Source organism: Agrobacterium sp. 22-3639C2, assembly GCF_053522105.1.
Genome location: NZ_JBNWDB010000003.1, coordinates 1 through 219,410 on the forward strand (window position 1 = coordinate 1; position 219,410 = coordinate 219,410).

The 219,410-nt window shown below is 60.0% G+C and carries 229 protein-coding genes, 2 tRNA genes and 1 riboswitch (1 of these 232 running past the window's edge); of the genes, 88 read left to right on the top strand and 143 right to left on the bottom strand.

The genetic code is table 11. From position 1 onward, the window contains the following. A partial coding sequence (locus ACQZ6D_RS12920; protein WP_458575402.1) for a thioredoxin domain-containing protein occupies positions 1-88 on the bottom strand: 88 nt, incomplete at its 3' end. 142 nt (positions 89-230) lie between these two features. Here ACQZ6D_RS12920 and ACQZ6D_RS12925 point away from each other — a divergent pair. After that, the gene (locus ACQZ6D_RS12925) at positions 231-554 is read left to right on the top strand and encodes a winged helix-turn-helix transcriptional regulator (RefSeq protein ID WP_003517287.1); all 324 of its coding nucleotides are present in this window, start codon (positions 231-233) and stop codon (positions 552-554) included. A gap of 55 nt (positions 555-609) precedes the next feature. On the opposite strand, the gene ACQZ6D_RS12930 is transcribed toward ACQZ6D_RS12925, so the two are convergent. Next, positions 610-1,530: a cation diffusion facilitator family transporter gene (locus tag ACQZ6D_RS12930; RefSeq protein WP_003512170.1), complete on the bottom strand. Its 921-nt coding sequence runs from the start codon at positions 1,528-1,530 to the stop codon at positions 610-612. Between the two features lie 143 nt (positions 1,531-1,673). Here ACQZ6D_RS12930 and ACQZ6D_RS12935 point away from each other — a divergent pair, with 143 nt between their 5' ends. Next, the gene (locus tag ACQZ6D_RS12935; protein ID WP_013635763.1) at positions 1,674-2,462 is read left to right on the top strand and encodes an SDR family oxidoreductase; all 789 of its coding nucleotides are present in this window, start codon (positions 1,674-1,676) and stop codon (positions 2,460-2,462) included. 22 nt (positions 2,463-2,484) lie between these two features. On the opposite strand, the gene ACQZ6D_RS12940 is transcribed toward ACQZ6D_RS12935, so the two are convergent. Beyond that, a complete protein-coding gene (locus ACQZ6D_RS12940; RefSeq protein WP_038490403.1) occupies positions 2,485-3,462 on the bottom strand; it encodes a sensor domain-containing diguanylate cyclase in 978 nt (325 codons plus the stop codon). 299 nt (positions 3,463-3,761) lie between these two features. Here ACQZ6D_RS12940 and ACQZ6D_RS12945 point away from each other — a divergent pair, with 299 nt between their 5' ends. The 3 genes from ACQZ6D_RS12945 (at position 3,762) to ACQZ6D_RS12955 (ending at position 6,348) form a co-directional block, all read left to right on the top strand. After that, positions 3,762-5,060 (top strand): Hsp70 family protein, encoded by a 1,299-nt coding sequence (locus ACQZ6D_RS12945; RefSeq protein ID WP_065661577.1) that lies wholly within the window; start codon positions 3,762-3,764, stop codon positions 5,058-5,060. Positions 5,061-5,103: 43 nt separating this feature from the next. After that, positions 5,104-6,003: a uracil-DNA glycosylase gene (locus ACQZ6D_RS12950; RefSeq protein WP_003512166.1), complete on the top strand. Its 900-nt coding sequence runs from the start codon at positions 5,104-5,106 to the stop codon at positions 6,001-6,003. A 153-nt stretch (positions 6,004-6,156) separates the two neighbouring features. Then, entirely contained in the window at positions 6,157-6,348 is a 192-nt protein-coding gene (locus ACQZ6D_RS12955; RefSeq protein WP_003497027.1) for a hypothetical protein, read from the top strand. Between the two features lie 161 nt (positions 6,349-6,509). Here ACQZ6D_RS12955 and ACQZ6D_RS12960 read toward each other — a convergent pair whose 3' ends face one another. Beyond that, the gene (locus tag ACQZ6D_RS12960; protein ID WP_003512165.1) at positions 6,510-7,448 is read right to left on the bottom strand and encodes a DMT family transporter; all 939 of its coding nucleotides are present in this window, start codon (positions 7,446-7,448) and stop codon (positions 6,510-6,512) included. Between the two features lie 493 nt (positions 7,449-7,941). On the opposite strand from ACQZ6D_RS12960, the gene pepN reads away from it, so the two are divergent. The 3 genes from pepN to ACQZ6D_RS12975 all read left to right on the top strand — a co-directional run bounded on the left by pepN (position 7,942) and on the right by ACQZ6D_RS12975 (position 13,629). Next, the gene (pepN, locus tag ACQZ6D_RS12965) at positions 7,942-10,590 is read left to right on the top strand and encodes an aminopeptidase N (protein ID WP_448729764.1); all 2,649 of its coding nucleotides are present in this window, start codon (positions 7,942-7,944) and stop codon (positions 10,588-10,590) included. A 143-nt stretch (positions 10,591-10,733) separates the two neighbouring features. After that, positions 10,734-11,054 carry a carboxymuconolactone decarboxylase family protein gene (locus ACQZ6D_RS12970; protein ID WP_111798950.1) on the top strand — a complete coding sequence of 107 codons (321 nt, stop codon included), beginning with the start codon at positions 10,734-10,736 and terminating at the stop codon, positions 11,052-11,054. A 238-nt stretch (positions 11,055-11,292) separates the two neighbouring features. Then, positions 11,293-13,629, top strand: a complete 2,337-nt coding sequence (locus ACQZ6D_RS12975) for a PAS domain-containing sensor histidine kinase (protein ID WP_019564062.1) — start codon at positions 11,293-11,295, stop codon at positions 13,627-13,629. Positions 13,630-13,691: 62 nt separating this feature from the next. Here the strand turns inward: ACQZ6D_RS12975 and ACQZ6D_RS12980 are convergent, their stop codons facing one another. Continuing rightward, positions 13,692-16,661, bottom strand: a complete 2,970-nt coding sequence (locus ACQZ6D_RS12980) for a bifunctional [glutamine synthetase] adenylyltransferase/[glutamine synthetase]-adenylyl-L-tyrosine phosphorylase (protein ID WP_448729765.1) — start codon at positions 16,659-16,661, stop codon at positions 13,692-13,694. A gap of 323 nt (positions 16,662-16,984) precedes the next feature. Here ACQZ6D_RS12980 and ACQZ6D_RS12985 point away from each other — a divergent pair, with 323 nt between their 5' ends. Continuing rightward, the gene (locus tag ACQZ6D_RS12985; protein ID WP_065688146.1) at positions 16,985-17,848 is read left to right on the top strand and encodes a MipA/OmpV family protein; all 864 of its coding nucleotides are present in this window, start codon (positions 16,985-16,987) and stop codon (positions 17,846-17,848) included. Between the two features lie 113 nt (positions 17,849-17,961). Here the strand turns inward: ACQZ6D_RS12985 and ACQZ6D_RS12990 are convergent, their stop codons facing one another. The 21 genes from ACQZ6D_RS12990 to ACQZ6D_RS13090 all read right to left on the bottom strand — a co-directional run bounded on the left by ACQZ6D_RS12990 (position 17,962) and on the right by ACQZ6D_RS13090 (position 37,848). After that, on the bottom strand, positions 17,962-18,387 hold the full coding sequence (locus ACQZ6D_RS12990) for a thiol-disulfide oxidoreductase DCC family protein (RefSeq protein ID WP_065704910.1): 426 nt from the start codon (positions 18,385-18,387) through the stop codon (positions 17,962-17,964). Between the two features lie 191 nt (positions 18,388-18,578). Further along, complete coding sequence (locus tag ACQZ6D_RS12995) at positions 18,579-19,988, bottom strand: sensor histidine kinase (protein ID WP_003512151.1); 1,410 nt, start codon at positions 19,986-19,988, stop codon at positions 18,579-18,581. Between the two features lie 9 nt (positions 19,989-19,997). After that, the gene (locus tag ACQZ6D_RS13000; RefSeq protein ID WP_013635754.1) at positions 19,998-20,756 is read right to left on the bottom strand and encodes a response regulator transcription factor; all 759 of its coding nucleotides are present in this window, start codon (positions 20,754-20,756) and stop codon (positions 19,998-20,000) included. Positions 20,757-21,027: 271 nt separating this feature from the next. Then, positions 21,028-22,581 (bottom strand): Do family serine endopeptidase, encoded by a 1,554-nt coding sequence (locus tag ACQZ6D_RS13005; protein WP_003512147.1) that lies wholly within the window; start codon positions 22,579-22,581, stop codon positions 21,028-21,030. Positions 22,582-22,737: 156 nt separating this feature from the next. Further along, positions 22,738-23,202: a cytochrome c-type biogenesis protein gene (locus ACQZ6D_RS13010; RefSeq protein ID WP_025592862.1), complete on the bottom strand. Its 465-nt coding sequence runs from the start codon at positions 23,200-23,202 to the stop codon at positions 22,738-22,740. Continuing rightward, positions 23,199-25,193: a heme lyase CcmF/NrfE family subunit gene (locus ACQZ6D_RS13015; protein ID WP_448729766.1), complete on the bottom strand. Its 1,995-nt coding sequence runs from the start codon at positions 25,191-25,193 to the stop codon at positions 23,199-23,201. Before ACQZ6D_RS13015 ends, ACQZ6D_RS13010 begins: the two co-directional genes overlap by 4 nt. Further along, the gene (gene ccmE / locus ACQZ6D_RS13020; protein WP_003512141.1) at positions 25,190-25,702 is read right to left on the bottom strand and encodes a cytochrome c maturation protein CcmE; all 513 of its coding nucleotides are present in this window, start codon (positions 25,700-25,702) and stop codon (positions 25,190-25,192) included. The genes ACQZ6D_RS13015 and ccmE overlap by 4 nt, the downstream gene beginning before the upstream one ends. Continuing rightward, positions 25,699-26,853 carry a c-type cytochrome biogenesis protein CcmI gene (ccmI, locus tag ACQZ6D_RS13025; protein ID WP_019564067.1) on the bottom strand — a complete coding sequence of 385 codons (1,155 nt, stop codon included), beginning with the start codon at positions 26,851-26,853 and terminating at the stop codon, positions 25,699-25,701. Before ccmI ends, ccmE begins: the two co-directional genes overlap by 4 nt. A 143-nt stretch (positions 26,854-26,996) precedes the next feature. After that, entirely contained in the window at positions 26,997-27,425 is a 429-nt protein-coding gene (locus tag ACQZ6D_RS13030) for a membrane protein (RefSeq protein WP_025592860.1), read from the bottom strand. A 107-nt stretch (positions 27,426-27,532) separates the two neighbouring features. After that, complete coding sequence (locus tag ACQZ6D_RS13035; RefSeq protein WP_003512137.1) at positions 27,533-28,933, bottom strand: sensor histidine kinase; 1,401 nt, start codon at positions 28,931-28,933, stop codon at positions 27,533-27,535. Then, positions 28,923-29,594 (bottom strand): response regulator transcription factor, encoded by a 672-nt coding sequence (locus ACQZ6D_RS13040; protein ID WP_003512135.1) that lies wholly within the window; start codon positions 29,592-29,594, stop codon positions 28,923-28,925. The genes ACQZ6D_RS13035 and ACQZ6D_RS13040 overlap by 11 nt, the downstream gene beginning before the upstream one ends. 96 nt (positions 29,595-29,690) lie before the next feature. Continuing rightward, complete coding sequence (locus tag ACQZ6D_RS13045) at positions 29,691-29,945, bottom strand: hypothetical protein (RefSeq protein ID WP_003497070.1); 255 nt, start codon at positions 29,943-29,945, stop codon at positions 29,691-29,693. 139 nt (positions 29,946-30,084) lie between these two features. Then, a complete protein-coding gene (locus ACQZ6D_RS13050; RefSeq protein WP_019564069.1) occupies positions 30,085-30,291 on the bottom strand; it encodes a hypothetical protein in 207 nt (68 codons plus the stop codon). Between the two features lie 34 nt (positions 30,292-30,325). Beyond that, on the bottom strand, positions 30,326-34,129 hold the full coding sequence (locus ACQZ6D_RS13055; RefSeq protein ID WP_448729767.1) for a baseplate multidomain protein megatron: 3,804 nt from the start codon (positions 34,127-34,129) through the stop codon (positions 30,326-30,328). A 17-nt stretch (positions 34,130-34,146) separates the two neighbouring features. Next, on the bottom strand, positions 34,147-34,581 hold the full coding sequence (locus ACQZ6D_RS13060; RefSeq protein ID WP_145166353.1) for a C40 family peptidase: 435 nt from the start codon (positions 34,579-34,581) through the stop codon (positions 34,147-34,149). Then, positions 34,578-35,462: a DUF2163 domain-containing protein gene (locus tag ACQZ6D_RS13065; protein WP_448729768.1), complete on the bottom strand. Its 885-nt coding sequence runs from the start codon at positions 35,460-35,462 to the stop codon at positions 34,578-34,580. Before ACQZ6D_RS13065 ends, ACQZ6D_RS13060 begins: the two co-directional genes overlap by 4 nt. After that, complete coding sequence (locus ACQZ6D_RS13070; RefSeq protein ID WP_448729769.1) at positions 35,459-36,097, bottom strand: phage distal tail protein, Rcc01695 family; 639 nt, start codon at positions 36,095-36,097, stop codon at positions 35,459-35,461. Before ACQZ6D_RS13070 ends, ACQZ6D_RS13065 begins: the two co-directional genes overlap by 4 nt. 90 nt (positions 36,098-36,187) lie before the next feature. Continuing rightward, positions 36,188-36,769, bottom strand: a complete 582-nt coding sequence (locus ACQZ6D_RS13075; protein ID WP_097171685.1) for a phage tail tape measure protein — start codon at positions 36,767-36,769, stop codon at positions 36,188-36,190. Between the two features lie 97 nt (positions 36,770-36,866). Then, positions 36,867-37,088 (bottom strand): rcc01693 family protein, encoded by a 222-nt coding sequence (locus ACQZ6D_RS13080; protein ID WP_173992440.1) that lies wholly within the window; start codon positions 37,086-37,088, stop codon positions 36,867-36,869. Next, positions 37,085-37,441, bottom strand: coding sequence for a gene transfer agent family protein (locus tag ACQZ6D_RS13085; RefSeq protein ID WP_448729770.1), 357 nt, complete (start codon positions 37,439-37,441; stop codon positions 37,085-37,087). Before ACQZ6D_RS13085 ends, ACQZ6D_RS13080 begins: the two co-directional genes overlap by 4 nt. Then, positions 37,441-37,848 (bottom strand): phage major tail protein, TP901-1 family, encoded by a 408-nt coding sequence (locus ACQZ6D_RS13090; protein ID WP_003512111.1) that lies wholly within the window; start codon positions 37,846-37,848, stop codon positions 37,441-37,443. The genes ACQZ6D_RS13085 and ACQZ6D_RS13090 overlap by 1 nt, the downstream gene beginning before the upstream one ends. Before the next feature lie 107 nt (positions 37,849-37,955). Between ACQZ6D_RS13090 and ACQZ6D_RS13095 the strand changes: the two genes are divergently transcribed. Next, positions 37,956-39,155, top strand: a complete 1,200-nt coding sequence (locus ACQZ6D_RS13095) for an MFS transporter (RefSeq protein ID WP_448729771.1) — start codon at positions 37,956-37,958, stop codon at positions 39,153-39,155. 7 nt (positions 39,156-39,162) lie between these two features. Here the strand turns inward: ACQZ6D_RS13095 and ACQZ6D_RS13100 are convergent, their stop codons facing one another. From ACQZ6D_RS13100 to ACQZ6D_RS13150, 11 genes are all read right to left on the bottom strand, one after another. Beyond that, positions 39,163-39,558, bottom strand: a complete 396-nt coding sequence (locus ACQZ6D_RS13100) for a DUF3168 domain-containing protein (RefSeq protein ID WP_065704927.1) — start codon at positions 39,556-39,558, stop codon at positions 39,163-39,165. Continuing rightward, positions 39,555-39,890 (bottom strand): phage head closure protein, encoded by a 336-nt coding sequence (locus ACQZ6D_RS13105; RefSeq protein ID WP_065704929.1) that lies wholly within the window; start codon positions 39,888-39,890, stop codon positions 39,555-39,557. The genes ACQZ6D_RS13100 and ACQZ6D_RS13105 overlap by 4 nt, the downstream gene beginning before the upstream one ends. Positions 39,891-39,893: 3 nt before the next feature. Continuing rightward, a complete protein-coding gene (locus ACQZ6D_RS13110) occupies positions 39,894-40,463 on the bottom strand; it encodes a head-tail connector protein (protein ID WP_065704931.1) in 570 nt (189 codons plus the stop codon). Between the two features lie 112 nt (positions 40,464-40,575). After that, complete coding sequence (locus ACQZ6D_RS13115; protein WP_111829002.1) at positions 40,576-41,844, bottom strand: phage major capsid protein; 1,269 nt, start codon at positions 41,842-41,844, stop codon at positions 40,576-40,578. Between the two features lie 37 nt (positions 41,845-41,881). After that, on the bottom strand, positions 41,882-42,472 hold the full coding sequence (locus ACQZ6D_RS13120) for an HK97 family phage prohead protease (protein ID WP_065661221.1): 591 nt from the start codon (positions 42,470-42,472) through the stop codon (positions 41,882-41,884). Positions 42,473-42,512: 40 nt separating this feature from the next. Continuing rightward, entirely contained in the window at positions 42,513-42,833 is a 321-nt protein-coding gene (locus ACQZ6D_RS13125) for a DUF6107 family protein (RefSeq protein WP_003512100.1), read from the bottom strand. A gap of 187 nt (positions 42,834-43,020) precedes the next feature. Beyond that, entirely contained in the window at positions 43,021-44,187 is a 1,167-nt protein-coding gene (locus tag ACQZ6D_RS13130; RefSeq protein WP_065704936.1) for a phage portal protein, read from the bottom strand. A gap of 186 nt (positions 44,188-44,373) precedes the next feature. Then, positions 44,374-44,697 carry a Dabb family protein gene (locus ACQZ6D_RS13135; protein WP_003512096.1) on the bottom strand — a complete coding sequence of 108 codons (324 nt, stop codon included), beginning with the start codon at positions 44,695-44,697 and terminating at the stop codon, positions 44,374-44,376. Between the two features lie 43 nt (positions 44,698-44,740). Beyond that, positions 44,741-45,379 (bottom strand): lysozyme family protein, encoded by a 639-nt coding sequence (locus ACQZ6D_RS13140; RefSeq protein WP_065705008.1) that lies wholly within the window; start codon positions 45,377-45,379, stop codon positions 44,741-44,743. A gap of 450 nt (positions 45,380-45,829) precedes the next feature. Then, on the bottom strand, positions 45,830-47,089 hold the full coding sequence (locus tag ACQZ6D_RS13145; RefSeq protein WP_065704938.1) for a DNA-packaging protein: 1,260 nt from the start codon (positions 47,087-47,089) through the stop codon (positions 45,830-45,832). Further along, positions 47,086-47,613 (bottom strand): hypothetical protein, encoded by a 528-nt coding sequence (locus ACQZ6D_RS13150; protein WP_013635731.1) that lies wholly within the window; start codon positions 47,611-47,613, stop codon positions 47,086-47,088. The genes ACQZ6D_RS13145 and ACQZ6D_RS13150 overlap by 4 nt, the downstream gene beginning before the upstream one ends. A 252-nt stretch (positions 47,614-47,865) precedes the next feature. On the opposite strand from ACQZ6D_RS13150, the gene ACQZ6D_RS13155 reads away from it, so the two are divergent. Then, positions 47,866-49,506, top strand: coding sequence for an alpha/beta hydrolase (locus ACQZ6D_RS13155; protein WP_065704941.1), 1,641 nt, complete (start codon positions 47,866-47,868; stop codon positions 49,504-49,506). 26 nt (positions 49,507-49,532) lie between these two features. Here the strand turns inward: ACQZ6D_RS13155 and ACQZ6D_RS13160 are convergent, their stop codons facing one another. Further along, a complete protein-coding gene (locus ACQZ6D_RS13160; RefSeq protein ID WP_065704943.1) occupies positions 49,533-50,372 on the bottom strand; it encodes an SDR family oxidoreductase in 840 nt (279 codons plus the stop codon). A 143-nt stretch (positions 50,373-50,515) separates the two neighbouring features. Between ACQZ6D_RS13160 and ACQZ6D_RS13165 the strand changes: the two genes are divergently transcribed. Continuing rightward, positions 50,516-50,887 carry a winged helix-turn-helix transcriptional regulator gene (locus tag ACQZ6D_RS13165; protein ID WP_065704945.1) on the top strand — a complete coding sequence of 124 codons (372 nt, stop codon included), beginning with the start codon at positions 50,516-50,518 and terminating at the stop codon, positions 50,885-50,887. Positions 50,888-50,990: 103 nt separating this feature from the next. Here ACQZ6D_RS13165 and ACQZ6D_RS13170 read toward each other — a convergent pair whose 3' ends face one another. Next, positions 50,991-51,422: an Lrp/AsnC family transcriptional regulator gene (locus ACQZ6D_RS13170; protein WP_065704947.1), complete on the bottom strand. Its 432-nt coding sequence runs from the start codon at positions 51,420-51,422 to the stop codon at positions 50,991-50,993. 147 nt (positions 51,423-51,569) lie between these two features. Here ACQZ6D_RS13170 and ACQZ6D_RS13175 point away from each other — a divergent pair, with 147 nt between their 5' ends. Further along, positions 51,570-52,670 carry a saccharopine dehydrogenase NADP-binding domain-containing protein gene (locus ACQZ6D_RS13175; protein WP_448729772.1) on the top strand — a complete coding sequence of 367 codons (1,101 nt, stop codon included), beginning with the start codon at positions 51,570-51,572 and terminating at the stop codon, positions 52,668-52,670. Positions 52,671-52,807: 137 nt separating this feature from the next. Here the strand turns inward: ACQZ6D_RS13175 and ACQZ6D_RS13180 are convergent, their stop codons facing one another. After that, positions 52,808-54,268, bottom strand: coding sequence for a protein adenylyltransferase SelO (locus tag ACQZ6D_RS13180; protein ID WP_065705010.1), 1,461 nt, complete (start codon positions 54,266-54,268; stop codon positions 52,808-52,810). A 177-nt stretch (positions 54,269-54,445) separates the two neighbouring features. On the opposite strand from ACQZ6D_RS13180, the gene ACQZ6D_RS13185 reads away from it, so the two are divergent. The 3 genes from ACQZ6D_RS13185 to ACQZ6D_RS13195 all read left to right on the top strand — a co-directional run bounded on the left by ACQZ6D_RS13185 (position 54,446) and on the right by ACQZ6D_RS13195 (position 57,529). Further along, positions 54,446-55,516 (top strand): sensor histidine kinase, encoded by a 1,071-nt coding sequence (locus tag ACQZ6D_RS13185; protein ID WP_244517176.1) that lies wholly within the window; start codon positions 54,446-54,448, stop codon positions 55,514-55,516. Between the two features lie 63 nt (positions 55,517-55,579). Further along, positions 55,580-57,298 (top strand): glycoside hydrolase family 32 protein, encoded by a 1,719-nt coding sequence (locus ACQZ6D_RS13190; protein ID WP_065704951.1) that lies wholly within the window; start codon positions 55,580-55,582, stop codon positions 57,296-57,298. A 57-nt stretch (positions 57,299-57,355) separates the two neighbouring features. Then, positions 57,356-57,529 carry a hypothetical protein gene (locus tag ACQZ6D_RS13195; protein ID WP_003512077.1) on the top strand — a complete coding sequence of 58 codons (174 nt, stop codon included), beginning with the start codon at positions 57,356-57,358 and terminating at the stop codon, positions 57,527-57,529. A 22-nt stretch (positions 57,530-57,551) separates the two neighbouring features. Here ACQZ6D_RS13195 and ACQZ6D_RS13200 read toward each other — a convergent pair whose 3' ends face one another. Continuing rightward, complete coding sequence (locus tag ACQZ6D_RS13200; RefSeq protein ID WP_448729844.1) at positions 57,552-58,940, bottom strand: MFS transporter; 1,389 nt, start codon at positions 58,938-58,940, stop codon at positions 57,552-57,554. 175 nt (positions 58,941-59,115) lie between these two features. Here ACQZ6D_RS13200 and ACQZ6D_RS13205 point away from each other — a divergent pair, with 175 nt between their 5' ends. Continuing rightward, positions 59,116-59,364: a hypothetical protein gene (locus ACQZ6D_RS13205; RefSeq protein ID WP_003512073.1), complete on the top strand. Its 249-nt coding sequence runs from the start codon at positions 59,116-59,118 to the stop codon at positions 59,362-59,364. A gap of 28 nt (positions 59,365-59,392) precedes the next feature. Here the strand turns inward: ACQZ6D_RS13205 and cueR are convergent, their stop codons facing one another. From cueR to ACQZ6D_RS13225, 4 genes are all read right to left on the bottom strand, one after another. Next, positions 59,393-59,818 carry a Cu(I)-responsive transcriptional regulator gene (cueR, locus tag ACQZ6D_RS13210; protein WP_003512071.1) on the bottom strand — a complete coding sequence of 142 codons (426 nt, stop codon included), beginning with the start codon at positions 59,816-59,818 and terminating at the stop codon, positions 59,393-59,395. 139 nt (positions 59,819-59,957) lie between these two features. Next, entirely contained in the window at positions 59,958-60,566 is a 609-nt protein-coding gene (locus ACQZ6D_RS13215) for a class I SAM-dependent DNA methyltransferase (protein ID WP_065704952.1), read from the bottom strand. Between the two features lie 34 nt (positions 60,567-60,600). After that, positions 60,601-61,422 (bottom strand): class D beta-lactamase, encoded by an 822-nt coding sequence (gene blaOXA / locus ACQZ6D_RS13220; RefSeq protein WP_448729773.1) that lies wholly within the window; start codon positions 61,420-61,422, stop codon positions 60,601-60,603. Positions 61,423-61,572: 150 nt separating this feature from the next. After that, entirely contained in the window at positions 61,573-62,052 is a 480-nt protein-coding gene (locus ACQZ6D_RS13225) for a YcgN family cysteine cluster protein (RefSeq protein ID WP_019564095.1), read from the bottom strand. 255 nt (positions 62,053-62,307) lie between these two features. Between ACQZ6D_RS13225 and ACQZ6D_RS13230 the strand changes: the two genes are divergently transcribed. Together ACQZ6D_RS13230 and ACQZ6D_RS13235 are read left to right on the top strand one after the other, a co-directional pair. Then, positions 62,308-64,503, top strand: coding sequence for a transglycosylase domain-containing protein (locus ACQZ6D_RS13230; RefSeq protein ID WP_065704955.1), 2,196 nt, complete (start codon positions 62,308-62,310; stop codon positions 64,501-64,503). Between the two features lie 181 nt (positions 64,504-64,684). Next, positions 64,685-65,143 carry a VOC family protein gene (locus tag ACQZ6D_RS13235; protein ID WP_065704957.1) on the top strand — a complete coding sequence of 153 codons (459 nt, stop codon included), beginning with the start codon at positions 64,685-64,687 and terminating at the stop codon, positions 65,141-65,143. Positions 65,144-65,149: 6 nt separating this feature from the next. Here ACQZ6D_RS13235 and ACQZ6D_RS13240 read toward each other — a convergent pair whose 3' ends face one another. Further along, positions 65,150-66,049, bottom strand: a complete 900-nt coding sequence (locus ACQZ6D_RS13240) for a LysR family transcriptional regulator ArgP (RefSeq protein WP_065661233.1) — start codon at positions 66,047-66,049, stop codon at positions 65,150-65,152. Between the two features lie 296 nt (positions 66,050-66,345). On the opposite strand from ACQZ6D_RS13240, the gene ACQZ6D_RS13245 reads away from it, so the two are divergent. Beyond that, positions 66,346-66,954: a LysE/ArgO family amino acid transporter gene (locus ACQZ6D_RS13245; RefSeq protein ID WP_003512058.1), complete on the top strand. Its 609-nt coding sequence runs from the start codon at positions 66,346-66,348 to the stop codon at positions 66,952-66,954. Here ACQZ6D_RS13245 and ACQZ6D_RS13250 read toward each other — a convergent pair. Further along, positions 66,951-68,339, bottom strand: coding sequence for a M20 family metallopeptidase (locus tag ACQZ6D_RS13250; protein ID WP_065704959.1), 1,389 nt, complete (start codon positions 68,337-68,339; stop codon positions 66,951-66,953). The two genes, ACQZ6D_RS13245 and ACQZ6D_RS13250, sit on opposite strands and share 4 nt — an antisense overlap. Positions 68,340-68,447: 108 nt before the next feature. Here ACQZ6D_RS13250 and ACQZ6D_RS13255 point away from each other — a divergent pair, with 108 nt between their 5' ends. Beyond that, a complete protein-coding gene (locus ACQZ6D_RS13255) occupies positions 68,448-69,035 on the top strand; it encodes a DUF1214 domain-containing protein (RefSeq protein WP_003512054.1) in 588 nt (195 codons plus the stop codon). Beyond that, positions 69,028-69,576, top strand: a complete 549-nt coding sequence (locus ACQZ6D_RS13260) for a DUF1254 domain-containing protein (protein ID WP_013635715.1) — start codon at positions 69,028-69,030, stop codon at positions 69,574-69,576. The genes ACQZ6D_RS13255 and ACQZ6D_RS13260 overlap by 8 nt, the downstream gene beginning before the upstream one ends. Before the next feature lie 20 nt (positions 69,577-69,596). Here ACQZ6D_RS13260 and ACQZ6D_RS13265 read toward each other — a convergent pair whose 3' ends face one another. Then, complete coding sequence (locus tag ACQZ6D_RS13265) at positions 69,597-69,785, bottom strand: hypothetical protein (protein ID WP_013635714.1); 189 nt, start codon at positions 69,783-69,785, stop codon at positions 69,597-69,599. Positions 69,786-70,340: 555 nt separating this feature from the next. On the opposite strand from ACQZ6D_RS13265, the gene ACQZ6D_RS13270 reads away from it, so the two are divergent. Beyond that, positions 70,341-71,249 carry a DUF2336 domain-containing protein gene (locus tag ACQZ6D_RS13270; protein WP_003512047.1) on the top strand — a complete coding sequence of 303 codons (909 nt, stop codon included), beginning with the start codon at positions 70,341-70,343 and terminating at the stop codon, positions 71,247-71,249. 59 nt (positions 71,250-71,308) lie between these two features. On the opposite strand, the gene ACQZ6D_RS13275 is transcribed toward ACQZ6D_RS13270, so the two are convergent. From ACQZ6D_RS13275 to ACQZ6D_RS13285, 3 genes are all read right to left on the bottom strand, one after another. Continuing rightward, positions 71,309-71,662 (bottom strand): DUF1491 family protein, encoded by a 354-nt coding sequence (locus tag ACQZ6D_RS13275; RefSeq protein WP_003512046.1) that lies wholly within the window; start codon positions 71,660-71,662, stop codon positions 71,309-71,311. A 113-nt stretch (positions 71,663-71,775) separates the two neighbouring features. Then, positions 71,776-72,699, bottom strand: a complete 924-nt coding sequence (locus ACQZ6D_RS13280; RefSeq protein WP_065704182.1) for a peptidoglycan-binding domain-containing protein — start codon at positions 72,697-72,699, stop codon at positions 71,776-71,778. After that, entirely contained in the window at positions 72,671-74,200 is a 1,530-nt protein-coding gene (locus ACQZ6D_RS13285; RefSeq protein ID WP_003512044.1) for a sensor histidine kinase, read from the bottom strand. Before ACQZ6D_RS13285 ends, ACQZ6D_RS13280 begins: the two co-directional genes overlap by 29 nt. A 485-nt stretch (positions 74,201-74,685) precedes the next feature. Between ACQZ6D_RS13285 and ACQZ6D_RS13290 the strand changes: the two genes are divergently transcribed. Both ACQZ6D_RS13290 and ACQZ6D_RS13295 read left to right on the top strand, forming a co-directional pair. Next, positions 74,686-75,111, top strand: a complete 426-nt coding sequence (locus ACQZ6D_RS13290; RefSeq protein ID WP_025592804.1) for a DUF5330 domain-containing protein — start codon at positions 74,686-74,688, stop codon at positions 75,109-75,111. Positions 75,112-75,304: 193 nt separating this feature from the next. Beyond that, on the top strand, positions 75,305-75,721 hold the full coding sequence (locus tag ACQZ6D_RS13295; RefSeq protein WP_025592801.1) for a SufE family protein: 417 nt from the start codon (positions 75,305-75,307) through the stop codon (positions 75,719-75,721). 4 nt (positions 75,722-75,725) lie between these two features. Here the strand turns inward: ACQZ6D_RS13295 and ACQZ6D_RS13300 are convergent, their stop codons facing one another. The 10 genes from ACQZ6D_RS13300 to ACQZ6D_RS13345 all read right to left on the bottom strand — a co-directional run bounded on the left by ACQZ6D_RS13300 (position 75,726) and on the right by ACQZ6D_RS13345 (position 84,198). Further along, positions 75,726-76,583 (bottom strand): DUF6456 domain-containing protein, encoded by an 858-nt coding sequence (locus ACQZ6D_RS13300; RefSeq protein WP_065704181.1) that lies wholly within the window; start codon positions 76,581-76,583, stop codon positions 75,726-75,728. Beyond that, positions 76,576-76,998 (bottom strand): helix-turn-helix domain-containing protein, encoded by a 423-nt coding sequence (locus tag ACQZ6D_RS13305; protein WP_003512040.1) that lies wholly within the window; start codon positions 76,996-76,998, stop codon positions 76,576-76,578. The genes ACQZ6D_RS13300 and ACQZ6D_RS13305 overlap by 8 nt, the downstream gene beginning before the upstream one ends. A 391-nt stretch (positions 76,999-77,389) precedes the next feature. After that, complete coding sequence (gene ros, locus ACQZ6D_RS13310; protein WP_003512037.1) at positions 77,390-77,818, bottom strand: MucR family transcriptional regulator Ros; 429 nt, start codon at positions 77,816-77,818, stop codon at positions 77,390-77,392. Between the two features lie 431 nt (positions 77,819-78,249). Further along, a complete protein-coding gene (mnhG, locus tag ACQZ6D_RS13315) occupies positions 78,250-78,582 on the bottom strand; it encodes a monovalent cation/H(+) antiporter subunit G (RefSeq protein WP_003512029.1) in 333 nt (110 codons plus the stop codon). Beyond that, the gene (locus ACQZ6D_RS13320) at positions 78,579-78,965 is read right to left on the bottom strand and encodes a cation:proton antiporter (protein ID WP_065658150.1); all 387 of its coding nucleotides are present in this window, start codon (positions 78,963-78,965) and stop codon (positions 78,579-78,581) included. The genes mnhG and ACQZ6D_RS13320 overlap by 4 nt, the downstream gene beginning before the upstream one ends. After that, positions 78,962-79,441: a Na+/H+ antiporter subunit E gene (locus ACQZ6D_RS13325; protein ID WP_013635705.1), complete on the bottom strand. Its 480-nt coding sequence runs from the start codon at positions 79,439-79,441 to the stop codon at positions 78,962-78,964. Before ACQZ6D_RS13325 ends, ACQZ6D_RS13320 begins: the two co-directional genes overlap by 4 nt. Next, a complete protein-coding gene (locus tag ACQZ6D_RS13330; protein WP_003512023.1) occupies positions 79,438-81,015 on the bottom strand; it encodes a Na+/H+ antiporter subunit D in 1,578 nt (525 codons plus the stop codon). Before ACQZ6D_RS13330 ends, ACQZ6D_RS13325 begins: the two co-directional genes overlap by 4 nt. Positions 81,016-81,035: 20 nt before the next feature. Further along, on the bottom strand, positions 81,036-81,413 hold the full coding sequence (locus tag ACQZ6D_RS13335; protein WP_003509263.1) for a Na+/H+ antiporter subunit C: 378 nt from the start codon (positions 81,411-81,413) through the stop codon (positions 81,036-81,038). Beyond that, entirely contained in the window at positions 81,413-81,832 is a 420-nt protein-coding gene (locus tag ACQZ6D_RS13340) for a Na(+)/H(+) antiporter subunit B (RefSeq protein ID WP_003512013.1), read from the bottom strand. Before ACQZ6D_RS13340 ends, ACQZ6D_RS13335 begins: the two co-directional genes overlap by 1 nt. After that, positions 81,829-84,198 carry a putative monovalent cation/H+ antiporter subunit A gene (locus ACQZ6D_RS13345; RefSeq protein WP_065702641.1) on the bottom strand — a complete coding sequence of 790 codons (2,370 nt, stop codon included), beginning with the start codon at positions 84,196-84,198 and terminating at the stop codon, positions 81,829-81,831. Before ACQZ6D_RS13345 ends, ACQZ6D_RS13340 begins: the two co-directional genes overlap by 4 nt. A 205-nt stretch (positions 84,199-84,403) precedes the next feature. Between ACQZ6D_RS13345 and msrB the strand changes: the two genes are divergently transcribed. Together msrB and ACQZ6D_RS13355 are read left to right on the top strand one after the other, a co-directional pair. Then, a complete protein-coding gene (gene msrB, locus ACQZ6D_RS13350; protein ID WP_003512009.1) occupies positions 84,404-84,811 on the top strand; it encodes a peptide-methionine (R)-S-oxide reductase MsrB in 408 nt (135 codons plus the stop codon). Between the two features lie 115 nt (positions 84,812-84,926). Then, positions 84,927-85,553, top strand: a complete 627-nt coding sequence (locus ACQZ6D_RS13355) for a LysE family translocator (RefSeq protein WP_065702642.1) — start codon at positions 84,927-84,929, stop codon at positions 85,551-85,553. A 20-nt stretch (positions 85,554-85,573) separates the two neighbouring features. On the opposite strand, the gene ACQZ6D_RS13360 is transcribed toward ACQZ6D_RS13355, so the two are convergent. From ACQZ6D_RS13360 to ACQZ6D_RS13380, 5 genes are all read right to left on the bottom strand, one after another. Further along, positions 85,574-86,071, bottom strand: coding sequence for a GNAT family N-acetyltransferase (locus tag ACQZ6D_RS13360; RefSeq protein ID WP_003512007.1), 498 nt, complete (start codon positions 86,069-86,071; stop codon positions 85,574-85,576). 107 nt (positions 86,072-86,178) lie between these two features. Beyond that, on the bottom strand, positions 86,179-86,847 hold the full coding sequence (gene trhA / locus ACQZ6D_RS13365) for a PAQR family membrane homeostasis protein TrhA (protein ID WP_065702643.1): 669 nt from the start codon (positions 86,845-86,847) through the stop codon (positions 86,179-86,181). A 188-nt stretch (positions 86,848-87,035) separates the two neighbouring features. Beyond that, on the bottom strand, positions 87,036-87,356 hold the full coding sequence (locus tag ACQZ6D_RS13370; RefSeq protein WP_003512004.1) for a TraR/DksA family transcriptional regulator: 321 nt from the start codon (positions 87,354-87,356) through the stop codon (positions 87,036-87,038). Between the two features lie 61 nt (positions 87,357-87,417). Beyond that, a complete protein-coding gene (locus tag ACQZ6D_RS13375; protein ID WP_065702644.1) occupies positions 87,418-87,828 on the bottom strand; it encodes a universal stress protein in 411 nt (136 codons plus the stop codon). A gap of 41 nt (positions 87,829-87,869) precedes the next feature. Next, on the bottom strand, positions 87,870-88,118 hold the full coding sequence (locus ACQZ6D_RS13380; protein ID WP_141680483.1) for a hypothetical protein: 249 nt from the start codon (positions 88,116-88,118) through the stop codon (positions 87,870-87,872). Between ACQZ6D_RS13380 and ACQZ6D_RS13385 the strand changes: the two genes are divergently transcribed. Beyond that, positions 88,101-88,961 (top strand): VOC family protein, encoded by an 861-nt coding sequence (locus ACQZ6D_RS13385; RefSeq protein ID WP_065702645.1) that lies wholly within the window; start codon positions 88,101-88,103, stop codon positions 88,959-88,961. The two genes, ACQZ6D_RS13380 and ACQZ6D_RS13385, sit on opposite strands and share 18 nt — an antisense overlap. Positions 88,962-89,044: 83 nt before the next feature. Beyond that, positions 89,045-90,229 carry an AI-2E family transporter gene (locus ACQZ6D_RS13390; protein ID WP_013635695.1) on the top strand — a complete coding sequence of 395 codons (1,185 nt, stop codon included), beginning with the start codon at positions 89,045-89,047 and terminating at the stop codon, positions 90,227-90,229. Between the two features lie 7 nt (positions 90,230-90,236). Here ACQZ6D_RS13390 and ACQZ6D_RS13395 read toward each other — a convergent pair whose 3' ends face one another. The 4 genes from ACQZ6D_RS13395 to ACQZ6D_RS13410 all read right to left on the bottom strand — a co-directional run bounded on the left by ACQZ6D_RS13395 (position 90,237) and on the right by ACQZ6D_RS13410 (position 93,623). After that, on the bottom strand, positions 90,237-91,313 hold the full coding sequence (locus ACQZ6D_RS13395) for a bifunctional transcriptional activator/DNA repair enzyme AdaA (protein WP_003512000.1): 1,077 nt from the start codon (positions 91,311-91,313) through the stop codon (positions 90,237-90,239). Between the two features lie 116 nt (positions 91,314-91,429). Continuing rightward, positions 91,430-92,155 (bottom strand): polysaccharide deacetylase family protein, encoded by a 726-nt coding sequence (locus tag ACQZ6D_RS13400; RefSeq protein ID WP_013635693.1) that lies wholly within the window; start codon positions 92,153-92,155, stop codon positions 91,430-91,432. A gap of 52 nt (positions 92,156-92,207) precedes the next feature. Further along, positions 92,208-93,116, bottom strand: a complete 909-nt coding sequence (locus ACQZ6D_RS13405) for a dihydrodipicolinate synthase family protein (RefSeq protein ID WP_174047402.1) — start codon at positions 93,114-93,116, stop codon at positions 92,208-92,210. 105 nt (positions 93,117-93,221) lie between these two features. After that, entirely contained in the window at positions 93,222-93,623 is a 402-nt protein-coding gene (locus ACQZ6D_RS13410; protein WP_003511997.1) for a DUF930 domain-containing protein, read from the bottom strand. Positions 93,624-93,846: 223 nt separating this feature from the next. On the opposite strand from ACQZ6D_RS13410, the gene ACQZ6D_RS13415 reads away from it, so the two are divergent. From ACQZ6D_RS13415 to ACQZ6D_RS13435, 5 genes are all read left to right on the top strand, one after another. Beyond that, on the top strand, positions 93,847-95,946 hold the full coding sequence (locus tag ACQZ6D_RS13415) for a S9 family peptidase (protein ID WP_065702805.1): 2,100 nt from the start codon (positions 93,847-93,849) through the stop codon (positions 95,944-95,946). A gap of 495 nt (positions 95,947-96,441) precedes the next feature. After that, positions 96,442-97,452, top strand: a complete 1,011-nt coding sequence (locus ACQZ6D_RS13420; RefSeq protein WP_019564115.1) for an ABC transporter substrate-binding protein — start codon at positions 96,442-96,444, stop codon at positions 97,450-97,452. 239 nt (positions 97,453-97,691) lie between these two features. After that, a complete protein-coding gene (locus ACQZ6D_RS13425; RefSeq protein WP_448729774.1) occupies positions 97,692-98,600 on the top strand; it encodes an ABC transporter permease in 909 nt (302 codons plus the stop codon). Further along, a complete protein-coding gene (locus ACQZ6D_RS13430) occupies positions 98,593-99,699 on the top strand; it encodes a quaternary amine ABC transporter ATP-binding protein (protein ID WP_448729775.1) in 1,107 nt (368 codons plus the stop codon). Before ACQZ6D_RS13425 ends, ACQZ6D_RS13430 begins: the two co-directional genes overlap by 8 nt. A 365-nt stretch (positions 99,700-100,064) precedes the next feature. Continuing rightward, positions 100,065-100,346 (top strand): hypothetical protein, encoded by a 282-nt coding sequence (locus ACQZ6D_RS13435; RefSeq protein WP_038490269.1) that lies wholly within the window; start codon positions 100,065-100,067, stop codon positions 100,344-100,346. Between the two features lie 10 nt (positions 100,347-100,356). Here the strand turns inward: ACQZ6D_RS13435 and dmeF are convergent, their stop codons facing one another. Together dmeF and dmeR are read right to left on the bottom strand one after the other, a co-directional pair. Continuing rightward, the gene (gene dmeF / locus ACQZ6D_RS13440; protein WP_065702650.1) at positions 100,357-101,373 is read right to left on the bottom strand and encodes a CDF family Co(II)/Ni(II) efflux transporter DmeF; all 1,017 of its coding nucleotides are present in this window, start codon (positions 101,371-101,373) and stop codon (positions 100,357-100,359) included. Between the two features lie 81 nt (positions 101,374-101,454). Beyond that, a complete protein-coding gene (dmeR, locus tag ACQZ6D_RS13445) occupies positions 101,455-101,727 on the bottom strand; it encodes a Ni(II)/Co(II)-sensing transcriptional repressor DmeR (RefSeq protein ID WP_003494395.1) in 273 nt (90 codons plus the stop codon). A gap of 127 nt (positions 101,728-101,854) precedes the next feature. Between dmeR and ACQZ6D_RS13450 the strand changes: the two genes are divergently transcribed. From ACQZ6D_RS13450 to ACQZ6D_RS13465, 4 genes are all read left to right on the top strand, one after another. After that, positions 101,855-102,208 carry a hypothetical protein gene (locus ACQZ6D_RS13450; RefSeq protein WP_003511979.1) on the top strand — a complete coding sequence of 118 codons (354 nt, stop codon included), beginning with the start codon at positions 101,855-101,857 and terminating at the stop codon, positions 102,206-102,208. A 96-nt stretch (positions 102,209-102,304) separates the two neighbouring features. After that, complete coding sequence (locus ACQZ6D_RS13455; protein WP_065702652.1) at positions 102,305-102,718, top strand: MerR family transcriptional regulator; 414 nt, start codon at positions 102,305-102,307, stop codon at positions 102,716-102,718. A gap of 205 nt (positions 102,719-102,923) precedes the next feature. Continuing rightward, entirely contained in the window at positions 102,924-103,412 is a 489-nt protein-coding gene (locus tag ACQZ6D_RS13460; RefSeq protein ID WP_003511975.1) for a GNAT family N-acetyltransferase, read from the top strand. A gap of 21 nt (positions 103,413-103,433) precedes the next feature. Beyond that, positions 103,434-104,000 carry a type 1 glutamine amidotransferase family protein gene (locus ACQZ6D_RS13465; RefSeq protein ID WP_065702653.1) on the top strand — a complete coding sequence of 189 codons (567 nt, stop codon included), beginning with the start codon at positions 103,434-103,436 and terminating at the stop codon, positions 103,998-104,000. Between the two features lie 105 nt (positions 104,001-104,105). On the opposite strand, the gene ACQZ6D_RS13470 is transcribed toward ACQZ6D_RS13465, so the two are convergent. From ACQZ6D_RS13470 to ACQZ6D_RS13495, 6 genes are all read right to left on the bottom strand, one after another. Next, positions 104,106-104,420, bottom strand: a complete 315-nt coding sequence (locus ACQZ6D_RS13470; protein ID WP_065702655.1) for a hypothetical protein — start codon at positions 104,418-104,420, stop codon at positions 104,106-104,108. Between the two features lie 4 nt (positions 104,421-104,424). Continuing rightward, complete coding sequence (locus ACQZ6D_RS13475) at positions 104,425-105,141, bottom strand: CbtA family protein (protein WP_065702657.1); 717 nt, start codon at positions 105,139-105,141, stop codon at positions 104,425-104,427. Between the two features lie 10 nt (positions 105,142-105,151). Next, positions 105,152-105,334: a CbtB domain-containing protein gene (locus tag ACQZ6D_RS13480; RefSeq protein WP_003494386.1), complete on the bottom strand. Its 183-nt coding sequence runs from the start codon at positions 105,332-105,334 to the stop codon at positions 105,152-105,154. A gap of 167 nt (positions 105,335-105,501) precedes the next feature. Further along, positions 105,502-105,726: riboswitch (cobalamin riboswitch) on the bottom strand. 91 nt (positions 105,727-105,817) lie between these two features. Further along, entirely contained in the window at positions 105,818-106,738 is a 921-nt protein-coding gene (locus tag ACQZ6D_RS13485) for a c-type cytochrome (RefSeq protein ID WP_003511962.1), read from the bottom strand. Positions 106,739-106,824: 86 nt separating this feature from the next. Next, entirely contained in the window at positions 106,825-107,259 is a 435-nt protein-coding gene (locus ACQZ6D_RS13490; protein WP_025592760.1) for a c-type cytochrome, read from the bottom strand. A gap of 115 nt (positions 107,260-107,374) precedes the next feature. Next, on the bottom strand, positions 107,375-108,004 hold the full coding sequence (locus tag ACQZ6D_RS13495; protein WP_065702659.1) for a LysE family translocator: 630 nt from the start codon (positions 108,002-108,004) through the stop codon (positions 107,375-107,377). A 133-nt stretch (positions 108,005-108,137) separates the two neighbouring features. On the opposite strand from ACQZ6D_RS13495, the gene ACQZ6D_RS13500 reads away from it, so the two are divergent. Next, on the top strand, positions 108,138-108,863 hold the full coding sequence (locus tag ACQZ6D_RS13500; protein ID WP_065702661.1) for a helix-turn-helix transcriptional regulator: 726 nt from the start codon (positions 108,138-108,140) through the stop codon (positions 108,861-108,863). Between the two features lie 111 nt (positions 108,864-108,974). Here the strand turns inward: ACQZ6D_RS13500 and ACQZ6D_RS13505 are convergent, their stop codons facing one another. Further along, positions 108,975-109,844 carry a metallophosphoesterase gene (locus ACQZ6D_RS13505; protein WP_065702663.1) on the bottom strand — a complete coding sequence of 290 codons (870 nt, stop codon included), beginning with the start codon at positions 109,842-109,844 and terminating at the stop codon, positions 108,975-108,977. A gap of 132 nt (positions 109,845-109,976) precedes the next feature. Continuing rightward, positions 109,977-110,579: a superoxide dismutase gene (locus tag ACQZ6D_RS13510; protein WP_003511955.1), complete on the bottom strand. Its 603-nt coding sequence runs from the start codon at positions 110,577-110,579 to the stop codon at positions 109,977-109,979. 220 nt (positions 110,580-110,799) lie between these two features. Here ACQZ6D_RS13510 and ACQZ6D_RS13515 point away from each other — a divergent pair, with 220 nt between their 5' ends. Continuing rightward, on the top strand, positions 110,800-111,144 hold the full coding sequence (locus tag ACQZ6D_RS13515) for a hypothetical protein (protein ID WP_173994939.1): 345 nt from the start codon (positions 110,800-110,802) through the stop codon (positions 111,142-111,144). A gap of 4 nt (positions 111,145-111,148) precedes the next feature. Here the strand turns inward: ACQZ6D_RS13515 and ACQZ6D_RS13520 are convergent, their stop codons facing one another. Then, positions 111,149-111,691, bottom strand: a complete 543-nt coding sequence (locus ACQZ6D_RS13520; protein WP_003511952.1) for a GNAT family N-acetyltransferase — start codon at positions 111,689-111,691, stop codon at positions 111,149-111,151. Between the two features lie 95 nt (positions 111,692-111,786). On the opposite strand from ACQZ6D_RS13520, the gene ACQZ6D_RS13525 reads away from it, so the two are divergent. After that, complete coding sequence (locus ACQZ6D_RS13525) at positions 111,787-112,674, top strand: LysR family transcriptional regulator (protein WP_448729776.1); 888 nt, start codon at positions 111,787-111,789, stop codon at positions 112,672-112,674. A 174-nt stretch (positions 112,675-112,848) separates the two neighbouring features. On the opposite strand, the gene ACQZ6D_RS13530 is transcribed toward ACQZ6D_RS13525, so the two are convergent. Continuing rightward, a complete protein-coding gene (locus ACQZ6D_RS13530; RefSeq protein ID WP_448729777.1) occupies positions 112,849-115,197 on the bottom strand; it encodes a methyl-accepting chemotaxis protein in 2,349 nt (782 codons plus the stop codon). Between the two features lie 260 nt (positions 115,198-115,457). Then, positions 115,458-116,339, bottom strand: a complete 882-nt coding sequence (locus ACQZ6D_RS13535) for a branched-chain amino acid aminotransferase (protein ID WP_065702669.1) — start codon at positions 116,337-116,339, stop codon at positions 115,458-115,460. Between the two features lie 393 nt (positions 116,340-116,732). Between ACQZ6D_RS13535 and tam the strand changes: the two genes are divergently transcribed. Continuing rightward, on the top strand, positions 116,733-117,503 hold the full coding sequence (gene tam, locus ACQZ6D_RS13540) for a trans-aconitate 2-methyltransferase (protein WP_003511945.1): 771 nt from the start codon (positions 116,733-116,735) through the stop codon (positions 117,501-117,503). 108 nt (positions 117,504-117,611) lie between these two features. On the opposite strand, the gene ACQZ6D_RS13545 is transcribed toward tam, so the two are convergent. Both ACQZ6D_RS13545 and ACQZ6D_RS13550 read right to left on the bottom strand, forming a co-directional pair. Further along, positions 117,612-117,980 (bottom strand): VOC family protein, encoded by a 369-nt coding sequence (locus ACQZ6D_RS13545; protein WP_013635672.1) that lies wholly within the window; start codon positions 117,978-117,980, stop codon positions 117,612-117,614. A 50-nt stretch (positions 117,981-118,030) separates the two neighbouring features. Continuing rightward, complete coding sequence (locus ACQZ6D_RS13550) at positions 118,031-118,741, bottom strand: helix-turn-helix transcriptional regulator (protein WP_065702671.1); 711 nt, start codon at positions 118,739-118,741, stop codon at positions 118,031-118,033. A 186-nt stretch (positions 118,742-118,927) separates the two neighbouring features. Between ACQZ6D_RS13550 and ACQZ6D_RS13555 the strand changes: the two genes are divergently transcribed. Next, positions 118,928-119,755 carry an aldo/keto reductase gene (locus ACQZ6D_RS13555; protein WP_013635670.1) on the top strand — a complete coding sequence of 276 codons (828 nt, stop codon included), beginning with the start codon at positions 118,928-118,930 and terminating at the stop codon, positions 119,753-119,755. Between the two features lie 22 nt (positions 119,756-119,777). Here ACQZ6D_RS13555 and ACQZ6D_RS13560 read toward each other — a convergent pair whose 3' ends face one another. The 3 genes from ACQZ6D_RS13560 to ACQZ6D_RS13570 form a co-directional block, all read right to left on the bottom strand. Then, complete coding sequence (locus tag ACQZ6D_RS13560; protein ID WP_065702672.1) at positions 119,778-120,389, bottom strand: LysE family translocator; 612 nt, start codon at positions 120,387-120,389, stop codon at positions 119,778-119,780. Positions 120,390-120,514: 125 nt separating this feature from the next. Then, positions 120,515-121,321, bottom strand: coding sequence for an AraC family transcriptional regulator (locus ACQZ6D_RS13565; RefSeq protein WP_065702674.1), 807 nt, complete (start codon positions 121,319-121,321; stop codon positions 120,515-120,517). Between the two features lie 70 nt (positions 121,322-121,391). After that, positions 121,392-122,150 carry an SDR family oxidoreductase gene (locus ACQZ6D_RS13570; RefSeq protein ID WP_038490216.1) on the bottom strand — a complete coding sequence of 253 codons (759 nt, stop codon included), beginning with the start codon at positions 122,148-122,150 and terminating at the stop codon, positions 121,392-121,394. 103 nt (positions 122,151-122,253) lie between these two features. Here ACQZ6D_RS13570 and ACQZ6D_RS13575 point away from each other — a divergent pair, with 103 nt between their 5' ends. Next, entirely contained in the window at positions 122,254-122,685 is a 432-nt protein-coding gene (locus tag ACQZ6D_RS13575; RefSeq protein WP_013635666.1) for a winged helix-turn-helix transcriptional regulator, read from the top strand. Positions 122,686-122,694: 9 nt separating this feature from the next. Here the strand turns inward: ACQZ6D_RS13575 and ACQZ6D_RS13580 are convergent, their stop codons facing one another. After that, positions 122,695-123,087, bottom strand: coding sequence for a hypothetical protein (locus ACQZ6D_RS13580; protein ID WP_065702676.1), 393 nt, complete (start codon positions 123,085-123,087; stop codon positions 122,695-122,697). A 311-nt stretch (positions 123,088-123,398) separates the two neighbouring features. Here ACQZ6D_RS13580 and ACQZ6D_RS13585 point away from each other — a divergent pair, with 311 nt between their 5' ends. Further along, entirely contained in the window at positions 123,399-124,961 is a 1,563-nt protein-coding gene (locus ACQZ6D_RS13585) for a helicase HerA-like C-terminal domain-containing protein (RefSeq protein WP_013635664.1), read from the top strand. 64 nt (positions 124,962-125,025) lie between these two features. On the opposite strand, the gene ACQZ6D_RS13590 is transcribed toward ACQZ6D_RS13585, so the two are convergent. Both ACQZ6D_RS13590 and ACQZ6D_RS13595 read right to left on the bottom strand, forming a co-directional pair. Further along, a complete protein-coding gene (locus ACQZ6D_RS13590; protein ID WP_013635663.1) occupies positions 125,026-125,376 on the bottom strand; it encodes an Atu4866 domain-containing protein in 351 nt (116 codons plus the stop codon). Between the two features lie 14 nt (positions 125,377-125,390). Further along, positions 125,391-126,113 carry an SDR family oxidoreductase gene (locus tag ACQZ6D_RS13595; protein ID WP_065702678.1) on the bottom strand — a complete coding sequence of 241 codons (723 nt, stop codon included), beginning with the start codon at positions 126,111-126,113 and terminating at the stop codon, positions 125,391-125,393. Positions 126,114-126,235: 122 nt separating this feature from the next. Here ACQZ6D_RS13595 and ACQZ6D_RS13600 point away from each other — a divergent pair, with 122 nt between their 5' ends. Next, complete coding sequence (locus ACQZ6D_RS13600) at positions 126,236-127,132, top strand: LysR family transcriptional regulator (RefSeq protein ID WP_065702680.1); 897 nt, start codon at positions 126,236-126,238, stop codon at positions 127,130-127,132. Positions 127,133-127,178: 46 nt separating this feature from the next. Here ACQZ6D_RS13600 and ACQZ6D_RS13605 read toward each other — a convergent pair whose 3' ends face one another. The 3 genes from ACQZ6D_RS13605 to ACQZ6D_RS13615 form a co-directional block, all read right to left on the bottom strand. Beyond that, the gene (locus ACQZ6D_RS13605; RefSeq protein ID WP_065702682.1) at positions 127,179-127,961 is read right to left on the bottom strand and encodes a VOC family protein; all 783 of its coding nucleotides are present in this window, start codon (positions 127,959-127,961) and stop codon (positions 127,179-127,181) included. 100 nt (positions 127,962-128,061) lie between these two features. Further along, positions 128,062-128,550 (bottom strand): DUF1579 domain-containing protein, encoded by a 489-nt coding sequence (locus ACQZ6D_RS13610; protein WP_003511919.1) that lies wholly within the window; start codon positions 128,548-128,550, stop codon positions 128,062-128,064. A gap of 26 nt (positions 128,551-128,576) precedes the next feature. Continuing rightward, positions 128,577-129,305: a DUF899 domain-containing protein gene (locus tag ACQZ6D_RS13615; protein ID WP_025592728.1), complete on the bottom strand. Its 729-nt coding sequence runs from the start codon at positions 129,303-129,305 to the stop codon at positions 128,577-128,579. A 149-nt stretch (positions 129,306-129,454) separates the two neighbouring features. On the opposite strand from ACQZ6D_RS13615, the gene ACQZ6D_RS13620 reads away from it, so the two are divergent. The 4 genes from ACQZ6D_RS13620 (at position 129,455) to ACQZ6D_RS13635 (ending at position 132,313) form a co-directional block, all read left to right on the top strand. Beyond that, positions 129,455-129,901, top strand: a complete 447-nt coding sequence (locus ACQZ6D_RS13620; protein WP_019564141.1) for a MarR family winged helix-turn-helix transcriptional regulator — start codon at positions 129,455-129,457, stop codon at positions 129,899-129,901. A 101-nt stretch (positions 129,902-130,002) separates the two neighbouring features. After that, positions 130,003-130,425: a YciI family protein gene (locus ACQZ6D_RS13625; RefSeq protein WP_038490203.1), complete on the top strand. Its 423-nt coding sequence runs from the start codon at positions 130,003-130,005 to the stop codon at positions 130,423-130,425. Between the two features lie 25 nt (positions 130,426-130,450). After that, positions 130,451-130,639 carry a hypothetical protein gene (locus ACQZ6D_RS13630; RefSeq protein WP_111796189.1) on the top strand — a complete coding sequence of 63 codons (189 nt, stop codon included), beginning with the start codon at positions 130,451-130,453 and terminating at the stop codon, positions 130,637-130,639. A gap of 159 nt (positions 130,640-130,798) precedes the next feature. Then, on the top strand, positions 130,799-132,313 hold the full coding sequence (locus ACQZ6D_RS13635; protein ID WP_065702686.1) for an ABC-F family ATP-binding cassette domain-containing protein: 1,515 nt from the start codon (positions 130,799-130,801) through the stop codon (positions 132,311-132,313). 43 nt (positions 132,314-132,356) lie between these two features. Here the strand turns inward: ACQZ6D_RS13635 and ACQZ6D_RS13640 are convergent, their stop codons facing one another. The 3 genes from ACQZ6D_RS13640 to ACQZ6D_RS13650 form a co-directional block, all read right to left on the bottom strand. Further along, on the bottom strand, positions 132,357-133,118 hold the full coding sequence (locus tag ACQZ6D_RS13640; protein ID WP_026330607.1) for an RES family NAD+ phosphorylase: 762 nt from the start codon (positions 133,116-133,118) through the stop codon (positions 132,357-132,359). Continuing rightward, positions 133,078-133,461, bottom strand: a complete 384-nt coding sequence (locus ACQZ6D_RS13645; protein WP_003511907.1) for an MbcA/ParS/Xre antitoxin family protein — start codon at positions 133,459-133,461, stop codon at positions 133,078-133,080. The genes ACQZ6D_RS13640 and ACQZ6D_RS13645 overlap by 41 nt, the downstream gene beginning before the upstream one ends. Before the next feature lie 96 nt (positions 133,462-133,557). After that, positions 133,558-133,980 (bottom strand): organic hydroperoxide resistance protein, encoded by a 423-nt coding sequence (locus ACQZ6D_RS13650; RefSeq protein WP_003511906.1) that lies wholly within the window; start codon positions 133,978-133,980, stop codon positions 133,558-133,560. Positions 133,981-134,173: 193 nt separating this feature from the next. On the opposite strand from ACQZ6D_RS13650, the gene ACQZ6D_RS13655 reads away from it, so the two are divergent. Further along, positions 134,174-134,632, top strand: a complete 459-nt coding sequence (locus ACQZ6D_RS13655) for a MarR family winged helix-turn-helix transcriptional regulator (RefSeq protein ID WP_065702690.1) — start codon at positions 134,174-134,176, stop codon at positions 134,630-134,632. Positions 134,633-134,710: 78 nt separating this feature from the next. Next, positions 134,711-135,577, top strand: coding sequence for a hypothetical protein (locus ACQZ6D_RS13660; RefSeq protein ID WP_111828802.1), 867 nt, complete (start codon positions 134,711-134,713; stop codon positions 135,575-135,577). Positions 135,578-135,623: 46 nt separating this feature from the next. On the opposite strand, the gene ACQZ6D_RS13665 is transcribed toward ACQZ6D_RS13660, so the two are convergent. The 4 genes from ACQZ6D_RS13665 to ACQZ6D_RS13680 all read right to left on the bottom strand — a co-directional run bounded on the left by ACQZ6D_RS13665 (position 135,624) and on the right by ACQZ6D_RS13680 (position 138,711). Next, positions 135,624-136,217 (bottom strand): calcium-binding protein, encoded by a 594-nt coding sequence (locus tag ACQZ6D_RS13665; RefSeq protein WP_448729845.1) that lies wholly within the window; start codon positions 136,215-136,217, stop codon positions 135,624-135,626. After that, positions 136,163-136,651, bottom strand: coding sequence for a hypothetical protein (locus ACQZ6D_RS13670; protein WP_448729778.1), 489 nt, complete (start codon positions 136,649-136,651; stop codon positions 136,163-136,165). The genes ACQZ6D_RS13665 and ACQZ6D_RS13670 overlap by 55 nt, the downstream gene beginning before the upstream one ends. A 266-nt stretch (positions 136,652-136,917) precedes the next feature. Beyond that, complete coding sequence (locus tag ACQZ6D_RS13675) at positions 136,918-137,643, bottom strand: L,D-transpeptidase (protein ID WP_013635657.1); 726 nt, start codon at positions 137,641-137,643, stop codon at positions 136,918-136,920. Between the two features lie 159 nt (positions 137,644-137,802). Then, complete coding sequence (locus tag ACQZ6D_RS13680; protein WP_448729779.1) at positions 137,803-138,711, bottom strand: L,D-transpeptidase; 909 nt, start codon at positions 138,709-138,711, stop codon at positions 137,803-137,805. Between the two features lie 167 nt (positions 138,712-138,878). Here ACQZ6D_RS13680 and ACQZ6D_RS13685 point away from each other — a divergent pair, with 167 nt between their 5' ends. Then, positions 138,879-141,599: a heavy metal translocating P-type ATPase gene (locus ACQZ6D_RS13685; protein WP_448729780.1), complete on the top strand. Its 2,721-nt coding sequence runs from the start codon at positions 138,879-138,881 to the stop codon at positions 141,597-141,599. Positions 141,600-141,644: 45 nt separating this feature from the next. Here the strand turns inward: ACQZ6D_RS13685 and ACQZ6D_RS13690 are convergent, their stop codons facing one another. The 4 genes from ACQZ6D_RS13690 to ACQZ6D_RS13705 form a co-directional block, all read right to left on the bottom strand. Continuing rightward, entirely contained in the window at positions 141,645-142,610 is a 966-nt protein-coding gene (locus ACQZ6D_RS13690) for an alpha/beta hydrolase family protein (protein ID WP_111783254.1), read from the bottom strand. A 260-nt stretch (positions 142,611-142,870) separates the two neighbouring features. Next, positions 142,871-144,496: a cisplatin damage response ATP-dependent DNA ligase gene (locus tag ACQZ6D_RS13695; protein WP_003511896.1), complete on the bottom strand. Its 1,626-nt coding sequence runs from the start codon at positions 144,494-144,496 to the stop codon at positions 142,871-142,873. Between the two features lies 1 nt (position 144,497). Next, positions 144,498-145,514: a ligase-associated DNA damage response exonuclease gene (locus ACQZ6D_RS13700; RefSeq protein WP_035251638.1), complete on the bottom strand. Its 1,017-nt coding sequence runs from the start codon at positions 145,512-145,514 to the stop codon at positions 144,498-144,500. Positions 145,515-145,740: 226 nt separating this feature from the next. Further along, positions 145,741-147,273 (bottom strand): MDR family MFS transporter, encoded by a 1,533-nt coding sequence (locus ACQZ6D_RS13705; protein WP_448729781.1) that lies wholly within the window; start codon positions 147,271-147,273, stop codon positions 145,741-145,743. A gap of 141 nt (positions 147,274-147,414) precedes the next feature. Here ACQZ6D_RS13705 and ACQZ6D_RS13710 point away from each other — a divergent pair, with 141 nt between their 5' ends. Both ACQZ6D_RS13710 and ACQZ6D_RS13715 read left to right on the top strand, forming a co-directional pair. After that, the gene (locus ACQZ6D_RS13710) at positions 147,415-147,930 is read left to right on the top strand and encodes a MarR family winged helix-turn-helix transcriptional regulator (RefSeq protein WP_448729782.1); all 516 of its coding nucleotides are present in this window, start codon (positions 147,415-147,417) and stop codon (positions 147,928-147,930) included. Positions 147,931-148,011: 81 nt separating this feature from the next. After that, the gene (locus tag ACQZ6D_RS13715) at positions 148,012-148,671 is read left to right on the top strand and encodes a glutathione S-transferase family protein (protein WP_003511889.1); all 660 of its coding nucleotides are present in this window, start codon (positions 148,012-148,014) and stop codon (positions 148,669-148,671) included. Between the two features lie 98 nt (positions 148,672-148,769). On the opposite strand, the gene ACQZ6D_RS13720 is transcribed toward ACQZ6D_RS13715, so the two are convergent. After that, the gene (locus ACQZ6D_RS13720) at positions 148,770-149,390 is read right to left on the bottom strand and encodes a glutathione S-transferase family protein (protein ID WP_013635651.1); all 621 of its coding nucleotides are present in this window, start codon (positions 149,388-149,390) and stop codon (positions 148,770-148,772) included. A gap of 245 nt (positions 149,391-149,635) precedes the next feature. Then, positions 149,636-150,628 carry an asparaginase gene (locus ACQZ6D_RS13725; protein ID WP_113157881.1) on the bottom strand — a complete coding sequence of 331 codons (993 nt, stop codon included), beginning with the start codon at positions 150,626-150,628 and terminating at the stop codon, positions 149,636-149,638. Positions 150,629-150,701: 73 nt separating this feature from the next. On the opposite strand from ACQZ6D_RS13725, the gene ACQZ6D_RS13730 reads away from it, so the two are divergent. Continuing rightward, complete coding sequence (locus ACQZ6D_RS13730; protein ID WP_003511884.1) at positions 150,702-151,454, top strand: DUF3750 domain-containing protein; 753 nt, start codon at positions 150,702-150,704, stop codon at positions 151,452-151,454. A 7-nt stretch (positions 151,455-151,461) separates the two neighbouring features. On the opposite strand, the gene ACQZ6D_RS13735 is transcribed toward ACQZ6D_RS13730, so the two are convergent. Further along, a complete protein-coding gene (locus tag ACQZ6D_RS13735; protein WP_448729783.1) occupies positions 151,462-152,805 on the bottom strand; it encodes a chloride channel protein in 1,344 nt (447 codons plus the stop codon). A gap of 146 nt (positions 152,806-152,951) precedes the next feature. On the opposite strand from ACQZ6D_RS13735, the gene ACQZ6D_RS13740 reads away from it, so the two are divergent. Together ACQZ6D_RS13740 and ACQZ6D_RS13745 are read left to right on the top strand one after the other, a co-directional pair. Further along, positions 152,952-153,224 carry a YlcI/YnfO family protein gene (locus tag ACQZ6D_RS13740; RefSeq protein WP_003511882.1) on the top strand — a complete coding sequence of 91 codons (273 nt, stop codon included), beginning with the start codon at positions 152,952-152,954 and terminating at the stop codon, positions 153,222-153,224. Next, the gene (locus ACQZ6D_RS13745; protein WP_003511881.1) at positions 153,221-153,520 is read left to right on the top strand and encodes a type II toxin-antitoxin system RelE/ParE family toxin; all 300 of its coding nucleotides are present in this window, start codon (positions 153,221-153,223) and stop codon (positions 153,518-153,520) included. Before ACQZ6D_RS13740 ends, ACQZ6D_RS13745 begins: the two co-directional genes overlap by 4 nt. A 3-nt stretch (positions 153,521-153,523) precedes the next feature. Here the strand turns inward: ACQZ6D_RS13745 and betA are convergent, their stop codons facing one another. The 3 genes from betA to betI all read right to left on the bottom strand — a co-directional run bounded on the left by betA (position 153,524) and on the right by betI (position 157,355). Beyond that, positions 153,524-155,173 carry a choline dehydrogenase gene (betA, locus tag ACQZ6D_RS13750; RefSeq protein ID WP_448729784.1) on the bottom strand — a complete coding sequence of 550 codons (1,650 nt, stop codon included), beginning with the start codon at positions 155,171-155,173 and terminating at the stop codon, positions 153,524-153,526. 68 nt (positions 155,174-155,241) lie between these two features. Continuing rightward, positions 155,242-156,723: a betaine-aldehyde dehydrogenase gene (gene betB / locus ACQZ6D_RS13755; protein WP_065702706.1), complete on the bottom strand. Its 1,482-nt coding sequence runs from the start codon at positions 156,721-156,723 to the stop codon at positions 155,242-155,244. A gap of 11 nt (positions 156,724-156,734) precedes the next feature. Then, entirely contained in the window at positions 156,735-157,355 is a 621-nt protein-coding gene (gene betI / locus ACQZ6D_RS13760) for a transcriptional regulator BetI (RefSeq protein ID WP_003511878.1), read from the bottom strand. A 346-nt stretch (positions 157,356-157,701) separates the two neighbouring features. Between betI and ACQZ6D_RS13765 the strand changes: the two genes are divergently transcribed. From ACQZ6D_RS13765 to ACQZ6D_RS13775, 3 genes are all read left to right on the top strand, one after another. After that, positions 157,702-157,941 carry a ribbon-helix-helix domain-containing protein gene (locus tag ACQZ6D_RS13765; protein WP_065702807.1) on the top strand — a complete coding sequence of 80 codons (240 nt, stop codon included), beginning with the start codon at positions 157,702-157,704 and terminating at the stop codon, positions 157,939-157,941. Between the two features lie 183 nt (positions 157,942-158,124). Continuing rightward, complete coding sequence (locus ACQZ6D_RS13770) at positions 158,125-159,927, top strand: GGDEF domain-containing protein (RefSeq protein ID WP_013635646.1); 1,803 nt, start codon at positions 158,125-158,127, stop codon at positions 159,925-159,927. Positions 159,928-160,015: 88 nt separating this feature from the next. Continuing rightward, positions 160,016-161,029, top strand: a complete 1,014-nt coding sequence (locus ACQZ6D_RS13775) for an NAD(P)H-quinone oxidoreductase (protein WP_003511875.1) — start codon at positions 160,016-160,018, stop codon at positions 161,027-161,029. Between the two features lie 389 nt (positions 161,030-161,418). On the opposite strand, the gene ACQZ6D_RS13780 is transcribed toward ACQZ6D_RS13775, so the two are convergent. The 5 genes from ACQZ6D_RS13780 to ACQZ6D_RS13800 all read right to left on the bottom strand — a co-directional run bounded on the left by ACQZ6D_RS13780 (position 161,419) and on the right by ACQZ6D_RS13800 (position 166,103). Further along, positions 161,419-162,459: a sulfate/molybdate ABC transporter ATP-binding protein gene (locus ACQZ6D_RS13780; RefSeq protein WP_019564159.1), complete on the bottom strand. Its 1,041-nt coding sequence runs from the start codon at positions 162,457-162,459 to the stop codon at positions 161,419-161,421. Between the two features lie 11 nt (positions 162,460-162,470). Continuing rightward, on the bottom strand, positions 162,471-163,340 hold the full coding sequence (cysW, locus tag ACQZ6D_RS13785) for a sulfate ABC transporter permease subunit CysW (RefSeq protein WP_003511871.1): 870 nt from the start codon (positions 163,338-163,340) through the stop codon (positions 162,471-162,473). After that, on the bottom strand, positions 163,333-164,190 hold the full coding sequence (gene cysT / locus ACQZ6D_RS13790; RefSeq protein WP_025592705.1) for a sulfate ABC transporter permease subunit CysT: 858 nt from the start codon (positions 164,188-164,190) through the stop codon (positions 163,333-163,335). The genes cysW and cysT overlap by 8 nt, the downstream gene beginning before the upstream one ends. A gap of 201 nt (positions 164,191-164,391) precedes the next feature. After that, on the bottom strand, positions 164,392-165,417 hold the full coding sequence (locus ACQZ6D_RS13795) for a sulfate ABC transporter substrate-binding protein (protein ID WP_003511869.1): 1,026 nt from the start codon (positions 165,415-165,417) through the stop codon (positions 164,392-164,394). Between the two features lie 245 nt (positions 165,418-165,662). After that, positions 165,663-166,103 (bottom strand): RrF2 family transcriptional regulator, encoded by a 441-nt coding sequence (locus ACQZ6D_RS13800; protein ID WP_025592702.1) that lies wholly within the window; start codon positions 166,101-166,103, stop codon positions 165,663-165,665. A gap of 204 nt (positions 166,104-166,307) precedes the next feature. On the opposite strand from ACQZ6D_RS13800, the gene ACQZ6D_RS13805 reads away from it, so the two are divergent. The 3 genes from ACQZ6D_RS13805 to cysN are packed head-to-tail and all read left to right on the top strand — an operon-like array spanning position 166,308 to position 169,552. Then, positions 166,308-167,090, top strand: coding sequence for a phosphoadenylyl-sulfate reductase (locus tag ACQZ6D_RS13805; protein ID WP_013635643.1), 783 nt, complete (start codon positions 166,308-166,310; stop codon positions 167,088-167,090). 27 nt (positions 167,091-167,117) lie between these two features. Beyond that, the gene (gene cysD, locus ACQZ6D_RS13810; RefSeq protein WP_003511863.1) at positions 167,118-168,071 is read left to right on the top strand and encodes a sulfate adenylyltransferase subunit CysD; all 954 of its coding nucleotides are present in this window, start codon (positions 167,118-167,120) and stop codon (positions 168,069-168,071) included. Beyond that, positions 168,071-169,552 carry a sulfate adenylyltransferase subunit CysN gene (cysN, locus tag ACQZ6D_RS13815; RefSeq protein ID WP_003511861.1) on the top strand — a complete coding sequence of 494 codons (1,482 nt, stop codon included), beginning with the start codon at positions 168,071-168,073 and terminating at the stop codon, positions 169,550-169,552. The genes cysD and cysN overlap by 1 nt, the downstream gene beginning before the upstream one ends. Before the next feature lie 79 nt (positions 169,553-169,631). On the opposite strand, the gene ACQZ6D_RS13820 is transcribed toward cysN, so the two are convergent. Then, positions 169,632-169,859: a hypothetical protein gene (locus ACQZ6D_RS13820; RefSeq protein WP_065702709.1), complete on the bottom strand. Its 228-nt coding sequence runs from the start codon at positions 169,857-169,859 to the stop codon at positions 169,632-169,634. Between the two features lie 103 nt (positions 169,860-169,962). Here ACQZ6D_RS13820 and ACQZ6D_RS13825 point away from each other — a divergent pair, with 103 nt between their 5' ends. Continuing rightward, positions 169,963-170,184, top strand: coding sequence for a hypothetical protein (locus ACQZ6D_RS13825; protein ID WP_003511857.1), 222 nt, complete (start codon positions 169,963-169,965; stop codon positions 170,182-170,184). Next, positions 170,181-170,501 carry a hypothetical protein gene (locus tag ACQZ6D_RS13830; protein ID WP_065702712.1) on the top strand — a complete coding sequence of 107 codons (321 nt, stop codon included), beginning with the start codon at positions 170,181-170,183 and terminating at the stop codon, positions 170,499-170,501. Before ACQZ6D_RS13825 ends, ACQZ6D_RS13830 begins: the two co-directional genes overlap by 4 nt. Before the next feature lie 160 nt (positions 170,502-170,661). On the opposite strand, the gene ACQZ6D_RS13835 is transcribed toward ACQZ6D_RS13830, so the two are convergent. Continuing rightward, positions 170,662-170,738 (bottom strand) — tRNA-Pro (locus ACQZ6D_RS13835). A gap of 264 nt (positions 170,739-171,002) precedes the next feature. On the opposite strand from ACQZ6D_RS13835, the gene ACQZ6D_RS13840 reads away from it, so the two are divergent. Continuing rightward, complete coding sequence (locus tag ACQZ6D_RS13840) at positions 171,003-171,422, top strand: hypothetical protein (protein WP_003511854.1); 420 nt, start codon at positions 171,003-171,005, stop codon at positions 171,420-171,422. A 389-nt stretch (positions 171,423-171,811) separates the two neighbouring features. After that, positions 171,812-173,545, top strand: a complete 1,734-nt coding sequence (mqo, locus tag ACQZ6D_RS13845; RefSeq protein ID WP_065702713.1) for a malate dehydrogenase (quinone) — start codon at positions 171,812-171,814, stop codon at positions 173,543-173,545. Between the two features lie 263 nt (positions 173,546-173,808). Here mqo and ACQZ6D_RS13850 read toward each other — a convergent pair. Continuing rightward, a tRNA-Gln gene (locus ACQZ6D_RS13850) sits at positions 173,809-173,883 on the bottom strand. Between the two features lie 202 nt (positions 173,884-174,085). On the opposite strand from ACQZ6D_RS13850, the gene ACQZ6D_RS13855 reads away from it, so the two are divergent. After that, complete coding sequence (locus ACQZ6D_RS13855) at positions 174,086-174,994, top strand: MBL fold metallo-hydrolase (protein WP_065702714.1); 909 nt, start codon at positions 174,086-174,088, stop codon at positions 174,992-174,994. A 122-nt stretch (positions 174,995-175,116) separates the two neighbouring features. Here the strand turns inward: ACQZ6D_RS13855 and ACQZ6D_RS13860 are convergent, their stop codons facing one another. Next, positions 175,117-176,037 (bottom strand): DUF1499 domain-containing protein, encoded by a 921-nt coding sequence (locus ACQZ6D_RS13860; protein ID WP_065702716.1) that lies wholly within the window; start codon positions 176,035-176,037, stop codon positions 175,117-175,119. A 506-nt stretch (positions 176,038-176,543) separates the two neighbouring features. Here ACQZ6D_RS13860 and ACQZ6D_RS13865 point away from each other — a divergent pair. The 3 genes from ACQZ6D_RS13865 (at position 176,544) to ACQZ6D_RS13875 (ending at position 178,887) form a co-directional block, all read left to right on the top strand. After that, a complete protein-coding gene (locus ACQZ6D_RS13865; RefSeq protein WP_065702719.1) occupies positions 176,544-177,908 on the top strand; it encodes a dicarboxylate/amino acid:cation symporter in 1,365 nt (454 codons plus the stop codon). Positions 177,909-178,100: 192 nt separating this feature from the next. After that, on the top strand, positions 178,101-178,433 hold the full coding sequence (locus ACQZ6D_RS13870; protein ID WP_041694318.1) for an MliC family protein: 333 nt from the start codon (positions 178,101-178,103) through the stop codon (positions 178,431-178,433). A 181-nt stretch (positions 178,434-178,614) separates the two neighbouring features. After that, complete coding sequence (locus ACQZ6D_RS13875; protein ID WP_003511845.1) at positions 178,615-178,887, top strand: hypothetical protein; 273 nt, start codon at positions 178,615-178,617, stop codon at positions 178,885-178,887. Here ACQZ6D_RS13875 and ppdK read toward each other — a convergent pair. Next, complete coding sequence (gene ppdK / locus ACQZ6D_RS13880; protein WP_003511838.1) at positions 178,865-181,591, bottom strand: pyruvate, phosphate dikinase; 2,727 nt, start codon at positions 181,589-181,591, stop codon at positions 178,865-178,867. The genes ACQZ6D_RS13875 and ppdK overlap by 23 nt on opposite strands. Positions 181,592-181,819: 228 nt before the next feature. On the opposite strand from ppdK, the gene ACQZ6D_RS13885 reads away from it, so the two are divergent. Further along, on the top strand, positions 181,820-182,797 hold the full coding sequence (locus ACQZ6D_RS13885; protein WP_112178772.1) for a VOC family protein: 978 nt from the start codon (positions 181,820-181,822) through the stop codon (positions 182,795-182,797). Between the two features lie 271 nt (positions 182,798-183,068). On the opposite strand, the gene ACQZ6D_RS13890 is transcribed toward ACQZ6D_RS13885, so the two are convergent. The 3 genes from ACQZ6D_RS13890 to ACQZ6D_RS13900 form a co-directional block, all read right to left on the bottom strand. Beyond that, complete coding sequence (locus ACQZ6D_RS13890; RefSeq protein WP_003511835.1) at positions 183,069-186,536, bottom strand: chromosome segregation SMC family protein; 3,468 nt, start codon at positions 186,534-186,536, stop codon at positions 183,069-183,071. Positions 186,537-186,620: 84 nt separating this feature from the next. Then, a complete protein-coding gene (locus tag ACQZ6D_RS13895; RefSeq protein WP_174068052.1) occupies positions 186,621-187,301 on the bottom strand; it encodes a DsbA family protein in 681 nt (226 codons plus the stop codon). A gap of 128 nt (positions 187,302-187,429) precedes the next feature. Then, positions 187,430-187,942 carry a DUF721 domain-containing protein gene (locus tag ACQZ6D_RS13900; RefSeq protein WP_003511832.1) on the bottom strand — a complete coding sequence of 171 codons (513 nt, stop codon included), beginning with the start codon at positions 187,940-187,942 and terminating at the stop codon, positions 187,430-187,432. Between the two features lie 97 nt (positions 187,943-188,039). Here ACQZ6D_RS13900 and mutY point away from each other — a divergent pair, with 97 nt between their 5' ends. Both mutY and ACQZ6D_RS13910 read left to right on the top strand, forming a co-directional pair. Continuing rightward, positions 188,040-189,143, top strand: coding sequence for an A/G-specific adenine glycosylase (gene mutY / locus ACQZ6D_RS13905; protein ID WP_065702726.1), 1,104 nt, complete (start codon positions 188,040-188,042; stop codon positions 189,141-189,143). Further along, complete coding sequence (locus ACQZ6D_RS13910) at positions 189,140-189,751, top strand: HAD family hydrolase (protein ID WP_065702728.1); 612 nt, start codon at positions 189,140-189,142, stop codon at positions 189,749-189,751. Before mutY ends, ACQZ6D_RS13910 begins: the two co-directional genes overlap by 4 nt. 336 nt (positions 189,752-190,087) lie before the next feature. Here the strand turns inward: ACQZ6D_RS13910 and ACQZ6D_RS13915 are convergent, their stop codons facing one another. Beyond that, a complete protein-coding gene (locus ACQZ6D_RS13915) occupies positions 190,088-191,230 on the bottom strand; it encodes a site-specific DNA-methyltransferase (protein WP_003511827.1) in 1,143 nt (380 codons plus the stop codon). A 232-nt stretch (positions 191,231-191,462) separates the two neighbouring features. On the opposite strand from ACQZ6D_RS13915, the gene ACQZ6D_RS13920 reads away from it, so the two are divergent. Continuing rightward, positions 191,463-192,563 (top strand): hypothetical protein, encoded by a 1,101-nt coding sequence (locus ACQZ6D_RS13920; protein WP_065702730.1) that lies wholly within the window; start codon positions 191,463-191,465, stop codon positions 192,561-192,563. Here the strand turns inward: ACQZ6D_RS13920 and ACQZ6D_RS13925 are convergent. Together ACQZ6D_RS13925 and ACQZ6D_RS13930 are read right to left on the bottom strand one after the other, a co-directional pair. Then, a complete protein-coding gene (locus ACQZ6D_RS13925) occupies positions 192,523-192,984 on the bottom strand; it encodes a DUF1284 domain-containing protein (protein ID WP_038492706.1) in 462 nt (153 codons plus the stop codon). The two genes, ACQZ6D_RS13920 and ACQZ6D_RS13925, sit on opposite strands and share 41 nt — an antisense overlap. A gap of 215 nt (positions 192,985-193,199) precedes the next feature. Next, positions 193,200-193,880 carry a GntR family transcriptional regulator gene (locus ACQZ6D_RS13930; RefSeq protein ID WP_013635630.1) on the bottom strand — a complete coding sequence of 227 codons (681 nt, stop codon included), beginning with the start codon at positions 193,878-193,880 and terminating at the stop codon, positions 193,200-193,202. Between the two features lie 191 nt (positions 193,881-194,071). Between ACQZ6D_RS13930 and ACQZ6D_RS13935 the strand changes: the two genes are divergently transcribed. Beyond that, positions 194,072-194,761: an HAD family hydrolase gene (locus tag ACQZ6D_RS13935; protein ID WP_013635629.1), complete on the top strand. Its 690-nt coding sequence runs from the start codon at positions 194,072-194,074 to the stop codon at positions 194,759-194,761. Positions 194,762-194,957: 196 nt separating this feature from the next. Here the strand turns inward: ACQZ6D_RS13935 and ACQZ6D_RS13940 are convergent, their stop codons facing one another. Continuing rightward, the gene (locus tag ACQZ6D_RS13940; RefSeq protein WP_003511819.1) at positions 194,958-195,497 is read right to left on the bottom strand and encodes a hypothetical protein; all 540 of its coding nucleotides are present in this window, start codon (positions 195,495-195,497) and stop codon (positions 194,958-194,960) included. Positions 195,498-195,773: 276 nt separating this feature from the next. Between ACQZ6D_RS13940 and thrC the strand changes: the two genes are divergently transcribed. From thrC to ACQZ6D_RS13960, 4 genes are read left to right on the top strand one after another with little or no spacing between them, the layout of a single operon-like run. Next, on the top strand, positions 195,774-197,171 hold the full coding sequence (gene thrC, locus ACQZ6D_RS13945) for a threonine synthase (RefSeq protein WP_019564176.1): 1,398 nt from the start codon (positions 195,774-195,776) through the stop codon (positions 197,169-197,171). 19 nt (positions 197,172-197,190) lie between these two features. Beyond that, on the top strand, positions 197,191-198,489 hold the full coding sequence (locus ACQZ6D_RS13950; RefSeq protein ID WP_003511816.1) for a M16 family metallopeptidase: 1,299 nt from the start codon (positions 197,191-197,193) through the stop codon (positions 198,487-198,489). A gap of 33 nt (positions 198,490-198,522) precedes the next feature. Beyond that, on the top strand, positions 198,523-199,122 hold the full coding sequence (locus ACQZ6D_RS13955) for a GNAT family N-acetyltransferase (protein WP_003511814.1): 600 nt from the start codon (positions 198,523-198,525) through the stop codon (positions 199,120-199,122). After that, positions 199,119-202,034, top strand: coding sequence for an EAL domain-containing protein (locus ACQZ6D_RS13960; protein ID WP_003511812.1), 2,916 nt, complete (start codon positions 199,119-199,121; stop codon positions 202,032-202,034). The genes ACQZ6D_RS13955 and ACQZ6D_RS13960 overlap by 4 nt, the downstream gene beginning before the upstream one ends. A gap of 123 nt (positions 202,035-202,157) precedes the next feature. On the opposite strand, the gene ACQZ6D_RS13965 is transcribed toward ACQZ6D_RS13960, so the two are convergent. The 3 genes from ACQZ6D_RS13965 to ACQZ6D_RS13975 all read right to left on the bottom strand — a co-directional run bounded on the left by ACQZ6D_RS13965 (position 202,158) and on the right by ACQZ6D_RS13975 (position 204,336). After that, positions 202,158-203,264, bottom strand: coding sequence for a zinc-binding metallopeptidase family protein (locus ACQZ6D_RS13965; protein ID WP_112681543.1), 1,107 nt, complete (start codon positions 203,262-203,264; stop codon positions 202,158-202,160). A gap of 167 nt (positions 203,265-203,431) precedes the next feature. Next, positions 203,432-203,623, bottom strand: coding sequence for a CsbD family protein (locus ACQZ6D_RS13970; protein ID WP_003511808.1), 192 nt, complete (start codon positions 203,621-203,623; stop codon positions 203,432-203,434). 107 nt (positions 203,624-203,730) lie between these two features. After that, positions 203,731-204,336: a YqgE/AlgH family protein gene (locus ACQZ6D_RS13975; RefSeq protein WP_003511807.1), complete on the bottom strand. Its 606-nt coding sequence runs from the start codon at positions 204,334-204,336 to the stop codon at positions 203,731-203,733. A gap of 162 nt (positions 204,337-204,498) precedes the next feature. On the opposite strand from ACQZ6D_RS13975, the gene ACQZ6D_RS13980 reads away from it, so the two are divergent. Beyond that, positions 204,499-205,347 carry a protein-disulfide reductase DsbD domain-containing protein gene (locus ACQZ6D_RS13980; protein WP_448729785.1) on the top strand — a complete coding sequence of 283 codons (849 nt, stop codon included), beginning with the start codon at positions 204,499-204,501 and terminating at the stop codon, positions 205,345-205,347. Between the two features lie 122 nt (positions 205,348-205,469). Then, positions 205,470-205,955: a peroxiredoxin gene (locus ACQZ6D_RS13985; protein WP_003511803.1), complete on the top strand. Its 486-nt coding sequence runs from the start codon at positions 205,470-205,472 to the stop codon at positions 205,953-205,955. 64 nt (positions 205,956-206,019) lie between these two features. Here ACQZ6D_RS13985 and ACQZ6D_RS13990 read toward each other — a convergent pair whose 3' ends face one another. The 12 genes from ACQZ6D_RS13990 to coxB all read right to left on the bottom strand — a co-directional run bounded on the left by ACQZ6D_RS13990 (position 206,020) and on the right by coxB (position 215,964). Next, positions 206,020-206,328, bottom strand: a complete 309-nt coding sequence (locus ACQZ6D_RS13990) for a Dabb family protein (RefSeq protein WP_013635620.1) — start codon at positions 206,326-206,328, stop codon at positions 206,020-206,022. A gap of 128 nt (positions 206,329-206,456) precedes the next feature. Next, positions 206,457-206,897 (bottom strand): ribonuclease HI, encoded by a 441-nt coding sequence (gene rnhA / locus ACQZ6D_RS13995; RefSeq protein WP_003511799.1) that lies wholly within the window; start codon positions 206,895-206,897, stop codon positions 206,457-206,459. Further along, positions 206,894-207,862, bottom strand: a complete 969-nt coding sequence (locus tag ACQZ6D_RS14000; RefSeq protein ID WP_003511797.1) for a homoserine kinase — start codon at positions 207,860-207,862, stop codon at positions 206,894-206,896. The genes rnhA and ACQZ6D_RS14000 overlap by 4 nt, the downstream gene beginning before the upstream one ends. Before the next feature lie 92 nt (positions 207,863-207,954). Continuing rightward, the gene (gene ispH, locus ACQZ6D_RS14005; protein ID WP_019564182.1) at positions 207,955-209,001 is read right to left on the bottom strand and encodes a 4-hydroxy-3-methylbut-2-enyl diphosphate reductase; all 1,047 of its coding nucleotides are present in this window, start codon (positions 208,999-209,001) and stop codon (positions 207,955-207,957) included. Between the two features lie 63 nt (positions 209,002-209,064). Next, positions 209,065-209,799 carry an SURF1 family protein gene (locus ACQZ6D_RS14010; protein WP_065702811.1) on the bottom strand — a complete coding sequence of 245 codons (735 nt, stop codon included), beginning with the start codon at positions 209,797-209,799 and terminating at the stop codon, positions 209,065-209,067. Between the two features lie 10 nt (positions 209,800-209,809). Beyond that, positions 209,810-210,196 (bottom strand): DUF983 domain-containing protein, encoded by a 387-nt coding sequence (locus tag ACQZ6D_RS14015; protein ID WP_019564184.1) that lies wholly within the window; start codon positions 210,194-210,196, stop codon positions 209,810-209,812. 100 nt (positions 210,197-210,296) lie between these two features. Continuing rightward, positions 210,297-211,172 carry a cytochrome c oxidase subunit 3 gene (locus ACQZ6D_RS14020; protein ID WP_003511788.1) on the bottom strand — a complete coding sequence of 292 codons (876 nt, stop codon included), beginning with the start codon at positions 211,170-211,172 and terminating at the stop codon, positions 210,297-210,299. A 63-nt stretch (positions 211,173-211,235) separates the two neighbouring features. Further along, the gene (locus ACQZ6D_RS14025) at positions 211,236-211,865 is read right to left on the bottom strand and encodes a cytochrome c oxidase assembly protein (protein ID WP_003511786.1); all 630 of its coding nucleotides are present in this window, start codon (positions 211,863-211,865) and stop codon (positions 211,236-211,238) included. Positions 211,866-211,907: 42 nt separating this feature from the next. Continuing rightward, positions 211,908-212,039, bottom strand: a complete 132-nt coding sequence (locus ACQZ6D_RS14030; RefSeq protein ID WP_013635615.1) for a hypothetical protein — start codon at positions 212,037-212,039, stop codon at positions 211,908-211,910. After that, positions 212,039-212,992, bottom strand: coding sequence for a heme o synthase (cyoE, locus tag ACQZ6D_RS14035; RefSeq protein WP_065688067.1), 954 nt, complete (start codon positions 212,990-212,992; stop codon positions 212,039-212,041). Before cyoE ends, ACQZ6D_RS14030 begins: the two co-directional genes overlap by 1 nt. A gap of 381 nt (positions 212,993-213,373) precedes the next feature. Then, positions 213,374-215,083, bottom strand: coding sequence for a cytochrome c oxidase subunit I (ctaD, locus tag ACQZ6D_RS14040; RefSeq protein WP_003511781.1), 1,710 nt, complete (start codon positions 215,081-215,083; stop codon positions 213,374-213,376). Between the two features lie 17 nt (positions 215,084-215,100). Next, positions 215,101-215,964: a cytochrome c oxidase subunit II gene (gene coxB, locus ACQZ6D_RS14045; RefSeq protein ID WP_019564187.1), complete on the bottom strand. Its 864-nt coding sequence runs from the start codon at positions 215,962-215,964 to the stop codon at positions 215,101-215,103. A 191-nt stretch (positions 215,965-216,155) separates the two neighbouring features. Between coxB and ACQZ6D_RS14050 the strand changes: the two genes are divergently transcribed. From ACQZ6D_RS14050 to ACQZ6D_RS14070, 5 genes are all read left to right on the top strand, one after another. Continuing rightward, a complete protein-coding gene (locus tag ACQZ6D_RS14050; RefSeq protein WP_141680484.1) occupies positions 216,156-216,335 on the top strand; it encodes a hypothetical protein in 180 nt (59 codons plus the stop codon). Between the two features lie 70 nt (positions 216,336-216,405). After that, positions 216,406-216,930, top strand: a complete 525-nt coding sequence (locus ACQZ6D_RS14055) for an invasion associated locus B family protein (protein ID WP_003511775.1) — start codon at positions 216,406-216,408, stop codon at positions 216,928-216,930. A gap of 69 nt (positions 216,931-216,999) precedes the next feature. Then, positions 217,000-217,308 carry a hypothetical protein gene (locus ACQZ6D_RS14060; RefSeq protein ID WP_065702744.1) on the top strand — a complete coding sequence of 103 codons (309 nt, stop codon included), beginning with the start codon at positions 217,000-217,002 and terminating at the stop codon, positions 217,306-217,308. Between the two features lie 79 nt (positions 217,309-217,387). Then, the gene (gene tldD, locus ACQZ6D_RS14065; RefSeq protein WP_065702746.1) at positions 217,388-218,803 is read left to right on the top strand and encodes a metalloprotease TldD; all 1,416 of its coding nucleotides are present in this window, start codon (positions 217,388-217,390) and stop codon (positions 218,801-218,803) included. 275 nt (positions 218,804-219,078) lie between these two features. After that, positions 219,079-219,410 carry the 5' portion of a bleomycin resistance protein gene (locus tag ACQZ6D_RS14070; protein WP_003511773.1) on the top strand. It continues 106 nt past the right edge of the window, so the window shows 332 of its 438 coding nt (coding positions 1-332); its start codon is at positions 219,079-219,081; its stop codon lies off the right edge, out of view.

Consider the following 219,410-nt stretch of genomic DNA (forward strand, 5'->3'; position numbering starts at 1 on the left):
CCCTGACAAATTCGATATCCAACTCCAGTTCGTTGGCAACGATGTGTGGTGAGAGCGAGCAAGCGGCGGGCATGTAGTAGAGTTTCATTAATCGTCTCCAGGATTTCAGTACCTCGCGACATGTTGCACGAGGACCAAAATCCACTTAGTTGACGCGGTAGAGAAATGTAAGAACGCAAAATAATGTCATCTAGGTACATAAATTATACCGGTTTTCAGGAGGTGCTAATTTGAAGGACACCGTCACCGGTTGTTCCGTTGAGCTCGCAATGCATCTGCTGGGCGGAAGATGGCGTTTGCTAATCGCATCCTATCTCATCGATGGTCCAAAACGGTTCAACGAACTCAGGAGGCTCATACCGGGAATTTCTCAAAGGATGCTGAGCCTAGACCTCCGTGCATTGGAGGACGCCAGCTTGATTGCCAGAACCGTTTACCCAACAGTTCCCGTAAAGGTGGAGTATGCGCTCACCGAAGAAGGACGCCGTCTGGGTAAAGTTGTCGCAGTCGTTCAGGAATTCGGGCTTTGGCTGAAAGATAGGAATGCAAGCTGACCTGATGTCCGCTTCGGGCCACAAGCCGACTTAGCTACAATCACTCTCCCCACCATCAAACCGCCCATTCCTCATCCGTCGTAAACACAATCGTCAGCCATCGATCCGTCCCCTCGCCGCCGAGTGCATCGCCGATCTCGTCGCGGATCGCGTCCCATTCTTCGAGACGCCGGGGTGGCCAGTTTTTCGGGACGATGAAGAAGAGTTCGATCTGGCGGCCTCGCCCCACGCGGGCGACATAGGAATAGTGCGAGGCGAAGCCGAATTTTTCGACGGTCTCGGCCGCTACCCTGTCCACATGCTGCTTGAATTCAAACGGCGTCACCAGAAGGATGTCGGCGAGCGCCTGCTTCACATTGCCGAGCGGCATGGGAATGATGATGAGGCAGACCAGCGCCAGAACGGCGGGGTCGATATAGGGCGCGATCCATTGATGCGCCGTTCCCGTCAGCCCGTAGCCGATGGCGAAGGCGAGGAACAGGGCCGCGCTCAGGAGCGCGCTCATCAGCCAGCTTTTGGCGTCCAGCGCCACGAAGGCCGATTTCAGTCTGCGGTTCTGGCGTTTGACGAACCATGCCATGATGAGCGAAACGGCAAAGCTGACGAAGGTGACGATGATGGCGTAATCGAACTCGATCGATCTGCCGCCGTCCATCAGGCTGTCGATGGCGTTGATCAGGGCATAAATCGCAGCGCCCATCAAAAGCGTGCCGTTGAGGCCGAGGACCATCGGCTCCAGATGCCAGAAGCCCATGGTGAAACGCTCTGCCAGCCGGCCACCGGGCCGCGGGGCGGCGGAAGCCGCGATCAGCCGCGCCACCAGTAGCGCCAGCACCGTCATGAAGGCATCCGTCAGGGCATAAACGCCATCGAACACCACCGCGAAAGAGCCGGAAAACAGGCCTGCACCAATGCCGAACGCGGCCAGAAGAACCGTGATGGCAATTGAGAATTTCAGCAGAGATTGTTCGGTCATGACGCGTATTTAACCTTCAAAAGCGGGCGCCGCCTTCCTATAAACAGCACAGATGGAGCGGGATAGCGAAAACTGTGGACGGTTTTCGCCTGTAGTCACGCTTCGATTCTTTGATCTGCTGCAAACAAGACAGGACAAAACCCATGGATCTCGGCATTTCCGGCAAACGCGCCCTCGTTCTCGCCTCCTCTCGCGGCCTTGGGCTGGGCATCGCCACGGCGCTGGCGAATGAAGGCGTGAATGTTCTTCTCGTTGGCAGAAGCAGCGAAAAGCTGGACGCGAACTGCAAGACGATCAATGCACTCGGCAAGGGCAAGGCCGACTGGGTGCGGGGCGATCTTGGCGATGACAATTTCGTCGAGGCCATGGTTCAGGCCGTGAACGACAAGCTCGGCGGCATTGACATTCTCGTCAACAACACCGGTGGCCCGACGCCGGGTCTTGCGCAGGAGATCACGACCGAGAAGCTGGAGAGCTTCTTCCAGTCGATGGTGCTGCGCGTCATCACGCTCACCAATGCGCTGCTGCCGCAGATGAAGGAACAGGGCTTTGGCCGCATCCTGACCGTTGCCTCCTCCGGCGTGTTCGAACCCATCCCCAATCTGGCGCTCTCCAACACGCTGCGTGGGGCGCTGGTGGGCTGGAGCAAGACATTGTCGAGCGAAGTGGCCGGTTTCGGCATCACCTCCAACCTTCTTCTGCCCGGCCGCATCCATACCGACCGCATCGACGAGCTGGATGGCGCCAATGCCAAGCGCCTGGGTAAAAGCATGGAGGAAATCCGCGAGGCTTCGGTCAAGAGCATTCCGGCAGGCAGGCTTGGCACGGTGGAAGAATTCGCCGCCGCCGGGGCTTTCCTCTGCTCGGTTCCGGCAAGCTACATCACCGGCACAATGCTGCGGGTGGATGGCGGCGCGGCGAAATCGAACTGACGCCGGTGCGACGCCGGAGCGGTCAAGAGGCCGCTCCGTAGACTACGAAGCGGTTTCTGCCGGTATTCTTGGCTTCGTAGAGTGCCGTGTCGGCGCGGCGCAGCACATCGCTCGCGCTCTCGCCGGGATCGGCAAAGGCAATGCCAGCCGAACAGCTGTAACGGAAATCCGGCACATCGCTCAGCGGCGATGCCTCGGTCAACGTCGCCAGCAGCTTCTGCATGGTGCTTTCCGCGCTCAGCATTCGCGAACCGCTGAGAACGAGCAAAAACTCCTCACCGCCGATCCGCCCCACCAGATCGTCCCGGCCGATCGCGGCGGAAAGCCGGGTGGCGAAATCCTTAAGGACGAGATCGCCGCAGGCATGCCCGAAACGGTCGTTCACCGCCTTGAAATGGTCGATATCCATGATGATCACCGCAAGCGCCTGCGCCTTGTTGGGGCCAAGCATCTGGTTGAGGATATCCATGGCATAGCGGCGGTTGCCGAGGCCTGTGAGTTCGTCGCTCAGCGCCGATTTCAGCGCCCTGTCGCGCTCCTGCCGCAGATCGCGCAACTGGATGCCAAGCTCGGAAACATCGGTCACGACACACAACATCCAGCCGCCCGGCAGCGTCGTTTCCGTCGTCAGCATCCAGCGTCCATCGTTCAGGCTGGTTTCGATGGTGCGGTAAGGCAACTTGCCGCGCCTAGTCCGCGCCGAGCGCAACCACAGTTCGAAATCGGTGGTTTCGACCGCCGTTCCTGTCGAGCTGCGATACCCGCCGCGCATCAGCTCCATCCAGTTCGGAAAACCGTCCGGAGCCATGCCCAGCGCCTCGCGGAAGGCCGCATTGGCAAAGCGCAACTCATCGCTGCCATCGAAAAGGGCATAACCCTGCTGCGATGACGCCATGAGGTTCATAAGCTGGGAATGGAAAATTTCCACGTCGCCGCGAATGAGGACCTCCGGCCCGGGCGGCACATCTTGGAGGGCGGAACATGCCTGCTTGCGGGACATCTGGACTTCCGGGTTACAACGCGACAGCTACAATTAAGAAAGCTCCCTGAGGATATAGCCTTTATCTATACTTTGCGATTGCGAAAAAATATTTAATTTGCATCGCAAAACTGTATTTATAACGGAAAATTACTTTATTCTAATGTTTTAATAAACCGAGAACTGGCGCTTGCCATTCTGCCGGGCCTGTGCAATCAACCGCCCTCCTCTGACATCGGGATGCCAAATGCGTCCCTTATTCTCACGCCGGGCCGCCTTTGGGCCGGGCGAGCATTTCTATCGGCGACAAGGATATGGCGATGACGCAAAAGCGGGCACTGGGCCTCGATTTCGGCACGACCAACACGGTCATGGCTCTTTCCGACGGCGGCGGCGAAAGCCGCTCCATGCAGTTTACCAGCAGCGCTGGCACGGATGACAGCATGCGCACCGCGCTCTCCTTCATGAAGGATTCGGGCCTTGGTGCGGCTGCCCTGCACGTGGAAGCGGGCCACGCAGCCATCAGGCAATTCATCGACAATGCGGGCGATTGCCGCTTCCTTCAGTCGATCAAGACATTTGCGGCCTCGCCGCTCTTCCAGGGTACGTTGATCTTCGCCAAGCGCCAGAGCTTCGAGGATTTGATGGACGTGTTCCTGCGCAAGCTGAAAACCTATGCGGGCGCAGAGTGGCCAAGCGACGTCTCGACCGTCATCGCCGGTCGCCCCGTGCGTTTCGCCGGCAGCAATCCGGATGAGACGCTGGCGCTCTCCCGCTACAACGAAGCGCTGACGCGTGCCGGTTTTCCGGAAATCCACTATGTCTACGAGCCGGTGGCGGCCGCCTATTATTTCGCCCAGAGCCTGAAGAAGGACGCCAATGTGCTGGTGGCGGATTTCGGCGGCGGCACCACCGACTATTCGCTGATCCGCTTCGAGAGCCATGCTGGCAAGCTCTCCGCCACCCCCATCGGCCATTCAGGCGTCGGTGTCGCCGGTGACCATTTCGACTTCCGCATGATCGACAATCTGGTCTCGCCGGAAATCGGCAAGGGCAGCAAGTTCAAGAGCTTCGACAAGGTGCTGGACGTGCCTTCCGGCTACTACGTGAATTTCGGTCGCTGGAACCAGCTGTCTATCTTCAAGACCTCGAAGGAATTCACCGATCTGAAATCGCTGGTGCGCTCGGCGCTGGAGCCGGACAAGCTCGAACTCTTCATCGATCTCGTGGAGCATGACGAGGGTTATCCGCTTTATCAGTCGATTTCCGCCACCAAGATGGCGCTGTCCTCGGCCGAAGAAGCGGAATTCAACTTCGCGCCGCTCGGCAAGGCCGGCCGCAAAATGGTCAAGCGCAGCGACTTCAACAACTGGATCGCCGACGACCTCGCCAAGATCGAGGGGGCGCTGGACGAGGTTCTGGAGAAGACGCAAGTCGCGCCTGAGGCAATCGACAAGGTGTTCCTCACCGGCGGCACCTCCTTCGTGCCGGCGGTGCGCGAGCTTTTCACCCGTCGTTTCGACGCGGACCGGATCGAAACCGGCGGCGAGTTGCTCTCGATTGCCCATGGTTTGGCCATGATCGGCGAAAGCGGTGACATTCAGCGCTGGACAGCGTGATTTACGGGTTCCCCGGGCGGGGAACATGGGATAATTTCACCCCATGATCGCCGCTCACGACCTCTCCCCGGCCGAACTCGCCGCGCTTCTGCATTTCCATGCGGATGCGGGCGTGGACTGGTTGCTGGAAGACGGACCTGTTGACCGTTTCGCCGAATTTGCCGCCTCCCGCCCTGCCCGACCGGCAGCGCGTCAGGAAAGTTCTGCGCCCGCACACCAGATGGACAGCGGCACGGAGCGTCGTGCCGATGCTCCGCAGCGGCAGACGGCAGGTCGCAGCGCGCCGACGAGAGGCGCGCCGCCTGCTCCGGCACTTCAGCAGAATGTTGCCATGCCGGACGAACAGGCCGTGGCGGCTGCCCGTTTTGCGGCTGAAAGCGCAAGGTCGCTTTCCGAACTGAAAATCGCGCTTGAGGGTTTCAGCGGCTGCAACCTCAAGAACAGCGCCCGCAACACGGTATTCACCGAAGGCGACCCTGCTTGCGCTGTCATGGTCATCGGCCCGATGCCGGATGCGGATGACGACCGCGAGGGCCAGCTTTTTGCCGGCAAGACCGGGCTGCTGCTCGACCGTATGCTGGCCGCTATCGGCCTTGACCGCGCACGCATCATGCTCGGCAATGTCGTGCCCTGGCGTCCACCGGGCAACCGCCCGCCGACTCAGGCCGAAATGGATATTTGCCGCCCCTTCATCGAGCGCCAGATCGCACTTGCGGAGCCGAAACACCTGTTGCTTCTTGGCAACTTGACCGCACGTTTCTTTTTCGGCGGCACCGGAACGATCCATACGCTGCGCGGACAGTGGCGTGATGTCGCAGCTGGGCACCTGGTTTTACCGGCGCTGGCGAGCCTGCATCCGCAGGAACTTCTAAACGCACCTGCCAGTAAGTCATTGGCATGGCAGGATTTATTGGCGTTTCAGGCAAAAATCTCCGAAGGCTGATTGCCTGATTCTTACTCAGAGTAAACGAAGTATGAAAAAAGCCATGCGTATTACGCATAACAGCGGCGCGCTGACCCGGCTTGCCGAATCCATGCTGCACTGCGATAAGCCAGCCTGTGTCTTGGGAGGAATTCGGTTTAAGGAACCAAGGCAATGACCACTCGCTTCCGTCCGGTACATTCCGGCTTTGAAACGCTCCGACTGGCGGGCCTCGGCCCTCGCTCCAGTCAGGGTTACCATCGTTTCGGCGCTGCCGCTAACGAACAGATGACCGCACGTGCTGCCATGCAGCAGGTTCGCGTCACACGTCCTGCAGCTGTCTTTGCGGATTTCCGCGAGCGCTGAGAGCACTCAGGCCGGTGTAAAACCGGTCCATATCTTTGATTGCGCGCTGGCGTCTTTCTTCGGGAAGGCGCCTTTTGCATTTGCGGGACTAGGCGCCGAAACGACAACGGCTCTGGCGCCGACGATGCCGCATGTTTGCGACCTCCGCCAAATTTGGTGCGTCACCCCTGCGGCGTGGAGGCCTTGCGTGCCGCGCGTCTCGCCAGGCCCAGCTGGTGCTCGCGGAAAATGATGAAGATGCCGGCGAAAATCACGATTGCCGTGCCGATCAGCATGGTGAGCGTTGGAATGTCTCCGAACAGGATATAGGAGACCGCTATCCCGAAAACGATGGAGCTGTATTCGAAGGGCGCGATAGTGGAGACCTCCGCGTGGCGATAGCTCTCCGTCAGGAAGATCTGTGCGACGCCGCCACAAATGCCGCTGGTGATCAACAGCACGGCCTGCTTGGTATCCAGAGCGCTCCAGCCGAAGGGTACGCTGACGAGCGAAAGCAAGGTGGCCGTGAGCGAGAAATAGAGAACGATGGTCGGCGTCTTTTCCGTTTCCACCAGTTGCCGCACCTGGATCATTGCGAGACCGCCAAGTGCTGCCCCGCAGAGCACGGCAATCGCGCCCAGCCCCTCGCCCGCAGCAAAACCGCCTTCACGCAACAGAGTCATCTTCGGCCACAGGATAACCAGCACGCCCATCATGCCAACGAAAACCGCGCTCCAGCGGTAGATGCGCACCTTCTCGCGCAGGATGAAGGCGGCGAACACGACGGCCAGCAGCGGTGAGGCATAACCAATGGCGATGAATTCCGGCAACGGCAGCAGCGTCAGCCCGTAAAACCCGCAGGCCATGGAGAGAATGCCGAGAAACCCGCGCTTGAAATGGCCGATGAGATTGTTGGTGTGCAGCGCGCTCGTCAGCGCATGCAGCCAGGCAAGATAAACGACGATGGGGATGATGGCGAAAGCGGAGCGGAAGAAAGTGATCTGACCGGCAGGCACATCGGGACCGGAGGCCTTGATACAAGTCTGCATCACCAGAAAAAAGCCAACCGAAATCAGCTTCAGGCTTATCCCCCGAAAGGGATTTGTCGGTTCGGCGTTCATCGGCAGTTACTCATATCGGCTGCGCAAACACGCCATCGGGAGATTGTTCATGCGGGGGAGGACGACGCGGAGGAATTGGATTTGCACAAGGCTAGAGCATTCCCGAAGCGCTTTACAACAAAAAATGTTATTTACCCATGAATTCCGTTGATCTGGTGAGGCGCAGGATTGCTTTCCCCGGCTTGGGGCCTCCTCACCCCCATTGTTCAGGCCTTCAGCCCTGATGGCGACGTGAGAATCAGACCAAAAGCGACACGCGCTAAAATTTGAAGAAAATAAAATACAATTTCAGCAATCGTTCAACATTTGCTGGCATGGTCCGCAGGTCCGGCAGCGACAGAATCGTCTGCAGGGCCGGCAAAGCCTTCCATGGCAGGACAGAACGTCCTCCCGATGCGCACATGATTGTGACGAATACTCTACCTATTTTACATCCGGGCCTTATGACGACATGATGCCCGGAGGACAACGACAAAGTTATTCAGGAACAGACATGCGAACAGACACGGGCCAGATCGTTCACCTGGCAGATTACCGCCCCACCGATTTCGTTCTGGAGCGGGTGGATCTCACCTTCGAACTCGACCCCAAGAATACCAAGGTCGAAGCCCGTCTGATCTTTCATCGCCGAGAGGGCGTCGATGTGTCAGCGCCGCTCGTTCTCGATGGCGACGAGTTGACGCTTTCGGGCCTGCTGCTCGACCAGGTGGACATTCCCGCAAGCCAATATGACGCGACGCCCGATAGCCTGACGATCCGCGATCTGCCTGCGGCGACGCCCTTCGAGATCTGTGTCACCAATTACATCAATCCGCAGGTCAATACGCAGCTGATGGGGCTTTACCGCACCAACGGCGTTTATTGCACCCAGTGCGAGGCGGAAGGTTTCCGCCGCATCACCTATTTCCCGGACCGGCCCGATGTTCTGGCACCCTATACGGTGACGATCATCGCCGCGAAGGAGGGCAATCCGCTGCTGTTGTCGAACGGCAACTTCCTCGGCGGCGGCAATTACGATGAAGGCCGCCACTTTGCAGCCTGGTTCGATCCGCACCCGAAACCCAGCTATCTCTTTGCGCTTGTCGCCGGCGATCTCGGCGTGGTGGAAGACACGTTCACCACCCTTTCCGGCCGCGAAGTGGCGCTGAAGATCTATGTCGAGCATGGCAAGGAGCCGCGCGCGGCCTATGCCATGGATGCGCTGAAGCGCTCGATGAAGTGGGATGAGGAACGCTTCGGCCGTGAATACGACCTCGATATCTTCATGATCGTCGCCGTGTCCGATTTCAACATGGGCGCGATGGAGAACAAGGGTCTCAACGTCTTCAACGACAAATTCGTGCTGGCCGACCCGGAAACTGCGTCCGATGCGGACTACGCCAATATCGAGCGCATCATCGCGCATGAATATTTCCACAACTGGACCGGCAACCGCATCACCTGCCGCGACTGGTTTCAGCTGTGCCTGAAAGAAGGCCTGACGGTCTATCGTGACCAGGAATTTTCCGCCGACATGCGCTCGCGCCCGGTCAAGCGCATCGCCGATGTGCGTCACCTGAAATCGGAGCAGTTTCCAGAGGATTCCGGTCCGCTGGCCCACCCGCCACGCCCCGATACCTATCGCGAAATCAACAACTTCTACACGACGACCGTTTATGAAAAGGGCGCCGAAGTCACCCGCATGATCGCCACGATCCTTGGCGAAGACGACTTCAAGAAAGGCATGGACCTTTATTTCGAACGTCATGACGGCGAAGCGGCGACTGTTGAGGATTTCGTCAAGAGTTTTGCCGATGCCAGCGGCCGCGACCTGTCGCAGTTTTCGCTGTGGTACACCGAGGCCGGCACGCCGCTCGTCTCCGTTTCTTCCGCCTACGATGCCGCCAAGGCGACCTTCAGGCTGACGCTGGAACAGACCGTCGCACCAACGCCCGGCCAACCGGTGAAGCAACCGCGTCATATTCCGCTGTCGCTGGCGCTGATTCTCGACAATGGCCAGATCGCCGAGCCGCAGGCTGTTACGGGCGGCGAATACCGTGACGGCGTGCTGCATCTGACCGAACGCAACCAGACATTCTCCTTCTCCGGCATTTCATCGCGCCCAGTGCTGTCGCTCAACCGCAGCTTCTCGGCGCCGATCAACCTGCATTTCGAACAGAGTGCTGCCGATCTGGTGCAGGTCGCCCGGCACGAGACGGATATGTTTGCCCGTTTCCAGGCGCTTACCGATCTCGCTTTGCCGGCGCTGATTGCCGCCACCAGGGCCGTGCAGAACGGCCAAGAAGTACGCTCGGACGCCGACCTTATCGCAACGCTGATCGAAATCGTCGGCGACGCTTCGCTTGAACCCGCTTTCCGGGCACAGGCGCTGGCGCTGCCGAGCGAAACGGACATCGCTCGTGAACTGGGCGGCAATACCGACCCGGACGCCATCCACAAGGCCCGCAACGCGACGATCAAGGCCATTGCCACGGCCGGTATCGAAACGCTCCGCCGGCTCGCCGACAGTGACGGAAATGGTGAAGCCTACAGCCCCGATGCTGACAGCGCCGGACGGCGTTCGCTTCGCAACGGCGCGTTGAGCTTCCTTGCTTTTGCTGAGGGAACGCCTGACAGGGCGGCAAAGGCCTATTCCAGCGCCACCAACATGACCGATCTTGCGCATGCGCTTGGTGTACTGACCCAACGTTTCCCCGACAGCACAGAGACAAAGGAGGCGCTTGCCGCCTTCGAAGCCCGCTTTGCCGACAATGCGCTGGTTCTCGACAAATGGTTCTCGCTGCAGGCCGCCATTCCCGGCGACGGCGCGCTGGAACGTATCAAGGCGCTGATGACGTCGAAACACTTCATAGCTTCCAATCCCAACCGGGTACGGTCGCTGGTGGGCACGCTCGCCTTCTCCAACCCGACCGGTTTCCACCGCGCCGATGGTGCCGCCTACCGGTTCCTCGCCGAGCAGATCATAGCAATCGACAAGCGTAACCCGCAGCTTGCCGCGCGCATTCTCACCTCCATGCGCTCCTGGCGGTCGCTGGAAGCAAGCCGCGCCGAACACGCCAAGGCAGCACTTTCGACGATCGCCGAAGCAAAAGGTCTTTCGACGGATGTCAGCGATATCGTCGGGCGTATTCTGAAAGGATAATACCCGGCGAACATTCGCCAACTCCCCTATTCCAGACAATGCCTGTGCGCCGTCTTGATTTCCGTCAAGGCGGCGCAACGCATTGCGCGACACAATCGTCAGCGACAGGCCGGAACGCGGCCGCAAGCGGAAAGGGACTTCAGATGACGGATATTTCCAACACCAGCAATTCGTTCCAGCGTTTCATCACCGAGGCCCCGGCCCATCAGGCTGTCTGGCTTCAGGCCGTGCAGGGGCTGGGTGCGGCGTCCACGCTGGATGCCAAGACGCAATGCCTGGTCTATATCGGCATTCTCGCCGCACTGCGGCTTGAAGGCGGTGTGGAATTTCATGTGCTGGAAGCCAAAGCGCATGGCGCAAGCCGTGACGATATCATCAGCGCGGTGCTGACCGGGCTTCCCGCCGCCGGAAACGGCGTTCTCGGCGCACTTGGACCTGCTCTCGAAGCTTTCGACAGGGCTTGAGAACCACCGGCCGTAACACACAGGAACGTTCCAGACCGGCCATCCGGGTGTCGTTTTTTCCAATGCCCGCCGCCGCTGTGCAGACCGTAACGCGCTGTCCCGAAAAAATACGGAGTCGGTTCAAGGGGTTAAAATTCTTTTAACTTTTGCCTCTGGACACGGCGAATCGCATTTGATTCACTATGTCTATTCGAGCGGCGGCGCTTCGAATCAGTGGGGATATCTTGAAGGCGGGACAATGACGAACGTGCGGCGGGCGACTGCGGGCGATGAGCGGCCGTATGCCAAATTTTCTGATCTTGCGGCCTGGGGCGAAAGGCTTTCCAGCGACCTGATGGGTTTGATGAACGGCTCCGACCGCCCGATGCCGCAGGTCGAGACCCTGCTGAAGCGCCTCATTCCCATTCTCATTCTTGCATTTCTCGTCGTCATCGCGGCGTCACGCATGCTGGGCATCGTTGCCGAATATAGCCGCATGGAAGAGGCAGCCCGCCACTCTACCGCACTGACAGCGCTGACGGCCAAAGCAGCCCTTATCAACAACGGTATTGTCTTTGCCTCGCAAGAGCGCACCCGCGCAGAGGCGAGCCTTGCCGCAGCGCTGCCTTCGGGCAGCCTTGCTGATGGCACGATGGTGCTTCTGTCGGGCAGCAACGGCCGGATTTTCGCCGGCGCCGGCAAGGGCGCCACGCTTTATATCGGCACCTCCCTGCCGGCTTTGCTTCCCGAAATCGCCATTGTTCAGCGTTTTCCCGGCGCGCCCGGCACCATCGAAACGAATATCGACAACCAGCCGCATTATGCGACGATGATCCCCTTCGGCGACGATGGCGGCATGGTCATCGCGGCGCGCTCGCTTGAGCCGATCCGTTCTTTCTGGCGCAGCGAAATCGCCATGAACGTGACGCTGTTTGCCGGAATCTCCTCGATCCTTCTCGTCGTGCTCTACGCCTATTACATGCAGGTCAAACGCGCCCGCGACGCTGACGACATCTTCGCTGAATCGAACCTGCGGGTGGAGACGGCGCTGTCACGTGGCCGCTGCGGCCTGTGGGACTTCGATCTTTCCACGCGGCGCATGTTCTGGTCCGGCTCGCTCTACGAAATCCTCGGCAGACCGCCGAAGGCCGCACCGCTGTCCTTTTCCGATGCGGCGCGCATGATGCATTCCGAAGATGGGAACCTCTACGAGCTTGCCCGTGCTGTCGGCTGCGGTGATCTGCGCCAGATCGACCAGATCTTCCGCATGCGCCACGCGAAAGGCCACTATGTCTGGCTGCGCGCCCGCGCCCAGGTCATCCGCACCAATAATGGCCCGCGCGTCATCGGCATCGCCATGGACGTGACCGAGCAGCACCGCCTTGCTCAACGTTATGCCGAGGCAGACCAGCGCCTTGCAGACGCCATCGAATCCACCTCGGAAGCCTTCGTGCTGTGGGACAAGAACGACCGTCTCGTCATGTGCAACACCCATTACCAGAAGGCTTACGGCCTGCCGGACAGCGTTCTGGTAGCGGGCACCGAAAAGAGCGCCGTGCAGGCGGCTGCGGCACGCCCGGTCGTGGAGCGGCGCGTTGCGGACCCCGATCAGTCTGGCCTTTCGCGCATGACGGAAGTGCAGCTTGCCGATGATCGCTGGCTACAGATCAATGAGCGCCGCACCCGTGACGGCGGCCTCGTCTCCGTCGGCACCGACATTACGCTTCTGAAGCGCCATCAGGAGCGCCTGCGTGACTCCGAGCGCCGGCTGATGGCCACCATCGGCGACCTTTCCGCCTCGCAGCATAAGCTGGAGCGGCAGAAGACGGAGCTTTCAGACGCCAACGCCAATTATCTCGCCGAAAAAGAGCGCGCCCAGGCGGCAAACCTCGCAAAGTCCGAATTCCTCGCCAATATGAGCCATGAGCTGCGCACGCCGCTCAACGCCATTCTCGGCTTTTCCGACATCCTGCAAAACGAGATGTTCGGCCCGGTTGGCTCGCCGAAATATTCCGAATATGCCCGGGATATCCACGACAGCGGCAAGCACCTCCTAAATGTCATCAACGACATTCTCGATATGTCCAAGATCGAAGCCGGCCATATGCGGATCAACCGCGAGACAATCGATCTCGCGCCGCTGATCGAGGAAACCCTGCGGCTGACCGCCATCCAGGCGGAACAGAAGAACATCACCGTGCAGCAGAAGGTCTGCGCCGGGCTGACGATGCAGGGCGACCGCCGCGCCATGAAGCAGATCATGCTCAACCTTCTGTCCAATGCCGTGAAGTTCACCGGCAATGGCGGCCGCGTAGCGCTGCGCACCCATGTGCATCAGGCCGCCATGATCCTCACCATCGCCGATACCGGCATCGGCATTCCCGCCGAGGCGCTCGACAAGATTGGCCAGCCCTTCGAGCAGGTGCAGAGCCAATACGCCAAAAGCCAGGGCGGCTCAGGCCTCGGGCTCGCCATCTCGCGCTCGCTCGTCAGGCTGCATGGCGGCACGATGAAAATCCGCTCCTGCGAAGGCAGAGGCACGGTGGTGACGATTATCATCCCGCATGCGGCAGGGTGCTGTGGCACGGTGCATTGAGGAATATCGGGCTGTGCCCGCTGCGTTGCAGTAAGTGACGGCAGAACGCGCGATACCCACCATCACCCGCCATTCTTCACCGTTGCCACAAACGCCTTCCTGACAACCTTCGCCAGCCGCTTCACCTCGCCCTCCAGCGTGGAAATATCCGGGCAATCCCCGGCCCGGCAAACCAGATCGATAAGACCGGCAGGCGCTTCCTTCGGATTGAAAGCACCGTCGATGCACAGCCGCACGATCTGCGATATCTCGGTGTAAAGCGCCGTCGCCGCCATGCAGTCGTCGAAGGATTGCTGCTCCATCACCGGGGCGGCCAGCACCTGCAATGCCTCTGCCGTGTTGCGACCCGGTTCGTGCGGCTGGAGACCCCTGGCGGGACCGACCAGCGCCAGATATTGGGCGATGAATTCGAGGTCGATCAGCCCACCATTGATGAGCTTGAAGTCCCAGATATTTTCCGGCGGCTTTTCCTGTTCGATGAGGCTTCGCATTTCCAGCACATCGGCTGAGACTTTCGCCACATCGCGCTTCTGGGACAGTACCGAGGCGATGATGCCGCGCGCATCTTCCATCAGCGAGGCTTCGCCACAGATCAGGCGAGCGCGGGAAAGCGCCATATGTTCCCAGGTCCAGGCTTCCTCGCGCTGGTATTTCTCAAAGGCGGAAATGCGCGTCGCCACCGGCCCCTTGTTGCCGGAGGGGCGAAGACGCATGTCCACCTCGTAAAGCACACCTTCGGCCGTGGGCGCCGATAGTGCGGCAATCAGCCTTTGGGTGACGCGAGTGAAATAACGCACCACATCGAGCGGTTTTGCGCCGATCGATTCATGGGCGGCATCGTCGTAATCGTAGAGGAGAATGAGGTCGACATCCGAACCCGCGGTCAGCTCGAAGGAGCCGAGCTTGCCCATGCCCATCACGGCCACGCGCCCGCCCGGATATGGCCCATGCGCCGTCTCCATCTCCGAGAGAACGGCATTCAGGGCCGCTTCAATTACCAGATCGGCAAGATGGGTAAAGGCGCGGGCGGCGATCTCGCCACGGATCGCGCCTGTCAACAGCCGCACGCCGATGAGAAAGCGCTGCTCGGCGGCGAAAATACGGAGCCGGTCGAGAATATCCTCGTAGTGGCGGGCATTGGAGAGGAAATTGCCCATGCGCTGGGCAAGATATTCGCGCGTCGGCACGTCGCTCATCAGCGCCGGGTCCAGCATGCCGTCAAAAACATGCGGGCGGGCGGCGATGATTTCGGCAAGGCGCGGGGCCGACGACATGATCGTCACCAGCAGCGACAGCAGCGCCTGATTGTTGCCGAGCAGCGAGAAGAGCTGGATGCCCGCCGGTAGCCCGGAGAGGAAATTATCAAAGCGCAGCAGCGCCTCATCCGCCCGCTTGCTTTCGCCAAAGGCGCGCAGCAGATCCGGCGTCAGCTCCGTCAGCCGCTCGCGTGCCTCGACCGATTGCGTCGCCCGGTACCGGCCATTGTGCCAGGTGCGGATGACGCGGGAAATATCCTCCGGCCGCTGAAAACCAAGTGCTGAGAGGGTTTTCAGCGTATCTGGATCGTCCTTCTGCCCAGTGAAGACCAGATTGCCTGCCTCACCGGAGAGTTTCGTCTCCTGTTCGAACAGCGCCGAATAACGGCGCTCCACCAGCCGCAGCACCTTTTCCAGCTTCTCGGAAAACGCCTTGGTATCTTCAAAACCGAGCATGAAGGCAATGCGCTTCAGTTCAGTTTCGGTGTCGGGCAGCACGTGGGTCTGCTCATCGCGCACCATCTGAATGCGGTGTTCCACTTCGCGCAGGAACCAGTAGGCGTCCGTCAGGCTGTCGCGCGTTTCGGCATCGATCCATTTCGCTTCGGTGAGCGCCGCAAGCGCCTCCTGCGTCGCGCGGACCCTGAGCGCCGGCATACGGCCGCCGGCAATCAGCTGCTGCGTCTGCGCGAAGAACTCGATCTCGCGGATGCCGCCGCGTCCGAGCTTGACGTTATGGCCCTTAACCGCAATCGCGCCATGGCCCTTATGCGCATGGATCTGCCGCTTGATGGAGTGAATATCGGCAATCGCCGCGTAATCGAGATATTTGCGGAAGATGAAAGGCGTCAGTTCGCGCAGGAAATTGTCACCGGCCTTCAGATCGCCGGCCACCGGCCGCGCCTTGATATAGGCGGCGCGTTCCCAGTTCTGGCCCCTGCCCTCGTAATAAAGCAGCGCCGCTTCCACGGGAATGGCGAGCGGCGTCGAGCCGGGGTCTGGCCGGAGCCTCAAATCGGTGCGGAAGACGTAACCGTCTGCCGTGCGTTCCTGCATGATACGCACGAGGCGGCGCATCATGCGGCCGAAATTCTCTGTCGCAGCATAGGGATCATCGATAATGCCAGCAGAGGGTTCGAAGAACACCACTGCGTCGATGTCCGAGGAATAGTTCAGTTCGCGAGCGCCGAGCTTGCCCATGCCAAGCACGATCAGGCCGGAACCTTCGCTTGGCGCGGCAACGTTCTTAAGTTTGAGCTTGCCGGTCTCATGGCCGACAAGCAGCAGGTGGTCGATGGCGGCCGACAGCGAAGCATCCGCCATGTCGCTCAGCCAGCGCGTGGTATCGCGGGCAGTGAAGATGCGCGCCAGATCGGCAAGCGCAGCGACAAAGGAGAGCCGACGCTTGGCGATCCTCAAGCGCGACATCACCTCGTTTTCGACGGGCACGCCGCCCTCTTGCCCCGGCTTCCAGCAATCGCGCGCTTCACGGACGAGATCGGCCAGTAGTGGCTCCAGCGGCTTCGAAATCGCGAGCGTCAGCAGCCCCTCATCCGCCGCGGCCATGTCGCGCAGATAGGGCGACAGCGTGAAAGCCGCAGCGATGAAGTCCTTCAGCGCGCTTTCGGCGGCAAGAAGCGCGGCCACAGCTGGCTCGCCCTTGGCGATATCCTTCAGCGTGGAGAGAACGGATTTCAGTTCCGTCTGCGTATAGGGGCGGATAACTCCCGGCAGAACCTCGCTCAGCCGCCTTTCAGCGGTTTCCCGTTTCGTCACTGTCTCTCTCCCTCTCCCGAGCGACCCATCCTTGCGCTTCGACCGTGCCTGATTCTCAGGGAGGATCGCTCCCCGCAAAATCGTCCTGCCGCCACGCATTGTCGAAGCTTCCGGGCGCATACACTCCGCGTTGTAACAAATGCGTGGCGCTTTGCGATCAGGAAAACCGTTTTTGCCGATCTTTTCCGCGGTCTGGCCTGCGGAAGCGCCATTTCAGTCGTGGCCGGCAATCTCGCGTAATGTCTCCGCAATTATGCCCACGTAGCGTCCTGCTCAACGAAACCCGACTCCCAGGTTTTGCAACGCTTGATGCTGCAACGGATATGATCATGAAACAGATTTTTACAGTGAAATGGCAAAAGAACCTGCGTGCAATGGCGTTGTGCCTGACCGCGCTGCCCCTGGCGCAGGCCGTCTGCACGCCCGTCCTCGCTGCTGATCTCGGCAAATCGGACAGGTTCGCCGAACCGCAGGGCAATTTCGACAATGCCCGCTACAGCAGTTCCAGTGAGTGGAAAATCACACTTGGCGTGGGTGCTGCCTACGCTCCCAAATATGAGGGCTCGGACAAGCTGGAAGCAGGCGCGGTTCCCCTGGTTTCCGTTGAGTATGGAGATACGCTGAGCATCGATTTCAGCGGCGTCACCGTCAACCTGCTGAACAGCAACGGCTTCAGACTGGGCGTCAAGGGCGGCTGGGAAGCCGGGCGCAAGGAAAAGGACGACAAGAAAAATCTTCGCGGAATGGGTGACATCAAGGCGGGCGGCGTGGTCGGCGGTGTTATCGCTTATGGCATCGATCCCTTCGAGGTCTATGCGAAGGTGGACAAGACCATCAGCGGCAGCGAAGGGTTGACCGCAACCGTCGGCGCCAGCGTTTCGCACAAAGTCGACCAGTTCATCCTTGGCGCGGACCTCTCCGCCACCTGGGCGGACGACAAGCACATGAAATCCTATTTCGGCGTCACCTCGGCCCAATCCGCCCGTTCCGGCCTGCGCCGCTATGACGCCAAGGCAGGCTTCAAGCGCATCGACGCCAGCGCCTCCCTCACTTACCTTATGACCGAGAACTGGTCGATCACCGGCGCCGGCGGTGTTGGCTTCCTGCTGGGCGATGCGAAGGACAGCCCGCTCTCCAAGAAGGACATCCAGCCCTTCGCGATGATTGGCGTGGCTTATACGTTCTGAGCCGATGGCGACGTGGCGTTGCGGGGATGCGTAACCATCTCCGCAACGCCGTCACGTGTCTGTCCCGCCGCCTGAAATTGTCGCCTGCCCTGGGCGGAGGATCGTCGCTAAGTTCAGAGAATCCTGTCCCTGTATTCCGGCGGCGCCACCCAGCATTGCGCACGTTTTCCGAACCAACGGTAGCGATTGCGGGCGACAAAACGATAGACGGGATCGCGCAGAAATGCGGGAATTACGCGCAACATGCCAAGCAGCCGCCAGGGCATTCCAAGCGCCTCGTAGATAGCAAGAACGCCGTCGCTATCCTGTCGCACCCTGTCGCCATCGACGACGAGCAGGCTGACCGGATTTTTGGGGTCCATTCCGTGCCGACGGTAGATTTCCGTGCCGACGGCTCCCTGCATGGAGGCCAGCCGGAAATATCCGGCCTTGTCATGCCGCAGTACGAATTGCGCATTCACGGAACACAGCACACATTCGGCATCGAACAGAATGATCGGTCCATGGTGGTCGCCAACCAAGGGGGCCATGTTTGCCATCGATCATAAGTCCTTTTGCCGATCGCGATGCGATCCCCTCATAAAGTCCAGCTGTAGAACCTTATAAGATATTCTTCCGATCATCTTTCAATTCAATCTCGAGAGACGATTATTTCTCGGAGGTGAACGAATTTCCGCACAAATCGCGGTGACCAGCCGGTGCTGGTGGCAGCGGCGTTGGATAGCGCGGCTTACTGGGTCGAAACGGGAAAGATCATCGAAACGGTCAGGCCCGGGCAGACGGAATTCGTAGTGTCGGTGTCCGACAGCGCAAGCGATCCGCCGTGCAATTCCATCACGGCCTCCACCAGCGACAGGCCGAGCCCCGTGCCGGGTTTGGAGCGGCTTTCGTCCAGCCGCACGAAACGTTTCAGCACCTCGCCGCGCTTGTCGGCGGGGATGCCGGGGCCGTTATCGGAGACGGACAGCACGATGGCGTCCGGTTCGCTCACCAGACGCACGATGAGTTTTTTGTCGCCCTCGCATTCGCAGGCATATTTCATGGCGTTGTCGATGAGGTTTGAAAGCGCCTGGCCGATCAGCTCACGGTTGCCCTGCACCGAAAGACCGGGTTCGATCTCGGCCTCAAGCGTAAGTCCCGCGTCCTCGGCTACCGGTTCGTAAAGTTCGGCGCTGTCGGCGGCGATTGCCGACATGTCCACATCGGTCATTTCGGCGGCGATGGAGCCGGCCTCGACGCGGGAAATCATCAACAATGCATTGAAGGTGCGGATCAACTGGTCGGATTCGGCGATGATGCCTTCGAGTGCCGCGCGCCGTTTCGTCTCGTCGTTATCATCCAAGGCGGCGGCTGCCTTGTTGCGCAGCCGCGTCAGCGGTGTCTTGAGGTCGTGGGCGATGTTGTCGGACACCTGCCGCAAGCCCTCGTTCAGCTTTTCGATACGGCCGAGCATGGCGTTGAGCGAGCCGGACAGCCGATCGAACTCGTCGCCGGAGCGGCCCTGCGGCAGGCGCTGCGAAAGATCGCCGGCCATGATCTTCTTGGTCGCTGCCGACATGCGGTCGATGCGTTTCAAGGCATTGCGGCCGATGCCGAACCAGATGAGCAGCGCACCGGCGCTCATGATGGCAAGCGCCACCATCAGCGCATTGCGCACCAGCGCCCGGAATTTGGTGGGCTCGCCGAGATCGCGGCCGATCAGGATGCGCAGGCCGTTGTCCAGCATGAAGACATTGGCGGTCGCCATATGCTGCACGCTGTCGCCGCTTTCGGAATAACGTTCGTAACGGAAGGGGAAACCCGTCCAGCCCTCCTTGTCAAACACGCCGGGCTGCACGGAAGCGACGTTGCCTGCAAGGATTTCGCCATTGGGGCCGGCGATGATGTAAAGGCTCGCCCCCGGCTGGCGGGCACGGCGCTCCATCATCCGCAACAGCGGGTTGATGCCGCCGCGATTGTAGATGCGCTGCACATCCGACACTTCCTGCAGCACCGCGTCACGCGTCTGCTGGTTCAGCAGCCGTTCGGAAAGGGCGGTGACATAAAAGACCAGGAAGGCTGCGCAGAGCGCAAACAGCAGGATATAAAGCGCAGAAAGGCGCACCGCTGTTGACCGGAACAATATTCTGAGGCGGACCATTTTCGCCAATCAGCCCTCGTCCTTCATCATGTAACCCGCGCCGCGAATGGTCTTCAGCAGCGGCTTTTCGAAGTCCTTTTCGATCTTCGAACGAAGGCGGGACACATGCACGTCGATGACATTGGTCTGCGGGTCAAAATGATAATCCCAGACGTTTTCCAGAAGCATGGTGCGGGTCACCACCTGGCCGGCATTCTTCATGAGATATTCCAGCAGGCGGAACTCACGCGGCTGCAACAGGATTTCCTTGCCACCGCGACGGACATCGTGGGACAGCCGGTCAAGTTCGAGATCGCCAACACGGTAGACCATGTCCTGTTCGGGTTTGCCCTTGCGGCGGCCCAGCACTTCGATGCGTGCGAGAAGTTCGGAAAAGGCATAGGGTTTGGGCAGATAATCATCGCCGCCAGCACGCAGGCCGGTCACGCGGTCGTCCACCTGCCCAAGAGCCGAAAGAATGAGAACCGGCGTCTCGATGCCGCGCCGGCGCAGCTCGCTGATGACGGAAAGTCCGTCGCGGCGCGGCAGCATGCGGTCGATCACCATCACGTCATAGGAATTCTCGCAGCCCATGAACAGGCCGCTTTCACCATCGCTCGCGTGATCGGCAACGATACCGACTTCCCGGAACGCCTTGGTCATATAGGCCGCAGCCTCGAGATCGTCTTCAATAACAAGAATCTTCATGTGCGGGACAATAGCGCCCTCGCCCTTTTCCGCACAACCGGAAACAGATGCGACAGACATTTCCTGAACCTTGTTTTCCATGAGATTTCCTCCTCGGTGCTGACTGGACCGGCTTTGTGGGTCCTTGTCTTCTCCCCCGCCGGGGGGAAGGTGGCCCGAAGGGTCGGATAAGGGGGCAAGGGCGCGGTCTATCGCTGGCCTTGCCCTTGATCCCGCTGCCGCGACCTTCTCCTCCCTAGCGGAGAAGAAACAAGCGGCACGCGCGTTCCACATACTCTGTCCCGCCCTCAAGGTGAGAGACAGTCCCGAGCGACGCCGGCTCGAAGAAGAACCGGCGCCGCATCTCAGATTATCAACCCTGGTCGATATCCAGTGCGATGAAGCGGCTGCCGCTGTCCGTCTGGATCTGGAACAGCGCCTTGGAGCGTCCGTCCTTCTTCGCCTGCTCGAGAACCTTCTCGATATCGGCGGCAGAAGCCACCTGCTGGTTGTTGACGGAGGTGATCTTCTCACCCGTCTTCAGGCCACGGGCAGCGGCGTCGCTGTCCGGATCGACATCAGTGATGGCAAGGCCGTTGCCGTCGTCAGCGGGCGCAACCGTCAGGCCGAGGCTCGACAGCACCTTTGCGCTGGAAGGCTTGCTGCCACTGTCGTTTTCCTGGCCCGGCGTTGCCTTGGAGGCATCGTCGCTTGCGAGATCGCCAAGCGTCACGGTGACCGACTGCGACTTGCCGCCGCGCCAGAGCGAGATTTCAACCTTGCTGTTTGGCGTCATGCTGCCGATGCGGCGCGACAGATCGCGGGCATCCTTGACCGGGTCGCCATTGACGGCGGTGATGATGTCACCCTGCTTGATGCCAGCCTTGTCGCCCGGCGAACCGGACTGCGGCGAGACGACGAGCGCGCCCTTCGCTTCGGCAAGACCAAGCGACTCGGCAATGTCCTTGCTGACGGGCTGGATCTGCACGCCGAGCCAGCCGCGTTCGACCTTGCCGTCCTTTTGCAGGTCGGCGATCACGTCCTTGGCAACGGACGACGGGATGGCGAAAGCAATACCGACATTGCCGCCAGATGGCGAGAAGATCGCGGTGTTGATACCAACGACTTCACCGTTGAGATTGAAGGCGGGACCACCGGAGTTGCCGCGGTTCACGGCGGCGTCGATCTGCAGGTAATCGTCATAGGGGCCGGAGCCGATATCGCGGCCACGGGCGGAAACGATGCCCGAGGTTACCGTGCCGCCGAGGCCGAAGGGGTTACCGACGGCTACGACCCAGTCACCGACGCGAATCTTGCTATCGTCGGCAAACTGCACATAGGTGAACTTGCGGTTCACATCGACCTTCAGCAGCGCCAGATCGGTACGCGGATCACGGCCAACGAGCTTGGCTTCGAGTTCGGTACCGTCATTCATCACCACCGTGTAGGCGGAGCCGTCATCGACAACGTGGTTGTTGGTGACGACATAACCGTCTTCGGAGATGAAGAAGCCGGATCCTTGAGCGACGGGGCGCAGCGGACCCTTGCCGTCACGGTGACGGTTCGGACCACGGTCGGGACGGTCCTGGTTGGGGCCGCCGAATTCCTTGAAGAAGCGCTTCAGGGGATGGTCGTCCGGCAGCTGGTCGAGACCACGGCCGCCGAAATTGAAGGAAAAGTTGCTGGAATCATCGGAAGCGGGCTGCACGTTCGACTGGACGCGAACGGAGACGACGGCGGGCGAAACAGCCTCGACCACATTGGCGAAGCTCGGAACCTGCGGCGCAGTCACCTCCACCGGAGCGGCAAAGGAATGAACGATCGGTGCGGCGATGCCTGTGGAAAGCATCAGCGCGGCAAGACCGCCAACGGTCGTTGCCTTCAGAACCGTCTTCAGCGAGGAGCGTCCGTTTTGCGAGTGAGACATGGTGTACCTTCTTTCTTCATTCAGACTGGAACCCGTTTGACCGGGGGAGAAGCGGTGGATGATGAAGATATAGTAGGCGACACCTTACAGCGAAGTGTCTGACGAATGAAAAAACCGTAATGTTGAAAAAGAACCGAGGACGGATATGAAAATCGGTTATTTTTCAATGAGATTACGAATTCTCTCTTCTTCGTCCGCGCTCAGTTTTTCCGGCCGCTCCTGGGTGGCGCGCCGACGCGAAAAAACGAGGATGGCGAATATTCCCGCAAGCGCCAGAACGATGGGCGCGCCCCACAAAAGTGCGGTGCGCAGGCTGAAACGCGGTTTCAGCAGCACGAATTCGCCATAACGAGACACGACGTAGTCGACTACAGCCTGATCGCTATCGCCTGCCACCAGCCTGTCCCGCACCAGAACGCGCAGGTCCCGTGCCAGTTCGGCATTGCTGTCATCGATCGACTGGTTCTGACAGACCATGCAGCGCAGTTGAGACGTTAGATTGCGGGCGCGCTGTTCCAGTGCGGGGTCTTTCAGCACCTCGTCCGGGTTGAAGGCGAAGGCCGGCCATGACGTAAACATGAGAACGAGAAGGAGCGTGAGCCCCGCCACAACCTCCCTCATTCCGCCGCCTCCGGCATCGCGGCCGTTTTTGCCGGCTTCGCCTTGCGGCTCGGTGCGCCCACCCTCAACCGTCTGTCGGAGAGCGATATCAAACCGCCGGCCATCATGAACAGCGTGCCGCCCCAGATGCACAGGATGAAGGGTTTCCACCAGATGCGCACTACCATGCCGCCATCCGCCATCGGGTCACCGAGCGAGACGTAGAGCTGGCTGAGGCCGAACGTCAAAATGCCCGCTTCCGTGGTCGGCATTCGCCGTGCGGTGTAGAGCCGCTTGGAGGACCAGACGTCGGCCACTTCCACACCCGCCTTGCGTATGGTGAAATGGCCGCGATCCTCGGTAAAATTAGGGCCGACGGCATGGCGGATGCCATCGAAGGTGAGACTGTAGCCGCCCGCCTTCGCCTCCATGCCCTGCTTCATTTCAAGAACGGTTTCGGTCTCGAAGGTGGTGACGGTGACGATGCCGAGCACGGTGATGCCAAGCCCCATATGGGCAAGTGCGGCGCCGAAGGCCGAACGCGGCAGGCCCTTGAGGCGTCGAAAAGCGATGCCGAAGGCCAGTTTGCCGAAATTGGCCCGATACCAGAGATCGGCAAGCGCCCCGAAGATCAGCCAGAAACCGGCTGCGATGCCAAGTGCGGCGAGCACCGGGCCGCCGTTCTCCACGTACCAGAGCGTCAGCCCGGCAAGGGCTGCAATGGCGGCCGCCACATAAAGCCGCTGGAAAGCGCCGAGAAGATCGCCGCGCTTCCAGGCGAGCATCGGCCCGAAGGGCGTGACGATCAGGACCGGGATCATCAGGAGGCCAAAGGTGAGGTTGAAGAACGGCGCGCCGACCGAGATTTTTTCGCCTGTCAGCGTTTCGAGAATGAGCGGATAGAGCGTGCCGATCAGTACTGTTGCGGTCGAGACCGTCAGGATCAGATTGTTGAGGACCAGCGCCCCTTCGCGTGAGATCGGCGCGAACAATCCACCCACCTTCAGCGAGGGCGCCCGCCATGCGAACAGCGCGAAAGCTCCGCCGATGAAAACGGTAAGGATGCCGAGAATGAAGATGCCGCGGCTCGGATCGGTGGCGAAGGCGTGCACGGAGGTCAAGACGCCGGAGCGCACGAGGAAGGTGCCGAGCAGCGACAGCGAAAAGGTCATGATCGCCAGAAGCACGGTCCAGATTTTCAGCGCTTCGCGCTTTTCCATGACGAGTGCCGAATGCAGCAGTGCGGTGCCCGCAAGCCATGGCATGAAGGAGGCGTTTTCAACCGGATCCCAGAACCACCAGCCGCCCCAGCCGAGTTCGTAATAGGCCCAGTAAGATCCCATGGAGATACCTGCCGTCAGGAAGGTCCATGCGGCGAGCGTCCACGGCCTTACCCAGCGCGCCCAGGCCGCATCGATCCGGCCCTCCAGAAGTGCAGCGACGGCGAAGGAGAAACAGACGGAAAAGCCGACATAACCGAGATAAAGCAGCGGCGGATGTATGGCGAGGCCGAAGTCCTGAAGGACAGGGTTCAGGTCCTGCCCTTCGGCCGGCACCCGCTCCAGACGCATGAACGGATTGGAGGTGAGCAGGATGAACAGCAGGAACGCGACGGAAATCCAGGCCTGCACGGACAGCACATTGGCTTTCAGCGTTTCCGGCAGGTTGCGACCGAAGACGGCAACGAGCGCGCTGAAAAACACCAGGATCAGCAGCCACAACAGCATGGAGCCCTCATGGTTGCCCCAGACGCCGGTCAACTTGTAGAGCATCGGCATCAGCGAATGGGAGTTTTCCCAGACGTTGCGCACGGAGAAATCCGAGACCGCATAGGCCCGCGTCAGCGCCGCAAAGGACAAGGCCACGAGCAGGAACATCACGACGGAGCCGAGCGAGGCAATATCCATCAGCGCCCGGTCGTTGCGGCGCGCGCCGATCACCGGCAGCGTCGAGACGATCAGCCCCACGGCGAGTGCCAGAACCAGAACGTAGTGGCCGATCTCATTGATCATTTTATCGCTCCGGTCTTGTCGGCTGAAGCCCCCGCAGGAGAAGGCGCTGCGCCGGAAGGTTGCCCGCCCTCTCCGGTGTTCTGCCACAGGCCCTTGTCTTTCAGCCGGTCGGCCACTTCCTTCGGCATGTAGTTTTCGTCATGCTTGGCCAGAACGCTGTCGGCAACAAAGCCATGGGTCGCGGCATCGAAAACGCCTTCCGTCACCACGCCCTGCCCCTCGCGGAAAAGATCGGGCAGAATGCCGGTATAGCTGACGGGCACGTTTGCTTCACCGTCAGTCACTGTGAAGCTCACCGTGCGGCCCTCCCCGCGCTTGACGGAGCCTTCCGCCACCAGCCCACCAAGGCGGATGCGGGTGCCAGGATTGACCGGCGTCTTCTCCAGATCGGCCGGCATGTAGAAATAGGCTATGGACTGGCCGAAGGCGAACATGACGAGCAGCACGGCCGCGACGATGAAGCTCATGCCGCCGCCGATGATTGCGAGCCGTTTCTGTTTGCGGGTCATTGCGTCACTCCCTGCGGCATCGCGCGCCCTTGCCCGTCCATGCGAACGGGTCCGGCGGAAACTCCCAATTCCTTCGCCAGCGCCAGTAGCTGCTTACCCTCTTCGCCCTCAGGCGGGAAAACCTGCAAACCGGCTCTCAGTGCCTCGCCCGCCTTCGCTGCATTGTTCAAGACGGAGTAGGCGCGCACGAGGCGCATCCAGCCTTCGAAATCACCGGGATTTTCCTTGAGCTTGGCGTCGAGGCTCGCCACCATGCCCTCGATCATCGCCTGCCGGTCGGCGGGCGTCATGTCTTTCGCTGCCGCCACGTCGCCTGCGGTCGGGCCGGGCGCTGCCTCGCCGCCGGTTCTGGCGATATGTTCCCGCACCAGCGGCAACCATGGCGCACCGGCTGGTGCATCCGCCGCCAGTGCTGCAAAGGCCGCACGTGCCTCCTGCGCCTTGCCCGCCTGCTCCAGCGACAGCGCCAGATAAAAGCGGGCGCGTGGATTGCCGGGTTTCAGCCGCTCGGCTTCGGCAAAGGCCTCACGCGCAGCCTCGATGACGATGCCGTCATTGCTCGCCACCAGTGTTTCGCCAAGTCCCGTCAGCCGTTCTGTGCTCGGCCCTTGCAGACGAAGCGCGTTGCGATAGGCAAGCTCGGCATCGCCAAGCCGCATCGTCTTGAAATAGATCGGCGCCAGGATATCCCAGCCTGCACCGTCGTCGGGGTTTTCGGCTAGGTGCCGCTCGGCACGGGCGACCAGAAGGTTCATGTCGTTACCGGGTTGCTCCAGACGTGCCTCGAGCGGCATGTCCGGCACTTCCGGACTTCCCTTCCAGATGTAAAGACAGAGGCCAAGTGCAGGCAGCAAAACGGTAATCAGGGTTACGGCGAGATTGTGCCGCAGCGGCCGGGCGCTGCTTTCAGCGTCTTGACGGGTATCGGCTGCGGCAAGCAGCCGGCGGCCGATTTCGGCGCGGGCATATTCCGCCTCCGTCTCGCCGATCAGGCCAGCGGCACGCTCGCGGTCCAGTTCGGCAAGCTGGTCGCGATAGACTGCAACCTCGCCGTCGCGGCGCGTCTGCGACACCTCGGTCTTCCGCATCAGCGGGTACATCAGGACGATGGCGACAGCCGCCGTCAATATCGCAACGACAATCCAGAACATAAGGCTCAATTACTCGAATGCACGGCACATGGAAACATGAAGCGCGGAGATGACGCGAATTTGAGACATCACGCCGCACCGCCCGGCGTCCAGGTGCACCGCTATAGCCCTTCCTGTCACTCGGAAAGGTCCATGACCTTGATTTACGTCAAAGGAGACCAGCTGCCATCGGCATTGCGACAGGCCGCACCGCGAACCCGGGTTTCCTTTTCATCGACAGTCAGCGTGTGGGAATATTGCCGGCAATTCTGGTTGCCCACCTGATAGGGCGCATTGGCAACCACCTGGCCGCTGGCATCGTCGCCGGTCCATGTCACCGGCGTACCGACCGGGGCGGTTTCCAGTGCGCGATATTCGGCCTCCAGCGCTTTGGTGCGGTCGCCCTTTTCGAGCTGCAGACCGCTTCGTCCGACAATGCCGCCCTGCATGTTGGCAAGGAACGGTGTTGAAGGTTGTGCCGAACCGCCGAACAGGCTGCCACCGGCCGAGCGGGTGCCCGTGGTGGTGCAGGCGCTCAGCATCGATACGCACAGGATCGAGAGAAGTGCCGGGCGTGACACCAGCGAACGCATCGTCACGGAGCGGCAGCCATCATACACGTCAATCAAACCCTGTCCTCTTTTCCTTACCGCACCGCGCGTTATATATCGGCATTGAATTTCTTGCCTTTTTTCTTGCCTCACGCAAGCTCTTTCGAGAGGCCAGGCAAAATCAGATCGGCTTTCAGGCCACCTATCCCGCTGCGCGAGAGGGAAAAGTGGCCATGGTACTCAGACACCACTTCGGAAACGATCGACAATCCGAGGCCGGTGCCAGGACGGCTTTCGTCCAGCCGCCTGCCGCGCTTCATCGCTTCGCTTATCTGCCCGGGCTCCAGCCCCGGCCCGTCATCCTCCACGATCAACTCCACCCATGAGCGCCGGCCCATTTCGGGGTCGGAGGACGGGTGAGTGCCGGTCGCAAGCGTGACGACGACTTTGGTCTGTGCAAAACGCGCGGCATTCTCGAGAAGATTGCCGACGATCTCCTCCAGATCCTGCTGTTCCATGCCCAGCACCGCCCCCGGATGCTCGAAATTCAGCTCGAACTGCTTGTCGGGGTTGAGGCGGCGCATGACGCGCACCAGCCGTTCCAGCGCCGGCTCCGCTTCCACACGGGCAAGAATCGAGCCGCGCTGGGCGGCAATGCGGGCGCGCGAAAGATAAGACTGCACCTGCGCCTGCATGGCGTCAGCCTGCGCGCGCACCAGATCGCCATGCTGCGGCTCCAGCGTGCGGGCCTCGTTCAGCAGCACGGCAATCGGCGTTTTCAGCGAATGTGCGAGATTGCCGACCTGCATGCGGGCGCGCTCGACGATGCGCCGGTTGCTGTCGATCAGCGCATTGACTTCGTTCGCCAATGGCTGGATTTCGCGCGGGAATTCGCCTTCGAGGCTTTCCGCCTCCCCGCCCCTGATCTTTCCGAGCGCCAGACGGGCCTGATCGAGCGGCCGCAGACTGTAGAGAATCGCAAGGCCATTGACGACCAGACTGCCGACACCGAAGACGGCGAGCGCCAGATAAAGGCTGTTGGAGAAATTGCGCACATCGTCTTCAACGACGTTGAGGTTGCCGGAAACGCGGAAACGCGCCGCGCGGCCCTCACCATCCAGCACGACTTCCGTTTCCGCCACCCGCACCTTGTTGCCCGCCTCGTCGGTCACGGCATAAAAACGCTCGTATCTGTTATCGAAGGGAGCATCGATAATGCTCGGCACCGGCAAGGACGCGACGCCGAGCGAAGAGGAGACCAGCGGTGCCGTCTGGAAATTGCCGAGCGGCTCCACCACCCAGTACCAGCCGGTATCGGGCTGCGAGAACCGGAGATCGCCGAGCTGCGGGCTGCCGGCCAGCGTATTCTCGTTCGAAATCGTCACGGAATTAATGACGTTATAAAGCTGCGCCCGCAGAAGATCGGTGAAGCTGCGCTCCACGCCCTGCCGGTAGAGCGTCGAGATCACGACGGCAATGACCACCAGCGCCAGCGCCGACCAGGCGGAGGCGAGAAGAAGAACGCGGGCGGTAAGAGAGCTACTTCGCATCTGCCGGCGCTTGCATCCGGTAACCGAGGCCACGGATGGTCTCGATCAGATCAACCCCGAGCTTCTTGCGCAAACGTCCGACAAACACCTCGATCGTGTTGGAATCCCTGTCGAAATCCTGATCGTACATATGTTCGACCAGCTCCGTGCGCGAGACGACCTCGCCCATGTGATGCATGAGATAGGAAAGCAGGCGGAACTCATGCGAGGTGAGCTTCAGCGTCACGCCGTTGACCGTTGCCTTGGAGGATTTGGTATCGAGTTTGACCGGTCCGCAGACGAGTTCGGAGGAAGCGTGGCCAGCGGCGCGGCGGATGAGCGCACGCACGCGGGCAAGAACTTCTTCCACATGGAAGGGCTTGGTCACGTAATCGTCGGCACCGGCATCGATGCCCGCCACCTTGTCGCTCCAGCGGTCACGGGCGGTGAGAATGAGGACCGGCATGGCCTTGCCCGCCGCGCGCCATTTCTCGACGACGGTGATGCCGTCCATCTGCGGCAGGCCGATATCGAGAACGATCGCGTCATAGGGTTCGGTATCGCCGAGATAATGGCCTTCCTCGCCGTCAAATGCCTGATCGACAACATAACCGGCTTCTTTCAGCGCGTCGGTCAGCTGACGATTGAGATTGGCATCGTCCTCAACCACGAGAATACGCATTATCCGCCCTTTCCTTACGTCCCGGCCCGCGCGCGCGTCGCCGGTCATGCTAACTGTGTCGGATTGTTTTCCGATATTTCGGCGATGCGGGCAAGGCTACATCGGCACGCGCATCGTTACCTTGCGCGGGCGCTCGCCATTACCCTGGACGAGAACGGTAACTACACAGGACTGACCGTCACCGGAGGGATAGACCGAAAGAAGCTGGCCACCGGTTTCGCGCACCACGCGGGCAACGGCCGCGCCGCAATCGCTTGCAGCCAGAATGTAATGGCCCTGCAAATCAGCCTCGGGCGCCGTGAAACCGGAAAGCCCGGCTGCAAGCGTCGCGATGATGAGAGGTGATGCCATTGCACAAATCTTCCAAAAAAATCGGCTGCGTCTCGAACCGTATTGTGACCGAATATGTAGCGCAAAGCGTCTGAATGGCAAATGAATGCCGCCCCCGACGCCACGACGCACGGCGGGGACGGTATGGGCGCTACTGGCGTCAGCGGATGGCACGGGTTGCCGAAAGGCGGCCGTAAAGTGCGACGAGGCCGCCAATTCCGCCCGCAACGGTCACCAGTCCCTCCGCCAGCTCGCCGTGCAGGCCGGCGGGAAGATCAAGACCAGCGACGCTGAAAAGCGGTGCGAAAACCGCAACCAGGGCGCCCCAGATAGTGCGCGATTGATACCATGCCTTGGTACTATCCATAATCTCGTCCTTTGCGTTGTTTTTCAGGTGGTTGTCAGAGTGGGAGAACGGCGTGCGCCGCCACTCCCAGAGGCACCGCGCGGCCGAGCTGACGGACACGCACGGAAATGTGATCCCGCAAGGTCGGGAAATCTGTGAGTTCGCCCGCTTTGGGGTACAGCCAGAAGGGTTCGGAGACCTCTGCCGTGCGTCGAACGGCCTCGCGATCCAGCACCTCCACGCGGTAACGCTCGAACGGCTCTTCCAGCGGTATCTCGCTCGCGTCCCAGCCATCGGCCTCCATCCGGCCTCGGCGCACCCAGCGCAGCAAAATGCCGTCCCTGCGTCGCTCGGCCGCAAGATGCACCGGCGCGAGCGGCGTTTCAGCCCGCAAGCCACCCTCGAAGACAAAAGGACCGGCGGGGGCGCCCGCCATTCCCGCAGCCTCGACGATCCAGTTCAGCCGCCGTCCGCGTTCGGTCGCGGCAAGACCGAGCGGCTGCACCGCCGCGTCCAGCACCACAACAGGGGCGCCCACCGGCGCGCCAATGGCCAACGCATCTTCCGTGCCGCCAAGCCCACGCAACAAAGCGGAAAGCCGCCAGCGCGCGGGCGCAATTTCCTCTGCGCGCGCGAAAGCGATGATCTCCCAAACACCGTTTGCGGCCCTCACCGCCATGCGGTTCTCGCCGTTCAGCACCGAAAGCTCCGTGGCCGAGGAAAGCTCGCCGGATGGCAGATCGATCAGGATGGTGTTTTGCCGGTCGAAACGGCCGGAGGGGCCTGATGTCAGCGGCATGGCCAACGTGCCGATCATCGCGGGCCGGTCAAGCACGGCGCGCTGCCGGTAGCCCTCCGTGCCGGCGGAGGACGAAACGACGATTGGCCGCCATGGCCGTGCAAAAACGGCAATCTGCGCCGAATTTTCAGACGCTGTGCCGTCATGGCGCGGCAGGTCGAGAAACAGCACCTCCGGGGCAAAACCTTCCGCGCCCTTTGCCACGCCAACACGACGCTCATCCACAGCGCCCGAAAAAGCAGCGGATGCGGCGGAAAAGGCGCGCGCCTCCACCTGCCGTACAGTACCGTCCTCAATCCGGCTGACCAGGAACCTCCCTGCCGGAACCTCCGAAAACACATTCTGCGGGAGACGGATGCAATCGCCGGGTTCCAGAGCGATATCTGCGGGCGGCAACGCAAAACGCAGCGTGCGCTGCGCCTGCCTGTTGTCACGCAACAGGGCCTCAGCCGCGACTTCCGCTATTTCCGCCGGGAGTGCCGCGTTAAGGTCGAGCCGCATGACGCGGCTGCCGGCATTGTCGATACGGCGCGAACGCACGCTCGCCTGCTCGTAGTCCAGCGCCGGATTGAACGAGGTCAGCACGGCCTCTGCGGCGAAATCGCTGTCATGGCCGCGATTTTCCGACCACAGCGGTTCGTCGTCCAGATCGGCCAGCACGGCAGCGTCACGCACGGGCAGAACCGCCGTATTGCGAGAGCGGAAGCGCAGGGTTCCGCCGTCCTCGGCCACATCCACCTGAAACGCCGCCATCAGCGGCTCCAGGAGGTTGCGGGCCGAGGTCACGTCGCCCTGCACATATCCCGTCAGATCGCCACTGACGGCGGAGACGTCGAAGCCGGAAAAGCCATGGTCCGTCAGGATCGCGGCGATGGTATCGGCAAGTGTGGCAGTCCCAAGCCGGCCGTTCAGCCAATGGCCGGTACGCCAGTTGGCCCCATCGCTCCAGGCCGCGCCGTTCTGCGGAAAGGCGGGGAACGGCCGCGCATCCCAGGTCCACATATAGACGCGGTTATGATCCACCATCGCCGCATCCCCCTTCCCCCTCCAGTGGTCGAGATGCGCCTCCAGAAACCGTCGCTGCTGGCTGTCGGCGCGGCTTCTGCGGGAAAAATAGGGATAAGCGTTTTCCGCCGATTTCGGATCGGGAAAGACATTCGGGCGCGTCGCACTCTTGTCCACCGCCGGGCAGCCGAGCTCGGTGAACCAGATCGGTTTCGACCCCGGCACCCATGCGGTTGGCGTCAATTTCTCAGCACCGCGCACCCGGTCAAAATGGACATTCCGCCACCAGCTTCGCAGGTCCTTGTAGCGGAATACCCACGGCTTGCCCTTGAGACCATCGGTGATGGGCGTGCGCCGCCGCGCCGCGCGGTCGGCATCGCTGGCGTAATACCAGTCGAAACCCTCGCCCGCCGTGATGGCACGACGGAAGGCGTTAGCATCGTCCGGGCCGCTCATACCATCAGGATTGCCGTTTGCGGCATCCTCGTCGCGCCAGTCGGAAAGCGGCATATAGTTGTCGATGCCGATGGCATCGATATCAGGGCTTGCCCACAGCGGATCTAGATTGAAGAACACGTCGCCGGAACCGTCCGCCGGCTGATAGCCGAAATATTCGCTCCAGTCCGCGCCATAGGTCAGTTTCGTTGCCGACCCGACAACGGCGCGCACATCCGCCGCCAGCCGCACCAGTTCCTCTACGAAAGGAAAGGCGTCGTTATGGTCGCGCAGGCTTGTCAGCCCGCGCAGCTCCGAGCCGATCAGGAAGGCATCCACCCCACCCGCCTGCGCCACCAGCACCGCATAATGCAGCACCATGCGGCGATACCCCTCAGTGCGGTTGCAAAAGGTGCAAATCTCCGTGCGCGTGCCTGCACTGCGGTCGGGCGAACCTGCCAGGCCCGGCGCCGGAAAACAGGTGATGCGTCCGCGCCAGCCATAGGCGCCCTGCTCGCCTTTGCCGTAGGGGTCCGGCAGGCCGTTGCCAGCTGGCACATCCATCATCACGAATGGATAAAGGCAGACCTTCAGACCACGCGCCTTGAGGTCGGCTATCGCCTGCACAACGCTTTGATCATCCGGCGTGCCACCATAGGCCGGGCCGCCGCCGTGATGGCTGACGAGATGCGCTTGCCCACGCGAAACACCGGCGACGGACCATGCCGCACTTTCCCTGTCGCGACCTGCCACTTCCACACCCGGCAGAATGCGGCATTCGCCCGCGCGCATGTCGGTGCCGAACCAGCTCACTACCAGCGCCACGCTTTGCAGATTGGGGCACAGCGCCTGCAATTCGTCGATCGCGGCCTGCCAGTCGGTCAAGGCCGTCAGGCAATTGCGGTTCATGATGCGACTTTCGCCCATGCCGGTGCGTTCCGAAACCTGCGCCGTGGCGTAACCGTGTTCCGTCGCACCGGGAATGACGGTGATGGCACGGATGGCTTTTTCCAGCCGGCCGACCGGTCGCACCACCTCGAACTGCATCAGCGGAATGCGGTTGCCATAGCTGTCAAGCGGCAGGCGTTCGAACACCACATAGGCCAACCCGCGAAAGGCGGGTGCATTGCCTGCGGCCTGTTTTGCCTCGATCAGCGGATCCGGTAATTGCGTCTCGCTGCCGGGATAAAAGCGCATCTCGATGGCGCTCAGGTCCAGTTCCCGCCCATCGGCCCAGACGCGCCGCACCATGGCCGCCTCGCCCTCGCACAGCCCGACGGCGAGATTGGCGAAATAGCGGAAGGTCTCGACCTTCGGGCCGCGATTGCCCTTGCCGCCACGACGCGTCACCTCGACGCTTTCCTCAAAGCGCGTCGCCCAGATCAGCGTACCGCCGATCCTCGCCGTGCCGTAAAGCCGGTTGATGGCCGCGCCTTCGTCCGCACCCGGAATACGCGCTGTGGAAAGCCGGGCGCCGGACACCGTCCGCCCGTTCGAAAGGAGCGCGCGGTCGACGGCATTGCCCGCCAGCGCGCCAGCCGCGCGGCCGATGATGGCACCCACGGGGCCGAAAACGCCGCCGAGTGCTGCACCCGCCGCCTGAAAGAGAATGGTCGCCATGGTCGCCTCGAAAAATGTCAGGGTTCGGGAAAACGGAAGACGCCGGCAATACGTCGCTTCCAGCCGGGCACCAGCGCCGAGCGCACCACTGCCACCTGTTCATAGGCATGGATGAAATGCTGCGGCACGGCGAGGATGCCGAGATGTTTCGCCGCTGCATCGGCCCGCCAGCGGAACAGCAGCAGGTCGCCCGGCATCGCCTCTTCCATATCAGGCACCGCCGAAAAATAACGTGTGGCTGCCTCCAGCAGCCGGTCCTCGCCGCCCCGCTCGGCCCAATCTGGTGCGTAGGGCGGCGGCAGTTCCGGTTCCTCGCCGTAAAGCGAGCGCCAGATGCCCCTGACAAGGCCGAGGCAATCGCAGCCAACGCCTTGCAACGACGCCTGATGCCGGTAGGGCGTGCCGATCCAGCCTTGCGCGAGCGCCAGCACTTTTTCTGAGGTACTGCTCATGGAAACAGCGCCTTGCCGTCATGGGTCTGGCCGCCGCTGGCGTAGGAATAGGCGAAATCCGCCCCCGGCAGATGCGGAAAGCCACGAAAGTTCAGGTGATTGGCGAATTTCGCCTTGCAGGTCGCAAAACTCTTGTCGCAACCGGCGATGACGGAAAAAACATCACCCGGCTGCGGCGGTTGCTCCGGAGCGAGCCAAAAGGACAGAAGCGTGCCGCCATCGCGTTTCTCGTGGCCGTCGAGATCGAAACCCTTGCCGGCAAGTTGGCCGCTCAGAAACTGCAATTTCCCACGGCTGAAGAAACCATCGGCGAAAGCGTCCAGCCCTGTCACCAGCAGGTTGCCCGCCGCCTCCATGCCTGCAACGCTGCCGGTGCCGGTAAATCGCTTGAGATCGACGCCGCATCGCCGATCACCAAGGGCGGCATCGCAGCGCCGCCCATAGACCCTGCCCTGCGGCTGGGAAAGACGATGGGCGATGCTGCGCAGCTCGGCACGAAACGCTCCGCCCGCCCGTGTCACCTCGCCGATTTCGCGCATGTTCAGCAGCACATGCTGTTCCGGCACCTGCCAGTTGACGAGGTAGAGCGCCACCTGCGCACCATCGAAACGTCCGGCGGCCAGATCGCTTTCGGAAATCGCCTCACTGGAAAAGCCGCCCGTCACTTCGCCCGCACTCGCGCCAAGTCCGGCCTCGCTGTCGCTGTCACTCGCACCAAACCCGCTTGCGGCCAGATAGGCGGTACCGGCGAAGGAAAGGGTCTCGTCATGGTCGGTAAAACCGATGACCTCGCCGTCCTTCAGCGTCACTTTCCAGCAATGGCAGGTGGTCGTGGCCTCGCCCGCCAGATGTTGGGCCAAAGCGGCAGGAATGGTCTTCATGGCAGGATTTCCATCAATGGAATGGAGGGAATGCGGCCCGCCTCGAAGGCGGTGAGGTTCACGTCGATGCGGTCGATTGCAAATCGCACCGGCACGTCGAATTCGAAACCGGCCCGGATTGCGGCACCGGCAGGCGGCGCCTTACCGGCGCGAAACGTCACCGTACCGGTCGCATGGTCGACCGAAAAATCCGACAAGACGGCTTTCACCCCATCGACTGAGATGATGACCGAAGCCTCGACCGGCTTCTCCACTCGCCGGGTGAAAGAACCGCCCGCATCGGTATAAGTCTTCACCAGCTGAAAAGCCGTCGTCGTGCCGTCACCGGTGCCAATCTTCTGGTCGCTTGCAGCAGGTGTCTGGCCCGGCGGACATGATTTGAAATCCACCGGGTCGCGAAACCGAAAACCATGGAGTTCACCGCGCCGCGCCTCGAAAAAGGACAGCACCTCGTAAAGATCGGCAACGGAGCGAATGCCCGATCCTGCGTCATAGGCGCGTCTGGCATTCTTCCAACGCTGGTTGCGGTTCTCCCGCCCATTGGAAAGGTTGACGATATCGGTTCTCCTTACCGGCCCGCCGCTCACGCCAAGCGCCAGCCTCAGCGGAAACCGCACTTCATGAAATGCCGCCATGTCGTTGTTCCTGGATTCGTTTTGATAGTCTGGGAAAGATGGAAGGATCACGCTCGACACAGAGGTCTTGCAGGGAGGAGGTCCAATCCGTCACAGGCCGCGCTGGCCACGCCCGACGCTGCGCGCCAGCATGGCGGCGATCTGGCCTTCACTTTTTCTGAAGCTCGCCGCATCCGTCGCCGTCACATTGAAAACGATCTGCGCGCCGCCGCCACCCGCCGGTGCGGCAACACCGAGCGCCCCATCCGAACCACGCTTCAGCGGCAGGATCGCCTCGGCACCCGCTTCGCCCATCAGGCCAAGCCCGCCGCCCATCGGGAAGAAGGCCGGGCTTGCGACCACACCGCCATCGGCAAAGGGCGTGATACTGCGTCCCGGCACCCCGCCATCGGCAAAAGCAAACAGCGAACCGCCGCCATTTAAAAGCCCGCCTACGGCATTGCCGATCATGTTCTCAAGCGGCTTCAGCCCGGCGGAAAGCGCAATGCCGGAGAGCCGTTCGCCAAGCCCGCGCAACACTTCATCCAACCCCTTGCCGCCCGTCACCGCGGCCTGCATGGCAGAAGTCAACGCCGCCCCGAACCGCTCGGAACGCCGTTCGAGATCACCCATCACCTCCGAGAGCGCTTCCGCTTCCTCGCGACTGTCCACAATCGATCCTTCGCCTGCCATCACGCTTGCCTTTCTGATTCAAAACGGAACCGTAGATGTTTGAATTGCCTGGTCGTTTTCACGAAAGATGCACGTCCCCCAAAATAGCAAACCACACTCACCCATCCGGAAACCGCCGCATCATCGCATCCATCGCCGGGCGGTCGAGGGTGTGGAAAGCGGGGCGGATGCCGCCGGTCATGGCAAAGAATTCCCTTGGCGTCAGCCGCCAGAAGGTTTCGGAGGAAAGCCGCAGCAGGTGGAAACCGGTGTGTATTACCGCCCCCCAAGGAAAAGGACGCGGCGTCAGATCGCCCACCTCACCTGCTGCGGCACTCAAGGGTCCGGCGGCGTGCCCCTCGAACCGGCAAAGGTGGCGGTCAGGAGATCGGCGACGATGGCGGCGTGGCCGGCAACGCCGCCTTCTACCGTGGCTGCGGCCACGTCCTGATCGGAAAACACGTTGCCCGCGCCGCGCAGACCTGCGCCGATCACCCGTATCATATCGGCCGCCTTCATACGTCCGGCTGCGAAACGTTCGGCGAGCGCGGTGAGATCATCGGCCTGAAAGGCGGTTTCGAGTTCGGCGAGAGCGCCGAGCGTCAGGCAAAGAACGCGCCTTTCGCCATCGATCAGCGCCTCGATCTCGCCGCGATGGCGGTTCGCCCGCCCGTAACGCAACCCTTGCGGCATCACAGTGCTCCGAAATTAAGGAAACCGGCCGATTCCAGCGCAGTCTCGAATTGCACTTCGCCATCGTGGCGACCGGAATATTCGAGCGCGACGATCTGGAACGGCCCGGTGATCGTGCCAAAGTCAGGAATGACGATCTGCCAGCCCGGAATGGAGCCGGCGAAAAATGCGCCACGCACCAGGGCATCGCTTGCCTGATCCTTGAAGATGCCCGACGCCGTCAGCGATGCCCGCTGCACGCCGGCGCCGGCCAGAAGCTCGCGCCAGCGCCCGGCGCTTTCGCCGTCGGTAATATCGACCGCCTGCGCGTTGAAGGCCAGACGCTTGGTTCTGAGCCCCGCCACGGTTACATAGGAGCCGGCGTTGTTGAACTTCAGCAGCAGGTCCTTGCCCTTCTGCGCCACCATGGTGGTCTCCCTCTCGTTTCGATTGATGTCGTCTCGTTTGATGTTGCCGGGTCGCAACTGGCCTGCTACCAAAAGCATTCCCGCATCTCGCACCCGCGATTTTCATCATGTCTGATGCCACCCCCTTCACGTCTCGCGCGCGCCTTATCGGCGTGCTTGCGGTTGGGCAGGTCGTCAGCTGGGGCACCGGTTTCGACATGCTGGCCATACTGGGGCCACGCATCGGACAGGAACTGGCCATCGCAAACGAGGTGGTTTTTGCCGGTCTCACCGTCATGATGACGATCAGCGCGCTCTGCGGCCCGCTTCTGGGAAGAACGCTCGTGCGCCGTGGTGCCGCCCCTGTTCTTGTGGCGGGTTCGTTGCTGTTCACGGCGGGTTTTGTCGTGCTCGCCTTTGCGGGCGGTGTGATCAGCTACGTCCTCGGCTGGATCGTGATGGGTCTGGCCGCGACCTGCGGCCTGACGACGGCAGCCCATACGGCTGTGGTGGAACGTGTCGGCGCGGAAAGTGGCCGGTCGCTGACGCTTCTGATGGTGTTTACCGGGCTTTCGGCAGCGGTTTTCCTGCCCGTCACCACCGTCGCAGATCAGCACCTGGGCTGGCGCGGCACCCTTTTGGTATATGCCTGTCTGCAGATATTCGTGCTTCTGCCACTCTATGTTTTTGTCCTTCCCGGACGAAGGACGAGCAATACTCCAGGCACGTCGAAAGGCGCTGCGGTCTCGACATCGCCTGTCGATACGCGGCGCGCCTTTCTGCTTCTGGCGGCAATGACGACGCTTAGCGCCTTCACGGCCTTTGGCTTTTCGCCGCTCCTGCCTCTGCTGCTGGTCCATGCCGGCGCATCGCAATCGCTCGCCGTGCAACTGGCAGCCGGGCGCAGCGTGCTTGCGATCATGGCGCGCGGGCTGGATTTTCTGCTTGGAAAACACGGCAATCCCTTCGTCACCTGCATGATCGGCTTAGGTATGCTGCTCGCATCCTTCGTGCTGTTGCTCGTTTTTGCCCCGGCCATGCCCGCTTTCATCGGTTTCATCATTTTCTTCGGCTTTGGCGCGGGCGTGCTCACCGTCAGTCGCGCGGTGTTGCCGCTCGCGGTATTTTCACCGGAACAATATGGCCTTCAGGCCGCGCGTATCTCCCTGCCGCAGAACCTTGCCATTGCCGTGGCGCCCGTCATTTTCACGCTGGCGCTGGATCGCGGCGGGGTGGCGGCCATGCTCACCATCGCCGCCGTGCTGATCAGCATTTCGTTTCTGCTGCTGATCGTGCTTTGGCGCACCGTGCGCAAACAGAATTCCTGAACCGACCCTATTCCGTTACCGCCCTGAAACGCATTTCTGCGAGGAAGTTCCGTGTCTTCGGCTCGCGCCGCGAACGGCTCGAGAGAAGCTGCAGATTGACGAGCGAGATACCGACAAGCGGGAGGGCGGCATCGTCGAGCAGGGTTTTCACCCGCCCGGCAATCTCACCCGCGCACCTGCGGCCATTGGCATCGCTCCAGATGTCCAGCGACAGAAAATGTTCTTCGGCCTTTTCCGTCGCCGTCGAGTAATCGCGGCTTTCAAGTTCGCCGATAACGATCAAGGGCAGGACGGCGCGCGGCAAAAGCCGGTCGACGATACCGCCGGGGATGAGCTCCGTCAGAGCAGCGTCGCCGGAAAGTCTTGCGAAAATCGCCTGTAGAAGCACATTTGCGGCACTCACGGGCTTTCCTCCTCACAGCGGCAGACGATGAAACGGCGGGTCTCGTCCGGATCCATCACGGCCCGGATCGCCAGAATGCGCCGTCCCTTGCGAAAGCGCATGCCGGCAACAATGTCGCTGCGCCAGACCAGCCAGACGCGGTGGGTGATTGTTACGCCCTCAGCCGAGGCCCGCTCATGCGAGGCATTCGAAACAGGTTCGATAGCCGCCCAGAGCGAACGCAGGAAACTCCAGCTTTCCGCGGCCCCACCCTGCCCATCCGGTACCTCACTGCGCACCTCAAGCTCCAACCGCGCCGTAAGCTTGCCGGGGTCGAGAAAAACGAGGTTCATGGCTCAGAGCCCCACACGGCAGAACGGCGACACCAGCCGCTCGTAACTGGCCGGAACCGCTGCGGGTTGATTCTCCGGAGCAACGGCACCGCGGAAGGCGAACATCTGGGCCACATGCATCAGCATGGCGCGTTTCAGCGTATCGGGCACATCGGTTCCCGCCTCACCGTAACCGGCAATGAAGTCGATCTCGATGCCGTTCATCACCCGTCCGGGGGCTGGCGGGTCGCGCAGCCACAGCCGCGCCGGGCGCGCCTCGCCGTCAAGCAACCTGTCGGCGGCTGTGATGTCGGCCGCGCGCCCTTGACCGTCAAAAACCAGAATCGTTTCGATGGTTTGCACCGGTCCCTTACCAATCAGAATCATGCCACTCGGCGGCCACCGGTCGAGATAGAGCCGCCAGGTCTGGCGTATCAGGCAAAGTCCTGTCGTACGTTCCAGATGCTCGCGGGCGGTACGGATCAGCGCAGCCAGCAGCGCATCCTCGTCGCCGCCGTCGAGACGCAAATGCGCCTTCACCTCGGCAAGCGTCAGCGGCTCCGCCTGCGGCGGATGAATGAGGGCATAGGTCATGGGGTCTCCGGATATGGGACAGAAAGAATTCCGGCCGAAAGCGTTTGGCGAAAATGTAGCATCCGCACGCCGTCACCCCAGACTTGGTCCGGGGTGACGGGGAAGATTGCGGTCAATTCACCCCGAACTTCACCAGCTTGATCGCCTCGAAGTTCTGCACGCCGCCGCCCACGCGCTTGGTGGTGTAGAACAGCACATAGGGTTTTGCCGAATAGGGATCGCGCAGGATGCGCACGCCGGTGCGGTCCACCACGAGGTAACCGGCGCGGAAATCACCGAAAGCGATGGCGAAGCTGTTTGCCGCGACATTCGGCATGTCTTCGGCCTCCATCACGGGAAAGCCCATCAGCGAGGCGGCCTGCCCGGCGGCAGCGGGCGGATGCCAGAGATAGGCGCCGCTGGTATCCTTGAAGCGGCGCAGCGCGCCTTGCGTCTTGCGGTTCATCACGAAGTTGCCGTTCTGGCGGTGGCCTGCCTTCAGTCCATAGACGGCATCCAGCAGCACATCCATTGGCCCCGCGGAGGCGAAGCCACCCGCAACACCGGTGGCGACATAACCGATATTACCCCAGCTCCAGCTGTCATTTGCGACGGCCGTATAGGAGAGGAAACCCTTCGGTTTGTTGGTACCGTCGCCGGCGATGAACGCCGCTGCCTCCTGTTCTGCAAAGGCAATGTCCACTTCCGAGGCGATCCAGGCCTCGATATCCACGGCCGCATCATCCAGCAACCCCTGGGTTGCGGCAGGCATGGCGTAGAGTTCCATAGTCGGGAAGGAAAGTTCGGAGAGCTTCGGTGTCGTCGTCTCGGGGCGAGCCGCAGTTTCAGAAACCCAGCCGGTGGCAAATCCACCCGGCGAAAACGGCTTCTTCAGCACGGCAGTGGAAACCTGCCGCACGGTCGCAAGCGACCGGATCGGTGAAATCGCCGTCATGCGGCGGCCGATCTCGCCATCCGTTTCGGTGGGCAGCAGATAACCACCATCGGCGCCTGTCGATCCGGCAAAGGCCTTGGCCTCCAGATCGCGCAGCGCGCCCTCCTCACCCCGGCGGATATAGGCCTCGAAGGCGGCCTTGTGCTCATCCGTATCGAGGGAATGCGCCTGCTTGCGGCCGAGCGCCGGGCGCGCTTTCTTAAGCGCCAGATCGTCCATGATCTTGCGGTTGTCATCGAGCGCCTTGTCGATGCGGTCGAGCTTGTCGCGGGTCACGACGTCGGACCCCATCTTGCGTTCGATATCGGAAAGCCGCTGGTCGTTGGTGTCGCGGAAGGTCTCGAAGGCCTCCATGAACTCGTCGAAGGCCGCCGTCATCGTATCGGGCACGGCCTTCACCTGCGGCGCAACCGTCATTGCGGCCGATTTTGTCATCTGGTCTGTCATGTCGCCATCCTTGTTTTCGGAAGTGTTTGGGAGGAAGTCAGCGTTTGAAGGCTGTGTCGAAAAGCGAACGCGCCGCGCGGCGCATGGTGCGCACCAGCTCGGTTTCGCGGTCGCGGAAGAAGCGGGCGTGTTTGACATCCGATACCCGCGCGGACGGCAGCATCGGAAAGGTCACCACAGAGATTTCCCAGAGATCGGCCTCAAGAATGCGCCTGACGCCAGAGCGTGCCGCCTTGCCGGAGCGCCCCTCCTTGCTGGAACGTACCGTGCGAAAACCGATCGAAAGCCCGTCCAGCGCGCCTGTCTTCATCAGCGAATGGACCTCGCGCGAACGGGCGACGCCGGGGGCGAGAACACCTTCCACGTAAAGCCCGCGCTCATCCTCGCGGATGGTGCGCCATGCGCCGATCGGCTCGGCCGGATCGTGCTGGTAGAGCATCCGGATACCGCCCGCACCGCGTTCCTCGATGGAGCGGCGGAAAGCGCCGCGCTCGATCACGTCGCGGCCGAGATCGACCTCGCCGAAGACGCTGGCATAACCGGAAAACGTGCCGTCGCCAGCTATGCCGCGCAGTTCCAGATTGGCGAATTTGCGCGTGGCGGGGCGCGGCCCGCGATAGACGTGCATGGGAAACTCCTACGATGTGAAAAGGGGTGCCGCGTCGAGGCTAAGCGCGCGGACGGGCGTTGTAGCGGTCGGCCACGCGCACCAGCAGGCCAAGCCCCCACCAGGCCACCATGCTGGCAGCGGCGGAGCCCGCCACCATGATTTCCCGGCCGGAAAGCGCGCCGGCAATCTCGAGTTGCTGCACGATCCACAGGCCCACGGGGCCGCCGAAGATCATGCCGCAGGAGACGCCGGTCACGAAACGGCTCGCCGCCTCGCGTTTGCTTTTCGGCAGGAGGTAGACGAGCGACACACCCGCGCCTGCGACGGCACCGGTGATGCGGGCGGCCCAGATGCCGCCTTCATTGGCGAATTCAGACATGGGTAATCATTCCGGTTTAGGATGTGAAAAATCGGACAGACGCAACGCGTCGCCCGCAGGTCGGGTGTGCAGTTTCAAAACGCCATTTCGCGAGTCTTCAGAATCGCTTGAACGGCGAACCTCACAAAACGATTCCGCTGGTTCAGAAATTGGTCGAAGACGCAGCCCGGTGGCTCAAGCACGGTGGCTAATACCCCACCGCCTCCCGCTTTTCCTCGTCGGTCAAAAACGACGCTGCGCCGATCCTTGTCCACAGAGCGTCCCGCTCACCGGCAAGACCGGCGATCCTGTCAAGATCCGGTTCCAGCCGCAGCCCGGAGCCGAAAATCGGCGATAGCCAGCCGCAGAGCCGTGCCGCCGTGCGGTTGACGAGCGGCAGCACGGTGAGACGATAGAAAGCGCGGTTTGCCTCCTGGTAATTGGCATAGGTATTGTCGCCGGGAATGCCGATCAGCATTGGCGGTACGCCGAGTGCAAGCGCGATGTCGCGTGCCGCACCGTTGCGCGCCTCCAGAAAATCCATATCGCGCGGCGAAAGCCCCATGGCCTTCCAGTCGAGACCGCCTTCCAGAAGAAGCGGCCTGCCTGCATTCATCGCGCCCTGATAACCTTCCTCCAGCTCGCGCTTCAGCCGCTCATATTGCTCGGTGGAGAGATTGCCACCCTCTTTCGGCTGATAGACCAGTGCACCGGAAGGGCGAGCGGAATTGTCGAGCAGACGTTTGTTCCACTGGCTTGCGGCATTGTGGAGATCGAGAGCCGCGCCCGCCGAAGCAAGGGGAGCGAACCCGGCCCGATCGTCCAGCGGATGAAAAAGCTTCAGGTGCAGCAGCCCCAGCCCGTCTCGTTCAGCAGCAATGCGCCTGATGGCGCGGCCCTCGGCACGATAATCGTAACCCACGGGCCAGCCATCCTCGCCTTCGATGATGCTCACCCGGTCCGGCCGTAGAAGATGCAGCTCGCGCAGTCGTTCGCCGACCACTAGCGGCTCGATATAGGCGTTGCCAGCCAACATCAGATGGCCATACAGCGTCTCGAAAAAGTCCGGCCCACCCATATGAGCGCTGGGCTTGCCTAGAAGTGCGAGCAGCGGATGATCGCCGATCTCCTCATCGCCATCGTAAAGCAGCCAGCTCACCGATGCGGAGGCTTCTGCCACCATGCGGGCGGCGCGGTGCGCTACCGGGTTTTTCATGAAGCCCTCGCGGGCGAGTGCGGCATAGGAGCGGCCGGTCCAGAATGCCTGCCCACCCTGCGCCGCAACCGCCATGAAGCCGCCCGCCGCTGTCTTGCGTTCAGGCACGGCTCTGCCATCCGCCGGGCGCCGCCACGGCAGGGAAAACGGAAATCGCATGGAATTATCCTTGTTTTAATGCGGGCTCAGTTTCCCGCCAGGCCCTCATCCCTGTGCTCGTCACAGGGATTCAGCCAGCCCAAGTTTTTGGACTGAAAGCACTCGTTTCGCCGTGCAGACGCGCGTCGACTGGATTCCTGTGACAAGCACAGGAATGAGGATCGAGAGCCCGAGTCTTGACGAAACTTACCGGATTGGCGCTTTCACTGCCGTATCGCTGTTGAAATCAGCGGCAACCCGCGTCTCGCGCAGCGGCTTCACCGTACGCGTCGAAAGATCATAAGCGGGGTCGGCTTTGTAGGCCGCGAGCGCCGCCTCGTTTTCGAACTCGCCATAGACGATGAAATCGACCGAATTGCCCCATTGGTCCTTCTTCACATTCTCGCCGATTTCGAGCTTCAGCGAATGCGGTATGGCGGTGAGGCCGGAGAGCCCCTTGCGCACGGCGTCGCGGTTTTCCTCGGGAACGGTGAAAAAAACGATATGGCGGATCACGGTGTCACCTGTCATGCAAAATTCGAAATTGGCCCTTGCGGCGCATGCTAACGGGTTATCATCTGGCCCGCGCCGGTTCAATCCGCGCCGCCAAAAGGGCGCGATGAAATGCCCGGCCGTAGTCCCCGACAAGCCGCGCCCGGTCGCGGCCATTGATGATGGCGCGCGCGCCCTCCCAATCCTCACGCTTGCCCTCGAACACATCGGCAAGTTTCCGGCCGGTAAAGCTGCCGGCTATCATGCCGTGGATCAGGATCGCGGTTGCCACATCCGGTTCCATGGCGCGCTCGGGACGCTCCAGAAGGTCCACACCGGTCAGCTGCGACATGGCCTCGTAATTGCGGCGATGCGTCAGTTGCACGAAACCGCGCCCGAGCCAGCTTTTGCCGTCGGCGTCTGGCCGCCAATAGGGTTTGCGCACCATGGGCAGCCTGCCTGCTGCAAAGGCCCGGTCCAGCCTTGCGATAGCCTCGGCATCGTTTGCCGCCAATGTCTCGCGCACCGGCTGCATGGTCGCAGCCGTCTCGTGAAAAGTGGTGGCCAGCATGTAGGCGAGCCAGCGGGGATCACCGCCCGGCAGGGCCTTGCCGAAGCCGGCCAGGATCGTCTTCGTCCCGTCAAGCTGTGCAGCTCGCAGGCGACCACCGTAGATGGAAATTCGCACCGACGCGAAGAATCGCGCCTCGTCATAGGCCACAGCCGGCTCCTGAAAATCGGGGGCGATATCACCCTTTGTTTTTTCCACATGACGGCCGTCAGAACTAAATCGATTTGAAAAAATCCTAATCGATTTTAATCCGCTGACCGGGGTTTTGAGGTAAAAAATTCCTTGAGTTGCGGAACCTTAGCGCGCTAACTCCATTCACCGCGCACTTCCGCAGCGTTGACCATTCAAGGAGGAATGCCACCATGACAGCGACAATCCCCCAGACCGTTTATGACCGGCTCGAAAACGAGTGGCGCCAGATGCGCGAAACCGGTTCTCAGCCGAAACCCGCGCAGTCTCCGAAGAAGTAGGATCTGCCAGACGTCCGATTTTGGGCGTTAACGGCGACCCGGATTTCTTCTCCCCGCCGGGGAGAAGAACCAATATGCATCGGCTAGATGGGCAATTGGCTCTCATTCATGGGGCCAATAATCGCCGATATCACATTCCGCGCACCCTCGGCTCACTCGCCACAGTCGTCGTCAACGCCGTTATTGCCCAAACCAGCGCATCCAGCCGGTCGGGCGAGCGTCCGGATGAAAGACCGTCGGGTCCGAAATCCGCCATCTGGTCGGTTAGTTTTTCAAACCGTGCGGCGTGGTGCACCCTGCCCTGTTCGTAGAGTGCCGCCACCGGCTCGGCGCGGGTGAACTTTCCCCGGCTTGCCCGCACCAGGGTCAGCGGCAGATTGGCGTCTATGCTCTGCAACATTGCCCGCACCATCTCGCCGCCCTGATTGACTTCCGCCACCACCCGGTCGGCCTCATGACGGCGAACGGCAGCGACAACGGCCCGCGCCCAGCCGGCCGGTGTTTCACCTTCCACCGAACAATCCGCAAGCACGACCAACTTGCCTGATATGCCAAGCCCGGCCGCCACGATACCGCAGCAGGAATTTTCACCGATACCGGCGGGCGGGTCTACCGCGACCACGATCCGCGCCAGCGGCTCATGGTCAGTTTCCACAATCGCTTCCAGATCGGCACGTTTCCACAGCGCGCCTTCGCGCTCATCAATCAGTTCGCCGCCGATTTCCTGACGCCCCAGCCGCGTGCCGCCGTAACGGTCGTGCATGGCTTTCAGGAAACCGGGTGAGAGATTTTGCGCATTCATCGCCGTCGGCATTTTGGCCACCCGGCTCGAAGGGTCGGCGAGAAGCGCCTTCAGGAGCGGAATGGGCCGTGGCGTCGTCGTCACCAATTGCCGTGGGGCCTCACCCAGACGCAGACCAAATTGCAGCATGTCCCATGTTTCCTGCGGATATTTCCATTTTCCAAGTTCATCGGCCCAAGCCATGTAAAATTGCGGGCCGCGCAGGCTTTCTGGGTCTTCAGAGGAAAACACCTGCGCCATGGCCCCGTTTGGCCAGATGAGCCGGCGGCGCGATACCTCGAAGGCGGGGCGGCAACGGCGGGCGATACGGCAGATACCGGAAATGCCGTCGATCATCACCTCACGGGCATCCCCCAGGGTTTCCGCAACAAGCGCGATGCGCAAATCAGATTGCTTGCCGGCGGACGCAATCCTGTGCACCCATTCGGCCCCGGCGCGGGTCTTGCCGGATCCGCGCCCGCCGATCAGAAGCCACGTCCGCCAGTCACCCTCAGGCGGCTGTTGCGGCAGGTTGCCGATGAAACGCCAGTCGCGCAGAAGGGTGAAGACCTGCTTTTGCAGTTGGGGTTCGCTCGAAACATCCGTCATGTGTCAGCTTCTGTAGATGCACTACGAGCCAGATCTGCCTCCAGCCTCGCGCGGCATTTCTGTTCTGCCAGTTCGTCGATGCGTTTGAGGAAATGCGCCACCGCCATTTCGTAATCTTCGGTATCGGCTTCGTCCTCGCCGGCAAGAGCCTGCCTCTCTTCTGCCAGCACCCGTTGCAGGGCATCGATCCGTTCCAGTGTGCGCACAATCAGCGAAAGCTGATCCGTTGCGGCCTTCACGTCGGCGCGCGCCTGTTTGCCCGAGGCATCCTCCACCGTTGATAAAAATGCCGCTTCGCTTGTCTGCCGCAGGTTGCGGTACATGCAGAACTGTTCGCGCATCTCCACCGTCAGCTCGTTCAGCAATTGCCGCAGATTGCCATTGCGCGCCGCATCTTCGGCAGCCAGCTTGTCGGCCCGCGATTTTATCTCGGGTGCGGCCTCCAGCCTGCCCTCGCCGCCATAGGCGCAGCTTTCCTGCCAGACGCCGTGGAGCGCCAGATCGCAATTGCGGATATTTGCCATGAGGTGGACCTGCGAGAGAAATGACGTGTCGCGGAAAAGCATCGGCTAAACCGACCTTTGCCGCTCAGCCGCAAATCTCCGACTGTGACCTAAACCTATCAAACCACCGTCACGCTGTAAAGGATTATTTTCCTATAATTGTGATTTTTGTCCTGCGAACAGGGTTTGCACCCTCGCCCGGCGCATACTACACTCGTGCCAGACGGCGGGAAAAAGGGGCAAGTCAAGTTGTTGAAACAATGGGTTGGGCGGTTGTTTGCGGGTCTTTCGGCAACCGGCATCGTCTTTGGCACTATTCTGTTCTGCGCTTCGCTCACGCCGTCTCTTCTGCCGCGCACATGGCTGATGCAGGGTGTGCTGTGCGGATTTTCCTTTGCCATCGGTTATCTGATCGGCGTGGCGCTCACCGCCATATGGACCTATCTGGAATTGCCCCACCCCTCGCGCCATAACCGGCGCAGCATCCGCTTTCTCATCGCCCTTGCCAGCGCGATAACGGCGATCGCGTTTCTTTGGCAGGCGAAAGACTGGCAGAATTCCATCCGTATCCTGATGGAGCTCGATCCGTTGCCCAGCGCCCACCCCACCAAGACCGGCGGCGTTTCGGTGCTGGTCTCCGCCCTCCTCATCGGCGCTGGACGGCTTTTCCAGCTCATCCGGCGATTCTTCTCGGTGCGCAGCCGTCACTTCCTGCCGCGCCGGCTCGCCAATGTGCTCGGTATAGCCGCCGCCATCGTGCTGTCATGGATGCTGCTGAACGGTCTGATCTTCGATATCGGCCTGAAGTTTGCCGATTCCTCGCTGAAACAGGTGGATGCGCTGATCGAGCCGGATGTACCGCGCCCTTCCGATGCGCTCAAAACCGGCAGCAGCGCTTCCCTGATGACATGGGAATCGCTTGGCCGCAGAGGCCGCGAATTCGTGGCCGGCGGGCCGGAGGCACAGGAGATTTCCGCCTTCACCCACCGCCCGGCCAGGGAACCGCTCAGGGTCTATGCAGGCCTGAATTCTGCGGCAACGCCCGAGGAAAGGGCAGCACTTGCGCTGGAAGAGCTGAAGCGGGTTGGCGGGTTCGAGCGCAAGGTGTTGCTGGTCGTCATTCCCACCGGCACCGGCTGGATCGATCCGGAAGCGCTTGATACGGTCGAATATCTGCATGACGGCGATATCGCCAGCGTTGCCGTGCAATATTCCTATCTTTCCAGCTGGATCGCGCTTCTGACCGAACCAGATTACGGTGTGGAAACGGCGCGCGCGCTGTTTCAGGCCGTCTACGGTTACTGGACCACCCTGCCGAAGGAGACGCGCCCGAAACTCTATCTGCACGGGCTGAGCCTCGGTTCGCTGAACTCGCAGAAATCATCCGATCTTTACGACGTGCTCTCGGACCCGTTCCAGGGTGCGCTGTGGAGCGGTCCGCCCTTTTCCAGCCCCACATGGCGCATGGCCACCAATGGGCGCGTGGCGGGTACGCCGGAATGGCTGCCGCGTTTCCGCGATTCCTCGGTCATCCGCTTCGCCAACCAATATACCACTGCGCATATGCCTGATGCGAAGTGGGGCCCGATGCGCATCGTCTATCTGCAATATGCCAGCGACCCGATCACCTTCTTCGAGGCCGCATCGCTTTACCGGCGACCGCAATGGATGGTTCATCACGGCCCTGACGTCTCCACATCCTTCCGCTGGTTCCCCGTCGTGACCCTGCTGCAGCTCGGTCTTGATGTTGCCGCCGCCACCACGGCGCCGATCGGTTACGGCCATGTCTACGCGCCGGAGCACTATATCGATGCGTGGATGGAGGTAACCGCACCGCAGGGCTGGAATGCGGATGATATCCAGCGGCTCAAGATGTTGTTCAAGGCCCGCCGCGGCTCCACCGATCCGGCGTGACGCGACGGGTGTGTCGTTTCTGAGCGTCAGTCCTTCAGCGCGGCCACATGGTCGGCCACATAGGTTTCCAGCGAGCGCGGTGCGTGGCCGGTCAAAGTCTCGACATCACCGGTGACCGCCGACGTCAAGCCTTCGCGCACCGGATAGAAGATCGACGCGAGGAAGGTGGCGTAATCCTTCGGAACGCCAGCGCCGGTCAGAATGCCGATGAAAACATCGTCCGAAACCGCGCTATAGCCGACCGGCTTGCCGATGGCCTGCGAGATGATCGCGGCCGCCTCGCCGTAACTCAAAGCCTTCGGCCCGGTCAGGTTGAACGCCTTATTGTCGAAATCCGTCGAGGTCAGCGCTGACGCTGCACTGTCGGCGATATCGCGCACGTCGATGAAGCTCGACTTGCCTTCGCCTGCCGGAACGGCGATCTGGCCGTGTTCGATGCCGGCCTTCCAGTAGGTGTGGAAATTATCGGCAAACCAGTTGGGGCGCAGAATGACGTAAGGCGCGCCGGAAGCGATGATCTTCAGTTCCACCTGGCGATAGGGAATGGAATCGTCGGCATCGACGCCGAAGACGCTGAGGAACACGATCTTCACATTGCGGCGGGCAGCTTCCTCGACAACCGGCGTCAGCGCGTCGATTGCATCCAGACGCCCGCCAGCCAGGATCAGAAACAGACGATCGACGCCATCGAAGGCATCCGTGTAGGTCGAGGCGTCGGTGTAATCGAAGCGCACCCCTTCCGCGCCTTCGGCTGCCTTGCCGGTGCGCGAGGCCGCTTTCACGCTTTCGCCCTTGGCCAGAAGCGCCTTTACCAGCGGCGTGCCGATGGTGCCGGTGGAACCGATTACGAGTATCTTGCCAGTCATCTCAAATCTCCGTAGTATCTAGTAGAAACCATGTTTCGAAAACATACGTACTGCGTATTCGAAATCAGGAAAAGAGAGCACTTTCCGGTTATCTGGTATCCTCAAGGAAACCGACCCGGGCTTTTCAGAGCGGGATGAGACCCATGGAACATGTCTATGACGTTTACGAGGATCGCTGCCCCACACGCATGGTGCTGGACAGGATCGCTGACAAATGGGCGCTGCTGATCCTCGACAAGCTGCGGGTGGACGCGGTGCGCTTCAACCTGCTGCGGCGGGAAATCAAGGGCATTTCGCAGAAGGTTCTGTCTCAGACGCTGAAAAAGCTCGAGCGCGACGGCCTGATTTCGCGGCAGGTCTTTCCGACGGTGCCGGTCACGGTCGAATATTCCCTGACGCCGCTCGGGCGCACGCTGACCGACACGGTTGCGGCACTGGCCCACTGGGCGGAGGGCAATATGGACGCGGTGCTGGCGGCGCAGAAGGCTTATGACGAGAGGGGTGGGTTAGGGTAAGGCAGACCCCCACCTTCCTGATTCCTGTGCTTGTCAAAGGAATGAGGGAGACGAGAGCATTGCGCGCACTCGTCCGCCTTTCGCCTGCCAAATCCTCCAACGCCTACCGAGAAATCCGCGTGGAAAGAATGATCGACGATAGCGTGCGTTCCACGCCGTCCAGCGCGCCGATCCTGTCGATCAACCGGTCAAGGTCGAGAATGGAAGGTGCTGCCAGAATGGCGATCAGGTCGAAAGTGCCGCTGACCGAATGCAGCGTTGTCACCTCCTTGATGGCGGTGAGCGCCGCCGTCACGCCGGGCAGCGCCTTTGGCCCGATGGTGATCAGCACATGGGCGCGCACCAGCCCGGAAAGATAGCTTTCCGAAAGTCTCAGGCCATAACCGGTGATCACCCCTTCGGCCTCGAGCCGCTCGATGCGAGCCTGCACGGTGGTGCGCGAAAGGCCGAGTTTGCGGGCCAGTTCCGCCACCGGCATGCGGGCGTTTTCGGAAAGCAGGGCCAGCAGCGCCCGGTCCTTGTCGGCAATCGTCATAATGACCAATCCTGTCGTCTAATTGTCCAATATTAACCCGCTATCCGCACATAGTGAAGCTGCGAATCGTCCAAAAAAGCTGACATTCTGTCTATGAAGCGCATCTGGTGCGCAGAGGCATATGAATTTACTGCGGGGAACAAAAACATGAAAAACATCGTCGTCATCGGCGCGGGCAATATCGGTTCAGCCATCGCCTGGATGCTGGCTGTCACGGGCGATTATCGCATCACGGTTGCCGATCGCTCGGCAGACCAGCTGACAAATGTGCCGGCGCATGAGCGTGTCGATACTGAAATCGTCGACATTGGCGACCGTCCGGCGCTGGAAGCGCTGTTGAAAGGCAAGTTCGCCGTGCTTTCCGCTGCCCCCTTCCACCTGACGGCGGGCATTGCGGAAGCTGCGGTTACAGTCGGCACGCATTATCTCGATCTGACTGAAGACGTCGAATCCACCCGCAAGGTCAAGGCACTGGCGGAAACGGCTGAGACAGCGCTCATTCCCCAATGCGGCCTTGCCCCCGGGTTCATTTCCATCGTCGCCGCAGATCTTGCCGCCCGGTTCGACAAGCTGGACAGCGTGCGCATGCGTGTCGGCGCGCTGCCGCAATATCCGTCCAATGCGCTCAACTACAACCTTACCTGGAGCACGGACGGGCTGATCAACGAGTATATCGAGCCCTGCGAAGCCATCGTCGAAGGCCGCCTCACCGCCGTTCCGGCGCTGGAAGAGCGCGAAGAGTTCTCGCTCGACGGCGTGACATATGAGGCCTTCAACACCTCGGGCGGCCTCGGCACGCTATGTGCGACGCTGGAAGGCAAGGTGCGGACGATGAATTACCGCACCATCCGTTATTCAGGCCATGTCGCGATCATGAAGGCGCTTTTGAACGACCTCAACCTGCGCAACCGCCGCGATGTGCTGAAGGACCTTTTCGAAAACGCCCTGCCCGGCACCATGCAGGACGTGGTCATTGTCTTCGTTACCGTCTGCGGCACCCGCAACGGCCGTTTCCTGCAGGAAACCTATGCCAACAAGGTCTATGCCGGCCCCGTTTCCGGCCGGATGATGAGCGCAATCCAGATCACCACCGCAGCCGGTATCTGCACGGTTCTCGATCTGCTTGCGGAAGGCGCCCTGCCGCAGAAGGGGTTTGTCCGGCAGGAAGAAGTGGCCCTGCCGAAATTCCTGGAAAACCGGTTTGGAAGATATTACGGCGCGCATGAGCCGCTGGCCCGGGTTGGGTGAGTTAAGGGGAGCAATCGGCCCCGACACTGTCATCCTCGGGCTTGTCCCGAGGATCTAACGTCTCACGAAATCGATAGGTCGCAGATGCTCGGGACAGGCCCGAGCATGACGACGAGCGGCGGAATGCCTCTCCCAAATCACGTCCCGCAAAAGGTCCGAAACACCTTTTCATCGCTCATCGGCGGCTGCATGTAGACGAAATTGTCCGGCCGTTCCTCAAATGGCGCGGCAATCGCCGCCAGCATGGCGTGGAACGGTTCGAAATCGCCGTCTTCCACCGCCGCCTCGATCAGTTCCTCGATGCGGTGGTTGCGGGGAATGATGGCCGGGTTGACGGCGAGCATCGCCCGCGACCTCTCGGAGGCAGAGACTTCTTCCCGCCCGGCCCGCTCCTGCCAGCGCGCCAGCCATGCATCCGCCGCCGCGATATCGATGAACATGCCGCGAAACGGCTCGGCATCGCCCTCTACCGCGTGAGAGAGACGCCGGAAGGTCAGCGTATAATCGGCTTCCGATGCCTGCATCAGCGAAAGAAGCGCCTGCACCAGCTCGATATCGCCCTCCTCTTCGCCCGTCAGCCCAAGCTTTTCGCGCATGCCGGCAAGCCAGCGCTTGGGAAACGCGGCGGCGAAATCAGCGAGCACGGCGTTTGCGAGTTCGGCTGCTTTCTCCACTTGAGGGTCAAGCAGCGGCAACAGGCATTCCGCCAGCCTTGCAATGTTCCATTGGGCGATGCCCGGCTGATTGTTGAAGGCGTAGCGCCCCTGTGCGTCGATGGAGGAGAACACCTTGTTAGAATTGTATTCGTCAAGGAAGGCGCATGGACCGAAGTCTATCGTCTCGCCGGAGATCGCCATATTGTCGGTATTCATCACGCCGTGGATGAAGCCAACCATCATCCAGCGGGCGATGAGTTCGCACTGCCTCTGAGCGATGCCCTGCAACAGGGCGAGATAGGGATTGTCCGCGTTTTTCACTTCGGGATAGTGGCGGTCAATCACATAATCCGCGAGATTTCTGATCCCCTCATCATCCTCGCGCGCGGCGAAGAACTGGAAGGTGCCGACCCTGATATGGCTTGCCGCAACACGGGTGAAAACCCCGCCCGGCAGACCCACCTCGCGCTGCACCCTGTCACCGGACAGGACGGCGGCGAGCGCCCTTGTCGCGGGAACGCCGAGCGCGAACATTGCCTCGGAGACGATATATTCGCGTAGCACCGGGCCGAGCGCCGCGCGCCCGTCGCCCCTTCGCGAAAACGGCGTCGGGCCGGAGCCCTTCAGCTGGATATCCCGACGTTTGCCGTGTTTGTCGATGACTTCACCGAGAAGAATGGCACGACCATCGCCGAGCTGCGGCACGAAACCGCCGAACTGGTGGCCGGCATAGGCCATCGCCAGCGGCTCGGCCCCTTGCGGTACCACATTGCCGGAAAAGATCGCCGCCAGCCTGTCGTCGTCGAGGCCTGAGACGTCGAGAAGAAGCTCGTCTGCCAGCGCGCGATTGAAGGCGATGAGGCGTGGCGCCTTCACCGGCGTTGGCAAGACGGCGGCGCTGAACCTTTCCGGCAGGCGGGCATAGGAATTGTCGAATGTGATCACGGGTAAACTCCCTGCTTTTACCTGATATGGCCCTTTTTCCGCCCGGTTGCGAGGGGTGAATAGCCACAATTACGGGAAGCCGCAGCGAAGTTTGGAAAAATCAATTTGAACTACAGGTATATTTGAACATACAAACATCCAATGAATGAGCCGCAATGCAAGCAGGATAAATTCGTGCCAGAGTTCCCCTATGACGACAGTGAAATGGGCGAGGCCATCCGCCGCTTCGACTGGGCGTCGACAAGCACGGGGCCGATAGAGACATGGCCGGTATCACTCAAAACCACCGTGCAGATGATCCTCAAGCAAGGCCATGCAATCTGTCTGTTCTGGGGGCCTGACCTCAACATCGTCTACAACGACGCCTACCGCCCGTTTCTTGGGCTGAAGGAAGAGGGTGCGCTCGGCAAGCCGTTTCACATCATCTGGTCCGATGTCTGGAACGATGTGAAACCCTTCGTGGATCAGGCACTCTCCGGCAAGGGCACGTTCGCCGAGGACATGCATCTCGTCATGGACCGCAACGGCTACCCCGAAGACACCTACTGGACCTTTTCCTACAGCCCGCTTTACGACGACCAGGGCAAGATCGCAGGGCTGATAGACATAGCCGTCGACACGACCGGAGCGGTGCAGAGCCGCAGCCGGGAGGATCTTCTGCGGCGCGAACTCGTCCACCGGGTCAAGAATACGATGGCGATCACCACGGCGGTCGTCAGCGCCACTCTGCGCCATTCGCAGACGCTTGAGGATGCGCGCGACACCATCAAAAGACGTATCGCAGCACTCGGCAACGCCCAGAACCTCATTCATGCTTCGGGAAAGGGTGCCAGCATCTCCGCGCTTGTCCGCGAGTCCGTTTATCCGCATCTCGACGACAAGGCGCGCGTAACGATTTCCGGACCGGACATGGAAATCGCGCCGCAACAGGCGCTGGGCCTGTCTCTGGCCATTTATGAACTGGCCACCAACGCGATGAAATATGGCGCACTTTCCAACGAGAGCGGCAAAATCGAAATCTTTTGGACGCTGGACGAGGATGACCGCTTCGAACTGCGCTGGCGCGAGACGGACGGACCTGCGGTCAGGACGCCGACGCGTACGGGTTTCGGCTCGCGGCTGACCAACCAGATCGTTGCGGCTTACTTCTCCGGCGAAGGCCGCACCTTCTATCATCCAGACGGGCTGGTGTTCGAGCTGGATGGCAAATACGAGGCTGGCGACGGCGAAACCTCTGGCGGTTGAACTTTCTTTCGTCCCATTCGTTGCGTTTCCTGAACCAAACTAGCCGCAACGAAAGGAACGGGAATGACCGTCGTTGAAGCCGTAGCCGCCGAGCCGGAAAGCGCAATCCGCATCCTGCACACCGATCTGCCTGTTAACGCCACTTTCCATGTATGGCTGAAGGCGAAAAAACCGGCGGAACCCGGCGCCGTCTCCTTTTCCAATGCGAATGGAAAATTCGCTGAGGTTTCAAGCCTCAACACGGAAGAGTTCGGATTTAGAATCTATCAGGTCTTCGGCGGCGGCCATGTGGAACTAAGCTACGATACTGTCACGACCGCCGTTTCCGTCATCTACTGGTTCACCGCCGCCGACGTGCTGGAAACCGGCATAACCGTCGTCCATACCAAGCCGGACAATGCCGCACCGGAACTGCCTGACAGCTACCACTTCCGCCCGCCCTTCGGCTGGATGAACGATCCGAACGGCTTTGGCCGGTTCGAAGGACGGCCGCATCTGTTCTACCAGCATTATTCACACGGGCTGCGCTGGAACACCATGCATTGGGGCCACGCGGTTTCCTCCGATTACCTGCGCTGGCGGCATCTGCCGATCTTCCTCTTCCCTTCCGAGGACCTGACGACGCGGCCGGACAAGCGCGGCGGCGCTTATTCCGGCTCGACAATTCCTTTGGTCGAAGGTTCGGGCATCCGCGTGTTCTTCACCGAGCAGGTGCAGGATCGCATTCCCGAACAGCAGATCCAGCTCACCGCCACTTCTTCCGATCTCATCATGGCCGGACAGGCCGAAGTCATTCTCGGCCATCGCCCGGACGGACAGGGGCTGACGCCGGATTTCCGCGATCCTTACGTCTTTCGCGGCCCGGATGGACTTTGGAAAATGCTGCTCGGAAGTCAGAGCGACGGTGGCGGCGTCATCCTGCTTTACGAGACGCTGGACCCGACGGCGGCGTCAGGCTGGACCTATGTGGGCAAGCTTTGGGTGGAAACGCGCTACAAGACCACTGCCATTGAATGCCCCTGCCTTCTGCCGCTCGACGGCCCGGCCAATGCCCGATCCACGCGCTGGGTTCTGGTCTATGGGCTGATGCATTCCGAAGACCCTGAAACCGGCCGCAAGAACCTGACCATGGCCGATGTCGGCTGGTTCGACGGCAAGGTCTTCACCAAGGAATTTGGGCAGGAGCTGGATTTCGGCACCGACAATTACGCCTTCCAGGCGTTTCTGGATGGCGACAGCATCATTGGCATCGGCTGGCTCGCCAATTGGGCGGATGCCAATCCGGAGATCGATTTCCCGACATCCATGACGCTGCCGCGCCGGATCCACTATTCGAACGGCGAGCTACTGACCCCGCCCATCGGTGCGGTGGAAAGCCTGCGAAGCCATATTGTCGATCGCACGCGGCTGGCGGCCGGGGAGCGCGTCACTTTCATCAACGGTGCGGTGGAGATGCTGATCGAGCTTGCTTCGCCCGGCACACCGTTCGAGTTGGTGCTCGATCATCCCGTGGTCACACTGGGCCTCATCGCCGATGAAACGGGCCTGTGGATCCGCCATGATGACGGGCGCGATGGCCCCTCGCCGCACTATATCGCCAGAGGAGCAAGGGCCTCGCACATCCGCGTCTTTCTGGACTACGGATCCATCGAAGTGTTCGCCAACCGGGGCCGGTATGTGGGGACAAAACGCATAGAGGGTTTCGAGCCCGTGCGTTCAGCGCTCCTCAAGGCAGCGCCGGGGGCTGTAGTGCACGCCACCAGCTGGGCGCTGCGTCCGTGAGGAACCTTTTGGCGGATCTGCTGTTGATAAGCAGCAACCGCTCAAAGGAGAAACGGCATGACAAAAATCAGCGATTCCCGCGATCCCATCCTGTTTCCGACAGAAGCCAACGAAAACAAGACCGAGAAAAAACGCGCGGGCAAGGGTGTCGTCATCATTATTGGCGCAGTCGCGATCATGGCTTTCGTGGTGTATCTGGCGGCGATCACCATCGCCACCACGCAGTCTTAACCGCACACACGCCGCAGAGGCGTCAGCGCTGTCCGCTTCGCAACCCGCGGGTTGTCAGGATCGCCAGAAGCGAGACGATGACACCCAGCCCATAGAGATAGAGCATCGGCATCGTCACATCCGCACGATCGATCTGCAGAACTAGATCGCTCGCGGCAGCGACGGTGCCGCTTGCACCCGCACCGGCGGCGGCACCCAGCGTCGCGACCGTAGGCAGCAGCGCGCCCGTCATCTTGCGTTCCTCTTCCGTCGCGGCTTCCATGGCTGCCTGGCTGATGCCTGCCCAGGACATGCCGAAAGCTGAACCGATCAATATCTGCCCGATCAGCATTTCCGGCCAGTTCCCCGTCGCCAGCCCAAGCCCGAGCAGCGCACAGCCCGGCACCATCTGGTAGGGTCCGTAATGCAGGCAAAGCTGCCGCAGGCGGCCCGAACGCAGGCTGCCGATAAGCATTGCCACGAAGCTCCAGGCAAGCGGCATCGTCACGACGATAAAACCGGCGAAGGTCGGCTCATGGTGCCAGAGATTGATGGCGACATAAGCGAGATAGACGCTGCCGAGTGCATGGGCATAGGACATCAGGAACAGCACCCAGAAACCGCTGCCAAGTACCGTTTTCAACCGGAAGGAATCCCTGGGGAACAGGCCGGTGGAAAGCCGGATGCCCGCCTTCAGCGACGCCCACAACAGTGCCGCACCAACCAGCAGCGACATGATGCGCAGACCGGCATCCTCAAAGGCGGAGGGTGCGGAGAAAGCCAATGCGCCAACAAGGCAAAGGAGCAGCGGCACCATCGGCTTGCGCGAGGTCGCGACCGACCGTTCCGCCGAGACCGCAATCGCCGTATAGGCCAGCAGCAGCACGATCAGCGGCGCAGACAAGAGGAATGTGGCGCGCCAGGAGATGTGCTCCGTGGCAAAACCGCCGGTGAGCGGCCCGACGAAGGACGCGACCGCCCAGATGGCCGCCTCGATGGCAAAGACCTTCGGCAGTAGAGCCGAGCGAAAGCCGGCAGGTATGAGGCTGTAACACACCGCCACGATCAGGCCATCGGCAAGTCCCTGCAACGCCCGGCCGATGACGACCCATAAAAAGCTGTCGGCGAGTGCCGACATGACGGAGCCGAAGGAAAAGATAAGGCAGCACAGGAATAGAACGCTGCGTGCGCCAAAACGCTCGCGAAACAGAACGGCGGTGACACCGCCTGCCACGGAACCGACGAAATAGAGGCTGTAGGCCCAGCTATAGAAGGCCGCGCCGCCAATCTCGCGCACCGCGACCGGCAGGGCCGTGACTACTGCAAACTGGTTGAAGGCATGCAGGCCGATACCGGAGGAAATGACGGTCAGAAGCGAGAGGTTCGCCCCACCAAGCAATTCCGACCAGCTATTTTTCTCCGTCATTTCCATACTCGTCAAAGCCGTATCCTTTCCATTCTTGCGATACGGCGGGCAAACTAGAACCTCAAGCAAAATTGAGGTCAAGGCGCCTTTTTACCTATTCCGCTCGAGCGAACTTGCAGGCATCAGGAACCCTCTGCCTCCCCGGTCGTTTGCGCAATGACCAGACAGAAAGGATACCACCATGGACCGCAAGAAAATCACACCTCTCAACGAAGACGCCATGGACGAGGAACTGCTCGATCTCGATATCGACGCCCTTCCGGCAAAGGGAGAAATTCCGCAGTCCATCGAACATGAAATCGAGGAAGAAGAGGCCGAGAGCGAAGACGACCCCTATCAGGAAAGCGACGAGGCCCTTCCCGATGACGCGGAAGAGCGCGTGATCGACCGCAATCCCTCGCGCGAAGGCGGTGCGTTCGACGAGGTTTAGGGACTGGCGGCGGGGCGGGATGCGGCCGTCAGTGGGCCTTCGCAGGCTTGTGGGCGGCCTTTTCGACGCCTGCCGCTAGATCATCGAGGATCGGGCAATCCGGCCGGTGGTCGCCGCCGCAGCAATGGGCAAGGTGGGACAGCGTCTTCACCATGCCCTTCATCTCGGCAATCTTCTGTTCGAGATCGGCGATATGGCCGAGCGCAATGTCCTTCACCGCCGAACTCTCGCGGCTCTTGTCCTGCCAGAGTTTCAGGAGCGTTTCCGTCTCCTCCAGCGAGAAGCCAAGCGTGCGCGCCCGCTTGATAAAGCGAAGATTATGCACGTCCTGCTCGCCATAGACCCGGTAGTTGTTGCCGGTGCGGGCGGCGGGGGTGATGAGGCCGATCTGCTCGTAATAACGGATCATCTTGGCGGAAACGCCGGATGCATCCGAAGCCTGTCCGATATTCATAATGCCACTTCCCTCAGGGCGACTTTCGCCCGTTTATGGCTACTATGTAAGGATTCCCATCATGGGAAGGTCAAGGGATAACGACATTTTTTATCGCACACACAATCGTGAGTGCTTGGCAGGGCTCTGAATTCGATGGTTACGCCGCCACACGTCTGGCGAGATAAATCGTCGCCCCACCGCAATCGGGATCGTTGACGATGTGGTCGAGAAGTCGAAACCCGTGCGCGGCAAGCAGGCTTTCATATTCTTCGCGAGCGAGGCTGGCATGGTAAAGCAGCTTTCCCTGAAGGGTCCCCGTCGCTTCCCCGTGTCCCGGCCCGGCCGTGAACATCAGTGCGGCGCCGTCATTGGCGTGCTGCCGGAAAATACCGAACATGCGGCGCTGATCGTCGGCCTTCAGATGGAAAAAACTATGCCAGGCAATCAACCCGTCGAAGCGGCTACTCAACACGAGTTCACGCATATCGGCGACCACCCAGCGCTTTTCCGGAAATCTGGTGCGGCAAATTTCTATCAGGGGATATGACGTATCGATGCCGGTCACGTCATATCCGTTGCCGATGAAGTAGCCGGCGATCGGCTCGCCTGAACCGCAGCCGATATCGAGGATGGATCCGCCCTGCGGCAAAAGCGACGTGAACCGATCCAGCCAGGGTTTTTCGGCGAGTGAACGACCGCGCAGCCTGTCGAAATCGGCCCCATGGTCGGTGTAGAGCTTGATCACATCGTTGGAGGCATCCGCCATGTCCGCTTTTCCTTGGGGCTGGCCAGCCGTATAATCATCTGTGCACTGCCAGCCGGGCAATATCGCGCAGGAAGGCGTCGCGCACTGCGGGGCCGAGCGGTTCACTCGACGGCTTGTCGGCAACGCGAAGCCTTGCGAAGACGATGTGCTGGCCTTCGCGCTCCGCCCAGCCAACGAACCAGCCGAAGGGGCGGCTTCGGTCGGGGTTGCCTTTTTCGTCGCGCATGAAGCCCGTGCCGGTCTTGCCGTGCACGCTCCAGCTCTCCGGCGCATCGAACACCGGCACGATCGCCCGCGTCTTTGCCTGCGCGTCGCGCGAAACCGGCAGATTTCCGGCCAGAAGGCGGCGGATGAAGCCCACCTGCTCGACCGGGGAAACGGTCAGGGAAGCGCCGAGCCAGGAATGGGTGAGACCGTTATTCTTGCCGGGTTCACCGGATACATCGGCATTGCCGTAACCCAGACGTTTGACATAGGCGGCGAATTTTTCCGGGCCGAGACGGCGGGTGAGTTCGCGCGAATACCACAGCACCGAATCCTGCTCCCATATGGTCGGATCAACCGTCTTGCGGTCCTGCGCGCGGGCTTCCGTGCCGGGTTTCCAGTCCCATGCGGGGGTCTTGTCATCCAGCAGGATGCCGGCGTCATAACCGATCAGAGCCAACGGCACCTTGAAGGTGGAGGTCGGCGCCACGCGCTGATCGCAGGCGCCCTGCTGGTTGATGACAGCGCCGGTCTCGATGGAGGTGACCAGCGTGCATTCAAAAGCCTGCGATTGCTGGGCGGAGGCGGAAAGCGGCAGAATACCCTGAAGGGCAATGCACGAAAGAACGATGGCGGGCAGCCGATAGCGCATGCGTTTTGATGTCCCTCGTCCGCATTCTGCGGATCATATGCCGGAATGGATGAACGGCGGCCCTTGTTTCAGGCATGCCGTTCTTCCGAAACATGCCTTAAGAAAACGATGGGGCAGGAATAGGACCAACACGAAAATTGGCGACTTCCGTCAGCTATTCTCTTTTTCGCCCGCCGTCTCACCCACTGTGAGCGGCCAGTCCACCACATAATCCTCGAAATCGTCAACCTCCACGTCCAGCTCGTTGACGGTGCGGCCGCGCGCGGAAATGCCGGCCTGATGCACCGTGTTCACGTCGCCGGAGACGAGATAGTGCCACCAGTACAGATCCTTGCCATCGCGTACCAGCGCGTAGGCGCAGGTGGGCGGCAGCCAGCCGATTTCGTGCACCTTTTTCAAATCAAGCTGGATACAGTCCGGCACGGTGGCGCGGCGGTTCTCATAGTCGGAGCACCGACAGCTTTCACCGTCGAGCAGCTGACAGCGGACCGACGTGAACACCACTTCGCCGGTGTCCCAATCTTCCAGCTTGTTCAGACAGCACAGGCCGCAGCCGTCGCACAGGCTTTCCCATTCCTGGCCACTCATCTCTTCCAGTGATTTGGTTTTCCAGAACGGCGCGTCATTCATCGTTAACATTTCCGTTCCATTTTGATCTCTTGGAGGGCAAGGTTTAACCGATCCCTAATCCTTAATATCGTATCGCCAAGGGCTGGTTTGTACGATATTTTAGCATTTTGGCGAGTGGCAAAGGGTCATTGACCCGCGAGAGGCCGCCGCGTCAAGCAATTCCAGCAGAACCATGTCATGGTTTTGCGTCCGGAATTGGATGAAGCGCAGAAACATCGACAATCCGCGTTGCGTTGAACAGGAAAACATCGCCAGGTGCAGGAAGAAAAAGACGATAAAAACGGTCGCAAAAAGCGGCACATCCTGCTGAGAATCGATAGCTTTATCGACTCCGGCCTGTGGACGGCTGCGGCAAGGCTGGTGGATTTCTGGGAAGACGTCACCATTGCCTCGCGCAAACTGCATGTGCGCGGCTGGAAGAAGCTTCTCGTCAACCTGACATGCGACGCGCTGACCTTCGGAACGGCCGGCTGTGTCGTTCTTCTGGCGCTTGCCATGCCCGCCTTTGAGGAGACCAAGAAGGACTGGCGTTATCGCGGTGATTTTGCCGTGACCTTCCTTGACCGTTACGGCAACACCATCGGCCATCGCGGCATCATCCATGAGGATTCCGTCCCGATCGACCAGATGCCGGATCATTTCATCAAGGCGGTTCTGGCCACCGAAGACAGGCGTTTCTTCGACCATTTCGGCATCGATTTCATTGGCCTTGCACGCGCCATGAGCGAGAATGCCCGCGCCGGCGGCGTGGTGCAGGGCGGCTCGACGCTGACGCAGCAGCTTGCCAAGAACCTGTTCCTTACCAATGAGCGCTCGCTTGAGCGCAAGATCAAGGAAGCCTTCCTCGCGCTGTGGCTCGAGGCCAACATGTCGAAGAAGGAAATCCTCAGCCTTTATCTCGACCGCGCCTATATGGGCGGCGGCACGTTCGGGGCAGCAGCGGCGGCGCAATTTTACTTCGGCAAGAACCTGACCGATGTCACGCTTGCCGAATCCGCCATCCTCGCCGGCCTGTTCAAGGCGCCGGCTAAATACGCACCGCATGTCAACCTGCCCGCCGCACGTGCGCGCGCCAACACCGTGCTTTCCAACCTGGTGCAGAGCGGGCTGATGACCGAGGGTCAGGTGATCGGCGCGCGGCGCAATCCGGCCACCGTCATTGACCGCGCCGATGTGAAGGCCCCGGATTATTTCCTCGACTGGGCGTTTGACGAGGTACAGCGGCTGGCGGCGCAGGGCAGGTTCAAGGACCATACCGTCGTCGTGCGCACCACCATCGATACCGGGCTGCAACAGGCAGCCGAGCAGGCGATGGAAATGGAGCTGCGCGAGTATGGCGAGGGCTACCGCGTCAAGCAGGGCGCGATGGTGATGATCGAAAACGGCGGCGCGTTGCGCGCCATGGTCGGCGGGCGTGACTACGGCGAAAGCCAGTTCAACCGCGCGACGGCGGCGCTGCGCCAGCCGGGATCCTCCTTCAAGGTCTATACCTACTCGGCCGCCATGGAAAAGGGCATGAAGCCGGAGACGCTGATTTCCGACGCGCCCGTGACCTGGCGCGGCTGGTCTCCGCAGAATTATGGCCGCTCCTACGCCGGCAAAGTGACGTTGCAGGTGGCGCTTGCCAAATCCTACAACACCGTGCCGGTGCGTCTCGCCAAAGACGTGCTCGGCACGCAGGTGATCGTCGACACCGCCAAGGCGATGGGCGTCGCCACGCCGCTGCGCAGCGACAAGACCATTCCGCTCGGCACATCGGAACTGACGGTTCTCGATCAGGCGACGGCCTATGCCGTGTTCCCGGCCGATGGCATGCAATCGCGCCGCCACGGCATCGAGCAGGTGCTGGATTACGAGGGCAAGGTTCTCTACGATTTCGGCCGTGACGAGGAACCCGCCAAGCGGGTGCTTTCCGAAGAGGCCAATTCGAAGATGAACCAGATGCTTGTCACCATTCCCGTGATGGGAACGGCCCGGCGCGGCGCGCTTGAAAACGGCATCGTTTCCGGCGGCAAGACCGGCACGTCGCAGGCTTACCGCGACGCCTGGTATGTGGGCTTCACCGGCAATTACACCACGGCGGTCTGGTTCGGAAACGACGATTTCACGCCGATGAACAACATGACCGGCGGCGCGCTTCCCGCCATGACCTTCAAGCGGCTTATGGACTACGCCCATCAAGGCATGGAGCTGCGCCCCATTCCCGGCATCCAGAACCCGCTGCCGACAGGCGCGCGCCCGCAGCCTTCGGCCCAGGTCGCTGCCGCATCCGCCACCGCTGCACCCGCCATGCCGGCACTCACCCGCCCACGCTCGCTCTCAGCCGAAGCAACCCGCGTCATCCGTTCCATCGCCAAGAAGATGAAGGAAGCCACGCCTTTGACCGTCACGACGCAAAAGGTTGCGGATGCGTCATTGCGGGATGGCCCGGGGGATGCGGCCCGGCGGTGACGGCTTGGCAACCTTGGCTCATAATGCTGAAGGCGTTTTTCCCTCCAGATTGCTGCCTGCACTCGGCTTTAGAAAAATCCATATTTGGTGCTTGACCTCAATCATGGTTGAGGTTGCACAGTCCGGTTGCAAGAAAGCGAATGCCCGAAAGGTGCAGCGCTAAGGCAATTGAGGACAGGAAATGGTGAAAGTAAAAGCATTGTTCGAGACGCATTTGACGGTTTCGAACCTGGAACGCTCGGTTGAGTTTTATCGTAATGTTGTCGGCTTGGAGCTGGCACAACGATTCCCTGAACGGAATGTGGCGTTCTTCTGGACCGGCGAACGTGGGCATTCGATGCTTGGCCTATGGTCCATCCATTCCGCACCCATCAATATGAGACTGCACATCGCCTTCAGCGTCGATTTTGATCAGCTTCTCGCCGCACCGGACTATCTACGCCGGAACGGCGTAACGCCGCTCGGTTTTGACGGCGAAAACGAGATCGACGAGCCCGTCGTCTTTCCATGGATGCCGGCAGCCAACGTCTATTTCAAGGATCCCGACGGCCACTCGCTGGAATATATCGCGTTTCTTGGCGGCGAAGCAAAACCGCAGATTCCGCGCGTGTTGAACTGGAGCGAATGGCAGACTATTTGATCTGCCTCAGGAAAGAAGCGCCGCCCGTGCTGTTTCCACCACATGGGCGGTGAGCGTGCCGAGGCGTTCAGCGGCGAGCCGATTGACCTGCCAGTAGAGCGGGATATCGAGCGGTGTGCCGGGAACGACTTCCACAAGCCGCCCCGCCTCAAGGTGCTCTCCCACCAGCTGCACCGGGTTGAGGCCCCAGCCCATGCCGGCAAGACTTGCCTTCACGAAACCGTCGGTCGAGGGCAGCCAGTGGGTGGGATAGGATATATCCTCACCCAGCGCTTTTTTGATCCAGCTGGCCTGCAGCCTGTCCTTCTGGTTGAAGGTAAGCCCCGGCGCGCGGGCAAGCGTGGCGGGCGTGACGCCATCGGAGAAATGGCGCGCCATGAAAGCCGGGCTGGCGGTGGCGTGATATCTGAGCACACCGAGAGCCAAGACCCGGCAGCCCTGCACAGGCTTGGCATGGGCGGTGACGGCGGCGAGCACCCTGCCCCCGCGCAGCCATTCCACCGTATGGTCCTGATCGTCCACCGCGATGTTGACGAGATAGTCGCTGCCACCGGTGAATTTCGAAACCGCGTCGAGAAACCATGTGCCGAGACTATCGGCATTGGTGGCAATGTTGAGTGTGACACGCTCTGCCGCCGCGCCCGCTTCCGAAAGAACCGGAAGCTGCCGGAACAGTTCGGTTTCCAGCATGCCGACATGGTCCATGTGCCGGCAAAGCCATTCGCCCTTTTCCGTCGCCACGCAAGGATTACCGCGCACGATCAGCACCACGCCGAGGCGCTCCTCCAGCTGCTTGATACGCTGGGAAACGGCCGAGGGCGTGACACACAGCACCTGTGCCGCCTTCTCAAAGCTGCCGGTCTGGGCCACGAGCGCCACGGCGCGCATGGAAGGATAGTCCAGCATCAAAGGCCTCCTTGTAAAGATTGATATGGGCGTGGTTGACGGGAAGCGTCCGGGCAGTAGCAGTAGCACTCTCCTCTTCCCTCATTCCTGTCCTTGTCACAGGAATGAGGGTCAGGCGAGGTGCCCGCACATGAAATCGCCCTGTCGCATAGTTTTTGCCCGTCATTAGTTTTACTTACTTGAACTGAGTTTGTTTAATTTGATTAAACCATGTGAGGGAAATATCAAAGCACTCGGTCTGGAAGCGGTGGCATCATCCATCCGCACAGGCAGAGACAAAAGGCAGCAGCCAGCACATGGACATTCAAATCTTCTTCACCGGCCTGACGATGGGTCTCAGCCTCATCGTTGCCATCGGCGCGCAGAATGCTTTCGTTCTGAAGCAGGGGCTGGCGCGCTCCCATGTCTTTGCCGTCTGTGCCACCTGCGCGATTTCCGATGCGCTGCTGATCACCGTCGGCGTCTTCGGTTTTCAGCGGATAAGCGCCGTCATGCCGGCGCTCGATCCCATCATGCGGTATGCCGGTGCGGCGTTTCTCATCTGGTATGGCGCGAAAAGCCTACATTCGGCCCTGCGTTCGTCGGAGGTGCTTTCGGTGGCGGAAAGGCGGGAGGCGAGCCTGTGGCAGACGCTTGCCATTTGCCTGGCGCTGACCTTTCTCAACCCGCATGTCTATCTCGATACCGTCGTGTTGCTCGGCACCATCTCCACGCAATTTCCCGGCTTTGAAAAAACCTTCGCGGCGGGTGCCGCCACCGGCTCCCTGCTGTTCTTCTTTTCGCTGGGTTACGGCGCGCGCTGGCTGCGCCCGATCTTCGAAAAGCCGTCCGCCTGGCGCATCCTCGAAGGGGTTATCGCCTTCACCATGTGGGCCATCGCCTTCAAGCTGGTCATGGGCGCTTAAAGCGGAGGGGTTTCTCCCTCTCCGAGGTCCCAGTAAAGCCCGGCCATGATGGCAAGCGCCTCGCGGGCAATCTCCTTCGGCAAATGTTCGTTCGGCGCATGCTGCGAGCAGCCGGGATAAGAATGCGGCACCCAGATGGTGCGCAGTTTCAGTATATCGGCAAAGATATCGTTGGGCAGCGAGCCACCCAGATTGGGAAGAAGTGCCGGTGTCTTGCCCGTCGTGCGGGCCATGGAACTCAGAGTGAAGCCGACCCATGGGTCCTGCGGATCGAGCCGCGTGGCGCGGAAAATCTCGTCGCCGGCGGGTACGATCCGAACCATGCTGAACCCCTGCCGGTCGAGATGGCGGCGGATGGCGGGCAGCGCGGCTTCCGGATCGATGCCGACAACGAAGCGCAATTGCAGCCGCGCCCATGCCCGTGGCGGAATGGCATTGACCGGCGCGCGCGGATTGCCGGTCTCAAAGGCCAGCACCTCCAGCGCGCACCAGCCGAACACACGCTCGGCGGTGGAAAGGCCGGGCTCGCCCCAGTCAGGATCGATTTTCGGACCATCCGGTCCGCCATCGATCTCGCAATCGGCAAGCGCGTCACGCACCGCCTGCGGCAGTTCTTCCGGCACCAGTTCGGGCACGCGGATCTGCCCGGATGGGCCAACGAGGCTTGCCATGGCATGCGCCAGCTGCACGCCGGGGTTGGACAGCGCCCCGCCCCAATTGCCGGAATGATGGCCGCCTTCCCGCGCCTCGATCACCAGATCGAAGGTAATGCCGCCGCGCGCACCGAGAAAAACGGTCGGCCGCTCCGCATTCAGGCGCGGGCCGTCGGAGGCGATCAGAAGATCGGCTTTCAGCCGCTCGCTATAGTCCCGGCAAACTTCCCTCAAGCCGGGAGAGCCCCTCTCCTCGCCCATCTCGATCAGATATTTGGCGTTGAACCCAAGTCTTCCACGCGTCTCCAGCACCGCTTTCAGCGCCGCCATGTTGACCGAATGCTGCCCCTTGTTGTCGGCGGTGCCGCGCCCGTACCACCTGCCATTGCGCTCGGACATCACGAAAGGCGAAAGGCCTTCTGCCCAGCCGTCATCAAGACCACGCACCACATCGCCGTGGCCATAACCCAGCACGGTCGGCAGATCTTCATCCTCGAAACGTTCGGCGATCAGAAACGGCAAATCCGCCGCCGGGTCGCGCAGGATCGTGCAGGAAAACCCCATGGCGGTGAAAGCGGGCTGCATTTCGCACTCCAGATAGAGCGCCAGCTCGGCACCGCGCGCCTTATCCTGGCTTTCGGTGCGGAGCGAAACGCGCCGCGCCAAGTCCTGCTCGAACCTGCCATCGTCGAAAAAGCGGGTGGCGTGGTCGATGGCGGCTTGTCGCGACATGGTGGAATCCCTCTTCTGGTCATTTCCATCAAGACTAAACAAGGCGTACCATTTTCCAAACAGGGAATCAGTGATAGTCCTCGACCTGTTCAAAAACGGGAAAACAGCGTGTTTCGAGTTCCATTCCTTGTCGGCATCGCCCTATTGATCGCCTTTGGCGGCGGCATTGCCGCGACGCTGGCAGCACTTGAGGCGACATCCGGCTTCGGCTCGATCCGCATCGGCTCATGGGATGCCTTTCCGGAAGCGCAGACGATCGAGGCCGATCCCTACGCCAAGTCGCACCGCGCCGATGCCGGCAAGCTGCTTTATGGAACGGCCGAGGGACTGGCCTTCACCGCCTCCGTCGACAGCGACGGCCAGCGCCTGACCGGCGAATGCCGTTACCAGCTGGCGGGCGCCGTGCCGCCCTCGCGGTTCTGGACGCTCTATACCGCCGACCAGCAGGGCAATGTTCTGGCGGAAGATGCCGGACGACCCTTTGCGCTCAATTCGCGCACGCTGCTGCGCAGTGCCGATGGCGGCATCGACATCACCATTGCACCCGATGCCCAGACCTATAACTGGCTGGCCGTGCCGCAGGGGCAGACATTCAAGCTGGTCATGACGCTGCTCGACACGCCGGTTGCCGGCAGTTCCGGCCTTATCGACATCGCCATGCCGCAAATCCGCAAGCTGGGGTGTGGCAATGCTTAGGACCCTGCTCGCCATCCTCACCGGCCTTGTCGCCGCCGCCGTGCTGCATGTCGTCATTCTTCTGGCGATACCGCATTTCAGCAATCGCGACGCCTATACCCGCGCCTTGGCGGAAGGTAAGCCGCATCAGTTTCATCTTCTCGAAGAAACGACGGAGAAAAAGACACTGGGAAGCGGCGATCCCTTCATGCGAGTTGCCGTCTGCACCTTCAATATCGAGGAAAAGCCCGTCAGGCTGACGGCCATCGGCGCGGTGCCCTTCTGGTCGGTCGCGGTTTACGACAAGGCGTCGAACGAGGTGTTCAGCATGAACGACCGCACGTCCGCAGGCGGGGTGATGGATATTCTGGTGGCGGATTCGGTGCAGATCGCGGCCATTCGCAAGGCGCAGCCGCCATCGCTTTCACAGGCCATTCTGGCGGAATCGGATCAGACGGAAGGGTATGTGGTGTTGCGGACCATGGTGCCGCAGCCGAGCTTCGGGGAGGAAGCGGAACGGTTCCTGAACGAGGCGAAATGCCAGCCGACACCGTGGAAATAGCGCCGGTCAACCAAGCGTAATCAGGATTTGAAGGCGGTTTCCGGTGCGGGCTTGCGCTTGCGCGCATCCTTGCCAGCCGGTTCCGTATCGCGTTTTTCATAACGCACGCCGGTAAACAGCACGACCTTTGCCGGGCCCATAACCTTGCCGGACATTCCGGCCGGGCGCAGGCTTCGTCGGGCCTCGGCGATTGGAATAATAACTGCCATGCTCGTCTCCTCTTCGGGAGTCAATGTTGCCCATGGGAACCGCGCAAGCCTCGTCTTGCGTCGGGAATTTCATCACCATCACATTGCGCATAATCCAGCCCACAGACTGGTTTTCGCACGACCCAAAAATCGATGGCGATTTTGCAAGGTGTCGTGCGCATATCAAGGCTTCGGCATGCCATTTTCGAAATTATTCTATCAATCAGAATAACATGGAATCCTAATACTGCCCATGAAATTAGAAACAGACAGAGGTTAATGATCCGTTAACCCTAATCGCCGGGCGCCAACTTATCCTTCATAAAGCTGCACCCGTTGAAAACAAAGGCGAGACGGCAAGGTTCCATGACGTTTTGTCCGTCACGAAGGTTTTAAAATTTCCTTGTTGATAAACGCACAATAACGCTTGCCACCCCCCATAGTTAACAGGGTGTCAACGGATTTGCTCTAATTTGAACCGATATTGTGTTTGCGTTTTTGTTGGGTAGTGCGTTGACCGACCGGTTTCGAGAACTTGAGAGGCCAAGAGCCGTGAGGAAGAAAGATGTGGTGCTAATGGCCACTGTCACGAATTTTGAGACTGTTCCCCATCCGTCAAAAACGGACCTTCGGCAGTTTGCCGAGCTTTTCATGCCGCTTTTCAACGCTTCCACCGAAGAGGCCAAGCGGGAAGCCATTGCAGCGCTTTCCCAGCATCCCAACGTGCCTTCGGCGGTTGCCTTCTTCATCGCCTGCCAGCCGATTTCCATTGCCGCCCCCTTCCTGATTTCGTCGAAGTGCCTTGATGACGACACGCTGATCACCATTGCCCGCACGCAAGGGGCCGCCCATGCCCGCGCCATCGTGCGGCGCGAGGACCTGTCGCCGACCGTCATCGACGCGCTAGTCGGCCTGCGGCACATGGAAGACCTGAAGCGACCCGATGACGCGACGCCTCCCGCCATGCCGGAGCCAGCCATTGCGCAGCCGGCAGACGCCCAGATCAAATCCACCGCCGTGGAAGAGGAAATGCGCCAGCGCATCAAACGGATGGCGCATCAGCTCAGCCGCCCGGAAAGCGACGTTCTTGGCCTGCGCCGCCTGAGTGACGTGCAGGAAGCGCTGCTCGTGCGGTTCGCGCGCGAGCGTGATGCGCGGCAGTTTGCGGTGACGCTGGCGGATTCGCTGTCGTCCAGCTACTGGCTGTCGGAGCGCATCATGCTCGACATATCAGGCACGCAGCTCGCCACCACCCTGATCGGGCTCGGCATGGAATTTTCCGAAGCCGCCTTCATATTGCAATGCTTCTATCCGCATCTTGCCGCCGCCGAAGGCGACATGAGCCGCGCCGAGGCCATGCTCGACCGCCTCGAAATCATTGAATGCGAAGAGCGGGTGGAAAGCTGGCGGCGCGCCGACAGCTACACCCACGGCCGCGAACGACCGAACCACAGCGCACCTGTCATTCACAGAACGGGGACGTGAGGGTTAAGGCGGCCCCCCCCTCGCCCGGAGCAATTCCGGGCGCAAAGCTGCTGCACGCTTTAAATCTTCGGTTGGTCCACCAGCGTCAGGAGAGTGCCGATCTCGTCCGTTTCGATCTCGACGACCCATAGATCGCTGTCGAAGCGCCGCTCCCTTTCGAGAAGAGCAGCACTTTCCTCCCCCTCCACACCCGCAAGGCGCGTCTCGAAACGGCGTTCGGCCCGGACTTCCTCGTCCTCGGCAAAACTCTGCGGCGCAGGCCCGTAGAGGTTTTCGCGGCCATCACGAAGGCGCTGGCGGATGAAGATCGCACCGGCCTCTTCCGCACCCTTCTTTTCGACAGCGGCAAAGCCACCAGCGGAAAACACGCGGCGGATAAGGGCTGATACGAAGATTTCGGATTTGAGGCGCATTGGGGGTGCTTTCGATGGAGGCGCCAGGCCGCTGCCTGTCCGTGTTGTTACGCTCTCTTCTTTCCTCGTTCCTGCGCTTGTCACAAGAATGGAGAGAGTTGAGACCCAGTCCCCTAAAGCGCCCCGATCGATTTCAGCTTCTTCAGCACGGCTTCGCTCGGTTCACCGGTCTCCGGCAGGCGGTAGTGTTTTTCGAAATGGCGGATGGCGTTGCGGGTCTGCTCGCCGGCCACACCGTCCACCTTCACATCGGCATAGGCGATATTGATCAGTCCCTGCTGGATCTTTGCAATCAGATCGCGGCTCACCGGCTTTGAAGCGGCGGCAGCGCTGTTCAATGAGACCGGTTCGGCCTTGGGATGAGGCGCTTCAGCCTTGCGGATTGCGGCCGCGACCGGGTCGATCTCAACGCCGCCGCCGGTGTTGGCGTCGGAAGGCCGATCCTTCGGAATTGCGGCGACGGTTGCGCCGTCGATCCTGAGCGCCGCCAGCACCCGTGTCGTCGGTTCGCCGGTCTGTTCCATGCCGAGTGTTTCTTCGAAGAACATGATGGCGGCAGCCGTGCGAGGTCCCATCTTGCCGTCCGCCTCGCCTTCGTAAAGCCCGCGTTTTTTAAGTTCGGCCTGAATATCGGCAACGATCTGCTGCGGCTTCTGGTTTTCCGCCGCAACCGATGTCGCAGGCGTCGCCGTTGCGGCCGCCGGTTGCTGCGCCGTTTCGGTTTCGCTCGGGCGTTCTATGCGGAAGGTCGTGACATGGCCCTGCGTGCCGAGCGGCTCTGCCGCGCGATAGCCGGCAATCCCGTTCGGGTTTGCCGCATCGCGGGTACGCAGAAAAGGAGACGGATGAACGCCCGGCTGGTACCAGAGCGCGTTGGCGGCGACAAAACCGAAAACGACCACGAAGGCGCCTGAGCCGCCCACCAGTTTGGGACGGCGCAGGAGTTCGCGCCCGATGGCCGAAACCACCAAGGAAACAATCCCGGCGCCAATCTGGGCCGTTGTTTTCTTAGGCGATTTTCGCTTTCGCGGGGCCATCGTCACCATCCTTCTTCATAATCGCGGCCATTTCGCCGAGCCGTTTGATGCGCGGCGGAAACTCCACCATGCATTCGGTTTCAGCGTTTTCGCCACCCGCCATGCCGGAACCGTCGGCAGGCAACATGATCGTTACGACCGTCCCCGCGCCGGGCTGGCTGGTGATGGCGAAAGTGCCGCCATGCAGTGCTACCAGACCCTTGACCAGGGACAATCCCAGACCCGTGCCCTCATAGCGACGGGTATATTCATTCTGGACCTGCATGAAAGGCTGGCCCAGGAGTTCAATCTTGTCGGATGCGATGCCGATGCCGGTATCGCTGACCGTCAGTTTCAGCATCCTGCCTTCACGCGCAGCATCGATCGACACTACACCGCCGGCATCGGTGAACTTGATGGCGTTACCGGCCAGATTGATGAGAACCTGGCGGATGGCGCGCTGGTCGGCGGAGATTTCGCCGATACCGCGCTGGATGCGGCTGGTCAATGTCAGACCTTTTTCCTTCGCCTGCAAGCCGAGCATGGCCTCGCAGGACGAGATGGTTTCGCCGATCGGGAAGCTTTCCATCATCAGCTCGTAACGGCCTGCTTCCAGCTTGCTCATATCCAGCATGGTGTTGACCACCGACAGGAGATGCGCGCCGGACTGGCGGATCAAGCCGACATATTCCCGCTGGCGGTCGTTTTCCAGCCGGCCGAAATATTCGCCCGCCAGAATGTCGGAAAAGCCGAGGACGGCGTTGAGCGGGGTGCGTAGTTCGTGGCTGACGGCAGCGAGGAACCGCGACTTGGCGTCGTTGGCCGATTCCGCCTCCGCCGCCTTGCGGGCGACATCGCGGCGCAGAAGCTCCATCTCGGTAACGTCGGAGAGCTGGGCGACGACGCGGCGTAGCCTGCCAGCCGCATTGCGGATCGCCGTCATTTCCATACGCGCGTGGATGAACTGCGCCTGGCGCGATTTCGCGCCGGTTTCGAACCGCAGTTCCACGCTGGACTTTTCCTCGCCCTGCCGCAGAAGGTCGAAAGCCTGCATCAGCTCGATGCGATCAGAAACATAAACATATTCGGCAAAGACATGGCCCTTGCAGGCCTGAAGATCGGCTGGAAACGTTTCAAGGTCGCGGCCGGAGACGCGCTCGACGAGGCCGTTTTCATTGATGGTGAGTACGAGGCCGGGCACCTGCGATGCCGCAACGAGGTCATCGTCGCCGGCTTGAGCGGACAGGGACGCTGCGCCACGGGCAGGACGCGAAAAGGCGATCAACAGGGCGGCTGCGGCCAGATACAGCGCCAGCACCAGAGCGGCGCCGATGGGCAGCGCGATGGCGGGGCTGAAGACGAGGCTGAACAGGGCGGGAACGACCAGAAAGCCGACGGCGCTGAAGGCAAACAGGCGGCGCAGGCGCGCAACGGTGCCGGCGCGCCTTTCGGCGTCCTCCTCCATACGCGCAAGCCATCTGCCTGCGGCATGGTCGACCAATGCGACCGCTTTTTTTCTCATATTACGCAATACCAAACCTGAATCCCTGAGACGGATCTAACGGCTCCGACAATAGAAGCCCGCGGCTTAAGGAATGGATAAAAAGAACGGCACCAAACAGCCTCGAAATGCGCCGCAGTCCCATTACGGAGCATTTCAACCAAGCTTTGCCAATCATGGTTAATGACGGGTAAGCGACGGATTTCGCTTTATTTTTGCCATCGCGTTAACCTTTGTGGCGGCACGGGTGACCACTTTTGCCCGGAACAGACGGCATCTGTCGCAATTATGCTTAACATGGACTGTTAAAATGCGACGGAATTGCTGGAGCCGGTCCCGATGCGAGGAGAATAGATACAATTTGAATTAAATTGCGCGGCTTTTTGCAATTGGCTGTTCGCCGGTCGCCTGTAGCTTCTCTCCAAGCCCGAAAAACGGGACAAAGGCCGATGACCCAAAACGGGCGGGGCTTCAAAACAAAGATCATCTGGCAGGGTAGTCTGACAATGTGGTTTCTGATCAAAGGAACATTCTGGTTTTCGCTGGTGCTGGTCGCGCTGTCCTATTTCGGTAGCAGCAACGATCCGACCAAGGAACCTTCGGCATTCGATATTCCCAGCGCCGTTTCGGCAGCCGGTGAGGCCTATCGTTATGTCAGCGCCATCTGCATCGAAAAACCCGACGTCTGCGTCAAGGGCGCCGAAACCTTCCACGCGCTCGGTGAACGGGCAAAGGAAGGCGCCAAGGTCGCCTATGAATTGCTCGACGCGCAGCTTGCATCCGGTGATAAAACGGCACCCGCAGCCGAACTCGCCAGCGAGAGCGAAAAACTGGCCGCAGCACCGGCGATCAGCGTCGAATTCCCTGGGAATGCCGACATGCTGAAGACCGGCACCATCATTCCCCTGCCGCAGAAGCGCCCCACCCCCTGATATTTTGCGCCGCCTAACGCCGCGCCGCCCCTTCTCTGCAGCCGGATATGTCCGCCTGCGTGACTGCCTGCCAAACTTGCCCACGGAAACCTGTTTTCCGTGGGCTTTTTCATGGTCCGCATGGTTCAAAACCGTCTGCACTTGCCCTATATCGTAGCAAAGCATGGCAATAACGAACGATACGGCGCGCAACATGGCCTCTCTCGATACGATCCTTGACGATTTCGCCTTCCTCGACGACTGGGAGGATCGCTATCGTTACGTCATCGAACTCGGCAAGGCGCTACCCGACCTTGCGGAAGACAAGCGCACGCCTGAGAACAAGGTGCAGGGCTGCGCAAGCCAGGTCTGGCTCGTCAGCCACAGCGATGGTGCGGAAGATCCTCTCATGACCTTCGAGGGCGATTCCGATGCGCATATCGTGCGCGGCCTCGTCGCCATCGTTCTTGCCGTCTATTCCGGTAAAAAAGCTTCCGAAATCGCCGGCCTCGACGCCATTGAGGTGTTCGACAAGATCGGGCTGGTGGAACATTTGTCCTCGCAGCGCGCCAATGGCCTGCGTTCCATGGTCAAACGTATCCGCGAGGAAGCGAGACTTCTGACCGCCTGAGCCTTCATTCTGTTGCCATCGTTGGCGCCATCGGCGGGCGATAATCTTCGTCGCCCCAATGGTGGCTTGTCCTTCTGCTGCGTTGCGCTTGCGGCGCATAATGCCGGGCAAGCGATAGCAGAGCGGCCCGCAGCAGCAGTTTTGCCGAACGCGCCGGCCATTGCCGCTCGCGCTCTACGGCCTCCAGCCCCTTTTCAAAGCAGCAGATATCGATGGCGACACCTGAAAGTTCAGGCCCCATAGCATCTGCTGCACGGGAAAACCGCGTCCGTGCGGAAATCGCCGCATCGGTAAGATCGAGCTTGCCACCCGCCTCCCCCTTCGTGCGGCTTGCAATTTTCGGCTCCCATGTTGCCGTCACCTTCGGGTTCAATTGCGCGCGGTGAAAATCGGCGGCGAGGCGTTCGCCCGCCTGCAAGGCGTCGCTGGGGAAGAATGCCGTGCCATCCTTTTCCTTCAGCCGTGAAAGGCCTGTCAGTGGCGAGCTATTGAGGTTGCGCCGGGCCGGCTGCCTGTCCTTGCCGACATCCAGAACCACCGTCTGCAAATCCCAGTGCTGTTCCTGAAAAATCTCGTCGCGATCCCTGGCTATAGCGCGCTTCAAATAGGAGGCGAGCGGCGGCGCGGCGGAGAGTGTGTTTTCGCGTCTTTCGATCAGCCCCGAAGAGAGGGCGAGCTGCACCGTGGCGGCCGGAAACCGCAACGCTGGACGCCCTCTCCTGCCGTTCCCGGCCTCCGGTCGCTGCAATACCATATCGCCGCGATCCTCCGATATCTCAGCCGTGCCCGCAGCAATGCAGCGCAGGAGCCGCAACAGGACAGTATCGGGAAGTATCGATGGAGCGCTTTTTGTCTCACTCATCCCGAACACCTTTCATCACGTTGAAAATGCTGCCGGAAAGCCGCTCCAGTGTGGCGACGAACTCGTCAAAGGCGGGTTCGTCGCGACGATCCTCAACCACTTGGCAGGCATGGCCGACTGTCGTTCTGTCCCTGCCGAAACACGGGCCGATATCCGACATGGGAATACCGAGCTGCACATGGCACACATACATGGCGATCTGGCGGATATGGCATTCGGTGCGCCGCCTGTCCCGGCGCGCAGCCACACGATCGCCGGTTAATTGCACCATTTCCCCGGCCAGTTGCCGGACCAGCCGGCAAATCCGGGAAATCTCATCCCGCCCGGCAGCAGGCGGAAAACGGCGGAAATTGCTATCGGCAACCTGCACACAGGGCCGAAAGGGGGCAGGCAAAGACGATATGTCCGAAGGCATATGCAACTCCTTTACGAATAGGAATTAATTCATACACCTGAGGATGGACGCGGGGAAGGGCAAATTTGGCGTCGAAAAACATGCAGTTGATTTCGCTTTGTTTTTGAATAAAGGTGACGCCTAGACAAGGATTTTTTTCCTCTGTCGAAATTGCGCGCGGCAATAAAAAAGCCGGTCTAAGGACCAGCTGGACATAACACTATGGTGCAAGTTGTGTATGGAGCGGGCATGCGCGCCCTGCCGCCATCTCCTGCTAAGGGAAAAGGTCACGGCGGCGAGTTAAGGGGCAAGGCCAGCAATATGCTGCCAAGGTCCCCTTTATCCGGCGCTTCGGGCCATCTTTCCCCGGACGGGGAGAAAATACAGCCGCGACACAATCCGTCTTAGAAAATCAACGGTTCGCCTTGCGGCGCTGACCGAGACCCATTTCCTTGGCGAGCCGCGAACGGGCTTCGGCATAGGCGGGAGCAACCATCGGATAATCGACCGGCAGATCCCATTTTTCGCGATATTCTTCCGGCGTCATGCTGTGATGCGTCGTCAGGTGGCGTTTGAGCGACTTGAACGAGCCACCACATTCCAAACAGACGATATGATCGTCCTGAACCGACTTGCGAACCGACACAGCAGGCTTCTGCTTTTCAACATTGACCGCCACCGATGCCGGTGCCGATGTTCCGCTGAGTGCCGTATGAACATCCGAAATAAGGCCGGGAAGCTCAGTTACCGGAACGACGTGGTTGCTAACATAGGCAGCCACAATATCCGCCGTCAGTTCGACCAGCAGATCCTGGGCGTTACCGTATGCAGTTTCCGTCATTTAAGTATCTCCTGTTATTTATCTCCAGACACGGATGAACGCCGCATCGAGCGATGTGAAGTTACCCGGTGCCCCTCCTTCGCCCTGTTGAAACCAACGTGAAATCTACCCCTAGATTTCAAGCGAAACCGGAAACGAATTGATCCGAGATTCAACTTGTAGCCCGCGACATGGCCAACAAAGGTCTGATCAACCATAGATTAGACATTAATAAAATGCCTATGCCGACCATGAAGAGGCTAGATGCAAATCGCAATAAGCAATTTTACACTTAATTTGGATAGCATCAAAACAGCAAAAGTCAAATTCCTATTATGATTTTTTCAGTTCAAAACAGTCTAATTGGAATACAAAAAATCACGGGTAATAAAATACTATGCCAAGTAGTAATGCAAAACGAAGACCCCCCATTATTAGGGGGTAATTCAACTTCAAATTTTCTTTAGGTCATCAACTACCGATTTATCAGCAAGTGGATAACCTGCCTTGTGTGCAGCCATTGCAAGAAGATGTGCGGAGACCGGTGCTGTCAGAACAAAGAAAAAGAAACCGGCAAGTGCCCGTGCCAGCGTCGATATTTCCGTGGAATGAATGCCGACAGCCAGCAGCAACAGGCCCGAACCCACCGTTCCCGCCTTGGAAGCCGCATGCATGCGGGTGTAGACATCCGGCAGGCGATTAAGCCCGATTGCCGCAATCAGCGAGAAGGCGGCACCTGAGACCGTCAGTGCCGCAACCAGAATAGCCACGATCCAGCCCATCATCGACCGCCCCTTCTTTTTCCACGCCTGGATACTTGTTTGTCAGGCTTTTCAACAACTTCCGATGCCCGCTCGCCGTCGAGAACAGCCTTTGTCCTGCGCCTGCCATCTGCACCGCGCGACAGGACGAAGCGGGCAAAAGCCACCGTTGCGAGAAAACCCACCAGTCCGAGCGCAATGGCGATATCGACATAAAGATCGACGCCGGTGCGGATGGCGATAACCGCAATGAAGCCGATGGCGATACCGACCAGCATGTCGAGCGCGACGATTCGGTCCGGCAAGGTCGGACCGACGACGACGCGATATACTGTCAGCAAAAAGGCAGCGGACAGTACAACCGTGGCAAGTACAGTTGCAAATGAAACTATGAGTTCCGGCGTCATCCCTGAAACGCCTCCATGATCTTTTTTTCGAAGCCGTTTCGGATGTCATTCTTGGCGGCTTCGATATTGCTGCAATCGATCGCGTGGACGTAGAGCGTTGTTTTATCCTCGGAAACATCGACCGAAAGTGTGCCGGGGGTCAGCGTGATGAGATTGGCAAGCAGCGTGATCTCGAAATCCGTCGTCAGCCTGAGCGGATAGGCGAAGATACCGGGCTGCACATCGAGCTTCGGCCGCGTCACCATCACCGCCACCTTCCAGGCCGACAGCGCCAGCTCCTTGAAGAACAGCAGCAGCAGCGACAGCACGCGGACCGGACGCAGTCGATGACGGCCGCCCTTGGGGATCTGGTGACGGATAAGGCCCAGAGCCAGCGCCGAGACGATGAGGCCGAAGAGAATGTTCGCCGGCGTGACGCTGCCACTTACGGCGAGCCATACGCCAACGAAGAGCAGTAACAGGATGTAGCGGCTCATGGTCTGCTCCCTTCGGGAAACACCGACTGGATATAGGCTTCGGGGTTGCCAAGCCCCGCCGCCGCCTGCTGGCTGAGATTGAGCAGGCTTTCCGGAAACAGACCGAAGAATACCACCAGCAATGTCAGCCCGACCAGCGGGACGAAAGAAGGGGCCGCCAGAGGCGACGCAGGCAGCGACGGCGCCTGGCCGGTTGAGGCCACTGCCGGGCGCCAGAAACATAAGAGGAAGACACGCCCGAAGGCGATGGTGGCGATGAAGCCGGACAGGAGAAGGGCGGCGGCAAGCCACCAGGCGCCGATATCGATCGCCGATTTGACGAGAACCACCTTCGGCCAGAAGCCGGAAAACGGCGGCAGGCCGGAACCGGCGAAAAACAAGGCGAGCGCGAGGCCCGAAAACCACGGCGCCTGCCGATAAAGGCCACCGAGCGAAGTCAGGGTAAAACTGCCGCCAAGGCGGGCGGCGTGGCCGGCGGCGAGATAAAGCGCCGTCATCAGCACCATGGAGTGCAGCGCGTAAAAGATCGCGCCAGCAACGCCGGAGGGCGTGCCGATGGCGATGCCCGCCATCATGTAACCGATGCCCGATATGACGATGTAACCGAGCATGCGGCGGATATCGTTCTGTGCGAGCGCACCCATGGCGCCGAGCACCATTGTCAGCGCCGCAGAGATGGCGATGACGATACTCAGCTCCTCTCGCTCGACCGGAAACAGCATGACCATGACGCGCAGCAGCGCGTAGATGCCGACCTTGGTAAGCAGGCCGCCGAACAGGGCGGAAACGACGATGCGCGGCGTGTGATAGGAGGCGGGCAGCCAGAAATTCACCGGAAAGGCCGCCGCCTTCATGGCGAAGGCGAGAGCAAACAGGCTGGCAAGCGTCATCAGCGGAGCTGTGCCGCGCAGCTGCGTCGCCTTCAGCGCGATATCGGCCATATTGAGCGTGCCGAAGATGGCATAGAGATAACCGACCGTGATCAGGAACAGCGTCGTGCCGATGAGGTTGAGGATGGCGTATTTCAGCGCGCCATCGATCTGCTCGCGCGTGGAGCCCAGCACGATGAGGCCGAAGGACGAGATCAGCAGCACCTCGAACCAGACATAGAGGTTGAAGAGGTCGCCGGTCAGGAACGCACCGGTGACACCCGCCATCAACAGCATCAGGAATGGATAAAAACCGTATCGCCTGCCGCTGGCGTCGATATCGGCGCTGGCGTGGATGGCACCGGCCAGCGCTACGATGGCGGCGGCGAGCGACAGCAGCGTGCCAGTCAGATCAGCCGTAAAGGCAATGCCGAAGGGTGGCAGCCAGCGGCCCATGACCATGGTGAACGGCCCTTGGGTCACGACCTTCCACAGAAGCGCAGCATCGAGCAGTACCAGCAGAACAAGTGCCGTGATTGCAATGGGCGCATGCAGACGCATGGTGTGGCGCAGCATCATCAGCACCGCACCTGCGCCTATTGAGAGCGCGACAGGAAGGATGATCAGCCAGTCGGATAGCGGCACGGGTGCCGTGACAAGCGCTGCGGAAAGATCTGATATTGCAGAAGTGGTGGATGAAGCCATGTGTCTGTGCCCCGCCCCGCTCAATAACCGAGCGGCGGCAAAGGCTCGCCTGCCGGTTCTGCGGTGCGCATTTCGTCGGTGTCGTCGGTCTGCAATTCCTGGAACGCGCGCCAGGTCAGCACCAGCAGGAAACAGAAGAAGGAAAAGGAAATGACGATTGCCGTGAGGATAAGCGCCTGCGGCAGCGGATTGGCGGCACCCGCCGGCAGCGTGTCCATGCCGGGCGGAATGATCGGCGGCACTTCGCGCGTCAGCCTTCCCGCCGTGAACAGCAGGAGGTTGACTGCGTTGCCGAGAATGGCGATGCCGAGCAGCATGCGGATGCTGTGACGCGAGAGCATGAGATAGATCGCCACCGAAAAGAAGATGCCGACGAGAATGGAGAAAACAGCTTCCATCAGTCGCTATCCCTTTCTTCCAGAGCCAGCGCAATGGAGGTGATGGCACCGACCACGACGAGATAAACGCCGATATCGAAGGACATGACGGTGGAGAGTGGCACTTCCACACCGAGCAGGCTCGGATAGACCCACAGCCCGGTCATGAAGGGCACGCCGGCTGCAATCGAGACGAGACCAGACAACATCGCCAACAGCAGCCCCGCGCCGGCAATGGACAGCGGATGGTACACGATGGCGCGCCGGACTGCGGCCACACCATAAGCGATGCCGTAGATCGCCAGCGCCGAGACCGCGATCAACCCGCCGATGAAACCGCCGCCCGGCTCGTTATGGCCGCGCAGCAATACAAAGATGGAAAACAGCACCATGAGGCTGGTGACCACGGGGGCGACGGTGCGCAGGATAAGCGTGTTCAAGCCCGCGCTCCCTTCTTCTTCGCTATTTTTGCTGGTCCCTTGATGGCAGCAGCCGGGCGGATGCGGATGAGCGCGAGAATGGCCAGGCCTGTTATCATCACCACCGCAATCTCGCCCAGCGTATCCGTGCCGCGGAAATCGACGATGATGACATTCACCACATTCGCCCCGTGGGCGATGACCTTGGAATAGGTGTTGTAGAAATCGGTGAGGCGATTATCGAACGACGCTTCCGTCGCCCGCATCAGGAACAGGGCAAAGCCGGTTCCGCAGGCAATGGCGATGGTGCTGTCCAGAAGCTTCTGGCCAGGGCCGCGGTGGTCTGACGGCGACAGGCGAAGCCTTGTCATGACCAGCGTCAGAATGACCACGGAGAGGGTTTCGACCATGAATTGCGTAAACGACAGATCGGGCGCGCCGAACAGCAGGAAGATGACCGCCACCGCAAACCCCTGAATGCCGAGCGCGATGATGGCCGTAAGCCGGCTGGACGCCGTGAGCACAGCGACAAGGCCCGCAACCGCGATGCCAATGAAGGTCAGCTCATGGATTTTAATGTCGTGCGGCCACGCCGGCATGGACGGCAGTTCGCCATAGAGAAACAGCGGCGCAAGCAGCACGACGGCAATGACGGCGAAAGTGGCGGTGACGTAAAATTCCAGCCTGCCGGGCTGGATAAGCCTGACAACATGGAACGAGATTTTGACCAGCGTTTCGATGAAAACATCGAAGCCCCTGTCCGGCCCTGCACCCAGCGCCTTGAAGGTGCGCACCATCAGGCCGCGAACGGCGGAAAGCTGCATATAGAGGACGATGCCGAGCGCGATGGTCAGCAGCGACAGGCCGAGCGGCACGCCGATATGGGGAATGAGCGAGATTTCCACCGGGCGCGCCTCACCCGCGATCGCGCTTGCCATCGGCGTCGAAATGTAAAAATGCGAAAGGCCAGCGAAGAGAGCGATGGTCAGCCCCTTTATCGCCAGCAGCGCCGGGCCGAGCCACAGCAGCAGTGGTCCCTCATGCGCGTGTTTCGGGGTTTTCACGGGCTTGCCGAGGAAAGGTTTCAGCGCCACGGCAAAAGCGACGGCAAACATCAGCGCATTGCCGAGAATGGCGATGCCGGTGAACAGCACGGCACGCGGATTGCCATGCGCCAGCGCATAATAAATCTCTTCCTTGGCGAGAAAGCCGAAGAAGGGCGGCAGGCCGGCCATGGAGATGGCCGCTGCCAGCGCTGCCGCAAAGGTGATCGGCATGGCCTTTCGCAAGCCGCCGAGCTTCGTCACATCGCGGGTTCCGGTCTCGTGGTCGATGATGCCGGCAACCATGAACAGTGCGCCCTTGAAAAGCGAATGCGCCACCAGATAAAGCACAGCCGCCTCGATCGCGTGGTCCGAGCCGAAGCCGGTCAGCATCACCAGCAGACCGAGCGAGGACATGGTGGTATAGGCCAGCATCAGCTTCAGGTCGGTCTGGCGCACGGCCAGCAGCGCGCCGGTCAGCATGGTCAACCCGCCGAAGAACGGCAGCAGGATCTGCCAGGCAGCGGTATCGCCGAGAACGGGGTTGAGGCGCATCAGAAGATAGACACCGGCCTTCACCATGGTTGCCGAGTGCAGATAGGCCGAAACCGGCGTTGGTGCCTCCATCGCGTTGGGAAGCCAGAAATGGAACGGAAACTGCGCCGATTTGGTGAACGCGCCGCCGAGAACCAGCAGCAGCGCAGCCAGATAGAACGGGCTGTCGCGTAATATATCGCCGCCACGCACCAGCATGGACAATTGCGTCATGCCGCTCATGTCCCAGATGAAGATCAACCCGGCGAGCAGCAGCAGACCGCCGCCGCCCGTTACCACCAGCGCCTGTAAGGCGGCACGGCGTGCGGCCGGGCGCGCATGGTCGAATCCGATCAGCAGGAACGAGGTTATCGAGGTCAGTTCCCAGTAAACGAACAGCATCAACAGGCTGTCCGAAACCACGACGCCCAGCATCGCGCCCATGAACAGAAGCAGGAAAGACAGGAAGCGGCCCTGCTGCGGATGCCCCTTCATGTAACCGCCGGCATAAAGCACGATCAGCAGACCAATACCGGTGATCAGAAGTGCAAAGGTCAGCGACAGGCCGTCGATGAACCACGAAAAGCTGAGGTTGAAACTTGGAACCCAGACGTAACCGCCCGTGACCACGCCGCCAGCCGCCACCTGCGGCAGCATCAGTGCGAAGTGGACAAAAGCCAGCGCGGGCGCGATCGCCAATATCCAGACGGCATTGTGACCTAATCTTTTCACCAGCATCGGTGCGGCAAGCGCTGCCAGAAACGGCAAAAACAGCGACAGGAATGTCAGCTGCGTGACATCTGATGTCATTCACATCTCCCAGGGCTTCCCCTACCCCTGTACGCCCATGAATGGCGTTCTTTTCAAATCGTATTTTTCAGTTAAGGCATAGACACCGCCATCTCAACCCAAATCGACTCTCATACCTGCCCATAACGTACTCGTTATGACAGCTGCCCTCTTTCAATCTGCAGCACCGATGCCTATTTCTGGCAGGAACAGAAAGGATCATTCCATGAGCGATCTGACATCCCCGAAAGTGAACAAGAGCGATGCCGACTGGCGCGAGCAGCTGACGCCGGAGCAATATCGCATCCTGCGTGAACACGGCACCGAGCGCCCATTTACCGGTCCCTACTGGGACACGTTCCAGAAAGGCCTCTATCGCTGCGCCGCCTGCGACGAACCGCTGTTCCTCTCCGATACCAAATTCGATGCAGGTTGCGGCTGGCCGAGCTATTTCGAACCGGTGAAACCGGGTGCGGTGACGGAACATCGCGATGCGACGCTTGGCATGGTGCGCACCGAAATCCGCTGCGCCAATTGCGGCGGCCACCTCGGCCACGTCTTCCCGGACGGCCCACCGCCCACCGGCCTGCGTTATTGCATCAACGGCCATTCGATGGTCTTCGAACCGATCTGATGAGAGACGGGTAACGGCCGGCTGCCTGCCGGCCTTGTTGCGAAGAAAATGACCGTCTCGACAGCCGGACCGGAGAGTGAGATTATCGCGATCTCACTCCTTCCGGATCACCATCATGGCGCTCGAAACCATCCTCATATTCATTCCCGCCTGCTTTGCCCTGAACATGGCGTTCGGGCCCAACAATCTCCTGTCGATGACGGTTGGTGCGCGATACGGCATGGCAACGGCAATGATGGCCGCGAGCGGCCGGCTGGTTGCGTTTGCGGGCATGATCGCGATCGCCGCTTTGGGCCTCGGCGCACTTTTGATGGCTTCCGAAATGATGTTTTCGCTGATCAAATGGATCGGCGTTCTCTACCTGCTGTGGATCGGCTTCAAGCTCATCCGCTCAAGGGCGGATGTCACCGCTCCCGATATCTCCTCGGGCAACGGAAATATTCTCAAGACCTATCTGCGGCAGGAGTTTTTTGTCGCCTCCGGCAATCCGAAGGCCATCCTGATCTTCACGGCCTTTTTCCCGCAGTTCATCCAGCAGGACGCCTATTGGCAGAGCTTCGCCACGCTCGGCACAATTTTCCTGCTGCTCGAGGTGGTGGCGATCACCGTTTATGCCTTTGTCGGTTCGCGACTGTCCGGTCTTATGCGCAATGCGCGCGCCCTGAAGCGCGTCAACCGGATCAGCGGCTCGATGATGATGGCTTTCGGTGTCATGCTGGCCTTCGCCCGGCGCCCTGCCTAAGAGAAATCCCGGCTCACATACTAGTTCAGTTTAAGCTCCATGCAGGTCAGGTCCAGCCAGCGGCCAAACTTGGTGCCCACTTCCGAAAACCGGCCGGCAACGGTGAAACCGAGGCTTTCGTGCAGGCGGATGGAGGCGGCGTTTTCCGATTCGATCGCGGCGATCAGCACATGCACATCGTTGCCGGAGGCGTGGTCGATGAGCGCCTGCATCAGCCGCTTGCCGATGCCGTGGCCGCGCGCGTCCTTGTGGACATAAACCGAATGTTCGCGGGTGTGGCGATAGCCGTCGAAGGCGCGCCAGTCGCCATAGGAAGCGTAGCCGGCAACCTTGCCGTCAAGAATCGCGACTATCACAGGAAAGCCGCGTGACTTGCGGGCGGAAAACCATTCCTTGCGGTTTTCCAGATCGACCAGCACTTCGTTCCAGATCGCCGTCGTGTTCAGGACCGCGTCGTTGTAAATCTCCATGATGCCGGAAAGATCGTCCACGGTGGCATCGCGCAGTTCCAAACTCATTATCGTTCGCCCTCATTCTTGTCTGCATCGCGCGCCCGACGTTCCGGGGCACGACCTTCAGGCGAGCATTAGGCGATGACGCGGATGGCTGTCCAGTGCTCTCTAGCTCAGGAAGACATGGGAACGAGGCTGAAGGAAGTGACCACGGCAAAATAGTGGACAACGGCGGCGGCAACGACGAAACCGTGCCAGATGGCGTTCTGGAATCGCAGCTTTTCCCAGACATGGAAGACCACGCCGAGCGAATAGATGACACCGCCAGCGACAATCAGCCAGAGCGTGACGGGGGCCAGATGCGTCGAGAGTGGCTGCACCACCATGATGCCGCTCCAGCCCATGGCGAGATAAAGGCCTATGGCGACCCGGTCGTAACGGCCGGGAAACAGGCATTTGAGCAATATGCCACAGATGGCGGCAAGCCAGATCAGCGCCAGCATGGTGGCAATCAGCGGCTCGTGGATACCGCGCATCAGGAACGGCGTGTAGGTGGCGGCGATCAGGATGAAGATCGCCGAGTGGTCCAGCCGGCGCAGGAACCATTTTACGTTGGAATGCGGCCAGATATTATAGGTGAAGGACACGGAAAGGCAGGCGACAAGGCCGATTCCGTAAATCCAGGCGGCCGCGATGGCGCTGAGGCTGCCCCAGACGGTCGCGTAAAAAATCAGCGCCGTGGCGCCCACCAGCGCAAAAACGATACCCACGCCGTGGACGATACCATCGGCGACAATCTCGTGAAAATCATACTGGCGACCAAACCGCCACACGTTACTCATAGTCCATTCCCGTTTGCCTGCTTGTGGCCAAGCATGACGGCAATATTAGACAGGAACAAGACAGCAGCCGGTTAACGGCGATCAAATTGCGTTCCGGGCTGTTGCGAAAGGAGAGGTTGAGCGGTGGCCTCGCCGTTTCCCTCATTCCTGCGCTTGTCACAGGAATGAGGAGGGAAAAAGGAGCGCCCTCACAAGGCCGCAGCGCATTCCTGGCAGAACGGCGTATAGGGCACGGCTTTCAGGCGGTCTTCCGAAATTTTCTTGCCGCATTTGACGCAGGTGCCGTAGGTACCGTTCGCGATGCGGTCGAGTGCGGCGTCGATGGCGCGCAACTCGTCCTGGCCCACCTGCCCTATTTCATCAAGCACCTCGTCATTGCTGCGTTCAGCGGCGCGGTCGTCGTCATCGGGGTTGCGCGGTTCTTCGAAATCCGCCTCGATTTTGTGCAGGCGGCTGTAAAGCTCGCGCTGGCGGTCGCGCAGGATTTTCTCGTAACTTTCGACATTCATGGTCTTCTCCTCCAGCCGGTGCGGGCGAAAATCGCCCGCAACCCCAAGATTTCAACTCACTTTACCTGTCAATCAGCACCGAGCACTTGGCATGGCGCACCACGCGGTCGGCGGTGGCGCCGATGAAATAATTGGTAAAGTCAGGCATATGCGATGCGATGATGATGAGATCGGCCTTGTGCTCTTCGGCAGCGGCAATGATTTCACGCGCCGGCGCGCCGCTTCTGATTTCGTGCTTGCCCTTGAAGCCGGCCTTCGCCTGAATATCCGCAAGTTTCGTCTTGGCATCCTTGATGGCATTTTCGATGAGGTCTACCGGCAGGTCGATCGCCATATAGCCGGGCAGTTCCTCAACCACATTGATGAGGACGATCTCGCCATCGGCATCCAGCAGCGCCTTGGCCTTGGCGAGAATCTTCTCTCCCTTGTCGATGGCGCTGAGGTCTACCGGTACGATGATTTTCTTGTACATGGCTATCTCCTTTGGCGTAATCTGCCGTTCACGTGTCGGGCTCATATTTCCCTGCCGATGCGCCCTTCGCCTTGATTGAAGTCAAAGCTGCGTCGGAGCAGCAACAGGGCCATTGTCAACGAATAGTGGACGGTCAATCGCCAGATGGCGATCTTTGCTGAACGACAAAACCCGCCCATATTCACCACAAATGAACGCCGCAAAGCGGCGTCGGCTGATGCAGACGCGCAAATCCGCGTCGTCAGCACGCCGGATTCAATATGGAGATTATGATGAGTGAAATCAAACAATTCGCCCTGACGCGGCCGGCTTATGTCGGTCAGGCTCATCTTGTCGTTCACGATCTGCCGCGCATTTCGGAATTCTACCAGAAAATCATCGGCCTCTCCGTCATCGAAAAAAGCCCGAGCGGCGAGGTTCTGGGCGTCAACGGCCAACCGCTGCTGACACTTTCCACCTCCGGCACGGTTGAACGCGCGCCGCGCAATGCCGCAGGCCTGTTCCACACCGCCTTCCTGATGCCGCGCCGCGAGGATCTGGCCCATTGGCTGGCCCATGCCGCGCACAACAATATCCAGCTTCAGGGCGCATCCGACCATCTGGTGAGTGAAGCAATCTATCTGGCCGACCCCGAAGGCAACGGCATCGAGGTCTATCGCGACCGGTCGCCCTCGGAATGGACCTACCAGCAGGACGGCACGGTGGAGATGGCCACGCTCCGCCTCGACCTACAGGCGCTGTATGACAGTGCGCCGAAAACGGCGTTCGAGGGCGCTGCCGATGGAACGGCCATCGGCCACATGCATCTGCAGGTCGGCAATATTCCGCAGGCAGATGAGTTTTATCAGGATGTATTGGGGTTGAAGATCATGGCGCGTTATCCGGGTGCCAGCTTCTTCGGCTCGGGCGCTTATCATCACCATGTGGCCGCCAATATCTGGAACAGCCGCGGCGCCACGGCCCGCAAGGACAACATGACCGGCCTTTCGGGCTACTCGCTGAAGTTCAACGATAGTGCGGCGCTCGATACTGCAATGGCCGCTCTCGACCGGCTGGAAATAGCTACGGAACGGCAGAGCGACGGTATTGTTCTCAAAGATCCGTGGGGCATAGGCCTGAAGCTTTCCGCGTAAAGACCACGGGGCGGCAGAAATTTTTGCCGCTCCGGAACCGCCTCATTTTTCGAACGTTTGATGTCTTATTGGGGGACAGTTCGATGAATGAGAATGCCAGGCCGGAAAATACCGGCATATTGGGCAATATCGGGCGGCGCGCCGCAAACGCTCCGTCGACGAGAGCCGACCCTTTCGAGGGTCTGGCGTCCGGCTCGCACCGTGACGACGCGCGCAGCCAGCAACCGCTCGGCCGAGAAGCGCTCGATGTGGCCGTTGCATGGTCGGTGATCGGCATTTTTCTCGTCGTCATGATGGCGGTCATTCATGAATTGTCTCTGATCCTCATACCGGTGGTGCTGGCGATTGTCGTGGGCATGATCCTCGGCATCGCGGCGGAAAAGCTCAGTTCCTATGGCATTCCCGGAGCCGGTGTGGCTGTCATTCTCTCCGGCCTTGTCGCGGCCGTGATGTTTTTCGTGATCAATTCGCTGATAGACCCTTTGTCGCAGCTCGCCTCCGAAGGACCAGCGCTGATCGAACGCAGTATGGACCGCTTCCTGCCCTATCTTCAAAGCATTCGATGGCTGAACATTTCGGCAGCGACCTTCAGCATGGGGTCGATTTCGATGGAGTCGCTGATTTCGCGCAGCGGCGAGATCATTTCCCTGCTCGGTTCCAACGTCACCCCCGCCGTCGTTCAGGGCATGATCTTCCTCGCCGCGCTTTTGATGTTCCTCTACAGCCGCCTGCGGCTGCGCAAGGCGATCATCATGGCCTTTCCGGCCCGGCACCAGCGGCTGAGGGCCATTCGGATCATCGCTTCGGTGGAAGAAGTGCTCGGCACCTATTTTGCCACGGCAGCGCTGATCTATGCGGCGCTGGGCGTGACGATGGTGGCGATCGCCTATTTCGGCGGGCTGGCCATGCCGCTTCTGTGGGGGCTCTTCGCCTTTCTCTCCAGCTTCGTGCCATTTCTCGGCATCACCGCCATGACGGTGTCGCTGGCGGTGGCAGGCATCATCACGCATGACAACATGGTGCTGGCGTTGCTGCCATCCGCGATCTTCTTCACCATTCACCTGTTGATGGAAAACCTGGCCTTTCCGGCAGTGGTGGGCCGCAACATGGAGATCAACCCCTTCCTCGTCTTCGTGATGATCATCTTCTGGACGTGGATGTGGGGTGCTGCGGGCGCCATGCTGGCACTGCCGCTGTCGCTGATCGCCATGACAGTAACGCGCGAGCTGTTTCCTTCACGCCGCATCGTTCCAAACCTGCCGGCCTGATGGCCGGTCAGGAGGCGAGAGGGATGCGGAGCTTATCGGCCATGCGCCGCTCGTGCTCGATCAGCCATTTCTTGCGCCACAGCCCACCGCCATACCCGGTCAGGCTGCCATCTGCGCCCAGCACCCGGTGGCAGGGAACGACGATGGCAATCTGGTTAGCGCCATTGGCGCGGGCGACGGCACGCACGGCGGATGGCCGTTGCATCGACGTCGCAAGCGAAGAATAGCTGACGATCTCTCCCGCCGGTATCTCCCGCAATGCGTGCCAGACATCGCGCTCGAAGGGTGTGCCGTGTCCGGCAAGCCGGGTTTCGAAGTCAGCCGAATGCCCGGCGAAATAGGCCGCGAGTTCTGCTGCGATCTGGCCGGTGACCGGCGTCCTGCCCAGCACCATATCCGCGCCTGTGCGGGCCTTCAGCCGCTTCAATTCGGCCGGAAGCGCTGGCCGGTCAGCAAATTCTAGAAGATGCAGGGCGTGATCATCGGCAACCACCAGCATCGGACCGATCGGCGTGTCGATCCAGTCGCCCTTCAGAAACCCCTTGCCCTTCATGGCGGCGGGAGAGGTGCCGAAGAACTGGTTGATGGCCGAGCGGAAACCGCTGCCGGATTCATATCCGGCATCGATCTGCGCGCCGATCACGGCTTCTCCTGATGCGAGGCTTGTCGCCGCATCTCCCAGCCGCCGCAACCTTGCGATTTCCAGAAAACTCATGCCGAAACGGCGTTTGAAGGTGCGGCGCACGGTGGAAGGGTCATGGCCCATCGCCACCACATCCTCCTCACGCCAGCGCCGCGCCGGTTCGCTTTCCAGCGCCGTCAGAAGGGTGGTGACGGTTTCATCCGCCGTGCCATAGGAAAGCATCGGCTTGCAGCGCTTGCAGGGGCGGAAGCCAGCTTCCAGACATTCGGCGATGGTTTCGCGAAACCGGCAGTTTTCGATCTTCGGCTTTCGCGCCGTACAGGTAAAGCGACAGAAAATCTTCGTCGAGGTCACGCACACATAGGCCACGCCCTCATAGGCGGGGTCCTTGTTAACAAGGGCGGAATATAGGGTTTCGGTGTCGGGGCGTTTGAACAGCATGGGAGGATGCTAGCGCAAATTTGCGCGGTATGCCGCCGAAAAACGGGCGTGGATGTGAGATGCTCATTTCCCTCGCTCCCGTGCTTGTTACAGGAATGAGGAGAGAGCCGCCCCGCTCAATTACCCGGCGGCGTAAACGACGGGTCGTCCAGCCTTGTGAACACCACGCCGCGCGCCTTCAGCGCCAGAAGTCCCCTCACCACGCCCTCACCCGCTTCGTGGGTAGGCTGATTGATGTGGGAGATGATGACGTCGCCGTCCTTGGCCGAAGCGATGTGCTTTGCCGTGGCGGCCGCGCCCAGAAGCGAGCCGCCATCGCCATTGACGGAATAACCCGCCACCCGCATGCCGAGCCTGTTGATGGTAGCCATGGACGAGGTGGTATATTTCGCCGTCGCACCGCGAAACCATTGCGGTTGAAGACCGGTCATGGCGACAATTGCCTGCCTGCCGCCCTCGACCTCCTGCTCGACTGCCGCTTCCGAACCGGCAGCGGCAATGCCGTAGATGGCAACGGGCTTGTCCACCGCTGGCACATGGTTTTCGCCGTGGTTTTCGATCTCGAACAAATCCGGATGCGCCATCATTACGGCAAGTGCTTCGCTATTGTGCTTCAGCCAGCGGGCAGTGACAAAGATCGTCGCCGGTATCTTTTCCTGCACCAGCGTATCGAGAATGCGATGGTCGGTCTTGCCCATGCAGGCGTCCAGAGTCATCGCCACCCGCACCCTGCCGTCATGCCTCGGCGTCATTTTCAGCGTCGGCTCGACGAGACCCGTCCCCGCGAAGGCGGCCGTGGAGAGCGACAGGAAGAGAGCGGCAAAGGGCAGGCTACGCAGCATTTTTCAGTTTCCGAAGGGTAAGATGTGGCAATCCGCCTGCAAAACGCCCGAATTATGGCGCGGCTTCCAGCGTTGACAGAGCGTTCAGCACCTCTTCCACCCGCTGGCGCTCCGCGCTGGTGAGCGACAGGATTGGCCGGGGCGGCTCGCATGCCGTTACCGACAAAGCATTGGCGGCGGCGTAGATCACGCGGATACTGCCGAATTCCTTGAAGAGCGCCCAGAGCGGCTGGAAGGCCAGATCGAGCCTGCGCGTCTCCTCCGCATCCCCGGCCTGAGCGGCGCGCATCAACCGCAATGCCGGAACCGGCAGCAAGCCCGCAACGACGCTGTACCAGGCATCGCCACCGGCAAGCGTTGCTTCCGCACATCCCCAGTCGCCGCTGTAACCGATGGCGAAATCATCCGTCAGTTTCGGCCGCAGCCGCGCAAGCTCTCCCGAATAGTCGGAATCGGCCGGCAGCGGCATCTTTATGGCACGGATATTCGGGATATAGGCGAGCCTGACCAAAAGCTCATCGCTGAAGGAGAATCGCGTCGTCGTCGGGTTGTTGTAGATGGCGAGCGGCAAATCGGTTGCGCCGGCGACGGCGGCGAAATGGTGATAGGCCTCTTCCTGAGTCAGCGGCGTATAGGAAACGGGCGCCAGAAGCAGCGCATCGGCACCGGCAGCTTCGGCGTCTTTCGCCAGCGCCACGGCCTCATCGGTGCGCAACGCGCCGACGCCTGCCATCAATGTGCGCCTGCCCTTGAGGACGGCATGGGCCGCCTCGACCGCGCGCCGCCTCTCGGCACGCGACAGATACATATAGGTTCCGGTGCTGCCGAGAATACCGATGGAATCGACCTCCGCCGCATCCAGCCGCTCGACGAGGGCGGAAAAGGCTTGGCTATCCACCTGCCCGGCCTCGTCAGCGGGCGTGATCGGAAAAGCCGAAAGTCCCTTGAATTGCTTCGCCATGTTCTCGCCCCTCAATTCGATCGAAGGACAGCGTTACAGACCCATTGGCAGGGCGGCAAGAAAAGCGGGGTTTAAACCGGCGACCGCGGACGAAGAATTCTCCGATCAGTCATAAAGATACAACTTCTTCCACTGCTCTTCGGGAATCTTGTCGCCGACACGGTAATCGAAGGACTGGATGGAGAGGCTGTCGCTTTTCAGCTGGCACTTGTATTTGAGCTTGTACCATTCACCGGCGCTTCTGAAGACTGCACCCGACGCCTTGATCGAATTCTTGCCAACCTCGGGATCACCGAAGGTATAGGCAATGACCTTATCCGGCTTCATGCCCTTCTGCTCCGTCGCGATCCGCTCCATCGCCTCTATGTCGCAACGCTGCTCCAGACGCTCCTCGGGGGCGAGCACGTTCAGCTGCCGCATGACGTTGGCGTCTATTGCGAAAGCGGGTGTAGATGCCTGCAAGGCAAGGAAAAACGCAGAAAGAGCAGCGGGAAGAAACTTTCGCATGGGATCCTGTCAGTTTTCGTTTGTTCTTATCGATGCACGGCAGGCCGGTGGCAGGCGCGTATCATCGCTGATTTGCCGGATATTGCCAAAATGTGATCGAAAACTGACGAAATTGTGCCCAAGCCTCATTTCACCTGTGGAGATTTGAAACTTGATCGGTGGTGAGGGGCACTCTACATCTTGGGTGCCGCCCACGCATTTTTCATACGAAAGCGAGTTTCCCTTGCCGATTTTCAAGAACCTGCCCGCCGCCCCGACCGCCGAAAAACGGCCCGTCCAGGATACGCATCACGGCATTACCCGCACCGATGACTACGCATGGTTCCGGGCCGATAACTGGCAGGCCATGTTCAAGGACCCTACCCTGCTCGACCCTGCCATCCGCGCCCATCTGGAGGCCGAGAACGCCTATATGGAAGCCGCAATGGGCGACACCAAGGCGCTTCAGGAAAAGCTGTTCGAGGAGATGAAAGGCCGGATCAAGCAGGATGATTCCTCTGTTCCGGTCAATGATGGACCTTATGCCTATGGCACGCTGTTCGTGACCGGCGGCGAGCAACCGCATTATTTCCGCACCCCGCGTGATGGCGGCGAAAAGCACGTGCTGCTTGATGGCGACAGGGAAGCGCAAGGCAAGGATTATTTCCGTCTTGCCGGCCTCGACCAGTCTTCCGATCACAGTCACGGCATCTGGGGTTATGACGACAAGGGTTCGGAATATTTCACGCTGCGCATCCGTAATCTCGAAACCGGTGAAGACCTTGCCGATGTCGTGGAAAATACCGGCGGCGGCGGGGCATGGGCGCCTGACGGCAAGAGCTTCTTCTATACGCTACAGGACGAAAACCACCGCCCCTCGAAGGTCTTCCACCACATCATCGGCGAGCCGCAGTCGGCCGACCGGCTGGTCTATGAGGAAAAGGACCCCGGCTTCTTCATGGGCGTTGGCGCGTCCGTGCTCGACGACTTCATCTTCATCGACATTCACGACCATGAGACCAGCGAGTACCGCATTCTTTCCACCAAGGACCTGATGGCCGAGCCTGTCGTGGTTGCGGAGCGCGAGGAAGGTATCGAATATTCGATGTGCGAAGGCGGCGATGTCTTCTACATCCTCACCAATGACGGCGATGCCAAGGATTTCCGCATCATGGAAGCGCCGGTGACCGCGCCGGGCAAGGAAAACTGGAAGGAGGTCGTGCCGCACGAGCCGGGTCGCCTCATTCTCTCCGTCGATGCCTATGCCCGCCATCTGATCTGGCTGGAGCGCCGCGACGGCCTGCCGCGCATCGTTATCCGCGATCGCCGCACGGGCGAGGAACATTCCATCGCCTTTGCCGAGGAAGCCTATTCGCTTGGCCTGCATGGCGCTGCAGAATACGACACCGATGTCATCCGCTTCTCCTACTCCTCGATGACGACGCCAAGCCAGTTGTTCGACTACAATATGGTGACGCGCGACCGCACGCTGCTGAAAACGCAGGAAGTGCCTTCCGGCCATAATCCCGACGATTACATTACCCGCCGCATCATGGCGCCTGCCCATGACGGCGAGTTGGTGCCGGTCTCGCTGCTTTACCGCAAGGATGTAGCGCTCGACGGTTCGGCCCCCTGCCTGCTTTATGGCTACGGCGCCTATGGCATCACCATTCCCGCTTCCTTCTCCACCACAACGCTGTCTTTGGCAGACCGTGGCTTCATCTATGCCATCGCCCACATTCGCGGCGGCAAGGACAAGGGTTTCGAGTGGTATGAAACCGGCAAGATGAAAGACAAACAGAACACGTTTAAGGATTTCATCGCGGCTGCCGATCATCTGGTCAAGGAAGGCTTTACCTCCTACGACCGCATCATCGCGGAAGGCGGTTCGGCAGGGGGAATGCTGATGGGCGCCGTCGCCAACATGGCCCCGGAAAAATTTGCCGGCATCATCGCTGCGGTTCCCTTCGTGGACGTGCTGACGACCATGCTTGATGACACGCTGCCGCTAACCCCGCCGGAATGGCCGGAGTGGGGTAATCCGCTGGAATCGGAAGAGGAATATCAGTGGATCGCCGCCTACAGCCCCTATGACAATGTCGGGGAAAAGCCCTATCCGCCGCTGCTTGCGCTTTCCGGCCTCACCGACCCGCGCGTGACCTATTGGGAACCGACCAAATGGGTGGCGAAACTGCGCGAAAAGACGACGGGGGAAGCCCCGATCCTGCTTAAGACCAACATGGCGGCTGGCCATGGAGGCAAGTCGGGCCGTTTCCAGCGGCTGGAAGAAATTGCCTTCGAATATGCCTTCGCACTGAAGGTCGCGGGCAAGGACACCGTCTGACACGCTGAATGCAGAAACGGGCGGCGATCCAATCGTCGCCCGATCTTATTTTGGACTAAAATACCTGCAAAAATCTCGTTATTGAATATTTTTTCCACAAATTATCATACGCATCTTTTATTTAAATAAAATCTTTATCGACATTGAATTTTTATTTCTAGTTGCTGCAACTCATAATATATCTTCCGCAAACGCAAATAATTCCCATGTATTACGTCACCGGAAAAAATGTTCCGGAAATCGAACGCATGGCTGCGTTGCGCCATTTCGCATTGCAATATCACTTTTCGGCCGTATTATCCGGGCCGTTGACATATTCATGCGCCTTTTCGCCGCCTTTCTCGCGGCAATCCTGCAGCACGTCTTGCGGATAATCTTATCGCCGGATTTTTTCGGCTTTTTCATGCGCCATGTCAGTTCGCCCTTGGCAATCCGGGCTTTGCAGTGCTCCCGCTTTGCCAATTGAAAACACTGCATCAGACTTGGAGGTCTCCCATGAAGAAACTCCTAGCCTCGACCATTCTCGTAACGGGCTTTACCATCGCTGCCGGTGCAGCAAATTCCGCCAACGCCGCAGAAACATGTGGCAGCGTCACCATCGCCGAAATGAACTGGGCATCCGCCGGTGTTGCGGCTTACGTCGACAAGTTCATCATGGAAAACGGCTATGATTGCACGGTCAACGTCATCAGCGGCGACACCACTCCCACATTCACCTCCATGAATGAAAAGGGCCAGCCGGATATGGCGCCCGAAATGTGGGTGAATACCCTTGGCGCCCCCTATGAGGACGCCGTCAAGAAAGGCAACCTGATCCAGGAAAGCAAAATCCTGAGTGAAGGTGGCGTTGAAGGCTGGTGGATTCCCAAATATCTCGCCGACGAACACCCCGATATCAAGACAGTTGAGGACGCACTCAAGCATCCCGAGCTTTTCCCCGCGCCGGAAGACGCCAGCAAGGGTGCCGTGTTTGGCTGCCCGCCGGGCTGGGGCTGCCAGCCAACGACCGCCAACCTGTTCAAGGCACGCAAGGCCGACGAGAAGGGCTTCGCCCTGATCGATACCGGCTCCGCCGCGGGCCTCGATGGCTCGATCTCCAATGCCTATGAGAAAAAGCAGGGCTGGCTCGGCTATTACTGGTCCCCGACGGCCATTCTTGGCAAGTACGACATGGTGAAACTGGACGATGGCGTGGCACTCGACCGCGAGGCCTACGACAATTGCATCGCCAAGCCTGATTGCGCCGATCCCAAGCCAAACGCCTATCCGGTGGCAGAGGTATTCACTGTTGTCACCAAGGACTTTGCCGAGAAGGCCGGTCCTTCCATCGACTATATCCGCAAGCGGCAGTGGGACAACGAGACCGTCGCCAAGGTTCTGGCCTGGATGGATGAAAACCAGGGCACCAACGAAGACGGCGCGGAATATTTCCTCGAGAACAACGAGGATATCTGGACGAAGTGGGTTTCGCCCGAGGTGGCGGAGAAGATCAAGGCTTCGATGTGATTGGTTGATGAGAGTGGGAAGCTTCGGTTTCCATCCGTGGCTTTACCCCCTCTGCCCTGCCGGGCATCTAGATCGGCTGGGCTCACCCTTCTCACAAATCCGCAACCTGTTTGATGGGCGGGACTTTGCCTCGGATCGATCTCCCCCCTTGTGGGGGAGATGTCCGGCAGGACGGAGGGGTGCCCCGCGCTCCAGCCTCGACCACCCATCCCCCAAAACCAAAAGGGAAAACAACAATAATGGCCCTCTGTAACTATCTGCCGGATATGCTGTGCAAGTTTCCGGCCATCGATAACGGCACGATGCGTGTGGCACGCAAGACCATCGATGACGGTTTTCGCGATATCGTGCGCAATTACGGCGATGCGATCGATGTGATCGTGCATCCGCTGCAGCTCTTTCTCAACTCCTCGGAGCGGCTGTTCATCCAGACCCCGTGGATCGTCACCATGCTGGTCATTCTGGCGATCGTGCATCTGGCCGGGCGCAGCTTCAAGATCACCGGTGGCACGGCCATCTCCCTGCTCATGATCGGCGCAGTCGGCCTCTGGCGCGACGCCATGACGACGCTTTCCATCGTCGCCATCGCCACGCTGATCGCCATCGTCATCGGCCTGCCGCTCGGCATTTTGATGGGACGCTCCGAACGGTTGCAGCGTATCATCAATCCCGTGCTCGACGTGATGCAGACCCTGCCAAGCTTCGTTTATCTCATCCCCGTGGTGGTGATTTTCGGCATCGGCAAGGTACCGGGCCTGATCGCAGTGGTGATCTACGCCATTCCACCCGTCATCCGCCTGACCAGCCTCGGCATTCGCCTGGTAGACCGGGAAGTGCTGGAAGCCGCCAATGCTTTCGGCTCCTCCAACGGCCAGAAGCTGTTCAATGTGCAGCTGCCGCTGGCGTTACCCACCATCATGACCGGCATCAACCAGACCATCATGATGGCACTCGCCATGGTCGTCGTCGCCTCCATGGTCGGCGTCGGCGGTCTCGGCAAGAATGTGCTGCAGGCCATCAACAACCAGTTTTTCACGGTGGGCTTCCTGAACGGTTTCGCTCTGGTCGCCATCGCCATCATGTTCGACCGGGCAAGCCAGGCTTTCGGCAAGCGCCTGCAGAAATACCGCGAGGTCTCCCATGGCTAAAAGCATCGAAATCAGGAATCTTTACAAGATCTTCGGCAAGCATCCCGAGAAGTACCTCGAAGCGGTGCGATCATGCATGGACAAGGTCGAGCTGAACGACAAACACAACCATGTGCTCGGTCTCAACAACATCAACATCACCATGCCGGGCGGCAAGATCACCGTGGTCATGGGACTTTCCGGTTCCGGCAAGTCGACGCTGATCCGCCACATCAACCGGCTGATCGACCCGACCGCAGGTGAGGTTCTCTACGACGGCGAGGACATTTGCGGCATGAGCACTTCGGCGCTGCGGAAATTCCGCCGTCACAAAACGGCGATGGTGTTCCAGAAATTCGGCCTCCTGCCGCATCGCACCGTGCTGGAAAACAGCGTCTACGGCCTCGATATTCAGGGCATGCCACGCAAGGACAGCGAAGAGAAAGGCCGTTACTGGCTGGATCGTGTCGGTCTTGCCGGCTATGAGGATTATTATCCGAACCAGCTTTCCGGCGGCATGCAGCAGCGCGTCGGCCTTGCCCGCGCGCTTGCCAACGATGCCGATATTCTCCTGATGGACGAGGCCTATTCGGCTCTCGATCCGCTGATCCGTGTCGATATGCAGACGATGCTGCTCGACCTTCAGCAGGAGCTGAAAAAGACTGTGGTATTCATCACTCACGATCTGGATGAGGCTTTGCGGCTCGGCGACCACATTGCCATTCTGAAAGACGGCGAAGTGGTGCAGCAGGGCGACGGCCAGAGCATCATCCTTTCCCCTGCGGATGGTTACGTCACCGACTTCGTGCGCGACGTCAACCGCAGCCGTGTGCTTCAGGCGACCACCGTGATGGAACCGCTGACGGCGAAACCCGAGGGCATGTCGGTGCCGGAAAACGCGACACTGGAAACCATCGCCCGCGATATGTCGGAGGCGAACGAAACCAGCGCCCATGTGGTGGATGAAGACGGCAAGCCAGTCGGCGCCATCGGCCTCGACACGCTGGTGGCGGCGATGGTCACGCCGGCACCTCAGGAGGCGGAGGCCGGGGTGGCAGTCGTGGAGGAAGCGGAAAAAATCCCGGAACCGGCGGCGCCTGTGGAGAAGGAAACCGCGTAATCCGGCACCAACAGGATTTGCCTTTCTTTCAGAAGACCGAAAAAGCCCCAGCCCCGCTGCGCAAAAGACATCGGAGCTGCCTGGCCGCGTCCAAACTCTTTCGTCATACCGGCCTAGAGCCGGCATGACGGGAGTTGGGGTGTTTGGCGCCAGAGTTTGAGCTGCACAACAGGGTCGCCATGGCGAGCACGACGCGAAGTGTGGGCAAGGCCGGCAATGCCCGCCTTTCCATCCAACCATGCAAAAACGAAGCACCCCTTTGCCACGTGTCAAGCCGGGAACGACATTGCAATGCAACAAGCGCAAGCTTCGGGCAAGCCGCCGCCGTTAACCATTTGTTAACTTTTGAACGCGGAATCACTGGCATGCAGATCGAAAGCAATATTGGCGGATACAATTATCAGGCTCGTGTCCGCGACATCGAAAAACCCGGCAGCGCGCAGAGCGCGCCTGAGGAACAGGCCGTAAAACGCGGCCCCGGCAACCCTACCGTTTCCAGCACCGTTCTTTCCCGTTCGCTGGCCAACGTGCTGTGGGCCGTCGGCAATGGCAGCGCGCCGGCCCACACGCCGGCTGCGACCTCCGCCGAAGACAAGGCAGAAGCGCAGGCCGAATGGGTGCGCAGCGCCTATTCCGAATACGAATAGATGATTCCGATCAGACCCTTGCCGGGCTGACCTCCACCGTTACATGTGAGAGTTCATGTATGGCTGCAAGCTTCTGCTTGTAGAAAGCCGGCGCCTTCGGCACCTGCGAGTGGATGGCGACAATGGCGGCGTGATGCCCCGGCCCCACCTGCCAGACGTGCAGGTCGGTAATGCGATCTTCTTCCGTCTCCACGCTTTCACGGATTTCCTGCGGCAAGTCCTCCGTCAGCGGAACCGCATCAACCAGCGTCGTTGCCGTGGAGCGAATGAGTCCCCATGACCAGCGGGCAATCACCACACCGCCGACAATACCCATCAACGGATCGAGAAAGGACCAGCCGTTCCACTTGCCGAGCAGCAGCGCGACAATGGCGAGAACGGAAGTCAGCGCATCGGCGAGTACATGCAGATAGGCTGCGCGCAGATTATTGTCCCTGCCGCCCTTCGCACCGTGCTCGCCGTGATGCGCGTGCGAGCCGTGATCGTGATGGGCGTGGCTGCCATGGCCGTGATGGGCATGCGAACCATGTGCGTGACCATGGCCATGGCCGTGATCGTGATCGTGATCATCCTTCAACAGCACGGCGCTGACGAGATTGACGGCAAGACCGATGAGGGCGACGAGGATCGCCTGATTGAAGTCGATCTGAACAGGATTGAAAAGCCGCATCGCACTTTCAACGGCGATGAGCAGCGCCACCACCGCCAGCACGATGGCGCTGGCAAAACCGGCGAGATCACCGAACTTGCCGGTGCCGAAGGTGAAGCGCGGATTGCGCGCCTCACGCCGGGCATAGAGATAGGCCAGCGCCGAGATGAGCATTGCGCCCGCATGGGTGGACATGTGCCAGCCATCCGCCGTCAGCGCCATGGAACCGAACCAGTGGCCGGCGACGATCTCCGCCACCATCATGACTGTGGTCAGCGCAATCACCATCCACACGCGCTTTTCATTGCGCTCATGGTTCCGGCCTAGGAAAACATGGTCGTGGCCGGACGCTGCGGGAAATTCGGATATCGTCGTCATGTCGCTAATCCTGTTCGATCCTGGAATATTCTGTTTCACGCATGTCTTTTCCCAAAGCCGCGGACACTTTTGGGAGAGAGGTTAGCGGATGTAGGTCTTCAGCACCTGGGCCAGCTCTTCCGCCGCACGCGCCCGCTCGTCTTCATTTTCGGCGTGCACGACGTGCTCATGCAGATGTTCCTGCATCACCTCCCCCGTCAGGCCGGAAAGCGCACCGCGCACCGAGGCCAGCAATTGCAGCACCTCGCCGCAGGGCTTGGAATCGTCCAAGGCACGCTCCACCGCCTCCATCTGCCCCTTGAGGCGACGGATGCGAGCGAGAAGCTTCTCCTTGTTGCGGATCGTATGGGACATGAGTACCTCATATACTATAGGGGGGTATACTATATTGCGATGTTTTTTGGTTCAAGCCCTGCGCGACGCAATCTTCGCGAATGTTTCGACCCCTAAAAATACCCCATGAAACTTAGGGGACTCAGTCATGACGACTATCGCAGCAACAACCAGCAGCTATTACGCAACTCCGGTCCGGACCCTTGAGCCGACAAAGACCAGGGAAACAAATGCAACCACCGAGGCCTTGCTGGAACTGACACGGGCGGCACACCGCGCGATTTCCAGCGCCGAGAGCGTTGCCGTTTCCGCCGCACCTGCCGCCGCCAGCGTTTCCGCCGGACTTGCCGCAGCACTTTGGAACCTAGACAGCGGCGCACAGGCCAGAACCGAACCGGCGGTAGATATCGCCGCATCAGCGCAGCCTGACGCCGCCTCCAGCATCGAGACAGAAGTTCTCAAAGCCCTGGCGCAGGCACTCGGCGTGGATGCCGCCGCCTGACACCCATTGAACGGCAGGCTGAAAAGCTATATCTCTAGAGACTAGAGCATCCGGTTCGTTCTTGTCCCGGCTGCTCTTGAGAATATGGAGAAGGCAATGCTGTCCATCGGTGAATTGTCCAAACGTACCGGCGTGAAGGTTCCGACGATCCGCTATTATGAGCAGATGGGCCTCATCCGCGAGGCAGACCGCTCGGAAGGCAACCAGCGCCGTTACGAAAAATCCGATCTCGAAAGGCTGGCTTTCATCCGCCATGCCCGCGATATCGGGCTCAATATCGACGCCATCAGAGAATTGATCGCGCTCAGCCAGCACCGGCAAATGCCGTGCGAGGGTGCGGACCGCATTGCCGCCGAACACCTCGCCCATGTGCGCGAAAAAATCACCAGCCTCAAAAAGCTCGAGCATGAGCTCGAACGTATCGTCTCCCATTGCCATGGTCATTCGATCGAGGATTGTTACGTCATCCGCGCACTTTCCGACCATGGCATGTGCGACGGCGAGCATTGAGGCTGAAGAGCAGGCTTGACAGATTTCAGATTCGAGCGCATTGCATGGACATGATCAACGAACGCGCACCCATCTCCTGCTCGTACTTTTGGGCCTACCTGTAAAGGGCGGCTCGACAGATCATTTTGTCAACAAGCCGCCGTCAGGCGGCTTTGTTGTTTTTCAAGCGTCCTGACGGCACCGATAAAACCGAAGGACCAGAAAAATGACCGAAGATAGTTCCCTTACATTGGAAAGACCGCCCGTCGTCATCATTCGTGGCGCACGCAAGACCGATTTGCCTGAGCTCAATGAGATGATCACCCTGCTTGCCACCTTTCATGGCGATGCGGCGGCGATTACGCCGGCGAAACTGGAACGCGACCTGTTCGGCCCGCTTCCCTGGGTGCATGGGCTGGTTGCGGAAGCCGACGGCGCATTGATCGGTTACGCCCTGATGCTGCCGCTCTACAGGGCGCAGGAAGGCCGCCGCGGGCTTGAGCTGCACCATCTTTTCGTGCGTGACGGTCACCGCGGCCATGGCACCGGCCAGCACCTGGTTTCCCGCGCCCGCGATATCGCCAAGCGCCTCGGTTGCGACTATCTTTCCGTCAGCGCCACGACCGGCAATGTCGCCGCGCATCGTTTCTACGAAAGCATGGATTTCGCGCCGCGCCCGGTCACCGGCATGCGCTACATGCAGTCTATCGCCTGATTGCAACCTTCGGAGACGGTCATGACACGGATTGCCATTGCGCTTGCGCAGGATTTTGCGGACTGGGAACCGGCGCTGCTTGCCGCCGCCGCGCGCGGCTATCTCGGCGTCGAGATCGTTTACGCAACCCCGGACGGCCGGCCCGTGGTTTCAATGGGCGGGCTCAACGTTACGCCCGACACATCCTATGACGCGCTTGATCCTGCTAACATCGATGCGCTCGTCATTCCCGGCGGCCTCAGCTGGGAAAAGGGAACGGCTGTCGATCTTGGCGGGCTGGCACAGCGGTTTCGCGAGAAGGGCCGGCTGGTTGCCGGCATCTGCGCGGCTGCCAGCGCGCTTGCAGGCACGGGCGCCCTTGATGACGTCGCCCATACCGGCAATTCGCTCGCCTCTCACAAGGCCTATCCGTCCTATCGCGGCGAAGCGCTCTATCGCGACCAGCCGAAGGCGGTCAGCGATGGCGGCATCGTAACCGCAGCCGGCAGTGCACCCGTCAGTTTCGCAGTGGAAATTCTGAAACACCTCGGCCTCTTTGGTCCGGAAGCCGAGGCGGAACTTCAGGTTTTTGCGGCGGAGCACCGGTGAGGCTCACCTTGGCATCGAGAGTTTTGCGGATCCTCCCACCCTCATTCCTGTGCTTGTCACAGGAATGAGGGTGGTGGGGAAGTTAAGCCGCGAGACCATCACAAATCACCCCTGATCAAGCACCCGGCAGACACGGGGCGCGACATCCCCGCCCTCCCCCGCAATCGCACGGCGGATATCGCGGCTGTTGAGATGCAGACTGCGACCGGCCGGCAAAGCCGAGCGTTTTATCTTGGCAAGGGCTGCGACCGTAAAGGCAGCCTCATTCTCATGAAAATAGGCGAGCGCCGCTTCCCGTTCCGGGCTGACGCCAAGGACTGCCTTGAAAGCAAGGCGATGCACGGCGCAGAAAGCGCCGTGACCGGGAACGGCAAAACGCAGCGCGTCGAGTTCCTCACTCCATTCGGCTGCGTCCTGCATGGATTTAAGCCTGCTGGAAGCGCTTCAGGAAAAACGCGCTCAATGTTCCGAGCAAGGCCCAGAAGACAAAGCTGGTCACGGTGGCGGCGACGATGAACTGTCGTTCCAGCGGCAGCGGTGCCAGCGCATGTTCACCTTCCGGCGGCAGGGGCGCGCCCACCACATGTGGAGCAACGATCAACACCAGTGCGAGCACGATTGCCCAGGGTTCGCGCCGGAATGCGATCAGCGCAATGCCGCCTGCGGTCGCGGCAACCGTCGAAAGCCACCAGATTTGACGCGCCTCAAGCGCGGCCGCCGGGCTGCCCGGCAGTTCCGGCGGCAGGCCGATCATCGGCGCAAGCATGACGGCGGCAAAACCGGCCACACCCCACAAAAGGCCTTCGCGCCAGCCGGCATCGGTGCCACGCAGCGAGATGAGGCCGGTCAGCACCAGCGCATAACCGATGGCGGTCAGCACGTTGGCGGCGACCGTATAGGCGGTGCGCTCGAAGCCGTCGGCCGGAGACCAGGCTTCCTCATTATGTTCGTGCGCGGGAACGGCAGCGCCGGTCGTGGCCGGAGCATCATGGCTGTGGGGCGCTTCGCCACCGGCATTTTCATAGGTTTCCGCCTTCAGGATCAGCGGCGTGGTGCCGAAAGCCTGCATGGCCGAAACGGCGAAGCCGCCAACGATGCCGACGAGGACGGCGGTAAAAACGATATTGCGAAAGAACGACATGCTTTCCCCCTCAATGGCAAGGGAAAGCATTGGCATGACGTGTGTCATGCGCGGCGTTGTGAACGGCTTCCACATGCGAAAAGCCGACAAAACCGACGACGAACAGACCAAGCACGATCGCCGTCAGCGATTGCGCGAAGCTGCCCGTTTTTGCCGAAACGGCGGCATTTGCCGTATTCTGGTTGATGGACATGGTGACCCCTCTTACGGCGCGACCCCGCGCCTTTAGACGCGGCGGAACGGCAAAACGCCGTGCAGCCGCATGCGATACACTTCACCACGGGGATACGAGACTGACACAGGGCGGCACGTTCAAGCACCACCACCCTGAAATTCCGCTCTTCCGGACACCCCGCCGGCATGGACATTTCCGTGATGGCAGGTCTCCTGGCTTACGGGTCAAAACCTGAAACACCTTCCCGGCATTGCCCTCGTCCATATCCGGCGAGATGCTTACCAGTGGCATTTCGTTTCAGGCTCTCCGCTCACAGTTGCGGGGGCAGCCACGAATGAGGATGTCTCCCTATCGTGTTCCCTTTTCACCTTCCGGAACGCCCGGAAGGAACCATCACAGGATCGTTATCCGATGGGTGTGGGTGGGAGTCAATGGCAGGCCGGCGTGAGAATTGCGCGCCGCGGCTGGATGCCGGATCAAGTCCGGCATGACGGCAAAGGGCTACCGTGCCGGGATGGCCTTCAGATAGGCGGCGATCGCATTGCGGTCTTCGGCCGTCAGATGCGCCATATTCTGCTGCACCTTGACCATGGAGCCGCCGACGCTGTCGAATTCCGGGGTGAAGCCGGTTTCCAGATAGTTGGCAATATCGGCCGCCTCCCAGCTTCCGACGCTCTGCGAGCCGGGGGTGATATCGGGAATCCGGCCCTCGCCTTCGGGATTTGGACCACCGGCCAGCCATTTGCCATCGAGAAAACCGCCAAGCGCATTGCGCGGCGTGTGACATTCGCCGCAATGGCCCGGGCCTTCCACCAGATATTGGCCGCGCAGCAATTCGGCATTGGCATCGGCAAGCTCGACGCGGGGTGGCGCGGATGTATCGAAATAGAGGAATTTCCAGCCGCCCAATGCCATGCGCATGTTGAAGGGGAACGGCAGTTCATGATCCGGCGCGTCATTCTGGCTGGCGGGCAGAACCCGCAAATAACCGAAGAGGTCGTTGATGTCCTTCTGCGTCATGCGGGCATAGGAGGCGTAAGGGAAGGACGGATAGAGATGTTCGCCGTTCTTGCCGACGCCGCGCGTCATCGCATCGCCGAATTCCGAAAGCGTCCAGCCGCCAATGCCATGCTGCGGATCGGAGGAAATATTGGGCACATGGAAGGTGCCGAAGGGGCTTTTCAACGCTTGCCCGCCCGAAAGCGTCAAAAGCGCATCGCCCTTGGCATCTGGTGCCGCATGGCAACTTGCGCAGCCGCCCGCCCAGAACAGCGTTTCGCCATTGGCAAGGTCCGGCTCGCCAAGGCTCACCCAGTGGCTGGGTGCCTGACGCACAGGCGCGGTGACCCAGGCGAAAATGCCGAAACCGGCAATGGCCGCCACCGCGATCCCGCCCGCGAGCTTCGTCCAAATGGAGGCCATGACCCCTCTCCCCATTATCACCTGATGAGATCAGGCATCATTCCCGCTGAAAAAAACGCCGCCGGGAAGCGGCGTTCTTAATAGGATCACTTCTTCAGACGGTAGGTCTGGTGGCACGCACCACAATCGGCACCGAGGGTCTGCATGGCGGCGGTGACGCCTGCCTGATCGGCGGGAAGGCTGGCGAGGACCTTGTCCGCATCGGCACCGAGCTTGGCGGCCTTGGACTTGAAGTCATCGAAATTTTCCCAGATCGCGGGTGCCGCAGCACTGCCGGTCTCGCTGCCCGGGGGAAACTGGTCGGGGAAAGCCTTGGCGTTGGTGCTGATGGTCGTCACGGCAGCCTTTACGGCTTCGGCGTCATAAGGCTTCTGGCCCTTGGAGATGGCAGCAAGCGCCCCCATGGAGCCGCCGATCTGCTTCATCATGCCTTCACGTTTTTCGACTTCGCCGGCAGCGTAGACCGCTCCGGCGCAAAGACAGCCGAAAAGCATGGCCGCCGCGATGGTTTTCAGTTTCATACACTCTCTCCTTGATTCCGGCAGATGCCGAACGCGCGATAACGGCGCGAGGATGCCCTTTCCGCATGGCGAAAAGAAGTCACATTGCAGTGAATTTCCCCAAGAAAACAGAAGTCTAGGAGAGTGCTTCCCAAAGCGTAACCAGGGCTGCGGCAATCAGCATGAAACCGGCGGCGCGGCCGATGAAAATCGTCGCGGCAGGCGAGGAAACGAGCCATGCCCGGCTTTTATCCGCCGTCAGCGCCAGAGCGCCATAGACCGTGAACTGCGTGATGGCCACCATCGCGCCCATTACCAGACCCTGCATCCAGATTGGACCATAGTCGGGTTTGAGGAATTGCGGATAGATCGCCATCATGAAGAGATAGGCTTTCGGATTGGAAAGGCAGGTGAGAACGGCCCGCCAGAACGCCTTTCTGACAGAGGCGCTCGCCTGCGCCTCATCGCCATTGACGGTGATGGCGCTGCGCATCAGGCCGACGCCGATCCAGACCATGTAAGCGGCGCCGGCGACCAGCAGCGGCAGGAACAGCGACGGCATCCAGGCGGCAAGCATGCCGACGCCCAACGCACCGTAAAGTGAATGCACCATGCCGCCGGCGCTCATGCCGCTTGCGGCGGAAAGCCCGGTTCTTTTGCCACCCGTCAACGCACTTGCCAGCACGAACAGCATATCCATGCCCGGCAGGATGATGATGCCGAACAGGACCAGAAAGAAAAGCCAGCGATTTTCGGCGTAACTCATGTCAGTATCTCCCAAAACAGTTTTCGACACATTCGGGAAAACTCATGTTTCTCAATGTGTTTTGCTGCTTATAGGAAAAGCCAACTGACAGCGTTGTGTCAGTTGCGTTGAGAAACCACCGGGAAAAACGGCAATGCGCAAGGCATCGAGACTGTTCGAGATCATCCAGATCCTGCGGGTGGCGCGCAGGCCGATCACCGCGCAGACCATTGCCGAGGCACTGGAAGTCACGGTGCGCTCGGTCTATCGCGATATTTCGGCCCTTCAGACCATGCGCGTGCCGATCGAAGGCGAACGCGGCGTCGGTTACATCCTGCGTCCCGGCTTCAACCTGCCGCCGCTGATGTTTTCCATCGAGGAGACGGAGGCGATCGTGCTTGCGCTCGCCATGGTCGCGCGCACGGGCGATACTGAATTGCGGCAGGCGGCCAAAAAGGTCAGCGACAAGATTGCCGCATCCCTGCCCGAACCCCTGTCGAAAACCCTGTCGGCCAATGCCCTGCACGCCTGGGGCAGCATCGCGCCCTCACCCGCCGGCGTCGATCTTGCCATGGTCAGGCGGGCGGTGCGCGACGAGGAGCGGTTGGACATAACCTATGGCGATGAAACCGGCACCGAGACCCGGCGACAGATCCGGCCCATCGCCATGATCTATTATTCGGAGACGACCAACATCGTCGCCTGGTGCGAGCTAAGGCAAGCGATCCGCAATTTCCGCTCCGACCGCGTTCTGACCTGCAAGACAACCGGCAGCTTTTTCAAGATGGAAGGCGAAAGGTTGCGGCAATTGTGGATGAGCGGCTGGCAGAGCAATCAGCTTGGGACTTCGGAACGAACGACGAATCAAGCCGGCGCGTAAAAGCAACTGATTTAGCGCGTCTTTCAACCTTCGTTGTGTGTCGGGGCCCCCGTCTCAACCGTCATTCCTGTGACAGGGACAGGAATGACGGTTGAGAGGGTGGTGCTGACTTCAAAGCAAGGCAGCGTTATGCTGCAAGTGCTCCAGCACCCTATCGTCCTCCCGCCCGAAACCGCGGATGACGATTCGGTCGGCAAACACATCGGCAATGGCGAAGGTGTTCTGGTCGGGCGTATCCACCATGCCCTTGAAGTTGACGAAGTGAGTGTTGCCCTGCACCCCGTAATTGCCCTCATGATTATGGCCGCTGAACCATGCGACGACCGAAGGGTGTACATCCAGAAGATCAACGATGCGGGGCGCGTCCCACATATTATGGGCGTTGTTCGGATAGACCGGATAGTGGCAGAGAATGACCACTTTTTCACCCGCCGCATCCGCCTTTTGCAGAACGGTCCGCAGCCATTCGAACTGTTCGTCGCTGAGCGACGCATTCCAGTCCTGCGCATTGATCGCACCCACCTCTTTCAGGCGCTTCAGACGCTCTTGCGCCAGCGTGCGGCGCGGATCGCCCGGCGGCGGGGCAAACAAGCTGACCTCGCTGCCGTCAAGCACCACGAAACGTATCTCACCGATAGTGAAATCGTGCCATGGCGACGCCATGCCGAGGCGGGCATGGATGGCGGAGAGGTGTTCGGCGGCAACGGCGAAATCGTGATTTCCCGGCAGCATCACCGAAGGGTGGCGAAGCTGCTCGTAGACGCCAAGGATCGCATCGAAATTTTCAAAACCGCGATCGATGATATCGCCCAGCGTTACCACGAAGGCCAGTTCCTCGCGATTGAAGGCGTCGATCGCTTCGCCAAGCTTTTTCGGGCTTTCGGCATAATACCGGCCCATATCCGGGCGGGGTTCGGCATCGGCATATTGGGGATCGGCAACAATGCCGAATGAGAAGAGCGGTGTGGTTTTTTCAGTCATGATGCGCCGCGATAAACCGGGCGGATGACAGGCTTGTGACAAATGGAAGCGACACGCTGGATTGTCGACCTCAAAAGCAGAACACCCGGCCTTTGGGGGGCCGGGTGCTCAAAAAATTACAATCCGCAAAACTTACTTGGAAGCGGCTTCGTAACGCTCCAGGACATAGTCCCAGTTGATGAGGTTGTCGACGAAGGCTTCGAGGTACTTCGGACGCAGGTTGCGGTAGTCGATGTAGTAGGAGTGTTCCCATACGTCGACGCCGAGGATCGGTTCTGCGCCATGAACCAGCGGATTTTCGCCGTTCGGGGTCTTGGAGATTTCGAGCTTGCCGTTCTTGACGGAAACCCATGCCCAGCCCGAGCCGAACTGCGTGGTGCCGGCAGCGATGAAATCAGCCTTGAACTTGTCGTAACCGCCGAGATCGGAGGCGAACGCCTGTTCCAGCTTGCCCGGCAGCTTGTTGCCGCCGCCGTCCTTCTTCAGCCACTTCCAGAAATGGACGTGGTTGTAATGCTGGGCAGCATTGTTGAAGAGACCAGCATTGGTGCCAAAGGACTTCTTCACGACTTCCTCAAGCGAAAGGTCGGAAAGACCGGCTTCCGCCGCCAGCTTGTTGCCGTTGTCGACATATGCCTTGTGGTGCTTGTCGTGATGGAACTCGAGCGTCTCGCGCGACATGTATGGTGCAAGCGCGTCGTAGTCGTAGGGGAGTTCAGGAAGTTCGAAGGCCATGGTTTTTACTCCTTTTTGCAGCGGGTTACCGCTCCTAGAAACCGTGTGAGCGGACCATAGGAGCGAACCTCTGTTTGGGCAACCTGTGAAATATCAAAATGTTCCGACAAAAGAGAAAATTCCTCTCAAGCCAGCCGCCACCACATTTGTTTCACAACCCTGGCGTACTGTTTTCCACCCTATCGGTTCGCTTTTGATGAAATTGCAGGAAGGAAATTCCATGACCCGCCCCATGATCCATCGCGCGCTGCTTTTCGCCGTCTTCTCCTCGCTGGCGCTACCCGCCGTCGCATCGTCTGACGATGCCTGGAAGGAATTCGTGGCGGATGTGCAGACGGCGTGCCTTGGCGCCGGCAAAGACATGATCGAGGACGCCAAGGTGGTGGTCGATCCGGTGGGCAGCGAGAATTATGGCCTCGCCGTCCTCACCGGCAAGGCCAAGGGCGCGGATGCGACGATCAGCCATATCTGCGTTTACGACAAGAAGACCAAGGCCGTCGAACTCGGCAGCGAGCTTGCCGGCGATACGCTGAAGGTTGAAATCCCCGGCTCCACCAAGCCCTGAGGTTTCAGAAACGGGGCGTGGTGTCGCCATCGCCCAGCGCGCGCTGCATCAGCACCGTGTCCAGCCACTGGCCGTGTTTCCATCCGATGGACTTGAATGTGCCGACATGCTCGAAACCGGCGGCGCGGTGAACCCCGATGGAGGCGGCGTTGGCGCTATCGCCGATGACCGCAATCATCTGCCGAAAGCCGCGCGAAGTCGCATCCTCGATCAGCGCATCGAGCAGCTTGCGGCCAATTCCCATGCCCTTCATGGCCGGATCGATATAAACGGAATTCTCCACAGCAGCACCATAGGCCGGGCGCGGACGATAGGCGCCGGCATAGGCATATCCGGCTACCTTTCCGTCGATTTCGGCGACGAGATAGGAGTAGTTGCCTTCCACCAGCAATCGGCGGCGCTCAAGCATCATATCCACGCTTGGCGGATCGATCTCGAAGCTGGCGCGGCCATGCAGCACGGCATCCCGGTAGATTTCGGTAATGGCTGGAATATCCGCCTCCTCGCAGGGGCGGATGGTAAGGCTGGAAATTGTGGGAAGGGTCATTCTCGTGTCCTGTGGTCATTCACGGCATTATTGTGCATTGCGGCTCAGTCAAAATAAAGATTATCTGTCTTATACAAACGATAAGGTTTTCTTTGATGATGGACCTCGATCTGCGGCAGGTGCGCAGCTTCATGGATGTCGCCGAACTCGGCAGCTTTTCCGCCGCAGCCGATAAGGCGGGGCTGACGCAGCCGGCCATCAGCCTGCACATCCGGCTGCTGGAAAAGCAGCTCGGTGTGCGGCTGATCGAACGGGTCGGCAGGCGCGCGCAGCCGACGGCGGCGGGCCGGGACTTTCTCATCCATGCAAGACGGATTGCGGAAGAAGTGGCGCATGCCATCGATACCGTAGCCCCTCATCGCAGCGGCGTGACGGGACGCCTGCGCATCGGCACGGGCGCCACCGCCTGCATCTATCTTCTGCCGCCAGTGCTGGGCAAAATCCGCCAGGTGATGCCGGGGATAGACATCGTCGTGCAGACCGGCAATACCCACGATATACTGAGGCTTCTCGAAGCCAATACGATCGATGCGGCGGTGGTGGCCCTGCCGGCCAGCGGCCGCAGCCTCGATATCAGCGACATCCATCTCGATGAACTGGTTGCGGTTTTCCCGCTTGGCACCATCAGCGATGCAACAATCCTGAATGCCGAGACGCTTTCGACACAGCCATTGCTGCTTTACGAGGGCGGCAATACGCGCAAGCTCGTGGATCAATGGTTTTCGGCAAGCGGCCGCACCGTGCAACCCGCCATGGAACTGGGCAGCGTCGAGGCCATCAAGAAACTGGCCGGCGCGGGCCTTGGCCTTGCCATCGTGCCACGCATGGCGATGGAGCATGAAGGTGCTGCATCGGGGCTTGAATGGCGCTCGCTCGAGCCGCCGCTCGAACGGCGGATCGCCCTTGCCCTCAGACGCGACAAGCACATGACCGCGCCACTAAGGGCGCTCGCTGCTCCATTGCCAAACCTGCAGAAACGATGAAGCCCGCGTCGATTTCGGACGCGGGCTTCGATCTGTTGATGCTTGCGACTTTTTTCTTTCGCCATGCCGGATTGGATCCGGCATCCAGCCACGGCGCGTCTGCGCCGTGAGAAGAGTCGTGCGCGATCAGAGACTTGACCGCGCTGGACCCCGGAGCCAAAGGCAATCTCGTCCTCAGAACTCGGTCCAGTCATCACCCTTCACGGCCAGCGCGGCATTGCCACGCGAAGCAGTGACCGGGCGGGATCTGGACGGCTGGGAGACAGGTGCACGTGCGGGGCTTGCCTCTCGCATGTGCCTTGCCGTCTCGCGCAATGCGGAAGTCTGCTGACCGAGCTGGAATTGCGCCAACAAAGCCTGGAGGTTGGCACATTCCTGCGCAAGACCAGCACCGGCCGCATTCATTTCCTCAACCATCGCGGCGTTCTGCTGCGTAGCCTGATCCATGTGGTTGACGGCGGTGTTGACCTCGGAGAGACCGGCGGACTGTTCCTGCGCCGCGGTGGCGATGGCGTCCATATGCGTGTTGACGGACAGTACGAGCTGCTCGATCTCGGAAAGCCCGACGCCAGTATCGGCGACAAGCTTCACGCCTTCACCCACCGCAACGGCTGACGTGTTGATGAGCTGCTTGATTTCCTTGGCGGCCTTGGCGGAACGCTGGGCCAGTTCGCGCACTTCCTGTGCAACGACTGCAAAACCCTTGCCCGCATCGCCCGCCCGCGCCGCCTCGACGCCCGCATTCAGCGCCAGAAGGTTGGTCTGGAAGGCGATTTCGTCAATAACACCGATGATCTGGCCGATCTGGCGCGAGGAATGCTCGATGCGTTCCATGGCGGAAACGGCATCGCGCACCACCTTGCCGGAAAGATCGGCCTTTGCCCTTGCCTCACGCACCGTGTCACGCGCATCGCCTGCCCGCTTGGAGGTGGCCGAAACATTGGCGGTGATCTCTTCCAGCGCGGCAGCGGTCTCTTCCAGAGAGGCAGCCTGCTGCTCCGTGCGGCGGGAAAGATCGTCGGATGCCGACGAAACCTCGTGAGCGCCGCCATTTACCGTCTGCACGGACTGGCCGACACTTGTCAGCGCTTCGCGCAGTTGAACGACGGAGCTGTTGAAATCGTGCCGCAGCGCCTCGAATTGCGGTGCGAACGGCGTGGCGATCTCGCAGACCATATCGCCGGAAGCGAGACGGCGAAGACCGCCCGCCAGCGAACCCGTGGCCTGATTGAGCCGTTCTTCGGCCTCGGCCTCGGCGCGCTGCTGCAACTCGATACGGTCCCGCTCGGCCCGCTCGCGGTTGGCCAGGGCTTCGGATTCCAGCTGCCTGTTGCGGATTGCCGCCTCGCGGAAGATTTCCACCGCGCGGGCCATCTCGCCGATCTCGTCGCCGCGTTTTGCGCCGGCGACATCGATCGAAAGATTGCCGCCCGAAAGCTCCATCATCGCGTTGGTCAGGCGGCTGATCGGGCGGGTGACGCGGCCGACGATGACGGCAAGCGAGAGGATACAGAGCGCCAGTGTCGCGATGAAGACGACGAGATAGATCATCGCATCGATGAAGGCGTCCTGTTTGGCCTGTGCGGCATTTGCGTCCAGAACATCCATGGCGGCAGAAGCGATTTTCGCAATCGTGCCGAGGTTTTCGGTGACGGTGGTGCGCCAGCTGTCCATGGTGAAGGCAGGCGTGCGACCATTCATGAGATCGTCGATGAGCTTGGCGCGCTGCGTGCTGAAATCGCCCTTGAAGTAAGTCTCGTCCGCCGTGGCGTAGATATCCTTGAGCGATTGCGGCGTCGATTCATGCGTAACCAGATCGCCGGTCGCTTTCCAGGCGAAAGCCGCACCCGCATCGAATGCGCCGAGCTGCTGCATCTCCTGCGCCGTCAGTGGACGGTTCTGGGCAACGGCAGCGTTGAGAATGACGGTGGCGCTGCCGCCAAGGGCACGGGCAGACCAGCCGTAAGAGCGCAACTGGATCAAACCGGTCTGACCCTGATCGAGAGAGCGAACAGTGCCTTCAAGCGCCGTCGAGCCCGCCTCGAGCGAGGCGAGGAAATCGCCGCCGAGCGCCATTACCGTCTTGTCGAGCCCGCCTTCGCGCCGGTCGAGCGGCAGCGAAACGTTGGCGTCAACCTTCTTTCGCAATTCGACGAACTGCGCGTAGACATCTTTAACGCGCTTCAGCGGTGCCTGAAGCTGCGTGTCTTCAAGCGACGAAGACTGCGTGAGGAATGCCGTCATGGCAGCATCCACCTTCTGGCGTGCGGCCTGCACGCTGGCGACGCTGCCCGTCGATTTCGACGGATCGAGCGTCAGTGCCGTGGCGCTGTCGCCGCGTTCACTGCGGAAATTCAAAAGAGCGTTGAAAAGAAGCTTGTCGAGCGAGACGAGTTGCGCAACCTCTGAAAAGGTGCCGGCGCGATTGGCCGACCGCCACAACTCGTTTCCGACCAAACCGGCCAGCGCGAGGCTGATGGTAAGAAAAAATCCTACAAGTACATTACGAATGCTGAAAGACATCTGGCGGCCCTCGTTAGCCGGAAGGGAAGATGCTGCAAACTACGTGTGGTTTGTCTAAAATTGGATTAAATTCCCCTCAGTTTTCGCGGGAAAATACTGCACTGCAAAAACAAAAGGCCACGGCAAGCCGAACGCCTGCCATGGCCCTGATCGAAATACCTGTCAGCCTTGCCCACCAGACAGAAAATCACATTCGATTTTCGTCCGTAACGATGCGCAGATTAAAGAGAGTCAGAGCGTCCGGCAGGACGCACGGCGCTCTAGACGTCTGCGCCGAGACGTGCCCAATCCATGTAAAGATCGAGCGCCTTTCGGGCGACCGGACCTGCCTGCAATGCGCGGTCATCGAGTTTCACAACAGGGGAAACCTTGGAATAATTGCCCGAGCAGAAGATTTCATCCGCCCCGCGGAAATCCTCGACCGACAGGGTCGCTTCGCGCACTTCGAAACCGGCCTGGCGCAGAAGGCTCATCACCCGCGAACGGGTGATGCCGGCAAGGAAGGTGCGGTTCGGAACCGGGGTGAAGACGACGCCGTCCTTGACCATGAAGACGTTGGACGATGCCGATTCAGCGACATTGCCGTTCATGTCGCACATCAGGGCGTTGTCGAAACCGCGTGCACGGGCTTCCAGAATGGCGCGGCCGCTATTGGGGTAAAGGCTACCGGCCTTGGCATCCGTCATCGCGGTTTCCGGTGAAGGACGGCGCAGCGGCGAGACGGTGAGTGTCAGCGATGCGCCGGCATTCATCGGCGCTTCGAAAAGGCACAGCGCAAAACGGGTGGAATTGGCATCGGGCGCGACGACGCTGCCCGGCGAACCGTGTTCTGCCCAATACATCGGCTTGATGTAGATTTCGGTCTTGCCGTCGAATCTATTGACGCCTTCCAGCGCCAATGCCTCGATCTCTTCCGCCGTCATGGTCGGCTTCATGCCCATGTTGGTGGCCGAGCGGTTGACGCGCTGGCAATGCAGATCGAGATCGGGAGCCACGCCATCGAACCAGCGCGCGCCGTCAAACACCGTGGAGGCCAGCCACATGGCATGCGAGGTCGGGCCGATGAGCGGCGGATTGCCGGGCAGCCATTGACCATCAACATAGGTCCAGGTGGTTGATCGGGGTGCGGTATCGACGGTCATGACTGTCTCCTGTCTTGAGCATCTCCGCCTTTCTGCAAAAAGCGAAAGAGCTCTATCTTTTTCGTCCTGCCACATTGCCGCACGCAAAACCGCTTCGCACTTTCGGTGGCAATGCTCTGAAATCGGCGGGAGTGAATGCCTCTGACCGGGTGAGGTCAAGTTTTAATTGCCGCCATGTCTTATTTTGATGGAAAATAACAAATGCATGCCCTGACAAAGACGTTTTGTGAGGCGAAACAAAAGGTTGATGAATAGATCCATCACAATAATTCATGCATTGGATGATGGCGGGGGGATTTCGCCCATGCGATGCTGTCAGTCTGACGGCGCTTGCAACGCCCTTTACCATTCTTGTTCGCCGATCCGAATGCAACACGTCAGCAGGAGAAAATCATGGCATGGTCCGCCCAGCAATATCTGAAATTTGAAGACGAGCGGACACGCCCGGCAAGGGATCTTCTGGCGCAGGTGCCGCTGGAGCGCGTGCTGAACGGTTACGATCTGGGCTGCGGCCCGGGCAATTCCACCGAGCTTTTGACCGATCGTTACGGCGTCAACGTCATCACCGGCATCGACAGCGACGACGACATGCTGGAAAAGGCGGCGGACCGGCTGCCCAACACCCGTTTCGGCAAGGCCGATCTCGGCAACTGGCGGCCCAGCCAGAAGGCGGACCTGCTTTATGCCAATGCGGTGTTCCAATGGGTGCCGGATCATCTTGCCGTTCTTTCGCAGCTGATGGACCAGCTGGAAAGCGGCGGCGTGCTTGCCGTGCAGATGCCTGACAATCTGCAGGAGCCGACACATCGCGCCATGGAGGAAACGGGAGCAGACGGCCCCTGGAAGGACAAGTTTGCGGATGGCAGATTACGCCGCAAACCCCTGCCCGCGCCATCAGCCTATTTCGATGCGCTGACACCGAAATCCGCGCGGGTGGATGTGTGGCACACCATCTACAACCACCCCATGAAGGATGCGGAAAGCATTGTGGAATGGGTGAAGGGCACGGGTCTGCGCCCCTATCTTGCCGCCGCCGGCGAGGAACACCGCGAGGCCTTCCTCAACGACTATACCAGGCGCATCGCAGCCGCCTATCCGCCCATGGCAGACGGCCGGCTGCTGTTGCGTTTTCCGCGCCTGTTCGTGGTGGCGGTGAAGAAGTAGCGTAGTTTTCGCCTCCCCTCATTCCTGTGACCAGCACAGGGATGAGGAGAGCTTAGAGTACGACATGGCTACGGAACTATTTTGCCAATCGGCCTCAACGCATTATCTCTAACCCGCGAAGGCGTAGACCCTCAGACGATGGCCGTCGGGGTCGGCCGCAGTGAATGTGTAGCCGAAGTCCATCGTGCCGGGCTGCTGCAAAATGGCGATGCCCTTTGTCTTCCAGTCGGCGAAGGCTTCATCCACCTGCGCACCGCTTTCGACGCGGAAGGCAAGCTCGCCGCCACCGCCCGCGACCGATGCCTTCGGCTCCACCGTATGCCTCGACCAGAGGCCGAGCTTCATGCCGTTTTGAAGCACGAACAGGGAGAATGTCGGAGAGGCTTCGACCGGCTCTGCGCCGAGCAGGGCTTTATAAAATTCCGTGCTGGCCGGCGGGTTGTCGACGTAGAGAATGGTGAAATCGGGATGGGTCATGGCTGTTCTCCTTGAGTTGCGGATGAACAGGTTCTAGACCCCCGGTGCTGTCAGTTTTTGTCAGCATGATTTTGTTGCCGTCGCTTTTTTTCCCGCTCGCGCCAGTCCTTCAGCAGGGAATGGCGGCGGCGGGGATAACGCTTGTCCAGAGGATTGAAGCTCTCGATGCGGTCGGCCCGGAAACTGCGGAAATCCTGCCGCGTCTCGCACCATGCCAGCACCACCCGCACCAGATCGAAAAAAGCGAGCGCGAAGGGCCAGATCACCCGCTCCGTCAATTCTCCCTTCTCGTCGCGATAGGTCATCACGACCTTACTCTCCTTGCGAATAATATCGCGAATGGCGGCGAGATCGACGTGGATGGTGGCCATGGCCTGCCCGGGGCCGACAAGCAGGGTGGAATTATCGAGCTCCTCACGCAGGGCATCGGGCAAAACGGCGGCGATCTTGACGAGTGCGGCGCGGGCGGCCTGCGCCAAGCCCTCATCGGCACGGCCCGCGACCCATCGCGACCCGAGCACAAGCGCCTCGATCTCCTGCTGCGAAAACATCAGCGGCGGCAGCAAAAAACCGGGACGCAGCACGTAACCCACACCCGCCTCGCCCTCGATGTCAGCACCCTGCGCCTGAAGCGTTGCTATATCGCGGTAAAGCGTGCGCAGGCTGACGCCGGTTTGCGCGGCCAGCGCCGTACCGCTGACCGGCATGCGGTGGGCGCGCAGGATCTGCAACAGATCAAGAAGCCGTTGTGAGCGCGACACGCGTGGTTCCTCCACATTCCGATCATGCCATCTACGACGTTTCACCATCGACTGGTAGCCTCGCGCACAGTGCCTCGCAATGGCGAGACGCTTGAAACCAATGGCGCGGACACCAGTTAATAAAAGACCGCTTCCCCATCCGGCATTCCTTGCCGGCCATGTTTGCAATAAACAGGAGAGACATGCATGTATGACGTCAACGCGAATGGCGCGAACATTCCCGCCCTCGGTTTCGGCACCTTCCGCATTCCGGAAGAGGATATCAGGCGCATTTTGCCGGAGGCGCTGAAACTCGGTTTCCGCCATGTCGATACGGCGCAGATCTACAAGAATGAAGGTGCGGTTGGCGAAGTGATCGCGAAGTCCGGCATTTCCCGGCACGATATTTTCCTGACCACCAAGGTCTGGGTGGACCGCTACCGCCACGCTGATTTTCTCGCCTCCGTCGATGAAAGCCTGCAAAAGCTGAAGACGGATTATGTCGATCTCCTGCTGCTGCACTGGCCGAAAAGCGATGTGCCGCTGGCGGAAAGGATCGGCGCGCTGAACGACGTGCGCAAGGCCGGAAAGGTGCGCAATATCGGCATTTCCAACTTCAACGTGGCGCTGACGGAAGAGGCGGTCAAACTCTCCGACACGCCGCTTGCCACCAACCAGATCGAATACCATCCCTATCTGGACCAGACGAAGGTGATTGCGGCCGCGCGCAAACACGGGCTTTCGGTCACTGCCTATTATCTGATGGCGGATGGCAAGGTGCCTGATGATTCGGTTCTGAAGGATATTGGTGCGAGGCACGGCAAGACGGCCGCACAGGTGGCGCTGCGCTGGGCGGTGCAGCAGCCGGATGTCGTGGCGCTTTCCAAGACCGCAACCGAAAGCCGCCTCAAGGAGAATTTCGACATTTTCGATTTTGCGCTCTCGGAAGAGGAAATGCAGGCGATCCACGCGCTTGCCAAACCCGATGGCCGCATCGTCAACCCCGGTCACCTCGCGCCCGACTGGGACGATTGACTGCGTTGAACCCCGTCCGGTCTCACCGCTGCGTCAACGCCAGTTTCGCCCCGAGCGCCACAAACGCGGCGGCGAAACTGCGTCTCAGCCAGGTGAGCACGGCCGGGCGTGCCACAACCTGCCGCCTGACCGAGGCGGCAAAACAGCCGTAGAGCGCAAAGACCAGAAACGTCATGGCCATGAAGATCAGCCCGAGATCGACCATGCGCCACCTCGGAGAAACCTCCTCCGGCGCGATGAATTGCGGCAGGAAAGCAAAAAAGAAGATCGACAGTTTCGGGTTCAGGAGATTGATGAGGATAGCCTCACCGATGACCCGCCCTGCCTTGCGGTGCTCCTGCTTGTCGTCGATCTTCAGCGCCCCATCTTCCCGAAGCGTGTTCCACGCCATGTAGAGCAGGTAGGCGACACCCAGATATTTGATCACGCCGAAGGCAAGGGCGCTCGCGTGCAGAATGGCGGCAAGTCCGGTGATGGCGGCCAGCAGATGCGGCACGATGCCGAGCGTGCAGCCGAAAGCCGCGACGACGCTCGCCTTCGACCCTTGGGACAGGCCGGCGGCCAGCGTGTAAACCACACCCGTTCCGGGAGAAGCGGCAATGATCAGGGATGTGACGAGGAATTCGGGCGTCATGGATTCTGCAAGTCCCGTTGAATGGAGAACAGGAGCGTGACTGTGTCCGACGCGGGGGTCTTGGATGAAATTGCAGCGTTGAGGCTTGGAGGCTCGCGTCTGTAGCCCTATTACCCCAACCTGCCCTACGAAACGGCTGCCCTATACGCCGCAGGCGTCACCCCGAACTGCCGTACGAAAAACCTGTTCAAATGGCTCTGGTCGGAGAAACCGGCGAAAAACGCCACATCTGCGGGTGGAGCACCCTTGGCCAGCGCACCCCGTGCCAGATGCAGGCGTCGCTGCAAAAGGTAGCTGTGCGGCGTCAGCCCCGTGGTCTTGCTGAAGGATCGCAGGAAGCGGAACTGGCTCATGCCGGCCTCCTGGGCCAGATCGGCAAGACGGAACGGCCGGGCAGGATCGTCGTCGATCCTGCTTTTCGCGCGTCTTATGCTATCGGGCGCTGCCGTCTCGCGTGGTGTTGCCACCGTTTCCATTGCACCCACGAGCAGCATAAGCAGGGTCTCGTCGCAGCGAAGGGTGTCACCCGGGCGATCAGTTGCCGTCACGGCTGAAAAAAGCGCGCGGAACCGGTCTGCCAGAGGCCTGATGTCGACCGGATAGGCGAATTCGAAAAAGCCGTGATCCTTTTCGATGATATCGGCAATGGCGGCCTGCACGATATCGATGTCGAGATAGATCATCCGCCAGGCGCGCCCGCCCTCTCCCAGCGGAATGCCGTCATGAACCTCACCCGGATTGACGGTGATGACATGGCCGGCTTCAGCCTCCACCATGCCGCGCCCGCTCAGCGATTTCTGCGCGCCGCGCTCCACAAGGCCGATGCCGAACTGGTCGTGCATGTGACGTGGAAAAGAGCGGTCGCTATCCGCAACCACGGCAGCAATACCGGGCATGGCGGTTTTCGGCATCAGGAATTGACGGCTGCCCATGAAAAGCTGGCGCTCCCTTTAAAGAGCGCCACGCTATCACAGGCGATGCGTGCGAGACAGGGCCGGGCCTTTACGGATGCATGCCGTTGACCATCGAAAACACCTGATCGAAATTGCCGTTCTGCGCGGCGAAACGCAGCGGCTTGCAGCGTTCCACAACCACTTCCTTCTCATCCGGGCGACCGCCGAGAATGTCCATCACTTCCGAAATGAAGGCCTCGAGCGGCATGGCTCTTTCGTCGCTTGCCTGGCCTTCCCCCATCAGCGTCGTCTGCACATAGGGCGGCACGATTTCGATGACCTCAACCGAGGTTTCTTTCAGTTGTTCGCGAAGTGCGACCGAGTAGGCATGGATGGCCGATTTGGTGGCGCTGTAGGTTGGGGTGACCACCATGGGCACGAAGGCCAAGCCGGAGGATACCGTGAGCACTGTCGCTTCAGGCTGCTTGAGGAAATGCGGCAGCAGCGCCGCCGTCAGGCGAATGGGCGCCAGAAGGTTGGTGGCGATGGTTTCCTCCGCCGTATCCAGATAGTCCGGGGCCGAGGAGATGTCCTCCGGCCGCATGATGCCGGCATTGTTGATGACGGCGTTGAGCGTCGGATGTGTCTTGATGAGATTGTCGGCGAAAGAGCGGATGCCTTCGGCGTCGGTCGCGTCCATGACCATCGCGGCCATGCCGGGATTGGCGGCCGTTACCTCATCCAGCACATTCTGGCGGCGGCCGGAAATGACGACCTTGTTGCCCAGCCGGTGAAACGCTTCCGCCAGCGCCCGGCCGATGCCGGAGCCGCCACCGGTGATGAGAATGGTGTTGCCTGTCGTTTTCATCGAAAAATCCTTTGCCTGTTGGATGACGGGAAATTAGCGGCTATACTCTCCATTCGTAAGTAGGCACCCAAAAGAATTATACTTACCCAAAGGAGAGTGTGAGATGAAACGGTATGCCGCCGATCCCATGATCGAGAACAGGCGCAAGTCTCCGCCGCCCACGGAAACCGATCCGGTCATCGAGGCGCTGGTTGAGGATATCATCGCGAAAGTGGCAGACAAATGGACGATGCTGATCCTTGAGGTGCTGGAAGAGCATGGCACGCTTCGCTTTACGCAGATCGGCAGGCTGGTCGGCACCATCAGCCAGAAGATGCTGACGAAAACGCTGAGGCAGATGGAAAGCGACGGACTGGTGCGCCGCACCGTGCACCCCGTCATTCCACCGCATGTGGATTATGGCCTCACGTCTCTCGGAGAGACCCTTGGCAGCGCCTTTTGCGGCGTGTGGATATGGGCGGAAACCCACCATGCGGAAATAGAAGAGGCGCGGCGCCGGTTCAATGAACAGCCGCCGCGCCCCGCTATTGAATAAAATGTCGCCTTACGCGAACTGGCTGAGGCCCGGAACCGAAGCGATCACCTGATCGACAGTCTCATCGCCCGCGTGCTGGCGAGCAACGGCGATGGTTTCCTTGGCGAGCGTGGTGATTTCGCTCATGCCGATGCCCTGGCTCATCAGTTGCTGGCCGAGACCCATGATGCCGCCGCCGCCGATCGCGCTCATCAATCCGCCCAGCAGACCGCCGCCAGCAGCGCCCTCGCCATTATACTGTGCCACGAGATCGCTGGCACCCGGAATGGCTTCGATCATGCGGGCGATCGGACCATCTGCCGCCTCGCGCTGGAGAAAACCCAGAATCATGCCAACAGCCTTTTCGGCCAGCGCAGGGTCTATGCCCGCCTTTGCGGCGATCTGGTCAACGACTTCGTTCATTCTTGCCTCCTGTTGAAAAACGACGCCAACACCGAATAACTGACGTTAACGTCAACGTAAAACAATCTCATGCCGCATTCAAGCGGGCGGCGGGCGGGTGCGACAACTTTCATGAAGCGGTTTTTCTTCATCGCCATCAAGCAGTTGTTGCGCCTTGAAACTGTCCTTATAAGATCATCACAACCATACTATGAAAAGGCCGCTTTGGCAGTAGCGGCCAGAGGGTGCCGTAAAAGTTCAATTCGGACATGACCATCTTCAAATCGATCGCGATTTAAGGGGCATGCATCAGTCGCAGGAGAAAATGGTCGATGTTGCAGGACGGACAGATCTATATCGGGACCAGCCGCAATCCGGACGACAGCCTGAACAAGGGTGAATATCTGGAGCTGAAATTCGGCAACCGCCACGGCCTGATCACCGGCGCAACGGGCACGGGCAAGACCGTGACCCTGCAGGTTCTTGCCGAAGGTTTCTCGCAAGCCGGCGTTCCCGTTTTCTGCGCCGATATCAAGGGCGACCTTTCCGGCATCGCCGCCCAGGGCGAAACCAAGGACTGGGTGCAGAAACGTGCCGAACAGATCGGTTTCACGGATTTTTCCTATGGCAAATCGCCGGTGATCTTCTGGGATCTCTACGGTGAAAAAGGCCATCGCGTGCGCGCCACCATTGCCGAAATGGGCCCGCTGCTGCTGGCGCGACTGATGGATGCTTCGGAAGCCCAGGAAGGCGTGCTCAACATCGCCTTCAAGATCGCCGATCAGGGCGGGTTGCCGCTGCTCGATCTCAAAGACCTGCAATCGCTGCTCAACTACATGGGCGAGAATGCTAGTGCGCTGTCCAGCCAGTTCGGCCTGATTTCCAAGACCTCTGTCGGTTCGCTGCAACGCGGGCTGCTGGTTCTCGAACAGCAGGGTGCCGCAAACTTCTTCGGCGAGCCGGCGCTGAATATTGCCGACATCATGCGCGTCGGCACGGACGGGCGTGGCACGGTTTCGGTTCTCGCCGCCGACAAGCTGATGATGAACCCGCGCCTTTACGCCACCTTCCTGTTGTGGATGCTCTCCGAACTCTTCGAGGAACTGCCGGAAGTGGGCGACCCGGAAAAGCCGCGTCTAGTGTTCTTTTTCGATGAGGCGCATCTGCTGTTTAACGACGCGCCAAGGGTGCTCGTCGAGCGCGTGGAGCAGGTGGTGCGGCTTATCCGCTCCAAGGGTGTGGGCGTCTACTTCGTGACGCAGAACCCGCTGGACGTGCCGGAAACCGTTCTTGCCCAGCTGGGCAACCGCGTGCAGCATGCGCTTCGCGCCTATACGCCGCGCGAGCAGAAGGCTGTGCGCACCGCAGCCGATACGTTCCGCCAGAACCCCGCCTTCAACACAGCCGACATCATCACCACGCTCGGTACGGGCGAGGCTCTGATTTCGACCCTGCATGACAAGGGCGCGCCCTCCATCGTCGAGCGCACCCTTGTGCGGCCGCCCTCGGGCCGCGTCGGGCCGCTCACCGACGCCGAGCGCAAATTGCTGATGGATACCGGCCCGCTTGCCGGTCAATACGACAGGGACGTGGACCGGGAATCGGCCTTTGAAATCCTCAACGCACGCGCCCAGAAGGCTGCGGAAGCCGAAGCCGCCAAGCGCGCGGAAGAGGAAAATGCCTCCAGCCAGTCCGACAGTGCCTCGGGACGCTGGCGCCTGCCCGGTTTCGGCGACGAGGAACCCACAAAGGCCTCCACCACCGGCGCCCGCAAGACGAGCGGTTATCAGCGCGAAACCGTGATCGAGGCGGCAATGAAAAGCGCCGCCCGCTCGGTTGCCACATCCGTGGGCCGCGCCATCGTGCGCGGGATACTGGGAAGCCTGAAGCGTTAAAACAGATAAACCGCCCGGCCTTGATCAGCCGGGCGGTTTTTATCCTGTTAGCGTGACGGTTGGTTCACGGCTCGCGATAGAAAATCATGCCGCCGTGGTAGAGCACATCGTCGATGAACTCGCCATCGGCGGTAAAGCCGGTATCATCCCAATAGTCGATATGGTTGCCCCTCACCTCGTAACGCCCCTGATAGGCGCTTTTGCGTTGGCCGCGCGCCTCGTCGTAGCGGCCATCAGGCAAAAGCTCCTGACGGATATGGCCGTCGCCGGTGACCCACATGCCGATATAGGGGTGGCTTTCGGTCTGGGCCATCTTGTCCATATTCCCTTTCACGGCACGATCCTCCTGATGGTGGCCGGTATCGGCGGCGGCCGTTGCGAGTACAAGGGCAAGCGATGTCGAAACAATCTTCATTGGCCCGATCCTCCCTATACGGCGGTCGGGCGGACGACGATTTCATTGACGTCCACATCGTCGGGTTGTTCGATGGCATAGCGGACTGCGCGGCCAATGGCGTCAGGCTTCAATGCTATGGCCCGGTAGCTTTGCATCAACTCCGCGGCGGCCGGATCGGTGATGGTGTGGGCAAGTTCGCTTTCCACCACGCCGGGGTGAATGCAGGTAACCCGCAGGTCGCGGTTTTCCTGTCGCAGCCCGTCGGAAATCGCCCGCACCGCAAATTTCGTCGCGCAATAAACGGCAGCCGTGGGCGAAACGGCCAGTGCACCGATGGAAGCGATGTTGACGATGTGGCCGGAAGCACGCGCGGTCATCTCAGGCAGAACGGCGGCGACGCCATAAAGTACGCCCTTGATGTTGACGTCGATCATGCGGTCCCATTCATCGACCTTGAGGGACGACATCAACGATAGCGGCATGATGCCGGCATTGTTGACGATGACGTCGATCCGTCCGAACGCCTTGCGTCCCGCCTCGGCAAAATCCTCGACACTCTGCCTTTCCGTGACGTTAAGGGGATGCACGACAACCTCAGCGCCCGTTTGGCGCAGTTCGTCGGCCAAAGCCTGCAAACGGTCCATGCGGCGCGCACCCAGAACCAGTTTCGCGCCTGCAGCGGCAAGTTCTCTGGCGATACCCTCACCTATCCCGCTCGATGCACCTGTTATGAGAATAACTTTGTTCAATGTCATGGCTTTCTCCTTGGCTTTACGGCCCGCTTTTTCGAGAGGAGACCGTTGCAGGAAAGATAAAGCTTTGCCATTGTCGTGATAATTACCTCAATGATAACCTCCATGGATAGATTTACTAACCAATGAATGTTGATCTCAACGCGCTTTCCACCTTCTGCATGGTTGCCAAGGAACGCAATTTTCGGGCTACGGCGGACAGGCTCGGCGTAACACGGTCAGCTGTCAGCCAGACCATCCGCAGGCTTGAAGAAACGATGGGGATAGCGCTCGTTCAGCGCACAACGCGCAGCGTTAGCCTGACGGAAGCGGGGCAACAGCTTTACGCCGATGTTTCGCCATCCATCGGCAACCTCATGCAAGCGACACAGGCCGCCTCTTCCCTGAGTGGAATGCCTCGGGGGCAATTGCGGCTTGCCGTTTCCTCGATAGCGGAGCGCTTCTTGTCCGGGCCATTGCTGGCGCGCTTTGCTGAAATCCATCCGGAAGTGCAACTCGATATTGTCGTGACGGATGAGGAATTCGATATCGTCGCCGAACACTACGATGCCGGCGTGCGTCTGGGGGAGCTGATCGCGCAGGATATGATTGCCGTTCCGGTTTCCGGGCCGCAGCGGCAGCTCGCCGTCTGTTCGCCGCAATATCGAGATCGCGTCACCTTACCGACGCAGCCGCGCGAACTGATCCATCACAAATGTATCGGCTGGCGGCCTCGTCCGGACGTGGCGCCATATCGGTGGGAATTTGCCGAAAACGGCCGGGAATTCGCGGTCGCCGTCCAGCCGGACTTCACCACCAACGACATGCAGTTGATGATAAAGCTGGCCTGTGCCGGCGCCGGCATCACATTCGGCATGGAAGAGACCTTCCGTCCCTACCTGGAGAGCGGCCAGCTTGTTTCCATGCTGGAGGACCATTCTCCGACTTTTGCGGGTTTTTATCTCTATTATCCGAATCGACGTCATCTTGCGCCGAAGCTCCGCGCCTTTATCGATCACGTTCGGCTACCGAGAAACCGGTAATCTGCCGGAGTAACCTCCGGCAGATCGGTATGTCAGCCCAGAAGGGTTACTTCTTCTGCGACAGCAGCGAGAAGAATGCGCCCTGCGGGTCCTGGCAATTGACGATCCAGCTCTCGCCGGGAACCTCCATCGGGCCGTTGACGACCTTGCCGCCACCGGTGCTGACCCGGGTGATGGCGTCATCGATGCCGTCGACGTTGAAATAATAACCCCAATAACAGGTGGGCGCACCCGCCATACATTTCATCATGCCGCCGACGACCTTGCCGTTATGGGCGAAGATGCGATACGGGCCCATTTCTGCGCCCATGTCAAAATCATGGTCCTTGGTCCAGCCGAAGACCTCACCGTAAAAGGCTATGGCGTCGTCGACATTGTTGGTGGCAAGTTCGTACCAGCCGACGTGACCCGGCAGGTTCTGCGTCTCCTGCGGAAAACCGCCGGTTTCCATCGGCAGCGGCGTCATGATGCACAGAACCGCACCGGAAGGATCAGCCACCACGGCGAAACGACCGATCTCCGGGATATCCTGCGGCGGGCGCCTGACCGAACCGCCCTTTTCCGCGAAAAGTTTTGCCGTGGCGTCCACATCGTCAACGCCGACATAACCGGTCCAGTTGGGAGGAATGCCCTGGCTCTTGTGTTCTTCGGTCAGTTCCATGATGCCGCCCATGCCTTTACCATCGGCCTCCAGCACCAGATAGGGCATTTCCGGCGAACCGAAATCCTTGGTCTGCCAGCCGGCGACATGACCATAGAAGCGGGCACCCTGCTCCATGTCAGGCGTCATCAGTTCAACCCATATGAATTTTCCGTGTGTATCGGACATTGAATCTCTCCGGGGTTATGGCGTCATTTTTCTGGCGATCGGCCGCCGCAGGACGCGGCAGCGCATTATTCGGCGCGATCGGGCAAATTCCGGCGGGGCGTCACGCCTTGCGCTGGAACTCCGATGTCATGAAGGTCTTGAAACTGCCATCCGGCTGCCGGACGCTGCCGGAAAAGCTGCGGTTATTGTCGTCGTGCAGCACCAGCACGTCGCGATAGGTATCGATGCGGCCGGAACCGTCAAAGGCCGGTCCTTCCGCTTCGAGTGTCAGGGTCTTGCCGTCGTCTTCCAGCCAGCCCTTGTAGACCCAGAGATTGGTCATCATCGACCCCACCCAGGTGCCGACGAAATGGCCCTTGGCAGGGTCGAAACCCACGGTGATGACAGCCGTCATCTCCGTCCCGTCAGGCATCTTGCCGGTGCCGTGCCCGATGATCCACAGCCCCCCGATGGAGCTGACGGTTTCGGTGAACCGCTGGGCGGGATCATCGGGATCGTATCCCTCATGCCCGGAACTGGCGGTCATGACCCAGTCGCCGACGATCCTGCCCAGGAACGCGTGTTCCTTCTGCGGCTTGGCATTTTCCATTGTCGTCTCCTCCTCCTCGTCCTATTTCAGTGGCAGCAAGACGCGGCCTTGGGCTCGTCCTCGTACTGGTCGTGCCGGCGCACCCAATCCATTACACCGTCTTCATTACGGCCTTTTGGCACCAGATCGAGCAGCATCAGTGTACCGAGCGTCTCTTCCATGCCGCGGGCATAGGCGGAATAGCTATGGTAAATCCTGCCGTCCTCGCCCTTGGCGAAAATGCTGACGCCGTGCAGGTCCTTCAGGTCGCCCATCGGCTCGATCTCACGGTAATTGTAGGTGATCGCCCCGCTCTCGATATCCTCATCACGGAAGGAGGCCTGATAATCATAGTTGAAGTCGCTGCCGTTGGCCGAGACCCAAGGGAATTTCCAGCCCATGCGTTTTTTATAGGCCTCGATCTTTTCGAGCGGTGCGCGCGAGACCGCAACGAAACCCGCATCGCCGTGCTTCAGGTGAACCATCGCACCATCGACATGGTCGGCGAAAAAGGAACAGCCGGTGCAGCCCTCCTCCCAGTCGGGTGCCAGCATGAAGTGGTATACGATGAGCTGGCTGCAATTGCCGAAGAGTTCCTTCAGCGATTTCGGGCCTGAAGGCGCGTCGAAAATATAATCTTTCGTCACCTCTTCCCATGGCAATGCGCGGCGCGCCTCGTTCAGCCTGTCGCGCGCGCGGGTCAATTCCTTTTCCTTCACCAGCAGATCGCGGCGGGCCGCAAGCCACTCCTCATTAGAAACGACGGGATGAGACATGATCTTTCCTCCTTGGATCCGTCTTTCACCATGGCACGCTCCGCCTCCATGGTGGGCGCCGCCTGTGTCTGCATTGACAGCCAGGAAAACCGTCAGCAAGGCTACAGGTTCCGCTTGACTGATTACGTTGATATCAACATATATAGTCCATGTCAAACACCAGTGTGATTCCTTTTTCGGCAACTCTTTTAGTGCGGGACTCCTGTCTTTGCCTGCATGCGCAACGTGCGGCGCGGGCGCTGGCGCGGCTGTTCGATAACGCATTGAAGCCCGTGGGCATCAACAACGGCCAATTTTCCCTGCTGATGTCGCTCAACCGGCCGGAGCCGCCGCCGATGGGGCCGGTCGCCAATCTTCTGGCGATGGACCGCACGACGCTGACGGCAGCGCTGAAGCCACTGGAGCGGCGTGGGCTGGTCAGTATCGAGCAAGACCCAAAGGACAAGCGCGGCAAGCGGCTGCGGCTGACGGTGGAAGGCATGGCCGTACTCACCGCCGCCTTCCCCATCTGGCAACAGACCCACGCCGAAATCGAGGCCCGCATCGGCAGCGGCGACCCCGACCGGCTGCGCCGCGACCTCATTGATCTCGGCTGACGGGAAAAGCGGCATATTGCCACTTTTACCCGTGAAAATGTCATCTACCCGTCGCGCCGGACGGCGAAACTAACGAGGAAGACGCAACAAGGGAGGAAACCATGCGTGTTATCGTTTTCGTAAAGGCCACCCGCAGCAGCGAGGATGGCATAATGCCGACCACCGAACTGATGGAAGCCATGGGCAAGTTCAACGAGGAACTGGTCAATGCCGGCATCATGCTTTCCGGTGATGGCCTCCACCCCTCCTCCAAAGGCAAGAGAGTTGTTTTCGATGGTGACAGCCGCAGCGTGATCGACGGCCCCTTCCCGCACACCAACGAGCTGGTTGCCGGCTTCTGGCTCTGGAAGGTGAAGGACATGGATGAGGCCGTGGAGTGGGTAAAGCGTTGCCCCAACCCGATGCTGGAGCGCAGCGAGATCGAAATCCGCCCGATGTTCGAAATGGAGGATTTCGGCGACGCGGTGACACCTGAAATCGCCGAACATGTGGAAAAACTGCGCGAGCGCGTGGCAAAACAGTAAGGGCGCCGCGCTTGAGGGCTGGAGAATGCGGGTCGCCGTATTCTCCGGCACCACCCGCCTCTTCAAAAGCCATTGCCTCGAACCCCTGCCGCTGTTAATTGTTGGACGGTTGAACACGTATCAAGAAAGGAGGCTTCGCATGGATATTTCCTGCTTCTGGCGCAACCGCCAGATCTGCCACCTTTTTGCCCTGCAGACGCGTTTGCAGGGCTGACCGGAACACCAAAACTCTGGTTTGCCCGAAAGGCCGCGCAGAATGCAGCTTGTCTGCCGTTGCGCATGTTTTCACGACGGATCACCTCGAACCGATATCCCGTACTGCATTGTCGCAGACCACGGTTCGTCACAGATCCGTTTTGCCAGAGACAATTTCATGACCCTTATCACGCTTCGAAACCTCGGAATCATTCTGGGAAAGCCGCTTTTCTCCAATCTTGGCCTCACCGTGAATGCCGGAGACCGCATCGGCATCGTCGCTGCGAATGGCCACGGCAAATCCACCCTGCTGAATTGCCTTGCCGGTGAACTGGACGCTACCAGCGGTGATATCACCCGGTTGCGGGGGCTGACGCAGTCCATCGTCCACCAGCACCTGCCCTCCCCACTTCTGGAAAAGACGATGCGGGACGCCGTGCTTTCCGCCCTGCCGGTGGATGAGATCGACAATGAGAGCTGGCGCGCCGACATTATTTTTGATGCCATGCTGGTGCCGGAACCCTATCGTCATCGCCATTTGAAAGAGCTGAGCGGTGGCTGGCAGCGACTTGCCATGCTGGCGCGGGCGTGGATCACCGAGCCTGACGTTCTCCTGCTCGATGAGCCGACCAACCATCTCGACCTCGAAAAAATCAACGTGCTGGAAAGCTGGCTCGGTCAATTGCCGCGCGACACGGCGGTCGTCATCGTCAGCCATGACCGCGCCTTTCTCGACAATGTCACGAAGACCACGCTGTTCCTGCGGCCGGAAAATTCGGCGCTGTTCCGGCTGCCTTACGGCCATGCGCGTGCGGCACTCGAAGAGGAGGATGCCGCCGATGAGCGGCGTTTCCAGCGCGACATGAAAACCGCGCAGCAATTGCGCCGGCAGGCCGCCAAGCTCAACAATATCGGCATCAATTCGGGCAGCGATCTTCTGACTGTCAAGACCAAGCAATTGCGCCAGCGTGCCGAGAAACTGGAGGAGAATGCGCGCCCAGCACATAGCGAGCGCTCCGCCGGCAAGATCCAGCTCGCCAATCGCGGTACCCATGCCAAGGTTCTGGTCACTCTGGAGGATGTGCCGGTCTCGACGCCGGACGGGACATTGCTGTTTCGCACCGGCCAGCAATTTGTCCACCAAGGCGACCGCATCGTCATTCTCGGCCGCAACGGCGTCGGCAAGACGCGGCTGATCTCGCTTCTGAAAGCGGCGGTGATGGATGAAGGCCAAATACAGGACGGCATAAAGACCACGCCTTCGCTGGTGGCCGGATATGTCGATCAGTCGCTTGCCGAAATCGACGACGACAGCACGCCATTTGCGCTCATGACGCGCCGATTCGACATTGGCGACCAGCGCATACACGGCCTGCTTGCGGGTGCCGGTATCGACATGGAAATGCAGAAACGTCGCATCGCAACGCTTTCCGGCGGCCAGAAGGCGCGGCTCGCCATGCTGGCGCTGCGGTTGGCGGAACCGAATTTCTACCTGCTGGACGAGCCCACCAACCATCTTGATATAGATGGGCAGGAAGCGCTTGAGGCGGAAATCATCAACCGTTCGGCCAGTTGCGTCTTCGTCTCGCATGACAGGAGTTTCGTGCGGGCGGTCGGAACACGTTTCTGGCTGATCGACAAGCGCAGGCTGGTGGAAGTCGACGATCCCGAAGCGTTTTTCGCGTCGGCATGAGGCCCGTCAAACGGGCTGAGAGTAAAAACAAGCGAAACGCCCGTCAGCCCAACAGGCTGGCGAGGCGTGGATCACCGGAAAAATCCGCGACCGCAAACCCTGTTCTGCGCATCGGAAATTCGCACAGTGCCTGCACCCCGGTCTTCGACAGGCGGATGCGCCAGCTCATCCGTTCCACCGGCATTTTTTCGGCAAAGGCTTTCGGCGACAGCACCGCGATATTGAGGCCACCTGCGGGATCGCGCACCGAGCGGTAGAGGATCGCCTCGATCTTCGCCAGACGCGCCTGCTCGGCCAACGCCTGGCATGGCTCGTAATTCTGCAGGTCGGTCCACAGCGCCTCGTCCCGGTTCAATTCCGGTTGCGTCAGGTCCAGCGCCGCATCGGTGGCGATACGGGCGGCAAAGGCGGAATAGTCGGCGGGATTGGCAGGCAGCGGTGTGCCGGGAGATTCCGCATAAAACAGCAGTCGGTAGAATGCCATTTCGGCAAGCGCGGTTTCCACCTTGGCTGCGGCGTAATAAACGCCTTCGGTAAAGCCAGCCCGGCGGAAACGCGAGCCATGTGGATAGGCCGCACCATACCGGAAGGGCGTGGCAAGAAGATAATCGAGCCCGGCGCATTCCGGCGGAAATGGCCGCTTGCTCGCCTCCAGAATATCTTCCAGCAGCGATTGCTCCTCCACCGTATCAACCAGCTTCATGGTGGAAACCTGATGCTGCGCTTCCACCAGCCGCCAGTATTTTCCCGATGCGGCGCGCTTTTCAGACAGGAGCGCGTCGGGCGTCCAGATAGGAGAGGACATCGATCAATCCGGTAATGGTGGTGAGCCTCTCGGCAGGCACGGCGTTGAGCGCCGTATTGTGATTGCGCAGCCAGTTTTTGGCTACCGCCTCGTCGCCGCCGGCGATTGCATCCAGCGAACGGAAAACCCGGATCAGCAGCACCGCAAGCTCGAAAGACTTGGCGCCCGGCTCCAGCAGGAAATCGAGCCGCTTCATGCGCGACACCGTCGGGGCGGAAACACCGAGAATATCCGCGGTGCGGGCCGCGTTAAGGCCCAGCCGCTCGGCAGCGGTCATAACGGCCTTGGTGACGACCCTGCCCTGCGAAGCAGGATCCATGGCGGTCTTGGCGTGAATATTCATGGCATATATCCTTTCCCTAGAAAGAATATAGCACTTTTCTTTCCATAAACAAGAAGGCCGGGGATTAACCCGGCCTTGCTGCTGGAACTTGCTGGATCAGGCCACAGAGACCGGCACTTCCGTAGAGGTGCGCATGGCGTGGCTGTAAGGGCACACGATGTGGGCGGCGGCTACCAGTTCTTCTGCCTTTTCGCGCTCAAGACCGGGAATGTTGACCTTCAGCGACACTTCGATGCCGAAGCCGGTGCCGTCTTCGCGCGGACCGATGCCAACGGTTGCCGTCACAGTCGTGTCTTCAGGAATCTTTACCTTCTGCTTGCCGGCGACAGCCTTCAAGGCGCCGAGGAAGCAGGCGGAATAACCGGCTGCGAAAAGCTGCTCCGGATTGGTGCCGCGGGCGCCATCGCCGCCGAGTTCCTTCGGAACGGTCAGCGTTACGTCGAGCACGCCGTCTTCCGACTTGGCGTTGCCGGCGCGGCCACCGGTGGCGGATGCTTTGGTCGTGTAGAGAATAGGCATGGCATTTACTCCCGTTGGGTTGGTGTTGGGTTTCTTATAATGCGCAATTCAATTGTGCGCAATATAATTTTGCACATTGAATAAAAAATTGTTTTTTGCGATAATTTCACGAAATTTCGCCGCGCATCCATGTGGCAGGAACCGAAAGGCAGGGCTGATTGTTCCCTTCCCGGTTGATTTTTGGAGCAGAACAATGGGCGCACAGAGCGACGACACCAATTTGGAAAGCCTGCTGAGGCTGGACCAGCAGATATGCTTTGCCCTTTACGGCGCGGCGCACGCTTTCACCCGCGCCTATAAGCCGCTGCTGGACCCGATCGGCCTGACCTATCCGCAATATCTGGTCATGATGGCCCTGTGGGAAAAGGAAACCTCCACCGTGAAGGCACTCGGTGAAATGCTGGGCCTCGATTCGGGCACGCTTTCGCCGTTGCTGAAAAGGCTGGAACATGCCGGGCTGATCACCCGCAAACGCGGAACTGTTGACGAGCGGCAGGTGCTGGTGGCCGTAACGCCCAAGGGCGCCGATCTCAAAAAGGAGGGCGTGAAGATCATGGCGGCAATCGGCGACGCCACGGGCTGCGGGCTGGAGGAACTGGTGCAGCTGCGCGACCAGGTGAATGCGCTTAAAGATGGGCTTGCGAGGAGTTAACCCCTGAAAAACCAGGGGTCATAAAGCATCTGTTAACCACTTCCCGATAAAGTTGCATTTATATTTTATGCAGCTAAAATGACTTATGGCTGCGTTCCAGCCCCAGAAGCCGATGAAGGCATTTTGCGGCAGATTTCAAAAGGCATGGCGATGGCTTTTATCTCTGCAAATTCAACGGCGCTGACCATTCTCAATCAAACTTTTTCAGTGACAAAAATATCGGACAAAGATGCCGCAAGCTCGATACTCGCGATGGTATCCGGAGGCCAGCAAAGAACTTCGCAGGCCATTGAGACGATTTCGACGCTCGCTTCGCAGGCTACCAAAGCAAAGCTGGAAACCGTCGCAAAAAAAGAAACCGTCTCCGCCGCCATTCCGCAGGCGACGATGAGCGCCATGAACGCCGCCGCCACGAATATGATGTCGTCCTATTACGTCAATCCGATTGAGCGCACCGCGGAAAATGCGGAGTTCATCGTAACGAACCTGATCATCCAAGCATCAAGAGCCAGTCCACGCTATGATCCCGAAATCATAGTACCGCCGCGTGAAGAATATAATGCTCAGTATGCTGAATGGGGTGCAAAACGCATCGCGAATGGCGAAGATGAAACTGTTGTTAAAAAGCAGGTCGAGCATTTCACCAGTGATCGCGCCTATGAGGCTCGCGTCGAATTGGCAGCACTCAGAAAAGCAAACAATGGCTATTACTGCGCAGTATCACGCCAAGATATGTATTATAGCGAAAGAGCTTTGAAGGAATTTTTCGGTTCCGCTATGGCTCTTAAACTTGGAGAAAACGGCCAAGTATCCGTGACACCAGGCGTTATATACTATGATAATGGACGGAAAATGATTGAATACAACGAAAACGGTGAGTTGGAAATATTTGATTCAAATGGAAATGTCACAAAGAAATATAAAAAGTCAGAGCTTCAATCCTAATAAATTTAATAAGGCTCCGCCGCTTGTCCCGGCGGAGCCGTTCGCATCATGCATACACGCCAAACTCAAACATAGAACTATTTAAAGAGGCTGATGACACCCCGTTCAAAATAACTTCAACATCGCCCACAGTTATACTTGCGTACCCGGTTGAATTATCGATGATCGTTAAATCGCTGAATTCATCGGCAATGGCGTTATGAAAACGTAGCTTATCAACGCCGATTTGAAAGTCTTCAACCAAACTCGAAGCGCCAATTGTTACGAACTGGAAAGTATCCGCGCCCGCGTCACCCCAGAGAATGTCCCTACCGGAACCGCCATCAAGCAGATCATCGTTATCTCCACCATGTAGCTCATCATTTCCCGCACCGCCGCGCAACTGGTCATTTCCGGTTCCGCCAAAAAGCTTATCGGCGCCGTCTCCACCGCTCAGCTGGTCGCTTCCGGGTCCGCCGTAAAGAGTGTCATCGCCAGCGTCGCCGGACAGATTGTCGTTACCACCCTGACCATCAAGATAGTCATTTCCGGCGCCACCGAACAACCAGTCATTGCTAGCGGCATTCAATTGCGCCGGCCAGGGATTTACCGCGGTCGTATCACCGTACAACGTGTCGTCTCCGGCGTTGCCAAAGAGCAGATCGTCACCGCCGTCGCCTTCGACCCTTCCCCAAGCTGACTACCGACGAATATATTGCTGTTCTCGCGGCCATAGATCGTCACGCCGGGCGACATGTATGTGACGCTCGAAAAATCTGCCATTCCAGCGAAATAGACTGGTTTTACCGGCCAGGAGGTGGCGCTGTTAAACTCGATACGTTCCACGCTGTCCAAGCCATTGTGGTCGATCATCACGGCAGTCCAGGAGTAATAATACTTGGGAGCGACGTAAATCGTGTCTACACCCGCGCCGCCATAAAATTTTTCCCATCCGTTTCGAACACCACCCAGAGTGCCGGTCTCGCTGCCGCCCAGCTGAAATACGTCGTTTCTCGCCACACCATAGCGATCACCGTAAAAGATTTCGTAGGGGCTAGAACCGACCTGCCAAATATTTGAGAGATAAAGAGTCATGCCATTCACTCCTCGATTAACGACAGAGATATTAGAATGATTGCAATGCAGGAAATTCATTTCGAAAATACTTATGAATACCCAAACCCATTATAGTATAAAATCAACAAAAGTCACGGAATTTCTAAATATACTACAGAATTGATTATTAACATTAAAAATAATGTCGATATATTAGAAATAAATAATGGCCACAACATGCTTCATGTTGCAGCCATTATTCGCCAGTTAATTTAGCGGATGCCTATCAGAGCTTCCAGTCAGACCTACTGCCAAACAACCACACGTGCCTTCTGCGGCACGCGGTCATAGAGGTCGATGACGTCCTGGTTCATCAGGCGTACGCAGCCGGAAGAGACGGCCTTGCCGATGGAGTTCCATTCCGGCGATCCATGGAGGCGGTAAAGCGTGTCCTTGCCGTTCTGGAAGATATAGAGCGCGCGGGCACCGAGCGGGTTTTTCAGGCCCGGTGGCATGCCGCCGTTCTTGGAAGAATATTTGACCAGTTCCGGCTGGCGGGCGACCATTTCGTCCGGCGGGGTCCATTTCGGCCATTTCTGGCGCCACTGGATGACGCCTTCGCCGGACCAGGCGAAACCATCACGGCCGATGCCGACGCCGTAACGCATGGCGCTGCCGCCCTGCTCCACGACATAGAGGAAACGCGAGCGCGTATCCACGACGACGGTGCCGGGGCGTTCGCCGGTCGGATCGACGACGCGCTGACGATAATAACGCCGGTCGATCTTCTGGTAGGGAACCGCGGGAATGACGTAACCGCCATCCTCGACCGAACCGTACATGACGGCCAGTTCCGCATCGCTAACGCCCGACGAGAACATCTGGCGGAAATCGCTGCCGATGCTGCTCGCCTGCTGGCGAATGGCTTCACCCGTGCCGGAAGAAGCGCAGCCCGCCAGCAACGAAGCGGAGGAAATACCCAGAAGGGAAAGGAAAGTGCGTCTGGAAAGATCTGTGTCGGTGCTTGTCATAAGGCCGGATTGTCCCACATTTCGAACGGCTATATCGCCGTTGTACATCGTTTGTTCCACGTACACAGGCGTATTGCGAAAATAGTTAACCGACCGCTAAAAGCCAGTCAGAAGGCGCTGGGGGAACCCCACGATGCAGCGCTTTCTTTTAGAAAGTGGTCAGATAACCACAATCTGTGCGCCCTTCGGTACGCGCTCGTAGAGGTCGATCACATCCTGATTGAGCATGCGCACGCAGCCGGACGAAGTTGCCTTGCCGACGGACTGCCAGTCGGGCGTTCCGTGCACGCGGTAAAGCGTGTCCTTGCCGTCCTTGAAAATATAAAGGGCACGCGCGCCGAGCGGGTTGTTGAGACCCGGCGTCATGCCGCCATTGGCGGCGGAAATGGAGGTGAGTTCCGGCTGGCGCCTGACCATTTCGTCGGGCGGCGTCCAGCGCGGCCATTTCGCCTTCCACTGGATCTTGCCGCGACCCGACCAGGCGTAACCGTCGCGCCCGAGGCCAACGCCATACCGGATAGCCTTGCCGCCCGACTGCACCAGATAGAGAAAATGCTGCTTCGTATCCACGACGATTGTACCCGGCGCTTCCGCCGTCTGGTAGCTCACCTCCTGCCGGAGATAACGCGGATCGATGCGACCATAGGGAATGGCCGGTAGGGACCGGTCGTCATCGCGGATCGGGCCATACATGACCCGGTGCAGCGGATTGGAGACCGGAAGTCCATAGGCCATCGCCTGACCTTGCGCCTGCGGCACATTCAATCCCTGCACCTGTGGCGCGCTCAGGCCCTGCCCGCGCACTGGCGGACCGTATTCCTGATGGAAGCGGGTTCTGAACAGATCCGGCGGGCGCGTGGAAAGCTGACCCGGCTGTGGTGGCAGTTCCGGCTGGCGATTGGAGCTTACGGAATTGAAATTGAACACCGGCGCCGTTTCCTGAACGAAGACGTCCGGGTTCATCCGGCTCGTATCCGTCACGAAAAGGCAGCCGCTCAGGAAAGGCAGCAGCGCAATAACCGCCAGCGAGGCCGCCCGGCGGCAGTTTTTCAATAGGAGTGCTGTCATCTGAACCGCTTCATGAAACCAAGTTTGAAGGCATGATGCATTGCGCGGCTGGCGCGAGGCTGGTGTGTGCCTTTCAAAAAAAATCGGAAAAGCGCATTTTTGCCCTTGAACCTCTAGTTGCTAGAGGTGCCAGATTGGCTGTCGAGTGGAATTCAGGAGCTAGAACCATGAATATTTCGACACGCGGCAGTTTGAACGGGGAATCAGGAGACCTGACCTTCACGGTCGGCGGCATGGATTGCGGCAGCTGTGCGGCGAAGATCGAAACGGCGCTCTCCCGCCTGCCCGGCGTTGCCGACGTCAAGGTCTCCGTTGCGCGCGAAAGGCTGAACCTTTCGCTGGCGGAAGACAAAACGTCGGTCGCAAAAATCGAGGATACGCTGCGCAAACTTGGCTTCAAGCCCGCTTTGCTGCCGCAGGACAAGGCTCCGCGCGAAAAGATTGCGGCGGAACATCACGATCATGGGCATGATCATGACCATTCATCGTGCGGTGGTCATCACCATGCGGAAGCAGCACCGAGCATCGAGCAGAACAATGCCCTGGCCTTCTCTGTCGGCGGCATGGATTGTGGCAGCTGCGCGGCCAAGATCGAAACGGCGCTCTCGCGTCTGCCCGGTGTTGCCGACGTCAAGGTATCCGTTGCGCGCGAAAGGCTGAACCTTTCTCTGGCAGACAACAAAACCCCGGTCGACAAGATCGAGGACACGCTGCGCAAGCTCGGCTTCAAGCCTGCCTTGCTGCCGCAGGAAAAAACCGCACTCGGCAAGGTCGAAGAACATAATCATGATCATGCGCACGACCATGACCATGGATCATGCGGCGGTCATCACGGCCATGATCACGATCACAAACATGATCATTCAGGCCACGACCATTCGAGCCATGACCACGCCGACCACGACCATTCAAGCTGCGGCGGCCACCATCATGACGATGCGAAGCACGCGCATAGCCACGGGAGCGTTGAAACCGTCGCGCAGAGCGCCGACATAGGCCACGCCCATGGCGCGGATGAAAAAGGCGTGTGGTGGCGCACGGCCAAGGCGCGCAACACCTTCACCGGCACCATTCTCGTGGCCGTTGCCTATGCGGCGGAGCTTGGCTTCCCGGCATGGGGCAGTTACGCCTTCATCGTCGCAACGCTGGTCACGCTGTTTCCCATTGCGCGCAACGCCTTCAACGCCGCGCGTTTTGGCGCGATCTTCACCATCGAGATGCTGATGACGATTGCCGCCATCGGCGCCATCATCATTGGCGAGGCGGAAGAAGCGGCGATCGTCGTTCTGCTGTTCTCCGTTGGCGAGTTGCTGGAAGGCTTTGCCGCCGCACGTGCCCGCTCGGGCATCAAAGCTCTCGGTTCCCTGCTGCCAAAAACGGCACTGGTGGAAGAAAACGGTACGCTTCGGCAGGTGGCCGCCGATAAGGTTCGCATCGGACAGGTGGTCGTGGCGCGTCCGGGCGACCGCATTGCAGCCGATGGCGTGGTGATGGAAGGCGAATCCAGCGTCGACGAATCGCCGATGACCGGCGAGAGCATTCCGGTCGCCAAGGAAAAAGGCGCACGCGTCTTTGCGGGTTCGATCAACCATGACGGTTCGCTGCGCATTCGGGTCGACCGGGCGCCGGAAGACAACACCATTGCCCGCATCATCACGCTCGTTGAAGAAGCACAGGACGCCCGCGCCCCGACCGAGCGCTTTATCCAGAACTTCTCGCGTTATTACATGCCGCTGATCGTCGCGATTTCCGCACTTACCATCGTCGTGCCGCCGCTTGTGGGCGTTGGCGATTGGGACACCTGGATTTATCGCGGTCTCGCCCTGCTGCTGATCGGTTGCCCCTGCGCACTCGTCATTTCCGTTCCGGCTGCCATCGCCTCCAGCCTTTCGGCTGCGGCACGGCACGGTATGCTGGTGAAGGGCGGTGCGGTTATCGAGATGCTGGCACGCACCGAAACCGTGGCCTTCGACAAGACCGGCACGCTGACGCTCGGCGAACCTGTCGTGACGGATGTGGTGGCTCTTGACGGCAACGAGGCCGGGCTGATCGCGCAAGCCGCAACCATCGAGAACGAGTCCAGCCATCCGCTTGCCAGAGCCATCGTCAACCATGCCAACAAGGCAGGCGTAACTCCCCTGCCCGGCTCGGAGATCAAGGCGATTTCCGGTCGTGGCATGCAAGGCACCGTCGGCGGCAAGCGCCTGTTCATCGGCGCGCCGCGTTTTGCAACCGAAGTCGGGACCGTATCGACGGAACTTGCAGAGCGCATTTCCGCACTGGAAAGCGAAGGCAAGACCGTGGCCGTCGTCATGGCCGAGGGTGCGGCAAGCGGTCTCTTCGCCATGCGCGACGAACCGCGCAAGGATGCGGCAGAAGGCATCAAGGCACTGAAGGAGATGGGTATTTCCTCGCTTATGCTGTCTGGCGACAATGCCCGCACGGCAAAGGCAATCGGCAACAAGCTGGGACTTGAAGCGCGCGGCGAACTCCTGCCGCAGAACAAGGTCGAGGAAATCCGCAAGCTTGCCCAGAAGAAAACCGTGGTGATGGTGGGCGACGGCATCAACGATGCGCCCGCCCTCGCGGCTGCAAGCGTCGGTGTCGCCATCGGCTCAGGCACGGATGTGGCGATGGAAGCGGCGGATGCAGCGCTGATGCGCAACAATGTCGGCGATGCTGCCCGCCTGATCGGCCTATCGCGCGCCACCATGCGCAATATCCACCAGAACGTAACGATCGCGCTCGGCCTGAAGGCGGTATTCCTGGTGACAACGGTTACCGGCCTCTCCGGCCTGTGGCTCGCTGTCTTCGCCGACACCGGCGCTACGGTTCTCGTCACCGCCAATGCCATGCGGCTGCTCGGCTACTTCAAGAAGAGCGCCTGACTTTACGAGATGGCCGAAAGCTGCAACGCGGTTTTCGGCCCTTTTTTATGCAAATTCGTTGAAAAAGCGGATGCTTTCCGTCACGGCGCCCGGCACCACGCCATTGTGTGTGCCGGGCAGCAGTTTTTTGTCGACCTTGAATCCCGAATACACGGCGCGATCGACGAAAAGCTGGTGATCGGCGTCGAACGGGCGCTCCTCCGTGCCGCGCAGCAAAAGCGCCGGGCATTTGAGGCTGGGGCCGAAACAGACCGAAGAGCGCATGATGAATTCCCGCTCGTCGGTTTCGTCGAAACAGAGTTCGTCCGAATAGCGGTTGAAGTAACGCCATGAATTGACGCCCGCCGAAATCGGCGCGGCAGCACGGAATTTGCGGCTCATGACGGCCAAAAGCGTTAGCGTGCCGCCATTGGAATGCCCGGCAATGAAGAAGCGTTTCCTGTCGATACCGGGCAGGCTTTCCAGATAGGTCGCCGCCGCCAGCGCATCCGCTGTTTCGTCGTAGAAACCGGAATAATTGCCGTTCTGGCCGTTTTCGCCCCGGAAGGACGGCAAAAGCACCACGAAACCCGCCTCCCAATAGGGCTTCATCATCGCCCAATGGCCGTCACCGGTGGCGTTGCCTCCGTGCAGGAAAAGCACCGCGGGTTTGAGTACCGTCGAGGGCTGATAATGGGAAAGCCAGGCCACAAGTTCGATGGAACCATCCGGCCCGCCACGATAGGTGACCCGTTCCGCGCCCGGCGGTGTGCCGAGCGGCGATGATTTTTCCGGAGCGGACATTTTGCGCAGCAAATGGGTATGGAACCGTTTACGCGCCTCGCCGTAATCCTGCTTTTCCAGCGGCAGCACCTCGGGCGTGGGAATGCCCGCTTTCGCACCTGCGGGCAGAAGTGCCGCTGCTGACAGGCCCATGGCACCCACAAGCAGATTGCGCCGCGTCAGGCTCCTTAAGGTCGCGCCGCTTTCTTCCTGTCCGAATGCTGAGGAGAGAAAGCGTTTATCTGGCATATGCGCACCTGAGTGATCAAAACATTAGAAGCAGTTCAGCACTGCGGCGAGAGGCTGTCCAATCACGGATTCGCGAATGACAACAATGTATTCGCAGCCATCATGGCATTTTCTGGACAAAACATTCCCTTACTCCTGGGCTTGTCACAGGAATCCAGTCGACGCGCATCGGCGCGGCGGGAAGAGTCCCATCAGCCCAACGACTTGGGCTGGCTGGATCCCTGTGACAAGCACAGGGATGAGGGAGACAGCGGAGACCCCTACCCATCAACGCCATCGATCATCGCCACAAGCGTCGCCAGGCGATCCGCCTCCGCCGGGAGTTTGTCAGCGCGAAGCCTCGCAATGCGCGGAAACCGCATGGCAACGCCGGATTTGTGGCGGTTGGAACGGTTGATGCCCTCGAAAGCCACCTCCAGCACGAAACCGAAATCCGGCGTGGCGCGCACCGCGCGCACGGGCCCGAAACGCTCGACGGTATTGTCGCGCACGAACTTGTCCAGCACTTCAAGCTCCGCATCGGTAAAACCGAAATAGGCCTTGCCAACCGGCACCAGCTGTTCACCATCCTCCCCTTCCGCCCATACGCCGAAGGTGAAATCGGAATAATAACTCGAGCGTTTGCCATGGCCGCGCTGCGCATACATCATGACAGCATCGATATTGTAGGGATCGCGTTTCCACTTGAACCACGGTCCCTTGGCCCGGCCGGCCTGGTAGGCGCTGTCGCGGCGCTTGATCATGACGCCTTCGATCACCGGATCGGGCGGCGCGGCGCGCAGCGTATTCAGCTCGTCCCATGTTGAAAAACCGATGAGCGGAGACAGGTCGAAGCGGTCATGCGGGGCATGTTCGATGATATCCGACAGGCGGCCACGGCGTTCTAGATAGGTCTGCGCGCGAATGTCGCTCTCACCATCGAACAGCAGGTCATAGGCGCGGATGAAGGCCGGATAGTCATCCTGCATCTTGGCCGTCACCGTCTTGCGGTTCAGCCGTTGTTGAAGGTCGGAAAAGGTGCGCGTGAGATTGTTGGAGCGCGCCGTGCCACCAATCAGCAATTCACCATCCATCACGCCTTCGAAATCGATGGCATCGAGCACGTCGGGAAATGCGCCGGAAATATCGTCGCCGGAGCGGGAGTAGAGTTTGCGCGTCTCGCCTGCGCGGGAAAGCTGCACACGGATGCCGTCCCATTTCCACTCAGCCGCATAATCGGCAGGGTCCAGACCATCGAGATCGCCGTCTGCAACCGGGGTGGCCAGCATTACCGAGTGAAAGATGGCGGGCGTTGCCAGAACCGGCCGCTCGGACTTGCCCTCCAGCCAGGCGAAAAGCGTCGTGTAAGGCGGCGTCAGACCGTGCCAGAGGGTTTCGATTTCGATGATGTCCTTATCCGCGAAATCCGCCAGTGCCTGCCGCGCCAGCCGCGCCGAAACGCCGATGCGAAGGCTGCCGGTTGCGAGTTTCAGGAAGGCGAAACGCGAGGAGGTATCGAGCCGGTCGAGCAGATCGCGCACCGCTCCGCGCACTTCGGTGCGGCCGAGCGAATTCATCAGCGTCACGACTTCGCCAAGACGGGGATCCTGCGCCTCGGAATCATCCAGACCGCCGATATTGCCCCAGACCAGCGAGATGGTCTCGGCCAGGTCGCCGACATAATCGTATGAATAGCGGAACAGCACCTCGTCCATGCGCTCCAGCACCAGCTCGCGCAGCATTGCGGGCTTGACGCTTTTGAGGTCCAGCGTGCCGGCAATCGCCGCCAGCCCATACCCCCGGTCTGGGTCAGGCGTATCGCGGAAATAATCGGTCAAAAGCTTCAGCTTGCCGTTGCGCGATGGGGTGAGGACAAGTCGGTCGAGAAGGGTGGCGAAGGCTTTCATCTCAATCCCCCTCGTCTTCGTAACCGACAAGATGCAGCGGTTTGGCAGCAATGCCCTGCAATTCGCACCAGCGCACCAGCGCCTCCTCGCGACCATGCGTGACCCAGACGGCCTGCGGGCCAATTTCCTTGATGGTTTCCAGCAGTTCCGGCCAGTCGCAGTGGTCGGAGATGACCAAAGGCAGCTCCACGCCGCCCTGTTTCGCTCGCTGTCGGACCATCATCCAGCCGGACGCGAATGCGATCAGCGGCTCGTTGAAACGGCGCGCCCAGCGCTCCTGAAATGCAGAGGGCGGGCCTACGACGATCGCGCCCTTGAAGATGGCGGGATCGCTTTTTTCAAGCGTCGCGGGGCGCAGCTCACCGAGATCGATGCCTTGCGACACGTAATAATCGCAAAGCCGCGCCAGCGCGCCGTGGATATAGATGGGATCGGCATAACCATTGTCGCGCAGGAGCCTGATAACGCGCTGCGCCTTGCCGAGCGAATAGGCGCCGACCAGATGGGTGCGCTCGGGAAACTGCTTGATGGAGGTGAGCAGCTTGCCGATTTCCACCCGCGGCAGCGGGTGGTGAAATACCGGCAAGCCGAAGGTGGCCTCGGTGATGAAGACATCACACGGCACCGTTTCGAAGGGTGTACAGGTGGGATCGATACCGCGCTTGTAATCGCCGGAGGCAACGATGCGCATGCCATTCATTTCCACGGAGATCTGCGCCGAACCCAGCACATGGCCCGCCGGGTGGAAACCGACGGTCACGCCGTTTACCTCCACCGTCTCCCCGAATGCGACCGCCTGCTCGCTGCCGCAGAAGTCCTCGCCGTAACGGATGCGCATGATATCGAGCGTCTGGCGTGTGGCCAGCACCGCCCCGTGGCCGGCGCGGGCGTGATCGGAATGGCCGTGGGTTATCAACGCGCGCGCCACCGGCCGCACCGGGTCGATATAAAAATCGCCCGGCGGGCAATAAAGACCCTTGGGCGTGGAGTTCAGGAGCTGTTCCGGCTTCATATTCATTGAGATAGGGCCGCCCGCGCGAATTTAAAGTGCTGCGAGCATAACGCGGAACGGGCGTTAAATTTCCAGGGGTGCAGTTTTGTTTTCGCGCTCAGAGGTCGCGGGTATATTGGAAAGGCCCGGAACCATCCCTCATCCTTGTGCTTCTCACAGGGATGAGGGAAGAGCAAGTTGCCGGAGGAAGGCGCAGCTCGAGTTCACCGCGCCTTATAAGGACAGCCGCCCCCTACTCCCCCGCACTTTCCGCCGGCTTGGCCGCCTGTACTGCGGCTGGCAACCGGACCGGTTTCAGCATCAGTGCTGCGGCAAGGCCGATGGCGGCGGTTGCGGCGGCTGCGAAGAACAGCGGCGTGAAGGCATCCGAATAGAGCGAGGCAACGGCTGCCTGCGATGCCGCGGGCAGTTCGGAGAGCATCTTCGGCGTCAATTCCTCAATCCTTCCGACACCCGGAATGGTCACGTCAACGCCCTTGAGGCTGGAGGTGACGATCGCGCCATAGACCGAGATGGCGATTGCTGCGCCGCCCATGCGGGTGAGCGTCACCGCGCCGCTTGCGGCACCGATATCGGCCTTCGGCGCGGAATTCTGCACGCCGATAATCGGTGCCTGCTGACCGAGGCCGACGGCGAAACCCTGCGCCAGCATGAGAATCGCAATCAGCCAAAGCGGCGTTCCCGCATGCATCTGCGTGAAGAGCAGCATGGCGATGACATTGATAGTGAGCCCGGCCACCGAAAACGGCTTATAGACGCCGGTGATCGAGATCAACCGCCCGGCCGACAGGGAACCCATGACGATGCCGCCGGTGACGGCGATGAAGAACAGGCCGGCATGGGATGGGGAAAGCCCCGTCGTGGTCTGCAGGAACAGCGCGTAATAATTGACCATGCCGATGCCAATGCCGCCGCTGGTCAATGAAACGATCATCAACAGCGGAAAGGTGCTGTCCTTGAAGAGCCTGAGCGGCACCACGGGCTCCGGCGCGCGACGTTCCACCTGCACCCAGAGGAAGGCGGCGATGACGGCGAAAGCGATAATACCGAGGCTGGGACCGGCGATGAGCGAACCGAACAATTCGCTGCTGTCGGCCCAGAAGACGACGCTTGCGATCGTCGCTGCCAGCAGGACGGCGCCGAGATAGTCGATCTTCGGCTGACGCGCGGGACGGCGGTAGGGCAGCAGGAAAATCAGGCCGGTGATGACGATAAGCCCGAGTGGCAGGTTGATGAGGAAGATCGACCGCCAGCCGAACAGATCGCTCATCGTGCCGCCGAGAATGGGCCCGACGCTGCCGGACGCCATGATGGTGAGGCTGGAATAGCTCTGGTAACGGGCTCTTTCACGCGGTTCGAACAGATCCGCATTGACGGAGAAGATCGACACCATGATGCCGCCGCCGCCAAGGCCCTGAAGCACGCGGGCCGCGATCAGGCTATCCATTGACCAGGCCAGCCCGCAGGCGAGCGAGCCGAGCGTGAAGATGATAACCGCCGCGATCATCACGTATTTTCGCCCGAACAGGTCTCCGAGCTTGCCATAAACAGGCATGACGGCGCTGGTGGCCAGAAGATAGGCCGAACCGATCCAGCCGAAACGCTCCAGCGCGCCGAACTCGCCGACGATGGTGGGCAGCGCTGTCGAGACGATCTGGTTGTCGAGGGTAGCCATGAACATGGCCAGCATCAGAAACAGGAAAACGATGAGCCTACGCCGGTGATCCGACACAAGCGGCGCCACGGGGGCAACGGACATATCCATGAAAAATCTCGTTGAGTTTCGGCAATTTTGCTGCGACAATTTGTGTGCTATTAGCATATATATGTCAATGGCAAGTTTTTGACATCCATGATATTGGCGCTAAATGTGATCGCAAATCGGGATTGAAAGGAACGGCTGAGCGTGTCGACTGAGGAAGACTGGAACGAGGATCTGCCCGAAGACATCAAGCGCATCGGCAATACGATGACGCGTATGCGCATCATGATCGGACGGCGCATCATCGGGCGCATGGCGCTTGCCAAGGTGGCTCCGGGTCTGGAACTCTCCCATATCGACGTTCTCGATATATTGCGCCGCGCGGACGGTGATGTCACCGTTGGTGCGATTGCCGAGGGCATGCGCATCGACCCCTCGCGCGGTAGCCGGGTGGTGGCGGATATGGTCGGGCGCGGCCTGTTGAAACGCGGCGTCTCGCAGGAAGATGCTCGCCGCAGCATCGTCGAGATCACACCACTTGGCACCAGTCTGCTTCAGGAAATGCGCCGGACCAAGATGAGCGTCATCCAGGACGTGATGGATGGATGGCCGGAGGAGGATGTCGAGGCATTCGCCCGGCTTTTCGATCGGTTCATCGACCGTTTCGAGGCCCGGCTGTCACCGGATACGGACCTCCTGACGGATCAGAAAAAATCATAGTTGACCCTGACATCCACAACTTCACTTTAAAAGGACGAGACCTTAACGTGCCGCCATCGAAAAGGTAAAAGGGTGACTTCGATGTTGACGATCTATGGTGTCTACCGTTCCCGCGCCACGCGCACGCTCTGGCTTGCCGGGGAACTGGGCATGGAATTCAAGCACGTGCCTGTCGTGCAGGCCCGCCGCGTTGCCGATCCCCTGGCCGCAGACGCGCCGCTCAACACGCTGTCCCCCGCGTTTCTGGCCATCAATCCGATGGGCACCATCCCCTGCATCGAAGATGACGGCATGGTGCTTTATGAATCCATGGCCATCAACCTTTATCTCGTCCGCAAATATGGCGGACCGCTCGCACCGGTCGACCTGAAGGAAGATGCGGCGATGCTGCAATGGTCGTTCTTTGCCGCGACCGAAATCGAGACCAATTCGCTGAAGATTTCCTCCGCCATCGCCGAAGGGCTTTCGGAAAGCGATGCCGGCAAAGCGGTGATCGATGTCGCCGCGCGCCTTTTGAGGCGGCCCTTCCGGGTGCTGGAGCAACATCTTGCCAGCCACGATTATCTGGTAGGCGACCGTTTCACCGTCGCCGATCTCAACGTGGCGGAAATCGTCCGTTACGCGCAGGGCCACCAGCCGCTGTTTGACGCCCATCCGGCGCTGAAAGCCTGGCTGGAGCGCTGCCAGGCCCGCACGGCATTCAAGTCCATGTGGGACAGCCGGGCCGCCGAGGCGGCTTGAACGAAGGCACTAGCTGGGGATAGTTGGCAGGCCTCTCTTCGCACTCGACGTCATCCTCGGGACAAGCCCGAGGATGACGAAGCAAGCTTTTTAGCACATCACCCCTTCTCACCCGCCAGCGCCCGCTGCACGGCCGGGCGCTCGTTCATGCGCCTGAAGTGATCATGCACCTTCGGGAAGCGGGCGATATCCACGCCGTCGCTTTCCAACCAGCCGGACATGACGAATAGATAGGGATCGGCGACCGAATAGGCGGTGCCCAAGACCCATGGACCGTGCAGCATGCCGTGCTCGATCAATTCGAAACAATCGGTCATGGTCTGCGGCACCTTCGCTTTCATATCCGCCAGGGAACTATCCTCGCTCGCCCAGCGGCTGCCGCGCCGGCCATGCGCATGGGCGACATGCACCGTGGAGGAAATGAAGGCGTTGAAGGCTTGCATCAGGGCGAATTCGAAGGGATCGTCGAGTGGGGCGAGTTTCTTCTCCGGAGCCATCTGCGCAATGAAGGCGAGGATGGCAGGCGTTTCCGTCAGCACCCCGCTTGCCGTTGCCAGCGCTGGCACGCGGCCTTTCGGGTTGATCTTCAGGAATGCCTCGGAGCGCTGCTCGCCCTCGGCGAAGTTGACGCGATGGGCCGTGTAAGGCAGGCCGGATTCCTCAAGCACGATATGGCTGGCGCGGGAGCAGGAACCGGGGGAGAAAAACAGTGTGAACATGGATATGCAACCTCCAGGGCAATGAGGGGCGCCCACCTCCTCGCGTGCAGACGCCAGCCCCTGCGGCGGCGATCTGGCAGACGATCACATGCAAGGGCAATCCATCATCCTGCCGGCAGCGGGCCGCGTCAAAGGTTATTTCTGAAGCGCGTCGCGTTTAACCGAAGGCATACCGCGCGCCTTATTTTTTGTCTTTACGCATGGTCCGGACGTAAAGCCGCAGCGCAGTTTTACAGGAAATGCCTCTAGAGGCCGACGACGCGGATATCGCCGACGTGGATGCCGTTCCAGTTGCGCATCTGCCGGTTTGCCATAGCAAGCAGCGCCTCGTTCTCGGCGCCATCGAAATATTTCGCCAGCATTGCGGCAATCATCGCTTCCGCCGCACGCGTCGTGCCGTCTTCGCATTTCACCGCCATGGCGATGCCCTTTTCCGGCAGTGCGGCCACGAACACGCCTTCTGCGCCGGTCTTGGCGAAAATCCTGCCCGGCGCGATCTGCATCAGCCTGGTGCAGGTGCGGCCGGTGCCCGCCACGTAAAAGGGTTCCGCCATGCAGGCGTCAAAGAGCCGGCGGGAGGCTTGCGCGCGCCCGGCCTCCAGCCCCCTGCCCGTCGCCATCTTGGCAAAACCATGCGCCAGACCCTTGAGCGGCACGGCATAAGTGGGGATCGAGCAACCGTCCACGCCGCAATTGTCATGGCCAAGCGTCGCACCCGTCAGGCTTTCCATCGTCGCGCGGATTTCCCGCTGCAGGGGGTGGTCGTAACCGACATAGCCCTTGGGGTCGGTGCCTGTGTGACAGCAGGCGCAGATGAAGCCGGAGTGCTTGCCGGAGCAATTATTGTGAAGCGCCGTCGGCTTTTCCAGCGTGCGGGCCTGATGGATGATGGTCTTCTGGTCGGAAGACCAGTGCGCGCCGCATTCCAGCGTATCCACATCCCTGCCCGCCCTTGCGAGCATGGAGGCGGCGAGCGCCGCGTGTTCGTCCTCGCCGGAATGGGAAGAGCAGGCAAGCGCCAGTTCGCGATCGCCGAAGCCATAGGCATCCGCCGCGCCGCTTTCCACCAGCGGCAGCGCCTGCATGGCCTTGCAGGCAGAACGCGGGAAAACGCCACGCTCGACATCGCCAGCTGAAAACACGACGCCACCATCGCCATCCACCACCACTGCAAGACCCTGGTGGCGGCTTTCGACCAGACTGCCCCTGAGGACTTCGACGGTAACGGAATTGTTCATTTTTGCGGCCTCAAAAAGTTCTGATTTTATGTCGTTGATAGCGCAATTGATTTTTCGATGCACGAGGCTATCAGTGAAATTTGCAAAACGTCTGCTGCTGGCGATTGCCATCATCTATCTGCTGCCAGCTCTGGCATCGGCGGGGTTGTGGGCCATGAGGGATCACCCGCAGGGCTGGCGTGACGCGCGCTGGTCTTCCTCCGGCACCCTGCCGCAAGCAGGTGCCGACCGGCAGGCGGCGGTTTACGTTTTTTCCGCCATGACCGGTGGCTTTAAAGGCTCCGTCGCCAGCCATGCCTGGATCGTGCTGAAAAAGCCGGGCGCGACGGCCTACGATCGCTACGACAAGGTGGGCTGGGGAATGCCGATACGCCACAATGGCTATCCGGCGGATGCCTATTGGTATTCCAACACGCCGCGTCAGGTGGTGGCCATTCATGGGGCGGCAGCGGAAAAACTGATCCCGAAGATCGAACAGGCGATTGCCGACTATCCCTATGGCAAACCGGGCGGCTATCGTATCTATCCCGGTCCCAACTCCAACACTTTCGTTGCCCATGTGCTGCGCAGCGTGCCGGAGCTCGGTGTGGTTCTGCCATCAGACGCGGTGGGCCGCGACTATCTGCCCAACGGCGCGTTTTACCACGTCGCCGACGACTGGAAGGATGCGAGCCTCTCGCTTGGCGGGTTGTTCGGCATTTCGGCGGGCGCACGCAGTGGCTTCGAGGTCAATTTCCTCGGCCTCGTCGCGGGTTTCGATTTCAGCCGGCCCGGCGTGAAGATACCGGGTCTTGGCTATTTCGGAGTAGCGGGTATCCGCGCGTAAAGTCGGGTCAGGTCTCAGCGGCCTGTGCTGCGCGTTTGGCGCGGATGCTCTGGGCAATAAAAACACGCGACAGGCCGTGATAGAGCGGCTCCCGGGAGAATAGCCGGGAGGTTAGATATCCCAGCATCGATGCCACCATGATGGGGATGACGCCGTCATGATTGCCGGTCATTTCGAGGATGATCACGAAAGCCGTCATGGGGGCCTGCACCACGCCCGCGAAATATCCCGCCATGCCGACAATGGCGCCAAGGCCGATGCTCGTACCCAGCAAAGTCGCCATCGTACTGCCAAAGCCCGCGCCCACGGACAGCGACGGCGCGAATATACCGCCCGGAATGCCCGACATCATCGCCAGAAACGTGGCCGCCAGCTTTTCGATGAAGAAGAAGGCCGGTGCGGCCTGGCCCTCGATTGCGGCGCGCGCCTGTTCGTAACCCGTTCCGAAGGTCGCGCCATCAGTCGCAATGCCGATCACGGCGGAGGCAAGGCCGCAGGCGGCGACAACCGCCAGCATCCGCCTTGACGGCATGGCCTGGGCGAAGCGCCGGATACGCGCGGACAGGCGCAGCGCCCCCGCGCTGAACAGCGCGCCGAACGCACCGCCGCCAATGCCGCAGACCAGTACAAGCAGCCAGTCCATCATGGTTTTCGCCACGACGGAACTGGTGCCAAAGTAAGTATAGCTGCCGACCAGCGCCAGCGAGGCAAGGCCGGACAGGATGACGGCGGTAAGGACGAGGCCGTTTGCCCGGGATTCGTAGGTCTTGCTCATTTCCTCGATGGCAAACACGATGCCGGCCAGCGGTGTGTTGAACGCTGCCGCAATACCCGCCGCTGATCCGGCAAGAATAAGACCCTTTGCCTGTGCCATGCCGCCCCAGCGCGCCGCCTGAAGCATGATCGAGGCCCCGACCTGCACGGTTGGTCCCTCTCTCCCGATCGACGCACCGGACAAAAGCCCGACGACCGTCAGCGCGACCTTGCCGAAAGCGAGTTTCAGCGACAGGAGCCGCGAACGATCCGCGTCGTCACGTAGGTGCCGCGCGGCGATGGCCTGGGGAATGCCGCTGCCGCCGGCATTGGGAAAAACCGTCAGCGCCAGCCAGGCGCACAGCGTGAAACCGAGCGGCGTCACGACAAGCGGCAGCAGAAACGCCCATTCGCCGGAAGATGTTGCCGAGAAGAAAAGATGCTGGGCGCGATCCGCCGCCCAGGCAAAACCGACGCTGATAAGGCCCACCGCAATCGCGCCGATCCAGAAAACCGCCCTCGGCTTCCACACCCGCCATGAACCCCACACAACACGGGAACGGCGGAGCATCTTCAGCTTTTTGTAGTCGACGGGCATGGGGATCCAGATCGGTGATTTCAGTTATTGTCGGGCGGGAAACCCGTTTATCTGCCTGCCAGCCGGCGATTGCAAGTTTTGCATTTGACTCGTTGCGACAGATGGCAGAAGCTGCGCATCGCAAATGCAACGCATGGAGAGAAAAGATGAAAACCGCAACTTTGCCTTCGCTGCGTGTAACGGCGGATTTCCGCGAGGCGGCAGAAAGCGTTCTGAAAGACGGCGAGACGCTATCGTCATTTGTCGAGGATTCGGTCCGCAGGCAGGTGGAAATCCGCAAATCGCAGGCGGAGTTCATTGCGCGCGGGCTGGCGTCGCTCGAACAAGCGGAGCGCACCGGTGTCTATTATAGCACCGACGATGTTCTTTCGATGATGCAAAGAAAACTCGATGCTGCGAAAGCCGCGAAACGGAAATGACATATCAGCTTCGTTATACCGAAGAAGCACTGGCGGATTTCGATCGCATCTATGATTTTCTGATCGCATACGACATCAATGTGGCCGAGAAGGCCATTCACGCCATAAGAGCAGGATTAGACATTCTAAGCGATTTTCCCTTCAGTTGCCGTAAGGCATCTTCTGAAAACGGGCTGATACGTGAACTCCTCGTGCCGTTCGGGTCATCCGGCTATATCGTGCTGTTCCGCATCGACGGCCCGGAAACAGTCACCATTGCCGCCGTTCGCCACCAGCGCGAGGACGATTATCATTGATCCTCACCGGTCGCTGACGGCCGCGCGCGGGTTTACCCACGGCTCCTGATTGGAGCGCGGCAGCGGGGTTTTGCCAAGGATGTGGTCCGCCGCCTTTTCGCCCGTCATGATCGACGGGCCATTCAGATTACCATAGGTCACATGCGGGAAGATCGAGCTGTCGGCGACCCGCAGCCCCTCCACGCCGATCACCCGGCATTCGGGATCAACGACCGCCATGGGGTCGTTCCTGTCGCCCATCCGGCAGGTGCCGCAGGGGTGATAGGCGCTTTCCAGATGTTCGCGCAGGAAGGCGTCGATCTGCTCGTCCGTCTCCACCTTTTCGCCCGGCTGGATTTCCGGCCCGCGAAAATCGTCGAAGGCTTTCTGGCCGAAAATCTCGCGCGTGAGGCGCACGCAATGGCGGAATTTTTCCCAGTCTTCCGGGTGGCTCATATAGTTGAAGCGGATGACCGGGTCGTCATGCGGATCGGCGGAACGCAGCGTGACATTGCCGCGCGACTTCGCCAGGTTGTAGCCGACATGTGCCTGAAAACCATGGCTTTTCGCAGCAGCCTTGCCATCATAGGAGATGGCGACGGGCAGGAAATGGTACTGGATGTCAGGCTGTTTCAGGCCGGGCGCTGAACGCAGGAAGGCGCAGGCCTCGAACTGGTTGGAGGCCCCTAACCCGCCTTTCGACAGCAGCCATTGCGCACCCGCGACCCCCTGCCAGAACCAGGGCAGCCAGGAGTAAAGCGACACCGGCTTGGTGGAGACCTGCTGGAAATAAAACTCCATATGGTCCTGAAGGTTTGCACCCACACCCGGCCGATCCGCCTTAACCTCTATGCCCATGTCCTTCAGATGAGCGGCAGGCCCGATGCCCGAAAGCATCAGCAATTTCGGCGAATTGAAAGACGATGCCGAGACGATGACCTCACGATCGGCCCTGATGGTTTCCACCCCGCCCCTGCGCTCGATTTCGACGCCGACGGCACGGCCGTTCTCGATGACGACCTTGCGGGCGAAGCCATTGACCAGCGTGACATTACCGCGCTTCAGCGCCGGCTTCAGATAGGCATTGGCGGCGGACCAGCGGCGGCCATTATGGATGGTCTGCTCCATCAGGCCGAAACCTTCCTGTTTGGAGCCGTTATAGTCGTCTGTCAGCTCGAAGCCTGCCTGCGCGCCAGCCTGAATGAAGGCGTGGAACAGCGGATTGCTGACCGGCCCGCGCTGAACATGCAGCGGCCCATCCGTGCCGCGCCACCCATCTTCGCCGCCATGGCTGTGTTCCATGCGCTTGAAATAAGGCAGCACATCCGCATAGGCCCAGCCATGCGCGCCCAATTCCTCCCAGCGGTTGAAATCCTCGGCATGGCCGCGCACGTAAACAAGGCCGTTAATGGAGGACGAACCGCCGATGACCTTGCCGCGTGGGGCGGTGATGCGGCGATTGTCAAGGTTCGGTTCGGGTTCGGAGAGATAGCCCCAATTGTAGCGCTTCATGCTCATCGGCCAGGCGAGTGCGGCCGGCATCTGGATGAAAGGCCCGAAATCCGAGCCGCCAGCCTCAATGACAATCACCGAATAACGGCCGTCTTCCGACAGGCGATAGGCGATGGCGGAGCCTGCGGAACCGGAACCGACGATGACGTAATCTGCGTGCATGATTTGCTCTCTCTTCAATGAGCGTTGGTTCCGATTAACGGGCTGAGGGTGGCCCCCCCCACCAAATCTCAATAAGGCGCGTCCACCTTCCCCGTGCTCACATAAACCGTCTTCAGCTCGCTATAATGCTCCAGCGCCGCCGCCGAATTCTCGCGCCCGAAACCAGACTGCTTGGAGCCGCCGAATGGGATTTCCACCGGGCAGAGATTGTAGGTGTTGATCCACAGCGTGCCCGCCTCCAGCTGGTCGACCACGCGATGAGCGCGGGCGAGATCGGCGGTGAAGACGCCGCCGGCAAGGCCGAATTCGGTGGCGTTGGCGCGGGCGAGAACCTCAACCTCATCATCGAAATCCAGCACGCACATGACCGGGCCGAAGATTTCCTCGCGCGCGATTGTCATGTCATCGGTGACATCTGCAAACACCGTCGGCTGCACATAGGCGCCCTCGCCTGCAACATTGTTGGGAATGCCGCCGCCGGTTACCAGCGTCGCACCCTCCGCCTTGCCCTTTTCGATATAGCCAAGCACCTTTTCCTGCTGGGCTTTGGAGACCAGCGGGCCGAGATGGGTGGCGTAATCCAGGGGGTCGCCGAGGATCATCGCCTCAGTGCGGCGCTTCAGGTTTTCGAGGAAGCGGTCCTTCGCCTTTTTCTGCACGAAAACGCGGGTACCGTTGGAGCAGACCTGACCGGAAGAATAGAAATTGCCGAGCATCGCCCCGCCGACAGCGCTTTCGATATCGGCATCGTCAAACACGATCAGCGGCGATTTTCCACCGAGTTCCATCGTCACGTGCTTCAGATGCCCGGCGGCGGCGGCGGCCACCTTGCGGCCGGTGGGCACCGAGCCGGTGAGCGAGACCTTGGCGACATCCGGGTGGTTGACCAGAAGCGGGCCGGTATCGCGATCACCCTGAATGACGTTGAACAGGCCCTTGGGCAGCCCTGCCTCGATCAGGATTTCCGCGATCTTCAAAGCGCCGAGCGGGGTGTTTTCCGATGGCTTGAAGACCATGGCGTTGCCGGCAACGAGCGCCGGGGCCGCCTTCCAGCAGGCGATCTGCTGTGGATAGTTCCATGCGCCGATGCCGACACAGACGCCGAGCGGCACGCGCTTGGTATAGGCGAAATCGCCGCCGAGCGGGATGTAGTTGCCATTCAGCGCGGAAGGCGCGATACCGCCGAAAAATTCGAAGGCATCGGCACCCGAGGTCGGATCGGCGACGATGGTTTCCTGGATCGGCTTGCCGGTATCCAGCGTTTCGAGCGTGGAGAGCGCCTCGTTGCGTTCACGCATGATATCGGCGGCGCGTTTCAATATACGCCCGCGCGCCATGGGGCTCATTGCCGCCCATTCCTTCTGGGCGCGTTTGGCCGATGCAATGGCGCGCTCGACAATCGCGGGCGTTGCCGCATGCAGCTTTGCAATGACTTCGCCGGTGGCCGGAAAGACGCTTTCGAAAAGCGTGCCGGCATTGTCTTCGACATAGTCGCCATCAATGAAATGCGAGGCTTTGGGCTGCGCCCTGAGAGACGTCGCGATAGTCATGTCGAATACTCCTAGAGAATGCGGACGGACGGCTTCGGGCGCTGTCCATCAGGATATGGTTTGAGCTGCAAGTCGAAATAGTCTTCGACAAGGGCCGGCGCTGAGGCGAGCCCAAGCGGGGCCGAACGCAGGCTGTGCCTGATATACAGCCCGTCGATAAGGGCTGCCGCCCCTTCCGCAATGCGCGCGGCGTCATCGGGTGGACATAGCCGGTTCAGGCTTGCCATGAGGTTCGAGCGCAGGCGACGGGAATAGAGCACCAGCAGGCGGCGCGTTTCTTCCGAGCGCTGCGCCTCCACATAAAAGGCAAGCCATGCCGCCACCGTCTCGGGCGTGAACTGGTCGCTCTGGAAAGAGACGTGAACGATGGCGCTCAGCCGTTCGCGCGGGCCATTGGCGCGGGTCAGCGCCGCCACCGCATCGCGCCTCAGATCCCGCAGCAGGCTGCGGATGGTTTCCAGAAGGAGCTGCTGCTTGCTGCCGAAATAATGATGCGCAAGCGCCGGAGATACGCCCGCTTCCCGGGCAATATCCGACATTGTCACATTCAGCGAACCATGGTGGCCTATGGTGCGTAACGCCGCGTCCACAAGCGCCTTGCGGCGCAAAGGCTCCATTCCGATCTTGGGCATAAGGGTCTCCTTGATGGCGGGCAAAATATTCTTGATTGATCAATCAATCAATAAAAAACGCGCCATTTCATGTCGCTGATTTGCCATGGATCAAAGAAAACCGGGCAAGGCCGGATAAGACTAGCCGCTCCCATGCTGAGGAGCCGCTCACGGGGGAAAAACTAAACCGTGATATACTGCAAATTGGGAATGGAACACGTTTCGTGCTAATATGCTGAGTGATACAAATTTCGCTGGAAGCGGCGCCAGACGAAAACTGAAAAAACGCCCGCAAGACCGCGATCCCCATCAGGTCCCGACACGGACCGGAGATGCCTTCGCAACGGTTGAACAAGGGAGTGATATCATGCCAATGGTGACAGTATCGATTTCCCCGGAACAGGCAGCAAGAATGCGCGAGGCCGTGAATAGCGGCGCCTACGCATCCGGCAGCGAGGTCGTAAGGGCCGCGCTGAGACTATGGGCGGCCTCTGCTGCCGCAAACGGCGCAGATACAGAGGCTGCAGCACCTGTCGAGGCGGATCGCGAACGCCTGAATGTTGCGGAACTTTACGCCGCTCACACCGGACATGTGCGCCGGGCCTGAGGGCCTGCCGGATACCCCTTGCTATTGAGGGGCCCGTGACAAAACCTTCATTAAAGCTTCACAGTCGTGAAAGCTTTTGTTGACCTGTAATCTGCGATTGTCTGCTGAAAAGAGACAAGTTCCCGTGTGTGCATTTGACTTGTCATGCCACCAACGGGGAACTGGCAATAGCGGAGAACAGAAATGCCGGCCGTAACGCTGGAGAACGATGTCATAAGGCGGTTTGCCTCCGGGCACATGTTTCCCATGGCGAAGCTTGTGCTTGAAACCGCGTTTCAGCCGATCGTCGAGGCGACGACGGGCACGATTTTCGGATATGAATCACTGATGCGCGGGCATGACCGGCTTGGGTTTTCCAATCCGCTCGCGCTTCTCGACCAGGCTGCCGAGGATGGCGAGCTGAAGGCCTTCGAGCAGATGCTGGCAAGCCGGGCGCTCGCTAAATTCTCCACCCTGGCGGATTTTTCCACCACCACCCTGTTCCTCAATCTCGATGTAAGGCTTATCCCGCACGGGGACGCCATTCTTGACAAGCTCGTTGGCCATCTGGCGCGGGCGGGCATTCCGGCCTCCTCCATCTGCTTTGAACTTTCCGAACGTTTCGACAATACCAGCGTGCCGGAGTTCAAGGCGCTGATCGCCCGCATGCGCAAGGAAGGTTTCAAGCTGGCGATCGACGATTTCGGCGCCGGTCACGGCGAGATGAAGCTTTTATGCGACTATCCGCTTGATTACCTGAAGATCGACCGGCATTTCATCAGCGGTGTCGATCATCTTCCGCGCAAGCAGCATCTCGTGCGCAACATCGTCAACATCGCTCATGTTCTCGGCGTCCGGGTCATTGCGGAAGGCATCGAAACCGAAGCGGAATTTCTCACCTGCCGCGAATATGGCGTCGATCTGGTGCAGGGCTGGCTGATCGCCAGGCCGACGGTTTTCACCAGCGAGCTTCCCGAGAGCTTTCCGCACCTCAACCGCGTGGGCGTGGCGCGGCGCAACAGCCAGTCGCTGGACGAAATCCTCATCCGTCGCGAAATAGAGCGTCTTCCCACCGTCTATGAGCATGACAGCGTCGACAGCGTCTTCGAATTGTTCCGCAGAAACCCGCAGCAGGCGTTTTTCCCGGTGCTCAACGCCAATGGCGAACCGCGCGGCGTCATCAACGAATATCACCTCAAGGAATACATCTACCGACCTTTCGGGCGCGATCTCCTCAAGAACAAGATCTACGAGCGCACCATTTCCCACTTCGTCGATCCTGCGCCGATCGTGGGTCTCGACGCCGATGCCGATCAACTGATGAACATGTTCGCCAGCATGGGCGGCAGCGCCTGCATCATCCTGACCGAAAACATGCGTTACGCCGGCATCGTCTCAGCCGCATCACTCATCAAGGTCATCAATGAAAAACAGCTCAAGATGGCGCAGGACCAGAACCCGCTGACGGCGCTGCCGGGCAACCGCGCCATCGGCGGCTTCATCGCCGACAGCTGCGGTGATGGCGATGAGACCCGTTTCTTCTGCTATTGCGATTTCGACAATTTCAAACCCTTCAACGATAAATACGGCTTCAATGCCGGCGACCACGCCATCACCCTGTTTTCCGCACTGATGCGTCGCTACTTTTTCGCCGGCGACTGCTTTCTCGGCCATATCGGCGGCGACGACTTCTTCGTCGGCGTGCGTGACTGGGCGGTGGAGGAACTGACGGAAATCCTCGAGCGGCTGCTCAGCGATTTTCACGGTGAAGTGGCCGAACTCTATTCGCCAGAGGACCGTCAGGCCGGTCGCATGGTCGGGCTGGACCGTCGCGGCAATGAGCGGGATTTTGCCTTGCTGCGTTGCTCCATCGGCGTTCTCACATTGCCAAAAGGTTTGATCATCGCCAATCCCGAGCGCATCGGCAGCGAGATCGCCGGCATCAAGACAGCCGCGAAAGAAAACGAAGGCGGCCTCGTCATCCGGGTGTTCGGGGAGACAAAATGACATCAGCGACAAAGGGCCTCCTTCCCTAAGCGGTACATCTGTCCTAAATCTTCAGGTAACGCCGACAAATGAGGAATTGCCCCTGGCCATGCCCGAAAATGTGACCCTGCCCGAAAAAATGCGCTTCATCGACCTTCCCTCCCATGGTGGCCCGGAGGTGATGCAGCTTTCGCAAGCACCTTTGCCAACCCCCGCCAGAGGCGAAATCCTGGTGAGGGTCGAGGCGGCCGGCGTCAACCGCCCCGATGTCGCGCAGAGGCAGGGCGCCTATCCGCCGCCGAAGGACGCAAGCCCGATCCTCGGCCTCGAAATTGCCGGAGAAGTGGTGGCGCTCGGCGAAGGCGTCAGCGAATTCAAACCTGGCGACAAGGTCTGCGCGCTCGCCAATGGCGGCGGTTATGCGCAATATTGCACCGTGCCGGCCGGACAGGCCCTGCCCTTCCCCAAGGGGTACGACGCCGTCAAGGCCGCCGCGCTGCCGGAAACCTTCTTCACCGTCTGGGCCAACCTCTTCCAGATGGCGGGCCTGACCGAAGGCGAAAGCGTGCTCATCCACGGCGGCACCAGCGGTATCGGCACAACCGCCATCCAGCTCGCCAAAGCCTTCGGCGCTGATGTCTATGCGACGGCGGGTTCTGCGGAAAAATGCGAGGCCTGCGTCAAGCTTGGTGCCAAACGGGCCATCAATTACCGCGACGAGGATTTCACCGCCGTCATCAAGGCCGAGACCGATGGCAAGGGTGTCGATGTGGTTCTCGACATGATCGGTGCGGCCTATTTCGAAAAGAACATTGCCGCACTCGCCAAGGATGGCTGTCTGTCCATCATCGCCTTTCTGGGCGGCGCCGTGGCTGAAAAGGTTGATCTGCGGCCAATCATGGTCAAACGCCTGACCGTCACCGGCTCCACCATGCGGCCACGTACCGCTGACGAGAAACGCGCCATCCGTGATGAGCTTATCGAACAGGTCTGGCCGCTCATCGAAAGCGGCAAGGTTGCGCCTGTCATCAACAAGGTCTTCACGCTGGACGAAGTTGTGGAGGCCCACCGGCTGATGGAAACCAGCAATCATATCGGCAAGATCGTGATGCGGGTGTCCTGATCAGACCTCTTGCATTAATGACGAATCGTACTACCTTCTAGTTATGTTCAACGTATCGGAAGGAGGTGATCCAATGTCTAATGAGATTTCGGTCTCTGGTGCAGGCAATGGAAAGGGTGGGTTTTCGACGGGGCAGCCCTCGGCGTAAAAACCTCTTGCCTTCGGAACGTTGAGAAACAGTCCCGGGTCTGTAAACAGGACCAAGCTCATGGAAGGGTCGCCTCTGGCGACCCTTTTCCGTTTCTGGGGTGATCGCGCGTTTACCCGGTTCCCTCATCTCTGTGCTTGTCACAGAGATCCAGCCAGACCAAGTGTTTGGGCTGGCTGGATACCGGCTCAAGGCCAGTATTACCGGGAACCGCCAGCTGCCAATCGCAGCCGCATCTCCCCTACTTCTTGCCAAACACCTTCCACCGGGTCGGACGAAACCGCAGTTCGGCACCTACCGCCACGGCGGCGTTGAGCGGCACCTCGATTTCGAGGTGATAGGGGTCATGGCCGTTATTGGCGATGTCGATTTCGGCGATGCGGGTGCCGGCGAGGCGGCGACAGGTGGTAACCTTGCCGTAAAGCGCGTTTTTCTCGTCGGTCAGCACCACATCTTCCGGACGGAAGAACAGCTCGCCCTCACCTGCGCCACTTTCGGCGACGCCGATGCTCTCGCCTTGAAACACCACCTGGCCGTCGCGGATCGTCACCGGCAGGCTGGAGGATTCGCCGATGAAGGAGAAGACGAACGGGGAATTGGGCGTGTCGTAGACGTCATCCGCCGTGCCGACCTGTTCGATCTTGCCCTGGCTCATGACGACGACGCGGTCGGCCAGTTCCAGTGCTTCTTCCTGATCGTGGGTAACGAAGACGGTGGTGTGGCCCGTGCGGTCGTGGAATTCGCGCAGCCAGCGGCGCAGTTCCTTGCGCACCTTGGCATCGAGTGCGCCGAAGGGTTCATCGAGCAGCAGCACTTTCGGCTCGATGGCAACTGCGCGAGCCAGCGCCACGCGCTGGCGCTGGCCGCCGGAAAGCTGGGTCGGGTAGCGCTTTTCGAGGCCGGTCAGATGCACCATGTCCAGAAGCTCCGAAACTCGCCTGCGGATTTCCGCTTTCGGCGGGCGGGAGGCGGAAGGGCGCACCTTCAGGCCGAAGGCGATGTTGTCGGCAACCGTCATGTGGCGGAACAGGGCGTAGTGCTGAAACACAAAACCGACATTGCGCTCCTGCACCGAGCGGTGCGAGGCATCCTCATCGCCGAAGAAGATGCGGCCTTGGGTCGGCTGCTCCAGGCCGGCGATGAGGCGCAGCAGCGTCGTCTTGCCGGAACCGGAGGGACCGAGCAGCGCGATCAGCTCGCCGGAACGAATGTCGAGCGACACGTCGTTCAGCGCCGGAAAGCGATCAAACTGCTTGGTGATGCCGGAAACTTTCACTTCCATGAATATGCCTTTCAATGCTTGCCGGCTGCGTTGCCCGCGCCAAAGCGTATTTCGAGAATGGTTTTGAGAACGAGCGTCACGAGCGCCAGACCAGCCAGCAGCGTCGCCACCGCGAAGGCCGCGCCGATATTGTACTCATTATAGAGTATCTCGACATGCAGCGGCATGGTGTTGGTCTCGCCGCGAATATGGCCTGATACGACAGAGACGGCGCCGAACTCGCCCATGGCGCGGGCGTTGCAGAGCAGCACCCCGTACAGCAGTCCCCATTTGATATTCGGCAGCGTGACATACCAGAAGGTCTGCCAGCCGGTTGCGCCAAGCGAGATCGCCGCCTCCTCATCGCCATTGCCCTGCTCCTGCATCAGCGGGATCAGTTCACGCGCGACGAAGGGAAAGGTGACGAAGATGGTGGCTAGCACGATGCCCGGAACAGCAAAGAGGATTTCGATGCCATAACTCTTCAGCCATGGCCCGAGCACGCTGTGCGAAGAGAACAGGATGACATAGACCAGACCCGATATGACCGGCGAGATCGAGAACGGCAGGTCGATCAGCGTTATCAGGAATGCCTTGCCCTTGAACTCGAATTTCGCAATCGCCCAGGCGGCGGCGACACCGAAGATAAGGTTGAGCGGCACCGAAATGGCGGCGACAAGCAGTGTCAGACGGATGGCGGAGAGTGCATCCGGCTCGACGATCGCTTCCCAGAAGGCATCGGCGCCTTTGCGAAATGCCTCGAAGAACACCGATACCAGCGGCAGCACGAGGAAAGCCGCAAGGAACAGGAAGGCAATGGCAATCAGCACCAGCCGGGCAGGCAGGCTCTCGCTGGCGGGATCGCGGAACGGTCGGGACGAGGTGCGGGAAGCATCAGACATAACCGTACCTCTTGCGGCTCCAGGCCTGAATGAGATTGATGAGGAACAGCATGGCGAAGGAAATGATCAGCATGATGGTGGCGATGGCCGTCGCGCCCGCATAATTGAACTCCTCCAGCCGGATGACGATGAGGAGCGGTGCGATTTCCGAGACGTAGGGAATATTGCCGGCGATGAAGATGACCGAGCCGTACTCTCCGATACCGCGCGCGAAGGCGAGTGCGAAGCCCGTCAGGATGGCGGGCGTGAGGCTTGGCAGCAGCACTCGGCTGATTGTCTGGAAACGGTTAGCGCCGAGCGTTGCCGCCACCTCCTCCACCTGCCGGTCTATTTCTTCCATGACCGGCTGCACGGTGCGGACCACGAATGGCAGGCCGATGAAGATCAGCGCGATGACGATACCGGTCGGCGTAAAAGCGATCTTGATGCCGAAGGGTTCGAACAGCGAGCCAACCCAGCCGCGATTGGCATAAAGCGTGGTGAGCGCGATGCCGGCAACCGCCGTCGGAAGGGCAAAGGGCAGATCCACGATGGCATCAACGAAACGCCGGCCGGGAAAACGATACCGCGTGAGAACCCAGGCGACGATGACGCCAAAAACAGCGTTCACCAGTGCGGCGATGAAGGCGGTGCCGAAACTGACGCGCAGCGCATTCAGCGTACGGCTATCGACAGCGATCGCAATAAAATCTGCAAAACCAAGTTTCGCCGTGGACCAGATGAGGCCGCCGAGCGGAATAAGAATGATGAGAAACAGATAGACGACCGTGTAACCGAACGTCAGGCCGAAGCCTGGTATCACGCTCGATTGACGCCACTTCCACCTGTTTCCGGATGTATTATTGCTCATCAACGCTCCGGATAATCTTTAGTTTGGCACATTTCCGGACAGAAAACCGGGGTCCACTTTTCCTGGAAATGCTCTCTGGGAGCCGGTGTTCCCCGGCCTTGTTATAAAGGATCGACCGGCACGGTGTCCGGTCGATCGATTTGTCGTTTTTCAAGTTCCCTTAAGCGGGGTGGGCGGATTTGTCTTCAGCCCATCATCCGCTTACTTGGCGGGCTTGTAAATCTGGTCGAAGATGCCGCCGTCACCGAAATGTTCAGGCTGCGCCTTGGCCCAACCGCCAAACTGCGGATCGTCGATGGTGACGAGCTTGATGTCGGGCAGCTGCTTCAGCAGATCCTTGGAGACAACTGCGGGGTTCGAAGGACGATAGAAGTGCTTCGCCGCAATGTTCTGACCTTCGTCGGAATAGAGATATTGCAGATAGGCTTCCGCCGCCTTGCGGGTGCCCTTGGCGTCGACGTTCGCATCAACCACGGCGACCGGCGGCTCGGCGAGGATCGAGATCGGCGGCACGATAATGTCGAAGGCATCCGCGCCGAATTCCTGACCGGCCAGATAGGCTTCGTTTTCCCAGGCCAGCAGCACGTCGCCGATCTGGCGCTGCGCAAATGTGACCGTGGAGCCGCGGGCACCGGTATCGAGCACCGGAGCGCGCTTGTAGAGTTCGCCGACATAGGCCTTGATCTTGTCCTGGTCGCCCTTGAACTCTTCATTCGCCCATGCCCAGGCGGCAAGGTAATTCCAGCGTGCGCCACCAGAGGTCTTGGGGTTCGGGGTAACGATCTGTACGTCGCCCTTTACCAGATCGCCCCAGTTATGGATTCCCTTCGGGTTGCCCTTGCGGACGAGGAACACGATGGTGGAGGTGTAGGGCGAGGAATTATGCGGCAGGCGGCCGCGCCAGTCCTTGTTGATCTTGCCGGAATTCTGGACGATGGCATCGATATCGCTCTGCAGCGCCAGCGTCACCACATCGGCTTCCAGACCGTCGATGACCGAGCGAGCCTGCTTGCCGGAGCCGCCATGCGACTGCTGGATCGTGACATCCTCACCGGTATCGGCCTTCCACTTCTTGGCGAAGGCTTCGTTGAAATCCTTGTAGAGTTCGCGGGTCGGATCATAGGACACGTTAAGCAGCTTGGTCTGCGCGGCAGCCGAGCCGACACCTCCCAGAGCCAGCGATAGACCGAGAGCGAAAACGCTCAAACCGGACAGAAGCTTGGACATCGGTATTCCCTCCTGATGAAGATGGCTTAACTCTACTGGACCGGTAGAGTTGGTCAATGAGGCCGAATACGATCGAAAAAGTGTTTCCCGAGAGCGTTTCCACGGGCAACAAATACAGCGCAGCATAGGCGAAAGGCGCAACAAGCGTCGTGTAAAACTTTGCTGAATGCAAAACCGTTTCACATTTTTGACGATTTTTTGGCGTTACGGCGAAAAATATTCAGGTGTTTTAGACGATTTTTTCGTCAGGCCGTCAAAAGTTCGGGCACTTCCACGCCTGCAACGGCATCCGCAACGGTGGTGTTGAAAAGGATATTGCGGGTGGCATCGGCCACGCGGGCGAAGACGTGGCGTATTTCGCACTGCTTTTCGCCATCGCAATCCTCGCACCGGCGATAGGCGGTCTGCGACAGGCAGGGCAAGGGAGCCAGCGGCCCGTCGATGAGGCGCAGCACCTCGCCGAAGGTGATATCGGCAGCCGGGCGCGCCAGCAAATAACCGCCCTGCTTGCCGCGCCTGCTTTCGACGATGCGTTCCTTCTTCATTTCGAGAAGGATCTGTTCAAGGAATTTTTTCGGAATGGCCTGTTCGCGGGCAATATCGGAAATTTGCACAGGACAGCCGCCGTCGGCCTTTGCCAGCGAAAGAAGCGCCCTCAGCGCATATTTTGCCTTCTGCGAAATCATCGTGAAACCAGTAGAACACAAGCCCGGATACCCGGCAATTCCGGCTTAGCGCAGAAGTTGTCACAATTCAAATCCAAGCTGCAAAGAAGGTGAACGGGCATCTTTTGCTCATAGATCGTGCGCGTGAGGCATTTTTGCTCTGAAGTGCAGCGCACAAAGACTGTCATTTCTGTTCCAGAGGCCCGATTTCAACAATAATCGGCCATGGAAATCCCGGACGTGACAATGACGATCAATTCAGCAAATGCCTCTGCCGATACCGCATCCCTCGACGCCACGCTTGCCGGGCTCGATCTTGCGGGACGACTTTCCTTTATCGCCGGTCTTGGCGGCCGTGCGGTCTTCACCACCAGCCTCGGCATCGAGGACCAGGTCATCACGGCGGCCATCGGCACCCACCGGTTGCCGATCGACGTCGTGACGCTGGAAACCGGCCGGCTCTTCAAGGAAACCGTCGATCTCATCGAGGAAACCGAGGAACGCTTCGGCATCGACATCCGTCGCTTTCGGCCCGAACAGGACGATATCGACGCCTATGCCGAAAAATACGGCCTCAACGGTTTTTACGAAAGCATCGAGGCCCGTCACGCCTGCTGTCATGTCAGAAAGCTGATCCCGCTCGGCAAGGCGCTGGAAGGTGCCACCTTCTGGATCACCGGGCTCCGCCGCGGCCAGTCGGGCAATCGTGCGACCACGCCTTTTGCCGAATTCGACGCTGAGCGTAATCTGATCAAGGTCAATGCCTTGGCGGACTGGGACATCGACCAGATCAAGGCCTATGTCGCTTCTGAAAACATTCCCGTCAATCCGTTGCATGCGCGTGGTTACCCCTCCATCGGCTGCGAGCCGTGTACACGCGCTATCAAGCCCGGCGAGCCTGAGCGCGCCGGACGATGGTGGTGGGAAAACGACGAGAAGCGCGAATGCGGTCTTCACGTCGCCGGTGCGGACCAGACGTCCGCCATTTCCGCCATCCCACAACGATAATCATTCAGACCAGTTCCGGAGTTTAAAATGTCCAACGCAGTCCACGAGACGGACAGCAAGAATACTGTCGCATCCAAGCCGCCGCTCGATCCGCATCTGAAGGCGCTTGAAAACGAAGCCATTCATATCTTCCGCGAAGTCGCCGCCGAATTCGACAATCCCGTGATGCTCTATTCCATCGGCAAGGATTCGTCCGTGCTGCTGCATTTGGCGCGCAAGGCATTCTTCCCAGGCCGCGTGCCCTTCCCGCTGCTGCACGTCAATACGGGCTGGAAATTCAAGGAAATGATCGAATTCCGCGACAAGATCGTCAAGGAATATGACCTCGATCTCATCTCCTACACAAACCCGCGCGGCGCGAGCGAAAACGTGACGCCCTTCACCCACGGTTCGGCGCTCTACACCGACATCATGAAGACGGAAGCGCTGCGCCAGGCGCTGGACGCCGGTCAGTTCGATGCCGCCTTCGGCGGTGCGCGCCGCGACGAGGAAGCAAGCCGCGCCAAGGAGCGCATCTATTCCTTCCGCACGCCGGACCACAAATGGGACCCGCGCAACCAGCGCCCTGAGCTGTGGAACATCTATAACGGCATGGTCCGCAAGGGTGAAAGCGTGCGCGCCTTCCCGCTCTCCAACTGGACCGAAGTCGATATCTGGCGTTACATCGAGGCGGAAAACATTCCGCTGGTGCCGCTCTATTACGCCGCCGAGCGCCCCTATATCGAGCGTGACGGCATGATGATCCTTGCCGAAGACGAGCGGCTGGAGCTGCTGCCCGGCGAAGAGATCCAGCACGGCTCGATCCGCTTCCGCACGCTCGGCTGCTTCCCGCTGACCGGCGCGATCCACTCCGAGGCGGCGACGCTTCAGGAGGTCATCGCAGAGCTGGAAATCGCCACCGTTTCCGAGCGGCAGGGCCGCGCCATCGATCGAGACCAGTCCGGCTCGATGGAGAAGAAGAAGCGCGAGGGCTATTTCTGATGACCGCCGCTGCTACCAACACCGCCTCCACGGCCACCATCCTGCCCTTTGCCGAACATTCGAAGGCGACGCGTGATACGCGCCCGCTTCGTCTCATCACCTGCGGCAGCGTGGATGATGGCAAATCGACCCTGATCGGCCGTCTCCTGTGGGACACCAAGGCCGTCAAGGAAGATCAGGCCGCCACCCTGCACCGCGATAGCGGCAAGCAGAACGATCTCGGCCTGCCCGATTTCGCGCTGCTGCTCGACGGTTTGCAGGCAGAGCGCGAACAGGGCATCACCATCGATGTCGCTTATCGCTATTTCTCAACCGACCGGCGCGCCTTCATCGTGGCCGACACGCCCGGCCATGAGCAATATACCCGTAACATGGCGACCGGCGCTTCCACGGCCGATCTCGCCGTGCTTTTGGTCGATGCGCGCACCGGCATTCTGGAACAGACACGCCGACACGCCACCATCGCGGCGCTGATGGGCATCCGGCAATTCGTGCTGGCCATCAACAAGATCGACCTGACGAATTACGACAAGGCAGGTTTTGAACTGATCGCCCACGAATTCCGCGATTTCGCCTCTGACCTCGGCATCAAGCAGATCACAGCCATTCCAATGTCGGCGCTGAAGGGCGAAAACGTCGTGCTATCAGGCAAGGCCTCCATGCCCTGGTATGAAGGCCCGACGCTGGTCGAAACGCTGGAGCTTGCCACGGTGCGCTCGGCGCAATCGGGTGGTTTCCGCTTCCCCGTACAGCGCGTGTCGCGCCCCGGCGAAAGTTTCCGCGGTTATCAGGGCACGGTTGCCGGCGGCTCGGTCAAGCCGGGCGATAGCGTTGTCGTGCTGCCGTCGGGCATGGTCGCGAATGTAAAGCAGATCGTCACTTTCGATCTGGTGCGTAACGCCGCCGTTGCTGGTGACGCGGTCACGCTCGTTCTCGACCGTCAGGTGGACGTCTCGCGCGGCGACATGATCGTGTCCATCGAGGCACAACCGCAGACAGGGCTTGCCTTCGACGCGCAGATCGTGGCGTTGCAGCCGGGTGGCATCGAGGCCGGCAAACGTTACTGGCTGAAGAGCGGCAGCCGCCGCCAGCGCGTCAGCGTGCAGCCGGTCAGCCAGCTCAACCTGAAAGAAGGCGAATGGCAGGCGCACGAGACATCGCTGCCGATGAACGCCATCGGCAAGGTGCGGCTCTCCTTCGACGAGACGGCAATCTTCGATGCCTATGAGCAGAACCGGGCAACCGGCTCCTTCATCCTGATCGACCCCGACACCAACAACACGGTGGCGGGTGGCATGATTGCCGGCAAACGCAGCGTTGGCGCAACGGAAGAACAGGGTGACCGCGTCATTCTCTCCCTGCCCGCCCATCTGGCCGAGAAGCTTCTGGCAAGCGAACTGCTGGCCAAGCACCGCGACGAGATCGACATCCGCCGCACGGATGGCGCGACAGCCTCACGGCTGATCAGCGATCTGGACTGACAGACACGCGCACACAACAAAAAGGCGACCGCCCAAGCGGTCGCCTTTTTTGTTTGAAAGCCTTTGGATCAGGCCTCGTTTAAAACACGAACATGTAAAGCAGGATGATCACAAAAATCGGAACACCCATCGCCCACAGTGCAATACCTTTTAGCATGTTATCCTCCATCGTTGTTGTGGTGGGATAACGGTTGAGGCGCAGTTGCGTTCCCTGCGACTGCGCTGACGACGGGTTCATCGCGGTCGATAACGTCAAACGCATCAAGTTTTCGACGCTTGGCAGAGCCCAGAAGATGGCAAGCATCATGGCGCTGTGTTCAGGCTTGGTTAATGACCGACACCTCACTCTCTCAGCAATGGAACTGCGTGGTTCAGCGCACGTTAGTGTCCGTCATTGGGAGATGAAGATTATGAAAATTCTGACTGCAGCGATCTGCCTGGTTTCGGTGGGCATCCTAAGTGGCTGTGTCGATGATCGGGGCTACCGTAGCGGCGGATATTATACGACAGGCGTGTACTACCGCACCTATGAACGCGATCGCCACTACCGTGACTATGACCGTCGCGACTGGCGCGACCGGAGGGATTGGCGTGATCGTCGCGACTGGCGCGGTGATTACCGCTACCGATGATCGACTGGACCTACATTCAAGACCATTGGGATTGGGCGGGGCACATTCTAGAGGCCGTCATCATGGCGGCGATTGTCGCCGTTCTGTTTCGCCTGCTCGTTAGCTGGCGAATGGCGTGGATAATCGGGCTGGCCTTCGCCGCCGGTCATTTTCATGGCCGGGAAAAGCGGGACTACGAGGTGTCCGTAGAAATGCCTCCTCCCCATCTGGAAGGTTATTACTTCTGGAATTGGTCCTGGGATGGTTTAACCGACTTCTGGCCGACGGCTCTTGTTTGCGTTTTGCTCATTCTCCCGTTGGCGAGGAGGAGAAATTGACATTCCGTGCAATCACCAAAGTCGTGATTTGCAGCCGCGGACGCCGAATGCGTTTACCCGTCCGGTTTTAAACGGTCAGGTCTCCGTACGATGCCATGATCCAAGGATTTTCAGAAGTGTTGGGATCATTTGAAAGCCCCGGGAAATATTGGGCTTAAGCTGGTCGGAGTGAGAGGATTCGAACCTCCGACCCCGTCGTCCCGAACGACGTGCGCTACCAGACTGCGCTACACTCCGTGACCAGCGGCGCTTCTATAGACCAGCCTCCAGCATTCGACAAGCGGCATATTGCATTTTTTGTGACAAGTTTTCAACGCGCTGCGAAGGGCGGTCGCCAAGTGCCTGCCGCACCGGGCGGCGTGTGGGAAAACGTTACAAAAAAGCAATTGTGGCAGGAAATTTTCGTCAAGCGGCACAGCTCCCCTGCCCGTCGCCGCCAAATCTGCTAGGGGAACGTAATGACCGGCGGGAAGCCGGACACGGCACAAAGGACATTTCACCATGCTATTTCGCAGCGTAACGCTCGCAGGGCTCGCCATTGCGCTCTCCGCCTGTACGACATCGACGGGCTCTGCCCCTTCCTTCACCCAGAAGAGCCCCGTTGAAACGCGGTGGGTCGGTCAGTCCGCAGGTATTTTCTTTGCAAAATTCGGCCCGCCGCTGAGCGACACGGAAACCGGCAGCTCGACCATCTATAACTGGCGCGGCGGTTACAAGAAGGCCACCATTCCGGCCAAGTTCGAAGAAGGCAAGGACGGCAAGAAGGGTCGCCAGATTTCGCCCGCCCGCACCGCCTCGCTCTCCTGCACGGTTCAGCTCACCGTCTCCAGCGACTACACGATCACTTCGGTACGCACGGTTTCCGACCGCCCCGGCGTCAACGGCCCGAGCTATTGCGCGGAATTCCTCGCCGCAAACTGAGTTTTCGTCCAGCTGACGAAACGAGCCAAGGCCTGCCCTAACCGGCGGGCCTTTTCACTTTTTTGCGATTATTCTCATTTTTCCTGAATTTTTTTCACACGGACCAGCGCAACCTGATCCGCCAAGCGCGGCAAACGCCGAATTGACGGCTTTTTCGCGATATTCGCGCTTGAGACACTTTCAACCGTTTGAAAGCACCGTCTAATCCTCGCGACCACAAAAATGACAATCCGCAAAATGGCAAAAACTGCCAATGCGACCTTATGTCCCGGCAAAATCCCCGCAAAAGCGCTTGAACTGGAGTGAATAAGTCAGGGTTGTGCCTGTTTCGGCTTTGCTGTAACGGGGCGGCTGGGAGGAGTGTTTTTAACACAAAACAAGAATCAGGTATGGCCGTGACTCCCATCGATCAAGACAAATCCCAGCTCACTGATCTTTCCTCAGACGCGCTTCCCTCCCATGCGCTTCCAATGAACCGCAGACAGGTTCTCGGCACTGCGCTCGCAGGGCTTGCAGCGACAGCGCTGCCGACATCCTCGCTTCTCGCCAATACGGCTACCAAGAAGGTCGACGTGCTTCTGATCGGTGGCGGCATCATGAGCGCGACGCTCGGCGTGTGGCTGCGTGAACTGGAGCCAACCTGGTCGATGCAGATGCTCGAGCGGCTGGACGGCGTGGCGCTTGAAAGCTCCAACGGCTGGAACAATGCCGGCACCGGCCATTCCGCGCTTGCCGAGCTGAACTACACGCCGGAAGACGACAACGGCAACATCAAGATCAGCCAAGCCGTCAACATCAACGAATCCTTCCAGATTTCCCGGCAGTTCTGGGCATGGCAGGTACGTAACGGCGTTTTGAAGAACCCGCGCTCCTTCATCAACCACACGCCGCATATGAGCTTCGTCTGGGGCGATGAGAACATCGCCTATCTCGAAAAGCGCTACCAGGCGCTGAAGGCAAGCCCGCTTTTTGCCGGCATGGAATATTCCAGCGACCCCGAGCAGCTTAAGAAATGGGTGCCGCTGATGATGGAAGGCCGCGATCCTTCCCAGAAGATCGGTGCGACCTGGTCTCCGCTCGGCACCGACATGGAATTCGGCGAGATCACCCGCCAGTTCGTTTCGCATCTGCAAAGCGACCGGAATTTCGACCTGCAGGTCAACAGCGAGGTTTCCGATATCCAGCGCAATGCCGATGGCAGCTGGCGCGTGACCTATAGCAACCTGAAGACCGATGCTGAGCAGACCGTGGATGCGAAATTCGTGTTCATCGGCGCCGGCGGCGGTGCGCTGCATCTGTTGCAGATGTCCGGTATTCCGGAAGGCGACAATTACGCCGGTTTCCCGGTTGGTGGCTCGTTCCTGATCAACGACAATCCTGACGTGACGATGCAGCATCTGGCCAAGGCCTACGGCAAGGCCTCGGTCGGCTCGCCGCCCATGTCGGTTCCACACCTGGATACCCGCGTGCTTGGTGGCAAGCGCGTCATCCTGTTTGGACCTTTCGCCACCTTCTCCACCAAGTTCCTGAAGGAAGGCTCCTATTTCGATCTCGTCTCCTCCGTCACGACAAGCAATGCCTGGCCGATGGTGCGCGTTGGCATCGATGAATATCCGCTGGTGGAATATCTCGCCGGCCAGCTGATGATGTCGGACGACGACCGCTTTGCCGCGTTGAAGGAATATTTCCCGAACGCGAAACAGGGCGAATGGCGTCTGTGGCAGGCGGGCCAGCGCGTGCAGATCATCAAGCGCGACGAGGAAAAGGGCGGTGTACTCAGGCTCGGCACGGAAATCGTCGCCGCGCAGGATGGCAGCATCGCCGGTCTGCTCGGCGCCTCCCCTGGCGCCTCCACGGCCGCACCGATCATGCTGAGCGTTCTGGAAAAGGTCTTCAAGGACAAGGTGGCAACACCGGAATGGCAGGCCAAGATCCGCCAGATCGTTCCGAGCTACGGCACCAAGCTCAATGACGACCCGGAAAAAGTGCAGCAGGAATGGGCCTATACGGCCGAGCACCTGCAATTGCCGACCCCGCCGCAGATCGATCTTGGCGCGCTGAAGGGCGCGGGAGCGGCACCTGCTGGCGCGCCGGTGAAGAAGGTTCCCGATATCGCGCTTTAAGGTTTAGCCGCGATTTTAAGTTTGGACGCCGCGTGTCTTTGGATGCGCGGCGTTTCTGTTTAAGCAGGCCTTTAACACACACGCGTCATCCTGGCCTCTTCGCGAGGATCCATGGATTTCAACGGCTTGTGGATCCTCGGGTCAAAGCTGATGATGACGGAGGACAGGTTTTCGCGCGTCACAACATCCGGGATCGCAGCGAAATAGCTCGGCTGGTAGATGCACGCCGGCACCTGTGCACGCTGTTCTGATTTTGGAAGTGATGGCTGGGGCGCCAGGATTCGAACCTGGGAATGCCGGTACCAAAAACCGGTGCCTTACCGCTTGGCGACGCCCCAACAGGGCAGCTTGGGCGAAACGCCGCTGCCTGAACCGGGCCTGATTAGCAAAGCCTGCCCGACGCGGCAATGACCTGACGGCTTATTTTTTCACAAAATCCAAGCTTTTTGGATGCCGTGCCTGACATGGCATGTTAGGGCTTGGCGATTGCGCGGCTGAGGCTGCGGCTCTGCGTGGCATGGCATATTTCAGGAGGTCTTGATGGCGGACCCGGCATTCGATCTCGATTTCAGGCCGGCCTATGGCGAGGCGGTTCCCGTTGCCCCGCTCATCCAGCGCATCACCGTCAACAATCCTTCCGCGTTTACCTTCCATGGCACCAACTCCTATATCGTCGGCGACCGGTCCGTTGCCGTCATCGATCCCGGCCCGGAGGATGAGGCGCATTTTCAGGCGCTGATGGCGGCGCTTGATGGCCGCGAGGTCACCCATATCTTCGTCAGCCACACACATCGCGATCACTCGCCGCTTGCGCAGCGGCTGCGGCAGGCGACCGGCGCTATCACAGTTGCGGAAGGCCCGCACCGCGCCGCCCGGCCACTGCATGTGGGTGAGACCAATCCCTTTGCCGAAAGTTCCGATACGGCTTTCGTGCCGGATGTGGCACTTGGCGACGGGCAGAGCCTTTGCGGCGACGGCTGGGCGCTGACGGCGCTGCACACGCCGGGGCACACCGCCAACCACGCCGCTTTCGCACTTGATGGCAGCGGCATCGTCTTTTCCGCCGATCACGTCATGGCCTGGGCCACCACCATCGTCGCACCGCCTGATGGGTCGATGAGCGATTACATGGCCTCGCTGGAGCGCCTGCTCGCCCGCGACGACCGGCTGTTCCTGCCCGGCCATGGCGGCCCGGTCAACGATCCCGCAGCCTTCATGCGCGGGCTTCGCGCCCACCGCCGCATGCGGGAACGGGCAGTTCTGAAGCGCATCCGGGAAGGCGACCGGCGGATCGCCGATATGGTGAAGGTGATCTATGCCAGCACCGACAAACGTCTGCACGGGGCTGCGGCACTTTCCGTACTGGCCCATATCGAAGACCTGATTGAAAAGGGCGAGGTGCGGACCGAGGGTGCGCCTTCGTTGCTGGGGGAATATTTTCCGGCGTGAGGCTGGCGTGTGGGCGCAACGCTCATATCGGCGTCATCATATCCGGTTCAAATATTCAACCACCATCGCATTTTCCCGTCGTTCCGGCATTGAGCCGGAATGACGAAGAAGGAAACTAAGCCTCAATTGTCGTTCAGGCCTTGCATTTCCGCATCCAGCGCATCGAGATAGGCTTCTGCGATTGCTGCTCCCATGCCAAGATCGTGCGGGCCGTAACGGGAGGCAACGCGCACATCGACGATCGTGGTTTCCGCCTCCTCTTTCAGGCGGATGAGGATGTCGAAACGCAGGCCCCAGATGCGCGTGCGCTTTTCGCCCTGCATCAGCACCACGCCGCTGCCGTTAAAGAAGGTGGGCTGCGGTGCCTCGACCGGCCGTGCCATGGGAACCGGCACGATGGAGGGCAGGTCCTCTACCGGCGCTTCCTCGGTGGGCTGCGACTTGTCCTGTTCGGGAACGCCGACGGAGGGCGGCTCCACCGTGCCGATGACGCCTTTGGTATGGGTAATGCGGATGCTCTGGGCGGCGGCCATTTTTTTGGCGGCGGTGTAGATGCGGTCTATCGCACCTTCATAACGGCGTCCGGCAAGGCTCGCATAGGCCACCGCCTGCGCGTCCCGGTCCGCTTTTGCAACAGTGGCCGGTCTTGCCAGCCATTGCTGATTGGCAACGGGCGGCACCAGCCATTCCGGCGCATCGGCAAGATCGGTGGAGATGTCGTAAATCTCTGGCTGCTGCCAGTACAGAACTGCGCCGTAACCGACGACGCCGAGCGGCAGCGCCGACAACAGCAGCGCGGCAAGCGCAGAAAGGCCGCCGCGCGCACCCGTGGTCCATAGCCGTTCAAGACCAACCAACGCCAGAAGCATCGCCACCAAAGCGATTCCAGCGGCTATCATCAGCAGGCCGACGAGATCGGGCGTCGTCAAAGGTCCGAAACGGTGGATGCCAGCGGCGACAAGAAAAAGCGCCAGCGCCGCCATACCGAGATAGCGGGAAAGATAGGCTGCAACTGAAAAAGGCCGGACGAAACGCACAGTCATGGAAGCGGATATCCGTTAGATCGCATTGGCGTAAAAGCGTTGCACCCGAAATCTGGCAAGGGAATCACCTGCATATGATGTCATAGACCGGATTTGCGGTTAGGAAAACAAGGACGGGTCTGATCTGCGGGTAAAGTGCGTAAACCTACCTTTGTCGCGCCGGACTTGATCCGGCATCCAACCACGGCGCGTCTGCATCCTGAAAGAAACCTCCCACGATCAAGGACTTGATCGCAATGGACCCCGGATCTGGTCCGGGGTGACGGAGTGGGACGCAACGGCCTCAGCCTACATCGTTTTGAGCGCGTGAAAGCCCACGGCCACGATAGAGCGGAATATTTTTCCGCATTATCTCCCCTTAAGAGAATAATGCATCGGCAGTGCAACAAATACGCAAGCTCATCCCTTATTTGCTGAGGAAATCGGCGTATTCTTCGTCCCTTCCTTCGAGAATGCGTGTAAAAAGTGCATTATCCTCGTTTTCTTGCATAAAAAAGAGACAAGCCATGTCACAGGCAACGACGCCAGCCCGCTCATCCGGGTCAAAACCCTTTTATCGCAACTTCGGCTTTCAGGTTCTGATCGCCATGGTCATCGGCCTGCTGCTCGGGCTCGTTGCGCGCAATATCGGTCCTGATGCCGCCGGCAGCCCGAACTGGCTTTCCGTGACGTTGCAGACCATCGGCAGCATTTTCGTGCAGCTGTTGCGCGCGCTGGTGCCGCCGCTGATTTTCACAGCCATCGTCGCCTCCATCGCCAATCTCAAGAACCTCTCCAATGCGGCAAAGCTCGTCTGGCAGACGCTTCTGTGGTTCGCCATCACGGCGCTGATCGCCGTGGTCATCGGCATCGTCCTTGGCCTCGTCATTCAGCCGGGCGTGAACACCGCGATTGCCAATACGGCAGCGGCAGCCCCCTCCTCCACCGGTTCCTGGCTCGACTTCCTGAAGGGTCTCGTGCCGGCCAACGTGTTCGGCCTCGAGGCCTCGACCAAGGTCAATAACGGTTCCGCTAGCACCTTGCTGAACTTCAACGTGTTGCAGCTGCTCGTGGTGTCGATTGCCTTTGGTGTCGCGGCGCTGAAAGCGGGCAAGGCGGCGGAGCCGTTCCTTGCCTTCAACCAGTCGCTGCTTGCCATCGTGCGCAAGATCCTGTGGTGGGTCATCCGCCTCACGCCCATTGGCACCATCGGCCTGCTCGGTCGCGCCGTTGACCAATATGGCTGGACGACGCTTTCGCAGCTTGGCTGGTACGCGGCGGCCGTTTATATCGGTCTGGCGCTGGTTCTCTTCGTGGTCTATCCGGCGCTGCTTCTCGCCCATGGCCTGAAGCCATCGCGCTTCTTTGCGGGCGCATGGCCGGCAATCCAACTCGCCTTCGTGTCGCGCTCTTCTATCGGCACCCTGCCCGTCACCGAAACCGTGACGGAAAAAAGCCTCGGCGTGCCACGCGAATATGCCGCCTTCGCCGTGCCGCTCGGCGCCACCACCAAGATGGACGGCTGCGCCGCCATCTATCCGGCGATTTCGGCGATCTTTATCGCCCAGTTCTTCCAGGTGCCGCTCGGCATTCAGGACTATGTGCTGATCGTGTTCGTCTCGGTGCTAGGCTCGGCCGCAACGGCGGGTCTCACGGGTGCCGTGGTGATGCTGACGCTGACGCTCTCGACGCTCGGCCTGCCGCTCGAAGGTGTTGGCCTGCTGCTCGCCATCGACCCGATCCTCGACATGGGCCGCACGGCCGTCAACGTCGCCGGTCAGGCGCTGGTGCCCACCATCGTCGCCAAACGTGAAGGCATTCTGGACGAGGCAGTCTATAACAACGCCAAGGACATCGAGGCGCTCGATGACCACGACGCGGTTCCTGCCTGAACAAAGAACGACTGAAAGTGGTGCCGCCGGGGTGGTACCTTCATATCTCCATGATGGGCGTCGCTATCACTTTAGCGATGCCCACATTGACAATAATCCCAAAAATATTGAAGTATAAATTTGCGAATCATCAATTTTAACTGCAATTACCCTAATATAATTATGGGAAACAAAATTGCACCGAGAAAAAATATGAAAAAATCGTCTATAATTCTCCTGAGTATTTTCTCCTTCATTGCATTCCCTAATTTGACCGCAGCAGCGGGAACAACTGTTGATTCCGTGTCCTATTCGTGCGCCAAGAACGAAGTCCTACGTGTAGTTTACGTCAACGGCGCCGATGGAAAAAGCTTCGCGATCCTGCAGCAGATGGAAGAAATGATACCTATGGCGGAAACAATATCGGCGTCCGGAGCGGTTTATAACGCAATCGACCCGAACTATAGCTACACTTTGCGCACGAAAGGCAGCAACGCCTCGCTTGAAGATAGCAGGGGCACGATACTGGACGGCTGCTCAGAGTAATAATGCAAAACAAGAACGGGTGGCGGCCGCGGACATCCCTGGCGTGAAAAGAAGATTGCGGCATCAGGCAATAGACGATGCAACTTTCCAGTCTTCACCCGCTTTTCCCGATCATGAATCAGGCGTATCAATCGCGGCAATAAAAGTGCCGCCCGGCTGTCATGTTCTAGGGAGAAACAAAATGCGCGTTTCCATCGTCTTAGGTTCGCTCGCCGCTCTACTGGCGCTCACCGCCTGCCAGACGCTGACGCCGGAAGAGCGCCGGGCGCGGGATGAGGCGACATGCCGGGGTTATGGTTTCCGCCCCGGCACCGACCCCATGGCGGGTTGCCTTCTCGATCTGGAAATGGATCGTCGCGCCGACAACCGCGCCTGGCAGGCGCAGATGAACCGCGACATGTTCTATCGTCCGGTGGTGGTGGAGCGGCGGATCATCGTCCAACCAAACCCCTGACCGGAATGAAGGCGACATTGCTGGCGGTTTCACCCTGCCTTGCCCTTGCGGCAAGTGTCGCCTGCGCGGCGGCAAGACGCGCGATGGGCACGCGGAAGGGCGAGCAGGACACGTAGTCGAGATCCGCATCCTCGCAGAAATGGATCGAGGCCGGATCGCCGCCATGTTCGCCGCAGATGCCGAGTTTCAGCTCCGGACGCGTCTGGCGGCCGCGCTCGGCGGCAATGCGGATCAACTCTCCCACACCATCGAAATCGAGCGAGATGAACGGATCGCGTTCAATAATGCCCTTGCGCTGATAGGTATTGATAAAACGTGCCGCGTCATCGCGGGAAATCCCGAAGGTCGTCTGCGTCAGATCGTTGGTGCCGAAGGAGAAGAACTCCGCAGCTTCCGCAATCACATGTGCGCGCAGCGCCGCACGCGGCAATTCGATCATGGTGCCGGTCAGATATTCGAGCGTCATGCCGGTCTCTTCCGCCACCTCGGCGGCCACCGTGTCGATGACAGCCTTGACGTAATCGAGTTCGGACCGGAGGCCGACCAGCGGCACCATGATCTCAGGCACGACAGGTGCACCGGTGATGCGCGCCGCCGCAACCGCAGCCTCAAAAATAGCGCGCGCCTGCATTTCGGCAATTTCGGGATAGGAAATGGCAAGCCGGCAGCCGCGATGGCCGAGCATCGGGTTGAATTCGTGCAGCGCATCCAGCCGCTGGCGGAATACGGTCTGCGGCATGCCCATGGCGGCGGCGACCTCTACGATCTCGCCATCGCTCTTCGGCAGGAATTCGTGCAGCGGCGGATCAAGCAGGCGGATCGTCACCGGCAGGCCGTGCATGATCTGGAAAAGCTCGGTGAAATCCGAACGCTGCATCGGCAAAAGCCGGTCAAGCGCTGCCCGCCTGCCCTTTTCGCTTTCGGCGAGAATCATCTCGCGCATCACATGAATGCGGTCGCCTTCAAAGAACATATGCTCGGTGCGGCAAAGACCTATACCTTCTGCACCGAAAGCACGGGCGGCGCGGGCATCGGCCGGTGTATCGGCGTTGGTGCGCACTGTCATACGGCGCAGATTATCGGCCCATTGCATCAGCTTGCCGAAGTCGCCTGACAGTTCAGGCTGCGTCATCGGCACTTCACCTTTCATCACCCGGCCGGAAGAGCCGTCGATGGTGATGACATCGCCGCGTTTCAGCATGCAACCAACGCCGATCAGCACCTTGTTGCGCATATCGACGCGCATCGAACCCGCACCGGTAACACAGGGAATGCCCATGCCGCGCGCTACCACGGCGGCGTGGCTGGTCATGCCGCCTCGCGTCGTCAGAATGCCTTCGGCGGCATGCATGCCGTGAATATCTTCCGGACTGGTTTCGATGCGGACCAGAATGACGCTTCGGCCTTCGGCTTCCGCAGCGACCGCTTCTTCCGAGGTAAAGACAATCTCGCCGGTTGCCGCACCCGGGGAGGCAGGCAGGCCGGAGCCGATGATGGGCCGGGAAATACCGGGATCGATGGTGGGGTGCAGCAATTGGTCGAGCGATGACGGCTCGATGCGGCAGACGGCTTCTTCCTGCGAAATCAGCCCATCCTCGACCATATCGACGGCGATTTTCATGGCGGCGCGTGTGGTGCGCTTGCCGGAACGGGTCTGGAGCATCCAGAGCTTGCCGCGCTCGATGGTAAATTCCAGATCCTGCATGTCGCGATAGTGGGTCTCCAGCCGCTTGCAGATCACCATGAACTCGGCGAAAGCCTCCGGCATCAGCTTTTCCATGGAGGGTTTGTCGGAACCCGACGCCAGCCTCGCAGCCTCGGTGATGGATTGCGGCGTGCGGATGCCCGCCACCACATCTTCACCCTGGGCATTGACGAGGAACTCACCGTAAAGCTCCGCCTCTCCGGTGGAGGGATTGCGGGTGAAGGCAACGCCGGTTGCCGATGACGAGCCGAGATTGCCAAAGACCATGGCCTGGACGTTGACCGCCGTGCCCCAGTCGCCGGGAATATTGTGCAGGTGTCGATAGGTCACGGCGCGATGGTTCGTCCAGCTGGCAAAGACTGCACCGATCGCGCCCCAGAGCTGAACATGGCAATCCTGCGGGAAAGCCTCTCCCAACTCGTCCTCGATCAGTTGCTTGTAAAGCGCAACGACATGCTGCCACTCGACCGCCGACATATCGGTATCGTATTCATGGCCGAGCCGGCCTTTCTCGTCTTCGAGAATTTCCTCGAACAGCTCATGGTCGAGACCCATGACGACATCGGCATACATCTGGATGAAGCGGCGATAGCTGTCCCAGGCGAAACGGGCGTCGCCCGCATCGTGGCCCAGCGCCTGCACCGTGCGGTCGTTGAGGCCGAGATTGAGCACCGTGTCCATCATACCCGGCATGGAGGCACGCGCGCCTGATCGAACCGACAACAGCAGCGGCGTCTGGCTGCCGCCGAATGTCTTGCCGGTCACGGCTTCCATGCCGTGAAGGCCGGCCATGACCTGCAGCTTCAGCTCTTCGGGGAGATCGCGGCCGTTCTTGTGATAAAGGGCGCAGGCATCGGTTATGATGGTGAGGCCGGGGGGAACGGGAAGGCCGAGACTTGCCATTTCGGCAAGGTTTGCACCCTTGCCGCCCAATATAGCAACGTCACCTGCCCGGCCTTCGGCAGCACCGTTGCCGAAGGTATAAACCCACTTTTTCATTCCACGCTCTCCACCCAGAAGCGTTGTCATTTTTCTATCATCTACAGCATTGGCAGCATGTTGGAAACGCCACAACGTCCAGTTTACATCGCAGTGCAGCATAATTGCGGCGAATTGCGCGCCAGAATTGCCGCAAAAGCAAAATAACAGCGTTACTGACGCATTCGTGTAGTGCGCAGAAACGGAGTGTTCCCTAAGCCATCCACATCGCCCAAAAAGAGATTATTCATGCAATTTACTCGCCGCCACACGTTGAAATTTGCCGGAATTTCTTGCGCCGCCACCGCCCTTGCCGGTGCTCTTAGAGCAGAAGGCGCCCCACCCGCAGCAAGTGCAGGCATCGCCCTTCCCTTTGCGCTGACCACGCCGATGCATGTCAGTCAGGCGGCGCTTCGGGTGCGCGATCTCGATCAGATGATCGATTATTACCGTTCCGTGCTCGGGTTGAATGAGGTTGCGCGCAACGCACGGGGCGTGACGCTCGGCGCCGGCACCGTTCCCCTGCTTGATCTCGTTCACAAGCCAACGGCGGATTATGAAAGCCCCACCTCAGCCGGCCTGTTCCACATCGCCTATCTGATGCCCACCCGCAAGGATCTGGCGCGGTGGCTGGTACATGCGGCGTTAAGGCAGGTGCCGCTCACAGGCTTTGCCGACCATAATGTCAGTGAAGCGGTCTATCTCAACGATCCCGAAGGCAACGGCATCGAGGTTTACAGCGACCGGCCGAAGGACACATGGGTCTGGAGCGGCAGCGTGGTTAAAATGGGGACCGAACCGCTCGACGTCGATGATCTCGTAACGCTGACCGACACCAAAAAGAGCGATTACGAGGCCGCACCTTCCGGAATGCGCATCGGGCATATTCACCTTCGGGTCGGCGAGATTGCCACCGCACGCGCTTTTTACGAGGAAGCCGTTGGTCTCAAACCGACGCAGGATGCCCGTTCGGATGCCTCCTTCCTGTCATCGGGTGGATATCACCACCATCTGGCCGTCAACACATGGAACAGCCGGGGGGCGAAAGAGCGCAACGCCACCGAAACCGGCCTCGACTGGTTCTCTCTTGCCATCAAAAATCCCACGGACCTTGAAGCGCAGAAAACGCGGCTGCGGGCGGCCGGTTATGTGCTGGTGGAGATGGAAAACAAGGTTGTGGAAGCGATTGATCCGTGGGGCACGCGGCTGCGGTTGGTGCCGGTGTAAGAGGGCGGCAAGTCGGCTGGTCTCCTGTGACTGGTTGAGGAACGACGGACGCTAGGCACAAGACCAAAAAAAAGCCTTGCGAGGCCACGGCAGCGACCTCGCAAGGCTTTCCATCCGGTACAGGAAACCGGATGGGGGGTCTGAAAAGAGCCCAAATTCCTTTCAAAAAGACATAGCAAAATGCCGCGCATTGTCGCCCACCCGAATGGGTGATGCGGCCAGATAAATTCGCGATGGACAAGGCTTAAGGGGCAGACCCGGAACGGGAAACTCAGACGGCTTCGCGCAGTTGCTCGGCAGTCTGCAAATCCACGGAAACCAGTTGCGACACGCCCTGTTCGGCCATGGTGACGCCGAAGAGGCGGTTCATGCGCGCCATGGTGATGGGATTGTGGGTGATGATGACGAAACGCGTTTCGGTGGAGGCAACCATTTCGTCCATCAGATTGCAGTAACGCTCGACATTATGGTCGTCGAGCGGCGCGTCCACCTCGTCCAGCACGCAGATCGGTGCGGGATTGGTGAGGAAGACCGCAAAGATCAGCGCCATGGCCGTCAGCGCCTGTTCACCGCCGGAAAGCAGCGTCATGGTCTGCGGCTTCTTGCCCGGAGGACGGGCGAGAATTTCCAGGCCGGCTTCCAGCGGATCGTCGGATTCGATCAGCTGCAATTCCGCCGTGCCGCCACCAAACAGATGGGTGAAAAGCCGCTGGAACTGCGAATTGACCACATCGAAGGCCGCAATCAACCGTTCACGGCCTTCGCGGTTGAGGTTCTGGATACCGGCGCGCAGCTTGCGCACCGCGTCGATGATATCGTCGCGTTCCTTGATGAGGGCCGCGAGCTTGGCGGAAAGCTCCGCCTGCTCTTCCTCGGCACGCAGGTTGACGGCGCCCAGCCTCTCACGCTCGATCTTCAGCCGGTCGAGATCGCGCTCGACATCGCGAATATCTGGTTTCGGCTGGTCGGGACCAAGGCCGGTCAGGCGCAGCGCCATATGCGGCTCGGTATTTAGCGTTTCGCGGATGCGATGTTCGGTTTCCTGCCGCTTCTCGCGGGCGGAAACAAGCCGCTCTTCGGCGCGGCCGCGCTTCTCCCGGGCTTCTGCCAGTTCGGAAAGGGCGGTGGTGGCAACGCGGTCGGCGGCGCGTTGCAGGTTTTCCGCCTCCGCCAGCCGGTCCGCGGCCAAGCGGCGGGCGTCTTCGGTTTTCTGAAGCTCGGTCAGGAGGTTGCGGCGTTTCTCGTCGAACTCTTCCGGCGCAATGTCCAGTTCGGCGATTTCCTCGCGCGCCTCTTCCTCACGCTCACGCAGGGTGGCGATGTGATCGGCGGCACTGGCGGCCCGCGATGCCCAGGTGGAGCGCTCCTGCGCGATTGCCTGAAGCCGGCGCTGGCGGCTTTCCGCCTCGCGGCTCACCCCCTCGTGGCGGGCGCGCGCTTCTGCCAGCAGGCCACGGTCTGTGGCGACTTCCAGCTGGCTTTCACGCAGGCGCAGATCAAGAGCGGAAAGATCCGGTGCATCTTCCATTTCGATGCGGGCGTTTTCTTCCTGAACGACAATCTCGTCGATCTGCGCGCCGATCTGGTTCAGCGCTTCCGAGACGATATCCCGGCGGCGCAGAAGATCGCCCGAGGCGCGTTCGGCTGATGTTAGCGCCTCTCGTGCCTCGGCAAGATGACGCGTCACCAGCCGGCTTCTGTCGCGCACTTCCGAAAGCCGCAACTCGGCGCTTTTGATGTCGTCGGTCCTGATGGAGAGCTGTTCTTCGGCCTCCTCCAGACTGAAACGGGCCTCTTCCAGTTCCGTCTCGATTTCGGCAAGCCGGTTCTTTTGTGCCAGACGAAGGGCGGCGGCTCCCGGCGCATCAGCGCTGGCGATGTGGCCATCCCAGCGAAACAGCGCGCCCTCGCGCGTCACCAGCCGCTGACCGGCCTTCAGCGACGGCATCAGGCGCAAGGCTTCCGCAGTGTCGGCTGCAACGCCGATCTGGGCGAGACCGCGCCTTAATGCGTCCGGCGCCTGCGCATAGTTCAGAAGCGGCTTGACGCCCTGCGGCAAAGCAGGATCGCCCGCACCATCGCCATTGCCGGCCCAATAGGCGGGAGCAGCGGGATCAAGGGCACTTTCGAGGTCGTCGCCAAGGGCTGCACCAAGCGCTGCCTCAAAACCACGTTCCACCGTCATTTCTTCCGCCACCGGCGTGAAGCTGCCGTTGGCGGCAGCACTGGCCGCCAGGATTTTGGTGATGGTGCGCGCTTCCGTATCCAGAGCGTTCAGCCGGTTTCTCGCCGTTTCCAGCGGGCCGCGCGCCAGCGCTTCGGCGGACCGCGCCTCGGCAACGGCGGCTTCGGCTTCCTCCGCCACGATCAGAGCGTCTTCCACCGCGATCTCGGCTGCCTCGACTGCCTCGCGGCGCTCCGAAGGATCGGGAAGGCCGGAGAGTTTTTCATCGACGGCATCGATCTCGGAGGATGCCTCCTGCGACTGGCGTTCCAGCCGGAGTTTACGATCGGAAAGCTCGCGGATCGCCCGTTCCAGCTGCTGGCGCCCGGCGGCGGCCTCGGCGCGCTCGGCGGTGATGGCAGTGAAAACGGTTTCGCTTTCAGTCAGTTTAGCGGCAGCTGCCTCAAAGGCTTCGCGCATCTCTTCGGCATGACGACCGGAATCGGCGAGAATTTCGAGAAGGTCTGCCTCTTCCTCATCGAGCCGCGCAAGGATCTGGGCGTTATCAGAGACAAGCCGTTCTTCGCGAACGATGTCTTCGCCAAGCTGCGATAGACGGCGCGCCAGCTCATCACGGCGGCGCAGCAGGCGGTTAGCCTCGTCATCCAGCTGGGTGCGGGCAATCTGCAGACGTTGCAGGGCGGCAGCGACACGCGCTTCATCCTCGCGCAGTTCCGGCAGCTTCAGGCTGGCAATGCCCTGCTGTTTGGCCGCCTCCATCTGCGCCTGCGCCTTTTCGGCAACGATGTTCGTGGCCTGATTAAGCGCGCTTTCCGCTTCGCCTTCGGCCTCCTTGGCTTCTACCCAGCGGATATGCAGCAGGGTCGCCTCGCGGGCGCGGATATCCGCCGACAGCATCTTGAAACGGTTGGCCTGCCGCGCCTGGCGTTTCAGGCTTTCGATCTGGCTTTCAAGCTGGGCGGTCACATCCTCCAGCCGCTCCAGATTGGTCTCCGCAGCGCGCAGGCGAAGCTCCGCTTCATGGCGGCGGGAATGCAGGCCGGAAATGCCGGCCGCCTCTTCCAGAAGCTGGCGGCGGGCCTGCGGCTTGGCATTGATGAGTTCACCGATACGCCCCTGCCCCACCATCGAGGGCGAACGCGCGCCGGTGGAGGCATCGGCAAACAGAAGCTGCACATCCTTGGCGCGCGCTTCCTTGCCGTTGATGCGATAGACCGAGCCGTTTTCGCGCTCGATGCGGCGCGTCACCTGAATTTCATCGGCATCGTTGAAGGCGGCGGGCGCGGTGCGATCGGAATTGTCGAGATAAAGGCCGACCTCCGCGGTGTTGCGGGCCGGGCGATTGCCGGAACCGGAGAAGATGACGTCATCCATGCCGGATGCGCGCATGTTCTTGTAGGAGTTTTCGCCCATCACCCAGCGAAGCGCTTCGACCAGATTGGACTTGCCGCAACCATTGGGACCGACGACACCGGTCAGACCCGGCTCGATGATGAATTCCGAGGGTTCAACGAAGGATTTGAAACCGACGACGCGGAGCTTGTTGAACTTCATGCCGCTCCGCTCCGCCTGAAATAACGGCAATAAAAAACGGGCGAACGGAAATATCCGCCGCCCGTTCCTTTAAGGGTTCGGCGATCAGAGCAGCTTGTCGATGACAGCCGACATGGTTTCAACCGACATGTCTCCCGCGTATTTCTTGCCGTTGATGATGAAAGTCGGCGTGGAGTTGACGCCGAATTCCGTCGCACCGCGTTGCATCGTTGCGTTCACATCATCCAGAAGCTTCTGGTTCGTCAAGCAGGCCTCGAAAGACTCCTGTGAGAAACCGGCCATTTTCGACAATTGCAGCAGGGCCGCACGGGCATCCTGGGCTGTTGCCCAGCTCTGCTGCTGCTTGAACAGCATGGAAACGAACGGGAAATACTGTCCTTCCGGTGCGCAGCGCGCCAGCATGAAGGCAGCGGCGGCACGCGGATCGAACGGGAATTCGCGGATGACGAAATAGGCCTTGCCGGTATCGATGTATTTCTTCTTGATCTCGTCAAAGGTCTTGTTGTGGAAATTGGCGCAATGCGGGCAGGTCATCGACATATATTCGACGATCTTGACGGGAGCGTTCGCATCGCCGAGCGCCGCTTCCGGCAGCGGACCGGGCTTCAACACCGCAGCCATATCCACGTCACCGGTGGATTCAGGCAATTCCTGCGCCTGGGCAACGCCCGACGTGAAGGCAAACGGCAGGGCCGTGGCAAGGGCAGCAAGTGCAACGCCGCCGAGAAGGCTGCGACGGGAAATGGTCAGTTCGGAAAAATGCATGAAAGCACCTGTTGGTAATAGACTCTATTGTCTGTTGATTCCGATATAGCGACGGCCTGTTCATCACAAGCGGGGTTTTGAACTCTTCTTGTCAAAGAATTGTGACCAGTCAAGGACCGTGCGCGACATCAAATCGTCCCGCCCCGCGGCTTCTTCTTCTGCATCACCGCCGTGCCGAGCCTTTCCACTGCCTTGCGCAGCGCTTCGCTCTCTATGCCGTCCATCATGTCGTCGAGACGTTTTGCCGCATCACCGCGCAGCGGCGGCGGCTTTCGCCGGCGGGGAACGGGCTGCGATACCGGCTTCTGCACGATCCTGATCTGGCGTACCGCCGGAAAGCCAAAAAAGCCGTTGATGCGGGCGATGAGCTCGCCCTGTGCGTGGGTGAGGAACAGAGCGCGCGCGCCTTCGCAGGCAATCGTCAGCACGCCCGGCTGGTAACCGCCGCGATCCGGCCCCTCGTCGCGACGCGGCCAGGTGATCTTTTCCGGCCGCGTGCAATCGGCAAAGTCATCGCCGGCTATCTCGTCCCACGAGCCGAGCAGCGCCGTGTTGATGCCCGCCCGTTTCGACAGGAGGGGATCCATGATGCCATTGGCTATTTCGGCAATCTGGATGACGCCTTTGCGTGGATATCGCATTTTTCACTCGGGTTTCAGGACCGGACAGTCCGGAGCTTCTTGATAGGTCGGTATGAATGGCCCAACTATAGGCCGAATCGAAGAGAAACGGCAAACCATGCTTCAAAAAACCGCCCCGTCATCGCACGCGCAGATGCTGCTCGCATGGTACGACCGCCACCATCGCGAGTTGCCTTGGCGCACCTCGCCGGCCATGGCGGCACAAGGAAAACGTGCCGATCCCTATCATGTCTGGCTTTCCGAAGTGATGTTGCAGCAGACGACGGTGCAGGCGGTTAAACCCTATTTCCTGAAGTTCCTCGCAACGTGGCCTCATGTCAGCGATCTGGCGGCGGCACCGGTTGAGGATGTGATGGCTGCATGGGCGGGACTTGGTTATTACGCCCGCGCCCGCAACCTGAAAAAATGTGCGGAAGCTGTGGCGAAAGAGCATGGCGGCGTCTTTCCCGATACCGAAGAGGGCCTGAAGAAGCTGCCCGGCATCGGCGACTATACATCTGCTGCCGTGGCGGCCATTGCGTTCAACCGGCAGGCGGCGGTGATGGACGGTAATGTGGAGCGCGTCATCTCCCGCCTTTTCGCCATAGATGCACCCCTGCCCGGCTCGAAACCCGCCATGAAGGCGAAGGTGGCGGAGCTTACGCCTCCCGACCGGCCGGGCGATTTTGCGCAGGCGATGATGGATCTCGGTGCGACGATCTGCACGCCGAAGCGCCCTGCCTGCGCGCTCTGTCCGTTCAATGGCGGCTGTCTGGCGCTTGCCCATGACGAGCCGGAGCGGTTTCCGGTCAAGGCCGCGAAAAAGGCAAAACCGGTGCGGCTGGGAGCCGCCTTCGTGGCGGTGAATGCAAGCGGCGAAATTCTGCTGCGGCGGCGCATAGAAAGCGGCCTTCTCGGTGGCATGACGGAGGTGCCGACAACGGCATGGACCGCACGCGTGGATGGCGGCACCGACACGAGCCACGCGCCTTTTGCCGCGTCTTGGCAAGCGGCGGGCGTCATCGTGCATGTCTTCACCCATTTCGAGCTGCGGCTCACCGTCTATCGGGCACAGGTACCGGATGGGCTTGAAACTGGCGCGGATGACGGATGGTGGGAGCCGGTTACAAATCTTGACGCGCAAGCCTTGCCGACGGTGATGAAAAAAGTCATCGCACAGGCTATTCCATCCGCATTCGATGAAAGCAGGAAGTTTCGATGACCAAGATTGAGCATATCGTATTCGACATCGGCAAGGTACTGATCCACTACGATCCGCATATTCCCTATAGCCGCCTCATTCCCGATGCCGACGAGCGCAAATGGTTCTTCGAGAATGTCTGCACCCATGACTGGAACCTCGAACAGGATCGCGGACGCGGCTGGGAAGACGCCGAGGCGCTGCTGATGGAGCAGTTTCCCGAGCGGGAAGAGCATATCCGCGCCTTCCGCAAGTTCTGGCATGAGATGGTCTCGCATTCCTATGACGACAGCGTCGCGATCATGACCAGCCTGATCGATAACGGTCACGACGTGACGATGCTGACCAACTTCGCCTCCGATACCTTCCGCGAAGCGCAGAAGATGTTCCCCTTCCTCACCCTGCCGCGCGGCGTGACGGTTTCTGGCGATGTGAAGCTGCTGAAACCGGATGTGGCGATCTACGAGCTGCACGCGAAGGAATTTGGCCTCGACCCTGCCGCAAGCATCTTCATTGACGATACGCTTGTTAATGTCGAAGGCGCCAAGGCCGCCGGCTGGCAGGCGGTGCATTTTACCGGGGCGGAAAAGCTGAAGCAGGATCTGCAATCCTACGGCGTGGATGTCTGACAGACCATCAGATCCAAAAAGAAAATTGGCGCAGGCGGAAATGGCGGTCTCCTGCCTGCGCCAGTCCTGCCGCAAGCGGCATGGGACAGCAATGTTTTCGTGAACTTTCCGAACCGGATTTTCACAACCATTGCTTTGCGTAGGACACTATGACCGTTCTCTTGCGCGAAACTTGTCTGGCTAAATTTAGATATTCAAAAATACCAACGCCCGACACCGAAGTGCCGGGCGTTGGTCGTTCTCCATCCGGGACTGAAGGTACTAAACCGGACGGAGACGTATGCTGACAATGGCGGGCGGTGGATCGTTGCCTTCAGCCTTTTGGGCTTTAGACTGTCAGGCCTTTGCCAGTTCACTGCGGATGATTGTTCTCAGATCATCGATAGGCTTCAGCTGGTCGCCATCCTCGAAGTGCCAGAACGTCCATCCGTTGCATGCGTCGAGACCCTGCACCTTTGCACCAAGACGGTGAATGGAGCCGGCAGTCCCGCCGGATGCAATCGTACCATCGGCACGAATAATGGCGCTATAACGGCGCTTTGCATCGGTCAGCACCTGGCCGGGACGGACGAGGCCGCTTTCCACCAGGGTGTTGAAGGCGACACGCGGTTCGGCCCTCTTGCCGGTCATGACGGTCAGCTCCGCCTTGCCGAGCGGCTCGACGGCGGCGATGCGGGCAGAGGCCGCGTCGATGTAATCCTGTTCGCGTTCGATACCAACGAAGTGGCGGCCGAGACGTTTTGCAACGGCACCCGTGGTGCCGGAGCCGAAGAACGGGTCGAGCACGATGTCGCCAGGCTTGGTGGAGGCCATGATGATGCGTGCCAGCAATGCTTCCGGCTTCTGGGTCGGATGCACCTTCTTGCCGTCGTCACCTTTCAGCCGCTCATGGCCGCTGCAAATCGGGAACAGCCAGTCGGAGCGCATTTGCACGTCATCGTTGGAGGCCTTCAGCGCTTCGTAATTGAAGGTATAGCCCTTGGCTTTCGGATCGCGGCTCGCCCAGATCATGGTCTCATGGGCGTTCTGGAAACGGCGGCCCTTGAAGTTGGGCATGGGATTGGTCTTGCGCCAGACGATATCGTTCAGGATCCAGAAATCGAGGTTCTGGAGCATGGAGCCGACGCGGAAGATGTTGTGGTAGGAGCCGATGACCCAGATGGTACCATTCGGCTTCAGCACGCGGCGGCAGGCCAGCAGCCAGGCGCGGGTGAAGGCATCATAGGCCTCGAAGGAGGAGAACTGGTCCCACTCGTCATCGACCGCATCAACCAGCGACTGATCTGGCCGGTGAAGCGTACCGCCAAGCTGGAGGTTGTAGGGCGGATCGGCGAAAATCGCATCCACCGACTGGCTCGGGAGGGCATCCAAGGCAGCGACACAATCACCTTTGATTATGCTGTCTTTCCAGGCGTCACTCTCGCCCGCACGATCAAAACCGGCACGCCGAAAATCGGCCAGCGGAAAAACTGCTGCCATTGGTACTCGCTCCATACGCTTACTCTCTACTGATGCTTATGGTTACCGAAGATGGTTATCAAAGCCTGAACAAGTCACGGAAAATGCGAAATAAATGGCTGTTGCGGCCGACACGCGCAATTTGCTGGCGCGGGCGGGGAACCCGAAGTGGCGCAAAAACGTTGTGCACAACGGGTTGTCCTGTTCCGCATGTCGGTGCTGGCAATACCGGCAACTCAGGGGGTAATCCGCAATGACGTCCGTAACGCGAGTGGCTTCTTTTTCAGTGCATGCCTTTTCCGCGGCTCTTCTCCTGGCGGCGCTACCGTCAAGCTTGGGGGCGCAGGAGCCGGCACCGCTATACAACGTCGTCACCGACGCTGTGCTGTTCGATGGCGGCCCCTCGCTCGGCAACAGCGACAGGGTGCGTTGGGATTTTTACAAGGCTGACCGGGCCGGAGTGCGCAGCGACGTCAATGCCGGCGGTTCCTACGACGCCACCTTCGAAGCGAAGCTGCCGGCGGGCAAATATGTCGGCGTGGCAGCGCTGGGCAACATCCGTCGCGAAATACCCTTCGAGGTGAAGGAGGGAAGCCTAACGAGGCCAAAGGCGAATTTCGACGCGGCGGAACTGACGGTAGTGCCAAAACGCAGCCCCGGCGGCGATGTGGAAAGCCAGGCGAAAACCGAAATCACCAAAGAAGATTTCAAGGACAGCGTTTACGGGCAGAACACGACCTTCGTGCCGGCGGGCGAACTCCTCCTCACCGGCAGCATCGGCCCTGCGCGTGCGCAGGAAACGCTTGCCATCAAGGCGGGCGAGACGATCAGCCACGACCTTGTCATCCCGAGCGGCGTGGTCGTTGCCAAGGCGGCCTATACGGACGGTGGCAAGGCTGTGGAAACGGACGATATCCGTTTCGAAGCGCTTTCAGCCAAGGAGACGCTTGATGGCACGCGCCAGACCATCAACGGTGTTTACGGCACCGGCAAAACCATGGAAATGCCTGCCGGCGATTTCGTGATGCGCGCGCGTCTGGGCAAGGTCACGGTGGAACAGCCCTTCACCGTAACTGCAGGAAAACGCACTGAGATCAACCTCAACCTCGATGCTGGTGTTCTGGCAATCACGGCACCGGGTGCGGAGCGGATCGACATCGTCGAAACGACCAAGGACCTTCAGGGTACGCAAAAGGAAATTTCCGGCCGTTATGGCAACCGGCATCAGGAGACCCTGCATCCCGGCGATTATTCGGTGAAGGTGAGCTACGACAAGAAATCCGGGCGCGAGCCGAAGGAGATCAAGGCGACGGTCAAGGCCGCCGAGAGAACCGAGACGAATGTGCCGGAGTAGCAGTAAGCCGCTGCCCGGCCGGGTGCGGCGGCGGCTCGCCAATCTTCACGCCGGTAAATCCTGATGCCGCGATGCGATCGCACAGCCTAATCCACTGGCAGCCGCGACAGGCCTGCCGGATGTCTCCGGCAGCAAAGGCCAGACGCATTTTCTCCAGCAGCTCCGGCGTTGCCCGCAGCCGCTTTCCGGCGGTGATTGTCTCGTTCAAAAGCGTTGAAACCGAAAGCCTGGCCGCCTCGTCCCTCTGCACCACGCCCTCGTTGAAACAGTGGGCATGGGTTTCACACAACAGGCCAACGCAGATATCGTCCGGCCCATCGACCAGCTCGATATCCTCTTCGCCAGCGTTCAGCCGAGCGGCGACACGGTCGTAGTTTTCGACAAAGCCGGAGGTATATCCCTTCCCCACATAGGTCAGCATGCAGAGAAGGTGATGGGGGCGAAGGCGGACCGTCACGGGACGCGTTTCCGATCAAGAAAACAGATCGGCGGACAAAGGAAAAATCCGCTCCGTGATTTCGCCGTATCAGCAGCCATACATGCTCCCTTCACGCACCGCGGATCGTCATCGCGGCCGGATATCGATAACCGACTTTTCGGGCGGAGTCCAAACGAGCACAGCCAATCGTTCCCGGCCTATCCGACGATGGCGAAGGCGTCGTGCACCGAGCCTGAAGGGGTGCGGATTGCCTTGCGGCCGATCCATTGCACATGCCCGTCGAGAATTCGCACCGCCTCCTCGGCACGGCCGCCGCGCAATGCGTCGAGGATCGCGCGGTGATCGGTATCGGTGCGGCGCTCCCATCCTGCCCGCCAGGCGGAAAACAGGAACCGGGCGCTCGCGGCATGTAGGCCGTCGATCGCCTCCATCAGGCGCGGCATGTTGCAAGGCGCCGTGATGAGGCGGTGGAAGCGGCGATTGGCCTCTTCCCAATGCTGCACGTCGACCGCGCTATCGCCTTCGAGCGTGGCGGCCTCCGCCTGGTCGAGAATGGCTGAAGTCATGTTTGGAATGGCGTGGCGCAGCGCCAGAACCTCAAGCGCGGCGCGCATTTCCGCGACTTCGCGCACATCGGCGAGGCCGAAATCCGCGACCCGCACGCCGCGGCGCGGAATGCTGGCGGCCAAGCCCTGCGCCTCCAGCCTGCGGAACGCTTCGCGCACCGGCACATGCGATGCGCCGAATTCGGCGGCGATGTGATCCTGCCTCAGACGTTCACCCGGCGACAGCTCGCCGCGCACGATGCGGTCAGCCAGTGTGCGGCTGATGCGTGCGGCAATGGTATCTTCGGGTCTGGTTTTCGCTGTCTTGGGCATAACATCCCATAACGCATCCGGCGCTAATCTGTGTAGCGGTTTTTGCACGCAGGAAACGCGCAAAGCCAAATCCCAGCTATGAGCCGGGCGCGACCGACCCTTGCGGGCCAGCCGGTTGAGCTTGACGCGGACTTGGTCTAAAAGCCCGGGCATCACTTTTTTCCAAGGCAAATCCGATACAGGGAGCGCCCATGAGCGGCTTCGACCTCATTATTTTCGACTGTGACGGCGTTCTGGTCGATTCCGAAATCATCGCCGCACAGGTGGAGTCCCGCCTTCTGACCGAGGCCGGGTATCCGATCTCCGTCGAGGAAATGGGCGAGCGTTTCGCCGGCATGACCTGGAAGAACATCCTCCTGCAGGTGGAAAGCGAAGCCAGCATCCCGTTTTCCGCATCGCTGCTCGACAAGTCGGAAAAGCTGCTCGACGCGCGGCTGGAACGCGACGTGAAGATCATCGAGGGCGTCAAGTTCGCTCTGTCGCGCCTGACGACACCGCGTTGCATCTGCTCGAATTCCTCCAGCCACCGCCTCGACATGATGCTGACGAAGGTGGGCCTGAAGCCCTATTTCGCACCGCATATCTACTCCGCCAAGGATCTCGGAGCCGACCGCGTCAAGCCGAAGCCGGATATCTTCCTGCATGGCGCAGCCCAGTTCGGCGTTTCACCGGATCGCGCCGTGGTAATCGAGGATTCCGTGCACGGCGTGCATGGTGCAAAGGCAGCCGGCATGCGCGTCATCGGCTTCACCGGCGCATCCCACACCTATTCGAGCCATGCCGACCGGTTGACGGATGCGGGCGCGGAAACGGTGATTTCACGGATGCAGGACCTGCCCGCCGTTATTGCAGCGATGGCGGAGTGGGAAGGCGCTTTTTAATCTCTGACTTTGTCACAAACGCCACTTCGTCATGCTCGGGCCTGTCCCGAGCATCTGCAACGACTTGATTCCACGATACGTGTTCGGATCCTCGCGACGGGCCCGAGGATGACGTTGCGTATGAGCCATGGTTTGTTTGCGATCTGCCCGAAAGCCCGCAACAGCAGCCTCCGGTTTTTACATTTCGCCCGTCAAATCACCGGCGCTTGGTCTTGGCCTTTGCGCCCTGCTCGGCAAAACCGATATAGACACTGACCGACCTCGGTGCGCCGCCCGGTCCGTTGGGAATGGCGACATGATCGTTGTTGAAGATGAACTGCGTGCCGGCACCGCCTGCAGCAACGTCGATGGCGAAATTGGTCGTTTCGCCGTAAATCTCGCCGTCGCCGTCCTTAACGGTGACGCGGATCGGTACGGTCACGCGGCCGGGCTTCGACATCGGGCCGGGAACGAGACGGCCCTGGGCCAGCACGTTTACCGTCAGCGTGGTTTCGTTCGCGGTACAGGAGCGCGTCGTGTCTGACAGCGAAACCTGATAGGCGAGTTTCTGCGGATCGTCCTTTGCGCCACCGGCATAGACGCGGTGGACGGCATTGGCATCGAGAACCGTGACCGTCGGGCAGTTGGCCTGCACCACCGGAGCAACGGCATTTGCCTGCGCCGCCGGAGGGTTGACGGCAAGCGAATCTGACGGATTGGAGGAATTGCATCCTGCAACAACGGCCAGAAGCGACATCGCGGCGGACAAACGCAAGAAATTCCCTGACACTCTTCTAATTCCCTCTCCATTGTCCCGGAACCGAACCGGAGACGCTGTTTATTGACCTTTCACGCAGGTTGGCGATGGTCTATAGCAGCGACGCCGGAAAAAATCGATTGGCATGTTTGGTTTTGCTTGAATTTTCAAAAAAGCCCTTCATTACCTCGCCAATCGCCTCATTCCGGCGGGATGCTGCTGATAAAGAGCCGGTAACGGCAACGGACAGACCGGTAAACGACAAGGGACTATCTCGTGAAATATGTATCGACCAGGGGTGCGGCCCCTTCGCTTGGTTTCTGCGACGCGCTTCTGGCGGGCCTTGGCCGTGATGGCGGGCTTTACGTGCCGCGCGAATGGCCCTCCATGTCGAAAAAGGAAATCCGCAACCTGCGCGGCAAGTCCTATCAGGACATCGCGTTTGAGGTTCTCTACCGTTTCACCGGCGGTGAAATTCCGGCCGACAAGTTCCGGGCGATGATCGACGACGCCTATGCGACGTTCCGCCATCCGGCCGTAGCACCCCTAACGCAGACCGGGCCGAACACCTTCGTGCTGGAGCTTTTCCACGGCACCACGCTTGCCTTCAAGGACGTGGCGATGCAGCTTCTCGCCCGCCTGATGGATTATACGCTGGCTGAGCGCGGCGAGCGCGCCACCATCGTCGGCGCCACCTCCGGCGACACCGGCGGCGCAGCCATCGACGCCTTTGCCGGGCGCGAGCGCACCGACATCTTCATCCTTTTCCCCAACGGCAAGGTCTCTCCGGTGCAGCAGCGCCAGATGACGACCTCCACCGCCTCCAACGTGCATGCGCTGGCGATCAACGGCAATTTCGACGATTGCCAGAACCTCGTCAAAGAAATGTTCAACGACGCGAAATTCCGCGACGGCGTCAAGCTTTCGGGCGTCAACTCCATCAACTGGGCGCGCATCATGGCGCAGGTGGTCTATTATTTCACGGCGTCCCTGTCGCTCGGTGGTCCCGACCGGAAGATTTCCTTCACCGTTCCAACGGGCAATTTCGGTGATATCTTCGCCGGTTACGTCGCCAAGAAGATGGGCCTGCCGATCGACAAGCTTGTCATCGCCACCAACGACAACGACATTCTGGCGCGCACGCTGAAGACCGGCCGTTACGAGATGCGCGGCGTCACCCCCACCACCTCGCCCTCGATGGACATCCAGATCTCGTCCAATTTCGAGCGGCTGCTGTTTGAAGCCTATGGCCGCGATTCCGCTGCGGTAAAGGCATCGATGGATGGCCTCAAGCAATCCGGCGCGTTTGAAATCCCGCCGCATGCGCTGAAATTCATCAAGAAGGATTTCCGCGCCGGCCGTGCCACCGAAAAGCAGGTGGCGGCGACGATCCGCAATACGCTTGAGAAAACCGGTTACCTGATCGATCCGCATACGGCGACCGGCGTTTTTGTGGCGGAAAAACACGAAAAGGCATCAAGCCCGATGGTGGTCCTGTCCACTGCCCATCCGGCTAAATTCCCGGCCGCCGTAAAATCCGCTTGCGCAATCGACCCGGCGCTTCCAGTATGGCTAGCTGACATTATGAACCGGGAGGAGCGTTTCGACATTCTGGACGCAGAGCTGAAGACGGTGGAAACCTTCATCGGCAGCCACGCACGCGCCGGCAAATAGAGACGCGGAAAGACTTGATATGAGAGTTAATGTGACCCGGCTTTCGTCCGGGTTGACCGTTGTCACGGAAAGAATGCCGCATCTCGAAAGCGTTGCTCTTGGGGTGTGGATCAAATCCGGGTCCCGCAACGAGACGACTGCCGAGCACGGCATCGCCCATCTTCTCGAGCATATGGCCTTCAAGGGTACGGCGCGCCGCACCGCCCGGCAGATCGCCGAAGAGATCGAAAATGTCGGCGGCGAAGTCAACGCCGCGACATCGACGGAAACAACTTCATACTACGCCCGCGTCCTGAAAGACCACGTTCCGCTCGCCGTCGATATTCTTGCAGACATCCTGACGGAGTCGCTGTTCGACGAAGACGAGCTGGAGCGGGAGAAAAACGTCATCCTCCAGGAAATCGGTGCCGCCACCGATACGCCTGACGATGTGATTTTCGACAATTTTTCCGGCGTCGCCTATCGCGACCAGACCATCGGCCGCCCGATCCTCGGCACTCCGGAAACCGTGCAATCCTTCACCAGCGCCCAGATCAGGCATTATCTCGCCCGCAACTATACGACGGATCGCATCTTCGTCGTTGCAGCAGGTGCTGTCGACCACCAGAGCTTCGTGAAGCAGGTGGAAGAACGCTTTGCCTCGCTGCCGCAGCTGCCGGTCACCACGCCGGTTCTCGAAAAGGCGATCTATACCGGCGGGGAAATCCGCGAGACCCGTGACCTCATGGACGCGCAGGTGCTTCTCGGCTTCGAGGGCAAGGCCTATCACGCCCGCGATTTCTACTGTTCGCAAATTCTCGCCAATATTCTCGGTGGCGGCATGTCATCGCGCCTGTTCCAGGAAGTGCGAGAGTCCCGCGGCCTTTGTTATTCCGTTTATGCCTTCCATTGGGGTTTTTCCGACACCGGCATTTTTGGCGTGCATGCGGCGACCGGCGGCAACGACCTGCCGGAACTGATGCCCGTCATCGTCGACGAGTTGCGCAAGTCTTCCCAGACCATTCATCAGGAAGAAATCGACCGCGCCCGCGCACAAATCCGCGCGCAACTGCTGATGGGTCAGGAAAGCCCGGCAGCCCGTGCCGGCCAGATGGCACGGCAGATGATGCTTTACGGCCGACCCATCCCCAATGAGGAGATGATGGAGCGCCTGAACGACATCACGCGGGAACGCCTGACCGATCTTGCAGGACGGCTGTTTTTCGATACAGTTCCGACATTGTCTGCAATTGGCCCGCTCGAACAGCTGCCGCCTCTTTCAGACATTACTGCCGCGCTTTCCGCGCAGCAGCCCGCAAGGATAAAGGCGAACGGCTGAGGGTTGCGGTTTCTTTCCGTACAGGGATGGTGAATGCTGCGTTTTCTTTCCCGACATAACGACACCCCGGAACTGCGCAGCGCCAACCATCTTCTCAGACTGCCGCGCTATGGCGATTTCAAGCAGTGGCACGTTCTGCGCTCGGAAAGCCGTCAGTTTCTACAGCCATGGGAACCCACCTGGCGCCCGGACGAACTGACGGAAGGCTCCTTCCGCACGCGTGTGGTGCGCAACGGCCAGGAGTTTTCCTCCGGCACCGCCGTGTCGTTTCTGCTATTCGAGAAGGAGACGTTGCTCGTTGGCGGCATCACCATCGGTTATATCAGGCGGGGTGCTGCACAAAGCTGCATGATAGGATATTGGGTGGGCGAACGCTACGCCGCGCAAGGCCATATGTCTGCCGCATTAAAATTGGTAATACCCTATATCTTCAACGGACTTCAGTTGCACCGTATCGAGGCAGCCTGTATTCCGGAAAACTTCAAAAGCATCCGGCTTCTCGAAAATGCCGGGTTCCAGCGGGAAGGCCTCTTGCGGGAATATCTGAAAATCAACGGCCAATGGCGGGATCATACGATGTTTTCCCTTCTTGCCGACAAGCAAAGCTCCAGTGGAACGAAGTACGATACATGACTTACACTCACTCTGCGCCGTGCCTGTCGAAACGTCTGGCGGCAATTGCACTGGCTGCGCCGTTCTTCCTGTTTTTCCTGCTTTTTTCGTCTCTTTCCTACGCCTTCGAGCCGGTGAAGATTTCCCGTGACGATACGGCGCTCGATCTCACCGCGACAACCGATATCTATGCCAATCAGGGTGAAGCCTTTCAGGTCTCGACCGCGCCCGGTCCGGATGGCATCCGCCGCCGTATCGAGGTGCGCGCCAGCTCCACCGACCATCAGGGCGACTGGGCCGTCTTCGCGCTCGCCAACGTCTCGGAAGAGCAGCTGGAGCGCGTTATCGTCGCACCGCATTTCCGTCTGGTGAATTCCAAGCTGTTCTGGCCCGATCTCGGCTCGCAGCGCATCATCGCGATCACGCCGAGCGAAGGCTTTGCGCTTGACCGGCAGCCAAGCCCGGATGCCGACGTGTTCCGCATCACGCTCAATCCCGGCTCCGTCATCACCTTCGTCGCCGAGCTGTCGACCCCGCAATTGCCGCAGATCTATCTGTGGGAACCGGAAGCCTACAAGGATACGATCAACGCCTTCACGCTCTATCGCGGCATCGTTCTCGGCATTGCCGGCCTGCTGGCCGTGCTCCTGACCATCCTGTTCGTCGTCAAGGGAACCTCGGTTCTGCCGGCGTCGGCCGCGCTCGCCTGGGCGGTGCTCGCCTATATCTGCGTCGATTTCGGCTTCCTTGAAAAACTCATCACCGTCACATCCAGCGATCAGCGAATATGGAGGGCGGGCGCCGAAGTGGCTCTCGCCTCCAGCTTCGTGGTCTTCCTGTTCACCTATCTCAATCTAAACCGCTGGCACGCACATCTGGGTTATGCGACCTTTGCCTGGGTGGTGGGTCTGGCGCTGCTGTTCGGCGTCGCGATTTACGATCCTTCGGTCGCCTCCGGTATCGCGCGCGTCTCCTTCGCGCTGACGGCGACGGCCGGCATCGCACTCATCATCTATCTTGGCTTCAACCGTTACGACCGGGCGATTTTGCTCGTTCCGTCCTGGGCGCTCATCCTCGTCTGGCTGTTCGGCAGCTGGCTGACGGTGACCGGACAATTGGACAACGACATCGTGCAGCCGGCGCTTGGCGGCGGGCTGGTGCTGATCGTGCTTCTGATCGGCTTCACAGTCATCCAGCATGCCTTTGCCGGCAGCGCCTATCAGCAGGGCCTGTTTTCCGATCTCGAACGGCAATCTCTCGCACTGACGGGCAGCGGCGATACCGTTTGGGACTGGGACGTGACGCGCGACCGCATCGTCACCACACCTGACATTTCCAATCGTCTGGGGCTGGAGCCCGGCACGATGCATGGTGCTGCGCGCAACTGGTTGCCGCGCCTGCATCCTGACGATCGCGACCGGTTCAAGGCAACGCTCGACGTGCTGCTCGACCATCGCAAGGGCCGCCTCAATCACGAATTCCGCATTCGCGCTGAAGACGGACATTTCCATTGGCTGCAAATCCGCGCCCGCCCGGTTCTTGGCTCTAACGGCGAAATCATCCGCTGCGTCGGCACCATCACCGACATCACCGAGCAGAAGAACTCGGTGGAGCGGCTGTTGCAGGATGCGATGAATGACAATCTGACCGGGCTACCAAACCGGCAGGTCTTCCTCGACCGCCTGCAATCGATCCTCAACCTCTCTCCTGAAAGCGACGGCGTGCGCCCCACGGTGATGGCGATCGATATCGACCGTTACAAGCTGGTCAACGATACGCTCGGCATTGCTGCAGGCGACAATATCCTCATCGCGCTGACACGGCGTCTGCGCCGCCTGTTGAAACCGCAGGATACGCTGGCGCGTCTCGGCGGCGATGAATTCGGCCTGATCCTGACCTCGGAGCGCGATCCGCAACGGGTGGCCGATTTCGCCGATGCGGTGAACAAGGCAATCATGGTGCCGATCAATTTCGCCAATCGCGAAATCATCCTCACCGCCTCCATCGGCCTCGTTTCATGGATCGACCAGCAGGAAAGTGCCGCAGGTCTCTTGAGCGATGCGGAACTGGCGATGTACCGCGCCAAGCGCGCTGGCGGAAACCGCGTCGAGCCGTTCCGTCCCGCTTTCCGCACGTCCGGCACCGACCGCCTGCAAATGGAAAGCGATCTTCGCCGCGCCATCGAGCGCAAGGAGCTGTCGCTCGCCTATCAGCCCATCGTCAAGCTTGACGATGGCGCGCTGGCCGGTTTCGAAGCGCTGATGCGGTGGGAACACCCCAAACGCGGCAACATTCCGCCGAGCGAATTCATACCCATCGCGGAAGCCTCCGGTCTGATCGAACCGCTCGGCATGTTCGCGCTGGAAAGGGCAGCGACCGACCTGATGGACTGGCAGCATTCCATCGAGAAGATGCCGATCTTCATCTCCGTCAATATTTCCAGCGCGCAATTGCTGAATAACGAATTGTATAACGACGTGCGCGGCATGCTGACGCGAACGCGCTGTAATCCGCAGCAGCTGAAGCTGGAGCTGACGGAATCCGTGGTGATGGAGAACCCGGAACAGGCGCGGCTGGTGCTTTCCAAGCTGAAGGAAACGGGCATCAGCCTCGCCATGGACGATTTCGGCACCGGCTATTCGTCACTTGCCTATCTCACCCGCTTCCCCTTCGACACGATCAAGCTCGACAAGGCACTGGTGGCCAATACCAGCGACAAGCGCAACGTGCTGCTGCGCTCCGTTATCGCCATGGCGCGCGCTCTCGATATGCAGGTGGTGGCGGAAGGCATTGAAACGCCTGAGGATGCGGCGGAACTCTCACGCATGAACTGCCATTTCGGCCAGAGCTTCCTGTTTGGCACACCGGTTTCCGGCGATGCGGCGCTGAAGCTTCTGCGGGAGCGGTTCCAGCCGACCAAGCGGGCTTCGTAAGAGGTATTGGAATATGGGGTGGTAAAGGGCTACTCCATCCACCGCTGTCATTCCAGCATTGAGCCGGAATGACGGGAGAAGGAAATGACGCGTTTCCTAACTATGACTTCTCGTGTCTCGTATTCACTGCGCCATCGAGAACTGCTGCATCTGCTGTTGAGGCATCGCGTCGATCCTGCCGTGTAGCAGGTCGTGGATGAATTCCATCTTGCTCACAACAGGCGGGGCCAGCACGAAGGGATAAAGGTCCGCCTCCCCCATGCTGCGCTGGATCGAGTTGATGGCGACGCTGAGCGGAATCCAGGCCTTGACCAGTTGTGCGGCGCTACGGGCATTATAGGGATCGAAAGTGACCTCCGCCGCCATATCCTCATGTCCATCGGGGTCTATTGCCACGCCAAAGGCGCGCGCGGTTTCCAGCGTATCGACGATGTGAAGATAATGCGCGAAACACTCGGCAAAATCCTCCCAGGGATGCACGGAGGCGTAGGCGCTTATGAAGGTTTCCTGCCAGTTGGGGCGCGGCCCCTGCTCATAGTTGCGCTGTAGCGCCGCGGCATAGTCTTCGCGCTCATCGCCGAATACCGCGCGGCAGGCCTCCAGTCGGTTCTCATCACGAACCAGCTTGTTCCAGATGAAATGCCCGACCTCATGGCGGAAATGGCCAAGCATGGTGCGATAGGGCTCGTTCATGTTGGCGCGCACCTGCTCGCGCGTCGCATCATCCACCTCTGCCGCGCGAATGGCGATCAGGCCCTCGTCGTGGCCGGTCATGGCGGGAATGACGGAACCGTCAGGTGCGACCTCGTCGACCAGAAAGTCGAAGACTAGCCCGCCGACAGGATCGGCATCGCGGTTGGGATGCGGCAGGCCGAGACGCAATATCGAATAGAACAAATGCCGCTGCGCCTGGCTGATGCCGCGCCATTGTTCGATACCCTCGTCCGTCGCGATATTTGGCACGAGACGGTTATGGCTGCAGGCCGGGCAAAAGGCGTTCTGGCTTTCCGCCGGCACAGACCAGTTGCAGATGTCGTTCACCTCATTGGCGCAGAACCGCACCTGTCTTTCCGGCTGGGCCACGAGTTGCCAGTTCGGCTCACCCGCAGGCGCCAGAGCTTCCATGGAAAGGCGCTCCGGCACGAAGGCCAGACGATGGCCGCAAGAGACGCAGAAACGATTGTCGAAGTGGACCGGCTGGCCACAGGAAGCGCAGGAAAAAAGCTTCATTCATGAAACCCTTGCGGTGGATGAATTGGGTGAAGGCGAATATATGAAACCAAGGCGAAAGGCGTAACACACCCGCCCTTCAAGCCTCCAGACGACAAGAGCGCATGTGCGATAACACATGCGCTCCAAAGCACCGCATCAAAGACACGGGAGCCCGTCAGGTGGCATTACATACGATCAACGACACCCTTGACCGCATCCTTGGCCTTGCCGACGTTCTTCTGTACCTTGCCTTCGGTTTCCTGAGCGGCACCCTTAGCGCGCAGCTCGTTGTTGCCGGTTGCTTCGCCGACGTTTTTCTTGACCTTGCCAGCAACTTCCTTGGCTGTACCGGCGATCTTGTCTGATGTGCTACCCATGTTACTGCTCCCTAGTTGAGCCGTACTGTCTGTGCGGCTTTCGGGATTGTTAACGTCAGGGATTGGGATTGGTTCCAGCAGTCGACAAAAGGAGCATCACGAAAAAATCAGGCGTGGCCGGCTTCCGCAGAAAGCATGCGAGCATCCACACCCATAAGCGCAAGTGCCCGCTCGTATTTGTTGTCCAGTCCACGGTCGAAAATCAGCTCTTCCGCCGCCGGGCAATTCAGCCATCCATTATTGGCGATCTCGTTTTCCAGCTGACCCGGACCCCAGCCGGCATAACCGAGCATCATGGTAGCCTTTTGCGGGCCGCGACCGTTGGAAATGGCGCGCACGATATCCAGCGTCGCCGTCAAGGAAATGTCGTCACTGACCGGAATGCTCGATTCACTTAAATAATCATCGGAATGCAGCACGAAACCCCGGCCGGATTCGACCGGGCCGCCGCATTGGATCGGAAATTCCCGGGTGCGGTTGGGCAGCATGATGGCGTCGTTGCTGTCCACCAGCTTCAGATGCAGCAGAATATCCGTGAAGGTGATCTGCTGCGGCCGGTTGATGATGAAACCCATGGCTCCGGCATCCGAATGGGCGCAGATATAGACCACCGAACGGGCAAAATTGCCATTGTCCAGCCCCGGCATAGCTATAAGGAACTGGCTGTCAAAAAAGCCACGTTCGCGTTTGTCCATCAGGGTTGAAAAGCTCACCGGCGCCTCCAGCTTGCCGAATTCCATCATTGAACGGGAAAGCGGCGTTCGCACTTCGACAAAGCACAGGATGCGGCATCGCGCCCGATCAATCAACCGAAAATGATGAGCCGCACGAATTCGTAACTGGTCCATCGGGCGATGTTGGGTTAGACGGAAAGAATGAGCGTCAGGACATTCTTTCGATTTTCACATCTTCGCCTAGCCGTTGCCTTCGCCGCCCTTCTCGGTAGCGGGCAAGTAGTGCAGGCCGAAATTACCGACTGGGCGAGAAGTGAAGGCGGCCAGATGCGTGTGGCAAGCCTTGCCATGGATGCGGACGGCGTGGTGCGCGGCGTGTTGCAGATCGAGCCGAAAGACGGCTGGATAACCTATTGGCGCGAACCGGGCGAAGCTGGAATACCGCCCAAGATCACGCTTGATCCGGCAAGCGGTGTAAGCCTGACATCGATGGCCTATCCCGTTCCCAAACTCATCGAGAACGGCGATATCACCGATATCGGCTACGATCACGCTGTTAGCATTCCCTTTCAGTTGAAAGCCGTGGACGCCAAAGCGGGAGGCAATATCGACCTCACCGCCTTCATCGGCGTCTGCCAGAATATCTGCATTCCCTTTGAGGCGACGTTTTCGATCAGCCGCGGCAATGCGAGCGATGACGACCACGAAGAGCGGCGATTGCTGGAAGAGGCGCGTGAGACGCTGCCAGAGGCTGCGTCCGACGATTTTAAGGTTGTCGATTTCCATATCACGCCCGACAAGACCATGCTTGGCGTGCAATTGCAGCTGCCGGAAAACGCGCCGAAGGAGACCGAGATATTCATCGCCGGCCCCTCCGGTTTTGCCTATTATGAGCCGCAGAACCTGGTGCGAGACAAGCGCAAGCTCTCCTTCTACATGAACATTAAGGGCTTGCCAAAAACCTATCAGGTGCAGGGCAACAGCTGGCCCATTCTGGTCAAATCCGGCGATCGGACCATGGAGACCATGCTCAATTTTCCAAAGCCCTGACCGTTCAGGCGGCATATCCCGAACGGCTGTCTCAGCCATGTAATTTCCCGCGAAAACCGTATGACAGTTTTCTTTTCCTTGCTCTATAGTCGCGCGAACCAAACGGCCATAGGAGCATGGACATGACTATCAAGATCGGCGAAAAACTGCCTTCCGCAACCTTCAAGGAAAAGACCGCCGATGGCCCGGTGGAAACCACCACCGATGCGCTTTTTGGCGGCAAGACGGTGGTTCTTTTCGCCGTACCCGGCGCTTTCACTCCCACCTGCTCGCTGAACCACCTGCCGGGCTACCTCGAAAACCGCGACGCCATTCTCGCAAAGGGCGTGGATGACATTGCCGTCGTTTCCGTCAACGACTGGCACGTCATGGGCGCATGGGCACAATCGTCCGGCGGCCAGGGCAAAATTCACTTCCTCGCCGACTGGGACGCCGCCTTCACCAAGGCGCTCGGCCTCGATGCCGACCTCTCCGGCGGTGGCCTCGGCGTGCGCTCCAAGCGCTATTCGATGCTGGTGAAAGACGGCGTGGTTACATCGCTCAACGTGGAAGAAAATCCCGGCCAGGCGACGGTCTCGGCCGCTGCAGCGATGATCGAGCAGCTTTAAGCCACCTCTCTGTCGTCGCGAATGAAGTACAGTATCCATTAAAGGGCGGTCAAACCGCCCTTTTTCACACGTTCATATCAAACACCAGAAGCCCGGCCAGACCGCCATCGGTCAGCGAGACCAGACGTTGACCGACTTCCATGTGTTGCGGATGCGCCAGATATTCGTCGCGGGCCTCCGGGCTGTCCAACGTTACGATGAAGCCATCGACGAAACCGCCATTCAGGCCTTCCGGCGAAACGTTCTGGCCGTATTTCACGTCGATTATGCCGGGTATCACGTCCTTGAGGGCCGCAATTGCTTCAAACACCGCGTGTTTTTCAGAGGATGCCGTTGCAGCCTTGAACCGTAGAAATACACAATGCAGGATCATCTGAATGTCTCTCCTCCGCTGGAACATCGTCCAACTGTTTGACGACAAGATAGATCGGGTTTCAGTTTTCACAATCCCTTATCACGGTTGGCCCGGATAAGGGCCGAATGGAAGAAATCAGTCTTCCGTTACCGGCGTTTGAAAGGCTCCATGCCCTTGCGTGCCAATTCGTCGGCGCGCTCGTTTTCCGGGTGGCCGGCATGGCCCTTGACCCAGTGCAGCGTCACTTTATGGCGCTCCTGCGCCGCCTCCAGCGCCTGCCACAGCTCCACATTCTTGACCGGCTTGTTATCGGCGGTTTTCCAGCCCTTCTTTTTCCAGCCGAAAATCCACTTGGTGATGCCATCCTTGACATAGGCGCTGTCGGTATAGAGATCGACTTCGCAGGGACTTTTCAGCGCGTTGAGCGCCGAGATGGCCGCCAGCAGTTCCATGCGGTTGTTGGTGGTATCAGCCTCGCCGCCGGACAATTCCTTTTCGGTCTCGCCATATCGCAGCACGGCACCCCAGCCGCCCGGACCGGGATTGCCGGAGCAGGCGCCGTCGGTAAAGATATCGACATGTTTCATTCGCCAACCAGCCCGTATTCCGCGACATGGCTGATGGAGCGGTGGAACCGCAGCTTGCGCAGATATTCCAGCGGGTCTTTCTTCACCACCAGCGCGCCCGCCGGCGTCGTCAGCCAGTCATAGAGGCGGGTCAGGAAGAAGCGCAGCGCCGAGCCGCGTGCCAGAAGCGGCAACGCATCCAGTTCCGCCTCACTCAACGGACGCACCGACTGGTAACCTTCCAGCAGCGCCTTGCCCTTGGTGACGTTGTACGCACCATCCTTCTCGAAGCACCAGGCATTGAGGCAGATCGACACGTCATAGGCGAGCAGGTCGTTGCAGGCGAAGTAAAAATCGATCAGGCCGGAAAGCTCGTCACCGAGGAAAAAAACGTTGTCCTGAAACAGGTCCGCATGGATGACGCCCGCGGGCAAATCCTTCGGCCAATGGGCGGCGAGATAATCGATTTCCGGGCGGATCTCTTGCTTCAGGCCCTTCTCCACCTCGTCGGCGCGGTCTTCAGACTTGTCCCACAGCACCTTCCAGCCATCGACGGAGAGTGCATTGGGGCGCTTGATCTCGAACCCCTCACCGGCCAGATGCATGGCGGCCAGCGCCTTGCCGACTTCCCGGCAATGTTTCGCTTCCGGTTTTCGCAGCCACATGCCTTCAAGGAAGGAGATCAGCGCTGCCGGGCGACCGGACAATTCGCCCAGCAGTTCCCCGTCCTTGCGCGGCAGCGGCAAGGGGCAGGACAGACCCTTGGCGGCCAGATGCTGCATGAGACCGAGGAAGAACGGCAGATCGGATTTTTCCACGCGCTTTTCGTAAAGCGTCAGGATCAGCGGATCCTTCGTCGTATGCAGCAGGAAATTGGAGTTTTCGACGCCTTCGGCAATGCCCTTATAGGATGTGAGGCTGCCAACGTCGTATTGTATGAGGAAATTCCTCAGATCATCTTCAGTGATGTCCGTATAAACTGCCAATTTCAAATCTCTTGATGAAGGATGGAGTGAAAATCTGAAGAGGGGATGACATATGCGCGGTGGGAACCACTCACATATCTCGCCATCCCGGTCTAGGCGCCAGTGGCGGCTTTCGGTGGCAGGGCATTGCTGGCATTGCCGTTCACGAAAGCCATGTCGTCCGTCGTCAGCTCGATGCTGCGCAGTTCGCGGTTGACGAGGAAATGTTCCGTTTCCTCCACCGTGACGGCCAGATCGAGCGTCGTATCGAAACGCGCCTTGAAGGCTTCGATGATCTCATCAACGATGACCTCCGGCGCGGAAGCGCCCGCCGAAAGACCGACGGTGCGGATATCGCCGATCGCATCCCAGTCGATTTCCGCCGCACGCTGCACCAGAACCGAATGTTTGGCGCCAGCGCGCAGCGCCACTTCCACCAGCCGCTTCGAGTTTGACGAATTGGGCGCGCCGACCACGATGAAGAGATCGCAGCCGGGGGCCGCCTGCTTCACCGCATCCTGACGGTTGGTGGTGGCGTAACAAATGCTGTCGGCGGCGGGCGCCTGAATGGCCGGAAAACGTTCCTGCAACCGGGCAATAACGCCTGCGGTATCATCGACGGACAGCGTTGTCTGTGTAACGAAACCGAGGTTTTCTCGGTCCACCGGTTCATAGGTGCCGGCATCCTCCACCGTCTCGACCAGCGAAACGGTACCTTCGGGCAGCTGGCCCATGGTGCCGATGACCTCAGGGTGACCGGCATGGCCGATCAACACGACATGACGGCCGAGGCGCTGGTGGCGCATGGCCTGCTTATGGACCTTGGAGACGAGCGGGCATGTGGCATCGAGATAAAACAGGTTGCGCGCCTGCGCATCCTCCGGCACGGATTTCGGCACGCCATGGGCGGAAAAGACCACCGGCTGCTCGCGATGCTCGGTGGGGATTTCGTGCAGTTCCTCGACGAAAATCGCGCCCTTGGCTTCCAGCCCCTCGACCACATATCGGTTATGGACGATTTCGTGGCGGACATAGACCGGCGCGCCATAGGCTTTCAGCGCCAGCACGACGATCTGGATCGCCCGGTCCACGCCCGCGCAAAAGCCGCGCGGTCCGCACAGCCTTATCGTCAAAGGGGGTTTGGAAACGGCGATGTTCATTCGTGCTCCTTGGCGTGCTCCTTGCCCTTGCCCGGTAGCCAGCCTTACCGGACAGGGCGCGCGTTATTCACCTTGCGCCTTACCGTTCCGGAAATAGGCAAAACCGGCGACGATGACAAGGGCCGCCGCCAGACCATACCACGTTATCGCATATTGCAGGTGATTGTTGGGCAAATCTATCAGCGTCACGCCGCCCTGTGGCCAGCCGCCGGGGTTCGGCGCATCGTCGGCATCCACGAACAGGTTGACCAGCTTGTTGGGCGGGATATCGGTGCTCGACGCCATGGCCGCCAGATCCTTCCAGTAGAAGATGTTCTTGGCGATATCGTTATCCGGCAGCAGGGAAGACGGTTTTGCAACGAGAGGCGCGCGCGCCAGCCCCTTGATCTGCACCTCGCCAGCGACCTGCCCTTCAGGCCGCTTCGTCGCCTCCTTCATCTCAAACGGCACGAAGCCGCGATTGACGAAGAGGATGCGGCCATCGGCAAGCGACAGCGGAGTATAGATGTAATAGCCGGTTCTGCCCTGGTGGGTGGCGAAGAAATGCCGCTCGCGGGCATGATCGAAAACGCCGGAAACGTTGACCCTGCGATATTCAATTTCGCCGCCGCTTTTGGCAATGGCTTCGATCTGCGAGAGCGTGGCCGGACTTGCGTTGCGCCGCGCCTCGATATCGGCAATCAGCGCTTCTTTCCAGTAAAGCCGCTTCACCTGCCATGTGCCTAGCCCGAGAAGGATGGCAAGTGCCAAAAGGACGAGCGGCGCGGCAAACCAGATGCGTCTTTCCGCCGCCTTCATGTGGGAAACCTCATTCACGATCAAGCCTGCCTTCGCTTGCATTGTTGCGGTATTGCAGCGCAATCATGATGCCCTTCATCTTGCGTAGCAGCACGAGGGAGACGATCACCGCAAAAGGCAACCAGAGCATGACATGCACCCAGACGGGCGGCGCAAAACGCTGATCGAACCAAAGCGCCAGCCCGACGACAAGGAAACCGACGATCAGCATGACAAAGACGGCCGGGCCTTCACCCGCATCGGCAAAGCCGTAATCCAGCCCGCAAGCACTGCATGCGGGTTTCGGGGTCAGGAAGCCGTCGAACAGCCTGCCATTGCCGCAACGCGGGCAGCAGCCCTTCAGCCCGACTTTTATTGGGTCCACCGGCGCAAAGCCGCCGTTTCCGGGTTCAGACATGATGGCCTCCCGCCTTGGGCCGGTTAAACCTCCGTCCGGCCCGCCTGTTTAAACACAAAGGGCGGCAGATGCCGCCCTCCGAGTCAGAAAACAAACCGCATCACTCCGCCAGCGGCGCGCCCCAGCCGCCCCAGATGTAGATCGCGAAGAACAGGAACAGCCAGACGACGTCAACGAAGTGCCAGTACCAGGCAGCCGCTTCGAAGCCGAAATGCTGTTTCGGCGTGAAACCGCCGGCAATGGCGCGCAGCAGGCAGACCAGCAGGAAAACCGTGCCGACGAAAACGTGGAAACCGTGGAAGCCGGTCGCCATGAAGAAGGTCGCGCCATAGATCGAGTTCTTGAAGTCGAACGGGGCGTGCATGTATTCGTAAACCTGCACGGTCGAGAACAGGACGCCGAGCGCAACGGTGAGGACGAGACCGGTGATCAGCCCCTTGCGGTCATTGTGCAGCAGGGCATGGTGCGCCCAGGTGACGCAGGTGCCCGACAAAAGCAGGATGACGGTGTTGTAGAGCGGAAGGTGCCAGGGATCGATGACCTCGATGCCCTTTGGCGGCCACTGACCGCCGGTATATTCGAGGCGGGACGCCTGAATGGCCTCGTGCGGATAAAGGCTGGCATCGAAATAGGCCCAGAACCACGCGACGAAGAACATCACCTCAGAGGCGATGAACATGATCATGCCGTAACGCAGGTGAAGCGAAACGACGCGGGTGTGGCTACCCTCATTGGCTTCCTTGATCGTGTCTGCCCACCATGCGTACATGGTGTAAAGCACGATGACGAGACCGATATAAAACAGCCAGGGATTGGCCAGTTCCATGCCGAACAGCTTGAAGGAGCCAGCCGACAGGTAACGCATGTAACAGACGCCGCCGAAGGTCAGAATGAAGGCGCCGATCGAGGCCAAAAGCGGCCAGGGGCTTGGATCTATGATGTGGTAGTCGTGGTTCTTCTGATGCGTATCTGCCATGTGTGACAATCCCCTGGTATCTCTTCCCAGACCCGGCCCTGCTCAAAAGGCCCGAGTCTCCTCTCACAATTTGCTTTCGCCAGATTCAGTCTTTACCGGCAAGGACGCAACCGGTTTTTCGGTTTTGGCCGGATAAAACGTATAGGACAGCGTCAAAGTATGAATGTTCTTCGTTTCGCGCGCCGTGGCGATATCCGGATCGATGAAAAACACCACCGGCATTTCGAGCGTTTCGCCCGGCTGAAGCGTCGTTTCGGTGAAGCAGAAACACTCCACCTTGTTGAAATAAGCGCCTGCTTCCATGGGCGTGACGTTAAAGACCGCCGTGCCCGTGGTTGCCACCGCTGAGCGGTTCGTCGCCTTGAAATTGATCTGTACCGTCTCGCCGATTTTCGGCGTGACCAGCTTGTCGACCGGGCGGAAATCCCAGTTGAGGCCATTCGACGTATTGGCGTCGAAGGTGACGTTGATAGTCTTGTCGAGAATGACGTCGGAATATTGCTCGACGCGCTGGGTCGTGCCGTTATAGCCAGTGACGCGGCAGAACAGGCTGTAGAGCGGAACGGCGGCGTAGGCCATGCCGATCATAGCGCAGAAAAACACGAGACAGAGCACGAGGATGGAGCGATTGCTCACCCGCTGCGTGCCGGCCGTTGCCTTGTCTGCCCCGATATTTGCCCCAGTATTCGCCATGTCCCCCTCCTCTCCTCCGATCATGCCCTCACTGTCAGGCCGTCAATGCGAGCCGATCTTGATGATGGTGATGACGTAAAACAGCACCACCAGACCGGCGAGCAAGACGCCGAGCGCGACGTTGCGCCCGCGCCTCGATTTTTTCTGCGCCGCGCTCAGTTCCACGGTTTCCATCAAAAAACTCCCGAAATCACGGCTTTCAGGGCCGGAGCGAAATGATCGGCCAAAAGGCCGGAGAAGATGGCGAAGAGGTAAAGCACCGAATAGGCGAACATCTTCTTGGCGGGCAGCATTTTTTCGTCACCGTCAGGCATGCGCCGGACATCGAGCGAACAGTACACAAAGATCGCGCTCAGCACGGCGGCGAAAATGCCATAACCGAGGCTCGCCAGACCGGTGAAATACGGCGCGACCGCAACTGCAGCCGTCAGCACGGCGTAAACGATCATCTGGTTCTTGGTGGAGCGCTCGCCCGCCACGTTCGGCATCATCGGAATGCCGACGGAGCCGTAGTCGCGCATCTTGAACAGCGCCAGCGCCCAGAAATGGGCTGGTGTCCACAAGAAGATGATGAGGAAGAGGATGACGCTATCAAGCGAAACGCCGCCGGTGACGCAGGCCCAGCCAAGCATGGGCGGGAAAGCGCCGGCAGCACCACCAATGACGATGTTCTGCGGTGTCGAGCGTTTCAGCCACATCGTATAAACGACGGCGTAGAAGAAAATGGTGAAGGCGAGCAATCCGGCGGAGAACCAGTTGACCGCAAGCCCGAGGATGACCACCGAAAAGGCCGAGAGCGTCAGTCCGAAGGCCAGCGCCTCGCCAGGTGCTACGCGGCCGGACGGGATCGGCCGCTTGGCGGTGCGGCTCATCACGGCGTCGATATCTGCATCGTACCACATGTTGAGCGCGCCGGATGCGCCGGCACCGACGGCAATACAGAGAATGGCGATGAGGCCGAGGACCGGGTTGATGTGGCCCGGCGCCAGCACGAGGCCCGCAAACGCCGTGAAGACGACGAGCGACATGACGCGCGGTTTCAGCAACTCGAAATAATCGCGCGCGCCGGCTTCCGAAAGTTCGGAGCTTTCCAGGCCAAGCATTTCGCGATTGTCGATGACGGTCATTTCGTATCCTGTTTTTCTTCAGATGCCGCTTGTCGCGGCATCCCTTGCACCAGCCCGAAAACAGAGTGTCGTTTTCGGCGTGCACGGTGCGTCAATTCATTGGTCCGAACGTTCCGGCACGGGCAGCACCGGGGTCAAAGACCCGATGCCATGCGCCTGGCATATCGCCACGCCCGTTCCGTCGCCCTGCTGCGTCTGCCCATTCATAGTGGCAGTACTTGGCTTTTATCATGTCGCACGAAAAGCTTCGCTTGGACAAAATGCCTCACGCAGCAGCAGACTCCGTCCGCCTCAAGGGAAACGGCGCGGATAAGCCCACACCATCCCCTCTTTTCAGCTTCCGGAGTTCGCAAGCCCTGCCCGCGCACTCCGGTCCGGCATTCAGCGAATGCGCGGAAGCTGTTCCCACTGGTGGTATGGCGGCGGAGAGGACAGCTGCCATTCGAGCGTCGTCGCACCTTCACCCCAGGGATTGTTGCCAGCGATCCGCTTCTTGGCGAAGGCTTCCCAAACACCGAAGAGGAAGATCAACACGGCAACGGCCGAGATATAGGAACCATAGGAAGACACCAGGTTCCAGCCGGCATAGGCATCGGGATAATCGATGTAACGACGCGGCATGCCGGCAAGGCCGAGGAAGTGCTGCGGGAAGAAGATCAGGTTCACGCCAACGAACATCACCCAGAAGTGCAGCTTGCCGATGAACTCGTTGTACATGTAGCCGGTGATCTTCGGGAACCAGTAATACCAGCCGGCGAAGATCGCGAAGACCGCGCCGAGCGACAGAACGTAATGGAAGTGCGCCACGACGTAGTAGGTGTCGTGCAGCGAACGGTCGAGACCGGCATTGGCGAGCTGGACGCCGGTAACACCGCCGACCGTGAACAGGAAGATGAAGCCGATTGCCCAGACCATCGGGGTCGAGAAGGTCAGCGAACCGCCCCACATTGTCGCGATCCACGAGAAGATCTTGATACCTGTCGGCACCGCGATGACCATGGTTGCGAAGACGAAATAACGCTGCGCTTCCAGCGAAAGGCCGACCGTGTACATGTGGTGCGCCCACACGATGAAGCCGACAGCGCCGATGGCGACCATGGCGTATGCCATGCCGAGATAGCCGAAGACCGGCTTCTTGGAGAAGGTGGACACGATGTGGCTGATGATGCCGAAGCCGGGCAGGATCAGGATGTACACTTCCGGGTGGCCGAAGAACCAGAACAGGTGCTGGTAGAGGATCGGATCACCGCCGCCTTCCGGCGAGAAGAATGCCGTGCCGAAGTTACGGTCGGTCAGAAGCATGGTGATGCCACCAGCCAGAACCGGCAGGGAAAGCAGCAGCAGGAATGCGGTGACCAGAACCGACCAGGCAAAAAGCGGCATCTTGTGCAGCGTCATGCCCGGAGCGCGCATGTTGAGGATGGTGGTGATGAAGTTGATGGCGCCAAGGATCGAGGACGCGCCGGCAACGTGCAGCGAGAAGATCGCAAGATCCACCGCCGGTCCCGGCATGCCGTTGGTCGAAAGCGGCGGATACATGGTCCAGCCGCCACCCACGCCGTAACCGCCCGCCGGACCTTCGACGAAAAGCGACAGGAGCAGCAGGATGAACGCCGGAACGATCAGCCAGAAGGAAATATTGTTGAGGCGCGGGAAAGCCATGTCAGGAGCGCCGATCATGATCGGGATCATCCAGTTGGCAAAGCCGCCGATCATCGCCGGCATGACCATGAAGAAGATCATGATGAGCGCGTGCGCTGTCGTGAACACGTTGAACATGTGCTTGCCGCCGTCGATGGCAGCGTCACCCTCGAAACCGTAAACCATGGAGGCCAGACCGTGGAAGATCTGGATGCCCGGCTCCTGCAGCTCCATACGCATGACAACCGAAAGCCCGCCACCGATGATACCCGCCATGATGGCGAAGATCAGGTAGAGCGTGCCGATGTCTTTATGGTTGGTCGACAGGAACCAGCGGGCGAAAAAGCCCGGCTTGTGGGAATGATCATGAGAATGATCATCATGCGCGTGCCCATCATGAGCGGATTGACCATGCGAGTGATGATCGTCGTGTGCGGAAGGTCCAGCCATTGTCGTCACTCCAGGTCTCAGTTGGTTTCGTTGGCGGCAACGTCGACCGTGCGCGGAGCGCCATCGACGGAGGCCATCAGTGCCCGGTTCGCGCCGTTCAGATCTGAAGCGGCGGCGGCGTGCCAGGCATTGTACTGCTGTTCGGAAACCACCCGAATGGCGATCGGCATGAAGGCATGGTCCTTGCCGCAAAGCTCGGAACACTGGCCGTAATAAAGGCCTTCCTTCTCCGGCTTGAACCAAGTTTCGTTGAGGCGGCCCGGAACGGCGTCGATCTTAACACCGAAAGCGGGCATGGCGAAGGCGTGGATGACATCCGTAGGCGCCGCCGTCACCAGAAGGCGAACGGTCTTGCCGACCGGAACGACCATTTCATTGTCTACCGCGAGAAGACGCGGGTAGCGGGCCTTGTCCTCCTTGCCTGCAGCTGCACGATCCTGCTCCTTCAGCAGATAGCTGTCGAAGGCGAGCGGCTCGGCGCCCTCGGCAGCCTTGTATTCGTAGTTCCAGAGCCATTGCGTCGCAGTCGCCTTCAGCGTCAGGTCAGGGTTTTCCGGCTGCGTCAGCTGCGCGTTCAGAAGATTGAACGACGGGAAAGCGAGGAACAGGAGAATGAGAACCGGCGCAAGCGTCCACACCACTTCGATCGCGGTGTTGTGGCTGGTCTTGGACGGCACCGGATTTTTCGCTGCACGGAATTTCAAGGCGACGATAATGAGCAGCGCAAGAACGAAAAGCGTAACCGGAACAATGAACCAGAGCGTATATTGTTCAAACCAGCGTATTTCGTGCATGATCGGCGTGGCGGCCTCCTGCATGCCCATTTGCCAATGCACCGGCTGATCGGCGTGGGCGCCGACAGCCGTGAGCAGACAGGTCATCCCCGCCAATGCTGCGTAAATCCTATTCGTCACGGTACCCTCTCCCTCACGCGTCTGATCTTGATCAATTACAGACGCAGAATCCATGCTTATGGTACTAACTTCAAACCACAGTTTGTCCTCTGCCGCAATATGCGTAAGGACACGGATGTCAGCCAATTTCACCATTGTTCGTCGCAGCCGAGTTTCCCATGTCCCGTATCCTGCAAGATATTTCAGGCGCGCTTGGCAATGGTCAAAATCCGGCGCAGCCCCTGCTGGCAGCGCTTTTGCAGCAGGCTTCAGCCAACAGGCACCGGCTGCCGCACGGTCAAATCAGGCGCCTGCACCCGGCAACAGGTCCTATTTCCGCCCAACTCGGCTGGAATTGAGGTACCAAGGCTTTTTTTTCCGGATTATGGCGTCAAAATAGCCGCACTGATTCGAATCCCAGAGGTATCCATGCGTCTTTCCCCGCTCGCGCGCACTTTTCTTGCCGCCGCCGGTCTTGCCATCATCGCTCCCGCCGCAGCGGCGCTGGCGCAACAGCAGCCGCCCGGAACGCCGAAGTCGACGCATGGAGCATGGTCGGTGATCTGCGACAAGCCGGCAGGCGCATCCGAAGATCAATGCGCCCTGATGCAGAACGTGATTGCCGACGACCGCCCGGAAGTGGGGCTTTCGGTGGTGGTCCTGAAAACCGCGGACCGCAAGTCGCGCATCCTGCGTATCCTCGCACCGCTTGGCGTGCTTCTGAAGGACGGCATGGAGCTTTATATCGACAACAACAATATTGGCCGCGCCTATTTCACCCGCTGCTTCTCCGAAGGCTGCTATGTCGAGGTCGATATTGACGACGAGCTGCTGAAGGTTCTGCGCGCCGGCAAGAACGCGGTTTTCGCGCTGCGTGAATCCGTCGATCAGGATCGTGTCGGTATTCCGATCGAGCTCACCGGCTTTGCCGAAGGCTACGACGCGCTTCCTTAAACAATAAGGTTGAATCCGAGAGACTAAAACTCTACCATGAAAGTATTGTTTTAACTATTTTCGGATATCATGAAATATAGAAAACCGGTAACCCTCCGTCAGTTTCGCGGCGTTTTTCTGGTACTTCTACTATTTGCTTTTGCGGTGAGCTTTGCTCATGAAAGTGGCCTCTTGCCCGATTTCATGGTAGGAAACGCGCAGCCGCAAATGCTGATTATGATTGTCACTGGGAATATTCTGTCGCAGTTCCACTGGGAACGCGTCGTGCCGAATCCGCCTGAGCACTGGGGACGTCTGACGTTGCTGGTTCTTCTCCATAGCGTCCCTGTCTATGTGGCCATGGCTTTTTTCGTGCACCTCATATTCAAGCTGACTTGAGCCAAATCACGCTTTGGCTTGCCACCGACGCCCCACAATCCTACATGCTTGCCAGACACTATTCAGTTTGGAGCCTCCCATGACCAACGACCTTGTAAATCTCTTCGATTGCGACGAGACGCAGTTGCGCAAGCTGGTCGCGGAAGCGCTCACCGGCGCAGACGATGGCGAGTTGTTCATCGAACATGCGCAGGCCGAATCGCTGACCTTCGATAACGGCCGCCTCAAGGGCGGCTCCTTCAATACCGACCAGGGTTTTGGCCTGCGCGCCGTTGCCGGCGAGACCGTCGGCTACGCCCATGCGGGCGAGCTGTCGCAGGCTGCGCTGAAGCGGGCGTCGGATGCTGTCGGCGCCGTGACCAGAGGTTATTCCGGTTCCTATGCCGCAGCCCCACAACGCACTAACAAAAAGCTCTACGGCGACGAAAACCCGATCGGCAGCCCGAGCTTCGAGGAGAAGGTGAAACTTCTCACCGATATCGACGCCTATTTGCGCGACAAAGACGCGAATGTCCGGCAGGTGACGGCGACGATTTCCGCAAGCTGGCAGGTAGTGGATATTCTGCGCGCCGATGGCCATCGCGTCAGCGATGTCAGGCCCATGACCCGTATCAATATTTCCGTGGTCGCAGGTGAAGGCGACCGGCAGGAAAGCGGCTCCTACGGCATTGGCGGCCGCGTCGGCTTTGGCGATTTCATCACCACGGAGAACTGGCAGCGCGGTGCCGACGAGGCGCTGCGCCAGGCGCTCGTCAACCTGACCGCCGTCGATGCGCCGGCCGGCACCATGGATGTGGTTCTCGGCTCCGGCTGGCCCGGCGTCATGCTGCATGAGGCTGTAGGCCATGGCCTCGAGGGCGATTTCAACCGCAAGAAAACCTCGGCCTTTGCCGGCCTGATGGGCGAGATGGTGGCAGCCCCGGGTGTGACTGTGGTGGATGACGGCACCATCGACAGCCGCCGTGGTTCGCTCACCGTCGACGACGAGGGAACACCGTCGGCCCATAATGTGCTGATCGAGAACGGCAGGCTGGTGGGATATATGCAGGACCGCCAGAACGCCCGGCTGATGGGTGCGAAGGCGACAGGCAATGGCCGCCGGCAGGGGTATGCCTATGTGCCGATGCCGCGCATGACCAACACCTACATGCTGTCAGGCGACAAGACGCCCGAGGAGATCATCTCCTCCGTCAAGAAGGGCATCTATGCCGTTTCCTTCGGTGGCGGTCAGGTGGATATCACATCAGGCAAGTTCGTGTTCGGCTGCACCGAGGCTTATCTCATCGAGAACGGCAAGATCGGCGCGCCGGTGAAGGGTGCAATGCTGATCGGCAACGGGCCGGACGCAATGAAGCGCGTCTCGATGATCGGCAACGATTCGAAACTGGACACCGGCATCGGCAATTGCGGCAAGGCCGGGCAATGGGTGCCGGTTGGCGTCGGTCAGCCGCACCTGCGCATGGACCAGATCACCGTCGGCGGCACGAAGGCGTAGTTCCGGCCTCGAGCCGGAATCCAGCCTACCCGCGTCCGCTTGGCGAGATGAGCCGTTTCAGCCCAAGGACTTGGGCTGACTGTGTGCCGGATCATGCCCGGCATGAGGTGAGAAAAGCTGTGGCAGGCCGAAAAGTTGAACCTGCTTCAGCCCACAACTCCGCACATGGCTGCCATGATGAGGATTCCTCTGGCAAGTCACCCGGAAGACGATAATATCGCCCCATTACCGCAGGCCACGCCTCCCATAGCCGGGCCTGCGCGGCAAAGGAGACCATGACCATCATACGAAATGCCCTCGTCCCGGAACTAGCCGTCAGCGACTGGCAGAAAAGCCGCGCTTTTTATTGCGACCTGATCGGTTTTCATGTGGTTTATGAGCGCGCCGAAGAGGGCTTTGCCTATCTGGCGCTGGGTGATGCGCAGCTGATGATCGACCAGATCGGTGCGACCCGGACCTTCGTGGCGGAAAATGCAGCGCTTGAATTTCCGCTGGGCCGCGGCATGAATCTGCAACTTGCCGTTCCTTCCCTGCTGCCCATCCTCGCGCGGCTTGAGCGGGCGTCGATCGATCTTGTCCTGCCGTCAGAGGAAAAATGGTACAGGCG

What these genes read in the sequence shown, in the direction of transcription:
- ACQZ6D_RS12930 (WP_003512170.1), bottom strand. Translation starts at nt 1,530, where the DNA reads ATGACCGAACAATCTCTGCTGAAATTCTCAATTGCCATCACGGTTCTT.
- ACQZ6D_RS12935 (WP_013635763.1), top strand. Translation starts at nt 1,674, where the DNA reads ATGGATCTCGGCATTTCCGGCAAACGCGCCCTCGTTCTCGCCTCCTCT.
- ACQZ6D_RS12940 (WP_038490403.1), bottom strand. Translation starts at nt 3,462, where the DNA reads ATGTCCCGCAAGCAGGCATGTTCCGCCCTCCAAGATGTGCCGCCCGGG.
- ACQZ6D_RS12945 (WP_065661577.1), top strand. Translation starts at nt 3,762, where the DNA reads ATGACGCAAAAGCGGGCACTGGGCCTCGATTTCGGCACGACCAACACG.
- ACQZ6D_RS12950 (WP_003512166.1), top strand. Translation starts at nt 5,104, where the DNA reads ATGATCGCCGCTCACGACCTCTCCCCGGCCGAACTCGCCGCGCTTCTG.
- ACQZ6D_RS12955 (WP_003497027.1), top strand. Translation starts at nt 6,157, where the DNA reads ATGACCACTCGCTTCCGTCCGGTACATTCCGGCTTTGAAACGCTCCGA.
- ACQZ6D_RS12960 (WP_003512165.1), bottom strand. Translation starts at nt 7,448, where the DNA reads ATGAACGCCGAACCGACAAATCCCTTTCGGGGGATAAGCCTGAAGCTG.
- pepN (WP_448729764.1), top strand. Translation starts at nt 7,942, where the DNA reads ATGCGAACAGACACGGGCCAGATCGTTCACCTGGCAGATTACCGCCCC.
- ACQZ6D_RS12970 (WP_111798950.1), top strand. Translation starts at nt 10,734, where the DNA reads ATGACGGATATTTCCAACACCAGCAATTCGTTCCAGCGTTTCATCACC.
- ACQZ6D_RS12975 (WP_019564062.1), top strand. Translation starts at nt 11,293, where the DNA reads ATGACGAACGTGCGGCGGGCGACTGCGGGCGATGAGCGGCCGTATGCC.
- ACQZ6D_RS12985 (WP_065688146.1), top strand. Translation starts at nt 16,985, where the DNA reads ATGATCATGAAACAGATTTTTACAGTGAAATGGCAAAAGAACCTGCGT.
- ACQZ6D_RS12990 (WP_065704910.1), bottom strand. Translation starts at nt 18,387, where the DNA reads ATGGCAAACATGGCCCCCTTGGTTGGCGACCACCATGGACCGATCATT.
- ACQZ6D_RS12995 (WP_003512151.1), bottom strand. Translation starts at nt 19,988, where the DNA reads ATGGTCCGCCTCAGAATATTGTTCCGGTCAACAGCGGTGCGCCTTTCT.
- ACQZ6D_RS13000 (WP_013635754.1), bottom strand. Translation starts at nt 20,756, where the DNA reads ATGGAAAACAAGGTTCAGGAAATGTCTGTCGCATCTGTTTCCGGTTGT.
- ACQZ6D_RS13005 (WP_003512147.1), bottom strand. Translation starts at nt 22,581, where the DNA reads ATGTCTCACTCGCAAAACGGACGCTCCTCGCTGAAGACGGTTCTGAAG.
- ACQZ6D_RS13010 (WP_025592862.1), bottom strand. Translation starts at nt 23,202, where the DNA reads ATGAGGGAGGTTGTGGCGGGGCTCACGCTCCTTCTCGTTCTCATGTTT.
- ACQZ6D_RS13015 (WP_448729766.1), bottom strand. Translation starts at nt 25,193, where the DNA reads ATGATCAATGAGATCGGCCACTACGTTCTGGTTCTGGCACTCGCCGTG.
- ccmE (WP_003512141.1), bottom strand. Translation starts at nt 25,702, where the DNA reads ATGACCCGCAAACAGAAACGGCTCGCAATCATCGGCGGCGGCATGAGC.
- ccmI (WP_019564067.1), bottom strand. Translation starts at nt 26,853, where the DNA reads ATGTTCTGGATTGTCGTTGCGATATTGACGGCGGCTGTCGCCATCGTC.
- ACQZ6D_RS13030 (WP_025592860.1), bottom strand. Translation starts at nt 27,425, where the DNA reads ATGCGTTCGCTGGTGTCACGCCCGGCACTTCTCTCGATCCTGTGCGTA.
- ACQZ6D_RS13035 (WP_003512137.1), bottom strand. Translation starts at nt 28,933, where the DNA reads ATGCGAAGTAGCTCTCTTACCGCCCGCGTTCTTCTTCTCGCCTCCGCC.
- ACQZ6D_RS13040 (WP_003512135.1), bottom strand. Translation starts at nt 29,594, where the DNA reads ATGCGTATTCTCGTGGTTGAGGACGATGCCAATCTCAATCGTCAGCTG.
- ACQZ6D_RS13045 (WP_003497070.1), bottom strand. Translation starts at nt 29,945, where the DNA reads ATGGCATCACCTCTCATCATCGCGACGCTTGCAGCCGGGCTTTCCGGT.
- ACQZ6D_RS13050 (WP_019564069.1), bottom strand. Translation starts at nt 30,291, where the DNA reads ATGGATAGTACCAAGGCATGGTATCAATCGCGCACTATCTGGGGCGCC.
- ACQZ6D_RS13055 (WP_448729767.1), bottom strand. Translation starts at nt 34,129, where the DNA reads ATGGCGACCATTCTCTTTCAGGCGGCGGGTGCAGCACTCGGCGGCGTT.
- ACQZ6D_RS13060 (WP_145166353.1), bottom strand. Translation starts at nt 34,581, where the DNA reads ATGAGCAGTACCTCAGAAAAAGTGCTGGCGCTCGCGCAAGGCTGGATC.
- ACQZ6D_RS13065 (WP_448729768.1), bottom strand. Translation starts at nt 35,462, where the DNA reads ATGAAGACCATTCCTGCCGCTTTGGCCCAACATCTGGCGGGCGAGGCC.
- ACQZ6D_RS13070 (WP_448729769.1), bottom strand. Translation starts at nt 36,097, where the DNA reads ATGGCGGCATTTCATGAAGTGCGGTTTCCGCTGAGGCTGGCGCTTGGC.
- ACQZ6D_RS13075 (WP_097171685.1), bottom strand. Translation starts at nt 36,769, where the DNA reads ATGGCAGGCGAAGGATCGATTGTGGACAGTCGCGAGGAAGCGGAAGCG.
- ACQZ6D_RS13085 (WP_448729770.1), bottom strand. Translation starts at nt 37,441, where the DNA reads ATGCCGCAAGGGTTGCGTTACGGGCGGGCGAACCGCCATCGCGGCGAG.
- ACQZ6D_RS13090 (WP_003512111.1), bottom strand. Translation starts at nt 37,848, where the DNA reads ATGGTGGCGCAGAAGGGCAAGGACCTGCTGCTGAAGTTCAACAACGCC.
- ACQZ6D_RS13095 (WP_448729771.1), top strand. Translation starts at nt 37,956, where the DNA reads ATGTCTGATGCCACCCCCTTCACGTCTCGCGCGCGCCTTATCGGCGTG.
- ACQZ6D_RS13105 (WP_065704929.1), bottom strand. Translation starts at nt 39,890, where the DNA reads ATGAACCTCGTTTTTCTCGACCCCGGCAAGCTTACGGCGCGGTTGGAG.
- ACQZ6D_RS13110 (WP_065704931.1), bottom strand. Translation starts at nt 40,463, where the DNA reads ATGACCTATGCCCTCATTCATCCGCCGCAGGCGGAGCCGCTGACGCTT.
- ACQZ6D_RS13115 (WP_111829002.1), bottom strand. Translation starts at nt 41,844, where the DNA reads ATGACAGACCAGATGACAAAATCGGCCGCAATGACGGTTGCGCCGCAG.
- ACQZ6D_RS13120 (WP_065661221.1), bottom strand. Translation starts at nt 42,472, where the DNA reads ATGCACGTCTATCGCGGGCCGCGCCCCGCCACGCGCAAATTCGCCAAT.
- ACQZ6D_RS13125 (WP_003512100.1), bottom strand. Translation starts at nt 42,833, where the DNA reads ATGTCTGAATTCGCCAATGAAGGCGGCATCTGGGCCGCCCGCATCACC.
- ACQZ6D_RS13130 (WP_065704936.1), bottom strand. Translation starts at nt 44,187, where the DNA reads ATGCGATTTCCGTTTTCCCTGCCGTGGCGGCGCCCGGCGGATGGCAGA.
- ACQZ6D_RS13135 (WP_003512096.1), bottom strand. Translation starts at nt 44,697, where the DNA reads ATGACAGGTGACACCGTGATCCGCCATATCGTTTTTTTCACCGTTCCC.
- ACQZ6D_RS13145 (WP_065704938.1), bottom strand. Translation starts at nt 47,089, where the DNA reads ATGACGGATGTTTCGAGCGAACCCCAACTGCAAAAGCAGGTCTTCACC.
- ACQZ6D_RS13150 (WP_013635731.1), bottom strand. Translation starts at nt 47,613, where the DNA reads ATGGCAAATATCCGCAATTGCGATCTGGCGCTCCACGGCGTCTGGCAG.
- ACQZ6D_RS13160 (WP_065704943.1), bottom strand. Translation starts at nt 50,372, where the DNA reads ATGACTGGCAAGATACTCGTAATCGGTTCCACCGGCACCATCGGCACG.
- ACQZ6D_RS13165 (WP_065704945.1), top strand. Translation starts at nt 50,516, where the DNA reads ATGGAACATGTCTATGACGTTTACGAGGATCGCTGCCCCACACGCATG.
- ACQZ6D_RS13170 (WP_065704947.1), bottom strand. Translation starts at nt 51,422, where the DNA reads ATGACGATTGCCGACAAGGACCGGGCGCTGCTGGCCCTGCTTTCCGAA.
- ACQZ6D_RS13175 (WP_448729772.1), top strand. Translation starts at nt 51,570, where the DNA reads ATGAAAAACATCGTCGTCATCGGCGCGGGCAATATCGGTTCAGCCATC.
- ACQZ6D_RS13190 (WP_065704951.1), top strand. Translation starts at nt 55,580, where the DNA reads ATGACCGTCGTTGAAGCCGTAGCCGCCGAGCCGGAAAGCGCAATCCGC.
- ACQZ6D_RS13195 (WP_003512077.1), top strand. Translation starts at nt 57,356, where the DNA reads ATGACAAAAATCAGCGATTCCCGCGATCCCATCCTGTTTCCGACAGAA.
- ACQZ6D_RS13200 (WP_448729844.1), bottom strand. Translation starts at nt 58,940, where the DNA reads ATGGAAATGACGGAGAAAAATAGCTGGTCGGAATTGCTTGGTGGGGCG.
- ACQZ6D_RS13205 (WP_003512073.1), top strand. Translation starts at nt 59,116, where the DNA reads ATGGACCGCAAGAAAATCACACCTCTCAACGAAGACGCCATGGACGAG.
- cueR (WP_003512071.1), bottom strand. Translation starts at nt 59,818, where the DNA reads ATGAATATCGGACAGGCTTCGGATGCATCCGGCGTTTCCGCCAAGATG.
- ACQZ6D_RS13215 (WP_065704952.1), bottom strand. Translation starts at nt 60,566, where the DNA reads ATGGCGGATGCCTCCAACGATGTGATCAAGCTCTACACCGACCATGGG.
- blaOXA (WP_448729773.1), bottom strand. Translation starts at nt 61,422, where the DNA reads ATGCGCTATCGGCTGCCCGCCATCGTTCTTTCGTGCATTGCCCTTCAG.
- ACQZ6D_RS13225 (WP_019564095.1), bottom strand. Translation starts at nt 62,052, where the DNA reads ATGAATGACGCGCCGTTCTGGAAAACCAAATCACTGGAAGAGATGAGT.
- ACQZ6D_RS13235 (WP_065704957.1), top strand. Translation starts at nt 64,685, where the DNA reads ATGGTGAAAGTAAAAGCATTGTTCGAGACGCATTTGACGGTTTCGAAC.
- ACQZ6D_RS13240 (WP_065661233.1), bottom strand. Translation starts at nt 66,049, where the DNA reads ATGCTGGACTATCCTTCCATGCGCGCCGTGGCGCTCGTGGCCCAGACC.
- ACQZ6D_RS13245 (WP_003512058.1), top strand. Translation starts at nt 66,346, where the DNA reads ATGGACATTCAAATCTTCTTCACCGGCCTGACGATGGGTCTCAGCCTC.
- ACQZ6D_RS13250 (WP_065704959.1), bottom strand. Translation starts at nt 68,339, where the DNA reads ATGTCGCGACAAGCCGCCATCGACCACGCCACCCGCTTTTTCGACGAT.
- ACQZ6D_RS13260 (WP_013635715.1), top strand. Translation starts at nt 69,028, where the DNA reads ATGCTTAGGACCCTGCTCGCCATCCTCACCGGCCTTGTCGCCGCCGCC.
- ACQZ6D_RS13265 (WP_013635714.1), bottom strand. Translation starts at nt 69,785, where the DNA reads ATGGCAGTTATTATTCCAATCGCCGAGGCCCGACGAAGCCTGCGCCCG.
- ACQZ6D_RS13270 (WP_003512047.1), top strand. Translation starts at nt 70,341, where the DNA reads ATGGCCACTGTCACGAATTTTGAGACTGTTCCCCATCCGTCAAAAACG.
- ACQZ6D_RS13275 (WP_003512046.1), bottom strand. Translation starts at nt 71,662, where the DNA reads ATGCGCCTCAAATCCGAAATCTTCGTATCAGCCCTTATCCGCCGCGTG.
- ACQZ6D_RS13280 (WP_065704182.1), bottom strand. Translation starts at nt 72,699, where the DNA reads ATGGCCCCGCGAAAGCGAAAATCGCCTAAGAAAACAACGGCCCAGATT.
- ACQZ6D_RS13285 (WP_003512044.1), bottom strand. Translation starts at nt 74,200, where the DNA reads ATGAGAAAAAAAGCGGTCGCATTGGTCGACCATGCCGCAGGCAGATGG.
- ACQZ6D_RS13290 (WP_025592804.1), top strand. Translation starts at nt 74,686, where the DNA reads ATGTGGTTTCTGATCAAAGGAACATTCTGGTTTTCGCTGGTGCTGGTC.
- ACQZ6D_RS13295 (WP_025592801.1), top strand. Translation starts at nt 75,305, where the DNA reads ATGGCCTCTCTCGATACGATCCTTGACGATTTCGCCTTCCTCGACGAC.
- ACQZ6D_RS13300 (WP_065704181.1), bottom strand. Translation starts at nt 76,583, where the DNA reads ATGAGTGAGACAAAAAGCGCTCCATCGATACTTCCCGATACTGTCCTG.
- ACQZ6D_RS13305 (WP_003512040.1), bottom strand. Translation starts at nt 76,998, where the DNA reads ATGCCTTCGGACATATCGTCTTTGCCTGCCCCCTTTCGGCCCTGTGTG.
- ros (WP_003512037.1), bottom strand. Translation starts at nt 77,818, where the DNA reads ATGACGGAAACTGCATACGGTAACGCCCAGGATCTGCTGGTCGAACTG.
- mnhG (WP_003512029.1), bottom strand. Translation starts at nt 78,582, where the DNA reads ATGATGGGCTGGATCGTGGCTATTCTGGTTGCGGCACTGACGGTCTCA.
- ACQZ6D_RS13320 (WP_065658150.1), bottom strand. Translation starts at nt 78,965, where the DNA reads ATGACGCCGGAACTCATAGTTTCATTTGCAACTGTACTTGCCACGGTT.
- ACQZ6D_RS13325 (WP_013635705.1), bottom strand. Translation starts at nt 79,441, where the DNA reads ATGAGCCGCTACATCCTGTTACTGCTCTTCGTTGGCGTATGGCTCGCC.
- ACQZ6D_RS13330 (WP_003512023.1), bottom strand. Translation starts at nt 81,015, where the DNA reads ATGGCTTCATCCACCACTTCTGCAATATCAGATCTTTCCGCAGCGCTT.
- ACQZ6D_RS13335 (WP_003509263.1), bottom strand. Translation starts at nt 81,413, where the DNA reads ATGGAAGCTGTTTTCTCCATTCTCGTCGGCATCTTCTTTTCGGTGGCG.
- ACQZ6D_RS13345 (WP_065702641.1), bottom strand. Translation starts at nt 84,198, where the DNA reads ATGACATCAGATGTCACGCAGCTGACATTCCTGTCGCTGTTTTTGCCG.
- msrB (WP_003512009.1), top strand. Translation starts at nt 84,404, where the DNA reads ATGAGCGATCTGACATCCCCGAAAGTGAACAAGAGCGATGCCGACTGG.
- ACQZ6D_RS13355 (WP_065702642.1), top strand. Translation starts at nt 84,927, where the DNA reads ATGGCGCTCGAAACCATCCTCATATTCATTCCCGCCTGCTTTGCCCTG.
- ACQZ6D_RS13360 (WP_003512007.1), bottom strand. Translation starts at nt 86,071, where the DNA reads ATGAGTTTGGAACTGCGCGATGCCACCGTGGACGATCTTTCCGGCATC.
- trhA (WP_065702643.1), bottom strand. Translation starts at nt 86,847, where the DNA reads ATGAGTAACGTGTGGCGGTTTGGTCGCCAGTATGATTTTCACGAGATT.
- ACQZ6D_RS13370 (WP_003512004.1), bottom strand. Translation starts at nt 87,356, where the DNA reads ATGAATGTCGAAAGTTACGAGAAAATCCTGCGCGACCGCCAGCGCGAG.
- ACQZ6D_RS13375 (WP_065702644.1), bottom strand. Translation starts at nt 87,828, where the DNA reads ATGTACAAGAAAATCATCGTACCGGTAGACCTCAGCGCCATCGACAAG.
- ACQZ6D_RS13385 (WP_065702645.1), top strand. Translation starts at nt 88,101, where the DNA reads ATGAGTGAAATCAAACAATTCGCCCTGACGCGGCCGGCTTATGTCGGT.
- ACQZ6D_RS13390 (WP_013635695.1), top strand. Translation starts at nt 89,045, where the DNA reads ATGAATGAGAATGCCAGGCCGGAAAATACCGGCATATTGGGCAATATC.
- ACQZ6D_RS13395 (WP_003512000.1), bottom strand. Translation starts at nt 91,313, where the DNA reads ATGCTGTTCAAACGCCCCGACACCGAAACCCTATATTCCGCCCTTGTT.
- ACQZ6D_RS13400 (WP_013635693.1), bottom strand. Translation starts at nt 92,155, where the DNA reads ATGCTGCGTAGCCTGCCCTTTGCCGCTCTCTTCCTGTCGCTCTCCACG.
- ACQZ6D_RS13405 (WP_174047402.1), bottom strand. Translation starts at nt 93,116, where the DNA reads ATGGCGAAGCAATTCAAGGGACTTTCGGCTTTTCCGATCACGCCCGCT.
- ACQZ6D_RS13410 (WP_003511997.1), bottom strand. Translation starts at nt 93,623, where the DNA reads ATGCGAAAGTTTCTTCCCGCTGCTCTTTCTGCGTTTTTCCTTGCCTTG.
- ACQZ6D_RS13420 (WP_019564115.1), top strand. Translation starts at nt 96,442, where the DNA reads ATGAAGAAACTCCTAGCCTCGACCATTCTCGTAACGGGCTTTACCATC.
- ACQZ6D_RS13425 (WP_448729774.1), top strand. Translation starts at nt 97,692, where the DNA reads ATGGCCCTCTGTAACTATCTGCCGGATATGCTGTGCAAGTTTCCGGCC.
- ACQZ6D_RS13430 (WP_448729775.1), top strand. Translation starts at nt 98,593, where the DNA reads ATGGCTAAAAGCATCGAAATCAGGAATCTTTACAAGATCTTCGGCAAG.
- ACQZ6D_RS13435 (WP_038490269.1), top strand. Translation starts at nt 100,065, where the DNA reads ATGCAGATCGAAAGCAATATTGGCGGATACAATTATCAGGCTCGTGTC.
- dmeF (WP_065702650.1), bottom strand. Translation starts at nt 101,373, where the DNA reads ATGACGACGATATCCGAATTTCCCGCAGCGTCCGGCCACGACCATGTT.
- dmeR (WP_003494395.1), bottom strand. Translation starts at nt 101,727, where the DNA reads ATGTCCCATACGATCCGCAACAAGGAGAAGCTTCTCGCTCGCATCCGT.
- ACQZ6D_RS13450 (WP_003511979.1), top strand. Translation starts at nt 101,855, where the DNA reads ATGACGACTATCGCAGCAACAACCAGCAGCTATTACGCAACTCCGGTC.
- ACQZ6D_RS13455 (WP_065702652.1), top strand. Translation starts at nt 102,305, where the DNA reads ATGCTGTCCATCGGTGAATTGTCCAAACGTACCGGCGTGAAGGTTCCG.
- ACQZ6D_RS13460 (WP_003511975.1), top strand. Translation starts at nt 102,924, where the DNA reads ATGACCGAAGATAGTTCCCTTACATTGGAAAGACCGCCCGTCGTCATC.
- ACQZ6D_RS13465 (WP_065702653.1), top strand. Translation starts at nt 103,434, where the DNA reads ATGACACGGATTGCCATTGCGCTTGCGCAGGATTTTGCGGACTGGGAA.
- ACQZ6D_RS13470 (WP_065702655.1), bottom strand. Translation starts at nt 104,420, where the DNA reads ATGCAGGACGCAGCCGAATGGAGTGAGGAACTCGACGCGCTGCGTTTT.
- ACQZ6D_RS13475 (WP_065702657.1), bottom strand. Translation starts at nt 105,141, where the DNA reads ATGTCGTTCTTTCGCAATATCGTTTTTACCGCCGTCCTCGTCGGCATC.
- ACQZ6D_RS13480 (WP_003494386.1), bottom strand. Translation starts at nt 105,334, where the DNA reads ATGTCCATCAACCAGAATACGGCAAATGCCGCCGTTTCGGCAAAAACG.
- ACQZ6D_RS13485 (WP_003511962.1), bottom strand. Translation starts at nt 106,738, where the DNA reads ATGGCCTCCATTTGGACGAAGCTCGCGGGCGGGATCGCGGTGGCGGCC.
- ACQZ6D_RS13490 (WP_025592760.1), bottom strand. Translation starts at nt 107,259, where the DNA reads ATGAAACTGAAAACCATCGCGGCGGCCATGCTTTTCGGCTGTCTTTGC.
- ACQZ6D_RS13495 (WP_065702659.1), bottom strand. Translation starts at nt 108,004, where the DNA reads ATGAGTTACGCCGAAAATCGCTGGCTTTTCTTTCTGGTCCTGTTCGGC.
- ACQZ6D_RS13500 (WP_065702661.1), top strand. Translation starts at nt 108,138, where the DNA reads ATGCGCAAGGCATCGAGACTGTTCGAGATCATCCAGATCCTGCGGGTG.
- ACQZ6D_RS13505 (WP_065702663.1), bottom strand. Translation starts at nt 109,844, where the DNA reads ATGACTGAAAAAACCACACCGCTCTTCTCATTCGGCATTGTTGCCGAT.
- ACQZ6D_RS13510 (WP_003511955.1), bottom strand. Translation starts at nt 110,579, where the DNA reads ATGGCCTTCGAACTTCCTGAACTCCCCTACGACTACGACGCGCTTGCA.
- ACQZ6D_RS13515 (WP_173994939.1), top strand. Translation starts at nt 110,800, where the DNA reads ATGACCCGCCCCATGATCCATCGCGCGCTGCTTTTCGCCGTCTTCTCC.
- ACQZ6D_RS13520 (WP_003511952.1), bottom strand. Translation starts at nt 111,691, where the DNA reads ATGACCCTTCCCACAATTTCCAGCCTTACCATCCGCCCCTGCGAGGAG.
- ACQZ6D_RS13525 (WP_448729776.1), top strand. Translation starts at nt 111,787, where the DNA reads ATGATGGACCTCGATCTGCGGCAGGTGCGCAGCTTCATGGATGTCGCC.
- ACQZ6D_RS13530 (WP_448729777.1), bottom strand. Translation starts at nt 115,197, where the DNA reads ATGTCTTTCAGCATTCGTAATGTACTTGTAGGATTTTTTCTTACCATC.
- ACQZ6D_RS13535 (WP_065702669.1), bottom strand. Translation starts at nt 116,339, where the DNA reads ATGACCGTCGATACCGCACCCCGATCAACCACCTGGACCTATGTTGAT.
- tam (WP_003511945.1), top strand. Translation starts at nt 116,733, where the DNA reads ATGGCATGGTCCGCCCAGCAATATCTGAAATTTGAAGACGAGCGGACA.
- ACQZ6D_RS13545 (WP_013635672.1), bottom strand. Translation starts at nt 117,980, where the DNA reads ATGACCCATCCCGATTTCACCATTCTCTACGTCGACAACCCGCCGGCC.
- ACQZ6D_RS13555 (WP_013635670.1), top strand. Translation starts at nt 118,928, where the DNA reads ATGTATGACGTCAACGCGAATGGCGCGAACATTCCCGCCCTCGGTTTC.
- ACQZ6D_RS13560 (WP_065702672.1), bottom strand. Translation starts at nt 120,389, where the DNA reads ATGACGCCCGAATTCCTCGTCACATCCCTGATCATTGCCGCTTCTCCC.
- ACQZ6D_RS13565 (WP_065702674.1), bottom strand. Translation starts at nt 121,321, where the DNA reads ATGGGCAGCCGTCAATTCCTGATGCCGAAAACCGCCATGCCCGGTATT.
- ACQZ6D_RS13570 (WP_038490216.1), bottom strand. Translation starts at nt 122,150, where the DNA reads ATGAAAACGACAGGCAACACCATTCTCATCACCGGTGGCGGCTCCGGC.
- ACQZ6D_RS13575 (WP_013635666.1), top strand. Translation starts at nt 122,254, where the DNA reads ATGAAACGGTATGCCGCCGATCCCATGATCGAGAACAGGCGCAAGTCT.
- ACQZ6D_RS13580 (WP_065702676.1), bottom strand. Translation starts at nt 123,087, where the DNA reads ATGAACGAAGTCGTTGACCAGATCGCCGCAAAGGCGGGCATAGACCCT.
- ACQZ6D_RS13585 (WP_013635664.1), top strand. Translation starts at nt 123,399, where the DNA reads ATGTTGCAGGACGGACAGATCTATATCGGGACCAGCCGCAATCCGGAC.
- ACQZ6D_RS13590 (WP_013635663.1), bottom strand. Translation starts at nt 125,376, where the DNA reads ATGAAGATTGTTTCGACATCGCTTGCCCTTGTACTCGCAACGGCCGCC.
- ACQZ6D_RS13595 (WP_065702678.1), bottom strand. Translation starts at nt 126,113, where the DNA reads ATGACATTGAACAAAGTTATTCTCATAACAGGTGCATCGAGCGGGATA.
- ACQZ6D_RS13600 (WP_065702680.1), top strand. Translation starts at nt 126,236, where the DNA reads ATGAATGTTGATCTCAACGCGCTTTCCACCTTCTGCATGGTTGCCAAG.
- ACQZ6D_RS13605 (WP_065702682.1), bottom strand. Translation starts at nt 127,961, where the DNA reads ATGTCCGATACACACGGAAAATTCATATGGGTTGAACTGATGACGCCT.
- ACQZ6D_RS13610 (WP_003511919.1), bottom strand. Translation starts at nt 128,550, where the DNA reads ATGGAAAATGCCAAGCCGCAGAAGGAACACGCGTTCCTGGGCAGGATC.
- ACQZ6D_RS13615 (WP_025592728.1), bottom strand. Translation starts at nt 129,305, where the DNA reads ATGTCTCATCCCGTCGTTTCTAATGAGGAGTGGCTTGCGGCCCGCCGC.
- ACQZ6D_RS13620 (WP_019564141.1), top strand. Translation starts at nt 129,455, where the DNA reads ATGTCAAACACCAGTGTGATTCCTTTTTCGGCAACTCTTTTAGTGCGG.
- ACQZ6D_RS13625 (WP_038490203.1), top strand. Translation starts at nt 130,003, where the DNA reads ATGCGTGTTATCGTTTTCGTAAAGGCCACCCGCAGCAGCGAGGATGGC.
- ACQZ6D_RS13630 (WP_111796189.1), top strand. Translation starts at nt 130,451, where the DNA reads ATGCGGGTCGCCGTATTCTCCGGCACCACCCGCCTCTTCAAAAGCCAT.
- ACQZ6D_RS13635 (WP_065702686.1), top strand. Translation starts at nt 130,799, where the DNA reads ATGACCCTTATCACGCTTCGAAACCTCGGAATCATTCTGGGAAAGCCG.
- ACQZ6D_RS13640 (WP_026330607.1), bottom strand. Translation starts at nt 133,118, where the DNA reads ATGTCCTCTCCTATCTGGACGCCCGACGCGCTCCTGTCTGAAAAGCGC.
- ACQZ6D_RS13645 (WP_003511907.1), bottom strand. Translation starts at nt 133,461, where the DNA reads ATGAATATTCACGCCAAGACCGCCATGGATCCTGCTTCGCAGGGCAGG.
- ACQZ6D_RS13650 (WP_003511906.1), bottom strand. Translation starts at nt 133,980, where the DNA reads ATGCCTATTCTCTACACGACCAAAGCATCCGCCACCGGTGGCCGCGCC.
- ACQZ6D_RS13655 (WP_065702690.1), top strand. Translation starts at nt 134,174, where the DNA reads ATGGGCGCACAGAGCGACGACACCAATTTGGAAAGCCTGCTGAGGCTG.
- ACQZ6D_RS13660 (WP_111828802.1), top strand. Translation starts at nt 134,711, where the DNA reads ATGACTTATGGCTGCGTTCCAGCCCCAGAAGCCGATGAAGGCATTTTG.
- ACQZ6D_RS13670 (WP_448729778.1), bottom strand. Translation starts at nt 136,651, where the DNA reads ATGACTCTTTATCTCTCAAATATTTGGCAGGTCGGTTCTAGCCCCTAC.
- ACQZ6D_RS13675 (WP_013635657.1), bottom strand. Translation starts at nt 137,643, where the DNA reads ATGACAAGCACCGACACAGATCTTTCCAGACGCACTTTCCTTTCCCTT.
- ACQZ6D_RS13680 (WP_448729779.1), bottom strand. Translation starts at nt 138,711, where the DNA reads ATGACAGCACTCCTATTGAAAAACTGCCGCCGGGCGGCCTCGCTGGCG.
- ACQZ6D_RS13685 (WP_448729780.1), top strand. Translation starts at nt 138,879, where the DNA reads ATGAATATTTCGACACGCGGCAGTTTGAACGGGGAATCAGGAGACCTG.
- ACQZ6D_RS13690 (WP_111783254.1), bottom strand. Translation starts at nt 142,610, where the DNA reads ATGCCAGATAAACGCTTTCTCTCCTCAGCATTCGGACAGGAAGAAAGC.
- ACQZ6D_RS13695 (WP_003511896.1), bottom strand. Translation starts at nt 144,496, where the DNA reads ATGAAAGCCTTCGCCACCCTTCTCGACCGACTTGTCCTCACCCCATCG.
- ACQZ6D_RS13700 (WP_035251638.1), bottom strand. Translation starts at nt 145,514, where the DNA reads ATGAATATGAAGCCGGAACAGCTCCTGAACTCCACGCCCAAGGGTCTT.
- ACQZ6D_RS13705 (WP_448729781.1), bottom strand. Translation starts at nt 147,273, where the DNA reads ATGGATATGTCCGTTGCCCCCGTGGCGCCGCTTGTGTCGGATCACCGG.
- ACQZ6D_RS13715 (WP_003511889.1), top strand. Translation starts at nt 148,012, where the DNA reads ATGTTGACGATCTATGGTGTCTACCGTTCCCGCGCCACGCGCACGCTC.
- ACQZ6D_RS13720 (WP_013635651.1), bottom strand. Translation starts at nt 149,390, where the DNA reads ATGTTCACACTGTTTTTCTCCCCCGGTTCCTGCTCCCGCGCCAGCCAT.
- ACQZ6D_RS13725 (WP_113157881.1), bottom strand. Translation starts at nt 150,628, where the DNA reads ATGAACAATTCCGTTACCGTCGAAGTCCTCAGGGGCAGTCTGGTCGAA.
- ACQZ6D_RS13735 (WP_448729783.1), bottom strand. Translation starts at nt 152,805, where the DNA reads ATGCCCGTCGACTACAAAAAGCTGAAGATGCTCCGCCGTTCCCGTGTT.
- ACQZ6D_RS13740 (WP_003511882.1), top strand. Translation starts at nt 152,952, where the DNA reads ATGAAAACCGCAACTTTGCCTTCGCTGCGTGTAACGGCGGATTTCCGC.
- ACQZ6D_RS13745 (WP_003511881.1), top strand. Translation starts at nt 153,221, where the DNA reads ATGACATATCAGCTTCGTTATACCGAAGAAGCACTGGCGGATTTCGAT.
- betA (WP_448729784.1), bottom strand. Translation starts at nt 155,173, where the DNA reads ATGCACGCAGATTACGTCATCGTCGGTTCCGGTTCCGCAGGCTCCGCC.
- betB (WP_065702706.1), bottom strand. Translation starts at nt 156,723, where the DNA reads ATGACTATCGCGACGTCTCTCAGGGCGCAGCCCAAAGCCTCGCATTTC.
- betI (WP_003511878.1), bottom strand. Translation starts at nt 157,355, where the DNA reads ATGCCCAAGATCGGAATGGAGCCTTTGCGCCGCAAGGCGCTTGTGGAC.
- ACQZ6D_RS13765 (WP_065702807.1), top strand. Translation starts at nt 157,702, where the DNA reads ATGCCAATGGTGACAGTATCGATTTCCCCGGAACAGGCAGCAAGAATG.
- ACQZ6D_RS13770 (WP_013635646.1), top strand. Translation starts at nt 158,125, where the DNA reads ATGCCGGCCGTAACGCTGGAGAACGATGTCATAAGGCGGTTTGCCTCC.
- ACQZ6D_RS13775 (WP_003511875.1), top strand. Translation starts at nt 160,016, where the DNA reads ATGCCCGAAAATGTGACCCTGCCCGAAAAAATGCGCTTCATCGACCTT.
- ACQZ6D_RS13780 (WP_019564159.1), bottom strand. Translation starts at nt 162,459, where the DNA reads ATGGAAGTGAAAGTTTCCGGCATCACCAAGCAGTTTGATCGCTTTCCG.
- cysW (WP_003511871.1), bottom strand. Translation starts at nt 163,340, where the DNA reads ATGTCTGATGCTTCCCGCACCTCGTCCCGACCGTTCCGCGATCCCGCC.
- cysT (WP_025592705.1), bottom strand. Translation starts at nt 164,190, where the DNA reads ATGAGCAATAATACATCCGGAAACAGGTGGAAGTGGCGTCAATCGAGC.
- ACQZ6D_RS13795 (WP_003511869.1), bottom strand. Translation starts at nt 165,417, where the DNA reads ATGTCCAAGCTTCTGTCCGGTTTGAGCGTTTTCGCTCTCGGTCTATCG.
- ACQZ6D_RS13800 (WP_025592702.1), bottom strand. Translation starts at nt 166,103, where the DNA reads ATGATTTCGCAGAAGGCAAAATATGCGCTGAGGGCGCTTCTTTCGCTG.
- ACQZ6D_RS13805 (WP_013635643.1), top strand. Translation starts at nt 166,308, where the DNA reads ATGGAAATCCCGGACGTGACAATGACGATCAATTCAGCAAATGCCTCT.
- cysD (WP_003511863.1), top strand. Translation starts at nt 167,118, where the DNA reads ATGTCCAACGCAGTCCACGAGACGGACAGCAAGAATACTGTCGCATCC.
- cysN (WP_003511861.1), top strand. Translation starts at nt 168,071, where the DNA reads ATGACCGCCGCTGCTACCAACACCGCCTCCACGGCCACCATCCTGCCC.
- ACQZ6D_RS13820 (WP_065702709.1), bottom strand. Translation starts at nt 169,859, where the DNA reads ATGATGCTTGCCATCTTCTGGGCTCTGCCAAGCGTCGAAAACTTGATG.
- ACQZ6D_RS13825 (WP_003511857.1), top strand. Translation starts at nt 169,963, where the DNA reads ATGAAAATTCTGACTGCAGCGATCTGCCTGGTTTCGGTGGGCATCCTA.
- ACQZ6D_RS13830 (WP_065702712.1), top strand. Translation starts at nt 170,181, where the DNA reads ATGATCGACTGGACCTACATTCAAGACCATTGGGATTGGGCGGGGCAC.
- ACQZ6D_RS13840 (WP_003511854.1), top strand. Translation starts at nt 171,003, where the DNA reads ATGCTATTTCGCAGCGTAACGCTCGCAGGGCTCGCCATTGCGCTCTCC.
- mqo (WP_065702713.1), top strand. Translation starts at nt 171,812, where the DNA reads ATGGCCGTGACTCCCATCGATCAAGACAAATCCCAGCTCACTGATCTT.
- ACQZ6D_RS13855 (WP_065702714.1), top strand. Translation starts at nt 174,086, where the DNA reads ATGGCGGACCCGGCATTCGATCTCGATTTCAGGCCGGCCTATGGCGAG.
- ACQZ6D_RS13860 (WP_065702716.1), bottom strand. Translation starts at nt 176,037, where the DNA reads ATGACTGTGCGTTTCGTCCGGCCTTTTTCAGTTGCAGCCTATCTTTCC.
- ACQZ6D_RS13865 (WP_065702719.1), top strand. Translation starts at nt 176,544, where the DNA reads ATGTCACAGGCAACGACGCCAGCCCGCTCATCCGGGTCAAAACCCTTT.
- ACQZ6D_RS13870 (WP_041694318.1), top strand. Translation starts at nt 178,101, where the DNA reads ATGAAAAAATCGTCTATAATTCTCCTGAGTATTTTCTCCTTCATTGCA.
- ACQZ6D_RS13875 (WP_003511845.1), top strand. Translation starts at nt 178,615, where the DNA reads ATGCGCGTTTCCATCGTCTTAGGTTCGCTCGCCGCTCTACTGGCGCTC.
- ppdK (WP_003511838.1), bottom strand. Translation starts at nt 181,591, where the DNA reads ATGAAAAAGTGGGTTTATACCTTCGGCAACGGTGCTGCCGAAGGCCGG.
- ACQZ6D_RS13885 (WP_112178772.1), top strand. Translation starts at nt 181,820, where the DNA reads ATGCAATTTACTCGCCGCCACACGTTGAAATTTGCCGGAATTTCTTGC.
- ACQZ6D_RS13890 (WP_003511835.1), bottom strand. Translation starts at nt 186,536, where the DNA reads ATGAAGTTCAACAAGCTCCGCGTCGTCGGTTTCAAATCCTTCGTTGAA.
- ACQZ6D_RS13895 (WP_174068052.1), bottom strand. Translation starts at nt 187,301, where the DNA reads ATGCATTTTTCCGAACTGACCATTTCCCGTCGCAGCCTTCTCGGCGGC.
- ACQZ6D_RS13900 (WP_003511832.1), bottom strand. Translation starts at nt 187,942, where the DNA reads ATGCGATATCCACGCAAAGGCGTCATCCAGATTGCCGAAATAGCCAAT.
- mutY (WP_065702726.1), top strand. Translation starts at nt 188,040, where the DNA reads ATGCTTCAAAAAACCGCCCCGTCATCGCACGCGCAGATGCTGCTCGCA.
- ACQZ6D_RS13910 (WP_065702728.1), top strand. Translation starts at nt 189,140, where the DNA reads ATGACCAAGATTGAGCATATCGTATTCGACATCGGCAAGGTACTGATC.
- ACQZ6D_RS13915 (WP_003511827.1), bottom strand. Translation starts at nt 191,230, where the DNA reads ATGGCAGCAGTTTTTCCGCTGGCCGATTTTCGGCGTGCCGGTTTTGAT.
- ACQZ6D_RS13920 (WP_065702730.1), top strand. Translation starts at nt 191,463, where the DNA reads ATGACGTCCGTAACGCGAGTGGCTTCTTTTTCAGTGCATGCCTTTTCC.
- ACQZ6D_RS13925 (WP_038492706.1), bottom strand. Translation starts at nt 192,984, where the DNA reads ATGCTGACCTATGTGGGGAAGGGATATACCTCCGGCTTTGTCGAAAAC.
- ACQZ6D_RS13930 (WP_013635630.1), bottom strand. Translation starts at nt 193,880, where the DNA reads ATGCCCAAGACAGCGAAAACCAGACCCGAAGATACCATTGCCGCACGC.
- ACQZ6D_RS13935 (WP_013635629.1), top strand. Translation starts at nt 194,072, where the DNA reads ATGAGCGGCTTCGACCTCATTATTTTCGACTGTGACGGCGTTCTGGTC.
- ACQZ6D_RS13940 (WP_003511819.1), bottom strand. Translation starts at nt 195,497, where the DNA reads ATGTCGCTTCTGGCCGTTGTTGCAGGATGCAATTCCTCCAATCCGTCA.
- ACQZ6D_RS13950 (WP_003511816.1), top strand. Translation starts at nt 197,191, where the DNA reads ATGAGAGTTAATGTGACCCGGCTTTCGTCCGGGTTGACCGTTGTCACG.
- ACQZ6D_RS13955 (WP_003511814.1), top strand. Translation starts at nt 198,523, where the DNA reads ATGCTGCGTTTTCTTTCCCGACATAACGACACCCCGGAACTGCGCAGC.
- ACQZ6D_RS13960 (WP_003511812.1), top strand. Translation starts at nt 199,119, where the DNA reads ATGACTTACACTCACTCTGCGCCGTGCCTGTCGAAACGTCTGGCGGCA.
- ACQZ6D_RS13965 (WP_112681543.1), bottom strand. Translation starts at nt 203,264, where the DNA reads ATGAAGCTTTTTTCCTGCGCTTCCTGTGGCCAGCCGGTCCACTTCGAC.
- ACQZ6D_RS13970 (WP_003511808.1), bottom strand. Translation starts at nt 203,623, where the DNA reads ATGGGTAGCACATCAGACAAGATCGCCGGTACAGCCAAGGAAGTTGCT.
- ACQZ6D_RS13980 (WP_448729785.1), top strand. Translation starts at nt 204,499, where the DNA reads ATGAGCGTCAGGACATTCTTTCGATTTTCACATCTTCGCCTAGCCGTT.
- ACQZ6D_RS13985 (WP_003511803.1), top strand. Translation starts at nt 205,470, where the DNA reads ATGACTATCAAGATCGGCGAAAAACTGCCTTCCGCAACCTTCAAGGAA.
- ACQZ6D_RS13990 (WP_013635620.1), bottom strand. Translation starts at nt 206,328, where the DNA reads ATGATCCTGCATTGTGTATTTCTACGGTTCAAGGCTGCAACGGCATCC.
- rnhA (WP_003511799.1), bottom strand. Translation starts at nt 206,897, where the DNA reads ATGAAACATGTCGATATCTTTACCGACGGCGCCTGCTCCGGCAATCCC.
- ispH (WP_019564182.1), bottom strand. Translation starts at nt 209,001, where the DNA reads ATGAACATCGCCGTTTCCAAACCCCCTTTGACGATAAGGCTGTGCGGA.
- ACQZ6D_RS14010 (WP_065702811.1), bottom strand. Translation starts at nt 209,799, where the DNA reads ATGAAGGCGGCGGAAAGACGCATCTGGTTTGCCGCGCCGCTCGTCCTT.
- ACQZ6D_RS14015 (WP_019564184.1), bottom strand. Translation starts at nt 210,196, where the DNA reads ATGTCTGAACCCGGAAACGGCGGCTTTGCGCCGGTGGACCCAATAAAA.
- ACQZ6D_RS14020 (WP_003511788.1), bottom strand. Translation starts at nt 211,172, where the DNA reads ATGGCAGATACGCATCAGAAGAACCACGACTACCACATCATAGATCCA.
- ACQZ6D_RS14025 (WP_003511786.1), bottom strand. Translation starts at nt 211,865, where the DNA reads ATGGCGAATACTGGGGCAAATATCGGGGCAGACAAGGCAACGGCCGGC.
- ACQZ6D_RS14030 (WP_013635615.1), bottom strand. Translation starts at nt 212,039, where the DNA reads ATGGAAACCGTGGAACTGAGCGCGGCGCAGAAAAAATCGAGGCGCGGG.
- cyoE (WP_065688067.1), bottom strand. Translation starts at nt 212,992, where the DNA reads ATGACCGTCATCGACAATCGCGAAATGCTTGGCCTGGAAAGCTCCGAA.
- ctaD (WP_003511781.1), bottom strand. Translation starts at nt 215,083, where the DNA reads ATGGCTGGACCTTCCGCACACGACGATCATCACTCGCATGGTCAATCC.
- coxB (WP_019564187.1), bottom strand. Translation starts at nt 215,964, where the DNA reads ATGACCTGTCTGCTCACGGCTGTCGGCGCCCACGCCGATCAGCCGGTG.
- ACQZ6D_RS14050 (WP_141680484.1), top strand. Translation starts at nt 216,156, where the DNA reads ATGTCCCGTATCCTGCAAGATATTTCAGGCGCGCTTGGCAATGGTCAA.
- ACQZ6D_RS14055 (WP_003511775.1), top strand. Translation starts at nt 216,406, where the DNA reads ATGCGTCTTTCCCCGCTCGCGCGCACTTTTCTTGCCGCCGCCGGTCTT.
- ACQZ6D_RS14060 (WP_065702744.1), top strand. Translation starts at nt 217,000, where the DNA reads ATGAAATATAGAAAACCGGTAACCCTCCGTCAGTTTCGCGGCGTTTTT.
- tldD (WP_065702746.1), top strand. Translation starts at nt 217,388, where the DNA reads ATGACCAACGACCTTGTAAATCTCTTCGATTGCGACGAGACGCAGTTG.